The sequence below is a fragment of the Novosphingobium sp. SG751A genome (assembly GCF_013149295.1).
In the GTDB taxonomy this organism is placed as follows: domain Bacteria; phylum Pseudomonadota; class Alphaproteobacteria; order Sphingomonadales; family Sphingomonadaceae; genus Novosphingobium.
In genome coordinates this window covers 1-206,554 of sequence record NZ_JABGCB010000013.1, presented here as the reverse complement: position 1 = coordinate 206,554, position 206,554 = coordinate 1, and the positions used below count along the sequence as shown (strand labels likewise).

At 63.4% G+C, this 206,554-nt stretch carries 166 protein-coding genes and 1 pseudogene; 88 read left to right on the top strand and 79 right to left on the bottom strand.

The window, feature by feature from the left end; translation table 11 throughout:
* Both FHW96_RS18295 and FHW96_RS18290 read left to right on the top strand, forming a co-directional pair.
* On the top strand, positions 1 to 666 hold a 666-nt coding region (locus FHW96_RS18295; RefSeq protein WP_172342007.1), incomplete at its 5' end, for a PfkB family carbohydrate kinase.
* Between the two features lie 42 nt (positions 667 to 708).
* Positions 709 to 2,145, top strand: a complete 1,437-nt coding sequence (locus tag FHW96_RS18290) for a carboxylesterase/lipase family protein (RefSeq protein WP_253951051.1) — start codon at positions 709 to 711, stop codon at positions 2,143 to 2,145.
* Here FHW96_RS18290 and FHW96_RS18285 read toward each other — a convergent pair.
* A complete protein-coding gene (locus tag FHW96_RS18285; RefSeq protein WP_172342005.1) occupies positions 2,142 to 3,332 on the bottom strand; it encodes an enolase C-terminal domain-like protein in 1,191 nt (396 codons plus the stop codon). The two genes, FHW96_RS18290 and FHW96_RS18285, sit on opposite strands and share 4 nt — an antisense overlap.
* Positions 3,333 to 3,519: 187 nt before the next feature.
* On the opposite strand from FHW96_RS18285, the gene FHW96_RS18280 reads away from it, so the two are divergent.
* Positions 3,520 to 4,569 carry an MBL fold metallo-hydrolase gene (locus FHW96_RS18280; protein WP_172342004.1) on the top strand — a complete coding sequence of 350 codons (1,050 nt, stop codon included), beginning with the start codon at positions 3,520 to 3,522 and terminating at the stop codon, positions 4,567 to 4,569.
* Positions 4,570 to 4,629: 60 nt separating this feature from the next.
* Here FHW96_RS18280 and FHW96_RS18275 read toward each other — a convergent pair whose 3' ends face one another.
* Complete coding sequence (locus tag FHW96_RS18275) at positions 4,630 to 7,542, bottom strand: TonB-dependent siderophore receptor (RefSeq protein ID WP_172342003.1); 2,913 nt, start codon at positions 7,540 to 7,542, stop codon at positions 4,630 to 4,632.
* Between the two features lie 404 nt (positions 7,543 to 7,946).
* Here FHW96_RS18275 and kdgD point away from each other — a divergent pair, with 404 nt between their 5' ends.
* The gene (gene kdgD, locus FHW96_RS18270) at positions 7,947 to 8,861 is read left to right on the top strand and encodes a 5-dehydro-4-deoxyglucarate dehydratase (protein ID WP_172342028.1); all 915 of its coding nucleotides are present in this window, start codon (positions 7,947 to 7,949) and stop codon (positions 8,859 to 8,861) included.
* Positions 8,861 to 10,189: an enolase C-terminal domain-like protein gene (locus tag FHW96_RS18265; protein ID WP_172342002.1), complete on the top strand. Its 1,329-nt coding sequence runs from the start codon at positions 8,861 to 8,863 to the stop codon at positions 10,187 to 10,189. The genes kdgD and FHW96_RS18265 overlap by 1 nt, the downstream gene beginning before the upstream one ends.
* A gap of 60 nt (positions 10,190 to 10,249) precedes the next feature.
* On the opposite strand, the gene FHW96_RS18260 is transcribed toward FHW96_RS18265, so the two are convergent.
* The 3 genes from FHW96_RS18260 to FHW96_RS18250 form a co-directional block, all read right to left on the bottom strand.
* On the bottom strand, positions 10,250 to 11,362 hold the full coding sequence (locus FHW96_RS18260; RefSeq protein WP_172342001.1) for a mannonate dehydratase: 1,113 nt from the start codon (positions 11,360 to 11,362) through the stop codon (positions 10,250 to 10,252).
* 122 nt (positions 11,363 to 11,484) lie between these two features.
* Positions 11,485 to 12,390 (bottom strand): LysR family transcriptional regulator, encoded by a 906-nt coding sequence (locus tag FHW96_RS18255; protein ID WP_253951050.1) that lies wholly within the window; start codon positions 12,388 to 12,390, stop codon positions 11,485 to 11,487.
* A gap of 30 nt (positions 12,391 to 12,420) precedes the next feature.
* Positions 12,421 to 13,704 carry a glucarate dehydratase family protein gene (locus FHW96_RS18250; protein WP_216650954.1) on the bottom strand — a complete coding sequence of 428 codons (1,284 nt, stop codon included), beginning with the start codon at positions 13,702 to 13,704 and terminating at the stop codon, positions 12,421 to 12,423.
* Positions 13,705 to 13,845: 141 nt separating this feature from the next.
* On the opposite strand from FHW96_RS18250, the gene FHW96_RS18245 reads away from it, so the two are divergent.
* Together FHW96_RS18245 and FHW96_RS18240 are read left to right on the top strand one after the other, a co-directional pair.
* Positions 13,846 to 14,997 carry a mandelate racemase/muconate lactonizing enzyme family protein gene (locus FHW96_RS18245; protein WP_172342000.1) on the top strand — a complete coding sequence of 384 codons (1,152 nt, stop codon included), beginning with the start codon at positions 13,846 to 13,848 and terminating at the stop codon, positions 14,995 to 14,997.
* A 12-nt stretch (positions 14,998 to 15,009) separates the two neighbouring features.
* Positions 15,010 to 16,347: an MFS transporter gene (locus tag FHW96_RS18240; protein WP_172341999.1), complete on the top strand. Its 1,338-nt coding sequence runs from the start codon at positions 15,010 to 15,012 to the stop codon at positions 16,345 to 16,347.
* A gap of 52 nt (positions 16,348 to 16,399) precedes the next feature.
* Here FHW96_RS18240 and FHW96_RS18235 read toward each other — a convergent pair whose 3' ends face one another.
* Positions 16,400 to 17,437, bottom strand: coding sequence for an MBL fold metallo-hydrolase (locus FHW96_RS18235; protein ID WP_172341998.1), 1,038 nt, complete (start codon positions 17,435 to 17,437; stop codon positions 16,400 to 16,402).
* A gap of 243 nt (positions 17,438 to 17,680) precedes the next feature.
* On the opposite strand from FHW96_RS18235, the gene FHW96_RS18230 reads away from it, so the two are divergent.
* Positions 17,681 to 20,386 carry a TonB-dependent receptor domain-containing protein gene (locus tag FHW96_RS18230; RefSeq protein WP_172341997.1) on the top strand — a complete coding sequence of 902 codons (2,706 nt, stop codon included), beginning with the start codon at positions 17,681 to 17,683 and terminating at the stop codon, positions 20,384 to 20,386.
* Positions 20,383 to 22,116: a CocE/NonD family hydrolase gene (locus tag FHW96_RS18225; protein WP_172341996.1), complete on the top strand. Its 1,734-nt coding sequence runs from the start codon at positions 20,383 to 20,385 to the stop codon at positions 22,114 to 22,116. The genes FHW96_RS18230 and FHW96_RS18225 overlap by 4 nt, the downstream gene beginning before the upstream one ends.
* A 34-nt stretch (positions 22,117 to 22,150) precedes the next feature.
* Here FHW96_RS18225 and FHW96_RS18220 read toward each other — a convergent pair whose 3' ends face one another.
* The 3 genes from FHW96_RS18220 to FHW96_RS18210 are packed head-to-tail and all read right to left on the bottom strand — an operon-like array spanning position 22,151 to position 27,774.
* Complete coding sequence (locus FHW96_RS18220; protein WP_172341995.1) at positions 22,151 to 23,509, bottom strand: efflux transporter outer membrane subunit; 1,359 nt, start codon at positions 23,507 to 23,509, stop codon at positions 22,151 to 22,153.
* Complete coding sequence (locus tag FHW96_RS18215; protein ID WP_216650953.1) at positions 23,502 to 26,636, bottom strand: multidrug efflux RND transporter permease subunit; 3,135 nt, start codon at positions 26,634 to 26,636, stop codon at positions 23,502 to 23,504. Before FHW96_RS18215 ends, FHW96_RS18220 begins: the two co-directional genes overlap by 8 nt.
* A 13-nt stretch (positions 26,637 to 26,649) precedes the next feature.
* Positions 26,650 to 27,774, bottom strand: coding sequence for an efflux RND transporter periplasmic adaptor subunit (locus FHW96_RS18210; RefSeq protein ID WP_172341994.1), 1,125 nt, complete (start codon positions 27,772 to 27,774; stop codon positions 26,650 to 26,652).
* A 102-nt stretch (positions 27,775 to 27,876) separates the two neighbouring features.
* Between FHW96_RS18210 and FHW96_RS18205 the strand changes: the two genes are divergently transcribed.
* From FHW96_RS18205 to FHW96_RS18175, 7 genes are all read left to right on the top strand, one after another.
* Complete coding sequence (locus FHW96_RS18205; RefSeq protein WP_172341993.1) at positions 27,877 to 28,554, top strand: response regulator; 678 nt, start codon at positions 27,877 to 27,879, stop codon at positions 28,552 to 28,554.
* A complete protein-coding gene (locus FHW96_RS18200) occupies positions 28,551 to 29,609 on the top strand; it encodes an ATP-binding protein (protein WP_172341992.1) in 1,059 nt (352 codons plus the stop codon). The genes FHW96_RS18205 and FHW96_RS18200 overlap by 4 nt, the downstream gene beginning before the upstream one ends.
* 103 nt (positions 29,610 to 29,712) lie before the next feature.
* Positions 29,713 to 30,309: an RNA polymerase sigma factor gene (locus tag FHW96_RS18195; RefSeq protein ID WP_371815751.1), complete on the top strand. Its 597-nt coding sequence runs from the start codon at positions 29,713 to 29,715 to the stop codon at positions 30,307 to 30,309.
* Positions 30,306 to 31,253, top strand: a complete 948-nt coding sequence (locus tag FHW96_RS18190) for a FecR family protein (RefSeq protein ID WP_172341991.1) — start codon at positions 30,306 to 30,308, stop codon at positions 31,251 to 31,253. The genes FHW96_RS18195 and FHW96_RS18190 overlap by 4 nt, the downstream gene beginning before the upstream one ends.
* A 103-nt stretch (positions 31,254 to 31,356) precedes the next feature.
* Positions 31,357 to 34,407 carry a TonB-dependent receptor gene (locus FHW96_RS18185; protein ID WP_172341990.1) on the top strand — a complete coding sequence of 1,017 codons (3,051 nt, stop codon included), beginning with the start codon at positions 31,357 to 31,359 and terminating at the stop codon, positions 34,405 to 34,407.
* Between the two features lie 115 nt (positions 34,408 to 34,522).
* Complete coding sequence (locus tag FHW96_RS18180; RefSeq protein ID WP_253951049.1) at positions 34,523 to 35,461, top strand: alpha/beta hydrolase; 939 nt, start codon at positions 34,523 to 34,525, stop codon at positions 35,459 to 35,461.
* 11 nt (positions 35,462 to 35,472) lie between these two features.
* The gene (locus tag FHW96_RS18175) at positions 35,473 to 36,555 is read left to right on the top strand and encodes a pectinesterase family protein (protein WP_253951048.1); all 1,083 of its coding nucleotides are present in this window, start codon (positions 35,473 to 35,475) and stop codon (positions 36,553 to 36,555) included.
* Here FHW96_RS18175 and FHW96_RS18170 read toward each other — a convergent pair.
* Complete coding sequence (locus FHW96_RS18170; protein ID WP_172341987.1) at positions 36,542 to 38,299, bottom strand: tannase/feruloyl esterase family alpha/beta hydrolase; 1,758 nt, start codon at positions 38,297 to 38,299, stop codon at positions 36,542 to 36,544. The two genes, FHW96_RS18175 and FHW96_RS18170, sit on opposite strands and share 14 nt — an antisense overlap.
* A 131-nt stretch (positions 38,300 to 38,430) precedes the next feature.
* On the opposite strand from FHW96_RS18170, the gene FHW96_RS18165 reads away from it, so the two are divergent.
* The gene (locus FHW96_RS18165) at positions 38,431 to 38,847 is read left to right on the top strand and encodes a MarR family winged helix-turn-helix transcriptional regulator (RefSeq protein ID WP_172341986.1); all 417 of its coding nucleotides are present in this window, start codon (positions 38,431 to 38,433) and stop codon (positions 38,845 to 38,847) included.
* Between the two features lie 41 nt (positions 38,848 to 38,888).
* On the opposite strand, the gene FHW96_RS18160 is transcribed toward FHW96_RS18165, so the two are convergent.
* The gene (locus FHW96_RS18160) at positions 38,889 to 41,087 is read right to left on the bottom strand and encodes a TonB-dependent receptor (protein WP_172341985.1); all 2,199 of its coding nucleotides are present in this window, start codon (positions 41,085 to 41,087) and stop codon (positions 38,889 to 38,891) included.
* Positions 41,088 to 41,272: 185 nt separating this feature from the next.
* Here FHW96_RS18160 and FHW96_RS18155 point away from each other — a divergent pair, with 185 nt between their 5' ends.
* The 7 genes from FHW96_RS18155 to FHW96_RS18125 all read left to right on the top strand — a co-directional run bounded on the left by FHW96_RS18155 (position 41,273) and on the right by FHW96_RS18125 (position 50,674).
* Positions 41,273 to 42,181 carry a LysR family transcriptional regulator gene (locus FHW96_RS18155; RefSeq protein WP_172341984.1) on the top strand — a complete coding sequence of 303 codons (909 nt, stop codon included), beginning with the start codon at positions 41,273 to 41,275 and terminating at the stop codon, positions 42,179 to 42,181.
* 68 nt (positions 42,182 to 42,249) lie between these two features.
* On the top strand, positions 42,250 to 43,521 hold the full coding sequence (locus FHW96_RS18150; protein WP_172341983.1) for a CitMHS family transporter: 1,272 nt from the start codon (positions 42,250 to 42,252) through the stop codon (positions 43,519 to 43,521).
* A complete protein-coding gene (locus tag FHW96_RS18145) occupies positions 43,518 to 44,855 on the top strand; it encodes an acyclic terpene utilization AtuA family protein (protein WP_216650952.1) in 1,338 nt (445 codons plus the stop codon). Before FHW96_RS18150 ends, FHW96_RS18145 begins: the two co-directional genes overlap by 4 nt.
* A gap of 1 nt (position 44,856) precedes the next feature.
* Positions 44,857 to 45,171: a hypothetical protein gene (locus FHW96_RS18140; protein ID WP_172341981.1), complete on the top strand. Its 315-nt coding sequence runs from the start codon at positions 44,857 to 44,859 to the stop codon at positions 45,169 to 45,171.
* Between the two features lie 4 nt (positions 45,172 to 45,175).
* Complete coding sequence (locus FHW96_RS18135) at positions 45,176 to 47,131, top strand: alpha/beta hydrolase domain-containing protein (protein ID WP_172341980.1); 1,956 nt, start codon at positions 45,176 to 45,178, stop codon at positions 47,129 to 47,131.
* A 294-nt stretch (positions 47,132 to 47,425) separates the two neighbouring features.
* Positions 47,426 to 50,161, top strand: coding sequence for a TonB-dependent siderophore receptor (locus tag FHW96_RS18130; RefSeq protein WP_172341979.1), 2,736 nt, complete (start codon positions 47,426 to 47,428; stop codon positions 50,159 to 50,161).
* Positions 50,162 to 50,269: 108 nt separating this feature from the next.
* Positions 50,270 to 50,674, top strand: a complete 405-nt coding sequence (locus tag FHW96_RS18125) for a heme-binding protein (protein WP_172341978.1) — start codon at positions 50,270 to 50,272, stop codon at positions 50,672 to 50,674.
* A gap of 20 nt (positions 50,675 to 50,694) precedes the next feature.
* Here FHW96_RS18125 and FHW96_RS18120 read toward each other — a convergent pair whose 3' ends face one another.
* On the bottom strand, positions 50,695 to 51,579 hold the full coding sequence (locus tag FHW96_RS18120; RefSeq protein ID WP_216650951.1) for an ADP-polyphosphate phosphotransferase: 885 nt from the start codon (positions 51,577 to 51,579) through the stop codon (positions 50,695 to 50,697).
* Positions 51,580 to 51,654: 75 nt separating this feature from the next.
* Positions 51,655 to 55,146, bottom strand: a complete 3,492-nt coding sequence (gene putA / locus FHW96_RS18115; RefSeq protein WP_172341977.1) for a bifunctional proline dehydrogenase/L-glutamate gamma-semialdehyde dehydrogenase PutA — start codon at positions 55,144 to 55,146, stop codon at positions 51,655 to 51,657.
* A 135-nt stretch (positions 55,147 to 55,281) separates the two neighbouring features.
* Here putA and FHW96_RS18110 point away from each other — a divergent pair, with 135 nt between their 5' ends.
* Complete coding sequence (locus FHW96_RS18110; RefSeq protein ID WP_172341976.1) at positions 55,282 to 55,740, top strand: Lrp/AsnC family transcriptional regulator; 459 nt, start codon at positions 55,282 to 55,284, stop codon at positions 55,738 to 55,740.
* Between the two features lie 217 nt (positions 55,741 to 55,957).
* Positions 55,958 to 57,790 carry a PD40 domain-containing protein gene (locus FHW96_RS18105; RefSeq protein WP_172341975.1) on the top strand — a complete coding sequence of 611 codons (1,833 nt, stop codon included), beginning with the start codon at positions 55,958 to 55,960 and terminating at the stop codon, positions 57,788 to 57,790.
* Between the two features lie 42 nt (positions 57,791 to 57,832).
* Here FHW96_RS18105 and FHW96_RS18100 read toward each other — a convergent pair whose 3' ends face one another.
* The 5 genes from FHW96_RS18100 to FHW96_RS18080 all read right to left on the bottom strand — a co-directional run bounded on the left by FHW96_RS18100 (position 57,833) and on the right by FHW96_RS18080 (position 65,270).
* Positions 57,833 to 58,375, bottom strand: a complete 543-nt coding sequence (locus tag FHW96_RS18100; RefSeq protein WP_172341974.1) for a cytochrome c — start codon at positions 58,373 to 58,375, stop codon at positions 57,833 to 57,835.
* 37 nt (positions 58,376 to 58,412) lie between these two features.
* Complete coding sequence (locus FHW96_RS18095) at positions 58,413 to 60,572, bottom strand: TonB-dependent receptor (protein ID WP_172341973.1); 2,160 nt, start codon at positions 60,570 to 60,572, stop codon at positions 58,413 to 58,415.
* Positions 60,573 to 60,738: 166 nt separating this feature from the next.
* Positions 60,739 to 62,040: a helix-turn-helix domain-containing protein gene (locus FHW96_RS18090; protein WP_172341972.1), complete on the bottom strand. Its 1,302-nt coding sequence runs from the start codon at positions 62,038 to 62,040 to the stop codon at positions 60,739 to 60,741.
* Positions 62,041 to 62,138: 98 nt separating this feature from the next.
* Positions 62,139 to 64,697, bottom strand: coding sequence for a magnesium-translocating P-type ATPase (gene mgtA, locus FHW96_RS18085; protein WP_172341971.1), 2,559 nt, complete (start codon positions 64,695 to 64,697; stop codon positions 62,139 to 62,141).
* A 60-nt stretch (positions 64,698 to 64,757) separates the two neighbouring features.
* Positions 64,758 to 65,270, bottom strand: a complete 513-nt coding sequence (locus FHW96_RS18080; protein ID WP_172341970.1) for an SRPBCC family protein — start codon at positions 65,268 to 65,270, stop codon at positions 64,758 to 64,760.
* Between the two features lie 161 nt (positions 65,271 to 65,431).
* Here FHW96_RS18080 and chrA point away from each other — a divergent pair, with 161 nt between their 5' ends.
* Both chrA and FHW96_RS18070 read left to right on the top strand, forming a co-directional pair.
* On the top strand, positions 65,432 to 66,736 hold the full coding sequence (gene chrA / locus FHW96_RS18075; RefSeq protein WP_172341969.1) for a chromate efflux transporter: 1,305 nt from the start codon (positions 65,432 to 65,434) through the stop codon (positions 66,734 to 66,736).
* 13 nt (positions 66,737 to 66,749) lie between these two features.
* Positions 66,750 to 67,460 carry a superoxide dismutase gene (locus FHW96_RS18070; RefSeq protein ID WP_253951047.1) on the top strand — a complete coding sequence of 237 codons (711 nt, stop codon included), beginning with the start codon at positions 66,750 to 66,752 and terminating at the stop codon, positions 67,458 to 67,460.
* Positions 67,461 to 67,513: 53 nt separating this feature from the next.
* On the opposite strand, the gene FHW96_RS18065 is transcribed toward FHW96_RS18070, so the two are convergent.
* Positions 67,514 to 68,587 carry a hypothetical protein gene (locus tag FHW96_RS18065; protein WP_253951046.1) on the bottom strand — a complete coding sequence of 358 codons (1,074 nt, stop codon included), beginning with the start codon at positions 68,585 to 68,587 and terminating at the stop codon, positions 67,514 to 67,516.
* A 196-nt stretch (positions 68,588 to 68,783) separates the two neighbouring features.
* Here FHW96_RS18065 and FHW96_RS18060 point away from each other — a divergent pair, with 196 nt between their 5' ends.
* On the top strand, positions 68,784 to 71,729 hold the full coding sequence (locus FHW96_RS18060) for a TonB-dependent receptor domain-containing protein (RefSeq protein ID WP_172341967.1): 2,946 nt from the start codon (positions 68,784 to 68,786) through the stop codon (positions 71,727 to 71,729).
* Positions 71,730 to 71,763: 34 nt separating this feature from the next.
* Here FHW96_RS18060 and FHW96_RS18055 read toward each other — a convergent pair whose 3' ends face one another.
* Complete coding sequence (locus FHW96_RS18055) at positions 71,764 to 72,513, bottom strand: SDR family oxidoreductase (RefSeq protein WP_172341966.1); 750 nt, start codon at positions 72,511 to 72,513, stop codon at positions 71,764 to 71,766.
* A 130-nt stretch (positions 72,514 to 72,643) separates the two neighbouring features.
* Here FHW96_RS18055 and FHW96_RS18050 point away from each other — a divergent pair, with 130 nt between their 5' ends.
* Complete coding sequence (locus FHW96_RS18050; RefSeq protein WP_172341965.1) at positions 72,644 to 73,549, top strand: LysR family transcriptional regulator; 906 nt, start codon at positions 72,644 to 72,646, stop codon at positions 73,547 to 73,549.
* A gap of 88 nt (positions 73,550 to 73,637) precedes the next feature.
* Complete coding sequence (locus tag FHW96_RS18045; RefSeq protein WP_172341964.1) at positions 73,638 to 75,560, top strand: NPCBM/NEW2 domain-containing protein; 1,923 nt, start codon at positions 73,638 to 73,640, stop codon at positions 75,558 to 75,560.
* A 2-nt stretch (positions 75,561 to 75,562) separates the two neighbouring features.
* Here the strand turns inward: FHW96_RS18045 and FHW96_RS18040 are convergent, their stop codons facing one another.
* On the bottom strand, positions 75,563 to 75,919 hold the full coding sequence (locus tag FHW96_RS18040) for a PfkB family carbohydrate kinase (RefSeq protein ID WP_172341963.1): 357 nt from the start codon (positions 75,917 to 75,919) through the stop codon (positions 75,563 to 75,565).
* A 164-nt stretch (positions 75,920 to 76,083) separates the two neighbouring features.
* On the opposite strand from FHW96_RS18040, the gene FHW96_RS18035 reads away from it, so the two are divergent.
* Positions 76,084 to 76,329 (top strand): hypothetical protein, encoded by a 246-nt coding sequence (locus FHW96_RS18035; protein ID WP_172341962.1) that lies wholly within the window; start codon positions 76,084 to 76,086, stop codon positions 76,327 to 76,329.
* A 37-nt stretch (positions 76,330 to 76,366) separates the two neighbouring features.
* Here the strand turns inward: FHW96_RS18035 and FHW96_RS18030 are convergent, their stop codons facing one another.
* The 8 genes from FHW96_RS18030 to FHW96_RS17995 form a co-directional block, all read right to left on the bottom strand.
* Positions 76,367 to 76,561 carry a hypothetical protein gene (locus FHW96_RS18030; RefSeq protein ID WP_172341961.1) on the bottom strand — a complete coding sequence of 65 codons (195 nt, stop codon included), beginning with the start codon at positions 76,559 to 76,561 and terminating at the stop codon, positions 76,367 to 76,369.
* A gap of 79 nt (positions 76,562 to 76,640) precedes the next feature.
* Complete coding sequence (locus tag FHW96_RS18025) at positions 76,641 to 77,831, bottom strand: multidrug effflux MFS transporter (protein ID WP_172341960.1); 1,191 nt, start codon at positions 77,829 to 77,831, stop codon at positions 76,641 to 76,643.
* A 72-nt stretch (positions 77,832 to 77,903) separates the two neighbouring features.
* Positions 77,904 to 78,878 (bottom strand): sugar phosphate isomerase/epimerase, encoded by a 975-nt coding sequence (locus FHW96_RS18020; RefSeq protein WP_172341959.1) that lies wholly within the window; start codon positions 78,876 to 78,878, stop codon positions 77,904 to 77,906.
* 27 nt (positions 78,879 to 78,905) lie between these two features.
* Positions 78,906 to 79,757 carry a D-ribose ABC transporter substrate-binding protein gene (locus FHW96_RS18015; protein ID WP_216650950.1) on the bottom strand — a complete coding sequence of 284 codons (852 nt, stop codon included), beginning with the start codon at positions 79,755 to 79,757 and terminating at the stop codon, positions 78,906 to 78,908.
* Between the two features lie 107 nt (positions 79,758 to 79,864).
* A complete protein-coding gene (locus FHW96_RS18010; RefSeq protein WP_172341957.1) occupies positions 79,865 to 80,719 on the bottom strand; it encodes a DeoR/GlpR family DNA-binding transcription regulator in 855 nt (284 codons plus the stop codon).
* Between the two features lie 5 nt (positions 80,720 to 80,724).
* A complete protein-coding gene (locus tag FHW96_RS18005) occupies positions 80,725 to 81,765 on the bottom strand; it encodes an ABC transporter permease (protein WP_216650949.1) in 1,041 nt (346 codons plus the stop codon).
* Entirely contained in the window at positions 81,762 to 83,303 is a 1,542-nt protein-coding gene (locus tag FHW96_RS18000; protein WP_172341956.1) for a sugar ABC transporter ATP-binding protein, read from the bottom strand. The genes FHW96_RS18005 and FHW96_RS18000 overlap by 4 nt, the downstream gene beginning before the upstream one ends.
* Positions 83,264 to 83,863, bottom strand: a complete 600-nt coding sequence (locus FHW96_RS17995; RefSeq protein ID WP_172341955.1) for a DUF2291 family protein — start codon at positions 83,861 to 83,863, stop codon at positions 83,264 to 83,266. Before FHW96_RS17995 ends, FHW96_RS18000 begins: the two co-directional genes overlap by 40 nt.
* A 177-nt stretch (positions 83,864 to 84,040) precedes the next feature.
* On the opposite strand from FHW96_RS17995, the gene FHW96_RS17990 reads away from it, so the two are divergent.
* The 3 genes from FHW96_RS17990 to FHW96_RS17980 are packed head-to-tail and all read left to right on the top strand — an operon-like array spanning position 84,041 to position 87,295.
* Positions 84,041 to 84,889, top strand: a complete 849-nt coding sequence (locus FHW96_RS17990; RefSeq protein WP_172341954.1) for a transketolase — start codon at positions 84,041 to 84,043, stop codon at positions 84,887 to 84,889.
* Positions 84,886 to 85,839 carry a transketolase family protein gene (locus FHW96_RS17985; protein ID WP_172341953.1) on the top strand — a complete coding sequence of 318 codons (954 nt, stop codon included), beginning with the start codon at positions 84,886 to 84,888 and terminating at the stop codon, positions 85,837 to 85,839. The genes FHW96_RS17990 and FHW96_RS17985 overlap by 4 nt, the downstream gene beginning before the upstream one ends.
* A 7-nt stretch (positions 85,840 to 85,846) precedes the next feature.
* The gene (locus FHW96_RS17980) at positions 85,847 to 87,295 is read left to right on the top strand and encodes an FGGY family carbohydrate kinase (RefSeq protein WP_216650948.1); all 1,449 of its coding nucleotides are present in this window, start codon (positions 85,847 to 85,849) and stop codon (positions 87,293 to 87,295) included.
* A 42-nt stretch (positions 87,296 to 87,337) separates the two neighbouring features.
* Here the strand turns inward: FHW96_RS17980 and FHW96_RS17975 are convergent, their stop codons facing one another.
* A complete protein-coding gene (locus FHW96_RS17975) occupies positions 87,338 to 88,534 on the bottom strand; it encodes an esterase (protein ID WP_172341952.1) in 1,197 nt (398 codons plus the stop codon).
* A 304-nt stretch (positions 88,535 to 88,838) separates the two neighbouring features.
* Between FHW96_RS17975 and FHW96_RS17970 the strand changes: the two genes are divergently transcribed.
* The gene (locus tag FHW96_RS17970) at positions 88,839 to 90,425 is read left to right on the top strand and encodes a DUF1593 domain-containing protein (protein ID WP_216650947.1); all 1,587 of its coding nucleotides are present in this window, start codon (positions 88,839 to 88,841) and stop codon (positions 90,423 to 90,425) included.
* 74 nt (positions 90,426 to 90,499) lie between these two features.
* Here FHW96_RS17970 and FHW96_RS17965 read toward each other — a convergent pair whose 3' ends face one another.
* Positions 90,500 to 92,095, bottom strand: a complete 1,596-nt coding sequence (locus FHW96_RS17965; protein WP_172341951.1) for a carboxylesterase/lipase family protein — start codon at positions 92,093 to 92,095, stop codon at positions 90,500 to 90,502.
* Between the two features lie 195 nt (positions 92,096 to 92,290).
* Between FHW96_RS17965 and FHW96_RS17960 the strand changes: the two genes are divergently transcribed.
* Positions 92,291 to 94,924 (top strand): TonB-dependent receptor domain-containing protein, encoded by a 2,634-nt coding sequence (locus FHW96_RS17960; RefSeq protein WP_172341950.1) that lies wholly within the window; start codon positions 92,291 to 92,293, stop codon positions 94,922 to 94,924.
* A 46-nt stretch (positions 94,925 to 94,970) separates the two neighbouring features.
* On the opposite strand, the gene FHW96_RS17955 is transcribed toward FHW96_RS17960, so the two are convergent.
* On the bottom strand, positions 94,971 to 96,239 hold the full coding sequence (locus FHW96_RS17955) for a serine hydrolase (protein WP_172341949.1): 1,269 nt from the start codon (positions 96,237 to 96,239) through the stop codon (positions 94,971 to 94,973).
* Between the two features lie 80 nt (positions 96,240 to 96,319).
* Positions 96,320 to 97,408, bottom strand: a complete 1,089-nt coding sequence (locus FHW96_RS17950; protein WP_172341948.1) for a LuxR family transcriptional regulator — start codon at positions 97,406 to 97,408, stop codon at positions 96,320 to 96,322.
* Between the two features lie 213 nt (positions 97,409 to 97,621).
* Between FHW96_RS17950 and FHW96_RS17945 the strand changes: the two genes are divergently transcribed.
* The 5 genes from FHW96_RS17945 (at position 97,622) to FHW96_RS17925 (ending at position 103,806) form a co-directional block, all read left to right on the top strand.
* Positions 97,622 to 98,146 carry a protein-disulfide reductase DsbD domain-containing protein gene (locus FHW96_RS17945; protein ID WP_172341947.1) on the top strand — a complete coding sequence of 175 codons (525 nt, stop codon included), beginning with the start codon at positions 97,622 to 97,624 and terminating at the stop codon, positions 98,144 to 98,146.
* A 3-nt stretch (positions 98,147 to 98,149) separates the two neighbouring features.
* Positions 98,150 to 99,481, top strand: a complete 1,332-nt coding sequence (locus FHW96_RS17940) for a hypothetical protein (protein ID WP_172341946.1) — start codon at positions 98,150 to 98,152, stop codon at positions 99,479 to 99,481.
* Between the two features lie 30 nt (positions 99,482 to 99,511).
* Positions 99,512 to 100,831 (top strand): peroxiredoxin, encoded by a 1,320-nt coding sequence (locus tag FHW96_RS17935; RefSeq protein ID WP_172341945.1) that lies wholly within the window; start codon positions 99,512 to 99,514, stop codon positions 100,829 to 100,831.
* 55 nt (positions 100,832 to 100,886) lie between these two features.
* Complete coding sequence (locus FHW96_RS17930) at positions 100,887 to 101,252, top strand: cytochrome c family protein (protein ID WP_172341944.1); 366 nt, start codon at positions 100,887 to 100,889, stop codon at positions 101,250 to 101,252.
* Between the two features lie 199 nt (positions 101,253 to 101,451).
* A complete protein-coding gene (locus FHW96_RS17925; RefSeq protein WP_172341943.1) occupies positions 101,452 to 103,806 on the top strand; it encodes a TonB-dependent receptor in 2,355 nt (784 codons plus the stop codon).
* A gap of 39 nt (positions 103,807 to 103,845) precedes the next feature.
* Here FHW96_RS17925 and FHW96_RS17920 read toward each other — a convergent pair whose 3' ends face one another.
* Complete coding sequence (locus FHW96_RS17920) at positions 103,846 to 104,772, bottom strand: hypothetical protein (RefSeq protein WP_172341942.1); 927 nt, start codon at positions 104,770 to 104,772, stop codon at positions 103,846 to 103,848.
* Between the two features lie 193 nt (positions 104,773 to 104,965).
* Here FHW96_RS17920 and FHW96_RS17915 point away from each other — a divergent pair, with 193 nt between their 5' ends.
* The 3 genes from FHW96_RS17915 to FHW96_RS17905 are packed head-to-tail and all read left to right on the top strand — an operon-like array spanning position 104,966 to position 106,350.
* Entirely contained in the window at positions 104,966 to 105,379 is a 414-nt protein-coding gene (locus FHW96_RS17915; protein WP_172341941.1) for a DUF6152 family protein, read from the top strand.
* Positions 105,380 to 105,383: 4 nt separating this feature from the next.
* Complete coding sequence (locus FHW96_RS17910) at positions 105,384 to 105,875, top strand: DUF6644 family protein (protein ID WP_172341940.1); 492 nt, start codon at positions 105,384 to 105,386, stop codon at positions 105,873 to 105,875.
* Positions 105,876 to 105,885: 10 nt separating this feature from the next.
* Positions 105,886 to 106,350 (top strand): DUF6644 family protein, encoded by a 465-nt coding sequence (locus tag FHW96_RS17905; RefSeq protein WP_172341939.1) that lies wholly within the window; start codon positions 105,886 to 105,888, stop codon positions 106,348 to 106,350.
* A 3-nt stretch (positions 106,351 to 106,353) separates the two neighbouring features.
* Here FHW96_RS17905 and FHW96_RS17900 read toward each other — a convergent pair whose 3' ends face one another.
* Positions 106,354 to 107,028 carry a hypothetical protein gene (locus FHW96_RS17900; RefSeq protein ID WP_253951045.1) on the bottom strand — a complete coding sequence of 225 codons (675 nt, stop codon included), beginning with the start codon at positions 107,026 to 107,028 and terminating at the stop codon, positions 106,354 to 106,356.
* The gene (locus tag FHW96_RS17895; protein ID WP_172341938.1) at positions 107,025 to 108,017 is read right to left on the bottom strand and encodes a sterol desaturase family protein; all 993 of its coding nucleotides are present in this window, start codon (positions 108,015 to 108,017) and stop codon (positions 107,025 to 107,027) included. Before FHW96_RS17895 ends, FHW96_RS17900 begins: the two co-directional genes overlap by 4 nt.
* Before the next feature lie 174 nt (positions 108,018 to 108,191).
* Here FHW96_RS17895 and FHW96_RS17890 point away from each other — a divergent pair, with 174 nt between their 5' ends.
* The 3 genes from FHW96_RS17890 (at position 108,192) to FHW96_RS17880 (ending at position 110,620) form a co-directional block, all read left to right on the top strand.
* The gene (locus FHW96_RS17890) at positions 108,192 to 109,757 is read left to right on the top strand and encodes a sulfotransferase (RefSeq protein ID WP_172341937.1); all 1,566 of its coding nucleotides are present in this window, start codon (positions 108,192 to 108,194) and stop codon (positions 109,755 to 109,757) included.
* 57 nt (positions 109,758 to 109,814) lie between these two features.
* Positions 109,815 to 110,192 (top strand): hypothetical protein, encoded by a 378-nt coding sequence (locus FHW96_RS17885; RefSeq protein ID WP_172341936.1) that lies wholly within the window; start codon positions 109,815 to 109,817, stop codon positions 110,190 to 110,192.
* Positions 110,193 to 110,278: 86 nt separating this feature from the next.
* Positions 110,279 to 110,620, top strand: a complete 342-nt coding sequence (locus FHW96_RS17880) for a UrcA family protein (protein WP_371815750.1) — start codon at positions 110,279 to 110,281, stop codon at positions 110,618 to 110,620.
* Positions 110,621 to 110,650: 30 nt separating this feature from the next.
* On the opposite strand, the gene FHW96_RS17875 is transcribed toward FHW96_RS17880, so the two are convergent.
* Genes FHW96_RS17875 through FHW96_RS17835 form a run of 9 tightly spaced genes read right to left on the bottom strand, consistent with a single transcriptional unit; the run spans position 110,651 to position 121,561 of the window.
* Complete coding sequence (locus tag FHW96_RS17875) at positions 110,651 to 111,580, bottom strand: YncE family protein (protein ID WP_172341935.1); 930 nt, start codon at positions 111,578 to 111,580, stop codon at positions 110,651 to 110,653.
* An 8-nt stretch (positions 111,581 to 111,588) separates the two neighbouring features.
* Positions 111,589 to 113,349: an allophanate hydrolase gene (gene atzF, locus FHW96_RS17870; protein WP_172341934.1), complete on the bottom strand. Its 1,761-nt coding sequence runs from the start codon at positions 113,347 to 113,349 to the stop codon at positions 111,589 to 111,591.
* The gene (gene uca / locus FHW96_RS17865; RefSeq protein ID WP_172341933.1) at positions 113,346 to 116,942 is read right to left on the bottom strand and encodes an urea carboxylase; all 3,597 of its coding nucleotides are present in this window, start codon (positions 116,940 to 116,942) and stop codon (positions 113,346 to 113,348) included. Before uca ends, atzF begins: the two co-directional genes overlap by 4 nt.
* The gene (locus FHW96_RS17860) at positions 116,939 to 117,574 is read right to left on the bottom strand and encodes an urea amidolyase associated protein UAAP2 (protein WP_172341932.1); all 636 of its coding nucleotides are present in this window, start codon (positions 117,572 to 117,574) and stop codon (positions 116,939 to 116,941) included. The genes uca and FHW96_RS17860 overlap by 4 nt, the downstream gene beginning before the upstream one ends.
* Positions 117,575 to 117,590: 16 nt before the next feature.
* Entirely contained in the window at positions 117,591 to 118,427 is an 837-nt protein-coding gene (locus tag FHW96_RS17855; RefSeq protein WP_172341931.1) for an urea amidolyase associated protein UAAP1, read from the bottom strand.
* Positions 118,424 to 118,906, bottom strand: coding sequence for a CopG family ribbon-helix-helix protein (locus tag FHW96_RS17850; RefSeq protein ID WP_253951044.1), 483 nt, complete (start codon positions 118,904 to 118,906; stop codon positions 118,424 to 118,426). The genes FHW96_RS17855 and FHW96_RS17850 overlap by 4 nt, the downstream gene beginning before the upstream one ends.
* Positions 118,903 to 119,643, bottom strand: a complete 741-nt coding sequence (locus FHW96_RS17845; RefSeq protein WP_172341930.1) for an ABC transporter ATP-binding protein — start codon at positions 119,641 to 119,643, stop codon at positions 118,903 to 118,905. The genes FHW96_RS17850 and FHW96_RS17845 overlap by 4 nt, the downstream gene beginning before the upstream one ends.
* Complete coding sequence (locus FHW96_RS17840; protein WP_172341929.1) at positions 119,640 to 120,455, bottom strand: ABC transporter permease; 816 nt, start codon at positions 120,453 to 120,455, stop codon at positions 119,640 to 119,642. The genes FHW96_RS17845 and FHW96_RS17840 overlap by 4 nt, the downstream gene beginning before the upstream one ends.
* Positions 120,456 to 120,475: 20 nt before the next feature.
* Positions 120,476 to 121,561: a putative urea ABC transporter substrate-binding protein gene (locus FHW96_RS17835; RefSeq protein ID WP_172341928.1), complete on the bottom strand. Its 1,086-nt coding sequence runs from the start codon at positions 121,559 to 121,561 to the stop codon at positions 120,476 to 120,478.
* A 560-nt stretch (positions 121,562 to 122,121) separates the two neighbouring features.
* On the opposite strand from FHW96_RS17835, the gene FHW96_RS17830 reads away from it, so the two are divergent.
* From FHW96_RS17830 to FHW96_RS17780, 11 genes are all read left to right on the top strand, one after another.
* The gene (locus FHW96_RS17830) at positions 122,122 to 124,530 is read left to right on the top strand and encodes a TonB-dependent receptor (protein ID WP_371815748.1); all 2,409 of its coding nucleotides are present in this window, start codon (positions 122,122 to 122,124) and stop codon (positions 124,528 to 124,530) included.
* A 66-nt stretch (positions 124,531 to 124,596) separates the two neighbouring features.
* Positions 124,597 to 125,469 (top strand): sterol desaturase family protein, encoded by an 873-nt coding sequence (locus tag FHW96_RS17825; protein ID WP_172341927.1) that lies wholly within the window; start codon positions 124,597 to 124,599, stop codon positions 125,467 to 125,469.
* Between the two features lie 5 nt (positions 125,470 to 125,474).
* The gene (locus FHW96_RS17820) at positions 125,475 to 126,356 is read left to right on the top strand and encodes an MBL fold metallo-hydrolase (protein ID WP_172342014.1); all 882 of its coding nucleotides are present in this window, start codon (positions 125,475 to 125,477) and stop codon (positions 126,354 to 126,356) included.
* A gap of 103 nt (positions 126,357 to 126,459) precedes the next feature.
* The gene (locus FHW96_RS17815) at positions 126,460 to 127,605 is read left to right on the top strand and encodes an acyl-CoA dehydrogenase family protein (RefSeq protein WP_172341926.1); all 1,146 of its coding nucleotides are present in this window, start codon (positions 126,460 to 126,462) and stop codon (positions 127,603 to 127,605) included.
* Positions 127,602 to 129,194 carry a carboxyl transferase domain-containing protein gene (locus FHW96_RS17810; RefSeq protein WP_172341925.1) on the top strand — a complete coding sequence of 531 codons (1,593 nt, stop codon included), beginning with the start codon at positions 127,602 to 127,604 and terminating at the stop codon, positions 129,192 to 129,194. Before FHW96_RS17815 ends, FHW96_RS17810 begins: the two co-directional genes overlap by 4 nt.
* A gap of 4 nt (positions 129,195 to 129,198) precedes the next feature.
* A complete protein-coding gene (locus FHW96_RS17805; RefSeq protein WP_172342013.1) occupies positions 129,199 to 131,049 on the top strand; it encodes a biotin carboxylase N-terminal domain-containing protein in 1,851 nt (616 codons plus the stop codon).
* On the top strand, positions 131,046 to 131,498 hold the full coding sequence (locus FHW96_RS17800) for a MaoC family dehydratase (protein WP_172341924.1): 453 nt from the start codon (positions 131,046 to 131,048) through the stop codon (positions 131,496 to 131,498). Before FHW96_RS17805 ends, FHW96_RS17800 begins: the two co-directional genes overlap by 4 nt.
* Positions 131,495 to 132,343, top strand: a complete 849-nt coding sequence (locus FHW96_RS17795) for a CoA ester lyase (RefSeq protein WP_172341923.1) — start codon at positions 131,495 to 131,497, stop codon at positions 132,341 to 132,343. The genes FHW96_RS17800 and FHW96_RS17795 overlap by 4 nt, the downstream gene beginning before the upstream one ends.
* A 200-nt stretch (positions 132,344 to 132,543) precedes the next feature.
* A complete protein-coding gene (locus FHW96_RS17790; RefSeq protein WP_172341922.1) occupies positions 132,544 to 133,773 on the top strand; it encodes a thiamine pyrophosphate-dependent enzyme in 1,230 nt (409 codons plus the stop codon).
* Between the two features lie 13 nt (positions 133,774 to 133,786).
* The gene (locus FHW96_RS17785) at positions 133,787 to 134,791 is read left to right on the top strand and encodes an alpha-ketoacid dehydrogenase subunit beta (RefSeq protein WP_216650946.1); all 1,005 of its coding nucleotides are present in this window, start codon (positions 133,787 to 133,789) and stop codon (positions 134,789 to 134,791) included.
* Positions 134,792 to 134,794: 3 nt separating this feature from the next.
* The gene (locus FHW96_RS17780; RefSeq protein WP_172341920.1) at positions 134,795 to 135,994 is read left to right on the top strand and encodes a dihydrolipoamide acetyltransferase family protein; all 1,200 of its coding nucleotides are present in this window, start codon (positions 134,795 to 134,797) and stop codon (positions 135,992 to 135,994) included.
* A gap of 3 nt (positions 135,995 to 135,997) precedes the next feature.
* Here FHW96_RS17780 and FHW96_RS17775 read toward each other — a convergent pair whose 3' ends face one another.
* From FHW96_RS17775 to FHW96_RS17735, 9 genes are all read right to left on the bottom strand, one after another.
* Positions 135,998 to 136,282, bottom strand: a complete 285-nt coding sequence (locus FHW96_RS17775; RefSeq protein WP_172341919.1) for a GNAT family N-acetyltransferase — start codon at positions 136,280 to 136,282, stop codon at positions 135,998 to 136,000.
* A gap of 12 nt (positions 136,283 to 136,294) precedes the next feature.
* Entirely contained in the window at positions 136,295 to 136,966 is a 672-nt protein-coding gene (locus tag FHW96_RS17770) for a YoaK family protein (protein ID WP_172341918.1), read from the bottom strand.
* 11 nt (positions 136,967 to 136,977) lie between these two features.
* Positions 136,978 to 138,339: an alginate export family protein gene (locus FHW96_RS17765; RefSeq protein ID WP_172341917.1), complete on the bottom strand. Its 1,362-nt coding sequence runs from the start codon at positions 138,337 to 138,339 to the stop codon at positions 136,978 to 136,980.
* The gene (locus tag FHW96_RS17760; protein WP_172341916.1) at positions 138,332 to 138,760 is read right to left on the bottom strand and encodes a DoxX family protein; all 429 of its coding nucleotides are present in this window, start codon (positions 138,758 to 138,760) and stop codon (positions 138,332 to 138,334) included. The genes FHW96_RS17765 and FHW96_RS17760 overlap by 8 nt, the downstream gene beginning before the upstream one ends.
* A gap of 3 nt (positions 138,761 to 138,763) precedes the next feature.
* Positions 138,764 to 139,639, bottom strand: coding sequence for a VOC family protein (locus FHW96_RS17755; RefSeq protein WP_172341915.1), 876 nt, complete (start codon positions 139,637 to 139,639; stop codon positions 138,764 to 138,766).
* A gap of 34 nt (positions 139,640 to 139,673) precedes the next feature.
* Positions 139,674 to 141,521, bottom strand: a complete 1,848-nt coding sequence (locus tag FHW96_RS17750) for an amidohydrolase (protein ID WP_172341914.1) — start codon at positions 141,519 to 141,521, stop codon at positions 139,674 to 139,676.
* A gap of 23 nt (positions 141,522 to 141,544) precedes the next feature.
* Positions 141,545 to 141,790 carry a XapX domain-containing protein gene (locus FHW96_RS17745; protein WP_172341913.1) on the bottom strand — a complete coding sequence of 82 codons (246 nt, stop codon included), beginning with the start codon at positions 141,788 to 141,790 and terminating at the stop codon, positions 141,545 to 141,547.
* Between the two features lie 60 nt (positions 141,791 to 141,850).
* Positions 141,851 to 142,510: a hydrolase gene (locus tag FHW96_RS17740; RefSeq protein ID WP_172341912.1), complete on the bottom strand. Its 660-nt coding sequence runs from the start codon at positions 142,508 to 142,510 to the stop codon at positions 141,851 to 141,853.
* A 147-nt stretch (positions 142,511 to 142,657) separates the two neighbouring features.
* Positions 142,658 to 143,581, bottom strand: coding sequence for a LysR family transcriptional regulator (locus FHW96_RS17735; RefSeq protein ID WP_172341911.1), 924 nt, complete (start codon positions 143,579 to 143,581; stop codon positions 142,658 to 142,660).
* 130 nt (positions 143,582 to 143,711) lie between these two features.
* Here FHW96_RS17735 and FHW96_RS17730 point away from each other — a divergent pair, with 130 nt between their 5' ends.
* Complete coding sequence (locus FHW96_RS17730; protein ID WP_172341910.1) at positions 143,712 to 144,410, top strand: pirin family protein; 699 nt, start codon at positions 143,712 to 143,714, stop codon at positions 144,408 to 144,410.
* 79 nt (positions 144,411 to 144,489) lie between these two features.
* On the top strand, positions 144,490 to 145,341 hold the full coding sequence (locus tag FHW96_RS17725) for an alpha/beta fold hydrolase (RefSeq protein WP_172341909.1): 852 nt from the start codon (positions 144,490 to 144,492) through the stop codon (positions 145,339 to 145,341).
* A gap of 54 nt (positions 145,342 to 145,395) precedes the next feature.
* On the opposite strand, the gene FHW96_RS17720 is transcribed toward FHW96_RS17725, so the two are convergent.
* Together FHW96_RS17720 and FHW96_RS17715 are read right to left on the bottom strand one after the other, a co-directional pair.
* Positions 145,396 to 146,013 carry a flavin reductase family protein gene (locus FHW96_RS17720; RefSeq protein ID WP_371815746.1) on the bottom strand — a complete coding sequence of 206 codons (618 nt, stop codon included), beginning with the start codon at positions 146,011 to 146,013 and terminating at the stop codon, positions 145,396 to 145,398.
* Positions 146,010 to 146,951 (bottom strand): carbon-nitrogen hydrolase family protein, encoded by a 942-nt coding sequence (locus tag FHW96_RS17715; protein ID WP_172341908.1) that lies wholly within the window; start codon positions 146,949 to 146,951, stop codon positions 146,010 to 146,012. Before FHW96_RS17715 ends, FHW96_RS17720 begins: the two co-directional genes overlap by 4 nt.
* Before the next feature lie 139 nt (positions 146,952 to 147,090).
* On the opposite strand from FHW96_RS17715, the gene FHW96_RS17710 reads away from it, so the two are divergent.
* Positions 147,091 to 148,215, top strand: coding sequence for a cupin domain-containing protein (locus FHW96_RS17710; RefSeq protein ID WP_172341907.1), 1,125 nt, complete (start codon positions 147,091 to 147,093; stop codon positions 148,213 to 148,215).
* 28 nt (positions 148,216 to 148,243) lie between these two features.
* Positions 148,244 to 149,155, top strand: coding sequence for a fumarylacetoacetate hydrolase family protein (locus FHW96_RS17705; protein ID WP_172341906.1), 912 nt, complete (start codon positions 148,244 to 148,246; stop codon positions 149,153 to 149,155).
* A 49-nt stretch (positions 149,156 to 149,204) separates the two neighbouring features.
* On the opposite strand, the gene FHW96_RS17700 is transcribed toward FHW96_RS17705, so the two are convergent.
* From FHW96_RS17700 to FHW96_RS17685, 4 genes are all read right to left on the bottom strand, one after another.
* The gene (locus tag FHW96_RS17700; protein WP_172341905.1) at positions 149,205 to 149,654 is read right to left on the bottom strand and encodes a MarR family winged helix-turn-helix transcriptional regulator; all 450 of its coding nucleotides are present in this window, start codon (positions 149,652 to 149,654) and stop codon (positions 149,205 to 149,207) included.
* 88 nt (positions 149,655 to 149,742) lie between these two features.
* A complete protein-coding gene (locus FHW96_RS17695; protein WP_172341904.1) occupies positions 149,743 to 150,147 on the bottom strand; it encodes a thioesterase family protein in 405 nt (134 codons plus the stop codon).
* Positions 150,148 to 150,159: 12 nt separating this feature from the next.
* Positions 150,160 to 152,463: a bifunctional salicylyl-CoA 5-hydroxylase/oxidoreductase gene (locus tag FHW96_RS17690; RefSeq protein ID WP_172342011.1), complete on the bottom strand. Its 2,304-nt coding sequence runs from the start codon at positions 152,461 to 152,463 to the stop codon at positions 150,160 to 150,162.
* Between the two features lie 75 nt (positions 152,464 to 152,538).
* The gene (locus tag FHW96_RS17685) at positions 152,539 to 153,003 is read right to left on the bottom strand and encodes a MarR family winged helix-turn-helix transcriptional regulator (RefSeq protein ID WP_172341903.1); all 465 of its coding nucleotides are present in this window, start codon (positions 153,001 to 153,003) and stop codon (positions 152,539 to 152,541) included.
* A gap of 318 nt (positions 153,004 to 153,321) precedes the next feature.
* Here FHW96_RS17685 and FHW96_RS17680 point away from each other — a divergent pair, with 318 nt between their 5' ends.
* Both FHW96_RS17680 and FHW96_RS17675 read left to right on the top strand, forming a co-directional pair.
* Complete coding sequence (locus FHW96_RS17680; protein ID WP_172341902.1) at positions 153,322 to 155,538, top strand: TonB-dependent receptor; 2,217 nt, start codon at positions 153,322 to 153,324, stop codon at positions 155,536 to 155,538.
* A gap of 13 nt (positions 155,539 to 155,551) precedes the next feature.
* Positions 155,552 to 158,131, top strand: a complete 2,580-nt coding sequence (locus tag FHW96_RS17675; RefSeq protein WP_172341901.1) for a glycoside hydrolase family 3 protein — start codon at positions 155,552 to 155,554, stop codon at positions 158,129 to 158,131.
* Positions 158,132 to 158,174: 43 nt separating this feature from the next.
* Here the strand turns inward: FHW96_RS17675 and FHW96_RS17670 are convergent, their stop codons facing one another.
* From FHW96_RS17670 to FHW96_RS17645, 6 genes are all read right to left on the bottom strand, one after another.
* Complete coding sequence (locus FHW96_RS17670) at positions 158,175 to 158,585, bottom strand: RidA family protein (RefSeq protein WP_172341900.1); 411 nt, start codon at positions 158,583 to 158,585, stop codon at positions 158,175 to 158,177.
* A gap of 27 nt (positions 158,586 to 158,612) precedes the next feature.
* Entirely contained in the window at positions 158,613 to 159,101 is a 489-nt protein-coding gene (locus FHW96_RS17665) for a VOC family protein (RefSeq protein WP_172341899.1), read from the bottom strand.
* Positions 159,102 to 159,202: 101 nt separating this feature from the next.
* A complete protein-coding gene (locus FHW96_RS17660; RefSeq protein ID WP_172341898.1) occupies positions 159,203 to 160,570 on the bottom strand; it encodes an FAD-dependent oxidoreductase in 1,368 nt (455 codons plus the stop codon).
* Entirely contained in the window at positions 160,567 to 160,860 is a 294-nt protein-coding gene (locus FHW96_RS17655; protein WP_172341897.1) for a (2Fe-2S)-binding protein, read from the bottom strand. Before FHW96_RS17655 ends, FHW96_RS17660 begins: the two co-directional genes overlap by 4 nt.
* A complete protein-coding gene (locus FHW96_RS17650; protein WP_172341896.1) occupies positions 160,857 to 162,044 on the bottom strand; it encodes an FAD-binding oxidoreductase in 1,188 nt (395 codons plus the stop codon). Before FHW96_RS17650 ends, FHW96_RS17655 begins: the two co-directional genes overlap by 4 nt.
* A gap of 3 nt (positions 162,045 to 162,047) precedes the next feature.
* Positions 162,048 to 162,974 (bottom strand): dihydrodipicolinate synthase family protein, encoded by a 927-nt coding sequence (locus FHW96_RS17645; protein ID WP_172341895.1) that lies wholly within the window; start codon positions 162,972 to 162,974, stop codon positions 162,048 to 162,050.
* Between the two features lie 180 nt (positions 162,975 to 163,154).
* Between FHW96_RS17645 and FHW96_RS17640 the strand changes: the two genes are divergently transcribed.
* From FHW96_RS17640 to FHW96_RS17615, 6 genes are all read left to right on the top strand, one after another.
* Positions 163,155 to 164,075, top strand: coding sequence for a LysR family transcriptional regulator (locus tag FHW96_RS17640; protein WP_253951042.1), 921 nt, complete (start codon positions 163,155 to 163,157; stop codon positions 164,073 to 164,075).
* A gap of 106 nt (positions 164,076 to 164,181) precedes the next feature.
* Positions 164,182 to 164,397 carry a DUF3311 domain-containing protein gene (locus tag FHW96_RS17635; RefSeq protein ID WP_172341894.1) on the top strand — a complete coding sequence of 72 codons (216 nt, stop codon included), beginning with the start codon at positions 164,182 to 164,184 and terminating at the stop codon, positions 164,395 to 164,397.
* Positions 164,394 to 165,839, top strand: a complete 1,446-nt coding sequence (locus FHW96_RS17630) for a sodium:solute symporter (protein WP_172341893.1) — start codon at positions 164,394 to 164,396, stop codon at positions 165,837 to 165,839. Before FHW96_RS17635 ends, FHW96_RS17630 begins: the two co-directional genes overlap by 4 nt.
* A gap of 59 nt (positions 165,840 to 165,898) precedes the next feature.
* Complete coding sequence (locus FHW96_RS17625) at positions 165,899 to 166,669, top strand: cyclase family protein (RefSeq protein WP_172341892.1); 771 nt, start codon at positions 165,899 to 165,901, stop codon at positions 166,667 to 166,669.
* A 7-nt stretch (positions 166,670 to 166,676) separates the two neighbouring features.
* A complete protein-coding gene (locus FHW96_RS17620; protein ID WP_172341891.1) occupies positions 166,677 to 168,809 on the top strand; it encodes an indolepyruvate ferredoxin oxidoreductase subunit alpha in 2,133 nt (710 codons plus the stop codon).
* A gap of 12 nt (positions 168,810 to 168,821) precedes the next feature.
* On the top strand, positions 168,822 to 170,237 hold the full coding sequence (locus FHW96_RS17615) for an indolepyruvate oxidoreductase subunit beta family protein (RefSeq protein ID WP_172341890.1): 1,416 nt from the start codon (positions 168,822 to 168,824) through the stop codon (positions 170,235 to 170,237).
* A gap of 38 nt (positions 170,238 to 170,275) precedes the next feature.
* Here FHW96_RS17615 and FHW96_RS17610 read toward each other — a convergent pair whose 3' ends face one another.
* Positions 170,276 to 171,688, bottom strand: a complete 1,413-nt coding sequence (locus FHW96_RS17610; protein WP_172341889.1) for an amidohydrolase family protein — start codon at positions 171,686 to 171,688, stop codon at positions 170,276 to 170,278.
* A 2-nt stretch (positions 171,689 to 171,690) separates the two neighbouring features.
* Positions 171,691 to 173,106 carry an amidohydrolase family protein gene (locus FHW96_RS17605; protein ID WP_172341888.1) on the bottom strand — a complete coding sequence of 472 codons (1,416 nt, stop codon included), beginning with the start codon at positions 173,104 to 173,106 and terminating at the stop codon, positions 171,691 to 171,693.
* A 187-nt stretch (positions 173,107 to 173,293) separates the two neighbouring features.
* Here FHW96_RS17605 and FHW96_RS17600 point away from each other — a divergent pair, with 187 nt between their 5' ends.
* From FHW96_RS17600 to FHW96_RS17590, 3 genes are all read left to right on the top strand, one after another.
* A complete protein-coding gene (locus FHW96_RS17600; RefSeq protein ID WP_172341887.1) occupies positions 173,294 to 174,601 on the top strand; it encodes an amidohydrolase family protein in 1,308 nt (435 codons plus the stop codon).
* Positions 174,602 to 175,054: an Lrp/AsnC family transcriptional regulator gene (locus FHW96_RS17595; protein WP_172341886.1), complete on the top strand. Its 453-nt coding sequence runs from the start codon at positions 174,602 to 174,604 to the stop codon at positions 175,052 to 175,054.
* A 129-nt stretch (positions 175,055 to 175,183) separates the two neighbouring features.
* Positions 175,184 to 176,356, top strand: coding sequence for a monodechloroaminopyrrolnitrin synthase PrnB family protein (locus tag FHW96_RS17590; RefSeq protein ID WP_172341885.1), 1,173 nt, complete (start codon positions 175,184 to 175,186; stop codon positions 176,354 to 176,356).
* A 70-nt stretch (positions 176,357 to 176,426) separates the two neighbouring features.
* On the opposite strand, the gene FHW96_RS17585 is transcribed toward FHW96_RS17590, so the two are convergent.
* A complete protein-coding gene (locus FHW96_RS17585) occupies positions 176,427 to 177,491 on the bottom strand; it encodes a cupin domain-containing protein (protein ID WP_172341884.1) in 1,065 nt (354 codons plus the stop codon).
* Between the two features lie 39 nt (positions 177,492 to 177,530).
* Positions 177,531 to 177,779 (bottom strand): hypothetical protein, encoded by a 249-nt coding sequence (locus FHW96_RS17580; RefSeq protein WP_172341883.1) that lies wholly within the window; start codon positions 177,777 to 177,779, stop codon positions 177,531 to 177,533.
* A gap of 140 nt (positions 177,780 to 177,919) precedes the next feature.
* Between FHW96_RS17580 and FHW96_RS17575 the strand changes: the two genes are divergently transcribed.
* A complete protein-coding gene (locus tag FHW96_RS17575) occupies positions 177,920 to 180,307 on the top strand; it encodes a TonB-dependent receptor (RefSeq protein WP_172341882.1) in 2,388 nt (795 codons plus the stop codon).
* 108 nt (positions 180,308 to 180,415) lie between these two features.
* Here FHW96_RS17575 and FHW96_RS17570 read toward each other — a convergent pair whose 3' ends face one another.
* The 3 genes from FHW96_RS17570 to FHW96_RS17560 are packed head-to-tail and all read right to left on the bottom strand — an operon-like array spanning position 180,416 to position 184,529.
* Positions 180,416 to 181,939 carry a M20/M25/M40 family metallo-hydrolase gene (locus FHW96_RS17570; protein ID WP_172341881.1) on the bottom strand — a complete coding sequence of 508 codons (1,524 nt, stop codon included), beginning with the start codon at positions 181,937 to 181,939 and terminating at the stop codon, positions 180,416 to 180,418.
* Between the two features lie 26 nt (positions 181,940 to 181,965).
* Positions 181,966 to 183,123 (bottom strand): aminotransferase class V-fold PLP-dependent enzyme, encoded by a 1,158-nt coding sequence (locus FHW96_RS17565; RefSeq protein ID WP_172341880.1) that lies wholly within the window; start codon positions 183,121 to 183,123, stop codon positions 181,966 to 181,968.
* Positions 183,124 to 183,155: 32 nt separating this feature from the next.
* A complete protein-coding gene (locus tag FHW96_RS17560; RefSeq protein WP_253951041.1) occupies positions 183,156 to 184,529 on the bottom strand; it encodes a sodium-dependent transporter in 1,374 nt (457 codons plus the stop codon).
* 138 nt (positions 184,530 to 184,667) lie between these two features.
* Between FHW96_RS17560 and FHW96_RS17555 the strand changes: the two genes are divergently transcribed.
* Both FHW96_RS17555 and FHW96_RS17550 read left to right on the top strand, forming a co-directional pair.
* On the top strand, positions 184,668 to 185,135 hold the full coding sequence (locus tag FHW96_RS17555) for a MarR family winged helix-turn-helix transcriptional regulator (RefSeq protein WP_172341879.1): 468 nt from the start codon (positions 184,668 to 184,670) through the stop codon (positions 185,133 to 185,135).
* Complete coding sequence (locus FHW96_RS17550) at positions 185,135 to 185,542, top strand: VOC family protein (RefSeq protein ID WP_253951040.1); 408 nt, start codon at positions 185,135 to 185,137, stop codon at positions 185,540 to 185,542. Before FHW96_RS17555 ends, FHW96_RS17550 begins: the two co-directional genes overlap by 1 nt.
* Positions 185,543 to 185,553: 11 nt before the next feature.
* Here FHW96_RS17550 and FHW96_RS17545 read toward each other — a convergent pair whose 3' ends face one another.
* Positions 185,554 to 186,450, bottom strand: a complete 897-nt coding sequence (locus FHW96_RS17545) for a LysR family transcriptional regulator (RefSeq protein WP_172341878.1) — start codon at positions 186,448 to 186,450, stop codon at positions 185,554 to 185,556.
* Positions 186,451 to 186,585: 135 nt separating this feature from the next.
* On the opposite strand from FHW96_RS17545, the gene FHW96_RS17540 reads away from it, so the two are divergent.
* Positions 186,586 to 188,928 carry a TonB-dependent receptor gene (locus FHW96_RS17540; protein ID WP_172341877.1) on the top strand — a complete coding sequence of 781 codons (2,343 nt, stop codon included), beginning with the start codon at positions 186,586 to 186,588 and terminating at the stop codon, positions 188,926 to 188,928.
* A 23-nt stretch (positions 188,929 to 188,951) separates the two neighbouring features.
* Positions 188,952 to 190,385 (top strand): sulfatase, encoded by a 1,434-nt coding sequence (locus tag FHW96_RS17535; protein WP_172341876.1) that lies wholly within the window; start codon positions 188,952 to 188,954, stop codon positions 190,383 to 190,385.
* 19 nt (positions 190,386 to 190,404) lie between these two features.
* Here FHW96_RS17535 and FHW96_RS26785 read toward each other — a convergent pair whose 3' ends face one another.
* Together FHW96_RS26785 and FHW96_RS17525 are read right to left on the bottom strand one after the other, a co-directional pair.
* Complete coding sequence (locus FHW96_RS26785; protein WP_172341875.1) at positions 190,405 to 191,763, bottom strand: ATP-binding protein; 1,359 nt, start codon at positions 191,761 to 191,763, stop codon at positions 190,405 to 190,407.
* Positions 191,760 to 192,464, bottom strand: coding sequence for a response regulator transcription factor (locus tag FHW96_RS17525; protein ID WP_172341874.1), 705 nt, complete (start codon positions 192,462 to 192,464; stop codon positions 191,760 to 191,762). The genes FHW96_RS26785 and FHW96_RS17525 overlap by 4 nt, the downstream gene beginning before the upstream one ends.
* Before the next feature lie 224 nt (positions 192,465 to 192,688).
* On the opposite strand from FHW96_RS17525, the gene FHW96_RS17520 reads away from it, so the two are divergent.
* From FHW96_RS17520 to FHW96_RS17510, 3 genes are read left to right on the top strand one after another with little or no spacing between them, the layout of a single operon-like run.
* Entirely contained in the window at positions 192,689 to 195,814 is a 3,126-nt protein-coding gene (locus FHW96_RS17520) for an efflux RND transporter permease subunit (protein ID WP_172341873.1), read from the top strand.
* A 12-nt stretch (positions 195,815 to 195,826) separates the two neighbouring features.
* The gene (locus FHW96_RS17515) at positions 195,827 to 196,936 is read left to right on the top strand and encodes an efflux RND transporter periplasmic adaptor subunit (protein ID WP_172341872.1); all 1,110 of its coding nucleotides are present in this window, start codon (positions 195,827 to 195,829) and stop codon (positions 196,934 to 196,936) included.
* Positions 196,933 to 198,246 (top strand): TolC family protein, encoded by a 1,314-nt coding sequence (locus FHW96_RS17510; RefSeq protein ID WP_172341871.1) that lies wholly within the window; start codon positions 196,933 to 196,935, stop codon positions 198,244 to 198,246. The genes FHW96_RS17515 and FHW96_RS17510 overlap by 4 nt, the downstream gene beginning before the upstream one ends.
* Here FHW96_RS17510 and FHW96_RS17505 read toward each other — a convergent pair.
* Both FHW96_RS17505 and FHW96_RS17500 read right to left on the bottom strand, forming a co-directional pair.
* The gene (locus FHW96_RS17505; RefSeq protein ID WP_172341870.1) at positions 198,243 to 199,199 is read right to left on the bottom strand and encodes a bifunctional helix-turn-helix transcriptional regulator/GNAT family N-acetyltransferase; all 957 of its coding nucleotides are present in this window, start codon (positions 199,197 to 199,199) and stop codon (positions 198,243 to 198,245) included. The two genes, FHW96_RS17510 and FHW96_RS17505, sit on opposite strands and share 4 nt — an antisense overlap.
* A 61-nt stretch (positions 199,200 to 199,260) precedes the next feature.
* Positions 199,261 to 200,145 carry a LysR family transcriptional regulator ArgP gene (locus FHW96_RS17500; protein ID WP_172341869.1) on the bottom strand — a complete coding sequence of 295 codons (885 nt, stop codon included), beginning with the start codon at positions 200,143 to 200,145 and terminating at the stop codon, positions 199,261 to 199,263.
* A 72-nt stretch (positions 200,146 to 200,217) separates the two neighbouring features.
* On the opposite strand from FHW96_RS17500, the gene FHW96_RS17495 reads away from it, so the two are divergent.
* A complete protein-coding gene (locus FHW96_RS17495; protein ID WP_172341868.1) occupies positions 200,218 to 200,838 on the top strand; it encodes a LysE/ArgO family amino acid transporter in 621 nt (206 codons plus the stop codon).
* A gap of 85 nt (positions 200,839 to 200,923) precedes the next feature.
* Here the strand turns inward: FHW96_RS17495 and FHW96_RS17490 are convergent, their stop codons facing one another.
* Positions 200,924 to 201,700, bottom strand: coding sequence for a LysR family transcriptional regulator (locus FHW96_RS17490; RefSeq protein ID WP_172341867.1), 777 nt, complete (start codon positions 201,698 to 201,700; stop codon positions 200,924 to 200,926).
* A 70-nt stretch (positions 201,701 to 201,770) separates the two neighbouring features.
* On the opposite strand from FHW96_RS17490, the gene FHW96_RS17485 reads away from it, so the two are divergent.
* From FHW96_RS17485 to FHW96_RS17465, 5 genes and pseudogenes are all read left to right on the top strand, one after another.
* On the top strand, positions 201,771 to 203,267 hold the full coding sequence (locus tag FHW96_RS17485; protein WP_172341866.1) for a CoA-acylating methylmalonate-semialdehyde dehydrogenase: 1,497 nt from the start codon (positions 201,771 to 201,773) through the stop codon (positions 203,265 to 203,267).
* A gap of 18 nt (positions 203,268 to 203,285) precedes the next feature.
* Positions 203,286 to 204,242, top strand: coding sequence for an acyl-CoA dehydrogenase family protein (locus FHW96_RS17480; RefSeq protein ID WP_172341865.1), 957 nt, complete (start codon positions 203,286 to 203,288; stop codon positions 204,240 to 204,242).
* Complete coding sequence (locus FHW96_RS17475; RefSeq protein WP_172341864.1) at positions 204,239 to 205,303, top strand: enoyl-CoA hydratase/isomerase family protein; 1,065 nt, start codon at positions 204,239 to 204,241, stop codon at positions 205,301 to 205,303. Before FHW96_RS17480 ends, FHW96_RS17475 begins: the two co-directional genes overlap by 4 nt.
* Positions 205,300 to 206,082, top strand: a complete 783-nt coding sequence (locus FHW96_RS17470) for an enoyl-CoA hydratase-related protein (RefSeq protein ID WP_172341863.1) — start codon at positions 205,300 to 205,302, stop codon at positions 206,080 to 206,082. The genes FHW96_RS17475 and FHW96_RS17470 overlap by 4 nt, the downstream gene beginning before the upstream one ends.
* A gap of 27 nt (positions 206,083 to 206,109) precedes the next feature.
* A pseudogene (locus FHW96_RS17465) lies at positions 206,110 to 206,460 on the top strand (NAD(P)-dependent oxidoreductase); the annotation flags it as partial.
* Positions 206,461 to 206,554: the final 94 nt, after the last annotated feature.

The following is a 206,554-nucleotide window of genomic DNA, read 5'->3' as shown; positions in this document are numbered from 1 at the left end:
AAGCCGGAGGAGTTCGACTTCGCCGCTGCTTTGCAAGGCGCAAGCCTGTTCCACATCTCCGGCATCACGGCGGCGCTCGGGCCGGGCGGCGTGGATCTGGCCCGCGCCGGGATCAGGGCTGCGCGTGCGGCAGGCATTCCGGTCAGCTTCGACTGCAATTTCCGCGAGAAACTGTGGGGCGCGTGGGACAGCAATCCGCGCGAGATCCTGCTCGAATTGCTGGCCGACGCGACGATCATGTTCGGTAACCACCGCGACATGACGCTGCTGCTGCAAAAGCCATTTTCCGGCGATGGCGCGGAACGGCGGCGCGAGGCGGTCGAGGCAGCCTTTGCCACCTTCCCCAACCTACAAGTCATGGCCAGCACCGCGCGTCATCCGATCACCCAGACCCATCACCGCCTCTCGGCCCGCGTGGACCTGCGCGAGGATCGGCATCAGACCGCCGAGATCGAGATCACCGACATCATCGACCGCGTAGGCAGCGGCGATGCCTTTGCGGCCGGGGTGCTGACGGGCTGGCTGGAAGGCGGGGACGCGCAGAAAATGGCGCGGCTTGGTCTGGCCATGAATGCCCTCAAACACTCCCTCCACGGCGACTGGCTCCGCCTATCGCGTGAGGAAGTGGACGGGTTTACAGGCAATTCGGGCGATGTGCGGCGGTAAGATAAAACCATAAATCGGGACAGGACAGACATGAAGCACAGCATGCTCGCGGTCCTTTTGCTGGCCCCCGCCATCGCATATGCCGCGCCGTCTCAGGTGGCGGTTGAGCAAGGCGTGCTGGTCGGGCAAACGCAGGACGGGGTGACATCGTTCAAGGGCATTCCCTTTGCCGCGCCGCCGGTGGGCGATCTGCGCTGGCGCGCGCCTCAGGGCCCGGCGGCGTGGGCGGGGCCGCGCGATGCGGCCAATTTCGGTCATGATTGCATGCAGGTCTATCAGGCCAACCCTCTGCCGCCCGGTTCGGAACATTCCGAGGATTGCCTCTATCTCAACGTCTGGCGCCCGGCTGGGGAGGCGCGTAAGCTCCCTGTTCTGGTGTGGATCTATGGCGGGGGCTTTGTGAACGGCTCGGCCTCGCGCTGGATCTATGCGGGCGACAGGCTGGCGCGGCGCGGGGTGATGCTGGTCAGCTTCAACTATCGCCTTGGCCGGTTCGGCACCTTTGCCCACCCCGCGCTGACCCGCGCCGATGAGGACAAGGGGCAATTGGGCAATTACGGCACTATGGACCAGATTGCCGCGATGCGCTGGATTCGGCGCAATATTGCCGCTTTTGGCGGCGATCCGACCAATATCACCATCATGGGCGAGAGCGCGGGCGGCATGTCGTTGCATAGTTTGCTGACCTCGCCGCAGTCGCAGGGGTTGTTCGCCCGCGCGATCATCGCCTCGGGCGGGGATGGTCATTTCATCGGTGATCCCACGCTGGCCGGGGCCGAGGCTATCGGCAAGGCTTTCGGCGAGGAGCAAGGGATTGGTGCACACGATGCCGATGCTCTGGCGCGGCTGCGCGCGGTTTCGGCGGACAAGGTGCTGGGCGGGATCAAGATGTCGGCGGTGATGGGGCCGGGGCCGCGCACATTCAGCAGCCCCTTTCCCGACGGCCGCGTGACGGTCGATCCGCTGGTGGCCTATCGCAAGGGGGCGTTCAACCGTGTGCCGGTGATGGTTGGCGCGACCAGCGGCGATCTGGGCGGGCGCGAGGGGATGATGGTCAAGGGCGCGCGGGATATGGCCGATATGTTTGCCGCCAAGGGCCTGCCGACTTACTACTATCGCTTTTCCTATGTGGCCGATGCGGCGCCCACGGCCAAGAGCGACGGGGCGATCCATGCCGATGATCTGCCTTATTATTTCGACACGGTGGACGTGAAATATGGCGACAAGACGCACCCGACCGATAGCGCGATGGGGCGCATTATCGCCGATTATATCGTGAATTTCGCCAAGACCGGCGTGCCGACCGCGCCCGGTCAGCCGCAATGGCCGGCCTATCGCGCCAAGACCCGCGTGATGATGGATTTTGACACGGCGGGCCGGGCCACGCCGGGGCGCGATCCATGGGCGGGTGGTGCGGCAGCGGCGGAAAAGACCGGCCCGCGCCGCCTGTTCAACGATGACGGCAGCCCGATGCGTTAAAAGGCGCGGCCCTCTCCTGATCGCGTCAGGGGTTGATAGGGACGCTTGGCCGCCACCGCCTCGTTGAGCACCGTGCCAAGGCCGGGGCGGTCGGACAATTGGCAAAATCCGTTGACGATGTTGGGCGTCTGTCCCTCGTGCAGGTCCAGTTCGAATTGCGAGGTGTAATCGCGTACCTCCTGCGCGTAAAAGGCAGTGGTTGAGGCGTCGAAGTGGAAATTGGCCAGCGCGCCTGCGGTTTCATGCGGGCCGTGGGGGGCGATCTGGATGCGGTTGGCTTCGCACAGAGCGGCGATCTTGCGGGCCTCGGTGATGCCGCCGCAGGCCGCCAGATCGGGCTGGGCAAAGTCGATCAGATGGCGATTGAGGTAGGGTGCGAAGCCCCATTTGGTCAGCACCCGCTCGCCCGTCGCGATGGCGGTGGTGGTATGGGCGCGCAGATGCGCCCAGTCCTCAATATCGTCCATCTGGATCGGTTCTTCGACCCAGAGGAGGTTCAGATCCTCGACCCCATGAAGATATTGCAGCGCCTCGCGCGTGGTCAGTGTGCCGTCCATATGCACGGCAAGCTGATGATCGGGGCCGACGATCTCGCGCCAACGGCGGGTGGTGGCGATCATCTGGGGGATGCTGCCCTTGGGCGCCTGAACGCGGGTGACGGTGATGCCCTGCGCCTTTTGCGCCTCAAAAATAGCGGGGGTCATATCCATCGTGCTGCCGTAGATGCGCAGGCGGTCGGTTCCCGCGCCGCCCAGCAATTTATAGATGGGGGCGCTCAAGGCTTGCCCCAGAATGTCCCAGAAGGCGATGTCGAGCGCGCTGATCGCCGCCGTCAGCGGCCCGCCGCGCCAGCGGGGCGTTTGGTAGAGTTCGTTCCACAGGCTTTCGATCTGGGTGGGATCGCGACCCACAAGCACACGTTCGCATTCCATGATCGCGGCGGCGGTGGCCATTTCCTTGCTGGTCTGGATCGCCACGCCAAGCCCGGTAAGACCCTGATTGGTATAGACCTTCACAAAGATCGAGCGGGGGGCGACGAGGAGGGTTTTCAGCCCCGTGATTTTCAGCCCCAAGGCCCCGGCCCGCGCCCGCGTTTCTGCCGGCGCCGTATCGCCCAGCGCCGCCAGCGGCAGGCCCGCGAGCATGGCTGTCATACCGCCCAGCGCGGCACGGCGAGTGATGGGCATTGAAGGCTCTCCCTATTGTCTTTGGCCCAAACAGTATCGCGGGAAACTGGGCCATCCCATTGCTGATCCGGGATGGATTGATCCGCATATGGCATGGGATGAATGCCCCTGCGCATTGGCGGGGCGTGCGCATGTATCGCAAAATATCGCCGAGGCGGGGCAGGCCCGTCCGATGAGGGAGAGAGCGATGCACTCGAGATCGAAACTGGCGTTACTGTCGGCGCTGGCCATGGGCGGGGCGCTGCATGCGCAATCGCGGACCCCGCCGGTGGCGACCTATCCGGCGATGACCGAATTTCCCAAGGAGAATAAAGCGGTGGCGGCAGAGTATCTGGCCCGTGCGCGCGCCGCTGCGGGCGACGACCTATTTGGTGATTTCGTCCACCGCTGCATCGCCGATCCGCGTTTCCGTCAGCGGGTCAATGCCTTGCAGATGAACGCCCTGCTGCCTCCGGCCAAGGTGTTCGACCAGCTCTATTTCGTGGGCCAGAACGCCGAATCTGCATGGGCACTCGATACGACCGAAGGCATCGTGCTGTTTGACGCGCTGGAGAATGAGGAGCAGGCGCGAGAGATCATCGTGCCGGGGCTGAAGACGGTTGGGCTGGACCCGGCGCGGCTGCGCTATATCGTCATCACCCACGCGCATGGCGATCATTACGGCGGGGCGGAATTTCTGCGTAAGACCTATGGCGCGGCGCTGATCTCCTCGGCGCCGGATTGGGCAGCGATGGATGCGATGCGCGCGCGGGGCAGGGCCGAAGGGCCGGAAGGCGTCCCCATGCCCCCCGCCCGAATCGAGGGCAAGGACCGGACCATTGCCGATGGCGAGGCGCTGAAACTGGGCGGGACCACGCTGCATTTCTATGTCACGCCCGGCCATACGGCGGGGACGGTTTCGACGATCTTTGACGTGACCGACCATGGCAAGCGCCATGTGGCGGCCTTTTTCGGCGGGTTTGGTGCGCCGCGTGATCCGCTCTTGCGCTATACCCATATCGCCTCGATGCGCCGCTTTGCCGATCTGGCGGCCAAGGCCGGGGCCGATATCATGCTGGCCAATCATCCGGTGCAGGATGGCGCGTTCGAAAAGCTGGAACTGCTGCGCTATCGGCGCGCAGGGGATGCCAATCCCTTTGTGGTGGGGCCGGATAAATTGGCGCGCTATTACAAGGTTCAGGAAACCTGCAGCCGGCTTGGGCTGGTGCGCGCCGGATTGGACCCGGAAAAGCGATAACTAAAGGCCCACCCTCCAGCCAAGGAGGGCGGGCCGCCGATCGAATTACATCGCCAAAGATTACATCGCGACCCGCACGCCAAGGCGGAACATACGGCCGATCGGATCATACAGCAGCGTGCCGCCAAAGGGCGGGGCGCGGTGGTTGAACACATTGTCGACCTTGAAATAGACCTGCGTGGCCTTGCCCAGTTTGTAATTGGCGCCGATGTCCAGATAGGTCGCACCGGGGATGTCGTTGAAATTATAGGTCGGGTTCTGCACCGTTGAGGCGGGGCAGTTGGTCGAGCAGACGATCGCATTGGGGTCGATATAGCCCGCGCTGATAATCCGTTCGGTCAGCGTTACCGAGGCTGGTCCCTTCTCCCAGGTCTGTTGCAGCATGACCTTCCACTTGGGCACACCATTGCCGGTTTCGGTATTGTTGCCGGCCAATTGCGCGATCTGCTGGCCCGCGATCCCGGTGTTGCTGACCATCGAGATGGCATGGGTGGCCAGAGCGCGCAGCGTCAGCATCCCCACCTTGCCCAGATTGCGGCGATAGGCGGCCTCGATGTCAAAGCCGCGCATGTTGAGCGAGGCCAGATTGAAGGGCTGTGAGATCACGTAAGGGTAGTCCGAGGTGCCCAGCGTGCCAGTGAATTTCACGTTGGAACAATAGGTTGTATTGCCGTTATAGCATAGGTCGATCACCTGTTGGTTGGTCAGGGTCGAGATCGCCTGATTGAGGCGGATGTCGTAATAGTCGAAGGAGATGCTCAGCCCCGGAATGAAATCCGGGCGATAGACCGCGCCCACGTCAATCGTCTTGGCGATTTCGGGTTTGAGCGCGGGATTGCCTATCGTGGCGGAAACCACCTGCACCGTGCCGCCGGTGGCGCGGTTGATGACGGGTTGATTGGCGGTCTGGGGCGCGGCGAAAAGTTCCGACAGATTGGGCGCGCGCAGATCGCGCGAGACCACCCCGCGCAGCTTAAGCCCCGAGAGCGGCGTATCCCATGTCGCGCCCACCTTCCACGTGTTGGCATTGCCCGCCGTGCTGTAATGCGCGGTGCGGCCCGACAGGCTCAGGTCGATCTTGCCGATCTCCTTGCTGTTGAGCAGCGGCAGGCCGATTTCGAGGAAGGCCTCGCGCACGTTGAACGACCCCGAGCCATTGTGATAATTGCCCGCGAACCAGTTGTTGCCCCCGGTGGAAAGCAGGGAATCGGCGGGGAAGGTGGCGGTGTTGGGCGTTTCGGTCGTCACGCCATTGCCATAGGGGTCTGAAATCGTGTTGTAATATTCATTGCGCCATTCCGCGCCCAGCGCCACCGAAACATCCCCGGCCCAGTTGTGGAAAGGCGTGGCATTGAAGGCGATGCTGGCCGCGTCCTCCTTGAAGGTGCTGTATTGGTAAGGCCCCGATCCGCCCGTCAGCCAGGCAAAGGCGGCATCGGAAATCTTGGCGCCCGAAAAGATGTTGATCGGAATGCATCCCGCCGCCCGCGCCGTGGCCGAGGAGCAGACGATATTGCCGCTGCCGTCGCGTACCGCATTGATGGCCGCATTATAGCGCCCGTTCAGCGTCATGTTGCGAATGTCGACATGCACATTGTTGGTGCCATGCTGATAATAAGCGTCGAATTTGATCGGCGTCGAACCGATGTTGAATGAGCCTTCGGTGCCCAGCACGAAGCGATACTGGCGGCGGACCGAGTAGATCGTCTCCTTGCCCGGCATGATCGCATTGGCCGTGCCATAGGAGAAGCTGGTGATACCCTTGGACGCGCAAAGCGCAGGGATCGTGGTCGAGGTCAGATAGGCGTTCGAACATTGCATGGTCAGATTGCCGGGCTTGCGCGGATAGGCAATCGGCGTGTTGCTGGTGCGCACTTCCGATACATTGACCGTGGCGTAGAGTTCCCAGTTAGGCGTCACATCAAAGCCGACGCGCCCGTATCCGACCACGCGGTTGATCGGATTGTCCAGCGTGTTGGTGGTGATGTAATTGTCCTGTTGCCCGCCGACACAGGTGCCAGAAACGCAGCCTGTGCCATATTGGAAGGCGTAAGGATTGCCGCTGCTGTCAAAGGCTGTGCCTGCCAGCGGGCCTGCGGTAATCAGGCCCACACCGCCCAGCGTGGTGGTCTGGGCATTATAGGGATAGGCATAGAATTGCGGCGCGCCTGCGGGCTGCGCGCCCAGCGCATAAGAGGTCGTGCCCGAGCGATAGGCATCGGGGCGGCCATTGGGATTGGCCCCGCCCACCTCGCCGCCCGCAACCCCCGAATTGCGGAAATATTCGCCTGCAATTTCGATATGCATCCGGTCGCCCATCAGGCCCCAACCCGCGGCGGCCTGCGCCAGCACGCTCTGATCGTCGCCATAGGTCGATGTGCCGCCCGACAGGTTGGCCTTGTATCCCTTGAACGTCTTGTCGGTGACGAAATTGACCACGCCCGCCACCGCGTCCGAACCCCATGAGGCCGACGCGCCGCCCGTTACCACATCGACCCGCTTGATCAGCAGTTGCGGGAACTGGCTGACATCGGCAATGCCGGTGATATAGGCGGGCACGACGCGCTGGCCGTCGAGCAGGGTGAGCGTGCGGATCGAGCCGAGCCCGCGCAGGTTGAGCGCCGAAAGGCCATTGTTGCCGAAACTGGTGCCGCCGTTCTGGCGCGTGTTGGCGGTGCCGACGCTGCCTTGCAGGGCGGGCAATTGGGCAATGGAATCGAACAGGTTGGGCTGGGCGGCCTGTTGCAATTGCTCGATGGAAACCACCGTGGTGGGCGTGGGGGCGTTAAAGCCGCTGGCGGTGATGCGCGATCCGGTGACGATGATCTCGGCGGCGCCAGGTACATTGGCGGGCGTGGCGGCGGGCGCCGTTTGCGCATGGACCGCACAGGGCAGGGCAAGGACAGCAAGGCTGCTGCTGATGATGAGTTTCTTGCGATTGGCGGCAAGGCGCGCGTTGCGGGCATTTTTCATGATGGCATCCCCCATTCACAGCATTATCCCGCTGGGGCGGGGCAATGCTGACATCCTCTGGCCTGTGGTTGTTGCCCCAGGATCTTTCCCCCACGCGCCGCATCTTTGTCTCGGCGCTATGGCTTGAGGCCCTTTTATGCCGCGCCTTTTGCGCGCAACCATTACGCGTTAGGCATGGAACAATGCCCAACCGGCACTGATGGCCGGGTGCTCCGCCAAATCCGCTATTTTACAGCGCGATTTGACGCTATTCTCGCGCCCGGAATGGCTGATATGCGTGAGCTTGGCCAAGCGATGCCGATCCAGCATGAATTGAACCAAGAATGGATATGGACGCACCGCGCCTTCTGGTCCTAGCCCAAAGACAAGGATCAACCAGAACACAGGATGGCGAGAGAGAGATGATGGCCCCACAGGACATGGCAAAAGTGATTGGCTCGGGGTTGCTGTCCTTTCCGGTCACGCATTTCGATGCGGACCTGCGCTTTGATGAAGCGCCCTATCGCGACCATTGCGGGTGGATGCTTGAACATGATGTGGCCGCGCTCTTTGCGGCCGGGGGCACGGGCGAATTCTTTTCGTTGACGCCTGCCGAAACGGTGCAGGTGGTGCGCGCGGCGGTGGAGGAAACAGCAGGGCGGGTGCCGGTGATTTCGGGCTGCGGCTATGGCACGGCGATTGCGGTGGAAATTGCGCAAGGGGTGGAAAAGGCCGGGGCCGACGGCATCCTGCTGTTGCCGCAATATCTGGTCGGGGCGAAACAGGAGGGCCTTGCCGCCCATATCGAGGCGGTGTGCCGTTCGACCAATCTGGGCGTGATCGTCTATAACCGCGACAATGCGATTGTGAACGAGGATACGCTGGCCCGCCTGTGCGAACGCAATCCCAACCTTGTGGGTTACAAGGACGGGGTGGGCGACATCGAACTGATGATGCGCGTCTATTGCAAGCTGGGCGACCGGCTGACCTATATCGGCGGGTTGCCCACGGCGGAGACTTTCGCGCCCGCCTATTTGGAAATGGGCGTGACGACCTATTCCTCGGCGATCTATAATTTCATGCCCGAATGGGCGGTGGCCTTTTACAAGGCCGCGCGGGCCAGAGATCACGCCAAGGTGCATCAGATGCTGCGCGATTTCGTGCTGCCCTATATTGCGCTGCGCAATCGCGGGCGGGGCTATGCGGTGTCGATCGTCAAGGCGGGGATGAATGTCATTGGCCGCCCCGCCGGCCCGGTGCGCACGCCTCTGACCGATCTTTCGGCGGCGGAACATGAAGAACTGGCCGCGCTGGTGGCCAAGGCAAAGGCGAGCCTCTGATGGGATCTGCTCCGGTTATTGCCGAAATGCGCGTTGTGCCCGTGGCGGGGCATGACGCAATGTTGCTCAACCTGTCGGGCGCCCATGCGCCTTTCTTCACGCGCAACATCGTCATCCTGACCGACAGCGACGGGCGCAAGGGGCTGGGCGAAGTGCCCGGCGGCGAGGCGATCCGGCAGACGCTGGAGGATGCGCGGGGGCTGGTGGTGGGCCGCCCCCTTGGCACCCATGCCAGCGTGGTGGCGCAGGTGGGCCGCGCCTTTGCATCGCGCGATGCGGGCGGGCGGGGCTTGCAGACCTTTGACCTGCGCACCACGATCCACGCGCAAACCGCCATCGAGGCGGCGATGCTCGACCTGCTGGGCCAGCATGTGGGCGTGGCGGTGGCGGACCTTTTGGGCACCGGGCGGCATCGCGACCGAGTGGAGATGCTGGGCTATCTGTTCTACATCGCGGACCCCAAGAAAACTGACCTGCCCTATCGCGATGAGAGTGACAGCGCCGACGCATGGGAACGCCTGCGCAACCGCGAGGCGCTGACGCCCGAGGCGGTGGTGGAACTGGCCCGCGCGGCGCAGGCTCGCTATGGCTTTCGCGATTTCAAGCTGAAGGGCGGCGCTCTGGCGGGCGATGAGGAAGTGCTGGCGGTGCGGGCGCTCAAGGAGGCTTTCCCGCAGGCGCGCATTACCCTTGATCCCAATGGCGCGTGGTCCTTGGCCGAGGCGGTGCGTTTGATGAAGCCTTTGGGCGATGTGCTGGCCTATGCCGAGGACCCCTGCGGCGCGGAGGGCGGCTTTTCGGGGCGTGAGGTGATGGCCGAGTTTCGCCGTGCCACCGGCCTGCCCACGGCCACCAATATGATCGCCACCGACTGGCGCCAGATGGCTCATTCGCTGTCTTTGCAATCGGTCGATATTCCGCTGGCCGATCCGCATTTCTGGACGATGGAGGGCGCGGTGCGGGTTGCCCATCTGTGCGATGCTTTCGGCCTGACATGGGGCAGTCATTCGAACAACCATTTCGATATTTCGCTGGCCATGTTCACCCATTGCGCCGCCGCTGCGCCGGGCAAAGTCACCGCCATCGACACGCATTGGATCTGGCAGGATGGCGAATGCCTGACCAAGAATCCGCCGCGCATCGAGGACGGCCATGTGGCGATTTCCGACAAGCCCGGTCTGGGGCTGGAAATCGACGAGGACGCGCTGGCGCGCGGGCATGAATTGTATCAGCAGCATGGGCTGGGCGCGCGCAATGATGCAATGGGGATGCAATATCTGATCCCCGGCTGGACGTTTGATAATAAGCGGCCCTGTTTGGTTCGATAATTTCGACGCTGCCGTGCGTCAAACAGGAGGGAGCCATCCACCCGGCTCCCTCCTGTTTTTTTAGCCAGCGTAGTGCTGCGCCGCCTGCATCATCCCGCGAATATGGCCATAGGCAAAGGCAAAGCTCTCGCCCTCGGCTTCGGGATGGCCGGGAATGATCGGCACATGGTCGGGCATCAGCATCCCGTCATAGCCGACCTCGGCATAGGTCAGCAGCGCGCGATAGAGATCGACGTCGCCTTCGTCGGGGAAAGCCTCGCGGAAATGGCCGCGCCCGCCCACGATGTTGCGGAAATGGACGTTGAAGATCTTCTTCCGGCTGCCGAAATAGCGGATCACGTCAAAGATCTGCTCGGCGGGGCGGGGCAGGTTCTCGCTCACCGTGCCCTGACAGAAATTGAAGCCGTGCCAGGCGCTCTCGCGGATGGCGATAAAGCGCTTCATCCCCTCGATGGTGCCCAGCACGCGGTGGATGCCCTGATAGCCCTGCGGCGGGGTGCCCGGATCATGTGGGTGACAGGCGATGCGGATCTTATACTCATTGGCCACCGGCACGACATGGTCGAGGAACCAGGTGATCCGCTCCCAGAAGGCATCCTCGCTGACCGTGCCAGCACGGGTGAGGGGCTTGGCCGGGTCCAGCTTGGCCGCGTCATATTCGGAGAACACCGCATCGCCGCGCGTTTGAACCCGCCCGGTGCGGATCACGCCCAGCAGGCTCATATTATACTTGATGCAGGGCACGCCCGCCGCCGCGCAGGCGCGGATCTGATTCTGGAACGCCTCGACCTCGCGTTCCCGCTCCGGGCTGGTGGCCAGCATGATGCCGGGGTTCTTTTCCCGGTCGATATGGCTGGAGGGCAGCAGCAGCGGATCGAGGATCGAGAGCGTTAACTTATGCTTCTCGACCAGATCGCGCAGGGCCTTGACCTCATCACCGGTGGAATAGAGCGCGCCCTCGGCCGATTTGGCCCGCGCGGCCACATGGGTCACGCCGTATCGGGCGAGGAAGGCGAAATGATCGTCGCTCGCCGGGCCGCTCTGGCAACCCAGCTTCATTTTCAGCGCGGGACGTTTGGGCGAGACCGGTTTTGGCCTCGCCGCCTGCGCCATGGGCGCCGCGCCGGCCAGCGCCCCCACCCCGATACTGGTCAGAAAATCACGCCTTTCCATGGCTCTCTCCCTATTATGGTTTAGGGGGAGCCTAACCTGTGGAAGGCGCTTTCGACCAATCGCGTGTCAGGATTGGTCGATGCTGCCCCAGTATCAATCCGGGGCCAGCAATCCGGGGGGCTTCAATCCGAGCCGCACAATTCCATCAAGCGCGGCACCAGTGCCAGCAGCGCCGGATTATCCGCATCGCGCCGCCATGTGGCCTGCAATTCCACAATCGGCTCGCCATCCTCCAGCTCGGAAAAGACCACGCCGTCGGGGTGCAGCCGCCGTGAGCTTTCCGGCACCAGCGCATAGCCATGGCCCGCGCCCACCAGCATCAGCGCGGTATGGATCTGGGCCAGATATTGTACGAAGCGGGGTTCGGCCCGCGCGCCCGCGAAGAGCCCGGCCAGCAGATCGTGGAAATAGCGCGCCTTGTCGGGCGCATAGGTGATGAAGGGCAGGCGGTCGAAATCGGCCAGACGGCGCGGGCGTTCCTCCTCCGGCACGCTGGCGGGAGAGCAGATGATGAAACGTTCGCGCAGCACTTCCTGCGACACCATTGCCGGATGGCGCACCGGCGGGCGCAGAAAGCCCAGATCGATCCGGCCTGACAGCAGGCTCTCGACCTGCTCGTCGCTGACCATTTCCTTCAGGACAAAGCGCACATCGGGCAGGATTCTCTGCACATTGGCGATAAAGCGCGGCAGGAAGGAATAGCCCGAAGCGGCGGTAAAGCCCAGGCTGACCAGCCCGTGCCGCCCCTCGGCCGCCGCGCGGGCGGTGGCCACCGCGCTGTCGGCCAGCTGCACCACGCGCCGCGCCTCGACCAGAAAGGCCGAACCTGCCGCCGTCAGCTTCACCGTCCGGCTGGAGCGATAGAACAGCGGCACCTTCATCACCCGTTCCAGCACCTGGATATGGCGCGAGAGCGGCGGCTGGGTCATGTTGAGGCGTGCAGCGGCGCGGCCAAAATGCAGCTCCTCGGCCACAGCCACAAAGCAGCGCAATTGGATCAGTTCAAACAAGGCCTCTCCCCCCGTCATGCGACAGCCGGGGCCGGTCGCGCGACATATTCAATATCTTGGCTTTTTTCCGGTGAAAGCCTTATCATATTTCTGCATCTGGCCCAAGTCGTCACGGGTGCGGATGGTGATGCGATTGAACATCGCATGGGCGCGGGCCAGCCTTTGCCGGTCCAGTTCGACGCCGATGCCGGGCGTGTCGGTGATGCGCACGCAGCCGCCGGTGATCGGGATCTTGCCCCCCGCGATCACCTCGTCCTCCTCCTCCACCCATGGGTAATGCGTGTCGCAGGCATAGGTCAGATTGCGCGTGGTCGCGGCCAGATGGGTCATCGCCATCAGGCTGATGCCCAGATGCGAATTGGAATGCATCGAAAGACCCAGCCCGAAAGTGTCGCACATCGCGGCCAGATTCTGCGTCGCGCGCAATCCGCCCCAGTAATGATGGTCCGACAGCACGATCTGTACCGAATTCTTAGCCACGCTTTCCTTGAAGCCCGGAAAGTCGATAACGATCATATTGGTGGCCAGCGGCAATCCGGTTTTTCGGTGCAATTCTGCCATGCTGTCATGGCCCGTCACCGGGTCCTCGTAATATTCGATCAACGGCCCCAACTTTTCTGCTGCCTTCAATGCCGTTTCCATCGCCCACGCCCCGTTGGGGTCGATCCTCAGGGGCAGGCCGGGAAAGGCGCGGGACAGGGCTTCGAGGCTCGCCACCTCAATCTCGGGGGGCAGGGTGCCCGCCTTCAGCTTGATTGAGCCGAAGCCGTAAAGGTCGATCATGCGGCGCGCCTGCGCCACGATGCCTTCGGGGGTGATCGCCTTTCCCCATGCGTCGGTGGCTTCCTCCGGCTCGATATGGCGGGCATATCTGAAGAAGAGATAGGCCGAAAAAGGAACCTCTCGCCGAAGCGCCCCGCCAAGCAATTCATGCAAAGGCACGCCCGCCACCTTGGCCTGAAGATCGAGCAGCGCGACCTCGAAGGCGGAAAAGCAATTGCCCAGCAGGCGCGAGGGCTGCGATCCGGGGGCAAGTTCGGCCCCCGCCTGCGCGGTGGGCAGGCGAGCCAGCGCCGAGGCGAGGCGATCATGCAGCCCATTAAGGTCATAGATCGACAGACCTACCAGATCGGGCGCGGCCTGCGTCAAGGCCGCCAGCACCGGCGCATCGCCATAGCTTTCGCCAAGGCCCGTAAAGCCGCCCGCTTCAACCTCGATGATCGAGCGCAGCGCATAAGGCTCGTGGATCCCGGCGGCATTGAGCAGCGGCGGATCCCGAAAGGCAATCGGCGTCACGCGCAGCGCGGTGATCTGCATCAGGGCACTCTCCATCTTGTTCTTTCCACCCGCATGGCCCCATGCGCCCCCTAAGACCAATGCGAATTTCCTATCGACCGATGCCGCCTTGGCGGTTGATTGAGCATCAATCCCCCGCGATCATGGCGCCCAAGAAAAAGGCCTGAGAGGACAAATATGCCCACCGATACGATTTCCGCCATCAAGCTCAGCCTTGCCTGGGTGCCTCTGGCCACGCCGATTTCCGATGCCAAGGTGTTTACCGGGCGGCAAAAGCCGCTGACTCGTGTGGCCATGCTGTTTGCCGAGATCGAGACGAAGGATGGGCATACCGGGCTGGGCTTCAGTTATTCCAAGCGCGCGGGCGGGCGGGGCATGTATGCCCATGCGCGCGAAGTGGCCGACAGTCTGATCGGGGAAAACCCCGCCGATATTGGCCGTTTGTGGAACAAGCTGGTCTGGGCCGGGGCTTCTGTGGGGCGTTCGGGTCTCTCGACGCAGGCGATTGCCGCCATCGACATCGCCCTGTGGGATCTGAAGGCCAAGCGCGCGAACTTGCCCTTGGGCCGGTTGCTGGGCGCATGGCGCGATGGCGTGCCCAGCTATAACACGTCGGGCGGCTTCCTCTCCTCGCCTCTGCCCGAGGTGCTCGACAATGTTGAGGCCTCGATCGCCGGCGGCATCGGCGGGATCAAGATCAAGGTCGGCCACCCTGACCCCAAGGTCGATCTCACTCGCCTTGATGCCGTGGCTAAACAGATCGACGGGCGCGTGGCGCTGATGGTGGACGCCAATCAGCAATGGGACCGTCCCACCGCCCTGCGCATGTGCCGTGCGATGGAGCAATATGGCCTCGTCTGGATCGAGGAACCGCTCGACGCCTATGACATCGAGGGTCACGCCGCCCTTGCCGCCGCCATCGACACGCCCATCGCCTCGGGCGAGATGCTGGTGAGTGCGGCCGAGCATTTCGCGATGATCGACGCGCGCGCGGTGGATTTCATCCAGCCCGATGCGGCCCGCGTGGGCGGCATCACCCAGTTTCAGCGCGTGACCGCGCGGGCCGAGCAGGCGGGCCTGATGATGGCGCCCCATTTCGCGATGGAGATCCATGTCCATGTCTCCGCCGCCTATCCTCTGGGCACATGGGTCGAACATTTCGACTGGCTCGACCCGCTGTTCAACGAGCGCCAGATCCTTGAGGGCGGCAAGATGATGCTCTCCACCCGACCCGGCCTTGGCGTCACCCTGTCGGATCAGGCGCGGGCCTGGACCGAGGCAAGCTGCCGCATCGACGCCAAAGGCTGCACCGACCATACGCACGGTTAAGGAGCGAAGGCCATGGAGGCTGTCTCTAAAATAGGGCGCGAAAAGGTCGGTCGGCTGCGCTGGGGCGTGCTGGCGATGCTGTTTGGCGTCACGATCATCAATTACGCGGTGCGCGCTGCGCTTTCGCTGGCGGCGCCTTCGCTGTCGAAAGATCTGGGCATCGACCCGCTGCAACTGGGCATCGTCTTTTCCGCTTTCGGCTGGTCCTATGTCATCGCGCAGGTGCCGGGCGGCTGGCTGCTCGACCGGTTCGGCGCGCCGCGCGTCTATCTCTGGGTGATCGTCGCATGGTCGATCATCACGGTCGCCCATGGCACGGTGGTCTGGTTGAGCGGCACGGCGGCGGTGACGGCGCTTTTCGCCCTGCGCTTTCTGGTAGGCCTTGCCGAAGCGCCCAGTTTTCCCGCCAACGCCCGCGTGGTGGCCAGTTGGTTTCCTGCGCGCGAGCGGGGCACGGCCTCGGCAGTGTTCAACGCGGCGCAATATTTTGCCACCGTGCTGTTTGCCCCGTTGATGGGGTGGATCGTGGCCGATTTCGGCTGGCCGTGGGTGTTTGTGGCGATGGGCGTGCTGGGGCTGGTGGCCTCGCTGTTCTGGCCGCGCGTGGTGCGCGATCCGCGCGATCATCCGCGTCTGGGGGCGGGCGAATTGGGTCTGCTGATCGAGGGCGGGGCGCTGGTCGATCCGGTGGCGCCGCCGCAGGTGGACCGTGAAGCTGCCAAGGCCGAAAACCGTCGCAAGATGCGCGTGCTGCTGACCACGCCGACGCTGTGGGGCCTTTATTCGGGCCAGTTCTTCATCAACACGCTGACCTATTTCTTCATCACATGGTTCCCGGTCTATCTGGTGCAGGAACGTGGGCTCTCGGTGATAAAGGCCGGCCTGTTTGCCACGATGCCGGCGGTCTGCGGCTTTATCGGCGGGGTCTTGGGTGGGATCTGGTCGGACTGGCTGTTGCGGCGCGGCGTGTCTTTGACATGGGCGCGCAAGGTGCCGGTGGTAGCGGGGATGCTGGGGGCGCTCACGATCCTTGGCTGTAATTTCGTTCATTCGAACACGCTGGTTCTGCTGTTCATGAGCCTCGCCTTCTTTGGCAAGGGCGTGGGCGCGCTGGGCTGGGCGGTGGTGGCCGATGTGGCGCCGCGCGACAGTGCAGGGCTTTCGGGCGGTATTTTCAATATGTTCGGCAATATTTCCTCGATCACCACGCCGATCCTGATCGGCTGGATCTTGAAGGAAACAGGGTCTTTCGACCTCGTGCTGATGCTGGTGGCGGGCAGCGCTCTGGCGGCCGCGCTCTCCTACCTGTTCCTTGTCGGCAAGATCGAGCGGATCGGCGCGCAGGCGTAAAGAAACCCCCGCTCCCGGTGTTTCGGGAGCGGGGGTTTTCTCGGCGTTCCGATTATTCGGCCGCTTCGCCCATCCGGGCCAGTTGCACCCGGCTGCACGCGCTCATCACGCCCATATAGCGCTGATACTTGTCCACGCCGTAGATGAAGGGGTTGTTGCCCCCGGTCGCGCCATAGCGGATCAGCGCCTCCTTCTCGGTCGCGGCCATATGCACCGGATGGTTGGTGATCAGCACATCGACCCCCGCCGCCTTGGTGATCCCCTGCCAACGGGCCAGTGAGGCGATCTGCTGGCGTGCAGCGTCCGGCGTGCCGCCTCCGCCGGTGCCGCCCATCAGGCCCGCCATATGGCGCACGCCTTTGTCAAACACCGGAAAGACCAGCGAGAGCGTGCCCGGCGTATGGCCCGGCGTGATATAGGTTTTGATCGAAAACTCGCCCAGCGTCACGCTGTCGCCATCTTTGACCTCGATGTCGTGGCGCGGCGGCACGAGCGAGGCAAATGGCCCGCCCCCGCGCGACGGGCTTTCCATCATCCCCCAATCCGTGGCCGAGGCGACGACCCGCGCGCCATAGGTATCCTGAAGGAATTTGGCCCCGCCCCAATGGTCGCCATGGCCATGGGTGATGACGACATATTTGATGCGTTTCGGGTCCAGCCCCAGTTTCTGCATATTGGGCACAAGGATGTCACGCGCCTCGTCGGGGCTGTTGAGCGCGTCGATGACGACGATGCCCTGCGGCGTGTCGATCGCCCATGCCGAGACGGCGTTCTGGCCGATGGCATAGAGATTGTCGAAGACGCGCGTCGCGGGCACGAGGCCGTCATGCTGGACGCCAAACACCAGAGTTTTGTCGAGCGGGCTGATCAGGCAGCGCCAGTTGAAATCGGCCTCCAGATCGGCCCCGGCCAATTTGCGCGCGGCGGCCAGTTCGCGGCCCACCGCCTCGCGGTTTTCCTTGGGGTATGCGGCCTGGGCGGGATAGGCCGAGGGGGCGGCGGGATGGGGTGGCGGCATTTGCGCCATGGCCGCCGTGCCCGCGCAAAGCGTGGCGAGCAGGGCGATGGAACGGCAGGCGATCCTCTCCATAGGGTGGTCCTTTCGTTGGCCGGATGGTGCGGCGTGGGACTTGGAATGGATGCTTGGGGTATCGCGTGGGGGTGGGCGCAACCAATGTTTTGCCCGCATGATGCGATGTGCTTTCGGCATGGAGGGTCAATGTATGGGCTTGCATTGGGCGCGGACGCAGTGATAGAACCGCTATGAAGTAAAACACTGTGGCCGCGACAGGGCGTTGGCCAAAAACAAGAATGGAAAGAGGGGGTTTTAGCCATGATCTCGGTTTCTATGCGCGCGTTCTTGCTCTCAAGCATCGCTGCAAGCGTTTTCTCTCATCCCGCCATGGCGCAGGGCAGCGCGGATAGCGCCCCCGAGATTGTCGTGACGGCCGCCACCGGCACCAGCATTCGCGGTGTGGCGCCGGTGGGTGCGCCGGTCATCGGCTTGAATCAGGACGATATTCAAAAGCGCCCGGCGGCCACCACCGCTGAATTGCTGCGCGAGATTCCCTCGGTGACGGGCACGGGCGCCAATGACCAGAATTTCAGCGCTGCCAACAATGCAAACGCAAACATCACTGCGGGCAATGGCATCAACCTGCGCGGGCTGGGCACGGAATCGACGCTGACCCTGCTTAATGGCCGCCGTCTGCCGCCCGCCGGCACGCAGGCGCAATTCTTCGACCCCTCGGTTTTCCCGACCAGCGCGATCGGGCGGCTGGAAGTCATGGCCGATGGCGGCTCGGCCATTTACGGTTCGGATGCGGTGGGCGGTGTGGTCAATGTGCTGTTGCCGCGCCGCTTCACCGGGCTTGATGTCTATGTGAAGCAGGGGGTCAACGATGCGGTGCATGAAACCTCGGCGGGGGGCATGTTCGGCAAGAAGTGGAACAGCGGCAATGTCATGGTGGCCTATGAGCATGGCTATCGCTCGGCGCTGGCGGCGTCGGACCGGTCGAGCCGCTATACCGACGATCTGACCCCGTTTGGCGGCACGGATCAGCGGTTGCTGTTCGCCAATCCGGGCAATATCCTGATCAGCGGGCGGACCTATGCGCTGCCCGCCGGGCAAAATGGCACGGGCCTCACCCCGGCGCAGATCGGCGCAGCGGGCACGGCCAATCGTGAAAGCGCCTATCTCAATTCCGACGCCATTCCGGGGCAGAAGCGCGATTCGGTCATTGTTTCGCTGCGTCAGGACATCGCGCCGGGCATCACGCTGTGGACCGAGGATTACTTCGCCTATCGCTCGGTCATCCGCCGCACGGGCGCCGTTACCAGCGCGCTTTCGGTGCCCACGACCAATCCGTTCTTTGTCGCGCCGGCCGGGACCACCTTATCCAATTGCGGTACCAGTTCGGGCGTGGCCGCCGGCACCAAATGCGAAACGGTCAATTACAGCTTTTCCTCCGACTATGGCTCGCGCGTACAGAACGCCTATCAGGCAAGCTGGCAGGTGGCGGGCGGATTTGACGCCGATCTGGGGAAAGACTGGAAGCTGACGGCCTATGGCAGCTATGGTCAGGACAATGAATCGCGCACGCTCTATGCGCTCAACACCGCCGCGCTGGCGGCTGCCCTGCGCGACACCAATCCGCTGACCGCCTTCAACCCCTTTGGCGCGGGCAGCAACACCAACCCGGCCACCCTTGCCGCCATCAAGGGTTTTTCGACCATCGGCACGCAATATAAGCTGACCGACTTTGCCGCCAAGCTCGACGGTTCGGTGGTGCATCTGCCGGGTGGCGATCTCAAACTGGCCGTGGGCGGGGAATATCAGCAGCACCAGTTGCTGTCCTATACGCTGGCCAGCACCGGCACGGCCAATGTCGGCATTGCCCAGCTTTTGCCCTCGACCACGCGGCGCAACATCGCCTCGGCCTATGCCGAAGCCTTTGTGCCGCTGGTGGGGGCGGACAATGCCATGCCTTTGCTGCGCGAACTGACCGTGTCGGCAGCGGTGCGCTATGATCGCTACAGCGATTTCGGCAGCACAACCAATCCCAAATTCGCGCTCAATTACAAGCCGATGGCCGATCTGACCCTGCGCGGCAGCTATGGCACATCGTTCCGCGCGCCCACGCTTTCGGACATTGATCCCTCGACGTTGACGATTTCGTTCAACCAGTTGACGAACAATCCCTCGGGCACGGTCAACACGCTCTGGGTGCGCGGCGGCAATGACAGACTGGGGCCGGAAAAGGCGACGATCTGGTCGATGGGCTTTGATTACAAGCCTGCCTATATTGAGGGGCTGAGCCTGTCGCTGACCTATTTCAATGTGGTCTATCGCAACCGTATCGCAACGCCGGGCAATGACACGCTGGCGCTCAGCTCGGCCTCGCGCGAGGCTTTGCTCGGCTCGCTGGTGACGCGCACCCCTTCCGCCGATCTGGTGAATTATTATCAGAATCTGGCGCAATATACCGGGGTCAAGGTCGATCCCGCGACGGTGGGGGCCTTCCTCGACGGGCGCAAGGTCAATGTGGGGCAGGTGCGCACCGAGGGGCTGGAATTCATCGCCTCCTATCGCATTCCCGTCGGGCCGGGCCAGTTGCGCATCAGCGGCAGCGCCAATTACGTCATGAATTTCAAACAGGCGCTGGCCCCCAATGCGCCGCTTGTCGATCTGGCCAACACCATCAACAACCCTCTGCATTGGCGCGGGCGGGGCAGCGTGTCCTATGGGCTGGGCGGGTTTGAAGGCTCGATTTATGCCAACTATTCGGGCGGCTATACCAACAATTCCATCGCCTCGCCGGTCGATGTGCCCTCCTACACCACCTTTGACCTGAACCTGCGCCAGTCGATCAAGGGGGCAGGCGCCTTTGGGATGCGCGAGATGATCTTTACCATCAATGTGCAAAACCTGTTCGACCGCCAGCCCCCGGTGGTGCTGAACGGCGCGCTGGCCTTCGATCCGCAGGTGGCCAGCATTCTGGGCCGCTATGCCTCGGTCGGCCTGAGGGCCAAGTGGTGAGCGCGCGCTTCTGGCTGTTCGGCCCGGTGATGGCGGCCAGCGCTGTGCAGGCGGCTCCCGCCTATGACGGCATGGCCTCCTCCTCGCACTATATCCGCTCTTATGACGGCACGCGGTTGGCAGTGACCATCTATCGCCCCACCCATGGCGGAGAAACGGAAACCCGCCGTCTGCCCGTCATCGTCACCCAGGGGCGCAGCGATCTGCGTCCCGCGACCATGGCCTCGGTGCGCTATTTCGTCACCCATGGCTATGTCTGGGTGGCGCAGGACCGGCGCGGCACGGGAGCCTCGTTCGGGGTGCAAACCGGTTTCGTGAATGCCGCCGATGCGCGCGACGGCAAGGCGGTGATCGAATGGTCCGCCGCCCAGCCTTTCAGCACCGGCAAGGTGGCAACATGGGGCTGTTCCAATCAGGGGGCGTGGCAATATCTGGCGCTGAAATTCCGGCCCAAGGGGCTGGTGGCCATCGCGCCCGCCTGCTCCAGCGCGCAATTCTTTGACCACGGCATCACGCTGGGCGGCATTCCGATGCTCTCGATTGCCGATCAGCCCTATGCGGGCGAATGCAAACGGCCCGCCGGTGGCGCAAGGCCGGTCAGCGATCAGGAAGCCGCCCGCGCCCAGCCGGTGAAGGAAGAGCTGCGCCCGGTGGACGAGGACAAGGACGGCTCGTTGCTGGCGCAGGCGCGGGCCGGACAGGCCTGCGGATCGGGGCTGATGGGCCAGTATTGGCGCAATATGCCGCGCGATGGCTGGAACACTTTTGCCAAATATCGCCCAGCCATTGAGGACACGATCCTGACCAGCGCGGTCCATGCGCCGCCCAAGGGCGTGCATGTGTTGCAGGTGGGCGGATGGTATGACGCGGCGGTGGCGGGGCAACTGGAATCGCAGCGTCTGTGGGGCGGGCGGCTGGTGATGGGGCCGTGGGTTCATGGCAACCGGGCCTTGCCGGGCCTGACCCAGCCGGGCGACACGGTGGTGCCTGATGCGGAAATGCTGGCATGGTTCGATCATTATGCCAAGGGCAGGGGGACGGTGCGCAGCGAGGTGCTGTATTACACCCATAATGCGCCTGCGGGCCATGAATGGCGGCGGGTGGCCAACTGGCTGGCGATCCCCTCGCGCAAACAGGCGCTCTATCTGGGTGAGGATGGGCTCAGTACGGCGTCGTCCAAGGCGGGACCGGTGCTGCTGGACAAGCCGGAAGCCAAACTGTTCGATGGCCAATATGCCCCGCTGCGGCGACAATGGAGTGGGGATATGGCGGGTTTCAACGCCTCGGCCTCGGTGTATAGCGCCTCGGCGGCCGCCCATGATACCGAGATCACCGGAACCCCGCGCGCCCATCTCTGGATCAGCGCGGATCGGGCGGATGCCAATCTCTATGCCGTGCTGGAGGATGTCGGCCCCGATGGGCGGGCCAGCTATATCACCGATGGGCGGCTGCGCGCCTCATGGCGGGCGTTGAACAAGGCGCCGTGGGGGGCCAGCCAGCAGCTCTGGCATCGCGGCTATGCGCAGGATCTCAAACCGTTGCAGCCGGGCGTGCCGGTGGCGATGGACTTTGATTTCTTTCCGATTTCCTATGTGCTGAAATCGGGCCACCGGCTGCGTCTGTCGGTCACCGCCTCGATTGGCGAGGCCTATCAGGCGGTGGATCAGGGTAAGGTTACGCTCTACCGGGATCGCTCGTCCATCGAATTGCCCGTGGTGGCGCGCAAATGAATGGGTGGGCGGCGCTGGCCGCCCACCAACACCATCAGATCGACCCCAAGGCCCGATACAATCCGATCATCCCCAACAAGGCTCCCGCCCGCGTGGAAAGCAGGGTCTGGCGCGCGGAATAGGCGCTGCGTTGAGCATCGAGCAATTCGAGGCGGCTGTCCACGCCCGCCTGATAGCGCAGTTTCGACAGATTGACGCGCCGGTCGGCGGCATCGGCGGCGGCATCCTGCGCCTTGATCTGTGGGCCATAGGTCTGCTGGGCCGAAATGCCGTCGGCCACCTCGGCAAAGGCGGTCTGGATCGCCTTTTCATAACTGGCCACCGCGATCTCCTGCTGGGCCTTGGCTTGCGCGAGATTGCCCCGCAGCGCGGCATAGGGGAACAGCGGTAGGGATACGGCGGGCGCATAATTCCACGCCTTGTTCGCGCCGGAAAACAGGCCCGACAGACCCGGACTGACCGCGCCCAGCGCCCCGGTCAGCGACAGGCGGGGGAAGAAGGCGGCGCGCGCGGCATTCACATCGGCTTGGGCGGCGCGCAGATTATACTCCGCCTGCAGAATATCGGGTCGCCGCACCAGCAGGTCCGAGGGCAGGCCTGCGCCCAGATGATCGGGCATCGAGGCCAGCATCAGCCCGATGGGCGCGGGCAGATCTTCGGGCAAGGGCGCGCCCACGGCCAGCGACAGGGCATGGGCGGCCACTTCGCGCTCGCGCTGGCGCTGGGCAAGGTCGGCCTCGGCCTGCCGCACCAAGCCTTCGGCCTGCGCCAGATCGCTGCCGCTGGCCTGGCCCGCATCATGCAGCCGCCGCGTGAGATCGAGCGACACACGCCAGTCGGCCAGCGTCGAGGAGGTCAATTGCCATTGCTCCTGCGCCAGCCTTTCGGCCACATAGGCCTGCGCCACCGCGCCCACCACGGTCAACTCGCTGGCCCGCCGCCCGGCCTCGCTGGCCAGGTAACGGTCGAAAGCGGCGCGGCTTTGCGCGCGCAGGCGCCCGAACAGGTCGATCTCGAAACTGGTCAGCGCGATCTGGCCGCTGAACTGGTCATAGCGAAAACCGCCAAAGCCGCCGCCTGCGGTCTGCGCCCCGGTAAAGCCGCCCTGCGCCTCAAGCGTTGGCAATTGCGCCCCGCGCGCCACCGTCAAAGCCCCGCGCGCGGCCTGCGCGTTGAGCACCGCAATCCGCAAATCACGATTTTCGTTCAGCGCCAGCGCGATCAGCCTCTGCAACCGCGCATCGGCAAAGAACTCGCGCCATGTCAGCGGGGTCAGAGCCTCCGTCACCGCAAAACTCGCAGGCACAGGGGCCTTGGGCAGGGGAGCCTTTTCCGCCGCACACCCACCCAAGGCCAGTCCTTGGGCCAGCGCCAAAATCAGAACCTTACGCATCGGCTTGCTCCTGCTTCTTCTTCTTGCGCAAGCCGCCAAAGCCCAGACGCTCACTTATTCCCATGGCCACGACAAAGAACACCGGCACAAAGAAAACCGCCAGCACCGTTCCCGAAATCATGCCGCCAAACACGCCCGTGCCGATCGCCGCCTGCGTTTCTGCGCTGGCCCCGGTGGACAGCATCAGCGGCACCACGCCCAGCGTAAAGGCCAGCGAGGTCATCACGATGGGCCGTAAACGCACCCGCGCCGCCGCCATCGCGCTTTCCACCAGACCCATGCCGGAGGCGCGGTAATGGCGGGCGAATTCGACGATCAGGATCGCATTCTTGGCCGAAAGCCCGATGATGGTGATAAGGCCTACTTTAAAGAACACGTCATTGGCCATGCCCCGCATCGACACCGCCGCCACCGCCCCGATCAGCCCCAGCGGCACCACCAGCATTACCGCCAGCGGCACGGCGAAACTGTCATACATCGCCGCCAGCACCAGAAACACGGCCAGCATGGAGAGCGCCAGCAGCATCGGTGCCTGCGCGCCCGATTGCTGTTCCTGATAGGACAGGCCGGTCCATTCAATCGCGAAACCGGGCGGCAATTGCTTGGCCAGACGCTCCATCTCGGCCATGGCATCGCCGCTCGACACGCCGGGGGCGGCCATGCCCGACAGGCGCAGCGCCGGATAGCCGTTATAGCGCACCAGTTGCAGCGGGGTCTGCTGCCAGTCGGCCTTCACCACTTCGGACAGAGGCACCATCGAGCCTGCATTATTGCGCAAATTCAAACGCATCATGTCGGGCAAGTTCATGCGATAGGCTGCATCGGCCTGCACGATCACCTGCTGCATCCGCCCCGCATTGGGATAATCGCCGACATAGGCCGAACCCATCGCGGCCGAGAGCGTATCGCTGATCCGGTTGAAGGGCACGCCCAGCGCTTCGGCCTTTTGCCGGTCGATGGACAGATGGATGCTGGTGCCCGCAGGCAGGCCGTCGGGATAGACGCCCACCACCTTCTTGCTTTGCCCTGCCAATCCCAGCAACTGATATTCGGCCGCCACCAGCGCCTCATGCCCGCGTCCGGCGCGATCCTCCAACCGCATGGCAAAGCCCGAGGAATTACCAAGCTCGTCGATCGCGGGGGGCACAAGGCTCATGATGATGCCCTCCTTGATGACGCCCATCGCGGCCATCGTGCGGGCGACTTCATCCTTGACCGTGGCCCCGCCGCGCTCTCCCCAGTCCTTGAGGACGGTGAACACAATCGCCGCATTAGGCCCCGCGCCGGAAAAACCAAAGCCCAGGATCGCCTCATTGCCCTTGGTCGAGGGCCGCGTGGCGGTGTGGCGCTCCAGCACCTGCACGGCCTCGCGCGTGCGCTCGGCGGTGGCGTCGGCGGGCAATTGGAAGGCGGTCATGTAATAGCCCTGATCCTCCTCGGGCATGAAGGCGGTGGGCAGGCGCCAGAAGGCGAAGCCCAGCAGCGCCACCACCACGCCCAGCGCGACCATCGCCCGTCCGCCGCGCCGGATGATCCGCGCGACCCATCCGGCATAGCCGTTGGTCATCCGGTCGAACAGGCGATCAAAACCGGCAAAGAAGCGCGGCTTTTCGACATGGCCCTTGATTGGCTTCAGCACCGTGGCGCAAAGCGCGGGGGTGAGCGAGAGCGCCAGAATGGCCGAGATCAGGATGCTGATCGCCATCGACATGGCGAACTGGCGATAGATCACGCCCACAGAGCCGCTGGCAAAGGCCATCGGGATGAACACCGAAACCAGCACGAGCGTGATGCCGATGACTGCCCCGGTGATTTCGCTCATCGCCTTTTTGGTGGCTTCGATTGGGGAAAGCCCTTCCTCGGCCATGATGCGTTCGACGTTTTCAACCACGACAATAGCGTCGTCCACGATGATGCCGATGGCCAGCACCATGCCGAACATAGTCAGCACATTGAGCGAATAGCCCGAGAGCGACATAACCGCGATTGTGCCCAGCAGCGCGATGGGCGCGACCACGGCGGGCACCAGCGTATAGCGCATATTCTGCAAAAACAGATACATGACGAGAAAGACCAGCACCATCGCCTCGACCAGCGTATGCAGCACTTTCTCGATGGAAACCCGCACGAAGGGCGCAGTGTCGAAGGGCACCGTCCATTCCATGCCGCCCGGCATCGCGCGGCCAATTTCGGCCATGCGCGCGCGCACCGCGTCCGACACCTGCACCGCATTGGCGCCGGGCGCCAATTGTACCGCCGCCGAGGCCCCCGCGCGGCCATTCTCGCGGGTGGACATCATGTAATTCTGCTGGCCGATTTCGACCCGCGCCACATCGCCCAGCGTGACCGTGCCGCCATTGGTGTTGGCCTTGAGCACGATCTGTTCAAATTCCTGCGGATTGGTCAATTGCCCGCTGGCCGTCAGCGGCACCAGCACGCGCTGGCCCGCCACCGCCGGTTCCGCGCCCAGTGTGCCCGGCGCGATCTGGATGTTCTGCGCCGCTATGGCCGCCGTGACATCGGCCATGGCCAGATCATAGGCGACCAGCTTGGCCGGATCGACCCAGACCCGCATCGCCTTTTCCGCCGAGAAGCTCTGGACGCGGCCAACGCCGGGAATGCGCTTCAATTCATTGACGACATTTCGCGCCAGATAATCGCCCAGCGAAGCCCCGTCATAACGCCCATCGGGCGAATTGAGGCCCACCAGCAGCAGGAACCCGCTATTGGCCACCTCGACCGCCAGACCATATTGGCGCACGGTCTGGGGCAGGCGCGGCTCGATCAGCTTCAGCCGGTTCTGTACGTCCACCAGCGCCAGCTCCGGGTTGGTCCCCGGCTGGAATGTGGCGGTGATCGTGGCCGAACCCGAGGTGTCCGTGCTGGACTCGAAATAGAGCAGGCGTTTGGCGCCCGACAATTCGCGCTCGATCAATTCAACCACGCCGTCATTCATGGTCTGGGGCGTGGCGCCGGGATAGGTGGCGGTGATCGTCACCGATGGCGGGGCGACCGAGGGGAAGCGCGCCACCGGAACCGTGGGCAGGGCGATCAATCCGGCAAGCGCGATGGCAATCGCCACCACCCAGGCAAAGACCGGCCTCTGGATGAAAAATTGAGGGATCATGATGCGCGCTCCCTCAACGAGTGGCCGGTTGATGCCAGGGCAGCGCCTTGACCGGCGCGCCGGGCAGCACCCGGTCCATGCCGACCACGACCACCTTTTCGCCCGCCTTCAGACCTTTGAGAACGATGGTCGTGCCATCGACCACATCGCCCGCTTCGATCTGGCGCTCCTCGATGGCGCGGCCGTTCCAGACGTGGATGACCGCGCGGCCCGCCGCATCATGGCCCACCGCCTGTTGCGGCACGATGATCGCATGCGGCATCCGCAAACGCGGCAGCCGCGCGCGCACGAACATGCCCGGCAGCAGGCGGTTGCCCGGATTGTCCACCAGCACGCGCACCACCGCATTGCCCGTGCCCGGATCGACCGTGACATCGGAAAACAGCAGGCGGCCCTTGACGGGATGCGGCTGGCCCGAGGCGGTGATGATCTCCACCGGAGCCGCCCCCGCGCCCGCCCCTTCGGCCACGGCCGCGCGCAGCGCGTCGAGCCGCGCGGCAGGCTGGCGCACGTCGACGTAAACCTTGTCGATCTGCTGCACCGTGGCCATCGGGTTGGCGTCGGTGGTGGCGACCAGCGCGCCCTCGGTTACGGTGGCCGCGCCGATCTGGCCCGCGATGGGCGAGGTGACGCGGGCAAAGCCCAGATCGAGCCGCCGCCGGTCGAGCGCGGCGCGGGCCTGCGCCACATCGGCGGCGGCCTGATCGCGGGCCACGGTAGCATCGTCAAAGGTCTGGCGGCTGATCGCATCCACGCCCACCAGCGGTTTCAGCCGGTCCGCCTGCGTGTTGGCGCGGGCATAGGTGGCCTGCGCGCGAGACAGGGTGGCAGACGCGCTGGCCGCATCGGCGCGGAAGGGGGCCGGGTTGATCTGGAACAGCGGCTGGCCCTCGCCCACCATCGCGCCTTCGGTAAACAGGCGGCGCTGGACGATGCCGCCCACCTGCGGGCGGATCTCGGCGGTGCGGAAGGCCACCACGCGCCCCGGCAATTCGTCGGCCAGCGCGATGGCGCGATCTTGTGCGGCGGTAATCAGCACTTCGGCGGGCGGGGGCGCCATGGGCGCGCCATCGCCGCCGCAGGCGGCCAGCAGGAGGGTGGAGAGGGGAAGGGCAAGTCGGAGGTTATCGTATCGCATAATGGCCCCATGCACCTTTACCATTGCCCTTGTGTGGAGGTTTTGTGGAGATTGTGTGGAGGCATCTGGCCGCATACCAATGGGCGGTGATACATGGGGGCCATGACAGCGCTTGCCCTGATTGCCGAAGACGATGGCGATATTGCCGATATCCTGCGCGCCTATCTGGAGCGTGAGGGGTTTCGCACGGTCCACGCGGGCGACGGGCGGGTGGCGCTCGATCTGCACCGGGCGCTGCGGCCCGATATCGTGCTGCTCGACGTGGGCATGCCGCATCTCGACGGCTGGGAAGTGTTGGCACAGATCCGGCGCGAGGCTGAAACGCCGGTCATCATGATCACTGCGCTGGATCAGGATATCGACAAATTGCAGGCGCTGCGCATCGGCGCGGATGATTATGTGGTCAAACCCTTCAACCCGGTCGAGGTTGTGGCGCGGCTGCGCGCGATCCTGCGGCGTAGCGGCGGCGCGGGCGGCGGCGCGGTGCTGCGCGTGGGGCAGGTGGAAATCGACACCGAGAGCCATATGGCGCGCGTCGAGGGTCGCGAAATTCCTCTGACGCTGACTGAATTTCGCCTGCTGGTGCATATGGCGCGCAATCCGCAGCGGGTGTTTTCGCGCGGCGATCTGGTCGATGCCTGCCTGCCCGGATCGGAAGCATTGGACCGCACGGTGGACAGCCATATCAGCAAACTGCGCCGTAAGCTGGAGGAGGCCGGGGTTTCGGGTATGCCGGCGGGCGTGCGCGGGGTCGGCTATCGCTTGGGATCGGGGGCGTGAAGGTGCGTTTTGACATTTCGCGCCATCTGACGCTGGCCATGGCGACAGTGGCGATTGCCACGGTGCTGTTCTCCTTCATCGTCTTTTACATCGTCTACACAATCGCCGTCTGGTGCGCGCCCAAACTGTTTCCGCCCGGCTTTTCGGCCATGCCCAATGGCTGGGATCTGGTCATCATGGGGGTGGTGACATGCATGGGCATCGGGCTTGGCGCGTGGATCGCAGCGGGCATGGCGCGCCATATCGTCGAACCGATGCATGCCGTTGGCCGCGCCGCGCGCGCGATTGCCGACGGCGATCTGACGGCCCGCGCTGCGCCGGAAATCGAGGCGGCGGGCGAGACGGCAACGCTGGTCGAGGACTTTAACGCGATGGCCGGGCGGCTGGAAAAAGCGGCGCATGACGCGATCAGTTGGAACGCGCAGATCGCCCATGAATTGCGCACGCCGCTCACCATTCTGAAGGGGCGGTTGCAGGGCGTGTCGGACGGTGTGTTTGTCATGGACGACATGCTGCTGCGCGGATTGCTGACGCAGGTCGATGGGCTGGCGCGGCTGGTCGAGGATCTGCGCTGCGTCAGCCTGGCCGACATCGGGCGGCTGGAACTGCAGGTTGGCGAGGTGGACCTGCGCTTGGGCCTTGAGGAATGGGCCGCGATGATGGCGCCCACGGTCGAGCGGGCGGGCTTCAGCCTGAGCGTCGAAAGTGCGCCGATCCGGGCAAGGGTGGATATGGCGCGCTTGCGTCAGGCGCTGCTGGCCCTGGTGGATAATGCGCTGCATTACGCCACCCCTTGCGCCTTGCGGCTGGTGGTGCGGCATCAGGAGCGGGGCGTGGCGATCCATCTGATCGATCATGGCCCCGGCGTGCCCCTCGATCAGCAGGCCGATCTGTTCCGCGTCTTTACCCGGGGCGCAGCCGCGCGCGAGGTTCATCGCACCGGATCGGGCCTCGGCCTTGCCGTGGTGCAGGCGATTGCCCATGCCCATGGCGGCGCGGCGCATTATCGCTGGCAGGATGGGCATTCGCATTTCATCGTCACACTGGGCGCCTGAAAATCCCCTAACGGAAAATAATTTGCCTCTGGCGCGAAGGATTTTGCGCGCCCATGTCTCTTATGCGGCCAAAGGGGGAAAACCCCGGCGACAGGGGGAGGGTGTGACGCAGGGCGAGGTGATCAACGCATTGGCGCGCAGGCGCATGCTGGCGGCATGGATGGCACGCGAAATCGTGCCGCATGAGGCCGGAATGCGGGCATGGCTGGCCCGTGCGCGGGTGTCGGCAGAGGATATTGATGAGCTTATGCAGGAAGCCTATTGCCAGATCGTTTCGCTGCCCAGTGTGGACCATATCACCGCGCCGCGTGCCTATTTCATGGCCAGCCTGCGCCACATGATGCTGCGCCGGATCAAACGGGCGCAGGTCGTGGTGCTGGACGCGATTGGCGAGATCGAGAACTGGCGCGACGAGAACATCATTTCACCCGAGGATGAGGCGGGCAGCCGGATCACGTGTCAGCGGGTGATGGCGATCATCGCCACCTTGCCCGAACGGTGCCGCCGCGTGGTGGAATTGCGCAAGATCGAAGGGTGGTCGCAAAAGGATATCGCGGCCCATCTGGGCATGAGCGAGAAGGCGGTGGAAAAGCAGGTCTGGGTGGGCGTGCGCGCCATCCGCGCCGCATGGGCCAATGCCGAGGCACAGAGCGCCCAGCGCATGGATCAGACCGAATTTAGCGCGGGGCGTGGCCGATGAATCCGGCGCTGGAGCATGACCACGATATGGCCGCCCGCTTTGTCGCGCGGATGGATGGCGAGAGCTGGAGCGAGGCCGATGAGGCCGAATTGCAGCTCTGGCTGGACGGCGGCGCGGGGCGCGAGGGCCTGTTGCTTCAGATCCATGCAGCATGGGTAGCGGCAACGCCGGTGGCGCAGGAGGAAGTTGTCGAGGAAGCCCCGGCGGCCCCTGCTTTCTGGCGGCGGCGCGGTTTTTTGGGGGCGATGGCGGCCTCGGTCGCGGCGGTGGTGGGGGCAGGGCGCTGGCTCGACGCGCGCAGCAGTTTTGCCACGCGCGTGGGCGAGATTCGCCGCGTGCCGCTGGCCGATGGCAGTGTGATGACGATCAATTCGGGCTCCGAGCTGACCGTGCGCATGGCGAAGAGCAGCCGCGAGATCGAGATCGCCCAGGGCGAGGCATGGTTCGATGTGGCCAAGGATGCCGCGCGGCCGTTTACCGTGGCGGCGGGCAAGGTGCGCGCCCGCGCGGTCGGCACCGCCTTTTCGGTGCGGCGGCGCGAGACGGGGGTCGAGGTGCTGGTGACTGAGGGCGTGGTGGAAAGCTGGTCCGAGGAGGATGAGAGCCTGCGCCTGCGTCTTGTGGCGGGTGAGCGGGCTTTGCTGAGCGATACCGCCGTGGTTCATCATGAAAGCGACCGGGCATCAGCGGTGGATCGCTCGCTGGCGTGGCGCAGCGGGATGATTGATCTGAACGGCACCAGCCTGAGCGAGGCAGCGGATGAGTTTAACCGCTATAATCAGCGACAGATCATCATCGCGGACTCTGCTGTGGCCGATGAGCAGTTCGACGGATTGTTTCGCATCAATGATCCGCAAGGTTTTGCCGAGGCGGTCAAGGCCAGTTTGAATGTGGGGATCGATGAGAGCGATCCGCGCGTGATCCGTTTGGTGAAATCGAAATAATGAATGGAGAGTGAATTTTTTGGCGAAGGATTTTTATTCGCCATGTCTCTTTAAGGCTGCTGACAAAAGCGAGCCATGAAGGCGGGATATTCGGGAGGGATTGATGATGCATTCCACTATGCGTGGAGTTTTTCTTGCGTCGAGCGCGATGGTGGTGCTGGCCGCGATGCCGGCCCATGCTGCGGGCCAGACGCGCCAGTTCGCCATCGAGGCGCAATCGGCCACCACGGCCATCGGAGCGCTGGGCCATCAGGGTGACGTTCAGATCATCGCCCCGCGCAAATTCACGCAAAGCGTGCGCACCAATGCCGTGCGCGGCGATATGACGGTGGACGAGGCGCTGGGACGGATGCTGGCGGGCACCGGATTGGTGGCGCAGCAGATCGGGCCTCATTCCTACGCGATCACCGCCCGCCCGGTTTCGGTCAGTTCGGGGCCTGCGCTGCAACCGGTGCGCGCGGTATCAGTCCACCCGGGGCCTGCGCTGATGACCGGCGAGCGCACCGCCATGGCCGAGACCGCGCCGATGGCGGCCGAGCCTTTGTCCGCGCCTGATGAGGCGCCCGCCGCCGACATTATCGTCAAAGGCTTTCGCCGCACGCTGATGAAGGCGCAGGACATCAAGCGCTCGGCGGTGAACCTGACCGAGAGCATTGTGGCCGAGGATATGGCCAAGATGCCCGACCTCAACCTGTCGGAATCGATCCAGCGCCTGCCGGGCGTGGCCATCACTCGCGAGGGCGGCGAGGGGCGCAACATCACCCTGCGCGGCTTTTCGCCCGATTTCACCCGCACGACCCTGAACGGCATGGAGGTGCCCGCCAGCTCTGACGGGCTGGATTCGGGCGGGTTTACGCTGAACGCCGGGCGCGCCTTCGACTTCCACGTCTTCGCTTCGGAATTGTTCAACCGGATCGATGTCAGCAAGACACAGCGCGCCTCGATCGAGGAGGGCGGGATTGCCGGGACGGTCGATCTCTATTCGGCCAAGCCTTTCGATTTCAAAGGTTTTCACTTTGTCGCCAGTGGTCAGGGCGGCTATAATACGATGACCCGCCAGATCGACCCGCGCATGACGGTGATGGTGTCGAACACCTTTGCCGATGACCGGATCGGCGTGCTGGTTTCGGCGGCCTATTCCAAGCGGACCGTCTATCAGGAAGGCTTTTCCAGCGTGCGCTGGACATCGCCCTATATCAACGGCGACAGTTGGGCCAACAGCAACCCCACCGTCACCGGCACACCCGCCCCATGCGGCGCGGCCAAGGCCACCGATTGCCTTTGGGCGCCGCGCCTGCCGCGTGCGGATTTCTTCGGCAACGACCAAAAGCGTTTGGGCATCACCGGATCGCTGCAATTCAAGCCGACCGACCGGATGCTGATCAGCTTTGATGTGCTTTATTCGCAGCTCGACAATGATCGCTACAGCTATAATTCAATGGAATGGCTGCTGACCCATGGCACGCCGGGCAATTTCGTGGGCCAGACGCCTCTGTCCTTCACCGTCGCGCCCGATGGCAAGCAACTGGTGGCCGCATCCTTCAATGATGTGACCTCATGGTATGAAAGCCGTCACCAGACCTCGCTGTCGAAATTCCAGCAATACGTACTGTCGGGCGACTATCGCTTTTCCGACAAGCTGAAGTTTGACGCCATGGCAGGGACCGCGCGCGATGCGGCGGATCGTACCGAATTGCGCTTCTATGCGCGTTCGACCCCGCATTATTATTCCTATGATTACACCGCCAACCCGGACGTGGCAAAGGTCAGCTACGGCAGCTATGACCCCAATAACACTGCAAATTATATCAATGCTTTGACGGCGGCAAACCGGCTCAACAATGTGGTGAAGGACAATTTCACCAGCAAGGCCAACCTGACCTATACCGACAACAAGTTCAACGCCAAGATCGGCGTGGCCTTCAACCGTCGCATGGTGCGCTACAGCGAGGCACAGGGCGATCTGCCCAGCTTTGCCCCGTCCTCCTATATGGAGGCCTTCCCGATCGGCCATTTCGGCGATGGCGTGGTGTCGGGCGGGCTGCCCACCTTTGCGGTGATGAATTTCGACGCCATTGCGCGCTCGGGCCTGATTTCCTCCAACTATACCGACAATACCGGCGCGGGCTGGACCGTGATCGAAAAGACCATGGGCGGTTATGGTGAAGTGAACGGTGAGTTTGACATTGCCGGGATGACGCTGCGCGCCAATGCGGGCGCGCGTTATGTGCGCACCGATCTGACCTCGCGCGCGGTCATTGCCGGGTCGCCGGTTCAGGTCGAGCGTTCCTATGGCAACTTCCTGCCCGCGGCCAATCTGGTGCTGAACATCACGCCCGATTTTCTTGCGCGCTTTTCCTATGCCCGTTCGATGACGCGGCCGGGCCTGTCCTCACTCAATATCGCCAGCCCGACCTTTGAATATACCACGCGCACGGTGGGCAATCTGGGCAATCCGGAATTGAAGCCCTATCAATCCAATGACTTCGACGTCAATTTCGAATGGTATTTCGGCAAGGGCGGGTTGATCGCGGTGGGCGCGTTCAAGAAGGACATCGTCACCTCGCTGACCAATTCGGTGGTGACCAAGGCGGTGCCGCAGGAATTCTGGGCCGCGATCTATGCCGATCCGCGTTACAGCGCGTCCTATCAGGCCGATCCGGCCAAGGTGCCCTATACGTTCTATACTACGGTCAATGCGCCGGGGGGCAACAGCGTGAAGGGGCTGGAAGTCACGCTCAACGTGCCTTTCACCTTCCTCAAGGGCTGGTGGTCGAATTTCGGCGTGGCCTCGAACTATACTTATGTATCGGCGCGGGATTCGACGGGGCTTTCGCCCAATTCGTATAATTTCACCGGCTATTATGACACCGGTAAACTTGGCGTTCGTCTCTCGATCAACAAGCGTGACGATTATCTGCTGAGCCAGCCGGGCGGCAACGGCCATGTGCAGGAGCGCAAATATGGGCCCACGCAGGTGGACTTCTCGGCCTATTACAACCTGACCAAGCGGCTGAGCCTGAATGTTCAGGGCATCAACATCACCAACGAAAAAGAGCGCATTTACGGTACCGGCGACGGCACCCAATATCTGACGCGGGAATACAGCAAGACCGGCGCGCAGTGGTTTGTCGGCGCGCGCTATCAGTTCTGAACTTTTTGTCCGGATATGACTCCCAAATACTCCCATATCCGGGCATCAAAGGGGACCGCCGGCGCGCGTTGCGTCGGCGGTCCCCGCTTTCATGAGCAGCATCAGGAGAAGTCTGTTGCGTTTTGACACCGGTTTCCTTCTGCTGGCCTGCGCGGCTTTCGCCTCGCCCATTCAGGCGCATGAGGTCGATGAAAGCTACAGCATCGCTCGCCGCTTTGCCCAATATGGCGCGCAATATCCCGGCGTCGCTTGGCCCGCGATCCAGCCGCAAACCGGGCAGCAGATCCTGCCCGACCGCGTGTATAAGACGATGGGCGAGCGCGATCTGCTGATCGACATTTTCCGCCCGGCCAAGTTCCGTTCGCGCGGGATCGGCATCGTGCTGGTCCATGGCGGCGCATGGCGTTCGGGCGCGCGCAGCCATTTTTACCCCATCGCCAATCTGTTGGTCCAACGCGGGCTTACGGTGTTCATACCCCAATACCGCCTCTCGCCCGAGGCGCCCTATCCGGCGGGCGCACAGGATATTCACGATGCGATGATCTGGGCGCAGGATCATGCCAAAGACTATGGTCTGCGGCCCGACCGCATCGCGCTGGGTGGGGCCTCGTCGGGTGGGCAACTGGCCTCGCTGGTGGCCTATGGCGATGGGATGTTCGGGGCGGGAGGGCACCCTCACGCGCTGATCGACATGGACGGCGTGCTGGATTTCACCACGCCCGAGGCACTGAAATATGAAAATGCCGCCGGGGCCGGGTCCTCGGCTGCCAAATGGCTGGGCGGATCGTTTGAACAGGCCCCTGACCGCTGGCGCGAGGCGAGCGCGGCATCCCATGTCGGCCCCCATTCGCCGCCCACGCTGATCATCAGCAGCGGCAACCCGCGTTTTACCGCCGGCAAGGACAAGGTGCTGGCCGAACTGGCACGGCATAAGATCCCCGCCCAATGGTACGCCTTCCCCAAGGCGCCGCATGATATCTGGTTCTTTGATCCTTACCTGACCACCACCGCCGACCAAATCGCCGCCTTCCTGCAATCGCTGTCCCAACGTTGAAAGATATGCCGATGCTTGCTCCGCTTCTGCTCGCCGCCATGGCCGCCCCGACGCAATATGAAGTGCGGCCCACCTGCGGCGCGACCCCTGCACCCTGCTATACACGCATCCAATCCGCCCTGGACGCCGCCGCGCGCGATAAGAGCGAGCGCTGGATCACCATCCGCGTGGCGCCGGGCGATTATCATGAAAAGCCGGTGATCGCCCGGCCCCGCTTGGCGTTGATCGGTACGGACAGGGCCAAGACCCGCATCCACTTCGGCGCGGTGGCGCAAACGGCCAAGGATTACCACCGCAACGGTTGGGGGACGCCTGGTTCGGCCACGCTGACCATTGATGCCGACGAGGTTGAGGTGCGCGGTATCACCATTGAAAACACTTATGACTATCTGGCCAATGATCGCATTGCCTATGGCGATCCGGCGCGCATCGGCAATCCGCAGGCCGCCGCCGTCCTGTTCGACATCCATGCCGACCGGGTCCTGATGCGCGGCGTGGCGATGTTGGGCTATCAGGACACAGTTTTCACCAATGGCGGGCGGGCGCTGGTGCAGGACAGTCTGATCGCGGGCAATATCGACTTTATTTTCGGCAATGGCCAGATGCTGATCGAACATAGCGAGATCCGCAGCCGCCCCCGCGCCCAGCCGCCTGGCCCTGATGGGTTCCAGTCCTATGTCGCCGCTCCCTCGACGCCCTTGTCGCAGACCACGGGCATTGTGTTCTATGCCTCGCGCCTGACCCGCGAGGCGGGCGTTCCCGATGGCGCGGTGGCGCTGGGGCGGCCATGGCATCCCACCACGCGCTTTGCCGATGGGCGCTATGCCGATCCCTCGGCGGTGGGCATGGCGCTTTACATTGACTGCGTGATGGATCGCCATATCCATGCCGAGCGCTGGACCACGATGAACGGCACCTCGCGCGATGGGGCCATGGCCACGGTGTTCCGCCCGCAGGATTCGCGCTTTGGCGAGGTGGGTTCGCGTGGCCCCGGCGCGCAAGGCAAGGGCGTGGCCATCGCATGGAAAAACGAGCGGACCTATGCCCAGATCCGCTCGCAATTCCTATCCGGCTGGACGCTTACTGGCAAGTAAAGGCGCTCGCCTTTTCGCTGTCCTGACCCGTGCGATGGGGCCGCGCGGGGAAGGGGCAGAGCAGCCGTTCACGGCCCGGCCATGGGGTTTCGGGTCCGGCCGTGGCGGTGATCGCGCCGGGCTTCACACCCTTTTCGCGCCATGCGACGAGCGCCGAGAAAATGTCGAAGCGATCAGTTGCCGGGCCGCCGCGCCCGTGGTTCATCCCCGGCACGGCGTAGAATTGCACGAAGCGACCCGCCTTGCCCTTCTCCCGCTTGTTCACCCTATCGAGCCAGCGCATCGTATCCAGCACCGAAAACACCGGATCGCTGACGCCGTGGAACAGGATGATCTTGCCGCCGCGCTTGGTAAACGGATCAAGGTTGGTGGCATCGGCATGCATGAAATCGACCGGGGCTTCGTTCAGCGCGCCCCACTTCACATGGGCTGCGGCATAGGCCTCGTCGATATTCGCGCTCAAGGCATAGCGGGTGAGCGAAGTCACATCATCGGCCACATCGAGCGGGGGCGAGCGGAACACCGCCGAATTGGACGGCGCGCCAAGGCGCAGCAGCGCGCCATTGTTCACATCCGAGGCGTAGCCGCCCATCTTCCAGATCCGCCAGCCCTGCGTCACGCCTTGCGCGGTTTTGGCCCCGATCCCGGCGTCCCATGCCCAATCGGAATAGACCGGCGTGCCGTCCTTGGTCAGCGGGCCGCCCATCACGCGGCGCATCGCGGCAATCTGCATCGGCAAGAGACAGGCGGCGGTCTTGGCGGCCATATTGTCGCTTTTGCAGGCGATCTTCATCATTTCGGGCATCACGCGCTCGGTGGTACAGGCGGTGAAATGCTCGATCATCCCGTCCTTCGTGCCGTCCAGCGCGTCGCAGGCATTGAGGATCGCGCCCTGCGCCAACAGGATGTCCTCATCGCTCATCGCCTTGTTGACCAGCGGCAGGCCATCCGCGCCGATCTGGCCCATGGCCTTGGCCACCGCGCCAAACGCCTGCCCATCCCACAATTGCGCGATCGAAGCATGGGCCAGATGGAACCCCGGATAGCCGATCAGCGCGGCGTCAAATTCGCCCGGAAAGCGCTGGACCGCCATCATCGCTTCTTGCCCGCCCTTGGACCCGCCGACGAAATAGGTGAAGGCCGCCGCCCGGCCATAATAGGCGCGGATCAGCGCCTTGCCCGCGCGCGCCACCGGGCCGATATAGCCAAAGCCGTAGTTGTGGCGGGCGATGGCGTCATGGCCGAAAGTCACCACACCTTGCCGCGCGGGATCATTGTTTACCGCATTATCATGGCCCGAATCCGATGACACCACCGCATAGCCTTTGGACAGAGCCGTCACGCCGGGCTGGCTGGAAAATCCGCCGTTGGCATCGCCCAGAAAGCCATCCGATCCGCCGCCGCCCTGAAACACAAACCGCCCGTTCCAGTCCGTGGGCAGGCGCAGGTGAAACTTGATCGCATAGGTCTGGCCATTGGCGCCCTGCCGCTCCTGCATCTTGCCGATGATCTCGCAGTGCGCCGGCATGGCGGCGGCAGGCGGCATCGGGCCATTGCCGCGCGCTTCTGCCGGACTGGCCTCGCGCAGGGTGGCCAGCGTGATCACGCTCGAACGGTCGGGCATCGCCGCCTTGGCCAGCGCCGCGCAATCGGTGGCCGCATTGTTGGCCGCGTGGGCTACGCCGCTGCTTCCCGCAAACAGGATGGCCAGCGCGAGGGCATGGTGGGTGGTGGGCAAATTCATGACCGATCCTCTCTTATGCGTTGCGTCTTTTTGCGTTGTGGGGTGAATTATGCAGAATAACATAGCATGCGCCAGCGCGGTTTTGTATCGCATGGCACACAAGCGCCCCGAAAGGCGCCATTGGGGGCCTGATGGACAATCCTTTAAGCAATTTTCCCGGCTATTTGCTGCGCCGAGCCTCCAAAAGCCGGATGGTTCAGCTCTCGCAACATCTCGAACCGCTGGGCGTGGGCATATCGGAGGGTTCGATCCTCGTGCTGGTCGGCCGTAATCCCGGGATCTCGCAGGCCGAATGCGGGCGGATGCTCTCGATAAAGCGGCCCAACCTCAACCCGATCATCCGCCGCTTCATCGACCGTGATCTGATCGTCAGCACCAAGGGGCAGGGGCGCATCCAATGCCTGACTCTGAGCGAGAGCGGCAAGGCGCTGGTCGAGCGGATCATGGCCGAATTTGAAGCGCAGGAGGCGCGCATCTATGAGGCGGTGCCCGAACATCTGCGCGATGAACTGGTGCCTTTGCTGCGCGCCCTCTGGTGCCCTGAATAAGTTCCCCGGCAGGCCGCCTGACCTGCCGGGAATACCCATGATCAGAACTTCTTGGTCACGCGCACGCCATATTCGCGCGGCGCGCCATAGAGTTCGTTGCGCCCGCTCTGGCCCGCCACATAGAACTTGTTCGCCAGATTGGTGCCGTAGATTTCACCCTTCCAGGTGCCCTTGTCCAGCGTGATGCTGCCCTGCCACAGGCCGCGCGCATTGATGAGGTCGGTGCCGGTCTGATAGGTGGGATAGGCCCATTGCGAACCGATATAGGAGTAGCCGATGCGCGGGGTGACGACCACATCATCGCCCACCTCGATGCGATAGGATGCCGCCAGGTTCCAAGTCCACTTCGGGCTGTAAAGGTTCGAACCGCCGCTGGTGGTCACGCTGGTGCCGGTATAGTCGAAACAGCGCGCCGAATTGCTGCCGTTGCACTGGGGGAAGCCGTTGGAGGCGGCGGGCACCAGCCACTTGTTGATCAGCGTAAAGCCCGAAAGGCTGCTGTCGACATAGGACAGGCCGCCGTCGATCGAGAGGGCATTGACCTTGGCCTGGAAGCTGGCCTCAAAGCCCTTGATTTCCGAATTGGCCAGATTGACCACGCCGTTCTGACCCGACACCGGATTGGTCACGTCCATCTGGAAGTTGTTATACTTCATATAGAACGCGCCGATCTGCGTGCGCAGGTGACGGTTGAACAGGGTGGATTTCCAGCCCGCTTCGTAATCCATCACAGTTTCGGGGGCAAAGGTACCGGTGGGCGGGTTGATGCCGCCGTTCTTGTAACCGCGCGCGACAAAGGCATAGATCAGATTGTCGGCGTCGGGCTTGTAGTTCAGCGCGATCTTGCCCGTGGCGCGGCCGTCGCTTTCATGGCCGGTCTGGGGGGCAAGGACGGTGGCGCCTACCGGCGGATCGCCGATGATCATGGCCATCGTGCTGCCCGCCGCCGCGCTGTAAACCGCGTTCGAGCCGGTCACTTCAAAGCGCGAATAGCGCAGGCCCGCATCCACCGAGAGCTTGTCGGTCAGCTGATAGGTCGCCTGACCAAAGGCGCCCAGCAGCAGCTTGCTGGTGTTGGGATGGGGCAGCGTGGTGAAATTGCCGCCGCTGCTGTTCCAGTTGCGCAGGTCCACCTTGTTGCGCTGGGCATAGCCGCCGATGACATATTTGAACTTGCCCGTATCGGGCGAGATGATGTTGATTTCCTGACTGTAAACGCGCTCGCGCACATTGTTGCCGCCCGCCAGCAGGCTGATCGAGGTGGCGTCGGTGTCGCTCACGGCGGCCAGACGCTTGTTCTGATAGGCGGTGAGTGAGCGCAGCGTCAGGCCACCGGCAAACTCATACTTCAACTCCAGCACCGTGGCAAAAGAGCGCTCGAAATTCGAGACCGGCGTGTTGAAGCTGACCGTGAAGGGCGTGTTGGTGCGGCCCGCCACGGCGGAATTGTTGGTGAGGCTGGTGTTGATCGGCTGCAGGGCAAAGCCGCCGGTCTTGCGCTGGGTTGCCTCGACCTTCACATTGGCCTGAAACCCGCCCGACTTGTAAAGCGCCTGAATGCGCCCGTCGATTTCAGCAAGGCGTTCGGGCTGGTTGTTCGCCGGGCCGACATCCTTGAACCAGGCGTCATGCTGGTTGAACAGGCCCGATGCGCGCACGGCAAACTTCTCGCCAAACGGCAGGTTGATCGCGCCATTCACGCCGACATTGTTGTAATTGCCGTAATTGCCCGAAACATAGCCGCTGGTTTCGCCCAGCTTGGGGCGCTGGGTGGTCAGGTAAATCGCGCCGCCGGTAGAATTGGCGCCCGACAGCGTGCCCTGCGGGCCGCGCAGCACTTCGGCGCCGGCCATGTCATAAAACTGGCCGTTCGACACGATGGGGGGCTGGAACACGCCGTCAATATAGGTGGCCACGCCATTGGTCACCTGGGGCGAACCCGAGGCCAGACCGATGCCGCGAATGTTGAACGAGTCAGTCACGCCCGAGCGCGAGATCGTCAGGCCCGGCGCGGCGGTCTGAAGGTCAATCGCGCGGGTGATCTTCTTGTCCACCAGCGCATCGCCCGAAAGAGCGGTCACCGCAATATTGACGTTCTGAACGTTTTCGCGGCGGCGCTGCGCGGTGACGACAATGTCCTTGTCAGGATTTTCGGCGCCTGCCGGCTGGTCTGCGGCAAAGGCGGGCGTGGCGGCCAGCAAAGCGGAGGCGAGCCACGGGGCGACGCGGTTGATCTTCATATGTCCTCTCCAGGTTCCCGGCGCGTTTGGGCGCCTCATGAGTTATGTTGTATAACATTACAGTTTCGCCGCAACCGTGCGATGGTATCACTCGCTATGATAGGTGTGCGGATGTGCCTTTTACGCCACAGTCGATAAAAGGCCGATTGATTGGCAAAATGGCATGATCGGTCTAATCTATACCCATGTCACGCACCCCCAGCCTTTCCAGCCTCCGCCTCTTCCTCCAGGTCGCCCGCTCGCTCAGTTTCAGCGAGACCGCGCGCATGGCCAACCTCTCGCAGCCCGCGCTCAGCCGCACGATCAAGCTGCTGGAGGAGGATCTGGGCGTGCGCCTGTTCGACCGCAATTCGCGCAATGTGCGCCTCTCCAGCGCCGGGGCGGCCCTATTGCCCACGGTCGAGCGCCTGACCGGCGATTTCGATCAGGCGTTCCGCGAATTGAAGCAGACCTTTGAAGGACAGAGGGGGCGCGTGGTGGTGGGCGCTTTGCCATCGGTGGCGGCGAACCTGTTGCCCCGCGTCATCGCGCGCTTTCGCCAGAGCCACCCCCATGTCGAGATCATCCTCCGCGAGAATCTCACCTCTGGCCTGTATCAGAGCCTTCAGGACCGGATGATCGACTTTGCCATTTCCATCGAGCCCAATGCTCAGGCCGAGATCGACTTTATGCCGATGCTGGAGGATGCCTGCGTGCTGGTGTGCCACGCGCGCGATGCGGGGGCGATTCCCGATCCCGCGCCATGGTCTGTGTTCCGCGACATGCCCTTTATCGGCATGGAGCCGCGCAGCAGCGTGCGCATGCTGACCGACGCTGCCTTTGCCCGCGCCGATATTGTCACGCCTGCGCTGTTTGAATGTTCGCAACTGGCCACGGTGGGCGGGTTGATCGCGGCGGGGCTGGGCATTTCACTTTTGCCGCAATCGACGCTGCCCTTGCTGACCAATAATGCCGACATCGCATGGCGCGCGATGCAGCCGCCGCTGGCCTCGCGCCGGATCGGCGTGTCGCGCATGGTGGGGCGCACGCTGTCTCCGGCGGCGCAGGCCTTTCTCGATGAATTGATGCGTCTGGATTATGGAAAGATAGAATAAGTCGAATTGTTGCATCAATACAATTGCGGCATGGTGGCGCGGCAAAATAATTCAAAGGCGAGAGGATCATGCTTGAAACCGTGGCTGCGGCCACCATTCTGGGCCTGCTGGCCGCGATCCTGTCGCAACGTGTCTCGCCGCTGGTCGCGCTGATTCTGGCGCCGGTGCTGGGCGCTCTGGCGATTGGCGCGGGCGTGCATATACCCGCCTATATGATCGCGGGCATCACGCGGATCGCGCCGGTGGCGGGCATGTTCGTCTTTGCCATCCTGTTCTTCGGCCTGCTGGGCGATGCGGGCGTGCTAAAACCGCTGGTCTCGGGCGTGCTGCGCGCGGTGGGCAAAGACCCTAAGCGGATCACGGTGGGCACGGCCCTGCTGGCGCTGGTGATCCATCTCGATGGTTCGGGGGCGGTGTGTTTCCTCATCACCATTCCGGCGCTGCGGCCGCTGTATGACGAATTGGGCATGGACCGGCGCGTGCTGGCCTGCACCGCCTCGATGGCGGCGGGGGTCAATTTCCTCCCATGGACCGGGCCGACCATCCGCGCCGGATCGGCGCTGAAACTGCCGGTGAGTACGATTTTCACGCCGATGATCGGGGTGCAACTGGCAGGGCTGGCCTTCGTCTTTGCCGTCGCATGGTGGCTGGGCCTGCGCGAGGAGCGCCGCCTTGGCCTGACGCCTGCGCGCGCTTCTGCCCCGGTCGATCCGGTGCCTTTGCCGCGCTTCTTCTGGATCAACACCCTGCTGGCGCTGATCGTGGTGGGGGTGATGGTTTCGGGCAAGGTCGAGCCGGTGGTGGTCTTCATGATCGGCACGGCGCTGGTGCTGCTGCTGAACTTTCCCGCCCCCGTGATCCAGCGCGAACGGATCGAATCCCACGCGGGCGCTGCACTGCAAATGGTGGGCGTGCTGATGGCGGCGGGCGTGTTCACCGGCATCATGAATGAAAGCGGGATGATAAAGGCCATCGCCAGCGCGGCCGCAGGCCATATGCCTGCCGCGCTGGGGCCGCATCTGCCCCCGGTGGTGGCGGTGCTGTCCATGCCGCTCAGCCTGATTTTCGACCCCGACAGTTTCTATTTTGGCGTCCTGCCCGTGCTGGCCGAGGTCGCCAGCCATTTCGGCCTGCCCCCGGTGCAGGTCGCGCAGGCCGCGCTGCTGGGCCAGATGACCACCGGTTTCCCGGTCAGCCCGCTGACGCCTGCCACCTTCCTTGTTGCCGGCCTGTCGGGGGTCGAACTGGCCGCGCATCAACGCTTTGCCATTCCATGGCTGTTTGCCGCCTCGCTGGTGATGACAGTCGCCGCGCTTGTTCTGGGAGTTTTCAGCCTGTGACCCGTTCGACCTTGCGCATTGGCGCCGGCGCCGGATTTTCGGGGGATCGCATCGAACCTGCGCTCGATCTGATCGAGCATGGGGATCTTGATTACCTCGCCTTTGAATGCCTTGCCGAACGCACCATCGGTCTGGCGCAGGCCGCGCGCGCAGCTGATCCTCAGGCCGGTTTCGACCCTTTGCTTGAAGCGCGGATGCGCCGCGCCCTGCCGCTGGCCGCGCCGCGCGGGGTGCGGATCGTGACCAATATGGGCGCGGCCAACACTTTGGGCGCGGCGCGAAAAGTAACTGAAATTGCGCGAGAACTTGGCCTATCCGGCTATCGCACTGCGGCGGTGACGGGCGATGATGTGCTCGATCTGGTGCTGGCGGGCGACTATCCGCTGATTGACCGCCCCGGCACCAGCCGCGATCTGGGCGGTGCCATCGTCTCGGCCAATGCCTATCTGGGTGCGCAGGGCATCGTCATGGCGCTGGAGCAGGGGGCCGATACGGTGATCACCGGGCGGGTCTGCGATCCGGCGCTGTTTCTGGGGCCGCTGGCGCATGAACTGGGCTGGTCGTTCGACGATCACGCGATGATGGGGCAGGGCACGGTGATCGGCCATCTGCTCGAATGCGCTGGGCAGGTGTGCGGCGGCTATTTCGCCGATCCGGGGGTCAAGGACGTGCCTGATTTGGCCCGCCTGGGCTTTCCCTATGCCGATGTGGCCCGCGATGGCGGCGCGGTTCTGGGCAAGCTGGCAGGTAGCGGGGGGCGGATCGACACGGCCACGGTCAAGGAGCAATTGCTCTATGAAATCCTCGACCCCGCCGCCTATTTGCAGGCCGATGTCAGCGCGGATTTCCGCCATGTGCGGATTGAACAGACGGGCCCTGACCGGGTGCGCGTATCGGGCGGCATGGGCCGCGCGGCGCCTGACAAACTCAAAGTCTCCATCGCCTATCACGACGGCTATGTGGGTGAGGGGCAGATTTCCTATGCCGGTCCCGGCGCGGCGGCACGCGGTCGTCTGGCCATCGAGATTATCCGCGAACGCCTGAAGATCATCGGGGCGCAGGTCGAGGAATTGCGTTGCGATTTGATCGGCATGGATGCGGTGGATCGGCGCGGGGCCGGGGGCGAACCGGCCGAGGTGCGCGTGCGCATCGCCGCGCGCGCGTCTTGCGCCAACAGTGCCCATGCCATCGGGGCCGAGGTCGAGGCGCTCTACACCAACGGCCCGATGGGCGGGGGCGGCGTTACGCGATCGGTGCGTCAGGTGCTGGCGGTGGCCTCGACGCTGATCGCGCGCGAACTGGTCCAGCCGCGCGTCCATCTGGAGATTGCCTGATATGGCCGAAATTCTGCGCGACATTGCCCATGTGCGCACGGGCGACAAGGGCGATATTTCGCAAATCGCCATCTTTGCCCTGCGCGATGCGGATTATCCCCGCTTGTTGGCCGCCGTGACGCCGGAGCGTGTGGCCGCGCATTTGCCTGGCCTGATGCCCCGCGCGATCCGGCGCTATGAATTGCCCGCGCTGGGGGCGGTCAATCTGGTGCTGGAGGGGGCGCTGCAGGGCGGCGTCACCCGTTCCCTCTCGCTCGACGCGCATGGCAAGACGCTGGGTGCGCAATTGCTCGATCTTTCCCTTTTGCCGGAGTGATCCGATGATGAAGCCTCTGCGTTATGCGCTTTTGGGCGCCACGATGTTTATGTCCCATGGCGCCGACGCGCGCCTGACCCGGATCGAGGTGGAAAAGACCGCGCCCGACAAGCCGGGCTATGAAACGATCAGCGGGCGTTTTTATGGCGAGGTTTCGCCAGGCGATCCGCATAACACGATCATCACCGACATCGCCGCCGCCCCGCGCAATGCGCGCGGTATGGTCGAGTATTCGGCCACCTTTGCCATCACGCGGCCTTTGGCGGGCAGCGATACGCTGTTTTATGATGTGCCTAATCGCGGCAATATCCTGCGCGATCCCGATCCGATGGGCTTTGTCCGCGTGGTTTCGGGCTGGCAGGGCGATTTGCCGGAGGATGCCGGATTGCAGACCGCCCGCGTGCCGGTTGCAAAGGGGCTGACCGGGCCGGTGCTGGCGCGTTTTGTCGATATGCCTGCGGGCGTCGCCAGCCTGGCGATCACCGGCAGCATTGGCCGCCCCACGCCGCGCCCGCTGCCGGTCTCGCTGGATACGACCAAGGCGCGGTTGATGCGGCTGAAGGGCGACAGCGCGCCGCTGGAAACGATCAAGCCTGCCGATTGGGCCTTTGCCGATTGCCGGACGGCGCCTTTCCCCGGCACGCCCGATCCGGCGCGGATTTGTCTGCGCGGCGGGTTTGATCCGAAATTCGCCTATACGCTGGCCTATGAAGGCAAGGACCCGCTGGTGCTGGGCCTTGGCTTTGCCGCGACGCGCGATCTGGTCGCCTTCTTGCGCCATGCCGACAAGGATGATGCGGGCCACCCCAATCCGGCGGGCAAGATCGCCTATGCCATCGCCAGCGGCACGTCGCAGTCGGGCAATTATGTGCGCACCTTCGTTCATCTGGGCTTTAACGCGGATGAGGCGGGGCGCCGGGTGTTTGACGGGGTGAACCCCAATATTGCCGCGCGTCAGGTGCCGCTCAACCTGCGCTTTGGCGTGCCGGGCGGGGCAGCGGGCCTGTTTGAGCCGGGCAGCGAGGGGACGTTGTGGTGGACGCGCTATAATGACAAGGCGCGTGGGCGCGGCGTGTCGAGTTTCCTCGACCGCTGCCATGCCAGCGACACTTGCCCCAAGGTGGCGGAGACTTTCGGTTCGGCCGAATTCTGGGGCCTGCGCATGTCGCCCGGTTTGATCGGGACGGATGGGCGCGCCGATCTGCCTTTGCCGCCCGAGGTGCGCCGTTATTATTTCCCCGGCACCACCCATGGCGGATCCTATGCGGGCGGTTTCCCGGTGGGCGGCGATCCCACCCCTCCGGGATGCGCGCTGCCGGGCAATGCGGTCTCCTCGATGGAGAGCCTGCGCGCGGCGCAGATGATGCTGGTGGCATGGGTGCGCGAAGGCAAGGCGCCGCTGCCCAGCAGCTATCCCACGCTGAAGGGCGGCGATCTGGTGGCGGCCAATGCCCGGGCGATGGGGTGGCCCGCAATTGCGGGCGCGCCGGTGCCCGATGGCAAGCTCAACTCGCTGCTCAACTATGATTTTGGGCCGGGCTATAAAACTTATGACACCAGCGGCGTGATCGGCATGCAGCCTCCGCGCGTGCTGGGCGCTTTGCCGCAGCGGGTGCCGCGGGTGAACGCCGACGGCAATGAGACCTCCGGCGTTCCGGCGGTGGCCTTGCAGGTGCCGCTGGGCAGCCATCTGGGCTGGAATGTGAAGGCGGTAGGCTATGAGGCGGGCGGGGGTTGCGGCTTTGCCGGGGGCTTCATCCCCTTTGCCCGGACCAAGGCGGAAAGGCTGGCCAAGCATGATCCGCGCCTCTCGCTGGAGGAGCGCTATCACGACCACGCCGGTTTTGTGGCGGCCGTGCGCAAGGCCGTGGCGAGACAGCAGGCGGCGGGATGGCTGCTGTCGGCCGATGCGGAAAAGCTGATCGCGCAGGCAGAGGCGAGCAAGGTGCTGACCGACTGAGCCTTTCGCCGGATGGGATGGATGGGGCCATCGCGCAGACTTTGCGCGGTGGCCTTTTTCTTGGGGTTTTGCCGGATTTGATAACCCAGACGCATCAATCAATCAGAATATTATATTTCCGTTCTTGAACCAATTTCGCCATGTTCAACCGCAGAAATTGGACAACCCCGCCGAAGGGGATCAGGGACCAAGAGGCTGTCAAAAGGAATGGGATCGCGCTGCTTTTCGGCGCGCTGGCCCGTGCCCGATTGCATTCTCGCCCCTCTCGGCGCGGTGTGCAGGGAGGGCGATATCATGAATTCTTCGACAAGAGCGCTTTTGCTCGGCGGGCTTTCGGGCCTGGCATTGGCGGGCATGCCCGCGATGGCGCAAAGCGCGCCTGAAACCAAGCCGCAGGAAATTATCGTTACCGGGTCCTATCTCGGCAATGTGCGGCAGGAGGATCGCGCCTCGCCCATCGTTTCGGTGGACAGCAAGGCGCTGGAAAAGACCGGCGTGGCTTCGATCGGCGACCTCACGCGCTTTATCCCGCAGAATGTCGGCAGTACGGGCGGTATGCAGGATCTGCAAAAGGGCGGGGCGGACACGCGCGATACGCGCTCGGCCAATCTGCGCGGGCTGGGGTCGGGGGCGACGCTGGTGCTGCTCAACGGCCGCCGCGTGACGCCGCAGGCAGGCGATGGCTATGTCAACTTGAACTCGCTGACGCCCGATATTGCTGTCAACCGGGTGGAAACGGTGCTGGATGGCGCCTCGTCCACCTATGGCGCGGATGCGGTGGCGGGCGTGTTCAACCTGATCACCAACACCAAATTCACCGGCGTCAAAATGTCGGCGCAATATATCAGCATGGACAAAAGCCCTGCGTGGAATGTTCAGGCGATGGTCGGCCTTGGCAATGACCGCATCCACAGCGTGTTTTCGGCCTCCTATCGTTTTCAGGACAATCTGCAAAACGGCGACCGTGCGGTCACCAATTTCTTCAACGCCTCGACCACCGGCTATCCGGGCCGCTTTGTCCTCTATGGCCGCCCGCAGACCAGCACCGGCGGCAATGTCATCATCAACGGCAACAATTACACCGCGCTTTATGATGCGAACAAGGCGGCCAACGGCACGCTGACCGTGGTGGACCCCAATTGCGGCGCGCCGGGCACGTCGAGCCTCTATCTGCCCACCGGCGGCGCCAGTTTCGGGCTTGGCAATTGCGCCTATTCCTATCAGGCGCAAAACCCGATCCGGCCCCAGTCCAAGAGCCTGAACATCCACAATGACACGACTTTCGAGGTCGCGCCCGGCCATACGATCTATGCCGAACTGAGCTATTACCATCAGGATTCAAGCCGTTACGGCGTGCCTTCCTATGCCCAGACGCATAATGGCGCGACCCCGCCGCTGATGCCCGCCAGCAATCCGTACAATCCCTTTGGCGTGACCATCGGCTTCCTTGGTCGCGCGATTGGTGTGCAGGGTTTTGCCGGAACCTATCAGTACCGCGTGATGCGCGACACCGTGGATCAGCAGCACTATGTGCTTGGCGCGCGGGGCAAACTGTTCAACGACTGGAAATATGCCGTTTCGGCCACCTATTCGGGCAGCCATACGATTGCCCGCGACAAAGACACCGACATGAACCTGTTTCAGGCCGCGCTGAACGGTTATGGCGGGCCCAACTGCAACATCCGCTTTAACGGCGCAGGCTCTGGCGCGGCGGCGGGCGTGGGCAATTGCCTCTATTACAGCCCGTTCCAGTCGGACAATGCCAAGCAGGACGCCTCGCTGCTCTATAACCTGCAAACCGATGAATTTTCCGACTATAAGAACGAATATTTCGTCGGCGAGGCGGTGGCCAACGGCTCGCTGGTGACGATCAACGGACACAGTCTTGACGTTGCCGTGGGCGTTCAGGCCCGCAAGGAAAAGTCGCGCGGGATCTATTCAGACCTGCTGCTTTCCGGCTTTGGCGGTTTCATTGGTCCGGCCCGCAACTATTCCTATACGCGCAATGTGAAAAGCGCCTTTGTCGAGGCCAATTACGAGGTGATCGACGGGCTGAACGTCAATGCGGCGGCGCGTTATGAGGATTACGGCGGCTTCAGCTCCACCGCGCCCAAGCTGGCGGTCAACTGGCGCGTGATGCCCCAGATCTCGCTGCGCGGTTCGATGAGCCGCGCGTTTCAAGCCCCCGCGATTGCCAACAGCTCGAATGCTCTGATCAGCACCGGCGTGGGCAATATCACCGACCCCAAGGACGGCACCACCACGTTCCGCACCATCGCCACCTATGGCAACCCGAACCTGAAGCCCCAGACGGCGGATGTGTTCAACTTTGGCGCGACCTTCCTGCCGGTGCCCAAGATGCGCCTGTCGGTCGATTTCTGGCAGTTCAAATATAACAACCAGATCCAGACGCAGGGCGCGCAGGCCGTCATCAGCGCCAATCCGAACTCGAGTGCGGTGATCCGCGACACGACGACCGGTTCGGCCCAGACCATCAACGTCACCAGCTTTAACGCGACCAGCGGCACCAAGACTTCGGGCATCGACGTTGCCGCGCAATATGGGTTCAGCGTTGGGCCTGTTCAGGTGACACTGCGCGATGCGGTGACCTATCTGCTCAAATATGACATCGACACGGGCAGCGTGGTCTATGACGGCATCGGCTATCGCAATGCCTTCAACCAGTCGCCCGGTTCGGCCTCGGCCGCGCCCCGCTGGCGCAGCGTGGCGGGCGCGGATTTCGCCTATGGCACCCATGATCTCTCGATCACATGGCGCTATACGTCCGGCGTGCTGGACGATTACGGGCTGAACCTTGGCGCCGCGCCCACCGACCGGATCAAGGCTTTCTCGGTGTTCGATGTGCAATATACCAAGAGCTTTGGCGCCGATGATCGCTTCAGCTTTACCGCAGGCATGATCAACGCTTTCGATACGGCGCCCGGTTTTGCCAAGTTCAACGGCTATCTGCCTTCGATCTCGGACCCCTTCGGGCGTCAGATCTATGCTAGGGTGAGCGCAAAGTTCTGATCGGATGATGGGCGCGGGAGAATATCCCGCGCCCCTTTTCGTCTCTGGTGCTTCGGGCGCGGTGTGGTAAGCGCCCCGCCGCAACACCAGAAACGGACTACTCCCCCCATGAAAACCAAGCACACTCTTGAAACCGCCGATGTAAAGGCGATCCTTGCCGCCGCCGAGGCCGAAGCCCTTGCCAACGGCTGGGCGGTGTCGATTGCGGTGGTGGATGATGGCGGCCATCTGCTGGGCCAGCTGCGCCTCGACGGCGCCTCGGCCAGTACCGCGCATATGGCGCCTGCCAAGGCCGTGACTTCGATCATGGGCCGCCGCGAGAGTAAGGTTTACGAGGATCTGATCCTCAACGGCCGCGTCTCGATGCTGACGGCGCCGGCCTTGCAGGCGATGCTCGAAGGTGGCGTGCCGATTGTGGTCGATGGCGATTTCGTCGGCGCGGTGGGCGTGTCTGGCGTCAAATCGGAACAGGATGTTCAGATCGCGCGCGCCGGGATTGCCGCGATCCTGTGATGATTGCTCCGGCCGGGGGGCTATTCCCCCTCGGCCAGCAATTGCGCGCGGATCGCCTGCAACTGCCCGCGCTTTTCCAGCGAGATTTCCGGATATTCCGGGCGCAGCCCCTCCAGCGCGTCCAGCACGATCTGAGAAACGATCAGCCGGGCGTTTTCCTTGTCATCGGCGGGCACGACATACCACGGTGCCTCCTTGGTGCTGGTCGCCTCGATGCAGGCCTCATAGGCGCGGCGATAGTCTTTCCAGAACTTGCGCTCCTCGATATCGGCCGGGGTCAGCTTCCAGTTCTTGTGCGGCTCCTCAATGCGCGCCAGAAAGCGCTGGCGCTGCTCCTCCTTGGAGACATGGAGGAAGATCTTGACGATCCGTGTACCGTTGACATGCAGATGCCGCTCGAAATCGCGGATCGAGCGATAGCGCTCATGCCACAGCTCGTCGCCCGGCGCGCCATCGGGGCCGATTTCGTCGCGCAGGCTCTTGGCGTGGACCTTCACCACCAGAACGCTTTCGTAATAGGATCGGTTGAAGATCGCGATCTCGCCGCGCCCCGGCAATTTGCCGACCGCGCGCCACAGGAAATCATGCTCCAGTTCGGTGTCGCTGGGCCGTTTGAAGGCAAAGACTCCGCACCCCTGCGGCCCCACGCCCGACATGACATGGCGGATCACTCCATCCTTGCCCGCCGCATCCATCGCCTGAAAGATGATCAGCAGGCCATGGGCATTGGCGGCATAGTGGCGCTGTTGCAGATCGGAGAGGCGGGTGACATGGTCGGCCAGAATCGCTTCGTAATCGGTCTTTGATTCATAGACGGGCCTGACATGAGTCTTGCGCTTTTTCAGGTCCACCGCCTTGCCCTCGGGAATGCGATAGGTTTTCAGGGCGATTTCCATGGCTTCCATTCTCCGGGCCTGCGAGGGTTTCCTCTATGCGCCCGCAAATCGCGCGGGGAAAGGATGATCGTCACACCCCTAACCTCAAACCGCCGCCATCAGGCTTGCGTTGCCCCCCGCCGCTGTGGTGTTGATCGAAATGGTCTGTTCCTCGATCAGCCAGTCGAGGCGATAATGCCCCTGCTCATCGGCCTGCTGGGTCAACGGGATCGGGCCTTCCATCGCCGCGATCTGCTGCATCAGTTCATGGGCGCGAGGGCCCGGTTCGATCAGCACCGCGCCATAGGGATTGATCGCGGGCAGGGCTTCTATCGTACCGGTCGGGCCAAGCCCTTCGCCCAGCCAGAGGATGTCCACTCGATTGCCTGCCGCGCCTGCTGCCGCGATCTGTGCTTCGATGCCCTCATGGCTGTGCGCCGCCGCCAGCAAGCGTCCGCGCGGATGGAGCCGGTAGAGATTACGCTCGCCCACCGGCCCCGGCATTTCGGTGGCAAGGTCGGAGGCCAGGTCGAGTAGGGGCCTCGCGCGCACCAGCCTCCCCAGATAAAGCGGCCCGCCCGCCTTGGGCCCCGTACCCGACAGGCCGCGCCCGCCAAAGGGCTGCACCCCCACCACCGCGCCGATCGTGTTGCGGTTGACATAGATATTGCCCGCCGCGATTTCCCCGGTCACCTCGGCGATGGTTTCGTCCAGCCGCGTGTGCAGGCCAAAGGTCAGGCCATAGCCGGTGGCGTTGATCGCTTCGACCACCGCGCCCAGATCCTTGCGGGCATAGCGCAGGATATGCAGCACCGGGCCGAACACCTCGCCGCCGATTTGTGCGATATTGTCGATCTCGATGATGGTGGGCGGGATGAAGCTGCCATGGCCGGTTTCCTTGCTCAGCGGGGCCTGCCAGACGGGGCATCCTGATGTGCGCAGGCGCTCGATATGGGCGGCGATGGCCTCGCGCGCTTCCTCGGTGATGACCGGGCCGATGTCGGAGGAGAGGCGATCCGGGTTGCCGATCCGCAATTCGCCCAGCGCGCCCTTCAGCATTGCCAGTTGCCGGTCGGCAATATCCTCCTGAAGGCACAGGATGCGCAGCGCCGAGCAGCGCTGCCCCGCGCTGTCAAAGGCCGAGGACAGCACATCGCCGGTCACCTGTTCGGCCAGCGCCGAGGAATCGACGATCATCGCATTGAGCCCGCCGGTTTCCGCGACGAGGGGGATGGGAGGCCCATCATGGCGCGCCAGTTCGCGCTGGATCAGCTTGGCCACCTGCGTCGATCCGGTGAACAGCACGCCCGCCACATCAGGGTGCGCCACCAGCGCCGCGCCGATCTCGCCCGCCCCGGTCAGCAATTGCAGCACCCCCACCGGCACGCCCGCCCGATGCAGGATCTGCACCGCCTGCGCTGCGATCAGCGGGGTCTCCTCGGCCGGTTTGGCCAGCACCGGATTGCCCGCGGCCAGCGCGGCGGCGATTTGCCCGACGAAGATTGCCAGCGGGAAATTCCATGGCGAGATGCAGACCACAGGGCCGATAGGGGCATGGGTATCGTTTAGGATCTTGCGAGCCTGATCGGCATAATAGCGCAGAAAATCAACTGCCTCGCGGATTTCCGCCACAGCATTGGCCGCCGATTTCCCCGCCTCGCGGATGATGAGGCCGATCAGGATGCCCATCTGTTCCTCCAGCAGATCGGCGGCGCGCTCCAGCATCGCGGCTCTTTGCAGAGTGGGCGTCTCGCACCAGCCCTGCGCCGCCCTCCGTGCATTGGCAAAGGCGAGCGGCACATCGCGCTCCAGTGTGGGGCTGACCTGCCCGACAAGGTCGCGTCGGTCGGCCGGGTTGCGCACATCCTGCGGCGGGCGGATCACGCAGAGCGAAGGGATCATCGGATCGGCCCGCCATTCCCGTGCCGCGCTGGCCCGCAAATCCTGCCAGAGGGCGGCCAGCACGCTTTCACCGGCCAGATCGAGGCCGGAGGAATTGCGTCTTTGCCCATAGAGATGCGCGGGCAGGGCCACCACGGGATGGGGCGAGCCGAAGGGCTCGATCTTGCGCGCCTCGTCGGCGGGCGCCTGCGCCAGATCCTGCGGGCTCAGGCTTTCCTCCCAGATGCGGTGGACGAAGGAGGAATTGGCGCCATTTTCCAGCAGGCGCCGCACCAGATAGGCAAGCAAGGTCTCATGCGTGCCCACCGGCGCATAGATCCGGCAAGGCCGGTTCAATTTGCCCGTGCCCACGACCTCTTCATACAGCGGCTCGCCCATGCCGTGCAGGCATTGGAACTCCCAATCGCCCGGAGAAAAATCCGGCCCGGCCAGATGGTGGATCGTGGCCAAAGTCTGGGCATTATGGGTGGCGAATTGGGGGAACACCGCATCGCGTGCATCCAGCAACCGCCGCACGCAGGCGATATAGGACACATCGGTGTGGACCTTGCGCGTGAAGACCGGGAAATCGGCCAGCCCATCGACCTGCGCCTTCTTGATCTCGCTGTCCCAATAGGCGCCCTTGACCAGCCGCACCATGATCCGCCTGTTGGCCCGCCTCGCCAGATCGATGATCCAGTCGATGACAAAGGGGCAGCGCTTGCCATAGGCCTGCACCACAAAGCCCAGCCCGCGCCACCCCGCCAGATCGGGATCGAGCGCGAGGGCTTCGAGAATGTCGAGGCTGATTTCCAGCCGATCCGCTTCCTCGGCGTCGATGTTAAGGCCGATGTCATAGGCGCGCGCCAGCAGGGCCAGCGCCCGGACCCGGGGCAGAAGTTCGCCCATCACCCGCTCCTGCTGGGCGCGGGCATAGCGGGGGTGGAGCGCGGAAAGCTTGATCGAGATGCCCGGCCCGGCATAGGGGCCGCGTCCGGCGGCGGCCTTGCCGATGGCGTGCAGGGCGTTTTCATAATCGCGCATATAGCGCGCCGCATCCGCCGCCGTGCTTGCCGCCTCGCCCAGCATGTCATAGCTGTAGGCAAAGCCCTGTGCCTCCAGACGGCGCGCGCGTTTGATGGCTTCCTCAATGGTCTCGCCGGCGACGAATTGTTCGCCCATCAGTTCCATCGCCAGATCGACCCCGCGCCGGATCAGCGGCTCGCCCGCCCGCGCGATCAGTCGCGTCAGCGCCGCGCCCAGCGAGGCCTCGCTGTTGGCCCCCACCAGCCGCCCGGTGACGATCAGCCCCCATGTCGCGGCATTGACGAAGAATTTGCGCCCCGCGCCCAGATGAGCCTGCCATTGCCCCCGCGCGATCTTGTCGCGGATCAGCGCATCGCGCGTGGCATTGTCGGGAATACGCAGCAGCGCCTCGGCCAGACACATCAGCGCTACGCCCTCCTGGCTGGAGAGCGAATATTCCTTGACCAGACTTTCCACCCCGCCGCGCTGCCCTTTGGCGCGAAGGGCGCGCACCAGCGCGCAGGCGGTTTGCGCAATTGCGCCATGCATCGCCTTGGGCGGGGTGGCCGCTTCGATCAGGGCTGCAAGGCATTCGCCTTCGGCCCGACGCGTGGCATCCGTGATCGCGCGGCGCAGGGGAGAAACCGCGCCCGCAGGCGGAGCGAAATGGGCAAAGGGAGCATCGGTCATCGGCGCATTTCCGTCGGTAGGAGGACGGGGCAAGCCTATCGCATCGCTTCTAGGCGTTTCGACCAAAGGAGCCTATCACGATGCGCGCATTGGATAAAGATGGGCCATGATTTAGGCCGATAATGGAGATCCGCGATGGACAATAGCCCGATCGACCAGATCGACCGCAAGATGATCGAGGAATTGCGCGTCGATGCGCGCCTGTCCGTCACCGAATTGTCGCGGCGTGTGGGCCTGTCCAAGACGCCTTGTCAGATCCGGCTGAAACGGCTGGTCGAGGATGGCTATATCCGCGGCTTTCGCGCGGTGATCGATCCGGTCAGGCTGGGCATGGGCCATATCGCCTTTGCCGAGGTCAAATTGTCGGATACGCGCGAAAAGGCGCTCGAAGCCTTCCGCCGCGCGGTCTTGCAGGTCGAGGAGGTTGAGGAATGCCACATGCTGGCCAGCCATTTCGACTATCTGCTCAAGGTGCGCACAGCCGACATCACCGCCTATCGCGCGGTCCTGGGCGAAAAGATCTCCAGCCTGCCCCATGTGGCCAGCACGTCGACCTTTGTAGTGATGGAAACGATCATCGATCAGATTGGCTGAAAAGCCGCCATTTCCCCGCGATTGATTAGGCGCACGCGGCGATCAGATCGGCGCTGGATTTGATCTGGATCAAAAAAATGCCGCCCTCCTCGCCTAGCTGCTGATTCCAAGGCGATCACGCCGAAAGACGAAAAAGCGTGGAGGATTGGCAATGCGGTACGGCAATTGGATCTCGGGATTGGCCCTTTCGGCTGGCCTATGGGCATCGGTCCCGGCGATGGCCAAGGATGTCCTGCTCTTCAACCGCATCGGGCCGACCAAATCGCAGCTCTATGTCGCCAATGCCGACGGCAGCGGCGAGCATCGGCTGATCGCCGCAGATGGTTTCGATTATGCCGCGCGCTTTTCCGATGACGGCCAGTGGATCACCTTCACCTCGGAACGGGGCGGGCGCGGGCAATCCGACATTTATCGCGCGCGCGCCGATGGCAGCGCGCTGGAGCGCCTGACCGACGATCCGGCGGTGGACGATCAGGCGGCCATGTCGCCCGACAATCGCTATGTAGCCTTCATGTCGGACCGGGGATCACATCGGGCCAATATCTGGGTGCTGGACCTGCAAACGCGGCAATTGCGCGATCTGACCGGCGCCGCGCCGCTTCAGGGCGATCCGGGCAAGCCCGATGGCTTCTACCGCCCCAGCTGGTCGCCCGACGGCCAGTGGATCGCCTTTTCCAGCGACCGCAACACCGAGTGGAAGTCGCATGACAAGGGCTCGGCCTGGGAGCATCTTCAGGAACTGTCGGTCTATATCGTCCATCCTGATGGCACGGGCCTGCGGCGTCTGTCGGGCGAGGGTGTGACCACCGGATCGCCCAAATGGTCGGCCGATGGCAAACAGATCATCGCCTATCAGGGCGATGTCGAACTGAGCTGGCTGAGCCGGGTCGATCAATTGTCGATGAAGGCGACCTCACAAATCGTGGCGATTGATGTGGCAACGGGGCAAGCCAAGGAACTGACCTCGGGGCCGGGGGTGAAGCTCAACCCGCAATTCCTGCCCGATGGCCGCTTTGCCTACAGCACCAAATCGGCCCAGGTCACCGGCATCATGTATTCCGACGGCGCCAAACCCTTTCCGGCCAACCTGCGCGAACCTTCGTGGAGCCGCGATGGGCGGCAGGTCGTCTATGAGCGGATCGACAATCTGCCGCTGGCCCAGAACACGCCGTTCTACAGCTGGAACGACAAGTTCGAATATCGCTATACGGACGTATTCCCGATGTTTGCCCGCGATGGCACGCTGGCGTTGTCGAACAAGGATGTTGATACATCGCTGGTGGTGATGAAGGCCGATGGCAGCGACAAGCGCCTCGTGTTCCAGTCCACCACCCATTGCGCGGCGGGCAAGAACGCTTCGGGCCAGTGCGGCGATATGATCGGCGTGGCGCTGACGCCCTCGTGGTTTCCCGACAGCAAGAAGCTGGTATTCAGCTTTGGCGGATATTGGCGCACCCGCGATCAGAATGTCGCGAACGTCAAGATGATCAACCGCGACGGCACCGGGGTGAAGGATCTGACCTCGACCACATCGAACACCGGTTTCGCCAGCGTTTCGCCCGATGGCAAGCAGATGGTCTATCGTTCATGGGTCAAGGGCGACGAGGGGCTGCGGATCATGGATCTGGCCACGCGCAAGGTTCGCATGCTGACCAATGACTGGGACAACGTGCCCGGATGGTCGCCCGCCGCCAGCGGGCCGGGCGCGGGCCGCATCGTGTTCACTCGCAAGCAGAAGGATGGCAATTTCGACATCTTCACCATCAAATCCGACGGCACCGGCCTGCTGCGCGTCACCAGCTTCCCAGCCTCCGACGCCCATGCGGTGTGGAGCTGGGACGGCAGCAAGATCCTGTGGAGCAGCAGCGAATATGGTTTCAAGGACGAGGGCGCGCTCTATGATAATTCGTTTCAGCCCTATGGTCAGGTCTGGTCGATGAACCCGGACGGGTCGGGCAAGGAAATGCTGACCGACAGCCGTTGGGAGGATTCGCTGCCCGCCTTCGTTCCGCCTGCGGCCAATAAGAGCACGAAAAAGACGACGATATAGCCCTCAGACCCGCCCTCCCTGCCGGGGGGCGGGTGCTGGTCCTTACTGCGCGTCTTTGGGGAACCAGAAGGTCTGGTGGCAGGTCTCGCACTGGCCATCGAGTTCGCTGGCCGCCTCATAAACGGTCTTGAGATCGCGGCGGTCGGCGGCCTTGCCGATGCCGTCGATCTGGCCCGCAAGGGCTGTCGCATATTGGCGGAAACCGGCGGGGTTGGCGTCGATATGGCGCTGAATGTCGGTCGGTTTGGCACCGCCGGGGGTCTGCTCGTCGAGGATCTTCTGGCTGGCCGTGCGCACCACAAAATTCTTGGCCCTGCCCAGCCGGTTCAGCGAGGCGGACAGGTCGGTAAGCGCTGCTTTCAACTTGATCCAGTCTGCTGGCTTCATCTTCTTGGCCGAGGCGTTACCATCATCGTCCAGCGTGGCATTGGTGATGTCCCATAGCACCTGCGCCTTGGCCGCGACATGGTCGTGCATCTCGCTATAGACAACCACCGGCCCCTTGGGCGCAGGCTTGACTGCCCCCTGCGTCAACACGGCCAGCGGCACCAGCGCGGCCATTCCCAACAGTTTCCAGTCTGCCATTTTCTCGATCCTTTTCTGACTTTTTGGGGGAGGCGCCTCAAAATTCCTTGCGGATGGTAAACCGAGCCGAGCGCGGCTCAAGCGGATGGGCGTGATAGCCTTCGATGCCCTCGGCGGGTTCTCCCTGCAGGCGCGAGGTGTAGTAATAGGTGGCTGAATCGCTGCGGCTGTTAAAGATGTTGAACAGGCTGACCTGCGCCTTCCATCCGCCCGCCAGCGCATAGGTCACGTCGATGTTCCACTCGCTATATCCCCCATCGCGCGGATCGAGCTGTCCATCGGCCAGTGAATGCGTGCCCAGCCGCCGCCATTGCAGCGATCCCGACCATGGCCCCAGCCCATTGATCAGCGCGCCCGCCGAATAGGTGAAATTGGGCGCGTCGGCGATATAGGGCTGTGCAATGCCAAAGGCCGCCAGATTGGCTCCGCGATAGCGCGGCCGCGCAAAGGCCAGATCGCTGTTCAGCTCCAGCCAGTGGACGGGGCGATATTGCGCAGAGATCTCGATGCCCTGACGGCGGCTGGGGGCGCCTGCCTCGTTCTGGCCGGTGTCGGCGTTATAGCGCAGTTCAGACCCGAAATCCTGCTGGAACGCGGCGATTTGCAGGCTGAGACGCGGGATGATGTTGCTGCGCAGCCCCACCTCCATCCCCGTGGTCGAGGCGAGCAGCGGCGTGCCCCCCACGGCCAGAGGCACGCCCTGGGTTGGCACCGTGCCGAACACGCCGCGCACGTCATTGGAATGAAAACCTCGGCCCGCACTGAAATAGAACTCGGTTTTCGCCCAGGGGCCAAGGATCAGGCTACCCTTGGGTTGCCACAGATATTGATGACCGCGCCCGCTGGTGCCGGTGACATAGCTGACATCATCGGCCCGCATGTAATCCAGCCGCACGCCGCCCATCGTGCGCAGCCAACTGGTCCAGCGCAGCGTGGTCTGCATAAAGGGCGAGAGCATCAGAATATGCACCCGGTCGGCGTTGCAATTGCCGTTGACGGCGGCATATTCCAGTGTGCTGCCGTCCTCCTGATCCTGAAAGCAGTTGGACAGGATCGTGTCGCGGTTCTTCGTATGGCGACGGTCCACCGTCGCGGTATCGTGGCGAAGCTGCGTGCCCCACACGGTTTCGGTGTCCAGCCCCAGCACTTGGGCCTTGAGCGTATAGCTGGCGCGCCCGCCCAGCACGGTGCGCGCCTCATGCTGGGCCTGCTGGTCGCCGTTGATGGGATCATAGAGGTAGTGGGTAAAATTGTTCCACAGCGTCATGGTGGAACGGATCGCATAGAGGCTGGCGGAGAATTGTCCCGGCCCGATGGGTTTTTCGATATGGCCCGACAGGCTGTAACGTTGCGAGCGGCTGTAATCGCTGGGGTCCAGCGTGCCATAGGGGCTGATGATTCCCGCTTCGACCGCGCGCTGGGGCTGGTCAGTGGTCAGCCGCCCCTCGCTGGCATAGGCCATGGCGGTCAGGGTGAAGCTGTCTCTGGCGGTGCCTTGGCTGTAGCGCAGCATGGTATTGAGCTTGCGGAAATTCTGTCCCGGCTGCCAAGGTCCGTCATAGTGGCTGAGCTGAAACGCGCCGAGCAACCGCTTGTCCTTGGCAAGGCGCAGCGTGGCCATGCCCTGCACTTCCTCATAGCCGTCGGTACCAACGGTTACGGCCATTTGCGCGGGGGCTTCGTTGAGCAGCCGCGTCCGCGCGGAAGCCACCGAGCCGAAATCACCCACGCCCGCGTAATAGGGGCCTTTCGTATAATCGATACCGGCCACGGTTTGGGGGATAAGAAAGCCCAGATCTGAATAACCCTGACCATGGGCATTGGTGCCGCGATTGACCGGCATGTCGTCGATGAAATTGGCAAAATCGGTGCCATGGTCCAGCGCATAGCCGCGGATCAGATAATAGGGCGCCTTGCCCTCGCCCGAATGGGTGGTGACGACAAGGCCGGGAATGCTCTCGAACAATTGCGCGGCGCGATAGATCGGGCGCAGGGCAACCTCTTGCTGGCTTATCGAGCCCTGACTGGCGGTTTCGGCCTTGCCGATCATCTCGCTACGGGATGCGGTGACGATGATGGTGCGTTGATCCTCGGCAGATGCCTTGCCCGCGATGCCCATCATGCAGACACTTGCCGGCAGGAGAAGGCGCGATGAGGCCCAGGTGTTGGCGGCGCGGGCCGGGGGGCGCAAAGTCATGGTTTCATACTCAAATCTTGATAGGCCAAATCGCCGCTTCGCCGTTGGCGGCGGGGTATGACAGGCCGATGCGGGGGAACACCCGCACCATCGCCAGCCAGAGGGCGGGCGCAAGTTCATTACCGTTGGTTAGACGTTACAGGACGTTACATTCACCCCGAATGCCCTATGGTTTGGCCGAAAGCGCGTCGGGAAACTTGTCCGGGCGCTGGGTGGCCCATGTCGGATCCTTGCGCGGCCATGCGCCCAGCAGGCGCGCATCCAGCCCGACATTCTTGAGCGAGGGGATCGCTACCAGCGCCTCGAAAGACTGATCATGGGCCGCGATCGTATCGAGCTGGGCCAGCGTGGTGGGCCGCGCGACAAATTCGGCCGCGGCCATCAGTGCGGCGTCGCGCGTGCCCGCGATCGCGATCACCCGATTGCCGTTGAACGCCCGGAACGAGGCGATCAGCGCGTAATCCTGCCCAGGCTCGTTGGTTTCCTCCAGATGGCTGCTGCCCATGTAATGCATGCCGCTGACCCGGTCGATCAGCTCGTCATAGCTGTCGCCCACGGTAAAGCGCGAGCCTTGAAACACCGGCGTACGCAACGCGCCAAGGCCGCTGATATAGCCCAGATAGACCAGCGGATTCTTGGGCGCCTGCGCGTCCATCTGCGAGATGGGCTCGACCTGCAGCGCAGCCTTGTCGCCTGCCAGAATGGGCGAAATCGCGCGGATCGCCGGGCCGATGCCGACCGGCAGATAGGTCAGCCCCAGATCGACATAGCGGCCTTGCGGATCGCCGCCCATATCCTTGAAGCCTTGCAGATCCTGCGCCGAATTGACCGAAAATTCGCGGACCATGCGATCGACCGTGCCGTCCGGGGTGCGTTCGCCAAAGATGTAGTAGTCGCCAAGGATGATCGTGGCGGGCAAGTCGCTTTGGGTGATCGGGTGCCAGAATGGCGTGTCGCGCATCCGTGAGAGGGGCGTGATGCCGCCATACCAATAGCCCCCGGCCAACCCCGCCACCAATGCCGCCGCCGCCATCAGTGCGGGCAGGATGCGGCCGGGCCGGGGCGCAGCGATGGGCGGCGGTTCAACTGCGGGCGGCGGGGCCTCCTCCTCGGTCAGCGGAATAATGCCAAGCAGATAGCTGCCCTTGGGCAGATGCAGCCGCCATGGGCGATCCTGCGCGGGGCCGGCGTAATAATTGTCCAGCTTGCGCCGCAAACGGTGGATATGCACGCGCACCGAGGCGTCGCTGGCCATATCGGCATCGCCCCGGTCGAACACGGCATCGGCGATCTCGATTTCCTTGGGCGGCTGGTTCTCTCTCGCGCGCTGGTGGAGAAAGCGCAAAAGCCGCTCCAGCGTGGGCGAACGGCCCAGCCCGCTTTCCTCGAGCAGGCGGGTTACCTCGGCGTCCAGCAGGGCGGTATCGTCGCTTGCCTCTCCTTCACACGACGCATCAAACTTGGACAAAGACCCCACTCCATTGGCAATAAGAGCAAGGTTTAACGGTTACATTCCGCTGTTACAAACGCAAAACCCTCAAGTATTTCTGATATTCCGTGCGCGTACTAACCGCCCCAGCGGCGGAAGAACCAGACCTTTACGATATGGGTCAGCACGCCATAGGCCAGCAGGAAACCAGCCAGGATGGGCCAGTAGAGCGTGGGCAGCGGCTTGAACCCCAGCGCGGCACCCAGCGGCGAGAAGGGCAGCGCCACGCCGATCGCGCAGATAATCAGCGTGGTGGCGATCAGCGCATTGCTGGCCCGGCTTTGCAGGAAGGGAATGCGCGCGGTGCGGATGATATGGATAATCAGCGTCTGGGTCAGCAGGGATTCAACGAACCAACCGGTCTGAAACAGCGCGGGATCATGCCATGCGTTAAACACGAAAAGCATGGTGAAATAGGTGGCATAGTCGAAGATCGAACTCATCGGCCCGATGAACAGCATGAAGCGCGCGATATTGCCGATTTCCCACCGGCGCGGCGTGGTCAGATATTCCGGATCGACATTGTCGGTGGGAATGGTGGTCTGCGAAAAGTCATAGAGCAGATTGTTGGTCAGCACCTGCAAGGGCGCCATGGGCAGGAAGGGCAGCAGGATCGAGGCGCCCAAGACACTGAACATATTGCCGAAATTCGAACTTGCGCCCATGCGGATGTATTTGATGATATTGGCAAAGACCCGCCGCCCCTCGGTCACGCCATCGCCCAGCACGGCAAGGCTCTTTTCCAGCAGGATGATGTCGGCCGATTCCTTGGCAATATCGACCGCCGTATCGACCGAGATGCCCACATCGGCCACCTTGAGCGCGGGCCCATCGTTGATTCCGTCGCCCAGAAAGCCCACGACATGGCCATTAGCCTGAAGCGCGGCGATGATCCGCGCCTTTTGCGTGGGCGAAACCTTGGCAAAGACCTGTGTGACCTCGGCTTGGGCCGCCAGTTCGGCATCGCTCATCGCTTCAATCTGGCGGCCCAGCAGCAATTGGCCGACATCAAGACCAACATCGCGGCAGATCTTGGCCGTGACCAGATCATTGTCGCCCGTCAGCACCTTGACCGTGATGCCCGCCTTTTGCAGATCGGCAATGGCCGGGCCTGCGGTTTCCTTGGGCGGATCAAGGAAAGCGACAAAACCGATCAGCATCAGATCGCGCTCATCATCCACGGAATATTGCCCTTCGGCCAGAGCGGGCATGGTGCGGCAGGCGATGGCCAGCACGCGGAATCCATCGCGGTTCAGCCCGTTGGCCACGGCATGGATAGCCTCGGCTTGAGGCCCGGCAAAGGGCAGCACCTGGCCATCCTTACGAAACTGGGTGCAGGCGGCCAGCATCTCCTCGACGGCCCCCTTGCATATCAGCAGCGCCTCGTCGCCTGGGGGCTGAAGTACCACCGAAACGCGGCGGCGCATGAAATCGAAGGGCAATTCGTCCAGCTTGGCATAATTGCCCGCCGAGATCGGATGTTCCTCGTGGCCGCCATGTTCGAGGATCGCCTCGTCCATCAGATTGCGCAGGCCGCTTTCAAACCGGCTGTTGAGCCAGGCATAGGCCAGCACATCGCGATTATCGCGGCCTTCGACGTCCAGATGGAGTTTGAGCACCACCCGGTCCTGGGTCAGCGTGCCGGTCTTGTCGGTGCAAAGCACATCCATCGCGCCGAAATTCTGGATCGCGTTCAACCGTTTCACGATGGCCCGTTTGCGCGACATGGCAATCGCCCCGCGCGCCAGATTCATCGTCACCACCATCGGCAACATTTCGGGCGCCAGCCCGACCGCCACCGCGACCGCAAAGAATAGCGCTTCCAGCCAGTTATGCTTGGTCACGCCATTGATGATGAACACCAAAGGCACCAGCACCAGCATAAAGCGCAGCATCAGTCCGACAAACTGGTTCAGCCCGCGGTCGAAACTGCTGGTGGTGTCGGCGCCCACGATCTGTTTGGCCACTTCGCCAAAATAGGTGGCGCGACCGGTCTTCAGAATGATCCCTTCGGCAAAGCCGCTGACCACGCTGGAGCCCATGAAGCACAGGTTGGGCGCATCGAAGGGGGCCGCCGCATCCGCATCAGGCACGGCGCGCTTTTCCACCGGCATCGCTTCGCCGGTCAGCGAGCTTTCGTTGACATGCAGGTCATGCGCGCTGAGCAAACGCAGGTCCGCCGGGATCAGATCGCCCGCCGACAGGCGCACAATATCGCCCGGTACCAGCACTTCGAGCGGCATTTCGACAAAATCGGGTGTGGCGCGCTTCACGCTGGCGTGAACCTGCACCATGCGCTTCAAACGTGCGGCGGCCATGCTGGAGCGATGCTCCTGAACATAGCCCAGCCCCACGCTGAGCAGCACCATGATGGCAATGACAATGGCCGAGCGATAATCCGAAAGTGCCCATGACGTCACCGCCAGCCCCAGCAGCAGCCCGTTGAGCGGGGTGATCAACCGGCGCAGGATTTCGCGCAGGACCGAGAGGCGGACATCATCGGCAATCCGGTTGGGGCCGGTGATGTGCAATTTTTCCTGCGCTGCCTGCTCTGTCAGCCCCTCTGCCGAAGTGCCGAAATGGCGATAGAGCGCCGCCTCGTCCATCTTTGCCAGATCCAGCAGCCCATCGGTCATACGCTCGGCCTTTTCGCATGTTGCGCGCGCAGCGCTACGCCAGCATCCGTTTGGCCGCAATCACTTATCGCGACTGGCTTCGCTCAACGCCTTCATAGTCTTGAGCGCCTCGCCAAAACGCTGCACCCGCTTTTCGCGCCGCTCGTTCCGGCCCGCTTCATCTCCAGCGCCCTTGTCCACGTAAAGGATCGAATAGACGATGCGCGAGGTCGATTTCGACAGTGGCACCACCGCCAGATTCCCGTGATAAAAGCTTTGCCCTTCGACCATGCCGTCGGGCATCGCATAAGTATAGGACAGGTCGGTCCGCCCGACGATGACCTCGATCACCCGGCCATTGTTCAGATCGCGCACCGCGCCCACCTCGCCATCCTTGCCCGCGACCAGTCGACAGGGCGCATGGAGCCATTCGCCAATATCACAAAACTTGCCGATCCGCGCCCAGACCTGCGCAGCGGGACGCGCGACTTCCTGTTCGAGATGGATGGTCTGATAGGCGGGCGTTTCCGCCATCGCCGGGGCGCCCCATGCCATCAAACCGGCCGCCATCGCCAAAGCATATGCCTTCATCATCGACCTCTCCTGTTTGTTTTTCTGCGTCAAAGCTGTTGCGATGATCGCGCGGCGCGATTAATGCTGTCCCTATCGGGATAAAGCAACCTCCCGGTCAGGCGTCAGCCCAAGTGTTGCCTTATCCTGCCTGCCTTTGCGGGCGGAAAGGTATTGGACGCAAGATGACGGCCTCTTCTCAACATCCCGATTTCCTCGAATTGCTGCGCGTTTCGGCGCGCATCGGCTGCCTCAGTTTTGGCGGCCCCGCGGGGCAAATCGCGTTGATGCACCGCGAACTGGTCGAGGAACGCGGCTGGATCACCGAGGACCAATATCTCCACGCGCTTAACTTCTGCCACCTGTTGCCGGGACCGGAGGCGCAGCAATTGGCGATCTGGATCGGGTGGAAGCTGCACGGCGTTCGTGGCGGGCTGGCGGCGGGGTTGCTGTTTGTCATTCCTGGCGCGCTGGTTATTCTGGGGCTTTCGATGCTCTATGGCGCGGCGGCGCATCTGGTGTGGTTTGCCGCGCTGTTTCTGGGCATCAAGGCGGCGGTGCTGGCGATTGTGGTGCAGGCGGTGCTGCGTCTGGCCGGCCGTGCGCTGGGGACACCGTTTCGCAAGATTGCGGCGGTTTTGTCCTTCCTTGCTCTGTTTCTGTTCAACGCGCCTTTCCCGCTGGTGGTGATCGGGGCGGGGGTGATCGGCTGGATTACGGCGCGCTGGCGCCCGGCGCTGCTCGGCCTGAAGGGCGAGGCGGGATCGGCCCCCGATACGCCGCGCCCGTGGGGCTACAGTGCGCGCGCCGTGCTGATCGGCGCGCTGGCATGGGCCGCGCCGATGGTGGCGGTTTTCGCTCTGCTGGGGCGCGATCATGTGCTGTGGCGGGTGGGGGTGTTCTTCTCCAAGCTGGCGGTCGTCACCTTTGGCGGGGCCTATGCGGTGCTGGCCTATATGGCGCAGCAGGCGGTTTCGGCGCAGCACTGGCTGACCGCCGCCGAAATGGCCGATGGGCTGGGGCTGGCCGAAACGACGCCGGGGCCGCTGATTATGGTCACGCAATTCGTCGGCTATCTGGCGGCGCTCCGCAGTCCTGCGCCTTTCACGCCGCTGGTGGCCGGGTTGCTGGGGGCGGGGCTGACGACATGGGTGACTTTCGCGCCCTGTTTTCTCTGGGTCTTTGCGCTGGCCCCGTGGATCGAGCGATTGGAGCGCGCCCAATTGCTCAAAGGTGCGCTGGCGCTGGTGACCTCGGCGATTGTCGGCGTGATCGCCAATCTCTCGGCATGGTTCGCGCTGCAAGTGCTGTTTCATGAGCTGCGCCCGGTCTGGCCGGGCTTCAACCTGCCCGTTCTGGCCAGTTTCGACTGGCGCGCGGGGCTGATTGCTGCCTTATCGGCATGGGCGGTGATTGGGCGTAAATGGAATGTGATCTCCGTTCTGGCCGCCGCCGCTGCTGGTGGCTGGCTGCTCTCGCAAATCTCATAAGAGGAGGATGACCATGACTGACATCTCACGCCGTAACGCTCTGGGCAGCCTTGCGCTGGGCATGGCCGCCGCCGCCGCGCCCATCGAGGCCAGCGCGCAGAGCGCCGCCCCGGCTCCCGCTTTTGCCGGGGGTCATGCGCCCAAGCCGCTGGGTTTTGACGCCACCAAATTGACCGGGCTGTCGGAAAAACTGATCCGGTCGCATTGGGAAAACAATTACCAAGGCTCGGTCAAAGCGCTCAATATGGTCGAGGGTCGCCTTGCCGCTGCGATGGCGGACAAGGATCTGCCCCCGGTCATCTATGGCGACCTCAAGCGCGAGGAATTGCACCGTACCGGTTCGGTCATCCTGCATGAACTCTATTTCGAGCAATTGGGCGGCGAGGGCATCGCCAAGGGCGCGATCCGCGAGGCTCTGGCCAAAAGTCACGGCAGTTTCGAGAACTGGGAGGCCGAATTTCGCCGCACCGCCATGGCGCTTGCCGGAGGGTCGGGCTGGTGCATTCTGGCGTGGAACCAATATACGAAGTCGCTGCATAATTACTGGGCATGGGATCATACCAACGGGCCGGTGACCGGCACGCCGCTGTTGGCGCTGGACATGTACGAACATGCCTTTGCGATTGATTACGGCGCGGCGGCGGCCAAATATGTCGATGCCTTCATGCACAACATCGACTGGGGGGTGGTCGACGCTCGCTATCGCAAGGCGGTCGGAAGTTGATGTACCAATTGGTACATTGAAGGGCGCGACAGATGACAGGCCACGGAAGTGGCCTAAGGGAAAACAGGCTTGGGCGCGGGCAGGGATGCGATGGCGATCCGCCCCGCCTGAAACGAGCCCAGCCACAATTCGCGTCCCATGATCGCGGCGGCGGACAGTCCGTTGAAATCCTTGCGCGGGGTGCCATAGGCGATGGTGGCAATCCGTCCCTGCGTCAGATCGACCTCTCCCACGATCCATCCGCGCGGGCACAGCATCGGGTCGGCCACTCCATCGACCACCTTGCGCAGCCCCCCGCAGGCCGGTTCGTCAAAGCGCATCCCGGCCAGCAGGAGGCGGCCGTCGCTCCAGTGGATATTGTCGGGCATGAAATCGGGGGCGACGATGCGGCGAACCGGCCCGCGCGGATCGTTCCGGTCAAAGACTGCAATTGCGTGCTGGCCAAAGGCGATGGTGTAGAAATGGCGCTCGTCGGGGTCGCTTTCTATGCCATTGTTGCCGGGCAGCGCGGTGCCGGGCATCTCATGAAAAGCGGGCTCTCCGGGGCGCCATGACCATACCGCGCCGGTGTCGCGGCCCAGCACGAAATCGGCGATGCTGGTGCCCGGGCGGGTCAGCACAGTGGCCAGAATCTGCCCATCGGCAAAGCTGGTGACGCTGTTGCCGACCTGTCCTGCGGGCATAGGAATGCATCCGCGCCATTGCAGCGTGGGGCGTTGCGCGGCGGCGTTGACCTCAAAGACCTCGATCGATTCCCGCCCGCCATGATTGACCACCATCAGCCGCCAGCGCCCCGGCCCGGAGGCGCGCAGATTAAGCCCGCGATCATTGAGCAGCGCCGGGTCGGGCGCGCCGGGGCAATGGGGATAGGCAGCGGTATTGGGGGCGATCTGGTCGGGCGATCCCTGATACCAGAACTCCATACTGCGCGCGGTTGAATCGATGAGTTTGAGCCCCGCGCCCTTGGCAAAGCCGCTGGCGATCAGCCAGCGCGTGCCGGGCAGGGCGAGAATATCCTCGGGCCTTTCGGCGCCGCAAATATAGGCCAGTTCATCGTCGGGGGCGCATGTTTGGGCCGATTGGGCGCGGGCAGGCGAGGGCGTCAACGAGCAGATCAGAGCTGCCATTGCAATGGCCATGGCGGCAAAAGGGCGTCTTAAACTCGCAGGCATCTGTCCGTTCTCCCACGCGGCGCTCGTGTGTCTTTGCGATCACATCTTTTAAGTAACGAAACGGTTAGTTTCATATTTCGTTGACCTTGGCCAGAGCCTTTTCTATCCGGCCCCTAACGCTTCAAAGAAGTGCAAACGGGAGGGGTGCCAGATGTCATACGCCAAGCAGAGTCTTATTGTGTCCGCCAGCCTGATCGGCCTTTCGGCGGCTTTCAGCGCGCCCGCGATGGCGGCCGATGATGCGGCCAAGGCTCAGGAAATCGTCGTGACCGGATCGCTGATCAAGCGGCCCAACAACACCGCCGTCAGCCCCATCGTCTCGGTGGGCGAGGCCACGATCAAGGAATCGGGCGCCGCCACGCTTCAGGACGCGCTCAATCAGGTGCCCAGCTTTACTGTGGGCGGCAATGCGGCCACCGGCGGTCAGGGCGGGGGCGGCCGCGCCTCGATCAACCTGCATGGGCTTGGCACCAACCGCAATCTTGTGCTGCTTGACGGGCATCGCCTGCCGGTGTCGGACATCAACGGCAACGTCGACGTCAACATCCTGCCCGATGCGATCATCTCCAGCGTCGATGCGATCACCGGGGGCGCCTCGGCGGTCTATGGCTCGGACGCCATGTCGGGCGTGGTCAATTTCAAGACGATCCGCAATTTCGAAGGCATCAAGGCCGACATCATGAACTCGATCAGCCAGCAGGGCGACGCGTTCAAGTTCAACGCCTCGCTGGCGCTTGGCACCAAATTTGCCGATGATCGCGGCCATCTGATCGCCGCCTTCAGCTATGCCAAGCAGGATCCGGTGCTCAGCAACACCCGCTCCTTCTTCCTCGACAAGGTTCCCTCGTCCTATATCGGCACCGGCACTTTTGTGCCCAGCGCCGGCAACGCGCCCAATGCCGCCGTGGTTCAGGGCATCTTTGCCGGCTATGGCGTGACCAGCCTGCCGGCCAATTATCAGCTTGCCAACCTTGGCTTCAACAATGACGGCACGCTGTTTATCCAGAACGGGGCGCAGAATTACAAGGGCGCCAACGGCACCAACGGCTATGCGCTGGTGGGCAACAATGTGCGTATGCCGGTGGGCCAGCAGGGCAATCTGCTCAACGCGCTGGATCGCAAGACCGCCTTTATCAAGGGTGACTTTGAAATCACCCCCAGCCTGACCGCCTATGGCCAGTTCATGTTCGTCGATCTGTCGGTCAACACCAACAGCGGCGGCAGCCTGACCCAGTTCCCGACGCTGACCACCATTCCGGTGTCGAACCCCTTCATCCCCAACGATCTTCGCACGATCCTTGCCTCGCGCGCCAATCCGACGGCCAATTTCAGCTGGAACGCCCGCTATGTGGGCGTGCCGTGGAAGAACTGGGACGAAAACTATCAGGTCCAGCAATATCTGGCCGGTTTGAAGGGCCAGATCGGCGGCGGCTGGAGCTTTGACGTTTACGCGTCCTATGACCAGTCGGTGCATAATCAGATCATGCACAATGCTGTGCTGAAAAGCCGGGTGCAGACGCTGTTGAATGCGGCCGATGGCGGCAATTCGATTTGCGCGGGAGGGTTCAATCCGTTTGGCGACGCCAATGCGCGCTCGCTCTCGGACGCATGCCGCGCCTATATCACCAAGGACACGTTCAGCCAGGAACGCCTGAGCCAGACCCAGATTCAGGGTCAGGTCAATGGCTCGCTGTTCGATCTGGGCGCGGGCCCGGCGCAAATCGCGTTGGTGGCCGATTACCGTAAAAACACCTATTCCTTCACTCCCGACACCGACATGACGGCGCTGAGCGGATGGGCGCCGGGGGCCAATGTCGAAGGCTTTACCGCCACCATCGGTGTGCCCAAGCGCGCGATTTCGGTGAAGGAATTTGCCGCCCAGATCGACGTTCCCCTGCTGGCTGACAAGGCATGGGCGCAGGAACTGGCGGTGGGGGCCGCCGGGCGTATCTCCGATTATTCGGTGACCGGTTCGGTCAAGTCCTATGAATTCGACGCCCGCTGGCGCCCGACGCGCAACCTGTTGGTGCGCGGATCGTATCAGCGCGCGGTGCGCGCGCCCAACATTGGCGAACTCTTCTCGCCGCCCTCGGGTTCGCAGCTGGTCATCGGCACGCCGCCCTCCTCGATCGGTGATCCTTGCGATGTGCGTTCTTCGGCCCGCACCGGGGCCAATGGTGCACAGGTCGCCACGCTCTGCGCCGCGCAGGGCGTGCCTTCGGCGCTGATCTCCAGCTATCAGTTCCCCACCACCGCGACCGGCCAGACCGTGGCGGGCAATTCGGGCGTGACGCCTGAAACCGCCGATACCTTTAACATCGGCATTGTCCTCAACTCGCCGTTCCAGAGCGGGCCGCTCTCGGAATTGTCGCTGTCGGTCGATTATTACAACATCAATATCAAGAATGTGATTTCCTCAGTTCCGGGCCTGACCGTACTGTCGAAATGCTACAATCTGGATGGTTCGAACCCCGGCTATTCGACCGGCAACCCCTATTGCCAGTTGATCTCGCGCGACAGTTCGACCGGGCAATTGCTGACCGTGTCCACGCCCTATCTCAACCTGGGCGCGGTCAAGACCGATGGTGTCGAGGCCCAGATCCATTGGGGTACGCGCGCGCCTGTGCTGGGTTCGGGCGGCAAGGTCTATATTGATACCGCGATTGGCTGGCTCCATGCCTATAAGGTGCAATTGCTGCCGGGAGCCGCTTTCCTCGATTACACCGGCGTCAGCGTCGGCGGGTCGAACCCCGGATCGGTGCCGCCGCGCGCCACGCCGCAATGGCGCGCTTTGACTACCTTTGGCATCAAGAACGATGTGTTCGGCGCGGGCCTGCGCTGGCGCTATCAGAGCGGGATGAAGGATGCGAGCGCCGTGCTGACCCCGACCAACACGCAGGTTGGCGTGGGCGTTTACGAACTGTGGGACCTGTTCGGCTCGGTCAAGGTCAACAAGAACTTTGAACTGCGCGCGGGCGTGAACAATATGTTCAACAAGAGCCTGCCCTTTGTCGCCAGTTCGCAGAACGGCACCGATACGGCGATGTATGATGCCATCGGGCGTTCGTTCTATGTCGGTCTGAAACTGGCGATGTAATGATGTGGGGGTCGGGGCGATCAACGCCCCGGCCTCACAGGTTGCTCATTCCGCCGTCGATGATCAGTTCGCTGCCCACGGTAAAGCGCGATTCGTCCGAGGCGAAGTACACGAAGGCATCGGCAATCTCGCGCGGGGTGCCAAAGCGGCCCACGGGCAATTGGCCAAGGATTGCCTGCTGCATGCCGCCCAATTGCTCCTCGCTCAGGCCCAGTTTGCCATAAAGCGGGGTGGCGACCGGACCGGGGCTGATGACATTGGCGCGGATGCCGCGGCCGATCAATTCGCCCGAAAGCGTGCGCGCCAGCGAGATCAGCGCGGCCTTGGTGGCGGCATAGACGCTGGAATTGGGCATGCCGATGCGGGCGTTGATCGAGCCGTTAAAGACAATCGAGGCCGGATCGCTCAGCAAGGGCAGCAGCGCCTGGATCAGGAAATAGGGGCCTTTGACGTTGACGGCAAAGGAGCGGTCAAAACCGGCCTCGTCAAACCCTTCCACCGGGCGGAAATCGCCCACACCCGCATTGATAACCAGCGCGTCGAGCCCGCTGAATTCGGCCGCGATCACATCGGCAATGGTCTTTTGCGCCGAAACATCGCCCGCATCGGCCAGAATGGTGATCACATCTCCGCCCAGTTCGGCCTTGGCGGCGGCCAGCTTTTCCGCGCTGGTGCCGGTGATGGCAACGCGGGCGCCCTCGGCGAGAAAACGCTGGGCGGTGGCAAGGCCGATGCCGCTGGTGGCGCCGGTGATCAGGGCGGTCTTGTTGAGAAGTCGGGTCATGGTTTGGGTCCTATCCTTGGTTGCCTGCGCCTGATTGCGCTGACAAACCCCATCTATACCTGACGGATGTGTTGATCGATGGCGCAGATATGATCTATTCATTCAGGATAACTGAATAAAAGGCTGCTCCATGGACCGGCTCCGCGCCTTTGAAGTCTTTACCACGGTTGTCGCCCGCAACGGTTTTGCCCGCGCCGCCGATGCGCTCGACACTTCGCCCGCCAATGTCACGCGCTATGTGGCTGATCTTGAGGCGCATCTTGGCGCCCGCCTGCTCAACCGCACCTCGCGGAGGATATCGCTGACCGAGGCGGGGGCGGCGCTTTATGAGCGTCTGCGCAATGTGCTCGACGATGTGGCCGAGGCCGAGGCGGCGGCCGGCGCCGACAGCCGCGCCCCGCACGGGCGTCTGCGGATCAATGCCCCGCTCAGCTTTGGCGTGCTGCATCTGGCTCCCCTCTGGCCGCGCTTCATGACGGCCTATCCTGATGTGGATCTGGACATCAACCTGTCCGACCGCGTGGTCGATCTGGTGGAGGAGGGCTTCGATCTGGCGATCCGCATCTCGCGCGGCGGGTCGCAGACGCATGTGGCGCGCAAGCTGGCCACTTCGCATAATATCGTCTGCGCCGCGCCCGATTATGTCGCGGCCCATGGCGCCCCGGCCTCTCCTGCGGATCTGGAGCAGCACGCCTGCGTGGCCTATACGCAGACGCCTGCGCCCGACGAATGGCAATTCCTTGATGCCTCGGGCCAGCCCTATGCCGCGCGGATAAGGTCGCGCTTTGCCGCCAATAATGGCGATACGGTGCGCGCGATGGCCCTGTCGGGGCTGGCCATCGCGTGGCTACCCACCTTTCTTGCCGGTGATGATCTGCGCGCGGGGCGTCTTGTCCGCCTGATGCCCGATCACGCCCAGCCGCCCATTGACATCCTTGCCGTCTATCCCAGCCGCCGCCACCTTTCGGCCAAGGTGCGGGCAATGGTCGATTTTCTGGCCGACGCATTTCGGGGAATACCTGCGTGGGAGAGGTAAGGCCGTGCAATCGGTTGCCTTGTTCGAATAACTCCGATAAATAGGATAAAAGAGGCGCAAGGCCTCGACAATGGTCCAGGGGGAAAACATGTCCAACCGCACCGCCGCATCGTTTTTTCTGTGCAGCGCCCTGCTGCTCTGCGCCCCTGCTGTCTGGGCAAAACCGGGGCCCCAAGGCCCGCAACCCTCAGGCCGATGGTCCTATGATCCGGTCGGCTCTGCCCCCTTGCCGCCGATGGGCTGGAACAGCTGGAATGCTTTTGGCGTCGATATCACCGAGGCTAAAGTGCTCGGCTCAGCCAACGTGATCCGCGCCACGGGCCTGCAAGAGGCCGGTTACGTTAATATCAACATCGACGATGGCTGGTGGCGCAAAAGGCGCAGCCCGGACGGGCGGATGCAGATCCGCACCAACCTCTTCCCCGGCGCAGCCACCGGTGGACCGCAGGAAACCTCGTTCCGCCCCTTTACCGATCACCTCCACGGCATGGGCTTCAAGGCGGGCATCTATACCGACATTGGCCGCAACGCCTGTTCGCAGGCATGGTCGCCGGGCAATCCCAACCTGCCCGAAGGCACGCAGGCCGAGCGCGAAGTGGGCCTGCACGACCACGTTGCGCAGGATCTGGCGCTCTATTTCGGGGAATGGAATTTCGACACGATCAAGATCGATTCCTGCGGCCTTGCCCATTATCCCGCCGACAAGCCGACCGTGCGCAACGGCACCTATCGCGCCTTCGGCCCGATCATGGCCGACGCCGTGCCCAACCGCACCGACATTCCGGCGGTCAAGACGCTCTATGGCGAGGCGCGCGACGCCTTGCGCCGGATCAGGCCCAAGGGCGATTATATTCTCTCACTGTGCAATTGGGGCGCGGCCAATGTGCGCAGCTGGGGGGCGGATTATGGCACCACATGGCGGACCAGCAACGATATTGACGCCACTTGGGGCCGGATGCTGCATAATTTCGACAGCGTGGCCACGCGCGAGCTTTATGCCGGGCCGGGCCATTGGAACGATCCCGACATGCTCGAAGTGGGCAATGGCGAATTTGACGCCGCGCATCTGACCGAGGCGCGGGCGCATATGAGCCTGTGGGCGATTGCCTCGGCGCCGCTCATCATCGGCACGGATCTGACCCGCGCGCCGCAGGGGATCATCGACATTCTGGGCAACCGCGAGGTGATCGCCGTCAATCAGGACCGCGCAGGCCATCAGGGCGTGCTGGCCTATGGCGACAGCGAGCGCGAGATCATGGTCAAGACGCTGAGTGAAACGGGGGCCAAGGCGGTGGTCCTGTTCAACCGCACCGCCGCGCCGACCGACATCACCCTGACCGCGCAGCACCTGAAAATGCGTGGTGATGCGCCAATTGCGCTGCGCGATCTGTGGGCCGGGGCGGACCGCGATCCCCTGCTGGGCCAGCGCGTGTTTCACCTTGGGCCTCATGAGGCGATCATGCTCAAGGCCGTGGGGCCGTCCGGTCTGGCCAAGGGGCGCTATATTTCGGAAATGCCGGGCCGCGTGCATGTCGCCGCCGACGGCATAGCCGTGCTGGAGCCCGATCCGATCATCCACCGCCCCGCCGATCCCTATCATCCGGGCACCACCAGCACCGGCAACCGGCCCGCCTATGCCGGATGGGGTGGGCCCAGGGCCGATGCCACGCCCTATGATCAGACCCTCTCGATTGCCGGCGCGACCTTCCGTTCGGGGCTGGGGACGCTGGCGGGCGCCCGCCTTGAGGTGAAGGCGGACGGCCAGTTTCAGCGCTTTTCGGCGCGAGTGGGCGTTGATGATTCCACTCGTGGCCGCCGCGCAGGCGTGCGCTTCGAAGTCTATGGCGACGGTCGCCTGTTGGCCGCTTCGCCGGTGATGCGCTTTGGCGCTCCTGCGGTGGAATTATCGGCGCCGACCGGGAGTGCGCGGGTGATAGAACTGATCGCCCGCCAGATCGGCCCGGACATCGGCAATGTAGTGGTCACATGGGGCGATGCCCGGGTCGAATAGGCCTATGACCGCCGCACATCGCCCGAATTGCCTGTAAAGCCATCGACTTCTTCGCGGGAGAGGCGGAGCCAGTCGCCGTGGAGGGAGTGTTTGAGGGCATTCATGGCCAGACCAAGCCTCGCCATTTTCTGTGCGCCGCCGCCCTCTAGCCAGCCTGTGAGGACCCCGGCCGCAAAGGCATCGCCGCTGCCCACTTGGTCGATGATGTCGGTGATCTCGATCTCGGCGGTCTGATGCCGATCCTCGCGCAGGTCCACGCGGGCCGAAAGGCGGTGGTGGGTCTGGGTGATCGGATGGCTGGGGCGGGACAGCGCGGACACGTTCCTGCGGACGGGTTGCATCTTTGCCGTTCTGTTCATGCTGACCGCCAGTTTCCTCTATGCCTTCAGTTGGGAAGGCGAACGCCCGGTGCCGCAAAAGATCGCGCCGGGCGGCAATCCGATCCGCACGCTCTATCGCGAATTGTTCGCCACGCTGCGGGTGCGCGCGTTCCGGCTGCATTTGGGCATGTATCTGGGCGACTATGTCCTTCAACGCGGCCTTCATCTTCGTCTTCGCCCTTGGCGGCACGGTCTCACTGGCCTCGATGCTGATGGGCAGCCTCTATTTCAGCCAGTTGATCGCGGTGATTGCTGCCATCCAGTTCACGCTGCGCGGCACGCCCGCGCTGGTCTATCGCTATGACGCGGCGCTGTTTGCGGCCGGGTTGGGGCGCGGTACGCTTAATTATGTGCCTTGGGCGGTCTATAATTACATACCCGATGTCTAGAAATCATGACCGGTCGGCGCCGCATGGGTCTTGGCATTCAATATTCCGGCTTTGCCCCCAAGGCGAGCATCCAGACCTCCCACGCCACGCAGGCGCTGGTGACGACTTTGCCTTCGGCACGCTGGCGATCCTGCTGGCCGGTTTTGTCATCTCGCTGCGGTTTCCTCTGAATCAGCGGACCCATGCCATGCTGATGGTTGAAATCGAGCATCTGCGTGCGGGACTCGATCAACCGACCTCGTCCGCCTCAAAGGCCGTGGTCGAGGATCTGGCCGGCAGCCGACAGCCCACCCGGCTGCGGGCCCGATCTATCAGCGCCGCCCCAGCACGCGCAGCGCTATCGCGGCCAGCACATAGGCGGTAAAGATCACCATCGCCATGGGCCGCGCCGTGCCGTCATGAAACGCCCCGGCCACCGCCGCGCCCAGTGCCCCGCCGCCGAATTGCATAAAGCCCACCAGCGCCGAGATCGACCCGGCCCGCTGCGGATCGCGGGCCAGCGCGCCTGCAATCGCATTGGCCTGGGTAAAGCCGATCATCGCCACCATGAAGAACAGCGGCACAGTGATCCCCAGCAGCCCGCCAAACCCGGTGATCGCATCGGCCAGCAGCACCGCTGAGGCCATCATGCTGCCCAGATTGGCCCAGCGCAGGATCGTATCATAGCCGATCCGCGTCAGCAGACGGCGGTTGATCCAGTTGGTGGTTACCAGCCCCAGCCCATTGGTGGCGATCACCCAGCCATAGGTCTGGGGCGAGAGGTGAAAGCCGGTGACCAGCACATCGGGCGAAATCGCCAGATAGGTCAGCAGGCCCATATGCGAAAAACCGGCGGTCAGCGCATAGGCCATCACCTGCGCCTCGCCCAGCACGGCGCGATAGGCGGCAAACGGGGATTCGCTGCGTGCCTGCGCGGCGGTTTGTTCCGAACGGGTTTCGGGCAGGCCAAAGAACGTGGCCACCGCCACGCTCGCGCCAAACAGCGTCAGCAGCCAGAAAATCGAGCGCCATGATGCGACCAGCAGCACCCAACTGCCGATCAGCGGGGCGATGATGGGCGCGATGCTCATCACCAGCAGGAGAAGGGAAAAGACCTGCGCGCTTTCCTGCGGGGTGAAGCGGTCGCGCACCGAGGCGCGCGACACCACCAGCCCCGCGCAGCCGCCAAAGGCCTGAACAAAGCGCGCGGCGATCAGCACCGGGATCGAAGGCGCCAGCGCCGCGCAGGCCCCCGCGCCGACATAGAGCACCAGCCCGCCCAGCAAGGGCATCCGCCGCCCGATCCGGTCGGACAGCGGCCCATGCACCAATTGCCCGAAACACAGGCCCGCAAAGAAGGAGGCGACCGTCAGCGAGGCCTGCGCCGCATTGCCCCCCAAATCGCGCGCCATCACCGGCAGCGCTGGCAAATACATGTCGATAGAAAGCGGGGCAAAGGCGCTTAAGCCGGCCAGGACCAGCAGCAGGCCAAAGGGAATATGCACAGATTTGGCCGCGGTCATGGCGTTCTTTCGTAAAAGCAATGCAGGCGCGGCCCACGCCGCGCCTGCATCCTTGCCACAGGGCCGAGGGCTTTAGAAGCCGAACAGCGCCTGCCGCGCGATCTTCTGCGCGCCCATTGCGTCCTGCTGGTTCTGCGCGGCCTGAAGCGCGTCCCAGTCGAGGCGATCAAGCGCGCCATCAATATGTTTGAGGAAATCGATGGCCATATCGGCCGCCTCTACGCAATCCTCGCGGAAGGGGAACTGGTCGAGTTGCCACACGCCTTCCCAGTTGTTCTTGCGCAAAGTGTAGAAGAATTCGAACAATTCGATGGGGTGAACGGTGCCCGCCACCATATCGTCGTCCCAGCTTCGCAGATTGTCATTCACATCCATGCCGAAAAGGCGGCCATGGTCGATGGCCAATTGCGCCGAATCCGCCGGGCTTTCCCCGCCAAACAAAGCATGGCCGAAATCGAGCAGCACGCCCACATTGGGCACGCCCATCGCCTCGATCCCCAGCAGCGTGCGCGCCATCGAGCCATAGCTCATATGCACGCGCGGTTCGCGCGGCTTGTATTCGATGACGAATTTGAGATCCGGGTTCTGGCTGGCCAGTTCGCCGATGCCCTCGATGGAATGGCGCCACAATTGCTTGTGATCGACCTGAAACGGATAGTCCCAACCGTCCTGACCCGGCCAGAGCTTGACATAGGAGGCGCCAAAGCGACGTACCAGATCGGCCGCATCATTGCACACTTCATTGGCGCGACGGCGGATCCCTGCGTCGGGATTGGTAAAGGCGCCCTTGGAAAATTCGCGGTTGTAGATTTCGGGCGTGATGCCGATCACCGAGAGGTTGTTGCGCTTGAGCGCGACTTCGACCTCATCGACCGAGACATCCGCGCTCCACGGCGCGTTAATGTCCACCACCGAAAGATCGCGCACCTTTCCTGCCAGATCGATCATCTCGATCAGCGTCTTGGGCGGGCCATAGCCATCGGTGGCATAGCGGTCGACATAGGTGGCAAAGTGCCAGATACCGGCACCGAAGGTCAGCTTGCTCATCAGGATTCCTCGTTTGGATGGAATGTTTTATTTCAGCGCGAAATTGCTGAGCCGCGCGGCATTGGCGCGCGTGATCAGCAGGCAGTCCATGATCAGCTTTTCGGCCTGTCCGGTCTTGCCCTCGCGCAGGAATTTGTCGGCCAGTTCGACCGCATATTGCGCCTGACGCCATGCCGGTTGCAGCACCGTGGCCGCCGCCTTGCCGCCGGTAATCGCATCGCGCACATCGTTGGAGCCGTCAAAGCCCACCACGGCCACATCGCCGCGCCCCGCGCCCTGAAGTGCGGCAATCGCGCCCATGGCCATCGTGTCATTGCCCGCGATCACGCCCTTGATTTCCGGGTGCGCCTGAAGGATGGACTGGACCTTGGTAAAGGCCTCGGACTGGCTCCAGTTGGCGCTTTGCCGCGCGGTCATGCGCAGGTCGGGATATTGGTCCAGCACCTCGTGAAAGCCCTTGGAGCGGATCGCGGCATTGGTGTCCGATTCCTTGCCGACCAGTTCGACATAGGGGCCTTTTTCGCCCATCGTGCGGGCAAAGGCCTGCGCGCCCAGCATCGCGCCCTGATAATTGTTCGACACGATCTGCGCCGTGGCGATGCCGCGCGCGGCGATCTCGCGGTCGATCAAAAAGACCGGGATGCCGACATTGCGCGCCTTCTGCACCGCCGCCACGCTCGATTGCGCGCCCGCATTGTCCAGAATGATGGCAGAGGCATTGCGGGCGATGGCGGTATCGATCAGCTCGCTTTGCTTGAACGCATCATCGCCATGGGAAAATTTCAGCGTCTGATAACCCAGTTCGCGCGCCTTGGCCTCGGCCCCTGCGGCCTCCTGCCCAAAGAAGGGATTGTCGAGCGAGGGGGTGATGATGACCATCAGCCGGGCCCGTTTTGCATCATGCCCACATGCGCCAAGGCCCATAATAGCCCCCAGTGACATCAACGCCATCAGCCCAATCCGTAACCCACCCGCGCGCAACCGTTTCATGCAATGATGACCTCTATTCCCATATGTTCGAAGCGCGCCTTGTCGGCGTCCGAAATGCCGCTGTCGGTGATCAGGGCATGGATCATCGTGACCGGCCCGACCGATGAAAACGAACGCCGCCCGATCTTGGTGGAATCGACCAGCAGATAGACCTTTTCCGCGCTGGCGATCATCGCGCGCTTGATGGGGATGTCGCCCAGCGAGGGGATGCTCATGCCTTCCTCGATCGACACGGCGGCGGCGGCCAGAAACAGGCGGCGCACAAACAGTCCGGCAAAGAATTCCGCCGATCCCTCGCCGCTGACCGAGAGGGTGGGGGCCTTGAATTGCCCGCCGGGCATATGCACGGTGATCGAGGGCTGGGCGCCCAGCATCAACGCGATGTTGAGGCCATTGGTGATGACGGTCAGATCGCGCCGCTCCAGCAGATGGGCGGCCACCTGCGTCGTGGTCGATCCGGAATCGAGCGTGATCGTCTCGCCATCCTCGACCAGAGCGGCCGCCGCCGCGCCGATGCGGCTTTTCGCGTCCATATTCTCGTGATGCTGCAAAGCCATGGATCGGACCTGCTGTTGCACGGATTTGAGGAAAGCGCCGCCATGGACGCGCTCGATATGGCCGTCGGCCTCCAGCCGTTCGAGATCCTGACGGATAGTGACTTCGGATACGCCAAAGGCCTTGGACAATTCGCGCACGCGGGCGCTGCCTTCTTCGCGGATCCATTCCATGATCTCGGCGCGGCGGCCTTCGGCAAAGCGGGCGGTGCCGCCTTCGGACCGGCGCAATGCGCCACGCGGTTCGTCCTGATTGCCCGCCGCCGTCTTCTTCGCCGCGCCCTTTTCGTTCGCCATAATCGTCAACCAAGCCTTTCCTGCAGACGGTCAAGAACCACCGCCGTCACAATGACGCCGCCTTTGATAACCATCTGCCAGAATTCGCTGATCCCCACCATGACCATTCCGTCACCCAGCACGCCGATGACACAGGCCCCGATCAGCGTGCCGACAATCGTGCCGCGCCCGCCTGTCAGCGAGGCCCCGCCCAGCACTACGGCGGCAATGCCGTTGAGTTCAAAGCTTTCGCCCGAGGCCGGATGGGCGGCCACAAGATCGGACGCGATCAGCACGCCCACCAGCGCCGCCATGGCGCCGGAAATCGCATAGACCGCATATTTGACTTGGGTAACCCGCACGCCCGAGAGCAACGCGGCGCGCTCGCTGCCGCCTACGGCATAGACGCGGCGGCCAAAGGTGGTGGAGCCGGCCACAAAGGCAGCCCCCGCCGCAATTACCGCCAGCAGCCACACAGGCGCCGGAATGCCCAGCAACAGCCCCGCGCCGATCCGCGAAAAGCCTTCATTGCCCAGCGCCGGATTGCCGATCAGATTGGGAAAAGTCTCGCCATTCGACATCAGCATGGCTGCGCCCCGCGCCATGTAAAGCGTGCCCAGCGTGGCGATGAAGGGCGCGACCTGAAACCGGTTGATGAGCAGCCCATTGAACAGCCCGATGCCCACGCCCACCAGCAGGACCAGCCCGACCACCGCCGGCACCGAGGGATAGACCACGACCCCCAACGCCGTCAGCGGCAGGCCATTGATGATCAAAGCGCCCGCCACCATTCCGGCCAGTCCCGCGATGGAGCCGACCGAAAGGTCGATGCCCCCCGTCAGGATCACAAAGGACATGCCGATCGCCAGAATGGCCACAATGGCAATATGTTTGAGCATGATCAGCGCATTGGCCACGGTCAGGAAATTGGGCGCCAGCACCGAGAATATCGCCACCACCAGCACCAAGGCCAGCACCGTGCGAAATTTCAGCAGCAGGGCCATCGCATAATCCTTGCCTACTGCCTGACCTGCGCCGCTCATCGTCAATGTCTTACCTTCTGTCATGCTGCTGCTGCCGCATTGGCGGCGCGGATCAGGCGCGCCTCGGTCGCTTGCGCCACCGGAATGTCGAGGATGATGCGCCCCTTGGCGATGACGATGACCCTTTCGGCCACGGCCAGCGCTTCGAGCACGTCGGAGGTGGAAAAGACCACGGCCAGTCCATCGGCGGCCAATTGGCGGATCGTGGCGAAAACCTCGCTGCGCGCGCCAACGTCAATGCCGCGCGTGGGCTCGTCCAGCAGCAGGGCCGCAGGGCCGGGCATCAGCGCCCGCCCGATCAGCGCCTTTTGCTGATTGCCGCCCGAAAGCGCGGTGATCGCCGTGCGGGCCGAGGCGGTTTTTACCCCCAGCCGGGAGATCATCCGCCCCACCGCGCCTTGCTCGCTGGCGTTGCGGATCACGCCCTTTTGCGCAAAGCTGGCCAGATCGCTGACCGCCATATTGCGGCCCACGTCCAGATTGGCGAACAGGCCCTGCGCCTTGCGATCCTCGGAAACGAAAAGCAGGCCGCGCTTGACCCTTTGCGCAATCGAAAGCCGGGTGATGTCCTCGCCCTTCAGTGTGATCGTGCCATCGCTTGCCGCGCGGGCGCCAAAGGCGACCTCCATCAATTCGGTGCGCCCCGACCCCAGCAGCCCGTAAAGCGCGACAATGCCGCCCCCGCGCGCCTCCATCGAAATATCGTGCAGCGCGGCCGAAGTCCGGTCGCGGGGGCGCGAAACGTGCGAAATCGCCAGAACCGTCTCGCCTTCTTCCGGCGCGGGTGTGTCGGCGCGCTCCAGCCGCCCTTCCTCGCCCAGCATTTGTTCGATGATCCAGCCGACCGAGGTATCCGCCGCCTCGGCGCGCGCGACGATACGCCCATCGCGCATCACCGTGATGCTGTCGCCCACGCGCAGCAATTCCTCCAGCCGGTGCGAGATATAGACAATGCCTACGCCCGACCGTTTCAGATCGCCGATGACATCGAAGAGCACCTCGACCTCGGCCTCGCTGAGCGCGGAGGTGGGTTCGTCAAGGATCAGCACCCGGCATTCCTCGGCCAGTGCCTTGGCGATCTCGACGATCTGCTGCTCACCGATGCTCAGCGTCGCCACGCGGCGGTCGGGGTCGATATTTTGCCGCAAACGGGCCAACAAGGCGCGCGCCTTTTCCCTTTCGCGCGGGCGGTCGAGCAGGGCCTTTCGCGAACCGAGCAGAAAGATATTTTCCGCCACGCTGAGATTGGGGCACAGGTTCAATTCCTGATGCACCATGCCGATGCCGCGCGCCGCCGCATCGCGCGCGCCGTTCATCCGCACCGGTTCACCGTCGATATAGACCTCGCCCTCGCTGGGCGTTTCGATGCCCGCCAGAATGCGCATCAGTGTCGATTTGCCCGCGCCATTCTCGCCGATCAGCACGCTGACACGGCCCGCCTCGACGGCAAAATCCACGCCATGCAGCGCGGTGACCCCGCCATAGCGCTTCTTGACGCCGCTGGCCCGCATCAGCTCGGCCATCACGCGTCCGCCGTAATGCGCAGCGGCATCACCTGCCATACGCCATCTTCGGACCGCTGGCCTGCGCCCAGAAATTCCACCTTCATCCCCGGCTTCAGCCGCTCGGCAGCCGGGCGTACCTGCGCCATGGCCCGCGCGTTGAGCGTGCGCGATACGGCGGCATAGGCGAGTTGATCGGGCATGTCGTTAAAGACAAAGAAGGGCTGACTGTCGCGCAGCGCGGTCGAAACGATCACTGGGCCCAGCATCAGCCGCACCTCGCCAACGCCCGCGACATTGACCAGCACGGAGCCTTGACGCGAGGCGCGGTCGATGGCGGCGATGGTGCCTTCGCCCCGAACGGCATGGGGGGCATCGTCGCGCGGGGCCTGCGCCAGCGGAACCGAGGATTTTTCCATGCCCGGCATAACGCGCGCGGCCCACGCTTCCCTCACCACCGCATCGGCATCAAAGGCGCCGCCTTCGCGGCTGTGGATCTGGCGCGCTTCTTCAAGGCTCAGCACTTTGCAGCCCGAAAGCGCCAGGCAGCCGGGCAGGGCAATCAGCGCGACAAGCGCAAGCCGTCTGCTGCGCCAGGGCGCAAACTTGTTGAAGGCCACGAAAAATCCTCTCCTTGCGCTGATCGCAAATGTCTTGCCCCTTGCCTAACCGGATTGCGCTTCGCCTTCAAGAGGGTTGCGGAGAAAAAGAAAGAAAAAGAAAGTAGTCAAAAGTTGTGGGATTGCCCTTTGCCTTCGCTTGCTATAGTCGGACCAGCGACAAGGAGAATTTTGCGAATGCCCGAATCTCGCCCCCGCAATGGCCAAACTCTTGCCGAACGTGCCGCTTTTGTCCGTGAACAGGCCCGCTGGATCCGCAAGCGGGCGCTTCGCATGGTGTTCGATGCCCGTCAGGGCCACCCCGGCGGCGACCTTTCGGCCACCGATGCACTGGCTGCGCTTTATTTCGATGTGATGCGCTATGATCCGGCCGATCCGCGTTGGGCCGGGCGCGACCGTTTTATCCTCTCCAAGGGGCATGCCACCGGCGCGCTTTACAGCACGCTGGCGCTGGCGGGCTTCTTTCCGCAGGAAGAGCTGACCACCTATATGCAGCCCCTCTCGCGGTTGAACGGGCATCCCAACCGCAACAAGATCCCCGGCGTCGAAACCAACACCGGCCCGCTGGGCCACGGCATGCCGGTGGCGGTGGGCATCGCCATTGCGGCCCAGATCGATAAGGCCGATTATCGCACCTTCATCATCACCGGTGACGGCGAATTGCAGGAAGGCAGTAATTGGGAGGCCGCGATGACCGCGGGCCACCGCAAATTGTCGAGCCTGACGCTGATCGTTGACCGCAACCGCCTGCAACAGGGGGCCGGGACCGAGGACACGGTGGGCCTCGATCCGCTGGATGATAAATTCCGCGCCTTTGGCTGGGATGTGGTCGAGGTGGACGGGCACGACATCGAGGCGCTTTTGCCGCTGCTCGACGGATCGATCCGCCATGACAAGCCGCTCTGCATCATCGCCAATACGGTGAAGGGCAAAGGCATTTCATTCATGGAAAATAAGGCAAGCTGGCACCATGGCGTGCCCAATGCCGAACAATACGAACAGGCGATGAAGGAATTGGACGCATGAGCAGCCCCGTAACCCAGAAATCCGGGCTGTTCGATTGCCGCGATGCCTATGTCAAAACGCTTGAGGCGCTGGGCGCGGCGGACGAGCGCATCGTCGCCGTGGTCAATGACAGCGTGGGATCGAGCAAGCTGGGCGGCTTCCGCGATAGATTCCCCGAACGCCTGATCAATGTCGGCATTGCCGAACAGAATATGGTCGGCGTGGGCGCGGGTCTTGCCAATGGCGGCAAGGTGGCCTTTGTCAGCGGAGCCTCGTGCTTCCTGACCGGGCGTTCGCTCGAACAGGTGAAGGCGGACGTCGCCTATTCGCAAGCCAATGTGAAACTTTGCGGTATTTCGAGCGGCGTGGCTTACGGCGAGCTGGGCCCCACGCATCATTCGATCGAGGACGTGGCATGGCTGCGCACGATGGGCGACATCACCGTCCTCGTTCCCGCCGACCCTTGGGAAACCGAGCAATGCATTCGCGCCGCCGCCGCAATGGATGGCCCGTTGTTTATCCGCATCAGCCGCATGGGTGTGCCCGCTCTGCCGCGCCCGGCGGACGCCAGCTTCACCATCGGCAAGGCCGAGGTCTTGCGCGAGGGCGGCGATGGCGCCATTCTGGCCAATGGCACGATGGTGTGCCGCGCGCTGGAGGCGGCCGAAGCCTTGGCTGCCCAAGGCATTTCCGCGCGGGTGGTCAATATGTGTTCGATGTCGCCCATTGACGAGGAAGCCATTCTGGCCGCCGCACAGACCGGCGCCATCGTCACCGTCGAGGAGCACAGCGTGCGCGGGGGGCTGGGCAGCGCGGTGGCTGAAATCGTGTCGCAGAATACGCCTTGCCGGATGAAAATTCTGGGCTTTGCCGGGTTCCAGCCTACCGGTTCGGCCGAATTCCTGATGGAGCATTCGGGGCTGACCGCGCCCAATATTGCGGCGGCCCTGCGCGGCCTGCTGGGGCGGTAAGGCAAACGTGACGCGTCAGGCCATCCTCGCCCTCGATTGCGGGACGACCAACACCAAGGCCATGCTGATCTCGCTCGATGGGGAAATCCTGTCGGGTGGATCGGTGGTCAACCCCGTTTCCCACCCGCAACCGGGCTGGGCCGAGCAATCGGGCGAGGGCATCCTTGCCAGCGCCGATGCGGCCATTCGTCAGGCCATCGCGGGCGCGCCCGATGCCGACATCCGCGCCATCGGCATTTCGAACCAGCGCGAATCCGCTCTGATCTGGGATGTGCAGACGGGCGCGCCGCTTGGCCCCTGTATCCTGTGGCAATGCCGCCGCACGGCGCCTTTCTGTGCCGCCCTGCGCGAGGCGGGCGAGGGTGAAACGGTGGAACGGTTGAGCGGCCTTGGCCTCGACCCGCTGTTTTCGAGCAGCAAATTGCGCTGGCTGATCGACCATGCCAATGGCGGCACAGATCTGCGCGGTGGGACGGTCGATAGCTGGCTCTTGTGGCATATGACCGGCGGGGTGGTTCATGCCACCGACGCCAGCAACGCCTCGCGCACGCAATTGCTCAATCTGGATGGCGGCGATTGGGACGAGGAATTGCTGGGCCTGTTTGGCGTGCCCCGCGCGATCCTGCCCCGCGTGATGGCGTCCGATGCGCTGTTTGGCCATACGGCGGGCGGGTTTGGCGGCTTGCCCGATGGCATTGCGATCCATGCGATGATGGGCGATTCCCATGCTGCGCTGTTCGGCCATGCGATCACCGCGCGCGGGCGGGTCAAGGTGACGTTGGGCACCGGTTCCTCGCTGATGTGTCCGACCGGGGCGCGGGCGCGTTCGGCCCATGGTCTGTCCAGCACGATTGCATGGCGGCGCGGCGACCGGACGGTCTATGCGTTGGAAGGCAATATTACGGTTTCGGGCCATTCTGCCGCTTTTGGCGCGCAATTGCTGGGCCTTGGCGGGGCGCAGGAACTGGCTGATCTGGCCGCGACGGTTCAGAATAGCGACGGGGTCTATGTTGTCCCTGCGCTGGCCGGATTGGGCGCGCCGCATTGGCAGGAAGAAGCGCGCGGGATCATCTGCGGCCTGTCGCTCGGCTCGCGTCCGGCCCATGTCGCCTATGCCGTGCTGGAGGGCATCGCGCATCAGATCTGCGATCTGGTGTCCGCCATCGAGGCCGATCTGGGCGAGGATTTGCAGGCGATTTGCGTCGATGGCACGGCCGCGCGCAACGATCATCTGTTGCAGATGCTGGCCGATCTTTCCGGGCGGTCGGTCGAGCGGCCTTCGCAGACGGATCTGAGCGCGCTGGGCGCGGCGATGATGGCGGCGGCGGGGGCAGGCCTGCCCGTGTCCGACACGCTGATCGCCAAGGAGCATCATTTTGCCCCCGCCATGGCCGGGGATGCTCGAATTTCCTCTCGCGAAGGCTGGCGCAAGGCGGTGGCGCGGGCCTGTCTCTAACGATTGCGGCGGCCCTTTGCGATAAAGGGCCGCCGCGATTGCTTATCGAAACAGCAACGGCGCAAAGGCGTTGAGATATTCGCGCCAGTTGCGCCAGTCATGCCCGCCTGCGCTTTCCACCGTGGTCAGTTTGACGCCTTTCGTTTTGAAATAATCGGTGATCTCCATCGCGCCCGGCCGCGCGAAATCGGTATAGCCCCAACCCCACCAGAACAGCTTCAACTCCTTGTTCAGCCGAGAAATCGTGTCCTGCTTATGGTCATAGAACCACTGGCGGTCGGCCTGACGGAACCAGCCGGAGCTGAAAATCCCGATATAGCGGAAGGTGCCAAGGTTCGACATACTGGTGTTGAGCGTCTGGATCCCGCCCATCGACAGGCCCGCCATGGCGCGATGTTCGGGATCGGCGATGGTGCGATAGTTCTGTTCGATAAAGGGAATGATGTCGGTGGTCATTTCCCTGACAAAGGGTTCCTTGTCCGGGTCCGAGGTCATCACCTGCCCGGCATTGGGTGTATAGCCTGCGGGCATGACCACGATCATCGGCTTGATCTTGCCCTCGGCCAGCAGGTTGTCGAGGATGTTATTGGCCTGCCCAGCCGTGGTCCACGAAGTTTCAGAATCGCCGCCGCCATGCATCAGATAGAGCACCGGATAGGCGCTCGCGCTCTTTTCATAACCGGGCGGTGTATAGACGATCAGGCGCCGGTCCGCGCGGCCCAGCGTGGTCGATGTGAAATGCCGCTCGCTGACCGAGCCATGGGGCAGGGGCTGACGATATTCGGCGAAATCGCCCGGAACGGTCAGCATACTGTTCTGGCTGGCGCGTTGCGGCGACATGGCGGTGTTGCGCGGGTCGAGCGTGACTGCGCCATCGACGACGAAATAATAGCGATAGGCGCCGGAACGGATCGGTGTGGTCGTGGTGCCGGTCCATACGCCATCCTTGTCTTTGGCCATGGTAATTTGCGGTGTGGGGCCGGCGGTCATGTCGCCGGGCGGGGTGGCGATGGCATTGGCCTGCCGGATCAACTCGCCATCGACAGTCACGGATTTCGCATTGGGCGCGCCGATGCGAAAGGTGACGCGGTGATCGGGCAGTACTTCAGGCGAGATGACGGGGGCCGGCTCGACGCCGCGGTCAACGACGATCGGCGGATTGGGGCGCGACTGGGCGTGGAGCGCGTTGGGCAGGCTGAGTGCGGCTGAAATCAGCAGCGCTTGTCGTAGCGATGTCATGGGGGTCCTCTCCGTCATCGGGCGTCCGATTTTTCCGAATCGCCCTAATTCTTGTTTCAGGAATTTTTTTGAACGAGCTTCAATTTTGCGACCGAACCGAGCGGCGTCAAGGCAAGATATTTTGATTTATTTCAATAGATTTCGATTTCTCAAATTTTTGGGCGAAATGAAAATCGAGGACATGCCTCAATTAACGAGAAAAATTGACTTTTCTGCACGTTGAAGTAGACTTGCTTCCATTCCAAAAATCGAAAAAAACGAAAGAGAGGCGAGAGTGAGCATCGGTAAAGGCAGGGCGGGGGCCATGGCAGGATATGCAGGCATATGGCTGGCGGGCGCGGCGGCGATCGTGACGCCGCAGATGGCGCTGGCGGCGGGCAAAAAGGCCCTTCCACTTTATCTTGAAACGCCTGAGGGGCAAAAGCCGCGCGTGGTCATCACCGCAGACCCGGAGTTGGACGACAACAATTCGCTGATCCGCTATCTGCTCTACAGCACGGATTACCGCACCGAAGGACTGGTCTATGCCAGCAGCCAGTTCCACTGGACCGGCGATGGCAAGGGCACGAAACTGTCAGTGCCGGGGCGCGAATATACGCGCATTCCCAATAATCCCTGCCCCTGCACGTCTTGGCGCTGGTCGCCTGACGAGCGTTTTATCGACGATGCGGTGGCGGCCTATGCCAAGGCCTATCCCAATCTGAAGGTCCACAATAAGGAATATCCGACGCCAGAATTGCTCCAGTCTAAAATCCGCTGGGGCAATGTTCAATTCGATGGCGAGATGGACAAGGATACGCCGGGCTCGGATCTCATCAAGAAATTGCTGCTCGATGATGAAGAAGCGCCAATATACCTGCATGCATGGGGTGGGGGCAGCACGATTGCGCGCGCGCTCAAATCCATCGAGGATCAGTATAAGGGCACCAAACAATGGGCCGCGATCCGCGCCAAGGTGATCCGCAAGGCGATCCTGCATCCCTCGGGCGATCAGGACGACACTTATGTCAAATATATCAAGCCTAATTGGCCCGAAATCCGCTATCGCGAACTGGCCGGCGGGCTGACGCTGGGCTATAATGCGCAGAACTCGGTCAGCCTTGAGGATGCCGCCTATCTATCCGCCGACTGGATGGAGAAGAACATTTCCAGCCGTGGCCCGCTGGGCGAGCGTGAGCGCGTCTGGGGTGATGGCAAGCAGATGGTCAAGGGCGATATTTTTGATTTCTTTGGCTTCTCGGGCAAGACGGCCGATGATCTGCGCAGGGAGGGCTATGTCGTCTGGACTCCTTTGCGTGACAAGGGCGAATTTCTGGGTGAGGGGGATACCGATACTTTCCTCAATCTGGTGAATAATGGTCTGCGCGGCTATCGCGGCAACAGTTTCGGCGGCTGGGGCGGTTATGCGAAGGCCGATCCCACCCATGGCGGCTTCGGCTCGGCCGATTTTGCCGCGATGATGGCCAATATGCAGCGCGGCGAACGCAAGCGGGCGCCGACCCATCCCTTCCTTGCCGCGGCGCAGCGCGATTGGGCCGAGCGCTTCAAATGGTCGGTGACGCCGACCTATGCCGGGGCCAATCACAATCCCAGCGTCAGCGTGGTTGGAGCGCATCAGGTCGTGGCCAAGCCAGGTCAAGTACTCAAATTCTCGACCAAATCCAGCGATCCCGATGGCGACAAAATCACCTTCAAATGGTGGAACTGGAAAGAGGCCGGGACCTATAAGGGCGATCTGGCCGTGACTGGCGAGGCGGACGGGCGCGCCAGCCTGACTATCCCTGCCGATGCCAAGCCGGGCGACACGTTTCAGATCATCGTCGAGGCCAGCGACGTTCGGCCCGAGCCGCTGTCACATTACGACAAGGTTTTGATTTCCATCGCTAAGTAAGTCCGAAAAGAAGATGCCAGGCCGGTCAGGGCCTGGCATCTCATCATGGGGGCGTATTGTCAGGAGAGGACACTTTACGCCGACATGAACTTGCGAATATCGCCATGGGGATCGCTTTCGACCCGGCTTTCCAGATTGAAGATCATCGTCTGGCGCCGCGCCAGGTCATAGGGCGGCCATGCGGGGATCGCGGCGGTCTGCGGATTGCCGGTCTTGGCAAAGGCAACCCATGCCGGATGCATCTGTGCCGACATGCGGGCCGGTTCCGCTCCATTGCCGACGAAATCGCGGATATTGTCATAGGTGCCGAAAACATAGGACAATTCCGTCGCATGGCCTGCCTTCAGCCGCCCGCCCAGCGTCGGCAATTCACGGTCCATGCGATACATCCAGACCGGCGCGCTCTGGCGCGATTTGCGCTCGGCCAGCGTGACCGAGTTGATCCAGAACATCCCCGCGCCATTGAGCGCGACGATCAGATCGCCCGGCGAATATCCCGGATGGGCCGCGCGCAGCGCCGATGCCAGAGCGGCGGCATTCTTAGGATGGGCCTTGCGCACGGCGGCCTCGAAATCAGCATCGGTCGCGGTGGCCAACGTCTTGTCGCCCAGCGCGAACATCGTCCCCTCGTCCTTGTTTGTGCCGATAATCAGAGGGATATTGGCCGCCATCGCCGCTGCCTCTGGCGCAAACGGGCCGCGCGGCAATTCCTTGCCATCGACGCTCGGGTTAAAGCCGCCCATCAGGAAGCCGCCTGCATCGCTCTTGGCCACGGCCTCGATCGCGGCCTGTTGCGATTGAAAGATCTTCTGCGTATCGACCGCCGCCAGCGCGGCCACATCGCCCGCCTTGACCCCCAGCACATCGGTCAAGGCCCCGCCCAAGCCTTGCGCATATTTGCGGGGCGTGGCGTCCAATCCGGCTCCGCTTTGGATAATCGCCTTTTGATACAGCCCCTTGGCCGATGGCATGCCCAGCAGGAGCGAGACCTTCATCCCGCCGCCGCTCTCGCCAAAGATCGTGACATTGTCCGGATCGCCGCCAAACAGCGCGATATTGGCGCGCACCCATTGTAGCGCCGCGACAATATCGAGCATCCCCGCCACGCCCGAGGAGGCATAATCCGGGCCCCAGCTTTCAGGCAGTTGTGTATATCCGAAAACGTTCAGGCGGTGGTTGAGCGAGACCAGCACGATGCCGTCGCGCGCGAAATGGTCGCCCCAATAGGTGGGGCGACCCGCCGCCCCACTGGAAAATCCGCCCCCATGCAGCCACACCATCACTGGCTTCTTGCCGCTCAGCGCGGGGGTCCAGACGTTGAGGAACAGGCAGTCCTCGCTGTGCTGTTCGTCAAAGGGCATGTCATTCTGTCCGTCGCTCTGGATCGCGGCGGCGCCGAATTGCGCGGCATCGGCCACCTGCGTCCACTTCTGAACCGGCTGGGGCGGGCGAAAGCGCAGCGCTCCGACCGGCGGCGCGGCATAGCGCATGCCTTTGAACGCCTGAACCCCGCCCCATTCGAAACGCCCGCGCACGGGGCCGTTGCTGGTCTGCACGATGTCGGTGGCCGCGCCCACATTGCCCGCATAGGCGCGCGTGGCGATCAAAGCGCCGGTGGCGGCCACCGATCCAAGCAAGGCGCGCCGCGTCATCCCGGAATTGACTTTCATACATGCTCTCCGCTGATAAAAATTATCATTCTTTCGCTTTACGCTGTAAATACGAAAATTATCGAAAGTCGTCAATTGTCAAACGCAGGGCCGTCTGTTAGTGACTGCGCATGCGTCCGATGGAACGCACGCGATGATCCGCCGCCATTGAGCATAAAAACAGAGCGGATGAATTGAAAACAGAGGGGATTTCTGATGATAAAAATCGAAGCCAAGCGTAAAATCATGGGCTCGGTTAGCGCGCTGACCCTGATTCTGGCCGGTTCGGGGGCCGCTCTGGCGCAAACGGGGGCGCAAACGGCGGATAAGCAGGCCGATAGCGAAGCCAATAAGAATGCGGAAATCATCGTTACGGGCACATTGCTGCGCGGAATCGCGCCGGTGGGCACCAATGTGCTGAGCGTAGGCCAGGCCGATGTGCTGGCAATCGGCGCCAAGACCTCGAACGACCTGTTGGCCAACATTCCCCAGATCAGCAATTTCAACGCCATTCCCACCGGCACCGCCGGTTTCGGCCAGCCCATCGTGCAGACCAACCTGCGCGGGCTTGGCGCCTCGGGCGGCACGACCACGCTCACGCTCATCAACGGCCACCGCGTGGTGGGCCAGGGCATCCTGCAAACCTATGTCGACCCCCAGATCATCCCCCCCGGGCTGATCGAGCGCGTGGAAGTCATCCCCGATGGCGGTTCGTCGATCTATGGCTCGGACGCGATCGGCGGCGTTATCAACTTTATCACGCGCAAGCGGATGAACGGGGTTGAGGCGACCGCGCGCTATGGCTTTGCCGATGGCTATAACACGGCCGACGCCAATGTGACCGCAGGCAAGGACTGGGGCTCTGGTTCGCTGATGCTGTCCTATGCCTATGCATGGCACAACAATATTCAGGGCTATGAACGCAATTACGTCACCCAGAATTTCACCGGCTTTGGCGGCGCGGACAATCGCAGCATGGCCTGTACGCCGGGCAATGTCCGCATCGGCAGCACCATCTATCCGATGCCGGGCACCACGGCGGGCGCAGCCAACAAGTGCAGCACCACCGATTATGCCGACATCTATCCGCGCGAAACGCGCCACTCGGTCTATGCCGTGTTGGATCAGCAACTGACCGAAAGCCTGAAGGCCAATATCACCGCCTATTACTCGCGCCGCGATACGGTGAATATGGAAGCCACGCTATCGGGCAGCGGCACGATCACCAACGCCAACCCCTATTTCCGCCAGATCGGCACGGAAACCAGCCAGACGGTCTTCTTCAATTTCGAACCCGTGTTCGGCAAGGGCGTGGCCAGCCCCTCGCGCTTTGATTCATGGGGCATCACGCCCACCTTCGAGGCCGATCTTGGCCATGGTTGGCATTTGCGTGGGCTGGCCAATTACGGCCACAGCTATAACAACACGATTCAGAATGCGGCCAACGCGGGCAATATCGTGGCTGCTCTGGCCGGGACGACCACGGCCACCGCGCTTAATCCCTATAATCTGAGCGCGACCGATGCCGGCGTTCTGGCTTCGATCCGCGATTACAGCAACAATTCGGTGGCCAAACAGGATCTGGCCGAAACGCGCCTTGTGGCCGATGGCAGCCTGTTCAACCTGCCCGGCGGCGATGTGCGTCTGGCTGTGGGCGGCGAGTTTCACTACGAAAAGATCGCCGCCAACATCCGCTTCGGTTCCTCGGGCGCGCCCTTCCGCAATGCCTCGGCCGCCGCGCGTCAGGTCGCTTCGGTCTTTGGCGAAGTCTTCGTCCCCATCGTGGGCAGCGCCAATGCGGTGCCCGGCATCGCCGCGCTCGATCTGACGGGTTCTGTGCGTTATGACAGCTATGACGATGTGGGAGGCACGACCAACCCCAAGATCGGCTTCAACTACAAGCCGGTGGGCTGGGTCACGGTGCGCGGCAATTACGGCACGTCGTTCCACGCGCCCAGCCTTGCCGATACGGTGGGCTCGGTGGACTCGCGCATCTCGTTCACCACGGCCATCGGTTATGCGGGCGGGCGGCCGATCATCTGGATTTCGGGCGGCAACCCCAATCTGAAGCCGGAAAAGGCGCGCACATGGTCGCTGGGCGCGGATATCAAGCCGCCGGTGCTGCCGGGCCTGACCTTGAGCGGGACCTATTACAACATCGACTTTTCCGACATCATCAGCGTGAACTCGGGCGGGTTCGGCAGCGCGGCCTGGTATAATGATCCGCTCAACGCGCCCTTCTTCATCGCCAATCCGACGCAGGCGCAGGTCACCAGCTTTTCAGGCGGGGTTCAGCCGGACAACTTCCCCTCGCTGGGCTTTCTCTATGCCAATTACGGCACGCCCTATGCGATCCTCGACCTGCGCCGCTATAACCGTGGTCGCCTGAAGCAGGATGGCATCGACTTCAATGCCCAGTATCAGCGCCCGACCAGCTTCGGCTCGGTCTCGCTCAGCTTTGGCGGCACCTATACGCTGCATCGCCGATCGAGCCCGTCGAGCAATGGCGTCTATACCGAGCTGCTGGACAATGGCGTGGGCCGTTTCAACTTTACCGCGGCGGCGGGCGCCACGGTGGGGCCGGTCACGGGTCGGGTCCAACTGACGCATAGCGGCGGCTATCCGATCATGTTCGACGCGACGCAGACCCGGGTGAAGTCCTTCGATACGGTCAACATGTATTGGGGGCTGGATCTGAACAAGATCGGGCTGAAGCAATCGGCGATGCTGACGCTCAACGTCGATAATCTGTTCGACCAGAACCCGCCCTATCGCACCTCGGGCAGCGGCTATGCCAATGGCTCGACGCTGGGCCGGACGGTAACGCTGGGTATTCGCACCAAGTTCTGATGATAATGATGCCGCAACTGCCATCGCGCGGTTGCGGCATCGCCTTTTATTGGCCGTTCCATTGCGTCAAAGTACGGAAATAGGCCAGCGTATCCTCCAGCGCGTCATCCCCCTTGGCCGACCCCATTTCGGGAAAGAAGCTCAGTTTCACGATGACCGTGCGCGTGGCCGGGTGGACATAGATGAACTGCCCCTGCAACCCCAGCGCGGTATAGGCGCCGGTGTCATCCAGCCGCCAGATCTGGAAACCATAGCCCGCGCGCGCCATCGGATTGGTTACCGAGGGCGGCGGAGGCGGCGCGGAGGTGTCGGCATTATTGGTCATGATGGTCGCCTGTTCGACCCATGTGGCGGGCACGATCTGGCGCCCGTTGAACCGCCCCTTGTCCAGCACCATCGCGCCAAAGCGGGCAAAGTCGCGCAAAGTGGCATTATAGCCCATGCCGTTGAGTTCGCGCCCGACGCTCGGCCCGCCATCGGCAATCCAGAAGCCATGCGCCTGCGCGCCCATCGGCTGCCACAGATATTGCGCCATGAAATCGGCCAGCGGCCGCTTGGTCGCGCGCTCCAGCACCCAGCCCAGCACCGAAGTGTCGAGCGTGGAATAGTTGAAACGGCTGCCCGGCGCGAATTTGCGCTTCAGGCGCGGGGCCATGTCGGCAAAGCGTTCCTTGTTGGCCACGATGGCGTTAAGGAAAATCTGCGCAGCGACACTGGGCGTTGCGCCGAAATCATAGCGCTCCTCATAATCCACGCCTGATCGCATCTGGAGCAATTGCCGGATCGTCACGCCGTCATAGCCCGAGCCTTTCAGTTCAGGAACGTAGGCGACCGCCGGATCGTCGATGGAACGGATCGCGCCTTGGCCGACGGCAATGCCCACCAGCATCGAGGTGAAGGTCTTGGCCATGGAAAAGGAGATGAAATGCGTGTCGGCATCGGTGTTGTTGCGATAGGATTCATGCAGCACCTTGCCGTCGCGCATCATCAGAAGGGCTGAGGTATAGGTCAGATCTTCCCACGCATCCTCGCTCATCACCTTGCCGCGAACGGTGGCGGGCGGCAGGGCGGCATCGGCGCGGGCCAGCGGCGCGACCGGGCCGGAACGCGCCACCACGCGGGTCTGGAACAACTGATCCATATTATGGAAGGTCAGCATATTCTCGGGCGCTTCGAGCATATGCATCCGCGCGGCGGCCAGCGCCGGAGGCACCGTCCCGTCGGGCAAGACATGGGGCGGCGCGACTTGAGCCGAAAGGGATGGGGCGGCCAGAGCAAGCGCGAGGGCAAGAGAGGCACGGATCGAAGCAGGCATGAGCTGACCTTTAAGCAAGTGGTGGCCCCGGCATGGGCGATCCTTGCCGCAGTCGCGTCTCCCGTTTGGTATAGGCTATATCATTTATCGCCCGCCACCGATCCGCTGATCCGCCGCACCAGTTCGGATTGCCGCCCCGCCCCGGTCTTGGCCAGCACTCGTTTGAGATGCAGCCGCGCGGTGCCCTCGGCAATCCCGCGCGCGGCGGCAAAATCGCTGACGCTGCGCCCGGCGGCAAGACTGGCGGCAAGGCTGGCCTCGGTGATGGTCAGGCCGAACAGGCGGGCAATATCGCCGTGCGCATAATGCACCGGCCGATCAGGCTGGGCCAAGGTCAGCAGCACAAGATCGCGCGACAGATGCCGGGCCGGGCGGGCGCGCAGATGGAGAGCAGGGCGGTCGATCCCGCCCAGCGCCAAAACGCCGCGATCCGAGCGCCCCTCGACCAGAGCGGTCAGGCTGTCGTGATCATTGCGTTCAATCGCGGCCAGATGCCCATGGCGCAGGCGCAGCCCATGCCCGTCGGCCAGCAGAGCGCGCGCCGGTTCATTGCTCCAATGCAGGCGCAAATCGCGGTCGCAGGCCAGCATCGCGACGCCGGTCGCGTCATGGGCCTGCGCGATCCATTCCGCCTTCGCCTCGGCCTCGCTCATGCGCAGCCACAGCTTTGCGGCCTGATGCATATGCGGCGCCATCCGGGCCAGCAGCGCTTCTTCGCGCGGCTCCATATCGCGCCGATCATCGGGTGTGCGGTGAAAGATCAGCGTAAAGCGGTGGTCCTTGTCCAGCCTGTGGCTGATCCAAAAGGCAGGCCCCAGACCGCAGCGGGCCAGCCCGTCGGACAATCGGCGGCGATCCTGCGCGGAATAGGCAGGGCTGCGCGCATCGCTCAGGATCTCCATATCGGGGATCGGGCCGATGGGGCGGCTGAAACGCGGGTTGGCCGGACTGTTGGCCCAAGAATCATGCAGGCGGCCATGGCGTTCGGAATGGCTGTCGCGCGTGCCCCAGACCGGCAGCGCCTTGCCTTGCGCGGCGATCAGCAATTGCGCCGCCACGCATTCAACGCCAAAATCGCGGCGCAGCAGGTCCATCAATCCGACCCAGCGCGCCGGTTCGTCAATCGCGCTATAAAGCGCGCCGATCCATTGATCGCTGATTGCCGCCATGATCGCGCTCTCCCGTGATGCCCTTATTTGGGGCGCAGGATATCGCATCGCACCCGAACGGCAAGCGGAGCCTGCTTTGAGAGCAATGCTCATATCGGAATAGGATATTCTCAAGTTACTTGGCCGCATCCTGCCGATAATCCTTGGCTTTGCAGCGCTATTGGGGCCCGATCTGCCGGAATCCTGCGCTTTCTTCACATGCAAGGCTGGATTATGACTTTGATTAATGGCGCCGCTGTCTCTGCAAAACAGGGGGTGATCCTTGGGCTGGCCGCTCTGATCGCGGGCGGCGGACAGGCATGGGCGCAGGCCCCCAATGGGACACAGACCGTGGCATGGAGTGTGGCGCCGATCATCCTTGCCGGGAAATCCGGGCGTGCTTTGGTGCAATTGCGCGGTGCGGTGCGCGATGGCTGGCATGTCTATGCGCTCAAACAGCATGAGAATGGTCCGACCCCGCTGCTGGTGGCTGTCGAGCCCAATCTTGTGGCCCAGCCCGCAGGCGCGGCGGCGGGCAGCACGCCCATTGTGGCGCGCGATGCCGCTTTTAACCTCGACACGGCCTATTACGCCGGGAATTTCACGATTTCCCTGCCCGTCCGCATCAAACCGGGCGCGCAGGCCGGGCGCCAGTCGATCCCGATCAGCGTGCGTTTCCAGACCTGCAACGGCCAGACCTGTCAGCCGCCCAAGACGCTGCATCTGACCGCTGATGTCGTTGCGGGCGAGGGGCGCTGAGCCATGAGGCCGGTATTATGGGCCGGGCTGGCTTTGGCCGGGGCGCTGGCGATCAAGGGCGCCAATGCCCAGATCGCGGTGCAAAATCAGGGCTATGTGCCTTATAGCGAGGCGCCGATCCATTATCGCACGCGCCCCCTGACCGATCCGGTGGCGCTGTTGCAAAAGGATCTGGACCGGGGCGCGGCGCATCTGACCTATGATGACACGCGCGGCTATCTGCGCTCGGTGCTCAAGGCTCTGCATGTGCCCGAGGCTTCGCAGACGCTGGTCTTTTCCAAGACCAGTTTCCAGTTCACCAAGATCAGCCCCCAGCATCCGCGCGCGCTCTATTACAATGACGATGTCTATGTCGGCTCGGTCCATCAGGGCAAGACGATTGAGATCGTCTCGTTCGACCCGATGCAGGGTGCGATCTTCTATCTGCTCGACGATCAGAAGACCGAGCGTCCGGTGTTTCAGCGGGCCGAACTGGATTGCACCCAATGCCATATCGCGGCGGCCACGCGCGGGGTGCCGGGGGTCTTGCTGCGCTCGGTCTATCCGGCGGTTTCGGGCACGCTGACCCCGCGCGCGCCGCAATATATCACCGATCAGAAGAGCCCGCTGAAAGAGCGCTGGGGCGGGTGGTATGTCAGCGGGGCGCTGGCCGATCCCACGATGGCGAATGCTGCGGTAACAGGGCCGGGCGCCTTATCCGCGCTTGGCCCGCTGACCACGCGCTATGACCCGGCGGCCTATCTGACGCCGGACAGCGATGGGGTGGCGCTGCTGATGCTGGGCCATCAGGCCCAGATGCATAATCTGATCACGCTGCTCAATTACCAGACCCGGCTGACGCTCCACGCCCAAGGCCTGCCAGAGGAAGCGCGGCCAACGCTCGCCAGCCTGCCCGAGGAGGCGCGCGAAAAGATCACCCGTCCGGCCGAGCAATTGCTGCGCTATATGCTGTTTTCGCATGAAACGCCGCTGGGCGGGGCGGATGCGCGCAAGGTGATCGCCGCCTCGCCCTTTGCCCGCCAGTTTGCCGCGCAGGGGCCGCGTGATCCGCTCAAGCGCTCGCTACGCGACTTTGATCTGCACGACCGGATCTTCCGCTATCCGTGCAGCTATCTGATCTATTCCACCGCCTTCGATGCTCTGCCCGAGCCGGGCAAGACCTATCTCTACCACCGCCTGTTTCAGGTGCTGAGCGGGCAGGATCAGAGCGAGGATTTCGCCCATCTTTCCCCCGCCGACCGGCAGGCGATCCTGACCATCCTGCGCGCCACCAAACGCGGCCTGCCCGAGGAATGGCGGCGCAAGATTTCTCCCAACCCCGTCTCCCCCACTTGATGATGATCGGAACTGGATATGAAAGCGATATTGAAAGCATCTGTTTCCGCCGCCCTGCTGCTGGTCGGCAACGCGGCATTGGCCGCCGAAGCGGGCATTTCCGGGCAATGGGACGCCGTCCTTTCGCGCAATGGGGCCGACATCCCCTTCCGCCTCGACATCACGGGCGAGGGCGCAGGCCTGAAAGGCGTGTTCTATGACGGGTTCAAGCCTTATGAGGCCACCACCCACGCCAGTTTCCGGAACGGCAATCTGGTGCTGGACCTCGAACATTACCTGACCACGATCAACGCCAAGCTTGAGGGCGGACAGCTCAATGGCAGCGTTCTGGCGCAGGGCCGGGAATCCTCCGCGCAATATACGTTCCGCGCCAGCCGCCATGTCGAGACCCCCGCCAGCACGGTGTCGGCGCCCCAAATCGCGGGCACATGGATCATCCCGCTCGCTACGCCTTCGTCCAAGGGTGAAAAGGCCTTCCGCTTTGTCGTGCAGCAGCGCGGCGCCGAAGTAGCGGGCGCGATCCTGCGCATTGATGGCGACACCGGATCATACAGCGGCGCCTTCAAGGATGGCCGCTGGGTGCTCAGCCATTTCGACGGCGGGCGCCCCGGCGTCATTCAGGTCACGCCCAAGGCGGACGGCACGCTGGAAATCCGCCAGCAGGTTGACCGCCCCGCCAAGGCCGGCGGCGAATATGGCAATGATAACACCCCCGATGGCCGCTATGCCAACAGCCTGATCGCCTATCGCGCCGATGTGGCGGCCGCCAAGGGCCTGCCCCAGCCGGAGGACTTCCTGACCCACACCACCGCCGCCAATCCCGACGAAACGTTCAAATTCAGCTTCCCCGATGCCGATGGCCGTCTGGTTTCGCAGGACGATCCGCGTTTTAAGGGCAAGGTCGTGGTGGCGGTCGTCACCGGCACATGGTGCCCCAATTGCCATGACGAGGCCCAATATCTGGTCCAGCTCGACAAGAAATACCGCGATCAGGGGCTGGCCATCGTCGCGCTCAATTTCGAAGAGCCCGATCAGCAGGATACGCTCAAGCGCCAAAAGGCCTTCATCAAGCAGTACGGGGTGAAATACACCTATCTGACCGCCGGGTCGCCCGCGCAAATGTGGGAAAAGGTGCCCCAGCTCAACCATCTCGACACCTGGCCCGCCACGGTGTTCATCGGACGCGACGGCAAGGTGAAGGCGGTGCATTCGGGCTTCGCCTCGCCCGCCAGCGGTGAATTTCATGCGCAGTTGCAGCAGGAATTCACCTCGCGGATCGAGCATCTGCTGTCACAAAAGCCGGTGGTGGCCGCATCTGACCAGCCTGCCAAGCTGGCGCTCAACCGCTGATGAGGATGGCGGGGTGGGTGATGCCCGCCCCGCCATGATATCAAAGGAGCCGAAGTTGCGCGCCGCTTATGCTGGCCTGATGGCCCTGTTGGCCGCCGCCGTGGCGCAAGGGCAGAGCCCCGCGCCGCGCGGCGAAGTCCTGTTTGAAAACCGCTGCGCGCGCTGCCACGGTCTTGGCGGCGATGGCAGCGATGGTCTGGCCCCGGCGCTGATCGGGGTGGTTGGCCGCCCGGTCGCGGGGCGGTCCGATTATGTATATTCCGATGCGCTGCGTTCCAAGGGCGGCGTGTGGTCGCCCGAGGCGATCAACCGTTATCTGATCGACCCGCAGGCCTTTGCGCAAGGGTCGGACATGGAGGCCAGCGCACCCGATCCGGCCGAGCGGGAGGCGATCATCGCCTATTTGAGCGAGCTGCGATAATATCCGTTCATAAGCTGATGATGATTTTCCAATCGAGGATTTCGTCCATCAATATTCGTAATGCGCGTTAAACAAGCATTTATATCGCCGCTATCGCCGATTTCCCGCTCGATTGCGGCCTTTCCTGTCCCGCCTCATGGCGGGGCGGTTGGGGCATGGCCGCCTCTTTTCGCGCGGCAGTCATCAACAGGGGACGATAATGAGACACAACCGGAATCATCTTGCCAGCAGTCTGCTGGCCCTGTCGGGCGCCTTGGCCGCGCTGCCTGCGCTGGCCGATGAAAAGCCCGCCGACGATATCGTGGTGTCGGGCCGCCGCCTGTCCGATGCGGCCCAGTCCATCGGGCAGGATCAGGTGACCAACACCGTGGCCGTCACGCGCAAGGCGCTGCTCTCGGCGCCTGCGGGCATCTCGGGGCTGAAGATGCTGGAGCAATTGCCCGGTTTCAATGTCCAGACCGATGGCGCGCTGGGCCTCTATGAATTCGGCAACAGCGTGCAGAGCCGCGCCTATAATCTCGATCAGATCGGCTTTGTCGTCGATGGCATCCCCACCGGGCGCAGCGATGCTTTCGGCGGCAGCCCGGTGTTCCGTTATGTTGACAATGAAAACCTCGGCTCGGTGGTGGCCAGCGTTGGCGCGGGCGATGTGGCGCAGCCTTCCTATTCCTCGCTGGGCCCGGTGGTGGAGTATAAGTCCATTGCCCCGCAGGAGAAATTCGGCCTCTTCGCTTCGGGCAGCCTTGGTGACTTTAACCTGCGGCGCAATTTCCTGCGCCTCTCCACCGGCCGGATCGGCCGCTTCACCGCCTATGTCAGCCGGACGAAGCTGGACAGCAATCTGTGGCGCGGGGCGGGCGGCGTGCATCGCACCCATTGGGAGGCGCAGGTGAAGGCCGACCTTGGCGGCGACAGCTGGGCGCGGTTCAAATTCGTCTCGAACGATTTCCACGACAATGACTCGCCGACCCTGACGCGCGCGCAATATTATTCCGCCACCCCCGATGCGGGCGGCCAGACCGGGCGCTGGCGCGGCTATATTGACGTTGTGCCCAACACCACCGCCGGTTTCGCGCCCAGCGTGGCGGGTGTGGCCTATTCGAACACCAATTACACCTATACCGCCCCGCTGGCGATCAATATCCGCCGCGACCGGCTCTATGCGCTGACCACGCATCTGGGCATTGCCAAAGATGTCTGGCTGGAAAACAGCCTCTATTGGGAGGACAAGGCCGGTTACGGCGTCTCGCCCGATTCCTATGCCAACAGTCTGTCGATCTACACGCGCGAGGCGCAGGCCGGGCTGGGCGTGGCGGCGCCCAAGGGCACGCAATATGGCCGCTCGGGCGTGGGCGGCAATCGCTATGGTATCGTCTCGAAACTGCACTGGCAATTGGGCGCCAACACGTTCGAGGCAGGCGTTTGGGCCGAGCTGGACAAATATCACCGCACGCAGGCACGCTATAACACCACCGATGGCTCACCCGCCAGCGCGCCCGATTTCAGCGCCCCGGTGTTCCTGCGCCGCGATTACAACTCGCGCCGCAACACGACGCAAATTTTCCTCAAAGACACGCTCAAGCTGAGCGATGCCTTTGAACTGAACGCCGGCTTCAAGGGCCTGTCGCTCGATTATGCGGTCAACGGCTATCGCGATTATAACGATTATTACCGCGTGGTGGGCGGGGTCGGCGTGGCGGGCTGGGGGCCGTCGAGCAACCGGGCGCATTATCAGGATCTGTTCCTGCCGCTGGCGGGCGCGCTGTATAAGCTTTCGCCGCGCAGCCAGATCTTTGCCTCCTATGCCGAAAATCTGGCGCTGCCCAAAGGGTTGGACGATATCTATGCCGTGAGCCTTGCCAGCAGCAATGGCGTGGTGCCCCAACCGCAGGCGGAAAAATCGCAAAACGCCGAAATCGGTATCCGCACCCGCCAGCGCGAATTCTACGCCTCGCTGGCGGGCTATTACACGCAATATGCCAACCGGATTCAGTCGATCACCACCTTCCTTGCCGGATCGTCGGGGGCGACCGAAACCTATTACACCAACGTCGGGCGGGTGAAGGCTTACGGCCTTGAATTTGCCGGATCGTATAAGCCCGGTTTCCTCAAAGGGCTGGCCTATGCCAATCTGAACGCGACCTGGAACCATGCGCGCCTGCGCGACAATGTCGTCACCGCTCCCACCACCTATCTGACCGCCGGCAAGGCCTTGCCCGACAGCGCCGAATGGGTGGTCAACGGCGGCGTCACGGTCGAACCGGCAAGCTGGCTCGTGGCCAATTTCAGCGGCAAATACACCTCCAGCCGCTGGTCCACGCTGGACAACAGCGCAGGGTCGCAGGTGCCCGCCTATACGGTCTATTCGGCCTATGTGGACATTGGCGATGGCTGGCACGCGGGGCCGTTGAAGGCGATCAAGGCGCGCTTCAACATCGACAATATCTTTGATCGCAATACGCTGGGCTTCGTCTCGGTGGCGACCACAGGGGACGGTTCGTTCCGCCCGCTCTCGCCGCGCACCTTCCAGTTCACGCTCTCGGGCGAGTTCTGATAAAAGCCCCCCTGTCATCGCGACAGGGGGGCTTGTCTTTTACGGCTTGCGCGTACCCACCGGGCGCGGGTCAATGGCATAGGCCTCCGGCCCCGGCGGATCCTTGGGCAGCACGGGCTGGGCATAGCCGCGCGTGCCGTCCGGGTTGATCGCGCCCGGCCCCGGCCCCAGATGCGCGGCATCGATATTGTTCTCGTTGCAGGCATATTCGGCCAGCCCCTCGCTGCGGTCGCGGGCATGAACCCATGTGCGGCTGTATTTCAACGGGTGGGTGTAATATTTCGGGTCCTCGACCACCATTTCCAGATGGATGTGATCGGCATCGGGCCGGGTCCAGCGCTCGACAACATGGATCTGATCGCTGACCGGATCGGCGTTTTCATCGCCCCAGACCTTGCCGTCCTTGCTGTCCTTGAAGCCGATGGAGTCGATAACGAAAGTGTCGCCATCCCACGATCCGACTGGATTGCCGAAATAGGCCGGTTCCGGATCGGCCTCATGCGCTCGTCCGTCGATGGGGATCACGCGATGGGTGTTGTACAGGTAATGGAACGCCAGCCGCTTGGGCGTATGCAGGATTTCGAAGGGCAGGGCCGAGGCATTGTGGCGCGGAATGCCGCCCAGAATGCACAGGGCCTCCGGGTCGATCGTCTTGGTGCGCAGGAAAGTCTGGGCCTCGCGCCCGGCAGGCGTCAGCGGCAGCAGGAAGCCCGGCTCCTCGCGCCCCAGATTGCCCACCGGCTTATTGGCCTCTTTGATGCCTTTCCAAAAGCCGGTGAAATCGGGATGGCCATCGGCCCCGCGCGGAGCAGGACCGCCGGGTGGCACATCCTTGGCGAACAGCGCGCCGGCATCGGGCGTGGCGGGGCCGCCGGGCGCGGCGCGGATCTGGCTCTGCGCGCTGCTGCACAGCAAGGCGGCCAGCGCCAGCGAGGCGCCAAGGCGGGAGGATCGAATAACACTCATGTCAGGGCAAGGCTCCGATGCAGATGGCCGGTCTCGCGGCCAGAGGATAGGCCTGCGTGGATAGGCAGGATGGAGCGCCAGCGTCACGTTGGCAGGTCTCAACTGGACTTGAGAAATACGCATGATCCTTGGCCGGGCCGGGCTGATAGCAGGGGCGCCAGACCGTTTCCCGTCTTACTCGAAAGCCCGTTTCATGAAGAAAGCCCTCTTTGCGGCCCTGCCTCTGCTCCTGCTTGCCGCGCCCGCCGAAGCCCACCATTCCTTCGCCGCCGAATTTGACGGGGCCAAGCCGATCCGGCTGGTAGGCAAGATCACCAAGCTGGAATGGACCAATCCGCACTCCTATTTCTACCTCGATGTAGCCGACAAGAGCGGCAAGGTGGCAAGCTGGGCCTGCGAGGGCGGCGGGCCGGGGGCTTTGTCGCGTCGGGGCTGGAAAAAGGGCGATGTGAAGATCGGCGATACGCTGGTGGTCGATGGCTATCTGTCCAAGGATGGCACGCGCCTGATCGACGCGCGGCGGATCAAGCTGCCTGACGGTCGCTTCATCTATGGCGGCACGCCCGGCGATGGCGGCCCCGGCGACGGTCAGGCCCAGAACGGCTGAACCTATGGGTCTGATCGAAGTTTTGGCCCAGTGGCTCTATGACACTGACTGGGCCACCGCGATCCGCGAATCCGAGGTGGTGTTTCCCGCCATCGAGACGGTGCATGTGCTGGCGCTGGCCTTGATGGTGGGCACGATTGCGCTGGTTGATCTGCGGCTGTTGGGGGCGGCTTTGCGCGAGGCTCCGGCCGCCGAGGTCGAGCGGCGGATCGTGCCGGTGACATGGGCGGGCTTTGCCGTCATGGCGGTCTCGGGCTTTCTGCTCTTCGCCTCCGAGGCGGCCAAGATCATTCACAACCCGGCCTTCATCATCAAATTCGCGGCGATGGTTCTGGCCGGGCTCAATGTGGCTTTGTTCCACTGGCGGGCCAAGCCCTTGCTGTTGGCCGTTCCTGTGGGTGGGCCGGTGCCCGTTCCCGCACAGGTTGCGGCGGCGGTGTCGTTGGGCTTGTGGCTGGTGGTCATCGCCGCCGGTCGCGCCGTCGCCTATTTCTGAAAGAGGCGCGATGTTTCATGGATTATATGCCGCCTATGCGGCCACATCGCTGAGTGAGGCGGTGCGCGTGTCGCGCTGGATCTTTGCGGTGTTTGAAATGGTGCATCTGACCGGCCTTGCGGTGCTGGGCGGGGCGGTGCTGATCGCTTCGGCGCGGCTGGCAGGATGGCCGCTGGGCGGGCTGGATCGCGGCGCGGTGTGGAGGGGGCTGCGCTGGGTGGCGCTGGGCGGATTGCTGGCGGTGATCGGGTCCGGCGTGGTGATGGTCGGGGTCAATCCGCTCAAATATTATTTTAACCCCTCGTTCAATGTGAAGCTCTGGCTGCTGCTGGCGGGGGTTGCTCTTGGGCTTGCGGTGGACCGACTGGTAAGGCGCGAGAATGTTCCGCCCATCGTCTGGCGCGGGGCGGGGCTGGCGCTGTCGGGTTTGTTTCTGGCGGTCGGGTTGGCCGGGCGGGCGATTGGCCTGCTGTGAGCTTCAGGTGCCTGCTATGCTTTTGCAAAACAAGGATTTAATAAGCCGGTCCTCCAGTACCCGCCCGATCAGATAGAGCGCCGCGAAGATCCCGGCAAAGACATAGGCCGGTGTGGGCGTGGGCTTTTTGCTTTTGGGGCCGTCCTCGTCGCCATCCTCGCCGTCCGACTTGTCCGGGGCAGGAGCGCCCAGCGCCTTGTCGATGGGGTTCATCGGCGGAACCACCTGTTTTTCGGCGGGTTTGTGTTTGGCCTTGGCCGCCGTGCCGGTGGCATGGGCTGCCGGCTTTTTCCAGTTGTTGATCGCGATGGTCGCCTGCGCAAAGGCGAGAAACAGCAGCGGCGCGAGGAAGCAATAGAGCAGGGCCTTGCTGATCAGGTCATAGCGCAGGACGGAATTTTCCACCTGCAATACGCCGCTGTCGAACACCGACATTTTGTCCTGCGCCGCCGCGTCCTTTTTGCGGAAGGTCAGCGTGTTCTGATAGCGGTTATAGCTGGTGCCGGTCTGGCGAAACAGCGGGGCGAGGCGATCAAAGGTTTCCTCACCCGATTGCTGCGGGGGCAGGGCCACTTCGCCGCGCACGTGCCAGATCCAGTCGATGTAGCGCAAAGCGAAAGGCTTTTCCTGTACTGATCCGGCGTAATCGTCATGCGGGGCCACGGCAGTTCCACTCATTCGGCAGGCTCCGTCAGGGCCGCAGGCGCGCTGCGGCCATATTTTTCCTTCATCGTCTTCCACCCCTCGGTGAAAGGATAGGTCATCTGTTCGCGGATCGACATGCGGCGCCCGCCTTCCAGCCCCAGCAATTCGGCCTCGCCATCGACGCAGGTGCCGAACATGCGGTCGATGAAAATATAGGAACCGGCGTAATTGCTGCGCGTGGCCTCGAAATCCTGCGAATGGTGCAGGCTGTGATGCTCGGTCGTGTTGAACAGAAAGCGCCACCACCGCGGCGAATTGAAGCGCACATTGATATGCTGATACGTGCCGATGGCCAGACCGAAAGCCCCCGCCATCAGCGCCGCGCGCGGCAGGAAATCGAAAAATCCGCCCACGCCCAGCCCGATCAGGAACAGCTCGACCGGATTGCCGACCGCGCCCTTATTGATGTTGAGCTGGGTAATGTAATGATGCACCGAATGGGGCAGCCAGAGCGGATACCAATTGTGCATCCCCCGGTGCATCCAATATTGTCCGAAATCGAAGATGAAAGAGATCAGGAAAGCCTGAACCAGCAGGGGCAGGCCGATGAACCACGTGGCTTTGTCCCAATGCATCAGATCCTGCACCGCTTTGACCATCACCCCGCTGCCGGCAAAGCTGCCCATCATGCGGATCAGCGTATAGCCCAGCCCGACATAGAACAGGTCGGTGGCCAGCTCCTTCCATGTCAGGCGCCAACTGGCAAAGCGCGGGTTCACCCATTCGAGCGCCAGAAGCAACACCTTGAAACCAATGCCGATGCCGATCGCTGTCGAGGCCTTGGCGATGGAATTGGGCGCATAGTACCAGAAGGCCAGCATCGCAAAGAGCATGGTCGGCTGAAACCAGGTGAAGATGAACTGTCTGACCGCGCCGCCCTCGACGCGGGGAATGTTTTCCCAGCCGATGGTGACGGGCGCTTCTGCGCCGATGATCCTCTTGCCTACGCGAACGCCGTCCATCTTATCTCTACCTGAGTCCAGCTTGTAGGAGTGTAAGATGCCCCAAATTCTGGACGCGCGTCATACGTCATCGGGCGTATAAGCGTTCAAAAGAATCGCGCACGCGCGCGCTAGAGTTTTTGGCGAGCCGGGCCTAGGCTTGCCATCACACGGATCGCGGCAAAGGACGGGCGAATGGATCAGGGCGCGGCGGCGCGACAGGCTTTGCGGCGGGGCGACTGGGCGATGGCCCGGAGGCTGGCCGCAGGGTTGATGACGCATTCGCCCGCCGAGGGGCAGTTCGTGCTGGGCGTGGCGGCGGCCTCGACGGGGCGGGCGGGCGAGGCATTGGCGCATTTTCAGCGGGCCGTGATGGGGGACAAGCCTGAAGCATCGCAGGGCGGCGAATATCGCGCCCAACTGGCCCGATTGCTCAGCCTGCTGCGCCGCGATGGCGAGGCGGCGCAGGTTTTGCACGAGGTCGAACAGAACCTGCCGCAGGATGCGCTGAGCCTCGATACGCTGGGCTGCGTCTATGCCCGGCTGGGGCGGCACGAGGCCGCCTTGCCCCATTTCGCGGCGGCGGTGGCGCGTGAGCCTGCCAATCGCGAATATCGCTATAATCAGGCTGTGACGCTCAATTTCCTTGGCCGGGTGGATGAGGCCGATGCGGCGCTGGAGGCTTTGCTCGCCCTCGCCCCGGATGATGCGCGCGCGCATCACCTGCTGGCCTCGCTGCGCAAACAGAGCATCGGGCGGAACCATATCCCCCGGCTGGAAACCGCCTATGCGGCGGCGAAACCGGGGCGGGACCGGCTGCTGACCGGCTATGCTTTGGCCAAGGAATTGGAGGATATCGGCGAGGAGGCGCGCGGTTTTGCCACGCTTTGCGCGGTCAATGCCGGGCATCGGCGCGATCTGGACTATGACCCCGCGCAGGACGCAGCCAATTTTCAGGCCATGCAGGATGGTTGGAGCGCTGTTCAACCGGCTCGGGACGCGCCGCAGGATGCGCCCGTCTTTATCATCGGCATGCCGCGCACGGGTACGACTCTGGTCGACCGTATCCTTTCTTCGCACCCCGATCTGGAAAGCGCGGGCGAATTGCAGGCTATGCCGCTGGCCGTGAAAGCCATGGCGGGGACGGGCGGGCGCAATGTGCTGGACCCGGCAACGGCGATGGCGGCGGCGCGGGGCGATATGGCGGCGCTGGGGCGCGATTATCTGCGGCGGGCGGGGCATCATCTGCGCGGGAATGCGCCGCGTTTCATCGACAAATTCCCCGGCAATTTCCATTATGCGGGCCTGATCGCGCAGGCATTGCCCAATGCACGCATCGTCTGTCTGCGGCGGCATCCGATGGATACGGTGCTGGCAAATTTCCGCAATTTGTTCGCTATTTCCTCGCGTTATTATGACTACAGCTATGACCTGCTCGACATTGCCGCCTATTATGCGGGCTTTGACCGGCTGATGGCTTTCTGGCGTCAGGCGCTGCCGGGGCGCGTGATGGAGCTGGCCTATGAGGATCTGGTGGGTGATCAGGAAGGGCAGACTCGCGCCTTGCTGACTCATTGCGGGCTGGAATGGGATGCGCTCTGCCTCTCGTTTCAGGACAATGTCGCCCCGGTTTCCACCCCCAGCGCCGCGCAGGTGCGCCGCCCGATGTATCGCGATTCGGTGGCGCGTTGGCGGCGGCATGAAGAGGCGCTGGCCCCGGTGCGCGCCTTTTTTGAGCGCGCAGGGATTGCGGTGGACTGATCCAACTACGCCATATCGCGCATGTTTGGGGCGGGCGATGGGGCGCATTCTGCGGCCATGGATTTTGCGCCCGTAAATCTTGCGCTTCGCCTTGGTGCGATTGTGCTGGCCGCCGGTTTCGGTTCGGGGGCCATGGCCGCGCCTGTCCCCACCACACGTCTGGTAACATGCGGGGATCAGGCCTGCCTGATGGTTCGAGGCCATCGCGGGCAGCGTGAGGATACCGTGGCCATCAACGGGCATCGCGTTGCGGTTGAGGGCGGGCGTGATTGGCGGTTGCGCCTGCCTATGACGACCTTGCGCGCATGGTCGGCGCCTTATGCCCGCAGTCTTGCCATCGCCACGGGTGAGAGCGCCGAGCGCGAGGTCAGCCTGCCCATCGGCCTGTTGGGTCATACCACCGATCTGGCCGCGCTGGAGGTGCGGATCCGCTAATCGCTTTATTGTCAAACCCTGCCAATGCGCCTATGAATTTAGGACGGTCGCCAAAAGAGCGGCCCTGAAAAAACATGCAGGAGTGGATGATGAAGATTGTATTGGCGGCTCTGGCCGCCGTCTCGCTTGCTGCCGGGGCCTCGGCGGTGCAGGCCGGAACCCCCGGTGAAAATCCCTTTGCCAGAGACAGCGCCGTGCTGCGCCTCAGCGGGCTGGACCTTGCCACCGTGGCGGGACAGCAGCGTCTGGCGATCCGGCTGGATCAGGCGGCTGCGGCGGTTTGCGGCGACCGGCTTGCTGGCGTGCATCTGGCGCTTGAGGAACAGTCGCGCGCCTGCCGCGTTGGGGTGGCGGCCGATGTCCGCGCCCAGATCGAGCGGCGTCAGGCCGCTGCGACCAGCAAGGTCAAGCTGGCCTCGGCGCGATAAGGGTTGGGGTGGAGCTTGCGCTCCACCCGCTCATTCGCCGGTTTTGGCCCCGATCCTGGCTGGATCGGCCCAGAAGGACAAAGTGTGCTTGTCATGCGCGGTGGTCCAAACCCCCATCGGCGCGTAACGCAGGCCCCCGCTGCCCGCCAGCGGCCCGACGCGGGCGCGGATGGCCAGCGTCTTGGGGTCGATCACCACAAAGGTCTGATCCTCGGTGCTGCGCAGCCAGACTTTGCCGCCGCCGGTGTCGATATCGCCATATTTCAGCACCTCGCCCACCTTGACCCGGCCTGACACTTCGCCGGTGGCAGGGTCAATGCGCGCCACTGTGCCATCGCCCTGCTCCTGAACCCACACGCCGCCTTCGCCTGCGGCGAGGAAACCCGGCAATTTGCCCAGCGGTGTGGTTTTCGTCACGCTGTCGGTGGCCGGGTCGATGCGCTGGATCAGATTACCCTTGGCGCTGACGGCCCAGAGGGCGTTAAATCCAAAGGCAAGGTAATAGGCGCCCGGCTCGGTGGGGATGGTGGCGATGACCTTGTTCGTTTTGGCGTCGATCCGCTTGATCTCGCCCTTGGCATCGCTGGCTACCCAGATTGAGCCGGCGCCCGCCGCCACGTTCAATTCGCCCTCTTTGCCATTGGCCAGGCCGGTGGGGATACTGGCGATCACCTTAGCCTTATGCAGGCTGACGCGCTTGACGACGCCTTCCTTGCAATCGGCAAACCACAACGAGCCATGGGCGATGCTCATGCCCCCGCAGGGGCGTGGGCTGGGCACTTCGGCCAGCTTCTTTTCGGCGGACCAGTGTTCGACCCGGCCCCGGTTGGTGGTCCACACGGTTGCGCCATCCACCGCGATGAAGTCGGCAAAACCGGGGACGGGGATGACCTTCTCTACCGGCTCGGCCAGAGCGGGGGTAGCGATCAGGGCGGCCAGCAACAGGGCTTTCATGGGCATCTCTCCCTTTACGCGCGCGAGGCGATATAGGCGCGCCAGCCACCCAGATCGGTGATGTCGGTGGCCCCGACAATCGCGCGCGGCTCGGCCACGAATCCCTTGACGCTGCTGCCATCGGCCAGTGTCACCGTGCCGATGGCCAGCGGGGCGGGCACTTCCACGACAAAGCTGCCGAATTCGGCCACGCCCAGCTCATAAACCTCAACCTTGATCGGCGCGCCCTCGTCTGCATGGATCAAGGCAGGCTTGGGCGGCACACTGTCGGCCATGGCATAAAGCCGGTAATTGGGCGCGGTTTCAAAGGCCCCGACAAAACTGGCATCGCGGCTGGTCAATTGCCAGTGGAGCGGCATATCCTTGAGATGGGCGCCGACAACGGCCAGTTTCACGGTCTGCATTTTAGCCTCCAGATCGAGCGGTGGGATGGGGGGAAGAGCGGCGGCATCGAGATAGGCATCAGCCACATCCAGCAGCGCCAGATCGCAATCGGCAGGCCCGATCAGTGTGATGCCAAAGCCGGTGTCATTGCCGCGCCCGCCCGCCGGAACCGCGAGCGCGGCCATATCCAGCAGGTTCACGAAATTGGTATAGGCGCCAAGGTTGCTGTTGAGCGCGATGGGTGCGGCGGCCAGTTCGGCCACGCGATAGGTTGTCCCGGTGGTGGGAAAGGCGAGAATGTCGATCTCCTCCCACATCTGATCGGCATGGCGTTTTAGCGCGGCAAGGCGATAAATGCCCTGCCACAAGTCCACCGCGCCGATCTCCAGCCCCGGTTCGACCACGGCGCGCACGGTGGGGTCGATGGCATCGGGATTTTGCGCCAGCAGGCCCGCAATGGCGGCGCTGCGCTCGGCCACCCATGGGCCGCCATAGAGCAATTGCGCGGCCTCCTGCAGCGGGGCCATGTCGATCTCGACGATCCGGCCTTGTTCGGCCAGTTTTCCCAGCGCTTGGGTATAGAGATATTCGCTCTCCGCATCGCCAAAGAACAGGCGCTGATCGCGGCGCGGAACGCCGATGGTGCGCGCCCTGCGGGGGCGGTCGGCCAAAGGTTTGGAATAAGGATCGGACGGATCAAACCCGGCCACCACGCCGTCCACCAATCGCGCATCCGCCGTGTCATCGGTGAACACGGTGATGCAGTCGAGCGTGCGGCAGGCCGGGACAAGGCCCGAAGTGCTCCACCGCCCCTTGGTGGGTTTAAAGCCGATCAGATGGTTGAAGGCGGCAGGCACGCGGCCCGACCCTGCCGTATCTGTCCCCAGCGCAAAGGCGACAAGGCCTGCGGCCACCGCCACCGAGGAGCCCGAACTCGATCCCCCGCTGACATAGGCCAGGTTATAGGCGTTGCGCGGGATGCCATAGGGGCTGCGCGTGCCGACTAGGCCGGTGGCGAATTGGTCGAGGTTGGTTTTGCCGATGCAGATCGCGCCCGCCGCCAGCAGGCGTTCGACCACCGGGGCCGATTTTTCCGGCCGATAGGCGAAGGCGGGACAGGCGGCGGTTGTTTCAAACCCTGCCACATCGATATTGTCCTTCACCGCAAAGGGCACACCTGCAAGGGGCAGGTCCTCGCCCGCCGCCACGCGCGCGTCGATGGCGGCGGCGGCGTTCAGCAGGGCTTCCTCGCCAGCGCGGCTGATCCAGATCTGCGGCTGTATGGCGTCATAGGCGGCGAGGCGGACGAGCACATCGCGCGCCACTTCCACCGCGCTGGTTTGTCCGCTGCGGATGGCGGCGGCGATCTTGGTGGCGGATTGACGGTTCATGCGTGCCTCCGCAGCGCCAGCATCGGCGCGCCCGGTTGCAGGGATTGTTTCTCGGTCATGTAGAGCGCGGCGATGGTGCCGCTGCCCGGACTTTCGATCGGGCATTCCATCTTCATGGTTTCCAGCACGGCGATGGTTTCGCCCGCGCTGACCTCATCGCCCGGCGCGACCAGCAGTTTCCACACGCTGCCGCCAAAGGGCGCCTCGATCAATTCGCTGCCTTCGGGCAAGGTGATGTCGGCGGTCTGGGGGGCGTCCTCTTCATTGAGGCTGGAGACGCGGTCGAACTCGCCCTTGCGCTGCCAATCCTCGCGTTCTTCGGCAAAGGCGGCCTCACGCCGCGCCTCGAATTCGGCGATGCTTTGCGCATTCTCGGCAAGGAAAGCGCGGTAATCGGCGAGGCGGAATTGCGAAGGCTCGATGCGGATCGCGCGCCGCCCGGATGGAAAGTCGCGCCGCCATTCGGCCAGTTCTTCCGCGCTTACCGGATAGAAGCGGATCTGGTCGAAGAAGCGCAGCAGCCAGGGCTTGCCCTCGATGAAATCCTGCGTCTGGCGATGGGTGTTCCACACCTGAATGGTGCGGCCAAAGAGCTGGTATCCGCCCGGCCCCTCCATGCCGTAGATGCACATATAGACACCGCCGATGCCCACGACATTGGGCGGCGTCCATGTGCGCGCGGGATTGTATTTGGTGGTGACAAGGCGGTGGCGCGGATCGACGGGCGTTGCCACCGGCGCGCCAAGATAGACATCGCCAAGGCCCATCACCAGATAATTGGCCTCGAAGATCAGGTTCTCGACCGCCGCCGCATCGGGCAGGCCGTTGACGCGGCGGATGAATTCGATGTTGTCGGGGCACCATGGCGCATCGTCGCGCACCGCACCCATATATTTCTTGATCGTCTCAAGCGTTGCCGGATCGCGCCAGCTCAGCGGCAGATGGACGATGCGAGAGGGGATCGTGAAATCGGCCAGATCGCCCAGCCTTTCCTCCGCCTCGATCAGCAGGGCGAGGGCCGAGGCCTGATCGATCACCGCGCCGTCGAAATGCAGTTGCAGCGAACGGATGCCGGGCACGATGTCGATGATGCCGGGGGCGGACAGCTGCTCCAGTTCGGTCATCAGCGCATGGACGCGGATGCGCAATTCGATGTCCAGCGTGATCGGGCCATATTCGACGAGGATGTTGCGGTCGCCCTGCTGGCGATAGGTGGTGCGGGGGCGACCCGGCGCCTCGGGGGTTTCGGCCAGAATGGGCGAGAGCGCCTCGATGGCGCGGGCGGGGGTGGTGGCAACGGCCTGTCCGGCGGAGAGCAAGGCCTGTTGCGCGACATCGGCGCGGGCGGCATCCTCAATGCTGACCGGCACGAAGCGCAAAGTGTCGCCCGCCGCCAGTTGGCCGATCTTCCACCGATCCGCCGCGATCACTACAAAGGGGCAGACGAAACCGCCCAGCGAGGGGCCATCCGGGCCAAGGATGATCGGCATGTCGCCGGTGAAATCCACCGCGCCGATGGCATAGGGATTGTCGTGGATGTTTGAGGGGTGCAGCCCTGCCTCGCCGCCATCCTTGCGCGCCCATTGCGGCTTGGGGCCGACAAGGCGCACGCCGGTGCGGTTGCTGTTGTAATGCACCTGCCATGATGCGGCGATAATCGTGTCGATGTCGGAGGACGTGAAGAAATCAGGCGCGCCATGCGGGCCATAGAGGACGCGGATCGCCCATTCGCCCGGCAATTCGGGCAGGGCGGCGGCGGGCAAAGGCGCGGTCATGGGGTCGTCGCCAAGGTGAATCGTGTCGCCCGCCATCAGACGCCGCGCGGCATGGCCGCCGAACTGGCCCAATTCAAACGTGCTGCGGCTGCCCAGATAGGGCGCGAGGTCGAAGCCGCCGGCAAACAGGATATAGCCGCGCATACCGCCCCCGCGCGCGCGGCCCATGGCAAGGGTCTGGCCAGCGAGAACGTGGACCGGTTCGCCGCGCGCGATGGGCGCGCCATCCAGCGTGGCGCCGAAATCCGCGCCCATCAGGCAGATGGTGGCGGCTGCGGTGAAACTGAGCGTGGGGCCGGTGTTGGTGACCTCCAGCCCCGCCGTGCCCTCGGCATTGCCGATCAGGCGGTTGCCCAGACGAAAGCTCTGATCGTCCATCGGGCCGGAGGGGGGCACGCCCACCGCCCACAGGTTTTGCCGCCCCGGCCAGTCCTGCACCGTGGTGGCCGTGCCGCCCGAGATAACGCGGATGGCGCGGGGGCGGAACTCGACCTGATCAAGCGCGCGGGTGGAAACCTCGCCGCTGGTGAAGGCGGGCAGGCGCACCACATCGCGCAGCCAGCGCAGATTGGTCTCGATCCCATCGACACGCGTGACGGCCAAGGCCTGCTGCATTGCGGCCACGGCCTCCTCGCGGGTGGGCGCGTGGACGATCAGCTTGGCCAGCATGGGATCGTACCAGACGCTGACCTCGCTGCCCGCCATGACCCATGTTTCGGCGCGGATGTTGTCGGGGAAGGTGACGGCGGTCAGCGTGCCCGAGGTGGGGCGATAGTCGAGGCCGGGGTCTTCGGCATAGAGGCGGACCTGAATCGAATGGCCGCTGGGCGCGGGGGTGGGCGCGTCGAGGAAGCTGTAATCGCCGCCCGCGCCCCGGATCATCCATTCGACCAGATCGATGCCCATTACCTCCTCGGTGACGCCATGTTCGACCTGAAGGCGGGTGTTCATTTCGAGGAAGAAGAAGCTCTGGCGGTCGGCGTCATAGAGGAATTCGACCGTGCCCGCCGAGCGATAATTTGCCGCCTGACCCAGCCGGACGGCCGAGGCGATGAGGTCTGCGCGGACGGAGGCGGGAAGCCGGGGCGCGGGGGCTTCCTCCAGCACCTTTTGGTTGCGGCGTTGGAGGGAACAGTCGCGTTCGCCCAGCGCCATGATGCGTCCCGCGCCGTCACCAAAGATCTGGACCTCGATATGGCGGGCGCGGCGGATATAGCTTTCGAGGAACACCCCGGCATCGCCGAAATTGCTCATGCCAAGACGGGCCACGGCGGCAAAGCCCTCGCGCACATCCTCGTCATTCTCGCAAATGCGCATGCCGATGCCGCCGCCGCCTGCCGTGGCTTTCAGCATTACCGGATAGCCGATCTGCGCGGCGGCTTCGAGTGCCTGCGCCTCGTCCGTCAACAGGTCAGAGCCGGGGGCCAACGGCACATCATGCGCGGCGGCCAGCGCGCGGGCGCTGTGTTTGAGGCCAAAGCTGCGGATATTTTCAGGCGTGGGGCCGATAAACACAATGCCCGCCGCCGCGCAGGCCTGCGCAAATTCGGTGCTTTCGGCCAGAAAGCCGTAGCCGGGGTGGATCGCCCCCGCGCCCGATTTTTGCGCCGCCGCGATGATCGCGGGAATGTTGAGATAGCTCTCCGAGGCGCGGCCTTCCCCGATGCAGATCGCCTCATCGGCCTGCGCCACATGGAGCGAGGCCTCGTCGGCCTGCGAATAGACCGCGACTGAGCGCAGGCCCATCTTGCGCAGAGTGTGGATGATGCGGGTGGCGATCGCCCCGCGATTGGCGATCAGGACGGTTTCAAAACTCATGCCGATACAATCATCCGAACGGGGGTGGGGTTGAAGGCGTTGCAGGGATTGTTGATCTGCGGACAGTTCGAGACGACCACGATCACGTCCATCTCTGCGCGCAGATCGACCGTCAGGCCGGGCGCGGAAATGCCGTCGACAATGCCCAGCGAGCCATCGGCTTCGACTGGAACGTTCATGAAGAAGTTGATGTTTGAAACGATGTCGCGCTTGCCGCGCCCCTGGGTCAGATTGGCCTCAAGGAAGTTTTCGACGCAGGCATGTTGCGATTTCGTATGGTGGCCATAGCGCAAAGTATTGGATTCGCACGAACAGGCCCCGCCGATCGTGTCGTGATATTCGACCGATGTGGCCGCAATGGTCATCATCGCGCGGCCTTCGTTCGAGCGCAGCACTGTGCCTTCGCGCAGGAACAGATTGCCCTGCGCCGAAACCGTATCCTGCATGCTGTAGCGCTCGGCATCGTCGGCGGCGCTATAGAGCAGGAAATCGACCGCCTGATTGCCTTCCAGATCGACGATGCGCAGGGTCTGGCCCGCCCGGATCGTGTGCAGCCATGGCGCGCGGGCAGGGACGATGGCGTCATGGATGACGGCGCCGGTCAGGCCGGCGGTATGGGGATCTTGCGTCATTGTGCCTGCTCCTCGCTCAGCGGCGGACGTAATCTTCGACATTTTCAAAGGCGCGCAGGCCCTCGGGTGTCGCGTTGCGGATGGGGTCTTCGGGCGGCGTGATGGGCCCGCGCCATGCGCTGGCGCGCAAAGGTGTGACCGTGTAATCGGGGCGCGGATCGAGGACATGGGGGCAATTGGCGATGACCACGATCACCTCCATTTCCGCGCGCAGGACCACGCTGCGGTTCGGCGCAAAGGGGCCGGTGATCGGCGTGATCGTGCCGTCCTCCTCAATATGCGTGCCCTTGAACAGATTGACGCAGGGGTGGACATCGCGGCGCGACAGGCCATGTTTGGCAGCCCCCAGCAGGAAGCGGTCGCGGCCGTTGGGATGGGGGCCGCTGTTGGCGCCGTTGCCGTATTTGGCCGCATTGGTGGCCGCGTTCGATGTCCCGGAAAAGCAGTCATGCGTGCCCGCATTATCGGCCTCGATGCTCATCAGCACGCGGCCCATGTCGGACAGCAGCAGCTTGCCCGCGCCCAGATAGGCGTTCCATTGCACCTTGACCGTATCGGCCACATTGAGCCGTTCGCTGGGCAATTGCGCGTTGAAGATCATCAGGCCGGCGCAGGCATCTCCCTTCAGGTCGATCAGGCGCAGGCGGGCGCCACGCGGCAGATGGCGCGTGGCATAGCCGCCCGGCGCGATGGTCTCTTCCCACAGGTGATCCTGCGGCGCGACATCGCGGGGCAGGTCGTCGGCATGGGGGGGCAGGATCGGCATGGATTCGACCACGGTGCCTGCCATGGCGCGGGCATGGTCGCGCGCGGCCAGAGGGTTGGCCAGAGTATTTGCGAGTATATCTGTCATGCTGCCGCTCCCTTGCGTTGGGTTGGGTCGGATGCTGCGCCATCGGCATGAAGCGGGGGCAGCAGGGCGGTGGTGGTGACCAGTTCGAGCTGATGCACACCGCGCACCCGGCGCAGCGCATCGCACAGATCCTTGAGGCGCACGGCGGGGCCCTGCACCAGCAGGACTTCGAGCGACTGGTCCTGTTCGAGAAAGACGTGCTGTGAAGAGATGACTTCGGTGAGGTAATCGGCCTGAGTCTGGGCCAGTTGGTGGCGCACCCGGCCCCGGTCGCCGCGATAAACCAGTGTGATCGTACCGGCCAGCATCTCGTCGGGGCGAGTCAGGCTCTCATGCTTGGCCAGCGCGTGGCGGATCAGTTCGGCGATGAGCTGCGAGCGCGAGGGCAGTTCGCGTTCCTCGACCATCATGTCGAGCTTGCGCGAGAGTTCGGCGGGCAGGCTCATGCTGAGCCTTGCAAGGGTTGAGGGAGGGTTCATGCTTCGGGTTCCTCGCGCGGCCGAAGCGGCAGGTCATAGACCGCCGTGGCGCCAAAGCGGTGAGGGGCGTGGGGATCGTGGCGGCGTTTATCCAGCGCCAGCACACGCGTGCCGAGCGAGAAAGCCTCGCGGATGTCATGCGTGACCATGATGATGGTCAGGCCGAATTCGCGCCACAATTGCGTGATGAGGCCATGCATATCGGCCCGGATGCCGGGGTCGAGCGCGCCAAAGGGTTCATCAAGCAACAGGATGCGGGGGCGCTTGATCAGGGCCTGCGCAATGGCCAGACGCTGCTGCATCCCGCCCGACATTTGCGCAGGATAAATATGCAGGTTGTCGCCAAGGCCCACGGCCTCCAGCATGGCGGTGGCCTCTGCGCGGGCCTTGGTGCGGGCCGCGCCGAACAGGCGGGCGAGCAAGGGGGCCTGGGCGCATTCCAGCCCGAACATCGTGTTTTGCAGCACCGTCAGATGCGGAAAGACCGAATAGCGCTGAAACACCACCCCGCGATCCGGCCCGCATTCGGGGGCCAGCGGCGCGCCGTCCAGTAGAATCGTGCCCCGCGTCGGGCTTTCCTGCCCCAGGATCACGCGCAGCAGGCTGCTCTTGCCCGCGCCCGAAGGGCCGATGATCGAGACGAAGGAGCCTTCGGCAATATCCAGATCGACCTTTTCCAGAACGATCTTGTCGCCATATTCGACCCACAGGTCGCGCAACGAGAGGAGCGTGCTCAATGGTTGGCTCCTTGTGCCCAGGGAAAGCAGCGGCGCGAGCCCCATGTCAGCGCGACATCCATCGCAATGGCCAACAGCGCGATCCACGCCACATAAGGGATGATCACATCCATCGAGAGATAGCGCCGCACGAGGAAGATGCGGTAACCAAGACCCACGTCCGAAGCGATGGCTTCGGATGAAATCAGGAACACCCATGCCGGGCCCAGAGCCAGTCGCACCGCCTGAAACAGGCGCGGCAAGGCTTGCGGCAGGGCGACGCGGATCAGGATCTGCCAGCTTCCCGCGCCCAGGGTCTGGGCCTTGATGATCTGTTCGCGCGGCAGGGCGGCAACGTGCCCGGCAATGTCGCGCAGCATCACCGGCGCGACGCCGATGGCGATCAGCGCCACTTTCGCCGTTTCGCCAAGGCCCAGCGCGATGAACAGGACCGGCAGCAGGGCAATCGGTGGGATGACGGCAATCGCCGTAACCAGAGGCCCCAGCACCGCGCGCACCGGCGGCAGAGCGCCGAGCAGCAGCCCCAGCACCAGCGCCACCAACGTGGCAATCCCCAGCCCGAGGCCCAGCCGTTGCAGGCTGGCCAGCGTATCGGCCCAGAAGAGATACTGGCCCGAAAGCATGTCGCGCTCAAAGATCAACGAGGACATTGCCTGCGCCATCCCGGAGGGCAGCGGCAGGATCTTGTCCGAAGGGTTGGCCGCATGGCGCCCGGCGGCGGCGAAAATATAGAGCAGCACCAGCAGCAGAATAGGAGCCGCGCCCCATAACAGCCTGTCGCTGCGCGAAATCTGACGGTTTACCCAGCGCATGGAACGATCTCCCGCAGGGCTTAAAGTTTGCCGTCGGCGGCCATCGCCATATAGCTGGGGTCGAAGCGCAGCGTGACATGGGCCGGATCGCCCAGCACCTTGCCGCCGGGGAAGGACATGCCCACCGCATCGGCATTGGCCGCGCCCTTGAACAGGCCCTTGGAGAAGCTGAAATCGCGCACGCGGGTCATGGTGGTGACCAGCGCGGGATCGGTGGTGGCCGCCACCGCCGCCTTGGGCTGATCATAAAGATAGGTGGTGGTGAGCTGGTTGTCGAAGACCTCGGGCGTCGATCCGGCGAGCTTGGCCATGGCCGCGCGCGCCGCCTTGCCCTGCGCATCCTGACGCTTCATCAGCGCGACGGTTTCATACCAGATCCCCGTCAGTGCCTTGCCAAGGTTTGGGTTGGCTTTCAGCGTGGCGGTGTCCACCACCAGCAAGTCAAGGATTTCGCCCGGAATATCGGCCGAGGTGAACACCGCCTTCACGCCCGGCTGAGCCTTCATCACGGCCAATTGGGGGTTCCATGTGACTGCGGCATTGGCCTGCGGGCTGCCAAAGGTGGCTACGATGTCGGCGTCGGATGTGTTGATGGTTTTGACATCGCTCATCGCCATGCCGTGTTCGCCCAGCGCGCGGGCCAGCAGATAATGCGAGACGGACAGTTCGACCAGATAGACTGAACGGCCCTTGATCGCGGCAATATTGTCTGCGCCCTTCAGCAAGACGCCATCATTGCCGTTGGAATAATCGCCCACGATGATCGCGCTGGTATCCTTGCCGCCTGCGGCCGGAATGGTCAGCGCGTCCATATTGGCCACGGTCACGCCGTCGAATTTGCCCGCCGTGTACTGGTTGACCGATTCGACATAGTCATTGACTTGGGTGATGTTGATTTTAATGCCGTATTTGTCGGCCCATTTCTTCACGATGCCGGCCTGCTGGGCATAGGGCCATGGCATCCATCCGGCATAGATCGACCAGCCGATGTTGAATTCTTTGCGCGCCTCGGGCGCCTTGGCAGAGGGTGAGCAGGAGGAGAGCAGCATGGTTCCCGCCATCAGGGCGCCTGCCATGGCGGCGGCTTTTCCGATCTTCCTCAACATGGCTTGCTTCCCCTTTGCATCGCAGCAATTTCGCAGTCGAGAGGAAGGCTAGCGCATTATTACCAAATCCCATGTTCGTAATAATGCGCAGAGGGGGCAGGAGGAAATGGGGTTAAACCCTTCGGGTCCAGACACTGCGCGGATGGGGCCGAAATGGGCGGAAATGCCCGATTTGAGGCGAGTCGGACGCGGCAATGGGCAGGATAACAGGTGTTGCGATTCGGCCATAGTGGCGCGGCGCGGCATCGGAAAAACGGGAAGCGGCGCCGGGGTTTGAATAAGGGCGACAGGTTGGGAAATCGCGGTTTTCTGCAACGCAGCAAGACGAGATTTCATACTGAAAGACCGCAGAAATATTACGCTTGACGGCTTAAGTAATATCCATAGCGTTATGAGAATGTCGGCAATGATGCTGCAACGCGGCGATTGCGTTGCCGATAGCCAGATGTGCATCGAAGAATTGAGGGAAGGCCACAAAGTGGTCGCACGATCGCCGCCTTGTCGGGTGGCGAGGGAGAAATGCGTCCGATTGATTGGCATTTGACACAACAGGAGGCAAAGTGACCAGGAAATCGACCCGCAAGACATTGCTCTGCGCCACCATTCTGATGAGTGCCGCTACCCCTGCCTTTGCCGCCGATGCCGATGCGCCGGGCGATGGCGGCGACATCGTGGTCACTGCCACCCGCCGCCAGACCACCTTGCAGGACGCGCCGATCAACATCAGCGCGTTGGGTTCGGACCAGTTGGCCAAGGCGCGGATCGACGATGTGAAGGCGCTGGCCGCGTTCACGCCGGGCATCACGGTCAATGACACCGGCCCAAAATCGACCGGCAACATTGTGATGCGCGGCATTTCCTCTTCTGATTCCAGCGCGACGGGATCGAATTACGAAACGGCGGTGGGCGTCTATCTGGGTGAAGTGCCGCTCTATCTCGATTTCAAGCTGATCGACATTTCCCGCGTCGAAGTGCTTCAGGGGCCGCAGGGCACGCTTTATGGCCTTGGCACGCTGGCGGGCGCGGTTCGCTATATGCCCAACCGGCCTACAACCGACAAATTCACGCTTGATCTCCACGCGCGCGGCTTTGCCCAGTCGCACAGTTCCGATTTCGGGGCCAATGTCGATGCCACGGTCAATATCCCCATTCTGGCCGACCATATCGCGCTGCGCTCGACGGTGGGCTATTATGACAATCCGGGCTTTATCAATTACAACCACCTGCTGAAGAACCCCGGCGTGTCCGATCCGCAGCCGGTGCGCGGCACCACGGCGGCGGACGCAGGGTTTGGCACATCCACCGATTACGCTAACAATTTCACCTTCCGCAAAGGGGTGAATTACGAGCACACCTTCACCACCCGCAACCAGTTGCTGCTGGAGGCCAGCCCGGCTGCCAAGCTCTATCTGACCTATGCCCATCAGATCACCAAGACGCTGGGGCGGCAGGCGACCGGCGCGGGGGTTTTGGGCACGGACAAGTATGAAGGGCCCTGGCGCTATCTGGAGCCGACCACGCGCAAGGCCGACCTGTTCGCCGCTGAATTCAACTTCAACCTCGGCTTTGCGCAGGTGGTGGCCACCGGCGCCTATACCAACCAGAACCTGAAAACCCATGCCGACAACACCGACCTGCTGCTCGATCTGAACTACGGCTATGAGGCCTTCCCGGCCTTCTCCTCCTATAATGACACCAACGAGGACTATCGCCAGTTCAACGGTGAATTGCGGCTGGTTTCATCCCATGGCGGGCCGATCAGCTGGGTGATCGGCGGGTTTTACAACAACTTGCGCAATTACCGGAACTATCAGGAGCATACGCCCGGTTTCGCCAATTTCGCCGGGGTCTATCGCCCGGACGATCTGGAATATATCTCCTTCGTCAACACGCGGACCAAGGAAAAGGCGGTTTACGGCGAGGCGACTTATCACCTGACCGAGGGCTGGCAGGTGACGGGGGGGCTGCGCTATTTCAAATATGACGCCTTTGCCACCGGCGGTACCGATACGCCGCTGTTCGGTGGAGGCCTGATCCGCACGCCTTATCCGCTGATCCAGTTTGACCCCAGCCGCATCCGTTCGGGCAACACCAGCGCCGACGGCGTGGTGTGGAAGGCCAACACATCCTATAAGTTCAGCAAGGACCTGCTGGTCTATGCCACCTACAGCACGGGCTATCGCACGGGCAACGTGAACCGCGTGGCGCCTTGCACCTTCTCGCCGGGCAATGTGCCCCCGGGCCAGAACGTCTGCGCCTATCCCAACGAATTGCTGTACAAGCCCGACAAGACCAACAATGCCGAAATCGGCATTCGCGCCTCGATGCTGGACCGCCGCCTGCAATTCACGCTTTCGGCCTATCATATCGACTGGAAGAATATTCAGGTTGATACGCAGACGGTCAACGGCGCGGTAGGCGTGACGGTCAATGCCAAGGATGCCGTCTCGCAAGGCTTTGATCTTTCTGGTCAATTCCGCATCACTCCGCGCCTGGTGTTCAACGGCACCTATTCCTATACCGACGCTCATCTGACGCAGGACGCCGACAATGTGGTGGTCAGCCAGGGCGTGGCCTATCCGGTCTATGCGGGCGACCGCCTGCCCGGATCGACCAAACATTCGGGCAGCGCGCAGCTGACCTACACCTATCCGCTGGGCGAGGGGCGCAGCATCGAGGCCAATTGGGCGGCGGTGTTCAAGGGCAATGTCTATTCCCGCATCGGCCTGCGCGGCAATGGCGAGGTGATCCCCAGCTACGTCACCCATCGCGCGGCGATCACCTATCATGCGCCCGCCTTTGATGTGGCGCTGTTTGCCGATAATATCTTCGACAAATATGCGATCACCTCGATCAGCAATGATGTAAGTTCATACAACCAGACCCGCACCGGTGTTGTCGAGCGATATTACGCGCAAGGCGTGCTGACTCCGCGCAAGGTGGGTGTGGACTTGCGTTTCCATTACTGAATTTGCCCTGCCGGGTCATAGTCTTGGCCCGGCATCTCTGGACCATTGGATCAGGGTTTGCCTGTCATGAAACAGCATCTCGTCAATCTTCTGCCGCCGGCCACACTGGTCGCGATTGTCTGCTTCTGGATGTTTGGCCCGGCAGCGTGGCTGGCTAATGACTATACGCTGGTCTGGGTCACCTCGATCACCACCGCCTTCGTGCTGGGGCTGGAATTTCTGTTCGAGCGGCACCCGGGCTGGCGGATGAACTGGCGCGAATTTGCCACCGATCTGTTCTATGTCATCCTGGGCGCAACCGTCATCACATGGGTGACCAATGTGGCCGCCGAAGAGCCGCTGATGGCGGCCAAGAAGGCGCTGGGCATTGCCACGCCATGGGCCGGGCGCCTGCCTTTTCTGGTGCAGGTAGTTTCGGTCATGGCCATCATCGAATTCGGCCAGTACTGGATGCACCGGCTGATGCATAATTCCACGCCCTTCTGGCTGACCCATGCGCCGCACCATCATATTACCCAATTGAACGCGATGAAGGGTTCGGTGGGCAATCCTATCGAACTGTTCCTCATCAGCCTGAGCGTGCTGGCCTTTTTTGACTTCTCGCTCACGGCCAAATTCTGCGCGATTTCGGTCAATGCGGCGATCGCCATCTATGCCCATGCCAATGTGGCCGCCAATCCGCCCTTCTTCTATTCCTTCTTCTTCACCACGATCCGCAACCACAGCCTGCATCATTCGGTGCCCTATGAGGATACGCGCTGCAATTACGGCAATTCGCTGATCATCTTTGACCGCATTTTCGGCACATTCCGCGAAGGCGAGGCATCGGTGGTCGGACAGGACGAGCGCAAACGCCTGTCGATCTGGGAACAGGCGGTGTTTCCCTTTGTGCCGCTGGTCGATGCCTATAAGGCGCGGCGCGGTGGACAGGTGTCTTGAGGCCTATGCGCTGGGCGCTGGTGCTGGCGGGCTTGATCGCTACGCCAACGATGGCCGCGCCGCATCTGTTCAAGGAGCGCTGGATCGACGGCACGCAGGATGCCGAACCGGTGGCGCAGGTCCAGTCGCTCGATGGCGACACCTATGTCATCCGCCAATCGGTCAAAACCAATTTCGAAGCGCCGTTTCTTTATCTTATCTTTGGACATGATCGCGCCCTGCTGGTCGATACCGGCGCGCAGGGGGGCGTGATCCGCCCGGTGGTGGACCGTGTGATCCAGGGCTGGCTGGCCGCGCATCACCGCCGGGCGATTCCCCTTGTTGTGGCCCACAGCCACAGCCATGGCGACCATATCGCCGGTGACGCTGCCTTTCGCGAGCGGCCCGATACGGTGGTGGTAGGCACGGCGCCTGCCGATGTGGCGGCCTTTTTCGGGATCGCGCATTGGCCTGACGGCATCGGCCGCCTCGATCTGGGCGGGCGCGTCATCAGCGTGATACCCACGCCGGGCCATCAAAAGGCGGCGGCCATGTATTACGATCCGCGCCTGGCAATCCTGCTTTCGGGGGATTCGCTCTATCCGGGGCGGCTCTATGTGCCGGTCAATTTCATGGATGAGGCGCGGGCCAGCGTGGACCGCGTGGTGAAATTTGCCGCCACGCATCGGGTGCGCGCCTTGCTGGGCGCGCATATCGAGATGACGCGCGAGGCCGGACGCGATTATGGCCACGAGGCCCCGACTCACCCCGATGAACACCCGCTGGAAATGCCGGTGTCGCAATTGCGCGAGCTTCAGGCCGGTTTCAGGGCGCGACTGGACCAGCCGGACACGAGGGCCGTGCATGACCATTTCATCATCGTGCCGGTTCCATCAAGAGATCAATGAATCCCGCAATAATCCATCGATTTTGCCCTCTAAATAGAAATCGCAAACAGTCGGAACTTTGATAGACTCCGCGTAAAGATATAAAACGCAGGAGAGGCCCGTGATGGCCGATTTCGATTTCGCGCTGGGCGAGAACGCCCAGATGATTCGTGAGGCGACGGCGCGTTTCGCCGCTGCGCGCATTGCGCCCTTGGCGGTGCAGATCGATGCGCAGGACTGGTTTCCCCGCGATGAATTATGGCGGCCGATGGGCGAACTGGGCCTGCATGGCATTACGGTGGCACCGGAGTGGGGCGGGCTGGGGCTGGGCTATCTCGAGCATGTGCTGGCCTGTGAAGAGATCAGCCGTGCCTCGGCCTCCATCGGGCTGAGTTATGGCGCGCATTCGAACCTGTGCGTCAACCAGATCGCGCGTTGGGGCAATGAGGATCAGAAGGTGCGCTATCTGCCCCGGCTGATTTCGGGCGAGCATGTCGGGGCTCTGGCCATGTCCGAGGCCGGGGCGGGGTCGGATGTCGTTTCGATGAAGCTGCGCGCGCGGGAGAGCGAGGGCGGCTATGTGCTGGACGGCACGAAATTCTGGATCACCAATGCCGCCTATGCCGACACGCTGGTGGTCTATGCCCGCACCGACGAGGGGATCACCGCTTTCCTGATCGAAAAGACCATGCCGGGTTTTTCCATTGGGCAGAAGATCGACAAGATGGGCATGCGCGGTTCGCCCACCGCCGAACTGGTGTTCGATGGCTGCCATGTGTCGCGCGAAAACGTGCTGGGGCCGCTGCATGGCGGGGTAAAAGTGCTGATGAGCGGGCTGGATTACGAGCGCGCGGTGCTGGCGGGGATCCAGCTTGGCATTATGCAGGCGTGCCTCGATGTGGTGCTGCCCTATGTGCGGACGCGCAAGCAATTTGGCCAGCCCATCGGCGCGTTTCAACTGATGCAGGCCAAGGTGGCCGATATGTATGTCGCGCTCAATTCTGCGCGGGCCTATGTCTATGCCGTGGCGCGGGCGTGCGACGCGGGGCGCACCACCCGGCACGATGCGGCGGGCGCGATCCTGCTGGCCAGCGAGAATGCGGTGCGCGTGGCATTGGATGCGGTGCAGGCGCTGGGCGGGGCGGGCTATACAAAGGACTGGCCGGTCGAGCGTTTCCTGCGCGATGCCAAATTGCTGGATATAGGTGCCGGGACCAATGAGATCCGGCGGATGCTGATCGGGCGCGAACTGATCGGAGCGGGCCGATGATTCTGGAGAGCGGGATCACCCGCGAGAGCGAGGCCTTCCGCGCCAATGAGGCGCATAACCGCGCCCTGGCCGAGAAATTGCGCGCCGATGTGGCGGCGGCGGCTTTGGGTGGGGGAGAGGCGGCGCGGCAACGCCATGTCGGGCGCGGCAAATTGCTCCCGCGCGAAAGGATCGACCGGCTGCTCGATCCGGGCAGCCCGTTTCTGGAAATCGGGCAACTGGCCGCCCATGGCCTGTATGGCGGCGATGTGGCGGGGGCGGGGATCGTGGCCGGGATCGGGCGCGTGGCCGGGCATCAGGTAATGATTGCGGCCAATGACGCCACGGTCAAGGGCGGGACCTATTTCCCGATGACGGTGAAAAAGCATCTGCGCGCGCAGGAGATCGCGGCCGAGAACCATCTGCCTTGCATTTATCTGGTCGACAGCGGCGGGGCCAATCTGCCGCATCAGGCCGAAGTCTTTCCCGACCGCGATCATTTCGGCCGCATCTTCTATAATCAGGCGCGGATGTCGGCGCGCGGCATCCCTCAGATCGCCTGTGTGATGGGCAGTTGTACCGCTGGCGGGGCCTATGTTCCGGCTATGTCGGATGAAAGCGTGATCGTGCGTGGGCAGGGGACTATCTTCCTTGCCGGACCGCCGCTGGTGCAGGCCGCGACGGGTGAGATCATCAGTGCCGAGGAGTTGGGCGGAGGCGATCTGCATGGGCGCAAATCGGGCGTGGTCGATCATGTGGCCGAAAATGACGATTATGCGATCACCATCTTGCGCGATATTGTCGGCACGCTGGCCCCGCAAAGCGCCGCGCCGGTCAATCGTCAGCCCCCATGCCCGCCGCGCTACGATCCGGCCGAACTCTATGGCATCATTCCGCGGGATGTCCGCGCGCCCTATGATGTGCGCGAGGTGATCGCCCGTATCGTTGATGACAGCGCATTTCACGAATTCAAGGCGCTTTATGGCACGACGCTGGTCTGCGGCTTTGCCCATATTCACGGTATGCCGGTGGCGATTTTGGCCAACAATGGCGTCTTGTTCAGCGAGAGCGCAGTTAAGGGCGCCCATTTCATCGAACTGGCTTGCCAGCGGCGCATCCCTTTGCTGTTCCTGCAAAATATCAGCGGTTTCATGGTCGGCGGCAAATATGAGGCCGAGGGCATCGCCCGCCACGGCGCCAAATTGGTGACCGCCGTGGCCACGGCCAGCGTGCCGAAAATCACTGTGCTGATCGGCGGCAGTTTCGGGGCGGGCAATTACGGCATGTGCGGGCGCGCCTATGGTCCGCGTTTCCTCTTCACATGGCCCAATGCGCGCATCTCGGTGATGGGCGGTGAACAGGCCGCCAGCGTGCTGGCCACGGTCCACCGCGACGCGGCGACATGGACGGCGGACGAGGCCGAAGCCTTCAAGGCCCCGATCCGCGCCAAATATGAGGAAGAGGGCAGCCCATGGCATGCCACCGCCCGATTGTGGGACGATGGCATCATCGACCCGGCCCAGACCCGCGATGTGCTGGGCCTTGCTCTGGCCGCTGCGTTGAATGCGCCGATCCCGGATCGCGCGCAATTCGGCCTGTTCAGGATGTGATGCGATGATCGCCTCGCTCTTGATCGCCAATCGCGGCGAAATCGCCTGCCGCATCATCCGCACTGCGCGGCGGATGGGGATCCGCACCATTGCCGTCCATTCCGATGCCGATGCGGGCGCGCTGCATGTTGCCATGGCCGACCGGAGGGTGGCCATCGGCCCGGCGCCCGCGCGCGAAAGCTATCTGCGCGGTGATCGGATCATCGCCGCCGCGCTGGAAACCGGCGCGCAGGCGATCCACCCGGGCTATGGTTTCCTCTCGGAAAATGCCGAATTTGCACAGGCCGTGATGGATGCCGGTCTGATCTGGGTCGGGCCCGATCCGGCCAGCATTACCGCCATGGGCCTGAAGGATGCGGCCAAGGCCCGTATGGCTGCTGCTGGCGTGCCGGTCACGCCGGGCTATCTGGGCGCGGATCAGGATGACGGCCATCTGGCCGGGCAGGCCGCGATGATCGGCTATCCTGTGCTTATCAAGGCGGTGGCGGGCGGGGGCGGCAAGGGGATGCGGCTGGTGGCCGACCCTGCCGAATTTGCTGATGCGCTGGCCTCGTGCAGGCGCGAGGCCATGGGTGCTTTCGGCAATGACCGCGTGTTGATCGAGAAATTCATCACCCGCCCGCGCCATATCGAAGTGCAGGTGTTTGGCGACCGCCATGGCAATATCGTCCACCTGTTCGAGCGCGACTGCTCCTTGCAACGCCGCCATCAAAAGGTGATCGAGGAGGCCCCGGCCCCCGGCATGGATGAAGCCACGCGGGCGGCCGTGTGCCGTGCGGCGGTGGATGCTGCCCGCGCAGTCGATTATGTCGGCGCGGGTACGGTCGAATTCATCGCCGACGCCGGCGAGGGTCTGCGCGCCGACCGCATCTGGTTCATGGAAATGAACACAAGGCTTCAGGTCGAACATCCCGTCACCGAGGCGATCACCCGGGTCGATCTGGTCGAATGGCAATTGCGCGTGGCCTCTGGAGAAGTGCTGCCCCGGCGACAGGAGGAGCTGTCGATCCACGGCTGGGCGATGGAGGCGCGGCTCTATGCCGAGGATCCGGCGCGCGGGTTCCTGCCCTCGGTCGGGCGGCTCGATGCCTTTGATCCGGGCGATGAGGTGCGGGTCGATACGGGCGTGGCGAAAGGGGGGCAGATCACGTCCTTCTACGATCCGATGATCGCCAAGCTGATCGCCCATGGCACCACGCGGGACGAGGCGCGGCGCAAACTGGCCGGGGCGCTGGACCGCGCTGTGGTCTGGCCCTTGCGGACCAATGCGGGCTTTTTGGTCAAAGCGCTCCACCATCCCGATTTTGCCGGAGGACATATGGATACTGCCCTGATTGCGCGGGCAGGCGATGCTTTGATGCCCGATCCTCTGCCCGATGCAGCGGCTTTGGGGCGGGCGGTGGCGGAACTTGGTGGGGCGGGAGCCTTGGCGGGGTTTCGCCTGAATGGCGCGCGGCAGGGGCGGGCGCGGGTGATGGTTGATGGGCAGGCGGTCGAGGTTGATGTGGCCCCGCGCGAGGGCGAGATCTTCCAACCTGCGCTTACCCGGATAATACTGAGCGAACATGGGCAGAGCTGGGAGGTCAGGCCCTATCGTGGAGCCGTGGCGGGCGTGGCGGCGGCTGGCGATGGGGCGATTCTGGCGCCTATGCCGGGCACGATCATCGCTGTCCATGTTGCGCCGGGGCAAAGTGTGAGCAAGGGGCAGAAGCTGGTGACGTTGGAGGCGATGAAGATGGAGCATGGGCTGGCCGCGCCTTTTGACGGGGTGGTTGAAGAGATGCCCTTTGCGCAAGGGGCGCAGGTGCGCGAAGGGATGTTGCTGGCGCGAATAGCCGTCGGAGAGACCGCATGAGCGGGCGCTATTTCGAGGAATGGGAGGTGGGCGACCGGATCGACCATCCGATCCGCCGCACCGTGACCGAAACCGACAATCTGCTGTTTTCGGCCATGACGCATAATCCCCAGCCATTGCATATCGACGCCGAGGCCGCGCGGGCCAGCGAATTTGGCCAGATCCTCGTCAACGGCACTTTCACCTTTGCGCTGATGATCGGCCTGACGGTGGGGGAAACCACGCTGGGCACGCTGGTGGCCAATCTGGGGTATGATCGGCTGATCCATCCCAAGCCGGTCTTTCTGGGCGATACGATGCGTGCATGCAGCGAGGTGGTGGAATGGCGCGAGAGCCGGTCGCGGCCCAATGCCGGGTTGGTGACATTTCGCCATGAATTGTGGAACCAGCGCGAGGAGATGGTCTGCCAATGCCTGCGTACCGCCCTGCTGTCGCGCAGGCCGGTATGAGGTTGCGCTCGCTGCTGTTTGTGCCGGGGGATCGGCCCGAACGTTTCGCCAAGGCGGCAGGCAGCGGGGCCGATGCGATCATCCTTGATCTGGAGGATTCCATTGCGCCCGCCGCCAAACCCAAGGCGCGAGAGGCGGTTGTGGAGTATTTGAGCGCCCCCGCGGATGTTGCCCGCTTTGTGCGGATCAACCCCATCGACAGCCCGTATCTGGAGGCTGATCTGGCCGCCGCCCATGGCGCGGATGGGATTGTTCTGCCCAAGGCGTTGGGGGCCGCGACCGTTCGCTCGCTGGCCTCATTGGCCTCGACGATGAAAATCCTGCCCATCGCAACCGAAACCCCGCAGGCCATCTTTGGCCTTGGCACCTATGGCGAGGTGGTCGACCATCTGTGCGGCCTGACATGGGGGGCGGAGGACCTGCCCGCTGCGATGGGCGCGATGGGGGCAAGGCGCGCGGATGGCTCCTATACGGCCCCCTTTGAGATGGTCCGGTCGATGGCGCTGTTCGGCGCTCATGCCGCAGGGGTGGCCGCCATTGAGACGGTCTATCCCGCGATCCGGGATCTTGACGGGTTGGCGGCCTATGCGGCGCGGGGGGCCTTTGACGGGTTTACGGGGATGATGGCGCTGCATCCCGATCAGGTGCCGATCATCAACGCGGCCTTTACCCCCAATGCACGGCAGGTCGAACAGGCGCGCGCGATTGTCGCCGCCTTTGCCGAGGCGCCCGGTGCAGGGGTGCTGATTCTTGACGGCAAAATGATCGACGCACCACATCTGGCGCAGGCGCGTAATATTATTACGCGGGCTGGTGGGGCGGCTTTGCCGACAGGGCGCGATTGAGGCCCGTTTTGCCTGTTTCGGACACCCCGTTGACAGGCGTTTTGAATAGGCATCTGATCCTTATTCAAGCCCTGAAAAAGGAGGAATTCGTCCCGATCCCGCCAAGGCCCGCAGGGCCATGGTACGTTTCCTGAAGAAGCTGAAATTCCCGAAAGGCCGCCGAAAAGCCGCGCCACGGGACAACAGGCCAAGGAGAGGATATGAATAATCAACCCCGGCTCACCCTGCATATTCCAGAGCCCCCGGCCCGGCCCGGCGATCATCCCGATTTTGGCGGAATGAAGCTGCCCAAGGCCGGTGAAACCATGCGGCCCGATGTCGATGCCGCCGAACCGACCATGCGCGATATGCCCTTTGGTCTGATCCGTGTGCTGGATGATGGCCATAATGCGGTCTGCCCTTGGGATCCGCATCTGGAGGCCGATGTCCTGCATCGGGGGCTGCGCGCGATGATGCTGACCCGTGCCTTTGACGACCGCCTGTTTCGCGCCCATCGGCAGGGCAAGACCAGCTTTTACATGAAATCCACCGGCGAGGAGGCGATTGCCGTGGCGCAATCGCTGATGCTGGATCGGCGCGATATGTGCTTTCCCACCTATCGTGTGCTGGGCTGGCTGATGGCGAGGGGCTATCCGCTGCTCGATCTGGTCAATCAGATCTTTTCCAATGCGGGCGATCCGTTGCGCGGGCGGCAATTGCCGATCCTCTATTCGGCCCGCGCCTATGGCTTCTATTCGATATCGGGCAATCTGGGCAGCCGGTTTGGCCATGCGGTGGGTTGGGCGATGGCTTCGGCCTATAAGGGCGATGACCGGATCGCGCTGGCCTATGTGGGCGAAGGCACCACCGCCGAGGGCGGCTTTCACGAGGCGCTGACCTTTGCCAGCGTCTATCGCGCGCCGGTGATCCTGTGCGTGACCAACAACCAATGGGCAATTTCCAGCTTTTCCGGCATTGCCGGGGCCGATGAGACCACCTTTGCGGCCAAGGCGCTGGCCTATGGCATTCCGGGTCTGCGGGTGGACGGCAATGATTTTTTGGCCGTATGGGCGGCGACGCAATGGGCGGCAGAGCGAGCAAGGCTCAACCTTGGCGCGACTCTGATTGAATTGTTCACCTATCGCGCGGCGGGCCATTCCACCGCCGATGATCCGGCCAAATATCGCCCCGCCGACGAGGCGCTGCAATGGCCGCTGGGCGATCCGATAGAGCGGTTGAAAGAGCATCTGATCGTGCGGGGCGAGTGGGACGAGGAGCGTCACGCCGCCCTGCAAGCCGCGTTGGAGGATGAGGTGCGCGCCGCCGTCCGCGCGGGCGAGGCTATCGGCACGCTGGGCAAATCGAAGCCGGAATTGGGCTCTATGTTCGAGGATGTGTTCAAGGAACCGGACTGGCGCGTGATCGAACAGCGTCGCGAAATGGGGGTTTGACGCCATGCCGGTGATGAACATGGTTCAGGCGCTCAACAATGCGCTGGACGAGAAACTGGGGGCCGATCCCGATGTGCTGATCTTTGGCGAGGATGTCGGCTATTTCGGCGGGGTGTTCCGCGTGACCGATGGGCTTCAGGCCAAACATGGGCTGACGCGCTGTTTCGATACGCCGATTGCCGAGGGGGGCATTATTGCCACGGCCATCGGCATGGGGGCTTATGGGTTGCGCCCGGTGGTGGAAATCCAGTTTGCCGATTACATCCTGCCCGCTTTCGATCAGTTGGTCAGCGAGGCGGCCCGGCTGCGCTATCGCTCGAATGGCGAGTTCTGGGCGCCGCTGACGGTGCGCACACCCTATGGCGGCGGTATTTTTGGCGGCCAGACGCACAGCCAAAGCCCGGAGGCGATTTTTGCCCATGTGGTGGGGTTGAAAACCGTGGTGCCCTCCAATCCCTATGACGCCAAGGGGCTGCTGATCGCGGCGATTGAGGACGATGATCCGGTCATCATGCTCGAGCCTAAGCGGATCTATAACGGCCCCTTTGACGGGCATCACGACAGGCCGCTCAAGACATGGGCCGGGCATCCCAAGGCGGAGGTTCCCACAGGCCTCTACCGCGTGCCCTTGGGCAAGGCGGCGGTGGTGCGCGAGGGGCGGGCCGTCACCGTACTCGCCTATGGCACGATGGTCCATGTCGCGCTGTCGGGCATTGATGAGGCCGGGGTGGATGCCGAACTGCTCGATTTGCGCTCGCTGGTGCCGCTCGATATTGAGGCCATCACCGCCTCGGTGCGCAAGACGGGGCGCTGCGTGATCCTGCATGAGGCTTCGCGCTTTGGCGGCTTTGGCGGCGAATTGTCGGCTTTGGTTCAGGAGCGCTGTTTCGACCATCTCAAGGCCCCCATCGAACGGGTGGCCGGTTGGGATACGCCCTATCCACATGCTTTTGAATGGGACTATTTCCCCGGCCCCGCGCGCCTAGTGGCCGCGCTGCGCCGCGTGATGGAGTATTGATCCATGAGCCTTTATCAATTCCGCCTGCCCGATATCGGCGAAGGCATTGCCGAGGCCGAAATCGCGGTCTGGTATGTGAAGCCGGGCGACCATGTTGGCGAGGATCAGTGCCTTGTCGATGTGATGACCGACAAGGCTACAGTGGATATGACCTCGCCGGTTGAGGGCAAGGTGACGGCCGTCCATGGCGCAGTGGGCGAGATGATGCCCGTGGGCGCGGTTCTGGTCGAGATCGAGGTGGAGGCAGACGCGGCGACAGAGGCAGAGGCAGCGGCGGAGGCAAGGCCAGCGGCGGAATCTGTGCCGGTGGCGAAACCTCTGGCCGAGCCTGCGCCTGAGCCTCAGCCTGTCGCGCCATTGGCGGCTCCGGCCACCCGGCATCGCGCGCGCGAATTGGGCATTGCGCTGGAATCCGTGGCGGGCACAGGTCCGGGCGGGCGCATCACGCCCGAGGATCTGGAGGCCCATATCGCCCGCGTTCACAAGCCCGAAGAACCGCGCAGCGCCCCGCGCGAAAATGTCACCGACATTCCCATCACCGGCCTGCGCCGCAAGATCGCCGAAAGGATGGAGCAGGCCCATCAGCGCATTCCTCAGATCACCTATGTCGAGGAATGCGACCTGACCGAACTGGAAGCGCTGCGCGGCGAACTGAACGAAGAGGGAGGGGAAAGGCTGACCCTGCTGCCCTTCTTCATCTGCGCGCTGGTCCGCGCTTTGCCCGATTTTCCTCATATCAACGCGCATTATGACGATGAACAGAACGTGCTGCGCCAATATGGGGCGGTTCATGTCGGGGTGGCGGTTCAGACTTCGGCTGGCCTGATGGTGCCGGTCATCCGCCATGCCGAGACGCTGAGCATCCGGGCCTGCGCAAAGGAGCTGGCGCGGCTGAGCACGGCCGCGCGCGATGGCACCATCCGGCGCGAGGAGTTGAGCGGATCGACGATCACGATCACCTCGCTGGGGCCGCTGGGGGGCATCGCCACCACGCCGATCATCAACCACCCCGAAGTGGCGATCATCGGCCCCAACAAGATCGTCGAGCGCCCGGTTGTTCAGGGGCCTTTTGTGGCGATGCGCAAGATGATGAACCTGTCGAGTTCCTTCGATCACCGCATCGTCGATGGCCATGACGGGGCGCGGTTTGTTCAGCGCATCCGGCGCCTGCTCGAACATCCCGCGCTGCTGTTCATGGATTGAGCCTCAGCCCGCCACCACATCGGCATAGTCGGGGTGGCGGGCATACCATGCCGCCATATAGGGACAGCGCAGGACCAGCTTGAACCCCTGCGCGCGGGCCATGGCGAACAGACCCTTGGCCAACGCCGAGGCGAGGCCCTGTCCGGCAAAGTCATCGGGAACCTCGGTGTGGAGCAGGACATAGTGCCCCTCCTCATCGCGGCGATAGACGCAGATGGCCATTGCATCGCCCTCGATCGGCAATTCAAAACGGTTTTGTGCGGGATTGTGGCGAACCTCGGCGGGCATGGCGTCGGCCTTTCAGGCGTTGTGAACAAGGGCGGCGGCGGGATGGGCCACGCAGATCATCGTGCCCAGCACCACCATGCCTGCGGCCAGCGCAAGAGGCAAGGCAAGGCCCCAGAGCGTGACCATCAGCGCGCCGGCAGCGGCCCCGGCAAAGATACTGGCCACAGCGGCGATGCGGCGGGGCAGGTTGGGGCTGGCACCGCCCGCCAGTGCGGAATCCGCCGCGATTCCCGTCAGCGTGAGTGTGAGAACAGTGGTGGTCAGATCGGGCACTTTCAACATACGGATGGTGGCATTGCGAAAACCCATCGCCAGCGCGGTCAGCGCGATGATCGCGTCGATCCATGGCGCGGAGACCAGCGCGCAGACCGCCGCCAGCCCCAGCAGCGCGCCCTCCACCCCGGCCGCGCTCAGCAGCCATTGGCGCAAGGGGCGCTGGCCCAGACGCTGGCCGATGCGCCCGGCCACCAGCGCGCCGATCAGAAAGGCCAGCAGCGCCACCAGATAGGGCTTGATGGCAAAGCCGGGCGTGCCAACGGCGGCAAAGCCCAGAAAGACGATGTTGCCGGTCATATTGGCCGTAAACACCTTGCCCAGCCCCAGCACCGATACGGCATCGACAAGGCCCGTCGTGGCCGAGAGCAGCAGCAGCAGGCCAGGTAGCGGAGAAGAGGATTTTGTCATGGCGTGGGTCCTTAGAAGCGGAAATTGGCCTGAAGGCCGAGCATGGTGGTGGTGCGGCTCGATCCGGTCTCGCGCAGGAAGGCGCCGGGCGCAAACACCGAGAAGGAGGAGGACAATTCCAATTCGGCGGTGGCCTGCCATGCCACCGTGGCCTCGCCGCCGCCGCCGATGAAGCGGGAATGGCCAAGGCCGGGAGCGCGGATCAGATTGCCCGGAATGTCATAGACCCCATCGCCGCGCGAATAACGCCAGAAGGCCAAGGCGGCCAGACTGGCCGAAACCTTGCGCGAGAGTTGCGCGCTGAGGCGCGGATTGAGGTTGACGATGTTGGCTGGACCGACGGGCGAGAGTTCGCCGAAATATTTGCCCTTGGGGAACAGGGCGTTGAATGTGCCTAGATGGTTGTCACCCGCTTTGCCGTCGCCGCTGATGATATTGACGCGCATCGTGGCGTCCATCGCATGGGGCAGGGTAAGGCCGACCTCGCTGCCCAAGGTCCATGCGCCGATGGTCTGGCCTGCGAATTGGCCGAATTGGGCAATGCCCTCGATATTCCAGTGCAGGCGCCCGCGCGCGCCATGGCTGCGCAAACCGATGGAGTGGCGCAGCTCATAGCCCGTGATCCCGCCGAAACGGGCATTGCGGTTGCGATAGGCCAGATAATAGATATCCCAGCCCGGCAGCACCGCATAGCCGCCCCACAGTGCCTTGGTCGAGGAGGTGTGATCGTCGAAATCGCGCAGGCCCGCCTGCACCGGATGCAGCGCCAGCAGGCTGACCGAGGCCGCGCCCACGCGCACCACCGCCCGCGCCCCGTCAAAGGCCAGCGGTGTGTTGGGGCCATAGCGCGTGCCGATCAGCCGTTCCGTGCCCAGCGAAACCATCTGTCGCCCGCCGCGCAGGGTGATGGGGCCAAGATCGGCTTCGGCAAAGGCCTGAAGCAGGTCGAGGCGGCTCTGGTCGGTGGGGCTGGACGCCGGTTCGACCCCGGTGGCGAATGTGGCCATGGGCTGCACAAAGGCGCGGATACGGCCCACATGCAGATCGGCATAGGGCAGGGCGCGGGCCCAGAGATAGGTCTGGTCGGGCGCCGCACCCCATTGGTTGCCGCCCAAGCTTTCGCTGCGCAGCCGCAATTCCGCGCCGGTCGAGAGCCAGACATCATCGGTGATCGGTATATATTTGAACGGGCCTGTCCAATGATGGGCGCGCTTTTCGGCATCGACCAGATCGGACCAGTCCTCGTCATAGCGGGTGATCGAAAGGGTGGGGGCCTGCCAAGCCTCCCTGACCTGCACAGCTTGCGCCTGTTGGGCCGAGGTGGGACTGGCGCCCAGCAGCGCAAAGAAGGCAAGGCCCCATGACTTACGCATGACGCTGCGCCCGTTCCGACACCAGCGCGACCAGCACGAAGCCGCCGATCAGGCCGATATGTTCGAAAAAGGCATTGGTGGCCATAAAGCGGTCCTGTCCGGCGGGCATGGCCCAGAAGGCATTGGCCACACAGGCCGCCAGCAGCGTGAAGACCCCCAGTATGCCCGCCCCCAGCCAGACCAGACGGCCCGAGAGAACCAGCAAAGGCCCGATCAGTTCGACCGCAATCGTGATCGCGGCCCAGAGCAAGGGTGGGTTCAGCCCAAAATGCGCCTGTTCGGCGGCGGCGGCGGGCAGGTTGGTCAGCTTGACTACCCCGCCCAGCAGATAAGGTCCGACCAGCGCGAGGCGAGCGATGGTCCATGTCATCGGCCATTCGAGAATGGCGTCGATCACGGCGGGGTCGTGGCGGGTGTCCATGGCTTATGCACCCTGATGCACTTCGGCGATATAGCCGCCGGGGAAACGGACGATTGCGCTCTGGCGCGCGCCCACGGTAAAGGGCGCGACCAGCAGTTCGGCGCCATTGGCTTTGGCCTTGTCCAGCGTGGCGGCCAGATCCGTGACCTGATAGCCGGTCATGTCGCGGCCATAGGGCCAGGGCAATTGGCCGTCCGAGACAAAGACCACCATCTTGCCATAGTTGCTGGTGAGCGAAACGCGGCGAATGGTCTTTGTCGGCTGGCCCAGTTCGGCGCCGGAGGCCTTGCGGTCGTCGGCCGTGATGCGCGCATGGGCATAGCCGCTCCAGCTTTTCAGAAATGCGCCCGCCGCATCGGCGGTCAGATAGATGCGGTTTTCCGGGATGGTGGCGAGCGGCGCGTAATGTGGCGTGGCTGTGTGCCAGTAGAGCTGCATGTTGACCCCGCCCGGCCATTGGATGACCACATCGCGCCCGATGGGATCGGGAAAGTCGGCAAGGCGGCGGATCGCGCCGTGATGCCGCGCGGCCACCACGGCCTTGTCCATATCGGTCACCAGATAGCCGGTGCGTTCATCGCCAAAGGGATAGGGGATGGGCGTTTTAAAACCGAACACCGAGACCGTGCCCGCTGGCGTCAGCACCAGTTGCGATTTGGTGAGGGAAGGCGTGGGCGTGACCTGAAACGCGCCCTGCTTGCTGGTGGTGCCGCCGAAAGTGGCGGAAAAACTGGCGACGAAGCGGTCGAAATCGCCTTCGGGCACATAGACATGGGTGGTGTCATATTGTGGGGCGACGCCGACATCGGGGGTAGCGACGGGCTTGGCGGCGGCCGGGGCGGCCAGAACGAGAGCGATGGTGAAAGCGAGAGATTTCATGGCGGGGGACTCCAGTGAAAAAGGGGGAAAAGGATCAGACGGCCCAGCAGCCGCAGCCAAGCGCGCCCCAGAAGCTTTGGGGATCACCTGCGGGCACGCTGGCGCCAAGGGCGGCGGCATGGTCATGGCCATGCACCCCGCAGGAGGAATGGCACCCGCAGGCCGAGGCCAGTTTCGCGCGCGCCTCGCGGGTCTTGTGGTATCCGCCAAAGGTGGCCACCGGCGACCAGTCGGGCATCGGGCGGGGTAGGGCGGGGGCCAGCGGTTCGTACTTGCCCTCGCCATGCACCACCTTGCCTCCCAGCAGGGTCAGGACAGAGCGGATATGGACAATCTCATGTTCGGGCACGGTGAAATAATCATCCGACAGGATGGCAAGATCGGCCAGTTGGCCCGCCTTGATCTGGCCCTTCTTGCCCACTTCATTGGAAAACCATGTGTTTTCATGGGTCCACATGGCCAGCGCCTTGTCGCGCGAAACCCGGTTGGCCGAAGGATAAAGTCGCAATCCGCCCAAGGTGCGCCCCGTGACCAGCCATGACAGCGAGACCCATGGGTTATAGCTGGCGACGCGGGTGGCGTCGGTGCCGGCGCCCACCGGGATGCCTGCCGCGATCATTTTGTTGATCGGGGGCGTGCGCTCGGCGGCCTTGGCGCCATATTGCTCGACGAAATATTCGCCCTGAAACGCCATGCGGTGCTGGACCGCGATGCCGCCGCCCAGCGCCGCGATGCGGTCGATGTTGCGGTCGCTGATGGTTTCGGCATGGTCGAAGAACCAGTTGATGCCGGTCAGCGGAATATCGCGGTTCACCTTTTCATAGACATCCAGCGCGCGGCTGATCGTCTGGTCATAGGTGGCGTGCAGGCGCCAGGGCCAGCGGTGTTCGGCCAGCAGGCGGATGACGGGTTCGAGGTCCCCTTCCATGCTGGGGGGCATATCGGGGCGGGGCGCGCGGAAATCCTCGAAATCGGCGGCGGAATAGACCAGCATTTCGCCCGCGCCATTGTGGCGATAGGTGTCATCGCCTTGGCCCGGTGTCACCTGCTTCACCCAGCCGGAGAAATCGGCCAGTTCCTCTTTCGGCTTTTGCGTGAAGAGGTTGTAGCTGATGCGGACGGTCAGCTGATCGTCCTGATGCAGCTTTTCGATGATCTCGTAATCATCGGGATAGTTCTGCGATCCGCCGCCGGCATCGATCACGCCCGTTACGCCCAGCGCATTGACATCGCGCATGAAATGGCGGGTCGAATTGAGCTGATAGTCCTGCGGCAGCTTGGGGCCCTTGGCCAGTGTGGAATAGAGGATCGTAGCGTTGGGCTGGGCCAACAAAAGCCCGGTGGGGTTGCCCATGCTGTCGCGCACGATCTCGCCGCCCGGAGGGTTGGGCGTGTCCTTGGTATAGCCCACCACCCGCAGCGCGGCGGCATTGAGCAGCGCGCGGTCATAAAGGTGCAGGATGAACACCGGCGTATCGGGCGCCACGGCATTGAGTTCGGCCAGCGTGGGCAGGCGCTTTTCGGCAAATTGATGCTCGGTAAAGCCGCCTACCACGCGCACCCATTGCGGGGCGGGGGTGCGGTCAACCTGAGCCTTGAGCATCGCCATGGCTTCCGACAGCGAGGGCACGCCGTCCCAGCGCAATTCCATGTTGAAGTTCAGCCCGCCGCGGATGATGTGCATATGGCTGTCGATCAGGCCGGGGATCACGCGGCGGCGGCCTGCATCGATCACATCGGCATCGGGCAGAGCGGCGGCGCGCACGTCCTTTTCGCTGCCCACGGCCAGAAACTTGCCGTCGCGGATGGCGATGGCTTCGGCCTCGGGGTTTTCGCGGTCAAGGGTAGAAACCTTGGCATTGGTGATGATCAGGTCGGCCATGGGGGAAGCCTCCGGTTAGGGGGTTAGTTTTTGTCAGGATTTCCGGGCAGTTGGCCCAGCACATGATCGGCGCAATTGCCGCGAAGATAACAGGCGATATCCTGACCCTGCAGGGCGCGGCGGGCAATGGGTACCACCTGTTCACCGGCCAGAATGCCCAGCAGGCCAACCAGCGCGATGATCGGAGGAGCAGGAGAGCGCACGCCCAGCAGGCTGTAGACCACGCCCACCAGCAGGCCCGCGCCCAGCGAAAGAAGGTAGAGTTTCATGGTGAAATCCCCGTTTTCTGGCGAATGGAGGGCCGATCCGCCGGACCGGCCCTGGTCGGCTTAGTGACCGCCTTCGGACGCGCCGAACATGGTCTTGGCATAGGTGATGCCCAGGCCATAGGCGCCGCCCCACTGGCGGGCGATGCCGGTGGTGCTGTCATAGGTTTCGCCGCGCGCCCAGTCGCGCTGAAGTTCGAGCAGATATTGCAGCGAGGTCATCGGCTTGGCGCCAAGCTGGATCATGCGCTGGACGGCGCGTTCATGCGCTTCGACCGAAATGTCGCCGCAGGCGTCGGCGATGAAATAGACGTCAAAGCCCTGATCAATGGCCGAGGCCACCGGGCCGACGATGCAGACGCTGGTCCACAGGCCCGCAAAAATAATGCGTTCCTTGCCGATACGGTTCACTTCCTCGATCACTGCGGCGTCTTCCCATGTGTTCATGCTGGTGCGGTCCAGCAGGGGCTGGCCCGGAAAGGCATCGGTGATTTCGGTGAACATGGGGCCGGAGAAGCTCTTTTCGGCCACGGTGGTCAGGATGGTCGAGACGCCAAACGAGGCGGCGGCATTGCTGACGAGGGCGGCGTTGCTGCGCAGCACCTCGGTGGCGATCGACTTGGTGGCAAAGGCCATCTGTGATTGGAAGTCGATCAGGACAAGCGTATGATCCTTGGGCGAAATCAGGCTCTTGCCGGGGGTCGGGGTGGCGGTGATGGTCATCGGGGGTGTCCTTGTCTGATAGTGCGTCGGGTTCAGCATCGCTTGCTGTGAGGGCAAGTTATGGCGGGATCACGTTTCAGGTAAGTGATATAAGATAGGACAAAGTGTTCGATTTTTTCGAATAGGCGTACCTCGCGAGATTCCACCTCAAATATCGGGCAGCATCTCCTTCCCGTGCTCTGCGGTGGCGACGAATTGTTCGATCAGCCATGCCGCCGCGGGACCCGGGGGCGTGTCGCGCCGCCAGATCCCGGCAAACCGATAAGTGCCGCCCGGATGATCGGGCATGATAAGGCGGCTGAGCGTGCCGGTCGTCAGATCGTCTTCGATCATCGGCAAGGGCATGTTGCCCCACCCGATCCCCTCGCGCAGCAGCGCATGTTTGGCGCCAAGATCCGCCAGACGCCATGTGCGCGGGGAAAGCACCGAGAAATCCTGCCCCTCGGTAAAGCGCGAACGGTCGGTCAGCACGAGCTGGATATAATCGCGCCCCGCGCCAGGAAGAATCGGGTCCATCTGCGCCAGCGGATGATCGGGCGCGGCCACGGGCACCATCGGCACAGACCCGGCATTGACGCTTTCCAGTCCCTCCACCCCGGCGAACAACGGGCCGGACAGGCCGATCACCGCCTTGCCATCCAGCACCATGGCCGTGATCGCGCCCAGCGCCTCGACATGCAGGCGCAATTGCACGGTGGGAAATTGGGCGCGAAAGGCGCGCAGGATCCGCCCCAGCCGATGCGTGGGCAGCATCACGTCCACCGCCAGATCGACCTCGGCCTCCAGCCCGTCGAGCAGCCCTTTGACCTTGGCGCGCAGCGCGTCGATGCCCTGTGCCACCCCGCGCGCTTCGGAGAGCAGCGCCCGCCCCGCGACGGTCAACGTCGGTTTGCGCGTGCCTTCGCGATCGAACAGAGTCAGGCCGAGCTGGGCCTCCAGATTCGCTATGCCATAGGAAATGACCGAAACCGCGCGGTTGAGTTTGCGCGCCGCACCTGCGAAACTGCCTGTGTCCACAATGGTCAGAAAGATCCGCAACTGGTCAAAGGTGGGCGTGCCGGGATTGTTCATGCGCGGATCTCGCTTTTCAATTTTCTCGAATGTTATCGTCCATTTTATCCATCTGAACAGAATGATCCGCAAGGCCTAAATCGGTTTTCAGCAAGGGCGCTCCCCCGGGACGCCCCACAGGAGAAAACCCATGATCGAACATCGCCCCTTTGAAACCCTCGGCGCGGCCAACCATGGCTGGCTGGATGCGCATCACCATTTTTCCTTTGCCGAATATCACGATCCGGCCCGCGTTCACTGGGGCAACCTGCGCGTGTGGAACGATGATACGATTGCGCCGGGCACCGGTTTCCCGCCCCACCCGCACCGTGACATGGAAATCATCACCTATGTCCGCGAAGGCGCAATCACCCACCAGGACAACCTGGGCAACAAGGGCCGCACCGAGGCGGGCGACGTTCAGGTGATGAGCGCAGGCACCGGCATCCGCCATTCGGAATACAATCTGGAGGACATCACGACCAAGATCTTCCAGATCTGGATCATCCCCACCCATCAGGGCGATGCGCCGCAATGGGGCGCCAAGCCTTTCCCCAAGGGCGAACGTTCGGGCCATTTCGTGACGCTGGCCAGCGGTTATGCCGAAGACACTGACGCTCTGCCGATCCGTACCAATGCCCGCGTGGTGGGCGCCACGCTCAAGGCAGGCGAAACGGCGGATTATCCGCTGGGCGGGACCCGCAAGGCCTATCTGGTCCCCGCCATCGGCTCGGTGCGGATCGAGGAGCAGACGATCAAGGCCCGCGACGGCGTGGCGATCAGCGATGTCGAAGTGCTGCGCGTGACGGCCATTGAGGACAGCGAGATCGTGTTGGTCGATGCGGCCTGATGCTTATTCCGGGCGGGGTGCGAACTCCGCCTGGTTCCACTAAAATTCCCTTCAGCCCTTCCTTCCCCCGAGGTGTATCATGACTCAATCTGTTCAAAATCGTTCCGGTGATGGCTATGTGACCATGCCTGACGGCGCGCGGCTCTATTACAAGGACTGGGGCGATGGACAGCCCATCGTGTTCCATCATGGCTGGCCTCTGACCGCCGATGATTGGGACGCACAGATGATGTTCTTCCTGGCGCAGGGCTATCGCGTCATTGCGTTCGATCGGCGCGGCCATGGCCGTTCCACCCAGACGCAGGATGGCAATGACATGGACACCTATGCCAGCGATACGGCGGCGCTGGTGCGGCATCTGGATCTGCATGATGCGATCCACATTGGCCATTCGACCGGCGGCGGCGTGGTGGCGCGCTATGTGGCGCGTTATGCCGAAGGGCGCGTGGCCAAGGCGGTGCTGGTGGGCGCGGTGCCGCCGATCATGGTGCAGACGCCTGCCAATCCCGGCGGCTTGCCTTTGTCGGTGTTCGATGGGTTCCGCGATGCGCTGGTGGCCAATCGCGCGGATTTCTTCTGGAATGTGCCGGTGCCCTTCTATGGCTTCAATCGGCCGGGCCAGAGCGTGAATGAGGCGATCCGCCAGAACTGGTGGCGCCAGGGCATGATGGGTGGGGCCAAGGCTCAGTATGACAGCATCAAGGCCTTTTCCGAAACCGACCAAACCGAGGATCTCAAGGCCATCAAGGTGCCCGTGCTGATCCAGCATGGCGATGACGATCAGATCGTGCCCGTGGAGGATTCGGCGCTGTTGCAGGCAAAGCTGATCCCCGACAATCAGCTCAAGATCTATCCCGGCTATCCCCATGGCATGTTGACCATCTATGCCGAGGTGCTGAACCGCGATATTCTTGCCTTTATCAAGGGTTGATAGTGGGTTGATCGGGGCGGCGGCATGGGATCCATGCCGCCGCCTTTTCCCGTTTCAGCGATCAGCCCAACTGGGGCGGGCCATCTGCAACAGGTCGGTGCTGCGCGTGTACCAGCCCGCGCCATGCATGCGCGCGATGAGGCCCATGGCCAGCGTATCGACATGCAATTTCTGCGTGTCGATAAAGCGGTCCTGAATATGGAACCGCAAAACCTCGCCCAGCACGATGGTCGATTGGCCCGCATCCATGCTGTTATACAGACGACATTCCATGCTGACGGGCGCGGTGGCGATGCGGGGAGGAGCGATGGCGGTGGAGGGCGCGGTTTCGATGCCCGCCAGCGCGATTTCATCCTCGCCCGGCGGGGCGTCGATGCAGGTCAGGTTCATCGCCTGCGCATCATGTTCGGCCACAAGGTTGACGACAAATTCCCCTGTCTCAAGGATATTGGCTGCGCTGTCCTTATAAGTGCCATCCGGGCGACGCATCAGGCCGATGGCCAGCAGCGGCGGCTCGGCACTAATCATCGCGAAAAAGCTGTAGGGCGCGGCATTGCGCGCGCCCTGTGGCGATAGCGATGTGATCCATGCGATGGGGCGCGGGGTGATCGAGGCGGCCATCAGCTTGTAACGATCAGGCCCGGCCACCTGCGAAAAATCAAACTCCATCATGCATCTCCGCCGATGCGGGCGACGGGGCGCTTGGGCGCGACATCGACCTTCAACTGGAAGATGTCGGGGCGGGCATAGTGGCCGGCCACGTCGAAATCATACTTGCCACGGATCACCTCGGCCGGGTCGATCTTTGCATAAAGGATCGTCTCGCCCGCATAGTCCGGCCCGGCCAGCACATTGCCCAACGGATCGACGATCATCGAGCCGCCGCGCATCAGCACAGTTTCCGGATCATCGCCCAGCGCGCAGTCATAATCGGCCGGATAGGCCCCGCGCGTGATATGCTGACACGCCGAAAGCACAAAGCACCGACCCTCCAGCGCGACATGGCGCATGGTGCTGGCCCAGCCGTCGCGGTCGTCGGCGGTGGGGGCGCAGTACAGCGTGACGCCCTGATCATACATCGCCATGCGCAGCATCGGCATGTAGTTTTCCCAGCAGATCACCGCCCCGATACGGCCCAGCGGCGTGTCGATCACCGGCATGGTCGATCCGTCGCCAAAGCCCCAGATCAGCCGCTCCGCGCCGGTCGGCATCAGCTTGCGATGCTTGGCGATCAACCCTTTTTCGCCGTCAAAGAACAGCGCGGTGCAATAGACCGTGGCCCCATCGCGCTCGATCACGCCCATCACGACAAAGGCCCCGGTGGCGGCGGTGGCCTCGGCAATCGCGGCGACTTCAGGGCCGTTCAGGTCGATGGCGGCCTCATGATAGGCGCGGAAATCCTCGCGCCCCTGGGGTTTACGCATCCCCACCGGCGTGCCGAAGGACGCGCCCTTGGGATAGCCGCCCAGGAAAGCTTCAGGAAACACGATGATCTTGGCGCCCTTGGCGCTGGCATCGGCAATCAAACCGGCGGCCTTGGCGGCGGCGCCCATCGAGTCGGTGGGCAGGGAGGCGGCCTGAACGACAGCGGCGGTAAAGGCTTGGGTCATGATTTTCCTCAGCTTTTGCACGAGTGAGAGGGGAAAGCCGGAGAGAGGCTGAAAGGTAATTTACTTGCATTTGACAGTTTCGCCAAGATATTTTAAACCTATACTATCGCATCGCCAAACGCCCTTCAGGAGCCTGCCCATGGCCAGCACGTATGACCAGTATCGCGAAGAGATCATCGGTCGCGCCAATGTTGTCGATACGCCCGAACTTGTCGCCTATTATCAGCGATTGCAATCGCTTGGTACGGGCGCGCTGTGGACGGTGGCCAACAAGATCGAGCCGTGGGAACCGGCCTCGACCTCGGTGCCCTATCTGTGGCGCTATCGGGATCTGCGCGAGGATGTGCTGCGCTCACTCGAACTGGTGACGCCCGAACAGGCGGGGCGGCGCGTGGTCTATCTCGAAAACCCCGGACGCGCCGATGTGGTGGCCGCGGTGGGCTGGCTCTATTCGGGCCTGCAGGTGATGGGGCCGGGCGAATGCGCGTCGAGCCACCGCCATTCGGCCTCGGCGCTGCGCTTCATTATGGAGGGCAGCGGCGCCTTCACCAATGTCGATGGCCACAAGATGACGCTGGGCGCCAATGATTTCGTGCTGACCCCCAACGGCACTTGGCACGAGCATGGCGTTTCCGAGGATGGCACGGTCTGCATTTGGCAGGATGGCCTCGACATTCCGTTGATGAACGCGCTGGACGCCAATTTCTACGAGGTCCACCCCGAGCTTCAGCAGGCGATTTCCTTCCCGGTCAATGACTCGTTGGGCATGTGGGCGGGGGCGGCCCTGCGCCCCGCCGGGGTGGCATGGGCCAAGCCCTATTCGCCGCTGCTCAAGTACGAATGGGGGCCGACCTATGAGGCACTGCTGCGTTATGCGGCCGTGTCGGAAGGGTCGCCCTATGACGGTTTGCTGATGGAATATGTGAACCCGCATACGGGCGGGCCGGTGATGCCCACGATCGGTGCCTCGATGCAGATGCTGCGCGCGGGCCAACACACCAAGGCCCACCGCCACACCGGCAGCTTCGTCTATCAATGTGCCAAGGGGCGCGGCTATTCGATCATCAATGGCCAGCGTTTCGACTGGCAGGAGCGTGACATTTTCGTCGTGCCCAGCTGGTGCTGGCATGAGCATGTGAACCTGTCGGAAGGCGAGGACGCCTGCCTGTTCACCTTCAACGATCTGCCGGTGATGCGCTCTTTGGGCATCTATCGCGAAGAAGCCTTTGGCGAAAATGGTGGTCATCAGCCCATTCTCGCTTGATTTTCTCTTTCTAGCCTGAGGAATCCCCATGCGTCTTGTTACCTATCGTTCTCATGTCGAGGCCGAAGCGCGCCTTGGCGCTCTGGTCGGGGATCTGGTCCTCGATCTGGAAATGTTCGGCGAGGAATGCGGCGTGCCGCTGCCCTCCACCATGCTGGAATTCATCGACCTTGGCCCGCAGGCCGTGGCGATCACGTCGAAGCTGATCAAGGAAACCGAGGGCATTTTCCCCATCGGCACCGCCCAGCCTGTCGCCAATGTCAAGCTGCTGGCCCCGATCCCGCGCCCGCGCAAGAACATCTTCGGCATCGGTCTGAACTACACCGAACATGTGGCTGAAAGCGCCAAGTCGCTGGATACGTCCGCCGAATTGCCGCGTCAGCCGGTGATCTTCTCCAAGCCGCCGACCAGCGTAATCGGCCCGGATGACGCCATCGTCCATAATGCCGCGATCACCCAGCAGCTTGACTGGGAAGTCGAACTGGCCGCGATCATCGGCACGCGGGCCAAGGGCGTCTCGCGCGACAAGGCGCTCAATTATGTGTTCGGCTATACCGTCTGCATCGACATGAGCGCGCGCGATTGCCGCCGCGCAGGGCAATGGATCTATTCCAAAGGTCAGGACACGTTCGCGCCCATGGGCCCCTGCGTTGTCACCGCCGATGAAATCCCCGATCCCCAGACGCTCGACCTGTGGCTGACGGTCAACGGCGTGGAAAAGCAGCGCAGCAACACTGCCTATATGCTGTTCAAGGTCGATGAACTGGTGGCCGATATTTCGCAGGGCATCACGCTCGAGCCGGGCGACATCATCGCCACCGGCACGCCCGCAGGCGTTGGCGCAGGCATGGATCCGCAGGAATGGGTCTGGCCGGGCGACATCATCGTCGCCAGCGTCGAAGGCATCGGCACGCTGCGCCATCCGGTCGTGGCGGGCTGATCAGACAACCTCCTCTCCCAACTGGGGGGCCGTGCAAACGGTCCCCTTTTTATTGAGCGCGGATTGAGGCCTTGAGCTGATCGAGCAGGGCGAGCAGATGCGCCTGATGATCGGCGGGAAAACAGGACAGCGCCTCATGTACCCAGCGGCTGTGCGCATCGGCCAGTGTCTTGAAATACTCGCGTCCCTGCGCCGTCATGCTGACAATCGCGGCGCGGCGGTCATTGGGATCGGGGCGGGAGTCGATCATACCCTGTTCGCTCAATTGCCTCACGATCGAGGTCACATTGCCATTGGACACCAGCAGCGCGCGCGAAATCTCGCCCATGGTCAGCCCATCGGGTGCGCGATCCAGCGCGGCCAGCACGTCGAAGCGGGGCAGGGTGGTGTCGAACTGGTCCTGAAAATTGCGGCGCAGTTGCTTTTCCACCAGCTTGGCGCAATCGAGCAGGCGTATCCACACCCGCAGCTCCAGCCGCCTTTCCGCTCCGTCGTCCATCTAACCCTCGCCATAACAAACGGCCCGCCCGGTGGGGGCGAGCCGTCCTGTCGCGTTTAGGTGGCATGGGGCCGTGCGGCAAGTCTGTTCAGGCGAGATAGGCCTGCATTCCCTCGCGCAAGGTTTCGGGCCACGGCATCGATTGCCGCGCGCCCAGATCCATGCAGACCAGCACCACCAGCGCCTTCAACCGCACCTGTCCCGCGCAGGCGAACGTGATGGCCAACTGGCAACTGCTCTTGCCCAGCTTCGTGATTTCCAGCGATAGGTCGAGGCTCTCGCCAAGTTCGCTGGGGGCGATGAAATCCACCTCCAGCCGGACCGTGGGCACGCCCATCTTGCCTTCCATATGGATCAGCTTGAAGGGAAAGCCCAAAGTGGCGAACCAGTCCTCGACCAGCGCGTTGAGCATTTCGAAATAGCGCGGATAGAACACGATCCCCGCCGGATCGACATCGGCAAAACGCACCGGCAGGGTCAGGTTGAAAGGCATTCGTCGTCTCCTTTACGCGCGTGCGGCGGTATCGCGGGCCTGCCCGGCAAGCTGCCGTGCTTGCGTCTGACCAAGCGCATAGGGGGCGGGGACGAATTGCCCTTCCTCGCCCGCCTGCGCCGCCGCGCGCAGCGTCCATGACGGATCGACAAGGTGGGGCCGTCCCACCGCCACCAGATCGGCGCGACCGGCCATCAGGATCGAGTTGATCTGATCGGGCTGGGTGATGTTGCCCACGGCCATGGTGGGCATATGGGCCTCGTTGCGGATCTGGTCGGCAAAGGGGGTCTGGAACATGCGGCCATAGGTCGGGCGGGCGCGGGGCGCGGTTTCCCCGGCCGATACGTCGATAATGTCCACGCCCGCCGCCTTGAAGGCTGCGGCAATGGCGACGGCTTCGGCAGGCGTCACGCCCGCTTCGCCCACCCAGTCATTGGCCGAGATGCGCACGGCCATCGGCTTGCCTGCGGGCCAAGTCGCGCGCACGGCAGCGACCACGCGCAGCGGGAAGCGCAGGCGGTTTTCCAGCGATCCGCCATAAGCGTCCTCGCGATGGTTCATCACCGGGGTGATGAAGCTGGAGAGTAGGAAGCCATGGCCCGCCTGAAGCTCGATCATGTCGAAACCGGCGGCATCGGCCCGGCGCGCGGCGCTGGTGAAGTCGGCAAGGATGCGGTCCATATCTTCCTCGGTCAGGGCGGCGGGCGTCAGGCCGCCCTCGCGCCACGCCTGTCCGCTGGCCGAGAGGATCGGCCAGGGATCGGCCAGCGGCACATCATAGCCTTCATGCCCAGGACGACATGAGGCCCGCGCCCCCGCATGGCCCAATTGGGCGCAGGTCTTGGTGGCGGTGTGCTGATGGGCAAAGGCGTTGATCGCGCGCCAGCGGTCGATCTGGCCATCCTCCCACAGGCCGGGGCAGGCCGAGGTGGCGCGCCCCTCGGGCGAAACGGCGAGCATTTCGGTGATGACAAGGCCAGCCCCACCCAAAGCGCGCGCGCCGTAATGCACCTCGTGGAACATGGTCGCATGACCATCGGGTTCCGCGCTATAGGTCAGCATCGGGGGCACGACCACACGATTGGCCAGCGTCAGATCGCGCAGGGCAAAGGGCGTGAACATCGGTTGGACAGGCGTATTGCGCCCTTCGTTCCCCGCCCAGAACCAGCGTTCGAGGCTTTCCAGCCATGCCTTGTCGCGCAGGCGCAGGTTTTCATGGGCCACGCGTTGTGAACGGGTCATCAGCGAATAGGCAAATTGCGGCAGGTCGAAATCGAGATAGCGGTCGAGCGTTTCAAACCAATCGGTCGAATTGCGCGCGCTGTTCTGAATTTTCAGCACCTCGACATGGCGCTCGGCCTCATATTCGGACAGCGCTTCGCGCAGATTGGCCGGATCCGACAGGCCGGGGCGGCTGAGCACCTGCGCCAGCTTGATCGCATCTTCCAGCGCCAGTTTCGTGCCCGAACCAATCGAGAAATGCGCGGTATGCGCCGCATCTCCCAGCAGCACGACATTGTCGAAGGACCATTTTTCGCACAGGATTCGGCGGAAATTGATCCATGCCGCCGATCCGCGCAAATGGCCCGCATTGGTGATCAAGGGATGGCCATCCAGATGGCGCGCGAAGAGCTTTTCGCAAAAGGCGATGCTCTCGGCCTGTTCCATCTTGTCGAGGCCCAGCCCTTCCCATGTCTCTGGCGAGCATTCGACGATGAAGGTCGAATGGGTGGCGTCGAACTTATAGGCATGGGCCCAGACCCAACCATGCTCGGTTTTTTCGAACAGGAAGGCAAAGGCGTCGAACAGGCGCGTCGTGCCCAGCCAGCAGAACCTGTTGCGGCGGGTTTGAATATCGACGCCGAATTTGTCCTCGTTTTGCGTGCGGATCGCGCTGTTGATGCCATCGGCCGCCACGATCAGGTCATAATCGCCATAGGCCGACAGATCGGAGGAAAATTCGTTTTCGAAATGGACTTGCACGCCCAACTCCAGCGCCCGCCGGGTCAGGATTTGCAGCAGGCGTTTGCGCCCGATGCCGATAAAGCCATGGCCCGAGGAGGTGATCGACTGATCGCCCATCGCCACGGTGATATCGTCCCAATGGGCGAAATTATCCGCGATGATCGCCGCACTGACGGGATCATTGGCGGTCAGGTTTTCGACCGTCTGATCCGAAAAGACCACGCCCCAGCCGAAAGTGTCACCCGCGCGATTGCGTTCGAAAACGTCAATCTGGTGCGAGGGGTCGCGCAATTTCATCGAAATGGCAAAATAAAGACCGGCGGGACCGCCGCCCAGACAGGCAACACGCATCATGCACCTCCAAATATGCTTTAGGTCTAAAACATATTGGTTGCATGTGCAAGTTGATTCGATTGGCCCCCGCGCCTATTCCAGATTGTCGTGCAAACGCCCCAGCAAATCGAGCAATTGGCCAAATTCGCTCGCGCTGATCCCGCGAATGACCTTGTGATAGACCGGCGATGTCGCCTCGCGTGCTGCTGCCAGTTTCTCGCGCCCCAGATCGCTCATCACCAGTTCGGTCACGCGCCCGTCGGTCTCACTGGGCTGGGTGGTGATCAATTCGGCCTTGGTCATGCGCTCGACGATGCGCATCATGGTCGAAATGTTGATGACCGCCGATTTGGCCACCTGCGCAATCGGCAGCGGCTCATGTTCGCCCAGAATCATCAGCACGCGCCATGTGGGAATGTCGATGCCGATGGGACGCAATTGCGATTCGATGACCACATTGTATCGACTCGCCGCGCGGTTCAGCAGATAGAAGGGATAGGCCTCGACCCGGAATTCCTCCGATCCGGGATCGCCAAGCCTGCGTAAATCCTCGCTCATCTGCGCATTCCTTCATCAGCGGCCATTCGGGACGGACTATATCCCCTCCCGCGCCTTTAATGCCAATCACCTGCACATCAAGAGCGATGGCGCTGGCCTGCTCTTGCGCGCTTCGCGTATTGAAGAGCCTGCGCATTTCCCTGTCAGAGGACCGCCCGACCTCTTCGCATATGTTGCGCACAGGGCAACGAAAGTGAACAATATTATGCATTGAGCGCAGCGACCGCTTCTATGACATTTCCGTGGCTATCCGGCGGATCAACAGCCGGAGGCTCGCAGGCGGCAAGAGTCCTCCACTTTATCAAGGCAGGGAATAATATGCGCTACTCCAAGCAGATCGGCTTTCGTCTAGCCGCGACCAGCAGTCTTATGATTTTTGCTTTGCCCGCCTATGCCCAGCAGGCCCCGCAGGCGAGCAACGTGGCAAGCGACGGCATTGTCGTGACCGCAACCAAACGCACGGCCTCGACGATTCAGGCCACCCCGATTGCCGTGCAGGCGATTGGCGGGGCGGATCTTCAGGCCAAGGGCGCGATTGATTTTGCCGATTTCTATCGCACCGTGCCGGGTCTTTCGGTTCAGGACGAAGGGCCGGGCGACAAGCGCTATGTCGTGCGCGGCATCAATGCCAGCGGCGCGGGCACGGTCGGGCTTTACCTCGACGAAGTCGTCATCACCGGCGAAAATTCGCAGGATGGCGGCGGTCAGGCCCCCGACATCAAGCTGTTCGACATCGACCGCGTCGAAGTGCTGAAGGGGCCGCAGGGCACCACCTTTGGCGCCAGTTCGATGGCGGGCACGATGCGCTACATCACCGCCAAGCCCGATCTGGACAAGGTGACGGGCTATGTTCAGGGCGGATTGCGAACCACCAAGGGCGCGGATCTGGGCATGCAGACCGATGGCGCGATCAATATTCCCGTCATTCCGGGCCGTTTCGCGGTGCGCGCTTCTGGTTTCTATGCCGACCTGCCTGGCTGGATCAACAACCGCTTTGAAAAGGGCGCGAACGCGGAAAAGAGCAAGGCCGCGCGCCTTTCGACCCGCCTGAAGGCCACCGATGATCTGACCATCGACACGATGATGATGTACCAGAAAGTGCATCAGGATGCGAAGAACTACTATAACAGCCGGGATTTCGGCGGCGCGGCTCTGCCCGCAAACTATCAGGCTGACGTGGTGCGCTCGCCCTATGATGACAAGAGCGAGATCTATAACGTCACCGCCAATTACAAGCGCCCCTTTGGCACGGTAACGGCCACGGGTTCGCGCTTCATCCGCGACACCGGCTTTGTGCGCGACGCTTCGCTGGCCGCGCAGGCCTTCTTCGGCCTGCCCTATGACACCACCGGCCGCAGCGCCCTGGTGCAGAACAAGCATCGCAAGGTGGACAGCGCCGAGTTGCGCTTCGCTTCGGACTTCAAGGGCCCGGTGCAGATGTTGGTCGGCGCCTTCATGCAGAATGAGGATCGCTATTACCGCTCGTCCTGGCCCAAGGCGGACACCAGCGGCAATATCCCGGCCAATGCCGCCCTGCTGCTCGACCGCGCGGTGAACACCCAGATCCGCGAACGCGCGCTCTTTGGCGAGCTCAGCTACAAGATCCTGCCCGACCTGACCTTTACGGCCGGGGCGCGCTGGTTCGATTTCAAGCTGGAGCAGCAATCGGTCGCGCTGGTCGCGGCAGGCGGCGGCGCGGGCGCGGGCGCCGGCCCGGTGCTGCGCACCAAGGATCAGGGCGTGATCGGCCGCTTCAACCTTGCCTATAAGGTCAGCAGCCACACTAACGCCTATGTTCAGGTTGCCCAAGGCTATCGTTCGGGCGGCACCAATGACCAGACAGCGGCCGCGCTGGCCAATGTGGTCATTCCCGACGGCTATGGCTCGGATCAGCTCTGGTCCTATGAATTCGGCCTGAAAAACACGCTGCTGGATCGCAAGCTCTATCTGAACGGGGCGGTCTATTACATCGACTGGTCGAACATTCAGGTCTCGCAGCAGGCCTCGAACGGCACGGTGTCCTTTGGTTATACCGGCAATGGCGGCAAGGCGAGCGTGACCGGCTTTGAAGCGGAAATCGACGCTCGTCCGATTCAGGGCCTGCGCCTGACGGGCAGCCTGAACTACAGCAATGCCAAGCTGGACCGCGACAATCCCGTGGCATCGACCGGGCGCAAGGGCGACCGCATCCCCTATGTGCCCACCTGGTCGGGCGCCACGGGCGTCAGCTATTCGGCGCCTCTTGGCTCGAACGGCCTGACGGGCACGATCGGCGCGGACGCCACCTATCAGGGGCCGATGGATACCAAGTTCAACTCCACCATCTCGAACTGGCAGCATCTTAACGGCTACTGGCTGATCGGCCTGCGCGCCGGGATCAGCAAGGATGCATGGGCGGTCAATCTGAACGCCACCAACCTGTCGAACAATCAGACCGTCATCAATTTCAACGAAATCGTGCCGGGTGTCTATCCGCTGGGTTATTATGTCAGCCGCCCGCGGACCATTACCCTGTCGGGTTCGGTGAAGTTCTAAAAGAGTAAAACCTATGTTCTCCCATCCTGTTGTTTCATCCTTTCGTCTTGTCCTGCTGGCCGGGGCGGCGCTTTGTGGAACGGCGGGGTGGGGGGATGTTCGCGCGCAAACCACCGACGCGGCGCGCCCGTGGATGGAGGTTCATCGCAACCCGACGGAACGCGCCCGGTTGCTGATTGCCGCCATGACGCTGGATGAAAAACTGGGCCTGCTTCAGGGCGATACGGTGCTGGATGGCAATGGCACCGGGGTGAACCCCTGCGTCGGGCATATTTCGGGCCTGCCCCGGCTGGGCCTGCCCGCGCTGTGCATGGGCGATGGCCCGGCGGGCGTGGGCAATGGCATGGTAGGGGTGACGCAATTTCCCGCCCCCTTGATGACTGCCAGCACATGGGATGCGGAGCTGATGCGGGAATTTGGCGCCGCGCTGGGCCGCGAACATGCGGCCAAGGGGCGCAATGTCGTTCTGGCCCCCACGATCAACATCATCCGCACGCCCAAATGGGGACGGATTGCTGAAACGCTGAGCGAGGACCCCTATCTGACGGCCGTCGGCGGCACGGCGATCACGGCTGGCATTCAGGCGCAGGGCGTGCTGGCCACGCCCAAGCATTTTGCCGCCAACAATCAGGAATGGCTGCGCCTTGGCGATGCGCCCGCCTATGAGGCGGTCGATGCGCGCGTTGGCGAGCGTGCGCTGAACGAGATCTATTTCCCCGCCTTCGAGGCGGTGGTGCGCCGCGCCGGGGCGGGATCGGTGATGTGCGCCTATAACCGCTTCAACGGCACCTATGCCTGCGAAAACAAGGCGGCGCTCGACCAGTTGCGCGGCTGGGGCTTTGACGGCTTCGTCGTCTCTGACTGGTATTTCGCCCATCGCAGCACCGTGGCCAGCGTGAAAGCCGGGATGGACATTTCCATGCCCGGCGGACCCAGCCCCTTTGGTTTCGCCGAATTCTATGGCCCGCCCTTGCGCAAGGCGCTGGCCGATGGCGAGGTGACGGGCGGCGATATCGACAATCTGCTGCGCCATATTCTGACGCCGATGTTCCGGCTGGGCGTGATCGACCGTCCGGTCAAGGGCGATGCCGATGCCCCGGCCCGCTCTCCCGCCCATCTCGCGCTTTCGCAACGGATCGCAGAAGAGGGCAGCGTGCTGCTGCGCAATCAGGGCGGGGTCCTGCCTCTTGGCCCCGGTCTGGCGCGCGTGGCGATCATCGGCGACGATGCGGGCGAGCATGTCCAGACCACCGAGCGCTATGGCGGCTTTGTCAAGAATGACGAGATCAAGCCCGTGGCTCCGCTGGCCGCGATCCGGGCGGCGCTGCCCGGTGTTGCCGTTGATTATTCGCCCGGCACACTGGGCATTGCGCCCTTGCCAGCGATCCCGGCCTCGGCCCTGCGCGATCTGACGGCCACCTATTATGCCTCGCCCGATTTTTCCGGCAAGCCTGCTCTGACCCGCGCCGAAGCCACGATTGATTATGAGCAGGCCGGCACCAAGGAACTGGGCAGCATCTTTTCCGCGCGCTGGCGCGGCACTTTGGTGCCCCCGGCCAGCGGCACTTACCGCTTTTCGCTGAGTGGCGGGGGAGAAATCCGCCTGCGCATCGATGGGCGCGAGGTGGCCTATACGCCCAAGCAGAATTTCCGCCTGACCACCCATGGCACGATTGCGCTGGAGGCAGGCAAGCCGGTCTCGTTCGAGCTGGATTATTCGACTGCTCCCACCCTCTCGCCGCCCGAATTGCGCGTGGGGTGGCAGGCGCCCGATCCTCGCCTGATCGAGGAGGCCGTTACGGCGGCGGCCAAGGCCGATGTCGCGGTGGTGTTCGTGGCCGATCACGTGTCTGAAGGCGCCGACCGCACCGATCTGCGCCTGCCCGGCGATCAGGATGCGTTGATCGAGGCGGTGGCCAAGGCCAATCCGCACACTGTGGTGGTGATGCATACCGCTGGCCCGGTCTTGATGCCATGGCGCGACAAGGTGGCGGGCATCATCGCGGGCTGGTATCCGGGCGAGGTGGCGGCTCCCGCCATCGCGCGCCTGCTGACCGGGGCGGCCAATCCCTCGGGCAAGCTGACCGTCACCTTCCCCGTCGACGAGCTGCATGGGCCTGCCGATGGCCCCGCGCGCTATCCGGGCAAGGGTACGAGGGCCGAATATAGCGAGGGCTTGTTGGTGGGCTATCGCTGGTATGATGCCAAAGGGCTGACCCCGCTTTATCCCTTTGGCTTTGGCCTGTCCTATACCCACTTCGGCTTTTCCGGGATCAAGACCACGCGCCGGGGCGATGGCTGGCAGGTGCGCGCGCAGGTCCGCAATCTTGGCGCGCGGGCGGGGGCCGAGGTGGCCCAGCTCTATCTGGCCATGCCCGCCGCCGCAGGCGAACCGCCGCGCCAGTTGAAAGGCTTTGCCCGCGTCGAACTGGCGCCGGGTGAGGGGCGCGAGGTCAGTTTCGCCCTGACGCGGCGTGATCTGTCGGTGTGGGATGACAAGGCCCATGCGTGGAAGGTTCCGGCCGGAACCATGCGGGTGTTTATCGGCAACAGTTCGCGCGACCTGCCTTTGTCGGCAAACCTGTCGCGCTAAAACGGGAAGGGCCGCTCTCCACCCGGAGCGGCCCTTCTTTGTGTCAGCCTTTGGGCAGCACCGCCACCGCCTCGATCTCGATCAGGAAATCGGGCAGGGCCAACGCCTGAACCCCGACAATCGTGTTAGGGGCGGGCAGAATATCGCCATAAAAGGCGGCCAGTTCGCCGCCCACAGCCTCCAACTTGGACATATCGTAATTGACGATCAGGGTGCGCAGGCGCAGCAGATCGGCCACCCCCGCGCCCGCCTCGTCCAGAACGGTGCGGATATTGGCCAGCGCCTGACGGGTTTGCGCGGCCAGATCATCGCCGCCCACGACATTGTAATCCTTGTCCCACGCCACTTGCCCGGCCAGATGGAGCGTGCCGGTGGCTTCATCCAGCGCGGCATGGGAAAAGCCGAAACGGGTGCTTTCGTAAAGGGCAGCGGGGTTGATACGCTTTGCGGTCATGATGATTTCCTGTTGTGAGAAGAAGGTTCAGTCCACGATTTCAAGCTGATGGCCCCATGGGTCGAGCAGATAGAGGTTCTTCTTGCCCGCCAGCGGCCCCTCGGAAATCTCGATGATGTTCATCGCGGTGCAGCCATGCGCGGTCAGATAAGCCGCCGCCGCCGGGACATTATCGACCCTCAGCCCCAGATGATGCCCGCCCGCATCGCAATTGCGCGGCAGGACTGTGCCGCGATGATCGGGCTTATCATATTGCACCAGTTGAAAATTCAGCGTCTGCGTCAACCGCAGCATGATGAGCGTGAGCCGCGCGCCCGGCACATTGACATGCGCCGCCATCCAGTCGCGCCCGTCGGGCATGAGGGGAATGTCGGCGGCGTCGATCGGCCCCATGCGGAACAATTCGGATGCGCCGAACACGTCGATGTAAAAGCGCGCCACCGCATCGGCATCGGCCACGGTCCATGACACGTGATCGGCAGCGAAAACGGGGCGGGGAGGGATTGCCTCGGACATGCAGACGGCTCCTGTGAATGGTTCAGGAGGCGAGGATGACAAGGCGTTCGAGGCGCAGCAATGACATCGCCGGGACGTCCTTGTTGCGATGGGCGCAACGTTTAACCGATGATCTCATCGATCGGTATGGGCCGCGCGGGAAACCGCATGCGGAACGGGGTGACTGCATCGGGATCACATCCCCGCGCGGCGGCGATACGGCGCACCAGCGCATGTTCGCACGACCGCCCCTGACACAGACCCATGCCGATCCGGCAGCGATGTTTGACCGCCGAGGCATCGGCCATGGGTGAAAGCTGGGCCATCGTCGCCTCGACCTGCGCTACGGAAATATCCTCGCATCGGCACAGCAGCGTTTCGGGCGTCGCCTGCGGCCAGACTTCGCCCGGATCGGCCGCCGCGCGCAGCAGGTCGATGAAGGGTTGCAACCTTGCCCGCCTTGCCTGCGCGCGCGCCATGCCGGATGGGGGCCGGACGCCCGCGTCCAGCGCCATGGCGATCCCGGCGATCTCGCCCTCGGCCATGGCAGCATCCGCGCCCGCAACACCGGTGGTTTCCCCCGCGACATAGAGGCCGGGGATAGAGGAGCGCATCGCCCCGTCGCAAACCGTTTCCCATCCGCCCGCAGGCCGTGCCCAGCGCACCGCCGCCCCGATCTGACGTGGCAGATCCGATTGCGGCAGGAAGCCGTAGGACACCGCCGCCGCCTGCGCTGCGATCCGTTGGACCTGACCGCGCCATGCGTAATCGACCGCCTCCAGCCGCCCATCGCCGGTAAAGCCGATGGGGCGAGCGCCCATCATCATCGGCACCCCCGCCCGGCGCAGGCGCGCCATGGCAGCCCCCGCCGCGATCAACGGGCCCGGCGTGAATATCGCGCCCGCCAAATAGGGCAGGACCGCCCGCGCCATCCGGCCATAGGTCTGCGGCATCAGCACCGCAGCAACTTCGGCCCCCGCGTCCAGCAATTGCGTGGCCAGAACAAGCAGCAAGGGATGACTGCCCAGCAGGACGATGGGCTGGCCCGCCACCACTTGCTGCGATTTGAGCAGGGTCTGCACCGCGCCCGCGCTCATCACGCCGGGCAGGGTCCAGCCCGGCATCGCCACCGGCATGTCATAGCACCCCGCCGCGATCAGCACCCGCCGCGCCAGCAGCGTGCCGCCATGCGCGCCCGAAAGCGTCAGGCGGAAATGATCCTCGATCCGCTCGATCCCGGCCACGCTGGTACCCCCGCGCCAGTCGAGCCGTATGTCCGCCTCGGTCTGGGCGAGCAGGCGGCGCAGCGGGCGATAGAGGCGGCCCGCCATCCAGCCCTTGACGGCGAAAGCGGCAGGGGGCTGGCGCAGGATCTGGCCGCCGGGGCGGGCCTGTTCGTCGATCATCGTGGTGGAGAGGCCGGCGCCCAGCGTCTGGCGCGCGGCTGCTTGTCCGGCGGGGCCGCCGCCGATGATGGCAATGTCGATCATGGTTGGCCTTCCTGTGTGGCGATACACAGACCTTCGGAGACAAGGGTCAGGCAGGCGCGGCGGCGCCGCCAGGCGCCATCCATGGCGATCCATACGAAACATTCACTACACGTACCCATGTTGCACAACAGGCCGCGCGGGGCGCCGGAACGGTCGTCGCGCATTCGGTAGGCTCCGGCGGCTATCATCACGGCGGCCAGCGTCTCGCCCGGATGGGCCGGGACCATCGCGCCATCAATCTCGACGGTTATGGGCGCGGGGCGGGTCACGCCGTCGGCAATCCTGCTCATGACGGCACCACAAAGGCGTTGAGATGGGCAAAGCGGGCGGCGCTGAACAGGGCGATCTCTTCGGGCATGGCACGTTCGATAATGCTGCGCGCCAACATCCGCGCCAACAGCGGCCCCAGCGTGAACATCGACCCGCCCGCCGCGATATAGAGGCCGGGGGCGGCAGGCACCTGCCCCACGACGGGCAGTTGATCGGCGGAAATACAGGTCATGCCGGTCCAACTGCGGATCAGGCTGCGCCCGCGCAGACAGGGCAAAACGCTCGCCGCCACCGCCAGATTGGCGCGCAGATTGTCGGGCACCAGATGGGGTGGCGCATCCAGATCCGGCATGCCGTCGGCCATCCTCTGCGGGGCCGAGGCCCAGCCGCCGCCGATTACCATATTGCCGTCATCGGTCTGCTTCATCGACAGCCTTTTGCCGACATGCTGGATCAGATAGGGCAGGAAAGGCGCCGTTCGGTCCGTCACGCTCATCATCAGAGGGGCCAGATAGAGCGGGATGTTCAGCCCCATGCGCGCCGCGATCCGCGCGGTCCAATGGCCGGTGGCCAGAATGACGTGGCGCGCGCGGGCGGTGCTGATCTGGCCTGCTTGCTCGATGGTCGCCTGCCAGCCATGGCCATCGCGGTGCAGGTCGAGCAGGCGGCTGTCAGTTTCGATCACCGCGCCCGATGCCCTTGCGGCATGGGCAAAGGCGTCAGCCAGAATGCGCGGATTGGCGTGGCCCTCGCGCGCCAGCCATGCCGCGCCGCAGACATGGGGGGCAAGGCGCGGCACCAGATCGCGCGCCTCGGCCCCCGACAGCAATTGCGTAGGCAGCCCCAGCTCGTTTTCCCGCGCCACTTTCGAGGCGAGCAGCGCGAGATCCGCTTCGCTCTCGGCCAGCATCAGCCCGCCATGCATGTGAATGTCGAGCGGGCGGGACAGTTGTTCTTCCAGCCCCGCCCATTCCTCGATGGCCAGACGGTTGAGGCGCACGATGTCGGCGCCCTGGCCGCTGGCGCCCGGCTCCAGAAACCGCCGTTCGATCTGGAAATGCAGCGATCCCGCGTTCTGGCCCGAGGCGCCCGCATTGATGCCCCGCGCCTCGATCAGGCGCGGGGCAAGACCGGCGCGGGCCAGATGCCACGCGGCCGCGCAGCCCAGCAGGCCCCCGCCGATGATCAGGACTTCATGCGTCATGGATCACAGGATTTGCAGCTTTCGCAGCGTTTGGGCAATCTCTTCGCGCGCCATATCGCTGACGGGCAGCAAAGGAGCGCGCACCGGACCGCCGGGCAGACCCTGCGCATCGAGCGCGGCCTTGAGGATGGCCGGGCCCGAGCCGAAGCGGCCCACCAGTTCAGGCGTGTACCATTCGCGCATCAGCACGCGGTCCTTGGCTCCGCAGGCGCGCGCGCCATCCAGATCGCCCGCCCAGAAGGCATCGTAAAAGCCCGGCTGATAGCGCCCCAGCACGCCGCCCGCGCCCATCGTGCCGTCTCCGCCATGCACGCGCAGCATCGTCAGGCCGATCTCGTTCATGGGGAAACCGAACACGCGCACCTTGTCCTTCAGCGCAAAGAAGGTTTCGACAAAGCGCTCGAAGGAGGAGGAGGATTGCTTGATCGCCACCACGCCTTCGATGTCGGCAAGGCGCGAGAGCAGGTCGAGATCCATGTCGATGCCCGTGCCCGGCGGCCAGTTATACACGCAGATGGGCAGGTCGATGGCCGCGCTGACCGTTTCATAAAAACCCACGATTTCATCGGCGCGGGGCCGGATATAGGGCGGGGGCGTCAACAGCACGCCGTCAAATCCGGCCTGCGCCGCATGGCGGGCAAAGGCGATGCTCTCGGTCGCGGTAAAGCTGGAGCAGCCCGCGATCAGGGGCAGCTTGCCGTTCATCTGCGCACCGGTCAGGGCAAACAGGCGGGCGCGTTCGGCCGCGCTCATGCTGGTCCATTCGCCCGTGGTGCCGGCCAGAACCAGCCCATGCATACCTTCGCCGTGCAGCCATTCCAGCAGGCGGCCAAGGCCCGCCTCATCCAGCGCGCCATCGGCGGAAAAGGGGGTTGTGATGGCCGGAAGATAGCCCTGCCAGTTCACGCGATCACGTTTGATACTTGCCATTCATGCCTCGTTTTCATCCGGAAAAGCGATGCGAATGACCGCTTTGCCCGACGGGGGACGGCCTGATCTGGCATCCCCCATATGCGCAGGCAATGGCGCTCTTTTGTCAAAGTTGTTGCGCTGGGCGCAAACTCGGGCAAGTTGATGCCGGGTTTGCAAAGAACAATGGGGGCTTGTCGAATGTCGGAAACGGGTTTGCGCTATCTGCTAGAAGCGCTCAACGCAGGCTCGATGCGCGCGGCCAGCGATAGGCTCAATGTCGCGGCCTCCTCTATCAGCCGCCAGATCGCTCAGCTTGAGGAAAGCTATGGGCTGGCCCTGATCGAGAAGGGGCGGCGCGGGGTGCGGTTGACACATGCGGGCGAGATCGTGATCGCCCATTACCGCAACCAGGTGGCCGACCGCGAGGCTTTGCGCGCCAAGCTGGAAGAATTGCGCTCGGTGAAAAGCGGCCATGCCGTGCTGGCCGTGGGCGAAGGCTTTCTGGGCAGCGGTTTTACCGACATGATCGCCAGTTTCACCACCTCCAATCCCCAGATCCATCTCGACCTCTCGGTCAATTCATCCCAGCAGATCGTGCGGCAGGTGCTGGATGACGAGGCGCATATGGGGCTGGTGTTTCAGACCCCGCATGACATCAAGATCCATGTCCGCTCGGTCATCGCCCAGCCCTTGATGGCGATTGTCGCGGCGGGCCATCCGCTGGCGGGGCAAAGCAGCGTGTCGCTGGCCGATCTGGTGCGCCACCCGCTTTGCCTCTCGCCGCGCCATTTCGGCCTGCGCCAGATTTTGGCGGGGGCCGAACTGCGGCACAACACCTATCTGGAGCCGGTGATCACCACCAATTCGATCCATATGATGCGCGAAACCGTGCGGCGGGCGGCGGCGGTGACGATCCTGCCGCAATTGTCGGTGTGGAGCGAATTGGAAAGCGGCGAACTGGCCAGCATCGCGATTGCCGATGATGCGATGGAAGACGCCACGATCAGCCTGATCCTGCGCGCGGGGCGGCAATTGGAGGGTGCGCCCGCGCGCCTGCTCAAAATGGTGGAGGCTCAGTTGCGCCAGTGGAACCGACCTTTGCGCATGGTCGAAGTCTAATCGTTGCGTTCATGGCAACATAATCCCACATTACCTTGCATTGAACGCAGTGTTGAAAGCGGCAAATTCTGCCATCCCCACGCAATTGCCACAGGCTGGATAAACCATGGATGATCCCGAAGGCGTCGAGGTTGCGGCTTTCCGCCGGGCCGATGCGCTGCTTTTGCTGCCCTTTGTCTGGCAATTGGGCCTTGCGCCATGGGCCAATGGCATAGCGTGGCGCCCGCTGGGCCTGCCTTTCCCGATGGTCTGGCAAATGGCGGGCATTGTGTTCGCCACTTTTGTGCTGGCCCTGCGCTACTGGCTGGATCGCAAACGATGATCCGCATGATGATCCTGCTGATCGTGCTGGGCACGACCTTGGGCGCGATGGCCTATGGCCGGGCCAAAACGCGCAGCAAATCGCTGGAGGACTGGGCGCTGGGCGGGCGGAAAATGGGCACGCTGGTGTTCTGGTTCCTCAATGCCGGTGAGATTTACACGACCTTTGCGGTGTTGGGCATTTCGGGCTTTGCCTGGGCCTATGGCGCGCCGGCCTATCTGGCGTTTACCTCGGTGTCGTTGTCGGCGGCGGTGGGATACTGGCTGACGCCGCGCATCCATGCCTATGGGCGGCGTCATGGGCTGATCACTCAGGCCGATTTCTTTGCCCATCGTTATCAATCGCGCTGGCTGGGCATGGTGGTGGCTTGCGCGGGTCTGATCGCGCTGACGGTCTATATCCAGATACAGGTGACGGCGTTGACCTTTATCGTGCGTCTGGTGGCCGGGCCGGTCATCGGGGGTACATGGGCGGCGGTGATCGCGGTGGCGGTAATGCTGGCCTTTGTGTTTCTGGCGGGGCTGCACTCGGCGGCTTTTGCGGCCGGGGTCAAGGATGTGCTGATGCTGGTGGTCGTGGCGGTGCTGGCCTTTGGCGTGGCCGGGATGGTGGGCGCTTCCTCGATGCTGGACGTGTTCGCGCGGGTTCAGGATCTCTATCCCGCCGCTGCGCGCTTTCCGGGCCTGCAACCCCATGCGGGCCTCTCGCTGGTGTGGCTGAGCACCTCGGCAATCAACGTGGCGATCGGCACCTATATCTTTCCGCACATGTTCCAACTGTGCTTTTCGGCGGGCAGCAGTGACACGATCCGCCGCAATACCGTGCTTCAGCCGATCTATTCGCTGTCCTATTTCTTCATCATCCTGCTCGGCTTTGCCGCTCTGCTGGCCGGAACCCGGCCTGAACATGGTGATCTCAACGCGCTGCTGCTGACCTTTGTGGTCCAGCATTGCCCGGTCTGGCTGATCGGCCTGTTCGCGGGCACGGCCAGCTTGCTGGCGCTGGTGCCCGGTTCGGTGCTGATGCTGACCTGCGGTTCGATCTTTGCGCGCAATATCGTGCGGCCGGTTTGGCGGGATATGGATGACCGGCGTGAGTTGCTGGTGTCGCGCTGCTCGATGGTGGGCTTTGCGGGCGCGGCCCTGTGGCTGGCGCTGGGGGCCAGCGCCTCGCTGGTCGAGGTCGGGCTGTCGGCCTATGCGGCCATCGGCATGCTGGTGCCGGGGGTGTATCTGGCCTTTATCACGCGGCGCGTGTCGGGCGGTGCGGTGCTGGCGGGGCTGATTGCGGGCTACGCGGTGCTGTGGGTGCCGACGATCGGCAAGGCGCTGGGCGGAATTTTCGTTGAATGGGAAATCGGGCTGGTGGCTGTGCTGTGTAATCTGATGGTTACTTTGGTGGCGATGATGCTTTTGCCCTCGCCTGTCCGCCGGGTAAAATAATACTTGCATTTGCAAGTTTGTGCGATAGGCTCTCCAGCATAGTCTTTCGGGGAGCCTTTATGTCCACACTCAACATGCTTGCTCAGTCCCTCGCCTCGGGCGTGGTGCGGGTTGTCGATCTGACCCAGACGCTCTCGGAAGATACGCCTTTGCTGGTCCTGCCCGAACCCTTCGGTCAGACGGCGGCCTTCTCGCGCCAGGAAATCTCGCGCTATGACGAGCGCGGCGTGGCCTGGCACTGGAACAATTTCACCGTGGGGGAGCATACCGGCACCCATTTCGACGCCCCGGTCCATTGGGTGACGGGCAAGGATCTGCCCGATAACACGGTCGATCGTCTCCCGGTTCAGCCCCTGATCGCACCTGCCGTGGTGCTGGACTTTTCGGCCGAATGCGCCGCCGACGCTGACTTCCTGCTGACGGTCGAACATATCGAACGTTGGGAATCGCAGCATGGCGCGATTCCGGCCGGATCATGGGTGCTTTTCCGCAGTGATTGGTCCAAGCGCGATGTCGATGCCTATACCAACCGCGCCGCCGATGGGCCGCATACACCGGGGCCGTCAACGGCGGCGGTCGAAGCGCTGATTGCGCGCGATGTGATCGGTTTTGGCGTCGAAACCATCGGCACCGACGCGGGGCAGGCCTTTGCGCTGACCCCGCCCTATCCGGCGCACACCTTGTTTCATGGCGCGGGCAAATATGGGCTGCAATGCCTGGAAAACCTCGATCAACTTCCCGCCACGGGCGCGATGGTGATCGCCGCCCCGCTCAAAATCCGTGACGGTTCGGGCAGCCCCCTGCGCGTGCTGGCGCTGGTCGAAGGCTGAGCGCGACATGGCCGAGCGTTCGTTCAAATCCGAAGTCAAGAAGCTGACCGCTGGTAAGGGGGAAGTCTTTACCGGCGAGGGCATTCTGGCCGTCACCAAGGGCTTGCTGCAATCGGGCGTGGCCTATGTCGGGGGCTATCAGGGTTCGCCCATCAGCCATCTGATGGATGTGTTTGCCGATGCCAATGATCTGCTCGCCAGCCTTGGCGTGCATTTCGAGGCCAGCGCGTCCGAGGCTACCGCGGCGGCCATGCTGGCGGCCAGCGTCAATTATCCGTTGCGCGGGGCGGTCACGTGGAAGTCGGTGGTGGGCACCAATGTCGCCTCCGATGCTCTGTCCAATGTGGCTAGCGGCGGGGTGACGGGCGGCGCGCTGATCATCGTGGGTGAGGATTACGGCGAAGGCTCGTCGATCATGCAGGAGCGCACCCACGCCTTTGCCATGAAGTCGCAGATGTGGCTGCTCGACCCGCGCCCCAATCTCACCAGTCTGGTTGATGCGGTGGAGCAGGGTTTCCGCCTGTCCGAAGCGTCAAACACGCCGGTCATGCTGCAAATGCGGGTGCGCTCGTGCCATATGACCGGCAGCTTTATTGCCAAGGACAATGTGCGCCCCGCCATGACCGTGGGCGAGGCGGCGGCGGCCCCGGTGCGCGATACGCAGCGCATCGTGCTGCCCCCCGCCAATTTCCTGCATGAAGTTGAAAAGATCGAGCAGCGCTGGCCCGCCGGCATTGCCTATGTGCGGGACAATAAGCTCAACGAATGGTTCGGACAGGACAGCGAAACGCCCGAAATCGGCATCATCGTTCAGGGCGGGCTCTACAACAATCTCAACCGCGCGATGGAATTGCTGGGCCTTGCCGATGCCTATGGCGCCAGCAGGATCGCGGTCTATTGCCTCAATGTCGCCTATCCGCTGATCCCGGAGGAGGTTTCGGCCTTTTGCGCGGGCAAGCAGGCGGTGCTGGTGGTCGAGGAAGGCCAGCCCGAATTTATCGAGCATGAGCTGAACACGCTGGTCCGCCGCGCCGATCTGCAGACGCGGATTGTGGGTAAGGACATGTTGCCGCGCTCGGGCGAATATTCCGCCGCCGTGATCCGCGATGGTTTGGGCAAATTCCTGCGCGCCTATGCGCCGCATCTGGCCCCGCCCGAGACCAAGCCCGACCCCTTACCGCGTGAAGTGGCGATGGAAATCCCCCAACGCCCCGCCGGTTTCTGCACCGGATGCCCGGAGCGCCCGGTGTTCGCCGCGATGAAGCTGGTGGAAAAGGAATTGGGGCCGACCCATGTGTCGGCGGACATCGGCTGCCACCTGTTTTCGATCCTGCCGCCGTTCGACATTGGCAATACGACGATGGGCTATGGCCTTGGCACGGCGGGCGCGTCGGCCTTTAAGCCCAAGGACAAGCGCGCGATTGCCGTGATGGGCGATGGCGGCTTCTGGCACAATGGGTTGACCAGCGGCATCGGCAATGCGGTGTTCAACAAGGATGACACCGTCACGCTGATCATCGACAATGGTTATTCGGCGGCGACGGGCGGGCAGGATATACTGTCATCGCGCGCCGACAACCCGGAGCGCGTGACCAAAAATCCCATCGCCAAGGCGGTGCAGGGCGTGGGCGCGAAATGGGTGAAGCTGGTCGAGCGCACCTATGACGTGGCGAAGATGCGTGACCTGTTGCGCGAGGCGATGACCAGCCCGGAAAAGGGGCCGAAAGTCATCGTCGCCCAATCGGAATGTATGCTCAACAAACAGCGGCGGGTGAAGCGCGAACAGGGCAAGGTGCTGGCCGCGGGCGGGCGCGTGGTGCGCGAGCGTTTCGGTGTGGACAGCGACACCTGCACCGGCGACCATGCCTGCATCCGCCTGTCGGGCTGCCCCTCGCTGACCATCAAGTCGAACCCCGACCCTCTGAGGCAAGATCCGGTGACGCATGTGGAAAACAGTTGCGTGGGCTGCGGATTGTGCGGCGAAAATGCCCATGCCGCGATCCTGTGCCCCAGCTTTTACCGCGCGCGGATCGTCAGTAATCCGACGGGCTGGGAAAAGTTCCGGCAGGGCTGGCGCGCAAGGATCGTCGGCTGGATGCAGGCGCGTGACGACCGCGCACGTATGGCCCGCGCGTTTTAAAGGACTGGCGAAATGACCGAAAAGAAACGTATCGCCATTGCCATTCTGGCGCTGGGCGGACAGGGTGGCGGCGTGCTGGCCGAATGGATTCAACATGTTGCGCGTGAGGCCGGCTGGTTGGCGCAGGGAACATCGGTGCCGGGCGTGGCGCAGCGGACGGGTTCGACCGTCTATTACGTCGAACTGGCGCGTGCGGGGGCCGATGGGCGCTTGCCGGTGATGGCGCAAATGCCGATGCCGGGTGATGTCGATGTGGTGGTGGCATCCGAATTGATGGAAACGGGTCGCGCGGTGCTGCGCGGGTTCTCCACGGCGGGCAAAACCACGTTGATCGGATCGACCCACCGCATCTATGCCATTTCCGAAAAGCAGGTGGCGGGCGATGGGCGCGGCAATGGCGACAAGATTCTGGCCGCCGCGCGTGAACGCTCGGCCCGCTTCATCGGTTTCGACATGGAGGCGGCCACCGAGCGCACCCATAGCGTGATCAGCGCGATCATGTTTGGCGCGCTGGCGGGCAGCGGGGCGCTGCCTTTCCCGCGCGAAGCCTTTGAGGCCGCGATCCACCACAGCGGCAAGGCGGTCAAAAGCAACCTTGCCGGTTTTGCCGAGGGCTTCGCCCGCGCGCAGGGCGAGATCGCCATGCCGCGGGAGGAGGAGCACGAGATCCCCACGCCGACCACCACGATGGGCAAGGTGCTGGCCGCGCGGGCACAGGCGGGCCTTCCCGATGCGGCGCTGGCCAATGCCCTACATGGGCTGGCCAAATTGATGGATTATCAGGATGCTGACTATGCCGCGCTCTATCTCGACCGCCTCGAACGCATCGCCGCGCTCGACCGCGCGCCTTTCTACCTGACGCAGGAGGCCGCGCGGCATCTGGCGCTGTGGATGGCTTATGAGGACACGATCCGCGTGGCCGATCTGAAAGTGCGCGCCGCCCGGTTTGAGCGGGTCCGCGACGAGGTCAAGGTGAAGGATGGTCAGGTCCTTACAGTCACCGAATTTATGCATCCCCGGCTTCAGGAAGTGGCTGAAAGCCTGCCGGGCTGGCTGGGGCGGCGGGTGATGGGGTCGGTCTGGCTGGACCGGGCGCTGTCCAAGGGGCGGCATGTGGAAACCACCTCGCTGCGCTGGTTTATCGCGCTGCGTCTGGTGGCGATGGGGCGTGGCTGGCGGCGCAGCACCTTGCGCTATGCCGATGAGCAGGGCCGAATTGAGGCATGGCTGGATCGCGCCCAAAAAGCGGCCCGCACCGACCTTGCCCGCGCCGCCGAGATCATCCGGGCCCAGCGCCTGATCAAGGGTTATGGTGATACGTTTGATCGCGGGTTGGAACGCTTTGCCGCAATCATGGCGCAGGCCGATGGCGGCGCAGGGGCCGACGCCCTGCGCGCGGCGCGCGAAACCCTGCTCATGGCGGCCTGAGAAGGAGGGAGGGCCGCCCGCGCCCTCCCTCCTTCTCCCTATCGCTGACTGCGGCGCAGGCCTCGCTTGCCCCCGGGCAGAGGCAGCTGGTCCTCATCGACCAGCGCGCCCTGTTTGATCACCGCCACGATGGCCTTGGCATTGTTGATGTCGCGCGCCGGATCGGCCGAGAGCAGCACCGCATCGGCCAGCTTCCCGCTCTCGATGCTGCCCAGATCCGCCGCCCGGCCCAGCAGCATTGCGCCATTGAGCGTGGCCATTCTGACAATCGCGGCGGGCGCGATACCCTGTTGCTGCAACAATTCCATCTCGCGATGCACCGCCGGGCCCAGCGACTGATCGGTGCCGATCGCCACCACGCCGCCCGCATCATAAACCTTGCGGATATTCTGGGCGGCCACCGGCGTCATAAGCTTCATCCACCATGTCCACCCGCGCGCCTTCCACGCGGGCAGGGTTTCCTTGCGCAGGGTCTCGATTTCCTGCGGCGAGAGCGCTGCCTGATAAAGCGGCTGATCGAGATATTCGGGATGTTCGACCAACCGGCTATAGCCATCGCCAATCGTCAGCGTGGTGGCAAAGGGGGTCTTTTTCGCGCCCATCTCTCGGGCGAAACCTTCGCTGATCGGCGCCTGAATCACCGGATGGGCCAACGCATCGGCCCCGACCGACAGTGCCTCGACCGAGCGGATTTCGTTGGATGTGTGAACCACGGTGCGAATGCCATGGCGATTGGCCTCCACGATAATCTGCTGCATCAGCGGCAGCGGCATCAGGGACACCATCGGGCGCGTGCCCCAACCATGCTCCTCATAGGTGATCTTGACGATATCGGGCTTCTGCTCGCGCAGATAGGCGAGGAATTTGGGTCGATCCGCAGGCCAGTCGGCGATCCGCACCGCTACCGCATCGGCATGGCTGCCTGGATAGGTCACCAGATTGCCGGTGGCTAGAATATGGGGCGAGGCGATTTTACCTGTCCGCTCCTCGGCGCGCAGACGCAGGATATAGGGAGCATAATTGCCCGCATCGAACAGCGTCGTCACGCCTGAATAGAGATAGCCTGCCAGCACGCCCACGCCCATCTCATGGGCCTTTTCCAGCTCGGCGGCGGAATAGGTCGGCTGAACGGGCAGGTCATTGTCATCGAGCGGGGCCTCGGCCGCCGGATTGGCGTTGGAGGGCAGGCGAATATGGGCGTGAGTCTCAATCAGGCCGGGGATAAGAAATTGCCCCGTGGCATCCATATGACGTCCGCCCGCGCGCGGGGCCGATGCCGTGGGCGCGATAAAGGTAAAACGACCCTTGTCGATTCCCACACTCATATCGGCGCGGGCGGGGACGCCAGTGCCGTCCAGCAAGGTCACATGGTCGATAATCAGATCCTCGGCCCGCGCCGAGTTTGCGGCCAATGCGGCAGTCAAGGCCATGACGGATAGAAACGCACGCATATTCACTCTCCCTGCGCGATGCCTGATTGTTTGAAGATGATGCCGTCGCGCATCACGAAACGGACATTGAGAACCTGCGCAATATCGCGGATCGGATCGCCGCCCAGCGCAATCACATCGGCCAGCATCCCCGGCGCAATCCGCCCGCGATCCTTCAGGCCCATGACGGCGGCGGCATTGACCGTGCCGGTTTTCAGCGCCTCCATCGGGCTCATTCCGGCGGCGACATATTCGATCATCTCGCGCCCGTTGGTGCCATGGGGCGAAATGCCCGAATCCGTGCCCAGCGCGATGGGTACCCCCAGCCGCACCGCCATGAGCGCCAGCTTCTTCGGCTGATCGCCCAGCAACAGCATCTTGGCCATGGAGTTTTCGTTGAGATTGCGGAACGGCCCGGCGCGCACCTTGTCGGGCGTATCGCCCACCCAATCGATGGGCCAGACCGTGGGCACCAGCCATGTGCCCCGTGCCTTCATCGCTTTGAGGCTTTCCTCATCCGCCCACATCGCATGTTCGATACTGTCATAGCCCGCGCGCACGGCGGCATCGATGCCTTCCTTGCCATGGGCATGGGTGGTGACTTTGCGGCCCATCGAATGCGCAGTCCAGGCGATGGCCTGCAATTCGGCGTCGGTGAATTGCTGGCCGGTGCCGGTGTCCGAACTGTCGGTGACGCCGCCGGTTACGTGCACCTTGATGACATCTGCCCCGGCGCGGATCGCCTCGCGGGTGGCGCGCATGCAATCGTCAGCCCCGTTGCAGGTGTTGCCGCGATCCGATGCCGCCAACAACGCCTTGCGCAACCCATGGACATCGGCATGGCCGTTGGTGGGGCTGATCCCGGCGCCTGCGGCAAGGATATGCGGCCCGGCCACGATGCCGGCCCGCACCGCATCGCGCAAAGGATAGATCGCCCCATCCGGCGCGCCCAGATCGCGTACCGTAGTGAAACCCGCCATTAGCGTGGAGCGCGCATTGCGCGCGCCATTGAGGGCGAAGAACCCATCCTCCTCGCGCAGAGCCGCATCAGGTATTCGCCCTGCGATGCCGCCGCTGGTCAGATGGACATGGACATCCATGAAGCCCGGCATCACAAATTGATCCTTAAGATCAATGACCTCTGTATCGGCGGGCAGGCCCAGCGCAGCGGCCTCGGGCCATCCGGGGTGGATCGCGGTAATCCGGCCGTCGGCCCCGATCACCAGCGTGCTTTGCCCTCGCGCCGCCTCGCCCGGAACGGCCAGCAGGGCCCCGGCGCGCAGCAGGCGCAGGCGGCTATGTTCGGCGTCGGGCTGAGCGGGGGAGCCCGGTGTTTCCAGGGCGGCCCGTGCGGCGGGCGACAGGGCATTTTGCGCCTGAACCAGCGCCGGGGCGCAAAGCAGGCCGGACATCAACGCCCATCGCAGCAGGTGTGGCATAGAGGACCTCATAAAATGGGAGTGGCGGATGGAGGGCGGAAAGGAGCACGGAGCAATTCGCTCTTTAACGTATGCAAAATCATATGATATAATTCATGCTGACGCAAGTTTCAGCAATAGCTTCCGATCAAAATTGCGCTATCATCACGATGAAGGCAGGCCATCGCCGCCGGGGGAAAGGGAATTTATGCGTAAACTGGCATGTCTGGCTCTGGCTGCAACGATGTTGGCCTCGGTTCCCGCCTATGCGGGCGATGTGGTGGTCCATGCCGGGCGGCTGATCGATGGGGCGGGCGATGCGGTGCGCGAGAAAGTCTCGATCGTGATCCATGATGATCGCATCACCGGGATTGAGGCAGGCTTCGTCACGCGCCCCGGCGCGGCGGTGGTCGATCTGTCGGACAAGACGGTGCTGCCCGGACTGATCGACACCCATGACCATATCACCCATGGTTTCCATCCCGGCGATCCCATTCGCAACGCCGTGACGCGCAGTGATTTTCAGCATGCCATTGATGCGACCGCCTATGCCCGTGCCACCTTGTTGGCGGGCTTTACCTCGGTGCGCGACTGCGGGGGCGAGACGGCGGTGGTCGTGGCCCTGAAGCGCGAGATTGCCGATGGGGCGGTGCCGGGGCCGCGCCTGTGGGTGGCCGGTTCCGCGCTGGGGCCGACGGGCGGGCATGGCGACGGGGCCAATGGGCTGAACCCGGACATCGCGGAAATCCCCCATATTGCCGACAATGTGATCGACGGGGCCGATGATGCGCGCCGCACTGTGCGGCGTCTGCACCGCGAAGGGGTGGATCTGATCAAGATCATGCCTTCGGGCGGGGTGATGTCGATTGGCGACAATCCCGACTGGCAATTGATGACGGATGAGGAAATCAAGGCGGTGGTGGAAACCGCTCATGCGCTGGGGATGAAGGTGGCGGCGCACGCGCATGGCAAGCAGGCGATTGACCATGCCATCACGCTGGGCGTCGATTCGATCGAGCATGGATCGTTTGGCGATGCGGGCAGCTATAAGCTCTACAAGCAATATGGCACCTATCTGGTGCCCACGATGCTGGTGGGCGACAAGGTTTATCAGCGGGCCAAGACCCATCCCGAACAGTTGAACCCCTCGACCGCCGACAAGGCTTTGCATGTCGCACCGGTGCTGCGCAAGAACCTGCATGACGCCTATCTGGCGGGGGTGAAGATCGCCTTTGGCACCGACACGTTCGGCATGTCGGCGCATGGTGAGAATGCGCAGGAATTCGCGCTGATGGTCGAGGCCGGAATGAAGCCGATGGATGCCATTCGCGCCGCCACCGGGGTTGCCGCGGACTTGCTGGGCAGCAAGGATGTGGGCCGCGTTGAGGCGGGGCGGTTTGCCGATCTGGTGGCGGTTGATGGCGATCCGTTGCAGGATGTGCGGCGGCTGGAGAAGGTGTCCTTCGTGATGAAGGGCGGGGCTGTGGTCAAGCAATCGGGCAAGAGCACGCTGTAAATGGACAAGTTCGACCGCGCCATCCTGCGCGCGCTGGAGCGCGATGCCCGCCAGTCCTTTGCCGATCTGGCCGAGGAGGTGGGCATGTCCAAGACACCTTGCTGGAACCGGGTGCAGGGGCTGGAGGCATCGGGTGCGATCCTTGGCTATCGCGCGATGGTCGAGCCGGAAGCGGTGGGGCTGACGCTGGATGCCTTTGTGCAGGTGTCGGTCAGCTTTGCCGATCATGCCGCGTTCGAGGCGGCGGCTTGCGAGCATCCCAGTGTGATTGCCTGTTATACTACGGCGGGCGATGCGGATTATCTGCTGCATGTGATGGCGCGCGATGTGGCGCATCTGGACGGATTGCTGCGCGGGCAATTGCGCCGGATGCCGGGGGTGGAGCGGTTCAAAACCACCATCGGCATGAAGCGCATCAAGCGGGCAGGGGCGGTGATGGCGGCGGTGGAATAAAGTTCTTTGTTGCTGCGTCAGGATTGTGATCTATTCTTCGGATGGGCGTTATGTCGGGAAAATAGGAACCATTTTCCAGAAGGGTTGGAATAGGATGCTACTGTTCACGCCTTGCCGGAGCTTTGCGCCATGTCCCCCGATGCCGCCCTCAACCAATGGATTCGCCACGATTTCGCCGCGATCAACACCGCGCTGGAGGAACTATATTTCGCGCAGGAGGACCCCGCGCAGGTTGAGGGCACCGGGGAGGAGTTGAAAGCCGAGCTGGTGCGCCGGGGAGAGGAATTGCTTGCTCCCTTGCTGGCCGAGGGGCGCACGCATGACGGGTTTGACAGCGCGCTCGAATTGCTGGGCGATGTGGGCATGTATCTGGGGGCGCTGCGCCGTCATGAGTTGACCAACCCGGATCGCGAGACCACCTCGCCCTTTGCCACGGCCAGCGCGCTGGCGCTGCATGTGGGCGTGTCGATCGGCATGGCGCCGCGTTTCGCCACCGCGCATCTGGCCACGCATAATCGCGCGGTGGGCGGATTGCGGCGCAGTTTTACCACGCTGCATGATGAGTTCCTGTTCATCGACGAGAACACGCGGGGCATTTTCGGCCTGCAAAGCGCGGCCTATGCACTGACCCGGCTGGTGCCGTTGGGGGCCAGCAGCCCGGTGGCCGATGTACTGTTTGCCGAGGCGGAGAGTGCGCTCAAGGGCGTGGCAGCGTGTAATGCGCGTCTGTTTGAAACGCTGGACATTGATCGGTTTTTCTATTGCGTCCGGCCCTATTACAAACCCTATCGCGTCGGGCGGCAGGTCTATCGCGGGGCTAATGCGGGCGATTTTGCAGGGATCAACGAGATTGACCTGATGCTGGGCCTGTGCCGGGCCAGCGATCCCTATTACGCGCAATTGCTGCATGAAAAGCTGCCCTATATGCTGCCTGCCGAACAATTGCGGCTGCGCGAGAGCATGAGCCGCCGCTCGATCCTCGACCAATTGCTCGACCATGTGGAACGCGACCGCGATGCGCCGTGGTTCGTGGCCAATGTGCGGGCCTTTCTGGGCGTATGCGATGCGTTTGGCGCGATTGCGGCCCAGCATCACGATCAACTTGTCAGCCGTTTCGTGGCCGGCCCCGCGCAGAAAATGGCGCCGGGCCATATGCAGGGCATCACCGCCAGCGGGCCGCCGCTGGAGGCTTTGCTGCGTTCGCTTGAGATCCTGCGCGATTTGCGTATGGCGGCCCCGCGCGGCGATATTGCCAGCCGCCATACCGATATGGCGCGTCTTCGGGCTGCCATTGCAGGGTAAAATCGCGGCGCAAAAGTGAAGGGGAGCCGTCAAGCTCCCCTTGCTCCTCCTGCGAATACCCGATTTGGGGTTATTCGTAATTGATGCCCGGATTGGTGCCCGGATGGATGAGCCCCAGCACGTCCAGCCCTTCATCGCATGTGCATTGCAGCGAATGGCGGATCTTGCGCGGGAAGAAGATCACATCGCCCGCCTTGACCGGGGCGCGGAAATCATCGTTCCAGATGACCCCGGTGCCGGAGATGATGATGAGCGCCTCCTCGTAAAGGTGGCGGTGCATTTCGGCCTTGGAGCGCGGGATATGGCCGATGAATTGCGCGGTGTTGCGCAATCCGTGACGATCGTCGAGCAGCACTTGGAAATAGCGCGGCCCCATGGCCTGGCGCGCGTCCTCGTCGATTCTGGCGATGCGTTCGGGCCATGCCTCGTCAAAATCTGCCCTCATGGCGGCCCGCTGCGACAGGCTGTTGCCGCCGGGGCATTCCGAGACATAGACGGCCAGCGGACTGAAGGCGGTCAGGCGAAAGCCCTCGCCGCGCCGGATATAGACGCCGCAGGAACCATCGAAGGAAAAGCTGCGCCCCTCGATTTCAACAACGCCTGCGCCGTGCCGCACCCACAGCACCACATCGCCCACATCCGACGCCAGCACCGGCGAGGAACCGGCGGGCAGCGTCAGATAGAATTGCGACTGAAATTGCGCGCCCGTTTCCGGCGCGACCAGCCGGGCCAGCGCATAGGCATCGCCGATCGCGGGCGGCGAAACCACATAGCAGGGCGTGTTGAGGCGGGCGAAACCATCGGCATCGGCCTCGACCAGCGTGGTGTTCTGCGGCTCTTCCTCGTCCTTATATCCGCCCGGCAGGTTCGAATGTTCGCCATCGCAGAACGGGCCGGTCTTGGTCTGCTTGCATCCGCACAGCAGCACTTCCTCGGCCTCCTTGGCCACATATTCGACGGGCTCGAACCCGGTACCCTCGTGCGAAACGCTGTCGCAAAAGGGCTGGCGCTTGGACAGGCCGCAGGCACACCATTTGATCTTCTGACCGGCGCGCAATTCGCGGTAATAGGGCTTGCGACTGGCAACATGGGCCTTGCGGACGGAACAGGTGTCGGCGGCTTTGCACTCGGTCACGGCAGGCTTCCTTGGTTGATGCGGGTGGGGGGACCGCGCCTAAAACATGAAAACGGATATATATACTGATGTAATTTGCAGCAAGCCCGAATCGCTATCGCCCCCGGCTTTCCGCCATTTTTTGATGCTGCGACGCAGCGAAGCCGCCAAAATCATGGCAAGGGGCAAAATTGCGTAGGCGATGCAAAATAGTGTCATATGCAAGTTAAGTGGCGGAATTGCGCGCCTTTGCCCGCCCCGCCAATCCTGCAAAAGCGGGCAATTTGCCAAGCTGGTAAAATGTTGCATGATCCACCAGTTGATTTCATATGATTTTGCATTCAATGATTGTGTCACATCCCGGCAAGACCCCGATTGGCGCCATACAGCACAAGCCATCTGCCAAAAGGGCCGGGCCAGACCAATCCATAGCCCATTAAGGGGGGAACATGAGACCTGCCACTTTCTCGCGTCTGACCGCTCTGCTCTGCACCTCCGCCAGCCTTCTGGCGCTTGCCCCGATGACAGCCCTTGCGCAAAGCGCCGAAGCTGCCTCGGCCCCCGGCGAAATCGTGGTCAGCGCCCAGCGCCGCAATGAATCGCTCTCCAAGGTTCCCATCAGCATCGCCGCCTTTACCGGCAAGGATCTGGAAAAGACCGGCATCACCGATGTCTCGGAACTCTCCAAAGCCACGCCCGGCTTCCACGTCAGCCCCGGCGCAACCATCGGCGGCGGCAACAATATCTCGATCCGCGGCGTTTCCACCACGCAGGGCGCGGCCACCGTCGGCATCTATATCGACGATGTGCCCACCCAAAGCCGCGCCAACAACTGGACCCAGCCGGTCAGCCCCAGCCTGTTCGACCTTGAGCGCGTCGAAGTGCTGCGCGGGCCGCAGGGCACGCTCTACGGCGCCAGCTCGGAAGGCGGCACGGTCCGCTTCATTACCACAGCGCCCAGCCTGACCACTTGGAGCGGCAAGGCTGTTGGCGAGATCAGCGCGAATGCCAATGGCGGCATCGGCTATGAAACCGGCGTTGCCATGGGCGGCCCGCTGATCGCCGACAAATTGGGCATCCGCGTTTCGGTGGACAATCGCCGCGATGGCGGCTTCATTGACCAGATGTCGCGCACGGTGGCGGGCAAGGTGTTGAACAGCAACATCAACAGCACCGACAACACCTCGGTCCGCGTGGCGCTGACCTATGCGCCCACTGACAAGCTGACGATCACGCCTTTCTTCAATTATCAGCGCCTGCACGGCAATGACAATGGTCTCATCTGGTCGGGCATCTGGCCCACCTCGGGCAAGTATCAGAGCTTTGAGCAGACCAGCACGCCCTATACTGACGAGATCAAGATCGGCAGCCTGAAGATGGCCTATAACTTCGGCGGGGCCACGCTGACGTCGATCACCTCGGGCAACTGGCGCGACCTGTCGCGCGTGGATGATTATACGCAGGTGGCCGCTTATAACATCTTTGGCGCCGGCGGCACGCGGGCCTTCATGGCCAACAACCCCAATTTCGGCTCGCCCCAGTCGACCGCGACCAAGCAGACCCTGTTCACCCAGGAAATCCGTCTGACCACCAATGACCAGACCGCGCCGGTTTACGGTACGGTGGGCGTGTTCCTTTCCACTTCCAAGCAATCGCTGCTTCAGGTCGAATGGGGCGATGCCAATGCATCCTACCCCTCGGCGGTCTATTTCCTTCAGGGCGGCAATCTGGTGCCCAGCAACGCCTTCAACTATACGGTCAACAGCGGCCCCTATTCAGCAGGCGGCATTCTGGCCAGCAAATATCAGGTGGAAATCGACCGTCAGGCCTCGGCCTTTGCCGATGCCACATGGAACGTGACGAGCAAGCTGAAGTTCAATGCGGGCGTGCGCGTGGCGCGGCAAAGCTATTCGTTCCAATATATCGGCAATGGTTATTTCCAGGGCGGAGTCCAGATCCTCCCGCTGACCTCGACCAAATCGACGCCGATCAATCCCAAGTTCAACATCTCGTGGCAGACCAACCCCAACCTGCTGCTCTATGCCACCGCGGCCAAGGGCAACCGCGCGGGCGGGGCCAACCGTCCGATCCCGGCCGCGCGCTGCGCCGCCGATATTGCCCAGAACGGCTCGATCCCCCAGACCTATGGCGATGACAGCGTGTGGAGCTTTGAAGGCGGCATGAAGGGGCGCTTTCTTGGCGGCAAATTGTCGGTTTCGGGCAGTGGCTTCTATCTTAAGTGGCACAATGTTCAGCAGAACCTGTCGCTCTCGAATTGCTCGTTCAGCTATGTCGGCAATTTCGGCGACGCCACCAGCAAGGGCTTCGACCTGTCGATTTCGGCCCGCCCGACCACATGGGCCACGATCAGCGGCAATGTCGGCTATACCAAGGCCACGCTGGACCAGAACGTGACCGGCACGGCCAATGCCACCACCGGCGTGGCCCCGGTTCTGGCAACCAAGGGCAGCGCCTTGTCCTTCGTGCCCGACTGGACGGCGGATGTGGCGTTGGACCTCAATCATGCGTTGCCGTGGTATGGGCTGAACGGCTCGCTGCGCGTCGATTATCAGTATGCGGGCCAATATACGCGCACCCCGGCGTTGGGCTCGACCCTGTATAATGCCATCAATTTTCAGGGCGATGCCTATGAACTGGTCAATCTGCGCGCTGGCGTGGCGCGGGACGCATGGACCTTCTCGGTCTTTGCCAAGAACCTGACCAATGCCTATCCCACGCTGTACAAAAGCTCGCAGTCAGGTGCGGCCAACATCTTCCTGATGACCTCGACGCTGGCGCCGCGCACGATTGGCGCCAATTTCACCTATCGCTGGTGATCGAACAGGGAAGGGGGCGTTTCGCCTCCTTCCCCCCGGCCGAAAGCGGGCAATAAAAAGGGCGAGGGGGAGATTAGCCCGCTCGCCCTTTTTTGCGATTGGTGGGCCTTACGGCTTACGCGAAATCAGCGAAACGAGGCTGTGAACGCCTTGCGCATAATTGCCCAGCCGCAGGTTTTCATTGGCGGCATGTTGATTGTCGTCCAGATTGACCAGCGGCAGGATCACCACCGGCGCCTTCAATTCCCGCACCAAAGGCTCGGTCGGCACGCCGCCGCCCATCAGCGGGATCACCACGGGATCGCCGCCGAAACTGTCTTTCAGGCCTCCGATCAGCCAGCGTCCCATCGGCTGCGCCGGATCTGTGAACAGGGCTTTGGAGAAACTCCCGCCCTTGATCGTGGCCAGCAGGGGGTAGCGTGCGCGATCCTCGGCGGTGGGCGCGCCGTCGATCAGGTGAAAGCCCATGGCCTCGGCCTGTGCGCGGATGAGGGCGAATTCATGGTCGAAACTGACACCGGGCACCGTGCGCAGATCGAGCGCCGCGCTGGCGTCTGGCGGGATGATCGAGCGGTCGAGCACGCCGCCCGACCCCGCAAACAGGCCCACCAGATTGAGCGTGGGCACCGCCATCGCCTCGCGATAATTGGGCACAAAGCCTTCGGCCTTGGCCACGCCTGCGCGTTTCAGCAGGCTCGGCTCATCATCCTCGACCGGATAGGCTTTCACCGCCGCCTTGAACGCCGGGTCGATACCATCGTAATATCCGGGCAATGTCACTTTGCCGTCAGCATCCTTGAAACTGGCGATCAGGCGGGTCAGGTTCTGTGCCGGATTGGGCACCACATTGCCGTAGTGGCCCGAATGCATCGCCTCGCTCGGGCCATAGACCTTGATGGTCAGCCCGCCCCCGCCCCGATGGCCAAAGACCACCGTGGGCTTATTGCTGGCATGCATCGGCCCATCCAGCATCACCACGACATCACCCGCCAGATCCGCCCGATTGTCGGCCACCACCTTGGCCAGCGTGGGCGGGCCGCCTTCCTCATGCGAATCCGCGATGAAGCGGATGTTGACGGCAGGCTTGTGTCCGCCGGCCTTGATCGCATCCACCGCCGCGATCAGCATCATGATCGGCGCCTTGTCATCGGCGGCGGAGCGGGCAAACAGGCGCGCGTCCGATTGCGGCCCGGCTTGGGCTGCCAGTTGGTCGAGCGGCAGCGTGGCGCAAGTGTCCATATTGGCGCAGGCGCGCAAGGTAGGCGTGAAGGGATCAGCCTGTTTCCACTCCTTGGGATTGACCGGCTGCCCGTCCATATGGGCATAGAACAGCACCGTGGGCGCCTTCGGCCCGGCCCCCGCCCATTCGCCCCACACCATCGGCGTATCGCCGTCGGGCAATTGCCGGGCCTTCCAGCCGTGGGCCTTTAGCCTGGCCTCCAGCCATGCGGCATTGGCGCGAATATCGGCGCTCGATTTGGGCGTGACATTGGGCAGGCGCAGAAATTCCACCAACTCGCCCAGTGTGGCGGCGGTGGCCTTGGTTTCGGCGGGCGTGATCGGTCCGGCGATGGCGGGGCCCGCCATCAAGGCCAGCGGGATGGCAAGAAGTGAGCGATGAAATTTCATCATTTTCAGTAATTTCCTCAAGCCAGACTTCAAGCCAATAGGGCGCGGTTGGCCAGCAGAGCATCCACAAAGCGGTCCACATCGGCAAGCGTATTGTAGAAATGGAAACCCGCGCGCAGGCGGCCATCGCGGCAGGAGGTGATCACATCGCGCTCGGCAAGGGCCGCCACTAGCGCATTATCATCGCGCGCAGCAATGGTCAGCAAAGGCCCGCGCCGCGCCGGATCGATCGGCGATCCGATGGTGATGCCCTCCTGAGCCAGACGTTCGATCGTCAGCGCGGTCAAATGCGCGATCCAGTCCCCCACGGCGGGCAAGCCCACCTCGCCCAGAACCTTCAGTCCCGCCGCGCAGGCAATCGCGCTGGGGACCGGGGGCGTGCCTGCTTCGAAGCGGCGGGCGGTGGGGCTGGGAGTGTTGGCAAAGATGTCCATCGCGTTGATGTCGGCTTGGGCGAACCAACCGCTGGTGCGCGGGGTCAGGTGGGCGGTGGCATCGGCGCTGGCATAGAGAAAGCCTGCGCCCGCTGTGCCCAGCAGATATTTGAGGAAACCGCCGACATAGAAATCGACGCCCAGATCGGCGGGGCGGATCGTCTGTGTGCCGATGATCTGATAGCCATCGAGGATAACCAGCGCGCCCAATTCATGCGCGCGGGCTACCACGGCGCGTATATCCGCATCAGGAATGCGTCCGCCATGGCGATAGCAGACATGCGAGAGCGCCACGATGGCGGTCTGCTCGTCAATGGCGCTCAGCAGCGCGTCGAGGGGGATCAGGCCGTCTTCCGCCTCGGCGATATGGACGACCTGCGCGCCCGCTTTGGCCTGCGCGTGCCAGATCTGGGCGCTGGTGGGGAAATCGAAATTGGTGACGATCACCTTGGGCCGCGCCGCATAATCGAGCGAAGAGGCCACCGCATTGATCCCCGCCGAGGCCGAGGCGGTGATCGCCACCTCATCGCCCGCAACGCCCAGCATTGCGGCCATGGCCTCACGCAGCCGCTCATTGGCCATCACCCATCCGCCCCAGTCGGCGCCGACATCTTCGCGCCGGTCGAGATAGGAATCGAAAGCCGCGCGCACCCCGCGCGCCAGCAGGCCATAGGAGCCGGAGTTGAAATAGGCGAGGCGCGGCAGCGAGGGGAATTGCTCACGCAGGGCGTCAAGATCGAAGGAAGGTGTCACGCGATAGTCTCCGAATAAGGGGGCGCGAATAATCAGCGGCTGAGCTGCGAGATCATCAGCACCAGAATGGACAGCGGCACGATCACGCAAGTGAACAGCCGCCACACTTTATGCAGCGCCGGGGGAAGGGTGGTTTCGGACGCGTTGAGGCGGCGGCGCAGCGCATAGCCGGCAAACAGCGCGATCAGCAGCGCATTGATCGGCAGGAGAAATTCGCTGATCCCATGGTCGAGCGTGTCAAAAAAGGTCTTGCCGCCAAAGCCGGGGATGAAGGCGAGGGGGTGGACATTCTTGAGCGTGCTGAACGACAGCAGCGAGGGCAGGCCCACCATCCAGATCGCCAGACCCGTGCCATAGGCCACCAGCGGGCGCGACCATTGCTTGCGCTCCAGCCAATAGGCCGCGACGGGTTCAAGCATCCCCACCGCCGTGGTGAAGGCCCCCAGCGTGATGAGCGCAAAGAACAGCGCGGCGATGAATTGCCCGCCCGGCATCGCGCCAAAGGCGACCGGCAGTGTCACGAAAATCAGGTTAGGCCCCTCCGCAGGGGTAAGCCCATGGGCCAGCACGATGGGAAAGATCGCCAGCCCCGCCAGCAGCGACACCGCCACCACCGAGCCTGCCACCACGCCCGCCGATTTGGGCACCGAAACGCCCGCAGGCAGATAGGCGGCATAAGTCATCAGCACGCCCGCGCCGATGGCGGTGGAAAACAGCGCCTGCCCCATGGCGGTCAGCAGGCTGGCAGGCGTCAGGCGCGCGAAATCGGGCGCGATCAGGAAATCGACCGCAGGCCCCAGACCCACCGTGATCGCATTATACAGCACCAGCCCGATCAGCACGGTGAACATCGCCACCATCTTGATGCGCGAGACGATCTCGATTCCGCGCTGTACGCCAAGGGCCACCACCGTGGCCGTGCCCATGATGAAGGTGAATTGCATCGCCCCCTGTCGCCATGGCGAGGCGATCAGTGTTTCGAACAGATGGTGCGAGGCATCGGCGTCGGTCCCGGCAAAACCCTGCGCGATGGCCACGCGGGTGTAATCGAGCGACCAGCCCGCCACCACGCTGTAGTAGCTTAGCCCGAAGAAGGGGACGGCCAGGCTGAGCCAGCCCACCACGCGCCAGAAGGGCGAGGCATTTTCCTCGGCCACCAGCCGCCGGACCGATCCGACCACGCTGCCCATGCCCGCTTTGCCAAGGCTCATTTCGGCAATCATCAAAGGCACGCAGAGCGCCGCGATGAACAGCATATAGACCAGCACAAAGGCCCCGCCGCCATTGGCCCCGGCCACATAGGGAAAGCGCCAGAGGCTGCCCAGCCCTATGGCTGCGGCCGCCGTTGCCAGCACAAAGCCGAGGTTGGAGGTCCACAGGTCCTTATTGTTTTGGCTGCTCATCATTGTCCCCATGGCGCTTTGCGGGGGCTGCGCCATTCATATTCATAATCATATACATTCTGAAATGAATTGTGCAATATGGAGTCACCGGATGGAAATCCTCGCCAAATTGCGTAAAGGAGCCAGGGGGGAGCCCGATTTATGAACCCTGATATGACCAATGAAATCGACGCTGATGGCAATGGATGGCTGGGAGATTTCCTGCCATATCAGATCTATCGCGTCAGCAGCCTGATGAACATCCGCCTGAGCGGGCGGTTGAAGGCCAGCGGGATCAATCTCTCGCAATGGCGCGTGCTGTCTGTTTTGCGATCTCAGGGGCAGATGTCGATGTCACAGATTGTCGACCGCACCTTGATGGAACAGCCCACCATCAGCCGGGTCATCAGCCAGTTGCATAGTGACGGCATGGTCGAGCGCGAGATTTCGCCTGAGGATTCGCGCGTGGCGCTGGTGTCGCTCAGCGAGCGGGGGCGCGAATTGTTCGATGAGATTGCAGTTTCGGCGGTGCGGCATCAGAAGATTGCGCTCGACGGGGTCAGCAAGGCCGATATTGCTGCGCTGCGCCGCGCCCTGTCGCAGATCGAGGCGAATATCAGCGAGGTTTGATGATGGATGCCCCCTCCGCCCAGCCCGAATCGCATCCCCATATCGGCGGGGCCTACACGATCTTCTACTATGACGATCTGGCGAGCGCGGCGGATTGGTACGCCAATGTGCTGGGCCTGACGCGGATGCTGTCGGCGCCGGGTCTGGAGATCTTTCGTCTGGGCGCCTCGTCCTGCGTCGCGCTGGTGGGAGCGGGATATGGCAGCCAGATGCCGGTGCACGAGGCGAACAAGGGCGTGATCCTATCGCTGGAAACCGAGGATCTTGAAGGCTGGCACGCGCGCCTGTTCCGCATGGGCGTGGCGGGTGTGGGCGAAGGGCTTCAGACCGGGGTGGATGGGCGCACGCTGGAATTCAAGGTGCGCGATCCGGGCGGCTATTGCGTTGAATTTTTCGAATGGATCTGATGCGCTCGGCGTCAATCGCCTGACGATGCGGTCAGACCCACAGCCGCCGTGGTGAAGAACTGGCGCAGGGCCAGCGCGTGATCGGGCCGCAGATGGGGCGAAAGATAGAGCCTCGTTTGCCAGGTGCCCAGATTTTGCACCCGCTCCAGCAGGCCCGCAGGCGCCAGCGAGGTGACGATGCTGGTCAGCACCACCAGCGCGCCGCCCCCCTCGGCGGCCATGCGGATGCCCACATCGTGAAAGGGATAGTGCCCCGCGATGCGGAAATGAACCCCGGCATGGCGCAAATATCGGATCTGCGCCGCCGCATCGGGATGCTCGCTGTTGGGCAGCAGCAGGTCGATCGGCAGTGCCGGATTGGCCCTGATCCGCGCCGCGATTGTCGGGCAGGCGAAGAGGGCCATTTCGGTTTGCGCCAGCAGATCGGAATGCGGCAATTCGTCCGCCGCCTTCACATTGAGCAGGGCGCCCTGAACCTTGTCGGCAAGAATGGCCTGCTTGAGCCAGCGGCGGGCCTTGGGCAGGACCAGATTGAGGTTGATATCCGGGTGCCGCCTCAGAAAATCCGGCAGCGCCGGGCGCAGGGCATCCTCCAGCAAATGCGGCCCGGTGTGAATGGTGATGCTGGTGGGGTGGGGCGCGGCCGGGGCCAGCCTTTGCCCCAACGCCAGGCCTTGTCGGACAAACAGGATCGCAGCCTCGCGAAATTCCTCGCCCTCGGGCAGCAGCTGGATCGCTGCACCCCGGCGGCGGCGAAACAGCGCCCCGCCTAATTGTTCTTCGAGCAGGCAGATCTGATGGCTGATCGCCGCCTCGGAAATGCCCAGCGCATCTGAGGCCCGGCGAAAGCCTTCCGCTTCGCAGACCTTCAGGAATATTTCGATCTGGCGGATGGTGAAGCGGAACATGCGCGCCAGCCTAACCGATAAGTTCTGCCTTGTCACTTATGACAAGGCCAGCCCCCTTTGCATGGGCGCGGCGGCCCGCCCTAGGTTCCGCCTAACGCACCGGCGCCAAGCCGGGCGAGCAGGGGGGAGAGGACAATGCGCAAATCTGTAAGAATGCATCATGCCCTATTGACATCGGGCGCGCTGATGATGGCGCAGGCCCATGGCGCGATGGCGCAGGAGGCCCAAAAACCCGAGGCGACCATCGGGGAAATCGTGGTCACAGCCCAGTTCCAGTCGCAGAAATTGCAGGACACGCCGCTGGCGATCACCGCCATCAACGCCTCGGGGCTGGAGGCGCGCTCGATCAGCCAGATTGCCGACATCAGCAACAGCGCGCCGGGCGTGCTGCTCAAGCCCTCCGCCGCCGCTTTTGGCCCTGCCGTCACGGTCTTCGTGCGCGGTCTGGGGCAAAGCGACAGCAGCATCGCGATGGAGCCGGGCGTGGGCATGTATGTCGATGATGTTTATTATGGCTCGCTGTTCGGCGCCAATTTCGACCTGCTCGATCTGGAGCGGGTGGAGATCCTGCGCGGGCCGCAAGGGACGCTGGCGGGCAAGAATTCCATCGGCGGGGCGGTCAAACTCTACAGCCGCAAGCCCGACGGGCGCGGCGCGAATTACCTTGAGGCCAGCTATGGCTCGCGCAATCTGCTCAGCTTTCGCGGCGGCGGCGATTTCACCATTGTGCCGGACAAGCTCTATGCCCGCGCCTCAGGCGTCTATACGCGGCAGGACGGCTATGTGACGCGGTATGATTATGGCTGCCTCCATCCGTCATCGGGGGTTCCGGCCGCGGGCATTTCCACCAATTGCGTGCTGGGCCGCGAAGGCGGCAAGAATTACGGGGGCGGGCGACTGGCTCTGCGCTATACGCCCAATCCGCAATGGACAGTGGATCTGTCCGCCACGGTCATCAAGGACAATTCCGAGGTCGCGCCCACGGTTCTGCTGGCCGCGAACAGCACTGCGGCGGCCTATTTCGCGCCCTATGATCCAGCGCTTTTTGTCGTGCCCGTCGGGGCCAATTACAATTATGCCACCTATGCCACACCCGCCTTTACCGATCCGGCCATCTATAATGGCAAAGTGGGCGCGGGCAGCCATCCCGCGATCAGCGTGCCTGCTCATAATGACCTGCTGCAAAGCTCTTTCAACGGCACGATCACCTGGCATCCGGGCGAGCATCTGACCCTGACCTCGATCACCGGCTACAGCCGCAACAACATCGGCTATGGCATCGACGGCGACGCCAGCCCGATCACCACGCAAACCGCGCTCTATCAGGCCCGCAGCCGCCAGTTCAGTCAGGAATTGCGCCTGAACGGCCGGGCGTTGGGCGCCTTGCTCGACTGGACCGTGGGGGGCTATTATTACCGGGCGGACAATAATTTTGCCGGCTCGAACATCCTCTATCCCGGCAAGCCGTTCGAAAACCTCAACGCGCCCGACGATGATGCGGTTTCCATCAACAAGAGCCTCTTTGGTCAGGCGATCCTGCATCCGCTTTCCGGCCTGAACCTGACTGGCGGCATCCGCTATACCGGGGATTCCAAGGATTACACCTATCGTCGGTATAACCCGTTCCTGCCCGGCGTGCCGACCTTTACGGCGGCGGGCGTACTGACCGGGGTGCAGAGCCATTACCGGGCGAACAAACTCGATTACCGGGTCAATCTGGACTATCGCTGGAACGACCAGTTGATGACCTATGCGCAGGTCTCAACCGGTTTTCGCGGCGGCGGCACCAACCCCCGGCCTTTCGTGCCTGAACAGGCGGTGCCCTTCTATCCCGAAACCATCACCGCCTATGAGGTTGGGTTCAAAAGCGATCTGTGGTCGCGGCGGTTGCGGGTCAATGGCTCGCTGTTCCTCAACGATTATGCGAACATCATCTTTGCCAATACCGCCCCCACAGCGAACAGCGCTCTCAACGCCACGCCCACCAATGTCGGATCGGCCCAGTATAAGGGCGCCGAACTGGAAGTGACGGCGCGGCCCGTGGGCGGCATGCTGATCGATGCCAGCGTGAGCTATCTGCATTTCCGCCTGACTTCCATCAGCGTGGCGGGTGTGGTCATTCAGGGCGTGACGCTGGCCAATGCCGCGCCCTTTGCCCCCGCGTGGAAGGCCTCGATCGGCGCGCAATATGGGCTGGAAACGAGGATCGGTACCCTCACTCCGCGCGTGGATTACAGCTATCAGTCGTCCTATTTTACCGCCATCGCCAACAATCCCGAAGGGCAGGTAGGGGCCTATGGCGTGGCCAATGCCCGGCTGACCTTCGATTCTCCGGCCAAGGACTGGCGCCTGTCGCTGGCGGTGCGCAATCTGTTCGATGCGACCTATTACAACAATAAATTCTTCAATCTGGGCATGACCCTTGCCCAACCCGCGCCGCCGCGCGAAGTGTCGGTGACGCTGCGCCGCAATTTCTGATCATTCCTTTAAGGACACATTCCATGGCTTCGTTATCGCGACGTTCGCTGATTGCCGGATCGACGGCTATGATGGGGGCGGGCCTGATGCCTGAACTGGCCGGAGCCGCCACGGGCAAGGGACAGCGCCCACCCAATATCCTGTTCATTCTGGCCGATGACATGGGTTTTGCGGATCTCAGTTGCTATGGTCGGCGCGATTATGCCACCCCGGCGCTCGACGCACTGGCCGCGCAAGGGGTGCGCTTTACGCAGGCCTATGCCAATGCGGCGGTCTGTTCGGCCACGCGCACGGCGCTCATCACCGGACGTTACCAGAATCGACTGCCGGTGGGGCTGGAGGAACCTTTGGGGCAGCGCCCGCTCGGCCTGCCCGCCAGCCATCCCACGCTGCCTTCACTGTTGCGCAAGGCGGGCTATGGCACGATGCTGATCGGCAAGTGGCATCTGGGCGCGCTGCCTGATTATGGGCCTCAGCAAAGCGGCTATGACCATTTCTGGGGCTTTCGCGGCGGCGGTCTGGATTATTTCACACACAAGGCTTTCGGTAAGGCGGACCTGTGGGATGATGCGCGCCAGATCGACCAGCAGGGCTATCTGACCGACCTGCTGGGCGCCAAGGCACGCGAGGTGATTACGGACTATGCGCGGCAGGACAAGCCCTTCTTCCTATCGCTGCATTTCAACGCGCCGCATTGGCCGTGGGAAGGGCCGGAGGACGTAGCCGAAGCGCGCCGTCTGGACGAGAGCGGCAAGCCTATGGCCATGTTCCATTTCGACGGGGGCAGCGCGAAGATTTACGCGCAGATGGTCACGCGGATGGATTATCAGATCGCGTTAACCCTCAAGCGCCTGAAGGAACTGGGCATGGAGGAGAATACGATTGCCGTCTTCACCAGCGACAATGGCGGCGAACGTTTTTCCGACACCGGCCCCTTCACCGGGCGTAAGACCGAACTGCTGGAAGGCGGCCTTCGCGTGCCCGCCATCGTCCGCTGGCCCGCTGTGGCGCGGGCGGGCGCGGTCAGCGCGCAGCCGATCATGACGATGGACTGGCTGCCCACCTTGCTGGCGGCGGCCGGGGCTGCGCCCGATCCGACGTTCCCCTCCGACGGCGAAAATCTGCTGTCCGCCCTGCGCCGCCCCGATCAGGCGCATGAGCGCAGTTTCTCATGGCGCTATCTCAATCTCAATCAGGAAGCCTGTCGCAAGGGTGACTGGAAATATCTGAAAATACTGAACAATACTTTCCTGTTCAACGTGGTGGACGATCCGCAGGAACGCGCAAACCTGAAGGATCGGATGCCGGAAAAATTCCACGAAATGCAGGCGGAGTGGCAGCGGTGGAACGCGCAGATGCTCCCCCTCGATTATGACGCGGGGACCAGCGGCTTTACCGGCGCGCAATTGCCCGATCATTTCGGCATCGAAAAGGCCCAGACATTTGCCCGGCCCTAATCGTACGGACACCTGAGCTTTAGGGCCATCGGTATGGGAAATCGAAGCGGATGGCCAGCCCGCCCTCGGGCCGGTTGGCCGCCGCCACACTTCCGCCATGCAGCGCGGCAATCCGCGCCGTGATCGCCAGCCCCAGCCCGGCCCCGCCGCTTTGCGCGCCGCGCGCCTTGTCCACCCGATAGAAGGCTTCAAAGATCCGTTCGAGCGCCTCCTCGGGCACGCCCCCACCCCGGTCGGCGATTGAGATGGAGAGCCGGTCAAGGTCGGTTTCGAGCGTGACCGTAATCTTCTCGCCCGCAGGCGAATGGCGGATCGCATTGCGCAGCACATTGTCAAACGCGCGCCGTAAAAGGTCGGGATCGCATGGCATTCCGACACCATCGGGCGCACTCAGGCGCAGCGCAATCCGGCGCTGATCGGCCTCAATCCGCGCATCATCCACCGCCTCGCCCAGCAATTCCGCCAGATCGACCACCTGTCTGTCCAGTTGCCGTCCCGGCGTGCTCATCGCAGAAAAGCGCAAAGTGTCGCCAATGATCCGGTCCAGCCGGTCAATATCGCGCTCGACCCGCGCAAGATGGGTTTCCAGATCCCCCGCATTCTGTCGCGCCAGCGCCGCAGCCACCCGCAGGCGCGTCAGGGGCGAACGCAATTCATGGCTGATATCGCGCAGCAATTCGTCCTTGCTGTCCAACTGCTGCTGCAACCTTTGCGCCATCGTGGTGAATTCACCCGCCAGACTGCCCAATTCATCGCGCCGCACCATCAGCCAGTCTTCGGGCCGTGCGCCCAGATCGCCCTCAGCCAGCCTGCGCGCGCTGGCCTGCAGCGCCACCACCGGATGACTGATCTGGCGCGCCAGCCACCATGCCATCGCCCCGCTGACCCCCAGCGCCAGCAGGCCCATCGCGATCCACACATCATAGGAGCCCAACACATCGAAAGCCGTGGCCCCGGCCCATCCCGCCACCAGCCGCCAATGCCCGCCCGGCAAGGGGGAGGAGAGCAGCATATGGTTACGCCGCCGCATAAAGCCGGGGGTGGCATTGCCGGATGGCGGGTTTTCGGTCGATGCCTGATCAAGATGCAATTGCGTCGGCACCGGGCGCCGCAGCATGTCGCGCCCCTGAGGGTCCAGTACAAAGATCATGATATTGTCGGCCCGGCGCGCCTCGCCCGTCAGCCATTGGCGCAATTGCGCATCACCGCCCGCGCGCCATGCCCGCGACGCCCCGCGCAGCAGGGCGCCCGGATCGAAGGCTTCCAACGCCTCGGCCCGCGCCCATGCCACGGCCACCGTCACCCCCACCGCCGAGGCCGCGATCAGCGCCATGGCCAGCCAGAAGCTGACGAAAATACGCGAGAAAATCGAGTTCACGCCGTGTCCTTGTCGTCCAGCGCGACCAGCACATAGCCTTGGCCGCGAATGGCCTTGATATCGACTATGCCCGGTGCGGCGGCGGACAATTTGCGGCGGATGTTGCTGATATGGGTATCGATGCTGCGATCCTGATTGAGCAGCCGCCGCCCCAGTACGGCCTGCGTCAACGCATCGCGGCGGTGGATTTGCTGTGCCTCGCCCGCCAGCATTTCCAGAATGCGGAACTCTGTGCCCGTCAGGCCCAGCGGCACGCCTGCCAGACGGGCGACGAAGCGCGCGGCATCGACCTCCAGCCCGGCAAAACCGGCAAACGCCGGGCGTGCGGGCTCGCGTGCTTCAAACCGCCGCAGAATCGCGCGCATTCGCGCCACCAGTTCGCGCGGGTTGAACGGCTTGGGCATGTAATCATCCGCGCCCAGTTCCAGCCCGACGATGCGGTCCAGATCGCTGCCCCGCGCCGTCAGCATCAGCACCGGCATCATCGATGTCTGGCGCAACTGGCGCAGCACCTCCAGCCCGCCAAGACCGGGCAGCATAATGTCCAGCACCGCCAACGCATAATGCCCTTGCCCCGCCATGCGCAGAGCCTCGAGCCCATCATGCACCGCGCTCACGGCAAAACCCTCGGCGCCCAGATATTCGCCCAGCATATCCGTCAGTTCGGCGTCATCATCAATGATCAGCACCGGGCAATTCATGCCTGCGCCTCTCCCATGGGCTTTGTTGCAGACATGCCTAGCCGCGCGGCCCGGCCTTGTCATCCCTGGGTGATGGCCTTCACATTTCTTGACATTTCCCCACAAGACTTAACGCCGAAAGACGGGGCCCTCTGCTAGGATCTGCGTTAACAGGCTGTTCCAGCGGCCATAAGGTATGCGCCCGGGCCATGCGGCGGGGGCAGGGGAAAAGGTCCAAGGCGCCGATGAATCTGGTCCATCAATCGCTGCGCCGTCCATGGACGGTGGTGGTACTGGTTCTGGCCATGGCGCTGTCGGCCTTTTTTGGCCTGTCGCGCATGCCGCGCGATGTGTTCCCCAATCTCAACGTGCCCACGATCTATGTCGCCCAGCCCTATGGCGGGCTGGACCCGGCCCAGATGGAGGGGCTGGTCACCTATTATTACGAATATCACTTTCTCTACATCACCGGCCTTGAACATGTTGAATCGAAATCGATCCAAGGCGCCACGGTGCTCAAGCTGCAATTCCATCCCGGCACCGACATGTCGCAGGCCATGTCCGAGACGATCTCCTATGTGAACCGCGCCCGCGCCTTTATGCCGCCCGGCACCGTGCCGCCCTTTGCCATGCGCTTTGACGCGGGCAGCGTGCCGGTGGGCAATCTGGTTTTTTCCAGTGCGGCGCGTCCCGTGGGACAGATGCAGGATCTGGCGCTCAATACGATCCGGCCGATGTTCGCCACATTGCCGGGCGTGTCGGCCCCGCCCCCCTTTGGCGGGGCGCCGCGCACGATTGTGCTGAACACCGATCCGGCCAAGCTGGCTTCGTATAATCTCTCGCTCGACGATGTGGTCAATGCCGTGGCCCGCTCTCAGGTCATCAGCCCCTCGGGCAATATCGCGCTGGACGGCAAATATCCGATTGTCCCCACCAATGCGATGGTGACCGATGTCAAGGAACTGGAAAGCGTGCCGCTGCGCCCCGGTTCTTTCCCCGCGGTGCATGTGGGCGATGTGGCCAAGGTGGTCGATGGATCGGATATCGTCACCAGCTATGCGCTCTCGAACGGACGGCGCACGGTCTATATTCCGGTGACCAAGCGGGCCGATGCCTCGACGCTGGCCGTGGTCGATGCGGTCAAGGCCAATCTGGGCAAGTTTCAGGCCGCTTTGCCCGACGACGTGACGGTCAGCTATGAATTCGACCAGTCCGGCTATGTCACCCGCGCCATTGCCAGCCTGACGCTGGAGGCGGTGCTGGGGGCCTTGCTGACGGGCGTCATGGTGCTGCTGTTTCTGCGCGATGGGCGTGCGGCGCTGGTGGTGGTGGTCAATATCCCGCTGGCGCTGCTGGCGGCCAGTCTGGCGCTGTGGCTGACCGGGGCGACGATCAATCTGATGAGCCTTGGCGGACTGGCGCTGGCGGTGGGCATTCTGGTGGATATGTCCACGGTGACGATGGAAAATATCCATGTGCAACTGGCGCAGGGCAAGGCGCTGCCGCGCGCGGTGGCGGATTCGGGGCGTGAAGTGGCCGGACCGCTGTTGATCGCGCTGCTTTGCGTGCTGTGCGTTTTCGTCCCCGCTCTGTTCATGCAGGGTGCGGCGCGGGCGCTGTTTCTGCCGATGACGCTGGCGGTGGGCTTTGCGATGATCGCCTCGTGGTTGCTCGACCGCACGCTGGTGCCGGTACTGGCCGTATGGTGGCTGAAGCCTGAGGCCATTGGCCATGACAGGCAGGAAGCGGAGCTGCGGCGGCGCTATCAAGGAGTGAAGGATCGCGTGGCGGGCCTGCCTGCCGGGCTGGTGACGGGGGCCTATCTGGGCGGAGCGGCGCTGGTGATCGCTCTGGGCGGGGCCTATCTTGGTGCCGATATTTTTCCGCAGGGCTCGGCAGGGCAATTGCAATTGCGCCTGCGCGCGCCCGCCGGTACGCGGCTCGATCTGACCGAGGATCTGACCAAGCGGGCTCTGGCCATCATTGCGCGCGACACGGGCGATGGCGTGGCGGCCAGTCTGGCGCTGGTGGGGATGCATGGGTCGGCCTATCCGATCAATTTCATCCATCAATGGAATGGCGGCACGCATGAGGCGGTGCTTCAGGTGCAGTTGAAAGACCATGGCGACATGGCCGCGCTGCGCGACCGGCTGCGCGGCGATCTGGTGCGCGAATTGCCGCAGTTGCGCGTGTCCTTCGAGCCTGCCGATATTGTCAGCCGCGTGATGAGCTTTGGCGCGCAGACGCCCATCGAGGTGGCCGTGCTGGGCAAATCTTTGGAGGACAATCGCGTCTATGCCGAAAAGATCCGCGCCGCGATGGGCCGGATCGGGGCCCTGCGCGATGTTCAGATCGCCCAGACGCTGGACTATCCGGCGGTCAAGGTCACGCTGGATCGCGGCCTGGCGGGGCTGGCGGGGGTGTCGGCGGATAATCTCACCCGTTCGCTCACGCCTTTCACCTCATCGAGCCGCTTTACCCAGCCGGTCTATTGGGCGGCCAACACCGGCGTTTCCTATCAGGTGCAGGTGCAGGGCGCGCCTGCCAAACCGGCGACGCTGGAGGATCTGCGCAATCTGCCGGTCAGCTCCTCCAGCGGCCATCCGATGCTGCTGCGCAATGTGGCGCAGGTGGCGCAGGGCAGCGTGCCGGGCCAATTCGACCGCTATAACGGCCAACGCGTGGTCAGCGTGACGGCCAATTACGAACATGCCGCGCTGGGCACTGTGGCGGGGCAGGTGCAGGCCGCCGTTGACAGCCTTGGCCCGTCGCCCAAGGGCATCACCGTGATGCTGCGCGGTCAGGTTGAGCCTTTGCGCGATATTCTGAGCAATCTGCAAACCGGCTTGCTGGTGGCGGTTCTGGCGATTTTCCTGATGCTGCTGGCCTATTTCCAGTCGCCCGGCCTTGCGCTTTGCGCGCTGGCCAGCGTGCCTGCCGCGTTGGTGGGGGTGGTGCTGATGCTGGGGCTGACGGGTACGACGCTCAATCTGGAAAGCTATATGGGTGCGATCACGGCAACCGGTGTGGCGGTGGCCAACGCTATCCTGCTGGTGAGCTTTGCCGAAAAGGCGCGGATCGAGGGTATGGCCGCGATGTCGGCCGGATGGCATGGTGCGATGAGCCGCCTGCGCCCGATCATGATGACCAGCATGGCGATGGTGGCGGGCATGGCCCCGATGGCGTTTGGCTTTGGCGAGAGCGGGGCGCAGACCGCGCCGTTGGGCCGGGCCGTGGCGGGTGGGGTGATCGTTGCCACATTGGCCACGCTGTTTGTGCTGCCGGTGATTTTTGGCCTGCTGCGGGCCTCGGCCTCGCGCCATTCTCCCTCGCTCGATCCCGATGATCCGGCGGCTTCTTCTCATGCGTAAAGGTTTGCCGTCATGTCGATGACTTCATCCAAGGGGCTGTTGGTGGCCGCAGGCGCGGGCGCGATCATCGCCGGGGGCCTGTGGTGGCATGGGCAAAGCGTGCCTGCGGCGGCGGCCAGCAGCGCCCCTGCGGCTGCCTCGGCGCTGGACGCGGTGCATCCCGCCCGCGCCGACATTGCCGCCGGTTTCGAGGCCGACGCCAGCATCGAACCATGGCAGAGCGCCGATCTCTACGCCAAGGTTTCAGGCTATGTCACCGACATGCGCGTCGATATTGGCGACAGGGTGGCCGCCGGACAGGTGCTGGCCACGATCCGCCTGCCTGAGGTGGCGCATGAATTGGCCGAGGACCGCGCGACACTGGCCGCGCGCCGGGCCGAATTGTCGCTGCAACAGATCACGCAAAAGCGGCAGGAGGAACTCTACCACGCCAAGGGCATTACCGATCAGGCGATGGACGAGGCCAAGGCGCGCACCAGCATCGCCCATGCGCAGGCCGATCTGGCCGCCGCCACGCTGGCCAAGGCGCAGGCGGTTTCGGCCTATACGCGGATCGTTGCGCCCTTTGCCGGGGTGGTCACGCGGCGTATGGTCAATAATGGCGCTTTCATTCAGGCGGCCACCAATGGCCTGTCCTCGCCGCTGTTCACGGTGCAGCAGGTGGACCGCCTGCGCGTTATGGTGGCCGTGCCCGCCGCACAGGCCGCCGCCGTGCGCAAGGGACAGAGCGCAACGCTGAGCACGGGGGGCGACGATCCGGTCAAGGCCGGCGTTACCCGCACCGCAGGCAGCCTGGATCAGGCCACGCGCACGATGATGGCCGAAATCGACGTTCCGGGCGAGCGGCTGCTGGCAGGCGGTTTTACGCGGGCGAAAATCGAGACGGCGCGCCATACCGGCGTTCTGGGCCTGCCCAATGCGGCGATTGGCAAGGATGACAAGGGCGGTTTCGCCATGGCGGTCATCGACGGCAAGGTCGCGCGCCGGGCGATCACCACCGGGATCACTGATGGCAAGCTGACCGAGATCACCGGCGGATTGGGCGCGGGCGATGTCATTCTGGCCAATGCCAAATCCGCGCCGCCGGTGGGCAATGCCGTGACGGCCAAGGTGGCGCCATGAAGCGCGCTGCGCTGGCATTGATGCTGATCGCCGCGCCCGCGATGGCGCAGGAGCCTGCTTCCGGCGAACTGGCTACGCTGGCGCGCGATGTGGTCAGCCTTGATCTGCCTCATGCGCTGCAACTGGCCCATGCGCGCAACCTCGATCTGGAGGAGGCCAAGGCGCGGGTTAAACAGGGCAGCGGCGTGGTCAGCGGGGCGTTGGGTGCGGCCTTGCCGGGAATCGCGGTGGGGGTGGATGCGATGCGGCTGGATGGGGCCTTGCCGGGGGCGGCAGGCGCCTATCAGGTCGGCCGGTTTGAGCGCGTCAGCCCCTTTGCGCTGGCCAGTTGGATCATGCGGCCCGGACAGGTGGTGTTCGATATTCTGGCCGCACGGCGCAATCTTGCTGCGCTGCGCCATGATGCTGAGTTTACCGGCAAGCGGGTCGATCACGATATTGCGCAGGCCTTTTACGCGCTGGCTCTGGCGCAGGCGCATATTGCCGCCAGCAGCGAGCGGGTCGAGGAAAGCCGCGAACTGCTGCGCCTGAGCGTTGCGCGTGAGGCATCGGGGCTGGGCCTTGTGCTGGATACGCAAATGGCGCGTGAAAGCGCGGCCCGCGCGCAGATGGATCAGATCAAAGCGCTCAATGCCTATTACGCCGCCTCGCTGCATCTGGCCGGGCTGCTCGATCTCGATCCGGCGGTGCTGCTGGTTCCCGCGCAGGGGGCCTTGCCCGAACCGGCATCGGCTGAGGAGCCCGCGCTGGACATGCTGACCGCCGCTGCGCTGGCCCATCGCGCCGATCTGGCCGCGATCCGTCAACAGGTGGGTGTGAGCGATGCGGCGGGCGCGGCGGCGATACTGGCGGCGGTGGGGCCGCAGATTTCGGCCAGCGCGATTACCGCCGATCCCATCCCCACCGCCAAGGCCAGCGACACGATGTTCCGCCTGCCCAGCGCCAATGCGGGCCTGTCGCTGACCTTGTCGGCAAGCGTGATCGGCAAGGCGCAGAGCGCGGCGGCCTCGCGCGCGCTGGCCCGGATCGCGGTGCGGCGGCGGCTGGAGGATTTGCGCAAGGAGGTGGCCTCGGCGCGGCAGGAGATGATCGCGGCGCAAAGGGCGATTCCGCTGGCCCATGAAAGGCTGGTAGCGAGCCAGAGCGCGTTGGCTCTGGCTCGCGCGGGCTTGCAGGCGGGCACCGCGATTTTGCATCCCGTGCTGATCGCGCAGGCCAATGTGCAGGAGGCGAGGTCGGCCTATGCCGACAATCTGGCCCGCTACTGGTCGGCCCGCAACGATCTGGATCTGGCCACGGGCGGGCGTTAGGCGCCGGGGGCCGTATAGCGCATGGCTACATCGCAGCGCGCATAGCGGGCGCCATAGCTGGCCATGATCTCGGCATCATGGTTAAAGCCCAGCTTTTCATAGAGATGGATCGCTGCTGCGCATTTGCGATTGGTCAGCAAATAGAGCGGATCGGCCCCCATATCCCCTGCGCGCGCGATCATGGCATCGAGCAGAAATTCCCCGGCCTTCAGCCCGCGCGCACTTTCGCGCACGCCCATTTTGGTCAGTTCAAAGCTGGACGGGCCGGTCTTTTGCAGCGCGCAGGCGCCCACCACGCCAAGGCCCGGCGCCTCGACAAACAGGATCGCGCCGCCCGGTTCGATGATCCGCGCGCGAGGGTTTTCCAGCACCTCGCGGTCGGTCGCCTCCAATGAGAACATCGCGTTGATCCATTGCGCGTTGATGTCATGAAAATCGCGGGCCAGATCATCGCTGAATTCGCGCAGGCGCAATCCGTCGGGGCGGGCGCGGGCGGCGCGCTCGGCAATCGAGGCTTCGTCCAGCGCGCGCTCAATGGCGGCAATCTGGGCCATGAACCGGTCCTCAAATCCTTCCAGCAATTCCTGCGCCGCCATGCCAATGCGCGGCCACAGATCGCTGGCGGCCTGATGCGCGGCGGCGCGGCCCGTCTCGGTCAATTCGACCAGCCTTGTGCGCTGATCGGCCGCGGGGGCATCGGCAAGGATGCCCAGATTGCCCAATTGGCCCACGCTGCGCGTAACGCCGGGCTGGCTGATGCCGATGGTTTCGGCCAGTTGGCCAATCGTCATCGGCCCCGCGCGCAGCGCCGCAAGCACCGCCATATGGCCCGGCTGCATCGCCAATCCGGCATCGGCAATCGTGTTCATCGCGCCCGCCTGCATCCTTTCGGCCAGACGCTTGAGCCTGCTGCCCAGAAAGGCGGGCCCCATATCGGCAATCACATCACGCATCGCATTCTCCATATCGCGTTATATAACATGATATGGAATTATGCCGCCTGTCAAGACCCCTCTATTGCAGCAATTTCTCCGCCGCCCCCCGCCGCACCGCATCGGTCAAGGTCTTGAGCGCGGAGGCATGAAGGCGTGTCACGGTCCAGTAGAGCTTGACCCGAAGCGGCGTGTTGGGCGTCAGTTCGACCAGCAGGCCCTGTTCCACCAGCGGGCGCGAGATCATCGCCGGGTGCATTCCCCATGCCATGCCCGCCAGCGCGAAATTGAGAAAGCCATAGGTTGAGGGCACCCAATGCATCGGCCCGTTCAGCGCCAGACCATGGCTTTCGCGCGCCCATCGCGCCTGCAACCCGTCGCGCCGCTCAAAACGCAGGCATGGCGCGCGCGACAGGCTTTCCTCGGTCACGCCGTCGGGGAAATGGCGCGCGGCGAAATCGGGGCTGCAACAGGCCTGATATTCAAGACTGCCCAGTTCCACCGTCTTGCAGCCCTGCACCGTGCCCGGATCTGCCGAAACCGCGGCCAGCACCTCGCCCGAGCGGAGGCGGTTGGCGGTGACTTCCTCATCCTCGATCATGAAGTCGAGCAGATAGCCGGTGGCGCGGGCGAAATCGGCGGCGGCCTGCGGAAACCAAGTAGCTATACTGTCGGAATTGACCGCGATGCGCAGCGTGACGGGCGCGTCCATGGGCAGAGCCAGCGCGGGGGCCAGTTCGGCCTCCAGCAATTGCACCTGATCGACATGGGCGCACAGGCGATGGCCCAACTCGGTCGCCACGCAAGGCTGACCCCGCACGATCAGGATGCTGCCCAGCCGTTCCTCCAGCGCGCGGACCCTTTGCGAGACGGCCGATGGGGTAATGCCCAGCCGCTCGGCGGCGCGTTCGAAACTGCCTTCGCGGGCAACGCAGGCGACAGCGGCAAGGGCGGGATAATCAAGCATGATGAAGTTTTACTTCATCAAGATTAGCAGAACAAGTTTTGCTGAATCAATCCGCCGCGTCATAGCGCCCACATGACAAACATCCTCCCCACCTTCCTCACCGGATTTGCCATGTCGGCGGCGCTCATCATGGCGATTGGCGCGCAAAACCTCTTCGTCCTGCGACAAGGGCTGAAGCGCGAGCATATCGGGCCGATCGTGCTGTTTTGCGCAGGCGCAGATGCGCTGCTGATCGCGGCGGGCGTGGGCGGGGTGGGGGCCTTGCTGGGCGCCATGCCGCAATTGACCATGGGGCTGACCATCGGCGGGGCGCTGTTTTTGGGCTGGTATGCGCTGCGGGCCTTTGCCCGGATGATGGCGCCGGAGGCCATGGCCGTGACCGTGCAAGGAGGCGTTTCGCTGGGCCGAGCGCTGGCGACGACGGCGGCTTTCACCTTTCTCAATCCGCATGTCTATCTCGACACAGTGCTGTTGATGGGGGCGGCCGGATCGGCCCATGCGCCCGCTTTGCGCCCGGTGTTTGTGGCTGGTGCAGCTTGCGCCAGCATCCTCTGGTTCGTCGGCCTTGGTTATGGCGCGCGTATTCTGACGCCTGTGTTTGCCCGCCCGGCGGCATGGCGGGTGCTGGACGGCATCGTGGGCGTCACGATGCTGACGCTGGCGGTCACTCTGGTCGGGAGGAGGGCGGCATGAGCGCGCTGCGTCACCTGTGGTGCCTGCTGGTCGCTACATCCCAAATCGCCGTCCGTCACCGCTATGGGGCAGATTGGCGCGGCGATTAGACCCCGGAAAACAGCCGCGCATCCAGCTTCACAATCTCGCTGAGCCAGTCCATGGTGACGCGGATGCGTTGCAGCCCGTGCGTATCCTTATGCGTCACCAGCCAGAAACTGCGGGTGATGCTGTGGCCGGGCAGGACGGGAACCAGCGTGGGGTCGGCATCGCCGATGAAACAGGGCAGGACGCCGACCCCGGCATGGGATGCCAACATGCTGTGCTGGGCCAGAATTGAGGTCGAGCGCAGGGTGGGGGCCAGGCTGGCGTCAATATCGCCCAGATAATTGAGTTCGGGCGCATAGATCAGTTCGGGCACATAGCCGACCAACTGATGTCCCTGCCGCAGATCGGAGGGGGCCAGAATGGGCTTGCGCCCCGCCAGATAGACCGGGCTGGCATAGAGGCGCAGCGCATAATTGGACAGTTTGCGCGCGATGAGCGGCCCCGTCTTCGGGCGCGAGAGCAGCACGGCAATATCGGCCTCGCGCCGCGATGGGCTGAGAAAGCCGCTCGATGCGACCAGATCGACCGTCAGCCCGGGATAGCGCGCGGCAAAGCCCCCCAGATGCCGCGCCACGATCCAGCTGCCAAAACCTTCCGATACGCTGATCCGCACGCTGCCGGTGGGGCCGGAGGGCGAGTTGGCGCTCTCCAGCTCGCTGCTGGCCATGCCCATCATGCGTCCGGCCCGCGCCAGTTGGCCCGTGCGCGCCACGGCCAGAAAGGCCTGAAAATCGTTCCAGTCGGTTGCCTGCGTATTTGCAGGTCTAACGGGCATTAATGTCTGTTGCCAGTAATTTTTGGGTCAATACGACAGGGGGCAACGAGGAAACCGGAAGGATGCAAAAATGCGCTTCATCGACCATCTGATCGTTGGCGGCTCGGGCGGGGCCCCGGCGCGCAAGGCTCCGGTTTTCAATCCGTCGAACGGGACGGTTCAGGCCGAGGTGGCGCTGGGCGATGCGGCTTTGCTCGACCGCGCCGTGGCCGCCGCGCAGGCCGCGCAAGGTCCATGGGCCGCCGCCAATCCCCAGCGCCGCGCCCGCGTGATGTTCGAATTCAAACGCCTTGTCGAAGCCGATATGCAGGAACTGGCCGAATTGCTGGCCAGCGAGCATGGCAAGGTGGTGGCCGATGCCAAGGGCGACATTCAGCGCGGGCTGGAAGTGGTGGAATTTGCCTGCGGCATCCCCCATGTGCTGAAGGATGAATATACCAATGGCGCCGGACCGGGCATCGATGTCTATTCGATGCGCCAGCCCATCGGCATTGGCGCGGGGATCACGCCTTTCAACTTTCCCGGCATGATCCCGATGTGGATGTTTGGCGTTGCCATCGCCTGCGGCAATGCCTTCATCCTGAAGCCTTCCGAGCGCGATCCTTCGGTGCCGGTGCGCCTGTGCGAACTGATGCTGGAGGCCGGCGCACCCGAGGGCATCCTGCAATGCGTCCATGGCGACAAGGAGATGGTGGACGCGATCCTCGACCACCCCGCCATCGGCGCGATCAGTTTCGTCGGATCGTCCGACATCGCCAATTATGTCTATCAACGCGGCGCGGCCAATGGCAAGCGCGTGCAGGCGATGGGCGGGGCCAAGAACCATGGCATCATCATGCCCGATGCCGACATCGACCGGGCGGTGGGCGATCTGGTGGGCGCGGCCTTTGGCTCGGCGGGCGAACGCTGCATGGCGCTGCCCGTGGTGGTGCCGGTGGGCGAGGGTACGGCGGAAAGGCTGATTGAGAAACTGCTGCCCGAAATCGCCGCGCTCAACGTGGGGGCCAGCCTTGATCCCTCTGCCCATTACGGCCCGGTGGTCACCGCCCAGCACAAGGCGCGTATCGAGGAATGGATCGCCACCTGCGAGAGCGAGGGCGGGCAGATCCTGGTCGATGGCCGCGATTTCACGCCGCAGGGGCTGGAGGGCGGTTTCTATGTCGGCCCCACGCTGATCGACCATGTCACGCCCGACATGACCAGCTATCACAACGAGATCTTCGGCCCGGTGCTGCAGATCGTGCGCGCGCCTGATTTCGAAATCGCCCTCGCGCTGCCCAGCCGCCATCAATATGGCAATGGTGTGGCGATCTTCACCCGCAACGGCCATGCCGCGCGCGAGTTTGCCGCGCGGGTGAATGTGGGCATGGTGGGTATCAATGTGCCGATCCCGGTGCCGGTGGCATATCACACATTTGGCGGGTGGAAACGCAGCGCCTTTGGCGACACCAACCAGCATGGCATGGAGGGCGTCAAGTTCTGGAACAAAATCAAGACCATCACTGCGCGTTGGCCCGACAGCACGCCCGAGGGTGGGAATGCATTTATCATTCCCACCATGGGCTGAAACAGGACATAGGATGCCATGACCGACGCCTTTGCGCTCAACGAGGATCAACTCTCGATACAGGCCGCCGCCGCCCGGTTCACGGCCTCCGCGATCACGCCCAACGCCGCCCGGTGGGACGAGGAGCACCATTTCCCCCGCGAAGTCATGAGCGCGGCAGGCGAAATGGGTTTTGGCGCGATCTATGTCCGTGAGGAGAGCAGGGGCATCGGGCTGGGGCGGTTGGAGGCTGCGCTGGTGATCGAGGCGCTGGCCTATGGTTGCCCCGCCACGGCGGCTTTCGTCTCGATCCACAATATGGCAGCATGGATGATCGACCGTTTCGGCAACGATGCGCTTCGGGCCCGATACCTGCCCGAACTGGTGGGAATGAACAAACTGGCCTCCTATTGCCTGACCGAGCCGGGCCTCTCCTTTGGCACGCCCGAGCGCAAGCTGGGCTGGAACGCCTCGCCCACAGCGCAGGTGATCCTTGAGGATGTGCGCGTGCCGGTGGAAAACCGGCTGGGCGAGGAAGGGGATGGGTTCAAAATCGCCATGGCTGGGATCGACGGTGGGCGGGTCAATATCGGCGCCGCCTCGCTGGGCGGGGCGCAGCGCTGCATCGACGAGGCGGTGCAATATACCAAAGACCGCAAGCAATTCGGCAAGGCGATCGCTGATTTCCAGAACACGCAATTCGTGCTGGCCGACATGGCCACCGAACTGGAGGCGGCGCGTGCGTTGCTCTACACCGCTGCGGCCAAGGTGAGCGCGGGTGCGCCCGACAAGACAGCCTTTGCCGCCATGGCCAAGCGTTTCGCCACCGATACGGGGTCGAGCGTGGTGGACCGCGCCCTGCAGATGTTTGGCGGCTACGGCTATTTGCGCGACTATCCCATCGAGCGTTTCTGGCGCGACCTGCGTGTGCACCGCATTCTGGAAGGGACCAATGAAATCATGCGCCTGATCATCGCGCGGGATCTTCTGAAATGAGCGAAGTTCTCGTCAGGGTTGATGGTCACGCGGGGCTGCTCTCGCTCAACCGCCCGCGCGCGATCCATGCGCTGACGCTGGATATGGTGCGGGCGATGAGCGCTGCGCTGCTGAACTGGCGCGAAGATCCTTTGGTGGGCGCGGTAATGATCGACCATGCGGTTGACCCTGCGGGCGACCCCAAACTGTCGCGTGGCTTTTGCGCCGGGGGCGATATCAACCTGCTGCGCCAATCGGCGATGAGCGATGGCGGCGAGGCCGGTCGGCGGTTTTTCTATGAGGAATATCAGCTCGACCATCTGATCTTTGCCTATCGCAAGCCGGTGGTGGCCTTCATGGACGGCATCACCATGGGTGGCGGCGTGGGCATCAGCGGTCCCGCGCGTTTCCGCGTGGCGACGCAGAATACAAAGCTGGCCATCCCCGAGAGCGGGATCGGCCTGTTTCCCGATGTGGGCGGAGGGTGGTATCTCTCGCGGCTTGCTGGGCGGCTGGGGCAATATCTGGCGCTGACGGGGGCGCGGCTGGATGGGGCGGAATGCGTGTGGGCGGGATTGGCCACGCATTACCCGCCCGCCGAGAGCCTGCCCGAGGCCAAGGCCCGGATCATCGCGGGCGAGGCACCGGAGGCGGTGCTCAATGCGCTGGGCATTATGCCGCCTGCGCCCGCGCTGGCCGACCATGCCGCCGACATTGCCCGCCTGTTTGCCGGCGACCGGCTGGAGGACATTCTGGCCACGCTGGAGGAGGATAGCGGCGATTTTGCCGCCCGCACTCTGGCCATGATCGGCACCAAAAGCCCGACCACCTGCAAGGTTGCGTTGCGCCAGCTCGCCACCAGCCTGACCCTGCCCGATTTCGCGGCCAATATGGCCATGGAATACCGGATCGGCGCGCGCGTGCTGATGCTGCCCGATTTTGCCGAAGGGGTGCGCGCGGTGATCGTCGACAAGGATAATGCCCCGGCATGGAGCCCGGCCCGCCCCGAGCAGGTGACCGAGGCCATGCTGGACGCTATCTTCGCCCCCTTATCTGCGTTGGAAGAATGGAAACCGCTATGAGCTTTGAGACGATCCTGGTTGAACAAAAGGGCGCGGTCACGCTCATCACGCTCAACCGGCCCAAGGCGCTCAATGCGCTCAACTCGCAGGTCTGCGCCGAACTGGTCGCCGCCTTTGCCGCCTTTGAGGCCGATGAGACGCAGGGCTGCGCGGTGCTGACGGGCAGCGGCGAGAAGGCCTTTGCCGCCGGGGCCGACATCAAGGAAATGGCCGACAAGCCCGCCGCCGACTTTTTCCTGCAGGACTTCTTCGGCGACTGGCAGGCCAAGCTGGTCAAGGCCACGCGCAAGCCGTGGATCGCGGCGGTCAACGGCTTCGCGCTGGGCGGCGGCTGCGAACTGGCGATGATGGCCGATTTCATTCTGGCGGCTGATACCGCCAAATTCGGCCAGCCCGAGATCAAGCTGGGCGTGGCCCCCGGCATGGGCGGATCGCAGCGCCTGACGCGCGCGGTGGGCAAGGCCAAGGCGATGGAAATGTGCCTTACGGGCCGGATGATGGGCGCGGCGGAGGCCGAGAGCGCGGGGCTGGTCGCGCGTATCGTGCCGCTGGCCGATCTGCTGGAAGATGCGCTGAAAACCGCGCAGACCATTGCCGAAATGCCCCGTATGGCGGCCATCGCGAATAAGGAAATGGTCAATGCCGCCTTTGAAACCACGCTGGATCAGGGCCTGCTGCACGAGCGCCGCCTGTTCCAGATCCTGACCGCCAGCGCGGACAAGGCCGAGGGCATGGCGGCCTTTGTCGAAAAACGTGCCGCCCAATGGCAGGGTCGATAAAACTATAAAAACAAGGGAGAGGTCATCATGAAAATCGCCTTCATCGGTCTGGGCAATATGGGCGGCGGCATGGCGGCCAATCTGGTGAAGGCGGGCCATCAGGTCCATGCTTTCGATCTGGCGCAAGGCGCGCTGGATCGGGCAGGGGGCAATGGTTGCGCCACTTTCGCCAGCGCGCGCGATGCGGTGGCGGGGGTCGATATGGTGATCACCATGCTGACCAACGGCCCGGTGGTCAAAGCGGTCTATGCCGCTGATGTGATCGGCCATGCTCCGGCGGGTGCGCTGCTGCTCGATTGCTCGACCATCGATGTGGCCAGCGCGCGCGAAGTCACTGCTCGGGCGCAGGCGGGGGGCTATCGCATGGTCGATGCTCCGTAAGCGCGCATTTCACAGCACGCGGATTACGCTAACAGGGCGGCGATCATAAATGGCGCAAGGGAGCGTGGCGCGGAACGAAGGTGCCGGTTCA

What these genes read in the sequence shown, in the direction of transcription:
- FHW96_RS18290 (WP_253951051.1), top strand. Translation starts at nt 709, where the DNA reads ATGCTCGCGGTCCTTTTGCTGGCCCCCGCCATCGCATATGCCGCGCCG.
- FHW96_RS18285 (WP_172342005.1), bottom strand. Translation starts at nt 3,332, where the DNA reads ATGCCCATCACTCGCCGTGCCGCGCTGGGCGGTATGACAGCCATGCTC.
- FHW96_RS18280 (WP_172342004.1), top strand. Translation starts at nt 3,520, where the DNA reads ATGCACTCGAGATCGAAACTGGCGTTACTGTCGGCGCTGGCCATGGGC.
- FHW96_RS18275 (WP_172342003.1), bottom strand. Translation starts at nt 7,542, where the DNA reads ATGAAAAATGCCCGCAACGCGCGCCTTGCCGCCAATCGCAAGAAACTC.
- kdgD (WP_172342028.1), top strand. Translation starts at nt 7,947, where the DNA reads ATGGCCCCACAGGACATGGCAAAAGTGATTGGCTCGGGGTTGCTGTCC.
- FHW96_RS18265 (WP_172342002.1), top strand. Translation starts at nt 8,861, where the DNA reads ATGGGATCTGCTCCGGTTATTGCCGAAATGCGCGTTGTGCCCGTGGCG.
- FHW96_RS18260 (WP_172342001.1), bottom strand. Translation starts at nt 11,362, where the DNA reads ATGGAAAGGCGTGATTTTCTGACCAGTATCGGGGTGGGGGCGCTGGCC.
- FHW96_RS18255 (WP_253951050.1), bottom strand. Translation starts at nt 12,390, where the DNA reads ATGACGGGGGGAGAGGCCTTGTTTGAACTGATCCAATTGCGCTGCTTT.
- FHW96_RS18250 (WP_216650954.1), bottom strand. Translation starts at nt 13,704, where the DNA reads ATGGAGAGTGCCCTGATGCAGATCACCGCGCTGCGCGTGACGCCGATT.
- FHW96_RS18245 (WP_172342000.1), top strand. Translation starts at nt 13,846, where the DNA reads ATGCCCACCGATACGATTTCCGCCATCAAGCTCAGCCTTGCCTGGGTG.
- FHW96_RS18240 (WP_172341999.1), top strand. Translation starts at nt 15,010, where the DNA reads ATGGAGGCTGTCTCTAAAATAGGGCGCGAAAAGGTCGGTCGGCTGCGC.
- FHW96_RS18235 (WP_172341998.1), bottom strand. Translation starts at nt 17,437, where the DNA reads ATGGAGAGGATCGCCTGCCGTTCCATCGCCCTGCTCGCCACGCTTTGC.
- FHW96_RS18230 (WP_172341997.1), top strand. Translation starts at nt 17,681, where the DNA reads ATGATCTCGGTTTCTATGCGCGCGTTCTTGCTCTCAAGCATCGCTGCA.
- FHW96_RS18220 (WP_172341995.1), bottom strand. Translation starts at nt 23,509, where the DNA reads ATGCGTAAGGTTCTGATTTTGGCGCTGGCCCAAGGACTGGCCTTGGGT.
- FHW96_RS18215 (WP_216650953.1), bottom strand. Translation starts at nt 26,636, where the DNA reads ATGATCCCTCAATTTTTCATCCAGAGGCCGGTCTTTGCCTGGGTGGTG.
- FHW96_RS18210 (WP_172341994.1), bottom strand. Translation starts at nt 27,774, where the DNA reads ATGCGATACGATAACCTCCGACTTGCCCTTCCCCTCTCCACCCTCCTG.
- FHW96_RS18205 (WP_172341993.1), top strand. Translation starts at nt 27,877, where the DNA reads ATGACAGCGCTTGCCCTGATTGCCGAAGACGATGGCGATATTGCCGAT.
- FHW96_RS18190 (WP_172341991.1), top strand. Translation starts at nt 30,306, where the DNA reads ATGAATCCGGCGCTGGAGCATGACCACGATATGGCCGCCCGCTTTGTC.
- FHW96_RS18185 (WP_172341990.1), top strand. Translation starts at nt 31,357, where the DNA reads ATGATGCATTCCACTATGCGTGGAGTTTTTCTTGCGTCGAGCGCGATG.
- FHW96_RS18175 (WP_253951048.1), top strand. Translation starts at nt 35,473, where the DNA reads ATGCTTGCTCCGCTTCTGCTCGCCGCCATGGCCGCCCCGACGCAATAT.
- FHW96_RS18170 (WP_172341987.1), bottom strand. Translation starts at nt 38,299, where the DNA reads ATGAATTTGCCCACCACCCACCATGCCCTCGCGCTGGCCATCCTGTTT.
- FHW96_RS18165 (WP_172341986.1), top strand. Translation starts at nt 38,431, where the DNA reads ATGGACAATCCTTTAAGCAATTTTCCCGGCTATTTGCTGCGCCGAGCC.
- FHW96_RS18160 (WP_172341985.1), bottom strand. Translation starts at nt 41,087, where the DNA reads ATGAAGATCAACCGCGTCGCCCCGTGGCTCGCCTCCGCTTTGCTGGCC.
- FHW96_RS18155 (WP_172341984.1), top strand. Translation starts at nt 41,273, where the DNA reads ATGTCACGCACCCCCAGCCTTTCCAGCCTCCGCCTCTTCCTCCAGGTC.
- FHW96_RS18150 (WP_172341983.1), top strand. Translation starts at nt 42,250, where the DNA reads ATGCTTGAAACCGTGGCTGCGGCCACCATTCTGGGCCTGCTGGCCGCG.
- FHW96_RS18140 (WP_172341981.1), top strand. Translation starts at nt 44,857, where the DNA reads ATGGCCGAAATTCTGCGCGACATTGCCCATGTGCGCACGGGCGACAAG.
- FHW96_RS18135 (WP_172341980.1), top strand. Translation starts at nt 45,176, where the DNA reads ATGATGAAGCCTCTGCGTTATGCGCTTTTGGGCGCCACGATGTTTATG.
- FHW96_RS18130 (WP_172341979.1), top strand. Translation starts at nt 47,426, where the DNA reads ATGAATTCTTCGACAAGAGCGCTTTTGCTCGGCGGGCTTTCGGGCCTG.
- FHW96_RS18125 (WP_172341978.1), top strand. Translation starts at nt 50,270, where the DNA reads ATGAAAACCAAGCACACTCTTGAAACCGCCGATGTAAAGGCGATCCTT.
- FHW96_RS18120 (WP_216650951.1), bottom strand. Translation starts at nt 51,579, where the DNA reads ATGGAAGCCATGGAAATCGCCCTGAAAACCTATCGCATTCCCGAGGGC.
- putA (WP_172341977.1), bottom strand. Translation starts at nt 55,146, where the DNA reads ATGACCGATGCTCCCTTTGCCCATTTCGCTCCGCCTGCGGGCGCGGTT.
- FHW96_RS18110 (WP_172341976.1), top strand. Translation starts at nt 55,282, where the DNA reads ATGGACAATAGCCCGATCGACCAGATCGACCGCAAGATGATCGAGGAA.
- FHW96_RS18105 (WP_172341975.1), top strand. Translation starts at nt 55,958, where the DNA reads ATGGCCAAGGATGTCCTGCTCTTCAACCGCATCGGGCCGACCAAATCG.
- FHW96_RS18100 (WP_172341974.1), bottom strand. Translation starts at nt 58,375, where the DNA reads ATGGCAGACTGGAAACTGTTGGGAATGGCCGCGCTGGTGCCGCTGGCC.
- FHW96_RS18095 (WP_172341973.1), bottom strand. Translation starts at nt 60,572, where the DNA reads ATGACTTTGCGCCCCCCGGCCCGCGCCGCCAACACCTGGGCCTCATCG.
- mgtA (WP_172341971.1), bottom strand. Translation starts at nt 64,697, where the DNA reads ATGACCGATGGGCTGCTGGATCTGGCAAAGATGGACGAGGCGGCGCTC.
- FHW96_RS18080 (WP_172341970.1), bottom strand. Translation starts at nt 65,270, where the DNA reads ATGATGAAGGCATATGCTTTGGCGATGGCGGCCGGTTTGATGGCATGG.
- chrA (WP_172341969.1), top strand. Translation starts at nt 65,432, where the DNA reads ATGACGGCCTCTTCTCAACATCCCGATTTCCTCGAATTGCTGCGCGTT.
- FHW96_RS18070 (WP_253951047.1), top strand. Translation starts at nt 66,750, where the DNA reads ATGACTGACATCTCACGCCGTAACGCTCTGGGCAGCCTTGCGCTGGGC.
- FHW96_RS18065 (WP_253951046.1), bottom strand. Translation starts at nt 68,587, where the DNA reads ATGGCAGCTCTGATCTGCTCGTTGACGCCCTCGCCTGCCCGCGCCCAA.
- FHW96_RS18060 (WP_172341967.1), top strand. Translation starts at nt 68,784, where the DNA reads ATGTCATACGCCAAGCAGAGTCTTATTGTGTCCGCCAGCCTGATCGGC.
- FHW96_RS18055 (WP_172341966.1), bottom strand. Translation starts at nt 72,513, where the DNA reads ATGACCCGACTTCTCAACAAGACCGCCCTGATCACCGGCGCCACCAGC.
- FHW96_RS18050 (WP_172341965.1), top strand. Translation starts at nt 72,644, where the DNA reads ATGGACCGGCTCCGCGCCTTTGAAGTCTTTACCACGGTTGTCGCCCGC.
- FHW96_RS18045 (WP_172341964.1), top strand. Translation starts at nt 73,638, where the DNA reads ATGTCCAACCGCACCGCCGCATCGTTTTTTCTGTGCAGCGCCCTGCTG.
- FHW96_RS18040 (WP_172341963.1), bottom strand. Translation starts at nt 75,919, where the DNA reads ATGAACAGAACGGCAAAGATGCAACCCGTCCGCAGGAACGTGTCCGCG.
- FHW96_RS18035 (WP_172341962.1), top strand. Translation starts at nt 76,084, where the DNA reads ATGTCCTTCAACGCGGCCTTCATCTTCGTCTTCGCCCTTGGCGGCACG.
- FHW96_RS18025 (WP_172341960.1), bottom strand. Translation starts at nt 77,831, where the DNA reads ATGACCGCGGCCAAATCTGTGCATATTCCCTTTGGCCTGCTGCTGGTC.
- FHW96_RS18020 (WP_172341959.1), bottom strand. Translation starts at nt 78,878, where the DNA reads ATGAGCAAGCTGACCTTCGGTGCCGGTATCTGGCACTTTGCCACCTAT.
- FHW96_RS18015 (WP_216650950.1), bottom strand. Translation starts at nt 79,757, where the DNA reads ATGGTCATCATCACCCCCTCGCTCGACAATCCCTTCTTTGGGCAGGAG.
- FHW96_RS18010 (WP_172341957.1), bottom strand. Translation starts at nt 80,719, where the DNA reads ATGGCGAACGAAAAGGGCGCGGCGAAGAAGACGGCGGCGGGCAATCAG.
- FHW96_RS18005 (WP_216650949.1), bottom strand. Translation starts at nt 81,765, where the DNA reads ATGACAGAAGGTAAGACATTGACGATGAGCGGCGCAGGTCAGGCAGTA.
- FHW96_RS18000 (WP_172341956.1), bottom strand. Translation starts at nt 83,303, where the DNA reads ATGGCAGGTGATGCCGCTGCGCATTACGGCGGACGCGTGATGGCCGAG.
- FHW96_RS17990 (WP_172341954.1), top strand. Translation starts at nt 84,041, where the DNA reads ATGCCCGAATCTCGCCCCCGCAATGGCCAAACTCTTGCCGAACGTGCC.
- FHW96_RS17985 (WP_172341953.1), top strand. Translation starts at nt 84,886, where the DNA reads ATGAGCAGCCCCGTAACCCAGAAATCCGGGCTGTTCGATTGCCGCGAT.
- FHW96_RS17975 (WP_172341952.1), bottom strand. Translation starts at nt 88,534, where the DNA reads ATGACATCGCTACGACAAGCGCTGCTGATTTCAGCCGCACTCAGCCTG.
- FHW96_RS17970 (WP_216650947.1), top strand. Translation starts at nt 88,839, where the DNA reads ATGGCAGGATATGCAGGCATATGGCTGGCGGGCGCGGCGGCGATCGTG.
- FHW96_RS17965 (WP_172341951.1), bottom strand. Translation starts at nt 92,095, where the DNA reads ATGAAAGTCAATTCCGGGATGACGCGGCGCGCCTTGCTTGGATCGGTG.
- FHW96_RS17960 (WP_172341950.1), top strand. Translation starts at nt 92,291, where the DNA reads ATGATAAAAATCGAAGCCAAGCGTAAAATCATGGGCTCGGTTAGCGCG.
- FHW96_RS17955 (WP_172341949.1), bottom strand. Translation starts at nt 96,239, where the DNA reads ATGCCTGCTTCGATCCGTGCCTCTCTTGCCCTCGCGCTTGCTCTGGCC.
- FHW96_RS17950 (WP_172341948.1), bottom strand. Translation starts at nt 97,408, where the DNA reads ATGGCGGCAATCAGCGATCAATGGATCGGCGCGCTTTATAGCGCGATT.
- FHW96_RS17945 (WP_172341947.1), top strand. Translation starts at nt 97,622, where the DNA reads ATGACTTTGATTAATGGCGCCGCTGTCTCTGCAAAACAGGGGGTGATC.
- FHW96_RS17940 (WP_172341946.1), top strand. Translation starts at nt 98,150, where the DNA reads ATGAGGCCGGTATTATGGGCCGGGCTGGCTTTGGCCGGGGCGCTGGCG.
- FHW96_RS17925 (WP_172341943.1), top strand. Translation starts at nt 101,452, where the DNA reads ATGAGACACAACCGGAATCATCTTGCCAGCAGTCTGCTGGCCCTGTCG.
- FHW96_RS17920 (WP_172341942.1), bottom strand. Translation starts at nt 104,772, where the DNA reads ATGAGTGTTATTCGATCCTCCCGCCTTGGCGCCTCGCTGGCGCTGGCC.
- FHW96_RS17915 (WP_172341941.1), top strand. Translation starts at nt 104,966, where the DNA reads ATGAAGAAAGCCCTCTTTGCGGCCCTGCCTCTGCTCCTGCTTGCCGCG.
- FHW96_RS17910 (WP_172341940.1), top strand. Translation starts at nt 105,384, where the DNA reads ATGGGTCTGATCGAAGTTTTGGCCCAGTGGCTCTATGACACTGACTGG.
- FHW96_RS17905 (WP_172341939.1), top strand. Translation starts at nt 105,886, where the DNA reads ATGTTTCATGGATTATATGCCGCCTATGCGGCCACATCGCTGAGTGAG.
- FHW96_RS17900 (WP_253951045.1), bottom strand. Translation starts at nt 107,028, where the DNA reads ATGAGTGGAACTGCCGTGGCCCCGCATGACGATTACGCCGGATCAGTA.
- FHW96_RS17895 (WP_172341938.1), bottom strand. Translation starts at nt 108,017, where the DNA reads ATGGACGGCGTTCGCGTAGGCAAGAGGATCATCGGCGCAGAAGCGCCC.
- FHW96_RS17890 (WP_172341937.1), top strand. Translation starts at nt 108,192, where the DNA reads ATGGATCAGGGCGCGGCGGCGCGACAGGCTTTGCGGCGGGGCGACTGG.
- FHW96_RS17885 (WP_172341936.1), top strand. Translation starts at nt 109,815, where the DNA reads ATGGATTTTGCGCCCGTAAATCTTGCGCTTCGCCTTGGTGCGATTGTG.
- FHW96_RS17880 (WP_371815750.1), top strand. Translation starts at nt 110,279, where the DNA reads ATGATGAAGATTGTATTGGCGGCTCTGGCCGCCGTCTCGCTTGCTGCC.
- FHW96_RS17875 (WP_172341935.1), bottom strand. Translation starts at nt 111,580, where the DNA reads ATGCCCATGAAAGCCCTGTTGCTGGCCGCCCTGATCGCTACCCCCGCT.
- atzF (WP_172341934.1), bottom strand. Translation starts at nt 113,349, where the DNA reads ATGAACCGTCAATCCGCCACCAAGATCGCCGCCGCCATCCGCAGCGGA.
- uca (WP_172341933.1), bottom strand. Translation starts at nt 116,942, where the DNA reads ATGAGTTTTGAAACCGTCCTGATCGCCAATCGCGGGGCGATCGCCACC.
- FHW96_RS17860 (WP_172341932.1), bottom strand. Translation starts at nt 117,574, where the DNA reads ATGACGCAAGATCCCCATACCGCCGGCCTGACCGGCGCCGTCATCCAT.
- FHW96_RS17855 (WP_172341931.1), bottom strand. Translation starts at nt 118,427, where the DNA reads ATGACAGATATACTCGCAAATACTCTGGCCAACCCTCTGGCCGCGCGC.
- FHW96_RS17850 (WP_253951044.1), bottom strand. Translation starts at nt 118,906, where the DNA reads ATGAACCCTCCCTCAACCCTTGCAAGGCTCAGCATGAGCCTGCCCGCC.
- FHW96_RS17840 (WP_172341929.1), bottom strand. Translation starts at nt 120,455, where the DNA reads ATGCGCTGGGTAAACCGTCAGATTTCGCGCAGCGACAGGCTGTTATGG.
- FHW96_RS17835 (WP_172341928.1), bottom strand. Translation starts at nt 121,561, where the DNA reads ATGTTGAGGAAGATCGGAAAAGCCGCCGCCATGGCAGGCGCCCTGATG.
- FHW96_RS17825 (WP_172341927.1), top strand. Translation starts at nt 124,597, where the DNA reads ATGAAACAGCATCTCGTCAATCTTCTGCCGCCGGCCACACTGGTCGCG.
- FHW96_RS17820 (WP_172342014.1), top strand. Translation starts at nt 125,475, where the DNA reads ATGCGCTGGGCGCTGGTGCTGGCGGGCTTGATCGCTACGCCAACGATG.
- FHW96_RS17815 (WP_172341926.1), top strand. Translation starts at nt 126,460, where the DNA reads ATGGCCGATTTCGATTTCGCGCTGGGCGAGAACGCCCAGATGATTCGT.
- FHW96_RS17810 (WP_172341925.1), top strand. Translation starts at nt 127,602, where the DNA reads ATGATTCTGGAGAGCGGGATCACCCGCGAGAGCGAGGCCTTCCGCGCC.
- FHW96_RS17805 (WP_172342013.1), top strand. Translation starts at nt 129,199, where the DNA reads ATGATCGCCTCGCTCTTGATCGCCAATCGCGGCGAAATCGCCTGCCGC.
- FHW96_RS17800 (WP_172341924.1), top strand. Translation starts at nt 131,046, where the DNA reads ATGAGCGGGCGCTATTTCGAGGAATGGGAGGTGGGCGACCGGATCGAC.
- FHW96_RS17795 (WP_172341923.1), top strand. Translation starts at nt 131,495, where the DNA reads ATGAGGTTGCGCTCGCTGCTGTTTGTGCCGGGGGATCGGCCCGAACGT.
- FHW96_RS17790 (WP_172341922.1), top strand. Translation starts at nt 132,544, where the DNA reads ATGAATAATCAACCCCGGCTCACCCTGCATATTCCAGAGCCCCCGGCC.
- FHW96_RS17785 (WP_216650946.1), top strand. Translation starts at nt 133,787, where the DNA reads ATGAACATGGTTCAGGCGCTCAACAATGCGCTGGACGAGAAACTGGGG.
- FHW96_RS17780 (WP_172341920.1), top strand. Translation starts at nt 134,795, where the DNA reads ATGAGCCTTTATCAATTCCGCCTGCCCGATATCGGCGAAGGCATTGCC.
- FHW96_RS17775 (WP_172341919.1), bottom strand. Translation starts at nt 136,282, where the DNA reads ATGCCCGCCGAGGTTCGCCACAATCCCGCACAAAACCGTTTTGAATTG.
- FHW96_RS17770 (WP_172341918.1), bottom strand. Translation starts at nt 136,966, where the DNA reads ATGACAAAATCCTCTTCTCCGCTACCTGGCCTGCTGCTGCTGCTCTCG.
- FHW96_RS17765 (WP_172341917.1), bottom strand. Translation starts at nt 138,339, where the DNA reads ATGCGTAAGTCATGGGGCCTTGCCTTCTTTGCGCTGCTGGGCGCCAGT.
- FHW96_RS17760 (WP_172341916.1), bottom strand. Translation starts at nt 138,760, where the DNA reads ATGGACACCCGCCACGACCCCGCCGTGATCGACGCCATTCTCGAATGG.
- FHW96_RS17755 (WP_172341915.1), bottom strand. Translation starts at nt 139,639, where the DNA reads ATGAAATCTCTCGCTTTCACCATCGCTCTCGTTCTGGCCGCCCCGGCC.
- FHW96_RS17750 (WP_172341914.1), bottom strand. Translation starts at nt 141,521, where the DNA reads ATGGCCGACCTGATCATCACCAATGCCAAGGTTTCTACCCTTGACCGC.
- FHW96_RS17745 (WP_172341913.1), bottom strand. Translation starts at nt 141,790, where the DNA reads ATGAAACTCTACCTTCTTTCGCTGGGCGCGGGCCTGCTGGTGGGCGTG.
- FHW96_RS17740 (WP_172341912.1), bottom strand. Translation starts at nt 142,510, where the DNA reads ATGACCATCACCGCCACCCCGACCCCCGGCAAGAGCCTGATTTCGCCC.
- FHW96_RS17735 (WP_172341911.1), bottom strand. Translation starts at nt 143,581, where the DNA reads ATGAACAATCCCGGCACGCCCACCTTTGACCAGTTGCGGATCTTTCTG.
- FHW96_RS17730 (WP_172341910.1), top strand. Translation starts at nt 143,712, where the DNA reads ATGATCGAACATCGCCCCTTTGAAACCCTCGGCGCGGCCAACCATGGC.
- FHW96_RS17725 (WP_172341909.1), top strand. Translation starts at nt 144,490, where the DNA reads ATGACTCAATCTGTTCAAAATCGTTCCGGTGATGGCTATGTGACCATG.
- FHW96_RS17720 (WP_371815746.1), bottom strand. Translation starts at nt 146,013, where the DNA reads ATGATGGAGTTTGATTTTTCGCAGGTGGCCGGGCCTGATCGTTACAAG.
- FHW96_RS17715 (WP_172341908.1), bottom strand. Translation starts at nt 146,951, where the DNA reads ATGACCCAAGCCTTTACCGCCGCTGTCGTTCAGGCCGCCTCCCTGCCC.
- FHW96_RS17710 (WP_172341907.1), top strand. Translation starts at nt 147,091, where the DNA reads ATGGCCAGCACGTATGACCAGTATCGCGAAGAGATCATCGGTCGCGCC.
- FHW96_RS17705 (WP_172341906.1), top strand. Translation starts at nt 148,244, where the DNA reads ATGCGTCTTGTTACCTATCGTTCTCATGTCGAGGCCGAAGCGCGCCTT.
- FHW96_RS17700 (WP_172341905.1), bottom strand. Translation starts at nt 149,654, where the DNA reads ATGGACGACGGAGCGGAAAGGCGGCTGGAGCTGCGGGTGTGGATACGC.
- FHW96_RS17695 (WP_172341904.1), bottom strand. Translation starts at nt 150,147, where the DNA reads ATGCCTTTCAACCTGACCCTGCCGGTGCGTTTTGCCGATGTCGATCCG.
- FHW96_RS17690 (WP_172342011.1), bottom strand. Translation starts at nt 152,463, where the DNA reads ATGCGTGTTGCCTGTCTGGGCGGCGGTCCCGCCGGTCTTTATTTTGCC.
- FHW96_RS17685 (WP_172341903.1), bottom strand. Translation starts at nt 153,003, where the DNA reads ATGAGCGAGGATTTACGCAGGCTTGGCGATCCCGGATCGGAGGAATTC.
- FHW96_RS17680 (WP_172341902.1), top strand. Translation starts at nt 153,322, where the DNA reads ATGCGCTACTCCAAGCAGATCGGCTTTCGTCTAGCCGCGACCAGCAGT.
- FHW96_RS17675 (WP_172341901.1), top strand. Translation starts at nt 155,552, where the DNA reads ATGTTCTCCCATCCTGTTGTTTCATCCTTTCGTCTTGTCCTGCTGGCC.
- FHW96_RS17670 (WP_172341900.1), bottom strand. Translation starts at nt 158,585, where the DNA reads ATGACCGCAAAGCGTATCAACCCCGCTGCCCTTTACGAAAGCACCCGT.
- FHW96_RS17665 (WP_172341899.1), bottom strand. Translation starts at nt 159,101, where the DNA reads ATGTCCGAGGCAATCCCTCCCCGCCCCGTTTTCGCTGCCGATCACGTG.
- FHW96_RS17660 (WP_172341898.1), bottom strand. Translation starts at nt 160,570, where the DNA reads ATGATCGACATTGCCATCATCGGCGGCGGCCCCGCCGGACAAGCAGCC.
- FHW96_RS17655 (WP_172341897.1), bottom strand. Translation starts at nt 160,860, where the DNA reads ATGAGCAGGATTGCCGACGGCGTGACCCGCCCCGCGCCCATAACCGTC.
- FHW96_RS17650 (WP_172341896.1), bottom strand. Translation starts at nt 162,044, where the DNA reads ATGACGCATGAAGTCCTGATCATCGGCGGGGGCCTGCTGGGCTGCGCG.
- FHW96_RS17645 (WP_172341895.1), bottom strand. Translation starts at nt 162,974, where the DNA reads ATGGCAAGTATCAAACGTGATCGCGTGAACTGGCAGGGCTATCTTCCG.
- FHW96_RS17640 (WP_253951042.1), top strand. Translation starts at nt 163,155, where the DNA reads ATGTCGGAAACGGGTTTGCGCTATCTGCTAGAAGCGCTCAACGCAGGC.
- FHW96_RS17635 (WP_172341894.1), top strand. Translation starts at nt 164,182, where the DNA reads ATGGATGATCCCGAAGGCGTCGAGGTTGCGGCTTTCCGCCGGGCCGAT.
- FHW96_RS17630 (WP_172341893.1), top strand. Translation starts at nt 164,394, where the DNA reads ATGATCCGCATGATGATCCTGCTGATCGTGCTGGGCACGACCTTGGGC.
- FHW96_RS17625 (WP_172341892.1), top strand. Translation starts at nt 165,899, where the DNA reads ATGTCCACACTCAACATGCTTGCTCAGTCCCTCGCCTCGGGCGTGGTG.
- FHW96_RS17620 (WP_172341891.1), top strand. Translation starts at nt 166,677, where the DNA reads ATGGCCGAGCGTTCGTTCAAATCCGAAGTCAAGAAGCTGACCGCTGGT.
- FHW96_RS17615 (WP_172341890.1), top strand. Translation starts at nt 168,822, where the DNA reads ATGACCGAAAAGAAACGTATCGCCATTGCCATTCTGGCGCTGGGCGGA.
- FHW96_RS17610 (WP_172341889.1), bottom strand. Translation starts at nt 171,688, where the DNA reads ATGCGTGCGTTTCTATCCGTCATGGCCTTGACTGCCGCATTGGCCGCA.
- FHW96_RS17605 (WP_172341888.1), bottom strand. Translation starts at nt 173,106, where the DNA reads ATGCCACACCTGCTGCGATGGGCGTTGATGTCCGGCCTGCTTTGCGCC.
- FHW96_RS17600 (WP_172341887.1), top strand. Translation starts at nt 173,294, where the DNA reads ATGCGTAAACTGGCATGTCTGGCTCTGGCTGCAACGATGTTGGCCTCG.
- FHW96_RS17595 (WP_172341886.1), top strand. Translation starts at nt 174,602, where the DNA reads ATGGACAAGTTCGACCGCGCCATCCTGCGCGCGCTGGAGCGCGATGCC.
- FHW96_RS17590 (WP_172341885.1), top strand. Translation starts at nt 175,184, where the DNA reads ATGTCCCCCGATGCCGCCCTCAACCAATGGATTCGCCACGATTTCGCC.
- FHW96_RS17580 (WP_172341883.1), bottom strand. Translation starts at nt 177,779, where the DNA reads ATGCAACATTTTACCAGCTTGGCAAATTGCCCGCTTTTGCAGGATTGG.
- FHW96_RS17575 (WP_172341882.1), top strand. Translation starts at nt 177,920, where the DNA reads ATGAGACCTGCCACTTTCTCGCGTCTGACCGCTCTGCTCTGCACCTCC.
- FHW96_RS17570 (WP_172341881.1), bottom strand. Translation starts at nt 181,939, where the DNA reads ATGATGAAATTTCATCGCTCACTTCTTGCCATCCCGCTGGCCTTGATG.
- FHW96_RS17560 (WP_253951041.1), bottom strand. Translation starts at nt 184,529, where the DNA reads ATGATGAGCAGCCAAAACAATAAGGACCTGTGGACCTCCAACCTCGGC.
- FHW96_RS17555 (WP_172341879.1), top strand. Translation starts at nt 184,668, where the DNA reads ATGAACCCTGATATGACCAATGAAATCGACGCTGATGGCAATGGATGG.
- FHW96_RS17550 (WP_253951040.1), top strand. Translation starts at nt 185,135, where the DNA reads ATGATGGATGCCCCCTCCGCCCAGCCCGAATCGCATCCCCATATCGGC.
- FHW96_RS17545 (WP_172341878.1), bottom strand. Translation starts at nt 186,450, where the DNA reads ATGTTCCGCTTCACCATCCGCCAGATCGAAATATTCCTGAAGGTCTGC.
- FHW96_RS17540 (WP_172341877.1), top strand. Translation starts at nt 186,586, where the DNA reads ATGCGCAAATCTGTAAGAATGCATCATGCCCTATTGACATCGGGCGCG.
- FHW96_RS17535 (WP_172341876.1), top strand. Translation starts at nt 188,952, where the DNA reads ATGGCTTCGTTATCGCGACGTTCGCTGATTGCCGGATCGACGGCTATG.
- FHW96_RS17525 (WP_172341874.1), bottom strand. Translation starts at nt 192,464, where the DNA reads ATGAATTGCCCGGTGCTGATCATTGATGATGACGCCGAACTGACGGAT.
- FHW96_RS17520 (WP_172341873.1), top strand. Translation starts at nt 192,689, where the DNA reads ATGAATCTGGTCCATCAATCGCTGCGCCGTCCATGGACGGTGGTGGTA.
- FHW96_RS17515 (WP_172341872.1), top strand. Translation starts at nt 195,827, where the DNA reads ATGTCGATGACTTCATCCAAGGGGCTGTTGGTGGCCGCAGGCGCGGGC.
- FHW96_RS17510 (WP_172341871.1), top strand. Translation starts at nt 196,933, where the DNA reads ATGAAGCGCGCTGCGCTGGCATTGATGCTGATCGCCGCGCCCGCGATG.
- FHW96_RS17505 (WP_172341870.1), bottom strand. Translation starts at nt 199,199, where the DNA reads ATGCGTGATGTGATTGCCGATATGGGGCCCGCCTTTCTGGGCAGCAGG.
- FHW96_RS17500 (WP_172341869.1), bottom strand. Translation starts at nt 200,145, where the DNA reads ATGCTTGATTATCCCGCCCTTGCCGCTGTCGCCTGCGTTGCCCGCGAA.
- FHW96_RS17495 (WP_172341868.1), top strand. Translation starts at nt 200,218, where the DNA reads ATGACAAACATCCTCCCCACCTTCCTCACCGGATTTGCCATGTCGGCG.
- FHW96_RS17490 (WP_172341867.1), bottom strand. Translation starts at nt 201,700, where the DNA reads ATGCCCGTTAGACCTGCAAATACGCAGGCAACCGACTGGAACGATTTT.
- FHW96_RS17485 (WP_172341866.1), top strand. Translation starts at nt 201,771, where the DNA reads ATGCGCTTCATCGACCATCTGATCGTTGGCGGCTCGGGCGGGGCCCCG.
- FHW96_RS17480 (WP_172341865.1), top strand. Translation starts at nt 203,286, where the DNA reads ATGACCGACGCCTTTGCGCTCAACGAGGATCAACTCTCGATACAGGCC.
- FHW96_RS17475 (WP_172341864.1), top strand. Translation starts at nt 204,239, where the DNA reads ATGAGCGAAGTTCTCGTCAGGGTTGATGGTCACGCGGGGCTGCTCTCG.
- FHW96_RS17470 (WP_172341863.1), top strand. Translation starts at nt 205,300, where the DNA reads ATGAGCTTTGAGACGATCCTGGTTGAACAAAAGGGCGCGGTCACGCTC.